The sequence below is a fragment of the Comamonas sp. UBA7528 genome, from assembly GCF_002479375.1.
Lineage (GTDB): Bacteria > Pseudomonadota > Gammaproteobacteria > Burkholderiales > Burkholderiaceae_C > Comamonas.
In genome coordinates this window covers 1-228,263 of record NZ_DLMU01000001.1, presented here as the reverse complement: position 1 = coordinate 228,263, position 228,263 = coordinate 1, and the positions used below count along the sequence as shown (strand labels likewise).

The following is a 228,263-nucleotide window of genomic DNA, read 5'->3' as shown; positions in this document are numbered from 1 at the left end:
CACGTCCACGTCCTGCACAAAGGCGCTGAGCAGATCGTCCATCAGCGCCACGGGCAGCCCGTGCTGCGCGGTGGCATGGCCCAGCGGGCCAAACACCGCAGCCCAGCGCGGGGCGGGGGTGCCGCCGGCGGCCATGGCGTGCAGTTCCTGGCGGTAGTCGGTCAGATCGGCCAGGCGCTGGGCCGGGCTGGCATCACCCTCATCGGCCAGATCGTCGGCGGTGCGTGCAAAGCCATACAGCGCGGCGATCGGCGGGCGCAGCGCAGGGGGGCAGAGGATGGAGGCGACCGGAAAATTCTCGTAATGGGTGACCGGTGCGGCCGAGGTGGGAGCGGGTGGGGTGGTAGGCACTTGGCCATTGTCGCCTGCCACCAGTTAATATGCCGGGTAATTAATAACCGGTTAGTCAGTAATTTTCGGGTGGGAAATCCCATGAAGTCTTCTGCTGTGGTGCGCATGCCTTTGTCCGGTGTGCTGGTGGGTGTGGTGGCGGCGCTGTCGCTGGTGGGCTGTTCGCCCAAGCCGGCGGCCGAGGAGCCGGTCCGTGCGGTCAAGCTGGTCACCGTGGGCAGTTCGCAGGCCACGGCAGTGCTGGAATACTCCGGTGAGGTGCGCGCCCGCATCGAATCGCGCCTGGGCTTCCGTGTGGCCGGCAAGCTGGTGCAGCGCCAGGTGGATGTGGGCCAGCATGTGCAGCCCGGTCAGGTGCTGGCCCAGCTGGATGGCAACGACTACGCCCTGGCCGCTCAGGCGGCCCAGGCCCAGGTGGCGGCCGCCACCACACAGCGCGATCTGGCTGCGGCCGACTTTGCCCGCTACCAGGCGCTGAAGGACAAGAATTTCATCAGCGGCGCCGAGCTGGACCGTCGCTCCGCCACGCTGAAATCCGCCCAGGCCCAGCTGGACCAGGCCAAGGCCAACGCCAGCTCCCAATCCAACCAGAGTGGCTACACCCGCCTGCTGGCCGATGTGGCCGGCATCGTCACGGCCGTGGACGCCGAGCCCGGCCAGGTGGTGTCTGCCGGCACCCCGGTGGTGCGCATCGCCCAGGACGGTGAGCGCGATGTGGTGTTTGCCGTGCCCGAGGACAAGCACAGCCTGGTGCGCATCGGCCAGTCGGTGCAGGTGCGCCCCTGGACGGATGGTGAAGCACTGCTGCAAGGCAAGGTGCGCGAGGTGGCGGCCAGTGCCGACCCGGTGACGCGCACCTACACCGTGAAGGTGGCGCTGGCCGGGGGCAATGTGCCGCCGCTGGGTGCCACCGTGCATGTGCTGCCCGAAGGCATGGGCCCTGCCGGGCTGGATGTGATCAAGCTGCCCACGGCCGCGGTGCGCGAGCAGGGCGGGCAGTCGGCGGTGTGGGTCTACGACCCGCAGACCAAGGCGGTGACCAGCCGCAAGGTGACCGTGGCCACGGCCGACGGCAACGATGCCGTGATTGCCGAGGGTCTGACGCCCGGCATGCAGGTGGTGGCTGCCGGCGTGCATGTGCTGAGCGAAGGCCAGCAGGTGACGGTCTACCAGGACAAATATGCGCCCAGGCCGGCGGCAGCGCAGTCGGCCGCTCCGGCCACAGCGGCCGCGCCCGCCAAGGCAGACGGCAAGCCGGCCGCAGCAGCGCAATAAGGGCGGGGACCGACCATGGCACGCCAAGAACCGAAAGCCGGCTTCAACCTCTCGCGCTGGGCGCTGGAGCACATCCCGCTTACGCGCTACCTGCTGATCGTCATCCTGCTGCTGGGGGGGATTGCCTATTTCCAGCTGGGGCAGGACGAGGACCCTCCCTTCACCTTCCGCGCCATGGTGATCCGCACCTACTGGCCCGGCGCCACGGCCCAGCAGGTGGCCGAGCAGGTGACCGACAAGATCGAGCGCACGCTGCAGGAAGTGCCGTACGCCGACAAGATCCGCAGCTATTCCAAGCCGGGGGAGTCGCAGGTCATCTTCCAGGTCAAGGACAACTCCCGCCCCGCCGACGTGCCCCAGCTCTGGTACACGGTGCGCAAGAAGATCGGCGACATGAAATACACCTTGCCGCAGGGCGTGCAAGGGCCGTTCTTCAATGACGAGTTCGGCGATGTGTATGGCGTGATCTACGCCCTGCAGGGCGATGGCTTCAGCTACGCCGAGCTCAAGACCGTGGCCGACGACGTGCGCCAGCAGCTGCTGCGCGTGGGGGATGTGGCCAAGGTGGATCTGTTTGGCGCGCAGGACGAAAAGCTGTTTGTGCAGCTGTCGCAGCAGCGCCTGGCCCAGCTGGGGCTGGACATGAACCAGGTGCTCAGCCAGCTCAGCCAGCAGAACGCAGTGGAAGGCACGGGCGTGCTGCAGACGCCCAGCGAGCAGATTCAGGTGCGCGTGGGCGGCCAGTTCACGGCGCTGGAGGACTTGCGCGCCATGCCCATCCGCGGCGCTTCCGGCGCGCAGCTGCGCCTGGGCGATATCGCCGAGATCACGCGCGGCTATGTGGACCCGCCCAGCACCAAGGTGCGCTTCCAGGGGCAGGAGACCATCGCGCTGGGTATTTCCATGGCGAAGGGCGGGGACATCATCCGCCTGGGCAAGAACCTGCACGCGGCGGTCGAACGCCTGGGTACCGCGCTGCCGGCAGGCATGCAGCTGGTGAATGTGCAGGACCAGCCCAAGGCCGTGGCCGATTCGGTCAACGAATTCATCAAGGTGCTGATCGAGGCCGTGGTGGTGGTGCTGGCCGTGAGCTTTGTCAGCCTGGGGTTGCACAAGCGCGCCCAGGCCACCGTGTGGTGGAAACGCTGGTACATCGACCCGCGCCCCGGCCTGGTGGTGGGGGTGACGATTCCGCTGGTGCTGGCCGCCACCTTCCTGGCCATGTGGTACTGGGGTGTGGGGCTGCACAAGATCTCGCTGGGCTCGCTGATCATCGCCCTGGGCCTGCTGGTGGACGACGCCATCATTGCGGTGGAGATGATGGTGCGCAAGATGGAAGAGGGCTACGACAAGCTGCGCTCCGCCACGTTCGCCTACGAAATCACCGCCAAGCCCATGCTGACCGGCACCTTGATCACGGCGGCCGGCTTCCTGCCCATCGGCATGGCCAAGTCCATGACGGGGGAATACACCTTCGCCATCTTTGCCGTGACGGTGGTGGCACTGGTGCTGAGCTGGTTTGCATCGGTCTACTTCGTTCCCTACCTGGGCACGCTGTTCCTGAAAGAGCCCAAGCACCAAGACCACCCCGGCATCACCGCCGATCCGCACGAGGTGTTCGACAGCCCGTTCTACAACCGTTTCCGCAAGGCGGTGTACTGGTGCGTGGAACATCGCTGGCTGACCATCGGTGCCACGGCCCTGGTGTTTGCGCTGGGCATCGTGGGCATGACCAAGGTGCAGCAGCAGTTCTTCCCGGACTCCAACCGCCCGGAAATCCTGGTGGACGCCTGGTTCCCCGAAGGCACGGCCTATGCCGCCAACGAGGCCGTGGTCAAGCGCATGGAGCAGCGCTTCATGCAGCTGCAAGGGGTGGAGAGCGTCACCGTCTGGGTGGGCTCGGGCGTGCCGCGCTTTTACCTGCCGCTGGACCAGGTGTTCCCGCAGACCAACGTCTCGCAGTTCATCGTGCTGGCCAAGGACCTGAAGCTGCGCGACCGGCTGATGCAGGAATTCCCGGCCTTGCTGGCGCAGGAATTCCCCGAGGCGCGCGGCCGGGTCAAGCTGCTGCCCAGTGGGCCGCCGGTGCCCTATCCGGTGCAGTTCCGCGTGATCGGGACCGACCCGGTCCAGCTGCGCCACTACGCCGATGCGGTCAAGGACGTCCTGCACGCCAACGCCGACATGCGGGGCGTGAACGACAACTGGAACGAATCCGTGAAGGTGATGCGCCTGGAAGTGGACCAGGACAAGGCGCGCGCGCTGGGGGTGAGCAGCCAGTCGATTGCCCAGGCCGCCAAGATCTGGTTCAGCGGCTCCACCGTGGGCCAGTACCGCGAGGGCGACAAGCTGATCGACATCCTGCTGCGCGTGCCGGAACACGAGCGCGATGCGATTTCCGATGTGGCCAACGCCTACCTCCCCACGGCCAGCGGCAAATCCATTCCGCTGACCCAGATCGCCAAACCCGCCATGGCCTGGGAGCCGGGCGTGCTGTGGCGTGAAGGGCGCAACTACGCCATCACCGTGCAGGGCGATGTGCGCGAAGGCCTGCAGGGCGCCACGGTCACCGACGCCCTGCTGCCCGAGCTGCGCAAGCTCGAAGCGCAGTGGCACGCCCAGGGCGCGCTGGACTACCGCATCGAAGTGGCGGGCGCGGTGGAGGAAAGCTCCAAGGGCTCGTCCTCGATCGCTGCCGGTGTGCCGGTGATGCTGTTCCTCACCTTCACGCTGCTGATGCTGCAACTGCACAGTTTCAGCCGCGCCATGCTGGTCTTCCTGACCGGTCCGCTGGGCATTGCCGGGGTGGCCGCCGCGCTGCTGCTGCTGAACCGGCCCTTCGGCTTTGTGGCACTGCTGGGCGTGATTGCGCTGATGGGCATGATCCAGCGCAACTCGGTGATCCTGATCGATCAGATCGAGCTGGACCGCGCCCGGGGTGTGCCCGCCTGGGATGCCATCGTCGAAGCGGCGGTGCGCCGTCTGCGCCCCATCGTGCTGACGGCCGCGGCTGCCGTGCTGGCCATGATCCCGCTGTCGCGCAGCGTGTTCTGGGGCCCGATGGCCGTGGCCATCATGGGTGGTCTGGTGGTCGCCACAGTACTGACCCTGCTGGCACTGCCCGCCATGTATGCGGCCTGGTTCCGCGTGCGCAAGCCCGAGGTGGAACACGGTGCATAAATTTGGCGCAGGGAAGGCCAAAAAATGCATGGTGGCTTGCGATTCCACGCTAAAATCCAAGGTTGACCCCTAACGCAAAGCCGGTAGCACCCTGCCGGCTTTGTAGTTGGAGAGACCGCGCGGGTGGCGAAATTGGTAGACGCACCAGGTTTAGGTCCTGACGGTGGCAACACCGTGCCGGTTCGAGTCCGGCTCCGCGCACCACTAACACATCGCCTGATCCAGGCGAACTCCTTGAAAGCCTGTCCTTGTCATTGAGGACAGGCTTTTTTCTTGCATTTTCGCCAACGCCCTCTGTGCGGCATGGAGCAGCAAGATGGATGCAGCGCTGGCCTGCGCATGCCGGACGGCTGCAAGCCATCTGCTGCCCCCCTTGGGTGGGTTCACAGCTTCCTCGGTGCGCTCGAACTTCCTGCGCCTGCCTGCTGCATGCCTGATGTGTGGCGATGGAGCAGGGGCGCAACCCAGCTGCGGGCGCGGCCAGTCGGCCAGCGGTTTGCACTTTTTTACCGGCCCCGCGTGGCGGCCTGGGCGCTGCGCAGTAGTGGGTACAAGCCCTGATAAGCGGGTGTCCGGGGTGGGGACAGGGTTCGACCGTTCCCGGCTGGATATAATGTTGGATTGAATGCGCGACCGTCAGCGTCGATTCGCCCCGGGTGAATCGGCGTGAACACCAGCTAAGTATTTGAATTTTCTGGTGTGCTGAGTCCGGCTTTGCGCACCATTCTTCATGTGAGACTTTGCGGAATACGGTGCAGGCTGTACTGCAGCCGGCACGGTCCACATCTTTCCCCGAGATTTAGGAACAACCATGGCCGTTACTGTTGAAACCCTTGAGAAGCTCGAGCGCAAGATCACGCTGAGCGTGCCGCTCGCCGCAATCCAGTCCGAAGTCGAGACCCGTCTGAAGAAGGTTGCTCGCACCGTGAAGATGGACGGCTTCCGTCCCGGCAAGGTGCCCATGAACGTGGTGGCCCAGCGTTATGGCTACTCCGTACAGTACGAAGTGCTGAACGACAAGGTCGGCGAAGCTTTCGCCAAGGCCGTCGATGAAGCCGGTCTGCGCGTGGCCGGCCAGCCCCGCATTTCCGAAAAGGAAGGCGCTGCCGAAGGCGAAGCCCAGTTCGACGCCATCTTCGAAGTGTTCCCCGAAGTGAAGCTGGGCGACCTGGCTGCCGCTTCCGTGGACAAGCTGACCGCCGAAGTGGATGACGTCGCCATCGACAAGACCGTGGACATCCTGCGCAAGCAACGCCGCACCTTCGCCCAGCGCCCCGCTGCCGAAGCCGCTGTGGACGGCGACCGCGTGACCGTGGACTTCGAAGGCAAGATCGACGGCGAAACCTTTGCCGGCGGCAAGGCTGAAGACTTCCAGTTCCTGGTCGGCGAAGGCCAGATGCTCAAGGAATTCGAAGACGCCGTGCGCGGCATGAAGGCTGGCGAGTCCAAGACTTTCCCCCTGGCTTTCCCTGAGGACTACCACGGCAAGGACGTGGCCGGCAAGACCGCCGACTTCCTGGTGACCGTCAAGAAGATCGAAGCCGCCAACCTGCCCGAAGTGAACGAAACCTTCGTGAAGTCCCTGGGCATTGCCGACGGTACCGTCGAAGGCCTGCGCGCCGACATCAAGAAGAACCTGGAACGCGAAGTGAAGTTCCGCGTGCTGGCCCGCAACAAGCAAGCCGCCATGGACGCTCTGGTCTCTGTGGCCGAGCTGGAACTGCCCAAGGCTTCCGTGCAGGCCGAAGTCGGCCGTCTGCTGCAAGGCGCCCGCGCCGAACTGCAACAACGCGGCATCAAGGACGCTGAAAAGGCGGAAATCCCTGAAGACGTGTTCCTGCCCCAAGCCGAGCGCCGCGTGCGCCTGGGTCTGGTGGTGGCCGAGCTGGTCAAGTCCAACAAGCTGGAAGCCACGCCCGAGCAGCTGAAGGCCCATGTGGACGAGCTGGCTGCTTCCTACGAGAAGCCCGAAGACGTCGTGCGCTGGTATTTCGGCGACCGCCAACGTCTGGCCGAAGTGGAAGCCGTCGTGATCGAGAATAATGTGACCGAGTTCGTGCTGAGCAAGGCCAAGGTGAGCGACAAGGCTGTGTCGTTTGAAGAGCTGATGGGTCAGGCCTGAGCGGTCTTGACCTGACGGAGGGCGGGCCACAGGTGCAACGCCCCCATTAGGCTTTACACACCGGGGCTTGTGCTTTGCGGCACAAGCCCCATTTCATTTCTTGGCTAGGCTACATTGCTGAAATTGACAGGAGAACCTATGAGCGCATTGGATATTCAGGGTCTGGGCATGGTCCCCATGGTGATCGAGCAGTCCGGACGCGGCGAGCGGTCTTACGACATCTATTCGCGCCTGCTGAAGGAGCGCGTGATTTTCTTGGTGGGCCCGGTCAACGACCAGACGGCCAACCTGGTGGTGGCGCAGCTGCTGTTCCTGGAAAGCGAGAACCCTGACAAGGACATCTCCTTCTACATCAACTCGCCCGGCGGCTCGGTCAGCGCCGGCATGGCCATCTTCGACACGATGAACTTCATCAAGCCCGATGTGTCCACGCTGTGCACCGGCATGGCAGCCAGCATGGGTGCATTCCTGCTGGCGGCAGGGGCTAAGGGTAAGCGTTATGCTTTGCCCAACTCCAAGGTGATGATCCACCAGCCGCTGGGCGGCATGCAGGGTCAGGCGACGGAGATCGAGATCCACGCCCGTGAGATCCTCAAGACCCGCGAACAGCTGAACAACATCCTGGCCGAGCGCACCGGCCAGCCGCTGGAAAAGATCCAGCGCGACACCGAACGCGACTATTTCCTGAGCGCTGCCGAAGCCAAGGACTACGGTCTGGTGGACCAGGTGATTGAAAAACGCGCCTGAACCGGCGAAAAACGGGTGACGGCGCTATCCCCCACGGGGAGCGCCGTTTTTCCTGTTGGTATCATCCTTTTTCCCATATTTGTAACAAGGCACTGCCCCCATGGCCGAGAAAAAAGGCACTTCCAGCGAGAAAAACCTCTACTGCACCTTCTGCGGCAAAAGCCAGCACGAGGTGAAGAAGCTGATTGCTGGGCCGTCCGTCTTCATCTGCGACGAGTGCATCGACCTGTGCAACGAAATCATCCGTGACGAGTTGCCGGGCAATACCGCCCGCGAGGCGCGCGGTGATCTGCCCACGCCGGCAGAAATCAAGGCCAACCTGGACAACTACGTGATTGGCCAGGAGCAGGCCAAGCGCACACTGGCCGTGGCGGTCTACAACCACTACAAGCGCCTGCGCCACAAGGACAAGGCGGGCAAGGATGAGGTGGAGCTGTCCAAGAGCAATATCTTGCTGGTCGGCCCCACAGGCTCGGGCAAGACGCTGCTGGCCCAGACCCTGGCGCGCCAGCTGGACGTGCCCTTCGTCATGGCCGATGCCACCACGCTGACCGAAGCGGGTTACGTGGGCGAGGACGTGGAAAACATCGTCCAGAAGCTGCTGCAAAGCTGCAACTACGAAATCGAGCGTGCCCAGCGTGGCATCGTCTACATCGACGAAATCGACAAGATCTCGCGCAAGTCCGACAACCCCAGCATCACGCGCGACGTGTCGGGTGAGGGCGTGCAGCAGGCGTTGCTGAAGCTGATCGAAGGCACCATGGCCAGCGTGCCCCCGCAAGGCGGCCGCAAGCACCCCAACCAGGATTTCCTGCAGATCGACACGACCAACATCCTGTTCATCTGCGGCGGTGCATTTGCCGGCCTGGAAAAGGTCATCGAAAACCGCACCGAAGCATCGGGTATCGGCTTTGGCGCCGCGGTCAAGAGCAAGAAGCAGCGTTCGCTGTCCGAAGTGTTCCAGGAGATCGAGCCCGAGGATCTGATCAAGTTCGGCCTGATCCCCGAACTGGTGGGCCGCATGCCCGTGATGACGGCCCTGGCCGAGCTGAGCGAAGACGCGCTGGTGGAAATCCTGACCGAGCCCAAGAACGCCCTGGTCAAGCAGTACAGCAAGCTGCTGGGCATGGAAGGCGTGGAGCTGGAAATCCGTCCTGGCGCACTCAAGGCCATCGCCCGCAAGGCACTGGTGCGCAAGACCGGCGCCCGTGGTCTGCGTTCCATCCTTGAACAGGCGCTGATCGGCACCATGTTCGAGTTGCCGAATATGGACAACGTGGCCAAGGTGGTGGTGGAAGAAGCCACCATCGACGACGGCAAGGCACCTTTGCTGGTGTTTCGCGAAGCCGCCAAGACCGCCTGAGCGGGCAACCGCATGACGGCAGGGGCTGTGCGCATCTAGCGCCGGCCCGTCTGCAATTGCTGCACAAGCCGTGCAGCCTGGGGCACACTGGTGGTGTCCGTGTAGCTGATATCTGCCGCAGGTGCTGCCTGCGGCATTACTGAGGAATCCCATGTCAGGAACAACTCCCGAGACCGATACACCGCTCGACCTGCCGCTGCTGCCGCTGCGGGACGTCGTGGTGTTTCCCCACATGGTCATTCCCTTGTTTGTGGGCCGCGCCAAGAGCATCAAGGCGCTGGAACTCGCCATGGAAGGCGACCGCCGCATCATGCTGGTGGCACAGAAGGCTGCATCGAAAGATGAGCCGTCGGTGGACGACATGTTCGAGGTGGGCTGCGTGTCCACCATCCTGCAGATGCTCAAGCTGCCCGACGGCACGGTGAAGGTGCTGGTGGAAGGCCAGCAGCGTGCGCTGGTGGTGGAAGTGACCGACCACGAAACGCATTTCACCAGCAAGCCCCGCCTGCTGGATGTGCAGGACGATGCCGTCCAGTCCAGCGAAGTGGAAGCCCTTCGCCGCGCTGTGACCCAGCAGTTCGACCAGTACGTCAAGCTCAACAAGAAGATTCCTTCGGAGATCCTGAGCTCGATTTCCGGCATCGACTCGCCGGGCCGTCTGGCCGACACCATTGCCGCACACCTGCCGCTGAAGCTGGAAAACAAGCAGCAGGTGCTGAACCTGTCGGACGTGAAAGAGCGTCTGGAAAACCTGTTCGAGCAGCTCGAGCGCGAAGTCGACATCCTGAATGTGGACAAGCGCATCCGCGGCCGCGTCAAGCGCCAGATGGAGAAGAACCAGCGCGACTTCTACCTGAACGAACAGGTCAAGGCCATCCAGAAGGAACTGGGCGAGGGCGAAGACGGCGCCGACCTGGAAGAGGTCGAAAAGAAGATCAAGCTGGCCAAGATGCCGGTGGCCGCGCGCAAGAAGGCCGAAGCCGAGCTGAAGAAGCTCAAGCTGATGTCCCCCATGTCGGCGGAAGCCACCGTGGTGCGCAACTACATCGACGTGCTGACCGGTTTGCCCTGGAGCAAGAAGACCAAGATCAAGCACGACCTGGCCAATGCCGAGGAAGTGCTGAACGCCGACCACTTCGGTCTGGAAAAGGTCAAGGACCGCATCGTGGAATACCTCGCGGTGCAGCAGCGCGTGGACAAGGTCAAGGCGCCCATCCTGTGCCTGGTCGGCCCTCCTGGCGTGGGCAAGACCTCGCTGGGCCAGTCGATCGCCAAGGCCACGGGCCGCAAATACGTGCGCATGGCCCTGGGCGGCATGCGTGACGAAGCCGAAATCCGCGGCCACCGTCGCACCTACATTGGTGCCATGCCGGGCAAGGTGCTGCAGAGCCTGGAGAAGGTGGGCACGCGCAATCCGCTGTTCCTGCTGGACGAGATCGACAAGCTGGGCATGGACTTTCGTGGCGACCCTTCCAGTGCGCTGCTGGAAGTGCTGGATCCCGAGCAGAACCACACCTTTGGCGACCACTACGTCGAGGTCGACTTCGACCTGTCGGACGTGATGTTCGTGGCCACCTCCAACTCGATGAACATTCCTTCGGCCTTGCTGGACCGCATGGAAGTGATCCGCCTGTCGGGTTACACCGAGGACGAGAAGACCAATATCGCCATCCGCTACCTGCTGCCCAAGCAGCTGACCAACAATGGCGTGCGCGAAGGCGAGCTGAAGGTGGAAGAGTCCGCCGTGCGCGACATCGTGCGCTACTACACCCGTGAAGCCGGCGTGCGTTCGCTGGAGCGCGAGCTGTCCAAGATCTGCCGCAAGGTGGTCAAGGGCATCCAGCTCAAGAAGCTCGAGCCCATGGTGGTGGTCACTGCCGACAACCTGCCGGACTACCTGGGCGTGCGCAAGTACACCTATGGCCGTGCCGAGCAGCAGAACCAGGTGGGCCAGGTCGTGGGTCTGGCATGGACCGAAGTGGGCGGCGATCTGCTGACCATCGAGGCCGTGGTGATGCCCGGCAAGGGCAACATCCTTCGCACCGGCTCGCTGGGCGATGTGATGAAGGAATCGGTTGAAGCCGCTCGCACCGTGGTGCGCAGCCGCGCCAGACTGCTGGGCATCAAGGACGAGCTGTTTGAAAAGCGCGACATCCACGTGCACGTGCCCGACGGTGCCACGCCCAAGGACGGCCCCAGCGCAGGTGCAGCCATGACCACGGCCTTTGTCTCGGCGCTGACCGGCATTCCTGTGCGCAGCGACGTGGCCATGACCGGTGAAATCACCCTGCGTGGTGAAGTCACTGCGATTGGCGGTCTGAAGGAAAAGCTGCTGGCGGCACTGCGTGGCGGCATCAAGACGGCGCTGATTCCGGAAGAGAACGTCAAGGACCTGCAGGAGATCCCGGACAACGTCAAGAGCGGTCTGGAAATCATCCCTGTCAAGTGGATTGACCAGGTGCTGAAGGTGGCGCTGGAGCGCATGCCCGAGCCCCTGACCGACGAAGAAGTGGCCGCCGCCGCGGCTGCCGCCGCAGCTGCGGCCGACAAGGCGGAAAAGGCAGCCGATCCCTCGGGCGCGGTGAAGCATTGAGTTTTTTGGCCGCATTTGAAAAATGCGGCCAAAAAATTACGCTACAATTCATCCCATCGCAGCGTTGCTTCGTTATAGAATGCAAGGCTTCGGCGGAAACGCGGGAATAGCTCAGTTGGTAGAGCGATACCTTGCCAAGGTATAGGTCGACGGTTCGAACCCGTTTTCCCGCTCCAGGTTTTCAGAACCTGTAGCAATACAGGTTCGCATCGGAAGGCGATAAGTCTTCCGAATGCGGGAATAGCTCAGTTGGTAGAGCGATACCTTGCCAAGGTATAGGTCGACGGTTCGAACCCGTTTTCCCGCTCCAGGTTGGACAAGGGTGTGCAAACATCCTGCGATGGCGCGATAGCAAAGCGGTTATGCCCCGGATTGCAAATCCGGTTAGACCAGTTCGACTCTGGTTCGCGCCTCCAAAAAATTTGCGGGAATAGCTCAGTTGGTAGAGCGATACCTTGCCAAGGTATAGGTCGACGGTTCGAACCCGTTTTCCCGCTCCAGGTCTTTGAAAAAGGGAAGCTCAGGCTTCCCTTTTTTCTATCTGCCCCAGACTTGGCAGAAGGGCAACAGCCGGTGCATGCTGCGGTATGCTTGGCCGCTGTCTGAACCAGACACACGACAGCCTGGCTGGCGTGGCCCCGATGGTGAAATTGGTAGACACATCGGACTTAAAATCCGCCGCCTTTAATCGGGCGTACCGGTTCGATTCCGGTTCGGGGCACCACCAAAACAAAAACCTGCCATGCACATGCATGGCAGGTTTTTTTGTGCCTGTATGGGACAGGCACGGGCATGCAATAGCGCTGGAGCTGCTTGTAGGCGCCTTGCCTCGCGCACCACGCGCCGCGCGGTCGTGCTCAGTGGACAGGCTGCCCTGTACGTTCCCGCTGCGTGCGATGGAGAGGGCGGCCTGCTTGTCCCCTCCGTGGCATGACACCGCCTGCGGCATGCGTCATAGTGCGGCTTTTGCACACAACAGGCCACGCCATGCACTACCGTCGACTGGGAAAAAGCAATCTGCAAGTCTCCAACCTGTGCCTGGGCGCCATGATGTTCGGCGACCAGACCGGGGCGCAGGAGGCGGGGGAGATCGTCGCCCATGCCAAGGCGGCCGGCGTCAACTTCATCGACACCGCCGATGTCTACACCAAGGGCGCCAGCGAACGCATGCTGGCGCCGCTGCTGGCCGGTCAGCGCCACGACTGGGTGCTGGCCAGCAAGCTGGGCAACAAGATGGGCGATGCGCCCAACCAGGGCCACTACTCGCGCAAATGGATGGTGCAGGAGGTCGAATCCAGCCTGCAGCGCCTGCAGACCGACCACCTGGACATCCTCTACCTGCACCGCGACTACAACGGCATGGACCTGGAAGAGCCGCTGCGCGCGCTGGACGACCTGGTGCGTGCCGGCAAACTGCGCTACTGGGGGGTATCCAACTTCCGCGCCTGGCGCATCGGCGAACTGGTGCACGGCGCGCGCAGCCTGAACATGGCCGGCCCGGTGGTCTGCCAGCCGTACTACAACCTGCTCAACCGCATGCCCGAGGCAGAAATCCTGCCCGCCTGCGAATTCCATGGCCTGGGCGTGGTGCCCTACAGCCCGGTGGCGCGCGGGGTGCTGACCGGCAAATACCTGCCCGGTCAGGCCCCCGATGCCGGCAGCCGTGCGGGTCGGGGCGACAAGCGCATCACGGAGACGGAATTCCGCACCGAATCGCTGGAGATCGCCCAGCGCCTGAAGGCCCATGCCGAGTCGCGTGGCGTCACCCTGGCGCAATGGGCCACCGCCTGGGTGCTGCGCCACCGGGCCGTGAGCGCGGTGATTGCCGGCCCGCGCACGCTGGCCCAGTGGACGGACTATCTGCCGGCCGTCGAGCTGGACATCAGCCCGGAAGAAGAGCGCATGGTGGACGATCTGGTGGCGCCAGGCCACCCGTCCACGCCGGGCTACACCGACCCGGCCTACCCGCTGCTGCCGCGCCGCTGAGGGCCGGGCAGTACGATGGGGGAGGGCGCTGCAGCGCCTTGCCCCAAAAAATAAGCCCGCGCAGGGCGGGCTCAAGGTGCAACAACGCGGAATTCCAGCTTGCTTGTTATTTGGATTTCGGTGCGTCCAGCTTGATCTTGTTCAGAAACAGCATGGTGAAGTACACCGCCATGATGAGCACAATGAAAATCACGGAAATGCTCATCAGGCCGTAGTCGGTGGAGAACAGGTCAATCAGCATCTTCATGGAAAAAAGCCTTTCTACATCAATGGGATGGCGGGACTATCGCCTGCACTGCCGCTGACCGGTTTGTGCCATGTCAAAGGCCCGAGATGGCGGGTTTGTGCCAGCGCAAACCGCCCGCAAACCGCCCGCAAAGCGCTCGCATGGCGCGGCCCAGCCGCCTGTCGGGCATGTCTGCGCTGCCTGCATGGCGGCCTTGCGCACGGCAAAAGCTGATATTGCGGACGCGCCGGGCGTCGGGCAGGGTGCACAGCCCTCACAATGTCGCTGTTCCCATCTTTTGAATGCTTTCCCATGAGCGTAGTGATTGACGTCGCCACCGCCACCCACAGCGTGCAGCTGGCCGTGGCCCCCGTGTTCCTGCTGACGGCGGTGGCCGGCATGATCGGCGCCGTGGCCGGGCGGCTGGCGCGCATCATTGACCGCGCACGCGTGGTGGAAGACCGGGTGCGTGCCAGCCAGGATGCGCTGTTCATCCAGCGCGGCCTGACCGAACTGCAGTACCTGCGCCGGCGCGGGCGCATCTCCAACGTCAGCATCGGCTTGTTGACGCTGTGCGGTTTCCTGATCGGCCTGACCATCATCTTTCTGTTCATGGGCCAGGCCTGGGGCGTGGAAGAGCAGCTGTTTGCCGTGATCAGCTTCCTGCTGGGGATCGGTACTTTCCTGGCCGCGCTGGCCGGGTTCATGTGGGAGACGGTGCTGGCCACCCAGCTGCTGGACTTTCACGTGCTGGAAATGAAGCGTGATGTGGCCGAGCAGATCCCGCCGGAAAAGTCCTGAAAGGCGCTGACAAGCCCTGAACAGCCCGGACGCAGAGTGCTGCCGGTGTGAGCCTGCGGCGCGTTGCCGCACCTTGAAGCTCCGCGGGCCCCTGCCATCAGCGGTGGATCTCACCGAGGTGCACAGCGGCCATGGCGGCACCACAGGCTGTACCACGGGCCGCCTACAGAACCGAATGCAGGGCCGCCAGCGCAGCGCGGTCTATTCGTCCGCCGCCGGCAGCGGGTCCAGCCAGTTGCGTGCAGCGGCAATCACGCACTGGGTCAGCCGCTCCAGCCCGGCCTGGGCGTTGCGGGCATGGGCCCAGTACAGGTCCACCACCATGTCGGTGTCTGGGCGCAGCTCCACCAGCGTGCCGGCATCCAGATCGCGCTGGATCAGCACCGTGGGGTGCATGCCCCAGCCCACGCTGGCTTCGCAGGCGCGCACAAAGGCATGGGCCGACGGCAGCCAGTGGCGCGGCGGGGCCGTGCGCGAAGCCAGGCCCTGCTGCTGCAGCCATTTGTCCTGCATGCCGTCCTTGCGGTCGTAGGTCAGCACCGGGGCGGTGGCCATGGCCTCCTTGCTCACGCCGTCGGCAAAGTAGCGCGCCACAAATTCGGGGCTTGCGGCCGCCACATAGCGCATGCGGCCCAGCGGCCAGGTGTTGCAGCCTGTGATGTGGCTGGACGAGGCCGTGACCGCCGCCATCACATCGCCTTCCTTGATGCGCTTGGCCGTGTGGTCCTGGTCGTCGATGCTGATGTCCAGCAGCTCGTTGCCGGTGCCGGTGAAGCCGGACATGGCGTCGATGAACCAACTGTTGAGCGAATCGGCATTCACCGCCAGCTTCAGCGTGGGACGGGCCACCTGGCCTTCGGGCACCAGTTCGGGGTTGTGGCGGCGCAGCTCGTTTTCCAGCAGCGCCACCTGTTCCACATGCAGCACCAGGCGGCGGCCGGCATCGGTGCCGGTGCAGGGCTGGCCGCGCAGCACCAGCACCTGGCCCACGCGCTCTTCGAGCTGCTTGACGCGCTGCGAAATCGCGGAGGGGGTGACATGCAGTTTGCGCGCCGCGCGGTCAAAGCTGCCTTCACGCAGCACGGCGGCCAGGGCTTCGAGTCCAGCGTAGTCGAGCATTTAGAAAAATTGAAGATCGTTCAGATAGTTTAATTTTACTAATTTAATTACGCCTTGGACAATCAGGGCCATGGCGCACAGCACTCTCTACACACCTTTTCTGGCTGCATGGCTGGCAGGCTTCACGGTCTGCCTGTCCCTCATCGTCTCCATCGGCGCACAAAACCTCTATGTGCTGCGCCAGGCGGTGCACAGCCAGCATGTGCGCGCCTGCGTGGCCTGGTGTGTGGTCAGCGATGCGCTGCTGATCGGTCTGGGCGTGGCCGGCATGGCCCGCCTGCTGGCCGAACGTCCGGACTGGGCCTACTGGCTGGGCCTGGGGGGTGTGCTGTTCATGCTTGCCTACGGCCTGTTTGCCCTGTGGCGCATGGTGTTTGCCCAGCACAGCGTGCAGCCGGGCGAAGGGCAAGGTGGGCGCAGCCTGTGGCGTGTGGTGGGCACGCTGGCCGTGATCACCCTGTTCAACCCCCATGTCTATCTGGACACGGTGCTGCTGGTGGGCTCCATCGGGGCGCGCCAGGAAGGCGACCTGAAATGGGTGTTCGTGGCCGGTGCCGCCAGCGCCAGTGCGCTGTGGTTTGCCGGCCTGTCGGCAGCAGGCCGGCGCCTGAAACACTGGTTTGCCCAGCCGCTGGCCTGGCGCATTTTGGATGGCCTGACCGGCGCCATGATGCTGTCGCTGGCCTGGTGGGTGTGGCAGGGGCTGGATCGCAGCCTGGCCTGAGCCTGACGCACACCCCGCAAAAAAGGCGCCCCAGCATCGCTGGTGCGCCTTTTGGGTGGGCGGGAAGGTCGCTCCGGCGGGGATCAGTCCAGCCGGGCCAGCACTTCCAGCAGGCCCCATTGGTTGGCCATGATCTGGTAGTAGGCCTCCTGGCCGGTCTTGCCGCTCTTGCCCTGGATGTAGACCAGATAGCCGGACGACTTGGGCTGGGAGATCGGGAAGATCTTGTCGTAGCCGAACTTCTCGGCAATGTCGCCGCGGAAGTTGATGTGGTGCTTGCCCAGATCGTCGCCATGCCTTTTGGCAAACACTTCCAGGGTCTTGGGGTGGGTGACTTCGTTCTGGCCATCCTTGATGGCTTTGTCCAGGGAAGGGGTGGCGGGAGCTTCTTGGCTCATGGACGTGCAGGTGCTGGTTGAAAAATGCCGGTGACACAGGTGCGCAACCGGTTCATGCGCACAGAAAAGCAACATCATGCCCGCAGATGCCGTCAGGCGAAACCCGAATTTCCACCTGCTGACAACGGGCTTGATCTGCACCAGAGCTGTGCTGTATCCCACATTACAGCGGGCTTTGCGGTCCCGCGCCATGGGGCGCCCCATTCGCGTGGGTTGGCGGCGACAGCCGGCGGCAGCCCATTGCCATACGCTATGTAAACGTGTAGATGCATAAAAAAGGCGCCGACCAGCGGCGCCTTGGAAGCGGTTCAGCGTGGCCGCTGCGTTCAGAACGCGGGCACCACGGCGCCCTTGTACTTGTCCTGGATGAACTTCTTCACTTCCGGGGAGTGCAGGGCCTTGATCAGCTTGGCGATGTTGGGATCGTTGGCGCGGTCCGCACGGGCGGCCACGATGTTGGTGTAGGGCGAATCCGCACCTTCGATGAACAGCGCATCCTTGGTGGGGTTGAGCTTGGCTTCGATGGCGTAGTTGGTGTTGATCAGGGCCAGGTCCACATCGGCCAGGGCACGGGGCAGCAAAGGCGCTTCCAGTTCCTTGAACTTCAGCTTCTTGGGGTTCTTGACCACGTCCAGCGCGGTCGAGGTCAGGCTCTTGGGGTCCTTGAGCTCGATCAGGCCTTGCTTGGCCAGCAGCAGCAGGGCACGGCCACCGTTGGAAGGATCGTTGGGAATGGCCACGGTGGCGCCATTCTTCAGGTCCTTGATGTTCTTGATCTTGGTGGAGTAGGCACCAAAGGGCTCGACGTGGATCTTGCCATTGGGCACTTGCACCAGCGAGCTCTTGCGGTCCTTGTTGTAGCTGTCCAGATAGGGCTGGTGCTGGAAGAAGTTGGCATCCAGCTGCTTGTCTTCCACGGCGGCATTGGGCTGCACGTAGTCGCTGAACTCCTTGACCTCCAGATCCAGGCCCTGGGCCTTGAGCTGGGGCTTCACGAAATTCAGGATCTCGGCGTGGGGCACGGCGGTGGCGGCAACCTTGAGCACGTCGGCAGCATGGGCGGACAGGGCCAGAGCGGCAATGGCCACGGCGGTAAGCGTCTTCTTCAGCATGGTGGTGTGAATTCCTTGGCAAAGGTGAAAATCAGCAGGGGTTTCCAGCGTCTGCGCCCAGGGCATGCGACGCTGGCTGAGGGCAAGTCTAGTGCAGACCAGGAGCGGCTGGACAGCAGAATTTCAAATCTGGTTATAAAAAACGTGGTTTTTATGCAAATTAAAAGGAAGGCCTGTTATGCAGCCTGAAGACCTGCAGGCACTGGTGCAGCTGCGCATGCCTTTTGGCAAGCACAAGGACATGCTGCTGGCCGATCTGCCCGGCAATTACCTGGCCTGGTTTGCGCGCGAAGGCTTTCCAGCCGGGCGCCTGGGCCAGCTGCTGGCGCTGATGCATGAGCTGGACCACAACAACCTGCGCGGCCTGCTCGATCCGCTGCGCACGGCGCCGCGCGCATCGGCACGCCGCGTGTGATCGTGCGGCCCCGTTGCCCGGGGCGGCACCGCACGGCCCAATGTCGCCCACCATGCACAACGCCCCGTAGCGTCAGCCAACGGGGCGTTGTGCATGGGGCCTCCAGCCTGCACGGCTGAAGAACGGCTTCTGAGAAGCGGCTTACTTGGCAGCAGCGTGGGCAGCGGCGGCCTTGGCCTTGGCGTCGTCCAGCTGCTTTTGCAGTGCAGCGGCTTCGGCGTCGGCGGCCTTGGCGTCGGCAGCTGCCTTGGCCTTGGCTTCGGCATCCTTGTCGGCCGACGGGCCGCTCATGGCACCGGCAATGGCGCTTCCGGCCATGGTGCCGGCCACGGCGCCCACGGCGGCACCCGCCATGGTGCCCATCATGCCGGAGCCGGCACGGGCCGGTGCGGCAGCAGCGGCAGGTGCTGCGGCGGTGGCGGCCGCAGGCGTGGCGGGCTTGGCCGGAGCCGAGGCAATGGAGGCGGGACGCACGGTCTTGCCACCGCCCATGCGCTTGGCCTGGGCCAGCGAAGGCACGGTCAGCGATGCGATTGCCAGGGCAATCACGGAGGCAGTGGCACGGTACGAAGTCTTCACAGAATGTATCCAATCATGGTTGTCATACAGGGCGGACAGGCCCGCCAGGCCGCAACGCCATGGCGGCGCCGACCTGGTATGTATGTAGGGGTGGAGGAGGAGATTCCAAGCGATCCTCCGTGCAACCGTTGGCAACGAACGGGGGAGGACGCCAGGGCAGCCGCTGGTTGTGTGACGTTATGGGGCTGCAGCGGCTATTGTAGGAACTCTGGCGGCCTTGCGGCGCCCCACCGGGGTGAATACAGGGATAAACCGGGGGCGTGCCGTGCGCGGACCGGGCGGACATGTGCCGCTGCGCTTGCCGCAGCACACAACAAAAACGCGTCGGAAGGCCTGCGGAGAATGTGCTGAATGCTCTTGAAAAGAGAGCGTCTGGTCGAGTGCAGAGGTTGCCGGACCCGCCGATGTCCGTGGCACGCAAGTTGCAAGTGCAGGGTGTGCCCGGCATGGCGCGCAGGACGCGCCACGGCCACCGGGTTCCGGTTCATTTCCCCTTTCCGAAGAACACTGCCATGCGCTCTCCCCGCCATCTCCTCACCCCCCTGGCTGTTGCCCTGGGCTGCGCCAGCGCGCTGGCCACGGCCCATGCGGCCGATCCGATGAAGGTCGGTTTCCTCTACATCGGCCCCGCCAGCGGCGCCGGCTGGTCCTATGCCCACGAGCTGGCGCGCCAGGAGGTGCAGAAAAAATTCGGCAACAAGATCGAAACCATCTTTGTCGAGAACGTGGCCGAGAACGATGCCGAGCGCGTGACCCGTGACCTGGCCGCCCAGGGTGCCAAGGTGATCTTTGGCGGTGCCTTCGGTTTCATGAACGGCATGGAACGCGTGTCCCGCGACTTTCCCAAGGTGGCTTTCGAACACGCCACGGGCTACAAGACCGGCCCGAATCTGGGCATCTATGACATCCGCACCTACGAGGGCGCCTGCTTGAACGGCACGATTGCCGGCCACCTGTCCAAGACCCAGACCATCGGGGTGGTCGCACCGCATCCGATCCCGGAGATCGTACGCAACATCAATGCCTTCACCCTGTGTGCCCAGGAGGTGAACCCCAAGATCCAGACCCGCATCCTGTGGGTCAACACCTGGTACGACCCGCCCAAGGAAGCCGAAGCCGCCAAGACCCTGCTGAACCAGGGCGTGGACGTGCTGATGCAGAACACCGACTCGGCAGCCCCCTTGCAGGTGGCCAAGGAAGCCGGCAAGGTGGGCTTCGGCTGGGACACCGACATGGCCCAGTGGGGCGGCGATGCCCAGATGGCCGCCGCCCGCCTGGACTGGAGCATCTACTACAGCAAGGTGGTGGCCGATGTGATGGCTGGCACCTGGAAACCCGGCAACGTCTGGATCGGCATGCAGGACGGCGCCATCCACTACGACCATTTCAGCAAGAACCTGCCCGCCAAGGTGCGTGCTGCGGTGGAGCAGCGCGGCAAGGACATTGTCTTGGGCAAGCGCCCGGTGTTCCACGGTCCGCTGCGCGACCAGGCCGGCAAGGAACGCAGCAAGGCCGGTGACATGCCCGATGCCGACAAGCTGAAGATGAACTTTCTGGTGCAGGGCGTGATTGGCGCCATGCCGCAGTAAGCATGGTGGCACCGCTGCCGGGGAACGCTGCGGCCTCCCGGGCAGCGGTGCATACGCTGCCATGGATGACGATGAACATGAGTATGTCGAACACAGACCTGTTGACCCCCTACACCGCCCGCTGGTACACGGCCGCCGAAGCGCGCGCGCTGCCGCCGGCGGGACCGACTTTTTCCGGCACCTACACCGTGGCGCTGCACGGCGGCAGCGCGCTGGAGTTGCCGCTGCGCGTGCTGCCTGGCGGTGACAAGGCGATTGCGCTGCTGATGAGCAACCAGACTCCGTTCGCGGTGGAAGACGCGCTGGCCCCGCTGGTGACGGCCGCCGCCGCCAGCCTGCAGCCCGAGGTGATTGCTGCCGTGCCCACCATGGGCCTGGACTACGCCCGCCTGGTGGCGCGCGGCCTGGGGCTGGCTGACTACGTGGCCCTGGGCCACTCGCGCAAGTTCTGGTACGACGAGGCGCTGAGCGAAGCCGCCACCTCGTCCACCAGCACGCAGGGCAAGCGTGTCTATCTGGACCTGGCCCTGGTGGCGAGGGTGCGCGGCAAGCGCGTGGTACTGGTGGACGATGTCATCAACACCGGCGTCAGCGCGCTGTCGGCCGTGCGCCTGCTGGAGCGCGCAGGCGCCGAGGTGGTGGGCCTGACCGTGCTGCTGAGCGAAGGCCATGCCTGGCGTGCGGTGGTCAATGAACTGGGCGCAGGCTGGGACCAGCGCGTGCGGGCGGTGGGCCACATTCCCATGTTCGAAGCCGCAGGCGACGGGCGCTGGCAGCCGATGGCCGGCACGCTGTAGCCATCGTCCGGGCAGCCCGGGCGGGTCCTCGGTTGGTGCAAGCGCCGGGGGGCCGCGGCCGTCGCCATCTTGTGGTACCCACCATGCACCACGGCGGACCCGTCAGGGTGTCCGTGGTGTCAGACGGTATAGCGCTATGGCGCTATGGCCATGCAGGATGCCGCGGCACCGTGTGGACGGCGCAGGCTGCCGTGTGCCGTGGTGCGCGCAGCAGGGCTGCTTACTGCAGCACTTCCAGCAGGCGGTCCAGACCGCCCTGGTTGATGCAGACCTTGGCCTCCGCGCGCACGCGGGGCTTGGCGTGGTAGGCCACGGACAGACCGGCCGCCTGCATCATCGGAATGTCGTTGCTGCCATCGCCCACGGCAATGCACTGGGCAGCGTCGATGCCCAGCAGGCTGGCCACCTCCAGCAGCGTGCGGCGCTTTTCGGCGCCGTCGCAGATATCGCCCCAGGGCTGGTCCACCAGGCCGCCGGTCAGCACGCCGTGGTCCATCTCCAGCACATTGGCGCGCACAAAGTCGATCTGCAGCAGGTTGCGCACATGCTCGGCAAAGTAGGTGAAGCCGCCGGAGACCAGCAACACCTTCAGGCCGGCGTTCTGCGCGGCCTTGACCAGGGTGTGCGCACCGGGCGACAGCTGCAGGCGCTCGGCCAGCACGCGGGCCATGTCGGCCTGGGTGACCCCGGCGAGCTTGCCCACGCGCTGGCGCAGGCTGTCCTTGAAGTCGGCGATCTCGCCGCGCATCGTGGCTTCGGTGATGGCGGCCACCTCGGCCTTCTTGCCCGTGGCGTCGGCGATCTCGTCGATGCACTCGATGGTGATCAGCGTGGAATCCATGTCGAACGCGATCAGCTTGTAGGCGCTGAGCTTCTGGGGGGCGGTGATGTTCTGGATTGTCAGGCCGGGGGCAAATTCGGTGGCAACGCTCATGGCAACTCAAGTCGAGGGGGTAGAAAGAGGAGCAGGCCGCGCCGGGCGTGGCTGCGCAGGCCGCATTATCCCCGTACGCCAGGGAATCTGCGGTGTCACGGCGTATCCGGCGTTGCCACTGCGGGCAGTGCTCACTGCGGCACCAGGCCCGCAGCCTTCACCAGCTCGGCATGCAGCAGAAGGTCCTGGTGGACGGTCTGCTTCAGCTGCTCCGGCGTGCCGGGCGCCACTTCCATGCCGCTGCCCCCCAGCTTGGCCGCCACCTCGCCCTGCAGCACCTTGTGCACGGCGCGGTTGAGCTGGGCAATCACCGGCTGCGGCGTCTTGGCCGGGGCAAACAGGCCCACCCAGGCCGACAGGTTCAGGTTGGCAAAGCCGCTCTCGGCCATGGTCGGCGTGCCGGCCAGCACCTTGCTGCGCTGCGGGCCCATCAGCCCCAGGGCGTGCAGCTTGCCGGACTGGATGTGGGGCAGGGCCTCGGGCAGCACCGCAAACAGCATGTCCACATTGCCGGCCAGCGTGTCGTTGATCGCCGGTGCGCCGCCCTTGTAGGGCACGTGCAGCATGTCGGCATGGGTGCGGGTGCTGAACATCAGCGCTGCCAGATGCTGGGGGCTGCCGTCGCCCGAGCTGGCATAGGTCAGCTTGCCGGGCGCGGCCTTGGCGGCGGCCACCACGGCGGCGACGCTGGGAAACTTCTGCCTGTCCTTGACCACCAGCACCATGGGCTGGTTGACCAGCTGGGCCACCGGGGCGAAGTCGGTCTCAGGGTCATAGGGCAGGGATTTGAAGATGCTCTTGTTGGTGGTCAGAAACGAGGCCGGCGAGACCATCAGCTGGTAGCCGTCGGCCGGCGCGCGCGCCACCTGGGGCGTGCCGATCTGGCCGGAGGCCCCGGGCTTGTTCTCGACGATGAACGGCTGGCCCAGCTCTGCCGCCAGCTTCTGGCCGACCACGCGGGCAATCATGTCCGCGCTGCCGCCGGCGGGCAGGGCCACCATCACCTTGACGGGGCGCTCGGGGTAGCTGCCCTGGGCCAGGGCGGCAGGGCTGCCGGCGCCCCACACGGCGGCGCTGCAGGCCAGCAGACAGAGCAGGCGCGGGGCATGAACCTGGGAATGTTCCAGGGAATGGCGCGAGAGATGGCGGAGATGCAGTACAGACATGAAACCCCTTGCTCGGATGGACGCTGCACAGGCCGGGACCTGCAAAGCGGTGGAGTGGCGGTGGTGCCGCGGCGTCACGGTGGAATGGCGCAATCGCCGTGGCCTGCTGCAACCAAGCAATTTCAATGCCGTGCCCCGCGCCGCAAAAGAGGGGAAAGCCGGAGGAGGGCGCCAGAGCAAAGAGGCCGGCCGCCGGTTGCGCACAGCGCCGGCGGGTGGGCGGGAGGTTCAGTGACCGCGTGCGTGGCGGACGCTGGCAGGCCGGCTCAGGTGGAGCGGTCGTGCTTCTCGGCCACCTGCTCGTAGAGGTACAGGCGGTCGGACCAGGTGGCCAGCCAGTCCGGGCGGTAGGCCACGCAGACCGAGCAGATCATGCCGGTGACCACGGCGTCGCCCCAGGCCATCAGCCAGTGGGCGATGTGGGACAGATCCTCGTTGACCCCCGGCAGCGGCTGGCCGGCGGCGCTCGCCAGCACGCTGGCCGCAAACAGGCTGAAGACGGTGCCCATGAAGCAGCGCCCGAACAGGTAGACAAACACCTTGGTGCCCAGCCACTGGCGCAGCAGCACGCCCCAGAGCATGCCCAGCGTGGCCGGCAGCATGCCGTGCCAGACGATGAGGCGCAGCGCCTCGTGCCCGGCCAGCCCGGGCGACAGCAGGCAGGCGATCACCCCCACCAGGGCCAGCGTGGGCATGGCCAGGGGCCAGCCCAGGGTCAGCACCACCAGGCAGGCGCCGGACCATTGCAGCTGCAGCGGCATCTTGTGCAGCGTGGGCATGGCCCACAGCCAGGGCAGGATCACCAGCGTGGCCAGTAGCGGCGTCCACAGCGGCGAAGCGATGCGCGGCACGTCCTGGGGCGTGGCATAGCGCCCCGGCAGCGTGCGGTCGATCAGCAGGCGCCAGGGGCGCATGGACAGCGCCACCCCCAGTGCCACCAGGGCAAAGGCCGCTTCCAGCAGGGCTTGCAGCATGGGGGACTACCTCCTGCGAGCAGTATGAGCCGCTTCAGGCCGTGGCGGGTGTTTCCGCGCGCAACGGTTGTCCCAGACTTTTCAGCACATCGCGCACCATCTGGGCGCGGGCCTTGGGATCCTCCAGCGCGCGTTCGATGCGCAGCTTGTCGTTGCCCGCCAGCTTGATGTGCTTGTTCTTCTGGATCAGGTGGATGATCTGCATCGGATCGATGGGCGGGTTCGGCTTGAAGGTGATGCTGATCACACCCGGCGCGGCATCGACCTTGAGCACGCCATAGGGCTCGGAGAGCACGCGCAGGCGGTGGGTGTCGATCAGCGTCTGCGCCTGGGACGGCAGCTTGCCGAAGCGGTCCACGATCTCTTCCAGCAGGTTGTCGATCTGGTCGCTGGTCTTGGCCGTGGCCAGCTTCTTGTAGAACGACAGGCGCAGGTGCACATCGCCGCAGTAGTCATTGGGCAGCAGCGCCGGTGCGTGCAGATTGATGTCGGTGGAGGCCGACAGCGGGGACAGCAGGTCGGGCTCCTTGCCGTTCTTCAGGCTGCGCACGGCTTCGGCCAGCATCTCGTTGTAGAGCTGGAAGCCGATCTCCATCATGTTGCCGCTCTGGTTCTCGCCCAGCACCTCGCCGGCGCCGCGGATTTCCAGATCGTGCATCGCCAGGTAGAAGCCGCTGCCCAGCTCCTCCATCTGCTGGATGGCATCCAACCGCTGCTCGGCCTGCTTGGTCAGGCTCTCGATGTCCGGCACCATCAGATAGGCATAGGCCTGGTGGTGGCTGCGGCCCACGCGCCCGCGCAACTGGTGCAGCTGGGCCAGGCCGAACTTGTCGGCGCGGCTGATGACGATGGTGTTGGCCGTGGGCACGTCGATGCCGGTCTCGATGATGGTCGAGCACAGCAGGATGTTGTAGCGCTGGGCCACGAAGTCGCGCATCACGCGCTCCAGCTCGCGTTCGGGCATCTGGCCGTGGGCCACGGCAATGCGCGCCTCGGGCAGGATTTCCTCCAGCTTCTGGCGGCGGTTCTCGATGGTCTCCACCTCGTTGTGCAGAAAGTACACCTGGCCGCCGCGCTTCAATTCGCGCAGCACCGCCTCGCGGATCACGCCGTTGCTCTCGGAGCGCACAAAGGTCTTGATGGCCAGCCGGCGTTGCGGGGCGGTGGCAATCACCGACAGATCGCGCAGTCCCTCCAGCGCCATGCCCATGGTGCGCGGAATGGGGGTGGCGGTCAGGGTCAGCACATCCACTTCGGCGCGCAAGGCTTTCATGGCCTCCTTGTGGCGCACGCCGAAGCGGTGCTCCTCGTCGATGATCAGCAGGCCCAGGTTCCGGAACTTGGTCTTTTCGGACAGCAGCTTGTGCGTGCCCACCACGATGTCCACGGATCCGTCCTCGATGCCCTTGAGCGCGGCATTGATCTCCTTGGTGGAACGAAAGCGGCTCATCTCCGCCACCTTCACCGGCCATTTGGAGAAGCGGTCCACCAGCGTCTGGTAGTGCTGCTCGGCCAGCAGCGTGGTGGGGGCCAGGAAGGCCACCTGCTTGCCGCCCATGGCCGCCACAAAGGCCGCGCGCAGGGCAACCTCGGTCTTGCCGAAACCCACATCGCCGCAGACCAGACGGTCCATGGGCTGGGGGCTGATCATGTCGTGTACCACGGCGTGGATGGCGGCCTTCTGGTCGGCCGTCTCCTCAAAGCCGAAGTCCTGGGCGAACTGCTCGTAGTCGTGGGCGCTGTAGCGGAAGGCGTGGCCCTGGCGCGCGGCGCGGCGGGCGTAGATGTTCAGCAGCTCGGCCGCGGCGTCGCGCACCTGCTCGGCGGCCTTGCGCTTGGCTTTTTCCCATTGGCCGCTGCCCAGGCTGTGCAGCGGCGCGGATTCGGGCGTCACGCCGGTATAGCGGCTGATCTGGTGCAACTGGCTGACGGGCACGTACAGCACCGCATCCTTGGCGTATTCCAAGTGCAGAAACTCCTGCAGCGCGGGCGAGCCGTCGGGGTTCTTCTGGCCCACGTCCATGTTGACCAGGCCGTGGTAGCGGCCGATGCCGTGCTGGGCGTGGACCACCGGGTCGCCCACCTTCAGCTCGGACAGGTCCTTGATCAGCGCATCGACATCGCTGACCTGTTCCTGCTTCTTGCGCCGGCGCGTGCCGCCGGTGGTCTCGAACAGCTCCGTCTCGGTGACGAAATCGATGCCTTCCTCTGTCCAGGCAAAGCCCTGGGCCAGATTGGAGGTGGCAATGCCCAGCGGTTCGCTGTCGTCGGCCTGGAATTCAGCCAGCGAATCGAAGGCCGGCGGGCTGACGTTGGACGCCCGCAGAAAGTCCAGCAGGCTTTCGCGCCGGCCGTCGCTTTCGGCCAGCACCAGCACGCGGCGTGCCGCCTGGGCGATATGGGCCTGCAGCCGGGCCAGCGGCTCCTCGGCGCCGCGCACCACGGCCAGCGGCGGCAATTGCTGGAAGATGGCGCTGTCGGCCACATCCTCCACCCCCGGGCGCAAGGCCAGCTGCGGGTAGGGCTTGGCGGTGGTGTAGAACTGGTCGGCCGTCAGGAACAGTGTTTCGGGCGGCAGGGCGGGGCGCTCGGGGTCGCCCTGCACCAGGCGGAAGCGTTCCTTGGTGTCGGTCCAGAAGCGCTGGAACGCCGGCTCCAGATCGCCGTGCAGCACCAGCGTGGCCTCTTCGCCCAGGTAGTCGAAGACGGTGGCCGTGGCATCAAAGAACAGCGGCAGGTAGTACTCGATGCCCGCCGTCGCCACACCATTGCCCATGTCCTTGTAGACGCGGCTGCGCGTGGGATCGCCCTCCAGCAGTTCGCGCCAGCGCGAGCGGAACTTGGCGCGCGCATCCTCGTCCATGGGGAACTCGCGGCCGGGCAACAGGCGCACCTCGGGCACGGGGTAGAGGCTGCGCTGGCTGTCGGGGTCGAAAGTGCGGATGGAGTCGATCTCGTCGTCGAACAGATCCACCCGGTAGGGCACGGGCGAGCCCATGGGGAACAGATCGATCAGGCCGCCGCGCACCGCATATTCGCCGTGGCTCACCACCTGCGAGACATGCTGGTAGCCGGCCAGCGTCAGCTGGGCCTTGAGCTTGGCCTCGTCCAGCTTCTGGCCCTGCTTGAAGTGGAAGGTGTAGCCAGCCAGAAAGGACGGAGGTGCCAGCCGGTACAGGGCGGTGGTGGCCGGCACCAGCACCACGTCGGCGCCGGTCTCGTGCTCGCGGCTGCGGATGCGCCACAGCGTGGCAAGGCGCTCGCTGATCAGATCCTGGTGCGGCGAAAACGTGTCGTAGGGCAGGGTTTCCCAGTCCGGGAACAAGGCGCAGCGCAGTTCGGGGGCAAAAAAGGCCAGCTCGTCGATCAGCCGCTGGGCATCGCCCGCATCGGCCGTGACGATGGCCGTGATGCGGCCCGCCGCCCGCTCGCGCTGCGCCAGACGCGACAGCAGCAGCGCATCGGCGCTGCCCGTGGGGCGGGGGAGGGTGAAACGGTGACCGGAGCGGAGGGTGGGCAGCTGCATGGGAGAGGAGGTGGCGGTTCGGTGGAGCCCATGGGCGTGGCCTTTTGCCGCCAGGATGTCTGCGAAGGGGAAATCCCGATTCTAGAATGCCTGCCATGACCGACTTGCTTGCTCCTTCCCCAGTCCCCCATCCGCCCCAGGGCCGTTTCTGGGGGCTGGTGCCGTGCGCAGGGGTGGGACTGCGGGCGATTGCGCCGGGCAGCCCCACGCCGGAGCTGCCCAAACAGTACCAGCTGGTGGCTGGCCAGCCCATGGTGCTGCACACGCTGGCCGCATTTGCCGGCACCGCCGGGCTGGCGGGCACCTTGGTGGCGGTGGCGCCCGGCGACCAGTTCCTGGCCGACCACCCGGTGACCGGCTGCTTTGTCGTGCCCTGCGGCGGCCCCAGCCGGGCCGATACCGTGCTGGGCGGGCTGAAGGCGCTGCTGGCGCAGGGCGCGGCACAGCATGACTGGGTGCTGGTGCACGATGCGGCGCGCTGCCTGATCACGCCGCAGCAGATCCGCAACCTGATCGACGCCTGCGTGGACGATGCCGTGGGCGGCCTGCTGGCCCACAAGCTGCCCGACACGCTGAAAACCGCCGTCACCGGCCCGACCGGCGTGCGCGTGGCGGCCACGGTGGACCGCAGCGACAAATGGCTGGCGCAGACGCCGCAGATGTTCCGCATCGGCCCGCTGCTGGATGCGATTTCCCGCGCCGGGGGGGCGGTGACCGACGAGGCCAGCGCGATGGAGGCCATGGGCCTGCGCCCCAGGCTGGTGCCCGGTGGGGCGCAGAATTTCAAGGTGACCTACCCGGACGACTTTGCGCTGGCTGCGGCCGTGCTGTCGCAGCGCGGCCGGGCCACCACGGCGGAGCGTTTCCAGGGGCGCCGCAACCCGCCGTCCGCCAGCGGCAACCCGTTTTTCTGATGTCAACCCTATGGGCAGGTCGCGCCTGAAGCACCTGCGGAGCAAGCTATGAATTTTCGTATTGGAGAAGGCTGGGACACCCATGCCCTGGTGCCGGGCCGCAAGCTCATCATCGGCGGGGTGGAGATTCCCCACGTGACCGGTCTGCTGGGCCACTCGGACGCCGACGTGCTGCTGCACGCCATCACCGACGCCCTGCTGGGTGGTGCATCGCTGGGCGACATCGGCCGGCATTTCCCGGACACCGACCCCGAGTTCCGGGGCGCCAACTCGGTGGTGCTGCTGACCGAGGCCGCTCGCCGCGTGCGGGAAAAAGGCTGGGAGATCGGCAATGTGGACAGCACCGTCGTGGCCCAGGCTCCCAAGCTGGCGCCGCACATTCCGGCCATGCGCGAGCGCATTGCCCAGGCCCTGGGGGTGACGCTGGACCAGGTGAACGTCAAGGCCAAGACGGCCGAAAAGCTGGGCCCGGTGGGCCAGCTGCAGTCCATGGAGGCGCGCGCCGCGGCGCTGCTGTTCCGCAAGGACTGAGCGCCAGCCCCGGCCGGCCCTGGCGGCCTGGCCATCCCGTAAAAAAAGCCGGCGGATGCCGGCTTTTTGCATGCAGGGGCAGCAGGGCGCTGCGTCAATCGTCGCCCAGGTCTTCCGCTTCGTCCAGGCGGTCGGTGCTGCGGCGGCGCGGTGGCAGCTGGCGCTTGATCTGCGGGCGCTGCAGGCGCTGGGGGGTGTCGCTGTCGGCACCGCTGGCGCGCTGCAGCTGCACATGGGCGGCCAGACCGCCACCGGGCGCATTGGTCAGCGACAGCACGCCGCCCATGCGCTGCACGGTCTTGTCCACGATCGACAGGCCCAGGCCGGCGCCGGCGGCGGCGGTGCGGGCCGTGTCGCCCCGGAAGAAGGGCTGGATCAGGCTGGCCAGTTGCTCGGGCGGCACGCCGGCGCCATGGTCGCGCAGCCGCACCACCACCCAGGCTTCGCGCTGCTTGACACTGATGTCCACGTGCGTGGTCTCGGTGTCCGGTGTCTTGCCATAGCGGCGGGCGTTTTCCAGCAGGTTGGAGATCACGCGTGCCAGCTCGATCTCGTCGGCCATCACATACACATCTTCCGGCACCGACATGCTGATCTGCAGCTCGCGGTGGTCCTGCACTGCGTAGACGCAGGACGACACCACCGCATGCAGATTCACCGTGGCCAGGGCCACATGGTCGGGGCGGGCATAGTCCAGGAACTTGTCGATGGTGGCATCCAGCTGCACGATGTCGGCCACCATGTGGCCCCGGGCCACATCGTCGTTGACGCTCATCTCGGTTTCCAGGCGCAGGCGGGCCAGCGGGGTGCGCAGATCGTGCGAGATGCCGGCCAGCATCACGGCGCGCTCCTGCTCCAGCTTGGCCAGTTTCTGCGCCATGCGGTTGAAACCGATGTTCACCTCGCGGATTTCGCTGGTCACGGCCTGCTCGTCGAGCTGGCTGGCCTCGAAGTCGCCATCGCGCACGCGGTTGGCCGCATCGCTCAACTGCTTGAGCGGCTGGTTGATCAGGCGGGCAATCACGGCGGCACCGGCCAGCGACAGAATGCCGGCGGTGATCAGCCACACCAGCCAGGTGCGGCCGCCAGCGGGGCTGAAGCGCGAGCGGTCCATCAGCAGCCAGTTGCGGTCGCCGTTGATGGAAAAGCCCACCCACAGACCCTGCTCGCCGTTGACGCTGCGCGCCACGATGGTGCCCGGGCCCAGGCGCTGGGTCAGCTCCTCCGTCAGGCGCTGGCCCAGCGGCGTATGGTCCATTTCCTCGAACTTGTCGCCCGGCTCGCGCGGCAGGATGCGCACGCCTTCCTGGTCGGCCATGGTCTTGATCAGCGAGACGCGGTTGATCGCGTCCGAGTGCACCAGGGCGGCGCGGCTCAGGTTGACCAGCGATGCGATCTGCTGGGCCGTGTGCAAGGTGCGCGGCTCGAACTCGAAGGCGCGCAGCGTCTGCAGCCAGGCCAGGATGCTGCCCACCAGCAGCAGGGCCAGCAGGAAGAAGGTGCGCCAGAACAGGTTCAGGCCCATGCGCGAACGCGCATGCGCCGCACGGGGGCGGCGTTGTGGTTCCGGCTCGTCGGCCACGGCAGAGTCGGAAGAGGAAAGTGGGCTGGCGGTAAAAGCGCGCATGGTCAGAAGACTTCCATTGAACCGCAACGCAGCACACCACCATCGGTCGGATGGTGGCGAGCAGGCAGTGTCAGGGGAAGCGCTATCTTACGGTGCTTAATTCGCACCATCTGGTACGAAGACGTAACCAACGCCCCAGACTGTTTGAATGTAGCGCGGAGCGGCGGCATCTTCTTCGATCAGCTTGCGCAGGCGCGAGACCTGCACGTCCAGACTGCGGTCAAACGGCTCGAACTCGCGGCCGCGGGCGAGCAGGGCCAGCTTTTCACGCGACAGCGGCTGGCGCGGGTGGCGCACCAGCGCCTTGAGCATGGCGAACTCGCCGGTGGTCAGCGCCAGTTCTTCGCCGTTCTTCTGCAGCACGCGGGTGCCCAGGTCGAAGGTGAAGGGGCCGAAGGTGACCACTTCGTTCTCGCCCGACGGCGCGCCCGGCGCTTCCACCGGGGGGCGGCGGCGCAGCACGGCATGGATGCGGGCCAGCAGTTCACGCGGGTTGAACGGCTTGCCCAGGTAGTCGTCAGCACCGACTTCCAGACCGACGATGCGGTCCACGTCTTCGCCCTTGGCGGTCAGCATGATGATGGGGGTGCGGTCGTTGGCCGAGCGCAGGCGGCGGCAGATGGACAGTCCATCCTCGCCGGGCATCATCAGGTCCAGCACGATCAGATCCACGGTTTCGCGCAGCAAGATGCGGTTCAATGCCTTGCCGTCTTCGGCAATCATGATCTCAAAGCCTTCTTGCGTCAGGTATCGGCGGAGCAGATCGCGGATGCGGGCGTCGTCGTCCACCACCAGGATCTTGTCGGTACGGTTGTTCGTAGAGGCCATGGATATCCCTAGTCCAATTTGTAACAGAGCCAATTTTGACCATCTTGGCGGCGGAAAAACCGGATTTCCCCGGTACTTTGACCAAGTGTTACAAGTGTTGCCCTGCGGAGCAAGTGTTGATTGACGGAGAGCAGCCCCCTCCGCCGGGCGGTGGTAAGGTCGCTTGTTCCCGACGATTTCGTCTTCATCCCATTGACCTGTCAAGGAGGAATGCTATGCCTTTTATCCCCCGTCACACCCAGGCCCTGGCGGCTGCCGCCATCGTATGGGGTGCTGCGGCCACCGCCGCACAGGCCCAGACCGCCGTAATGGCCCCACCGCAGAACGTAGTACAGCTGACGGCTGCCGGCAGCGTGGAGGTGGCGCAGGACCTGCTGGTGCTGACCCTGTCCGCCACGGAAGAGGGCAGCAATGCCGCTGCCGTGCAAAAACGCCTGCAGCAGGTGGTGGATGCGGCGCTGGCCACGGTGCGCCCCCAGGCGCAGCCCGGCGGCATGGAAGTGCGCACCAGCGGCTTCAACGTGTACCCGCGCACCACCAGCAAGGACGGCAAGATCGCCGGCTGGCAGGGGCGTGCGCAGCTGGTGCTGCAGGGCAAGGACTTCGATCGCATCACCAGCACCGCTGCCAAGGTGCAGGGCATGCAGGTGGGTCAGGTGGCCTTCGGTCTGTCCAAGGAAGGGCGGGCCAAGGTCGAGGGCGAGGCGCAGCAGCAGGCCATCGACCAGTTCAAGACCAAGGCCGCCAGCCTGGCCAAGGCGTTCGGCTTTACCGGCTACACCTTGCGTGAGGTGTCGGTCAACAGCAATGAAGTCGGCATGCGTCCCTATATGGCGGGGGCCATGATGAAATCTTCCATGGCGGCAGATGGCGCGGAAAGCGCTCCGCTGGCGGTGGAAGCTGGCAAGACCCAGGTCGAAGTGCAGGTCTCCGGCGCGGTGCAGCTGCAGTGATCCGGGCGCATCCCCGGTGCCTGGCTGTCGCCTGACTCCGTCTGGGGCCACGCCGGGCGTCCGGGATGCCGGCTTGCCACCATGAAAAAAGCCCCGGGCAGGTGCCAGGGGCTTTTTTCATGCAGGAGAGGGCGCTTGCCCGGCCTCCCGCCTCCGGCCTCCCGCCTCCGGCTTTTCGCCGCTGCGCGCAGGGGCTTACTGGGCTGCCCAGCCGCCATCCATGTTCCAGGCCACGCCGCGCACATTGTTGGCGGCGGGCGAGCAGAAGAACACCGCCAGCTCGCCCAGTTCTTCCGGGGTGGTGAACTGCAGGGACGGCTCTTTCTCCCCCAGCAGCTGCCGGGTGGCCTCTTCGTTGGAAATGCCCTGGGCCGCTGCCTTCGCGTCCACCTGTTTCTGCACCAGCGGGGTCAGCACCCAGCCAGGGCAGATGGCGTTGCAGGTGACACCGCTGGTGGCGTTCTCCAGCGCCGTGACCTTGGTGAGGCCGACGATGCCGTGCTTGGCCGCCACATAGGCCGACTTCTGGGCCGAGCCCACCAGGCCGTGCACCGAGGCCACATTGATGATGCGGCCCCAGTTGGCCTGCTGCATGGGTGGCAGCGCCAGGCGCGTGGTGTGAAAGGCGCTGGTCAGGTTGATGGCGATGATGGCGTCCCATTTGTCCACCGGGAAATCCTGCACCGCCGCCACATGCTGGATGCCGGCGTTGTTGACCAGGATGTCCACCCCGCCGAATGTCGTGGCGGCAAACGCCATCATGGCTTCGATGTCGGCGGCCTTGCTCATGTCGGCGCCGTGGTGGGCCACCTGCACCCCATGGGCCTTGCCGGCTTCGCGCACGGCTGCCAGCGGGCCTTCGGCGTCGCCGAAGCCGTTGAGCACTACGTTCGCACCCTGGCGTGCCAGGGCTTGCGCAATGCCTAAACCGATGCCACTGGTGGAACCCGTCACCAGTGCCGTCTTGCCTTTGAGCATAGAGGTCTCCGAATCCATTACGATGGTCAAAAGCCCATTATGGGGTGCGCCTGGAAAGTTGCTCTGCATGATTGAACCTACGCTGAACTACGTAACCTGTCCCGGTCCTGCGGCCCGCCGAGCGGACGAACCGGAGCGCAGCGAACACCGCATGGCGTACTGGGAGTGGAACGCCACCGGCAACCCCGCCCACCCCCATGTCATCGTCTGCGTCCACGGCCTCACGCGCCAGGGGCGGGACTTCGATGTGCTGGCCCGCGCGCTGGCGCCCCATGCGCGGGTGATCTGCCCGGATGTGGCCGGACGTGGGCGCAGCGAATGGCTGGCCGACCCCCAGCATTACGCCGTGCCGCAGTACGCGCTGGACATGCTGATGCTGTTGCAGCACCTGCAGGCGCAGGCACCGCTGCAGACCCTGGACTGGATAGGCACCAGCATGGGGGGGCTGATCGGCATGGCGCTGGCCGGCCAGGCCCAGCTGCCGCTACCGGTGGCCATCCGGCGCCTGGTGCTCAACGACGTGGGGCCCACGCTGGAGTGGGCGGCGCTGCAGCGCATTGGCAGCTATGTGGGCCAGCCGGTGTGCTTTGACAGCGTGGAGCAGGCCGCAGCCACGCTGCGCGTCATCTCCGCCGGGTTCGGCCCGCACACCGATGCCCAATGGCGGGCTCTGACCGAGCCCATGCTGACCCCCTTGCCCGGCGGCGGCCTGGGTCTGCATTACGACCCGGCGATCGGCGTGGCACTGCGCGGCATGACGCGGGAGGAGGCCGAACAGGGCCAGACCCTGATGTGGCAGCTCTACGACCAGATCACGGCACAGACTTTGCTCTTGCGGGGGGAACAGTCCGATTTGCTGACGGCCGCCACCGCTCAGGCCATGCAGCAGCGTGGACCACGGGCACAATGTGTGGTGCTTGCAAATGTGGGGCATGCCCCCACATTGGTCTCAGCCGACCAAGTGGCGGTCGTGCGGGACTTTGTATTGGCCCAGGAATGACGCAAGAACAACAACCAAACAGCCAGGCCGGCAGGGGAGTGCGGCCATGAGAAGTGTGACGTCTTTGCCCCCCACCACGGTGGAGGCCGGTGCGCCGACCCATGGCACGGTGCCCATGACACCAGCGCTGATCGCCGCCACTTCGGAGGCCATGCCCGACCAGGCCAATGCGCTGGTGCGCGCCCGCTCGTTTGCGGAGCCGCTGCTGTCCGGCGAAACCATGACCACCGGCGAGAACATGCTGGCCCACGCCGATGCGGTGGCCGCCATCCTCTACGGCATCGGTGGCTCGGAAACCATGCAGGCGGCCGTGTATCTGGTCTACGCCAGCATGCACCTGAACAAGCCGCTGGAGGTGCTGACCAAGGCCTTTGGCGCCAACTTCGCCACCCTGGCGGTGGAAACCACCAAGCTGATGCATGTGCAGCAGCAGGCACGCGATGCGGAAAGCAACAGCCAGCGGGTGGACGATCCGGCCACCCAGGCCGAGACCGTGCGCAAGATGCTGCTGGGCTTTTCCCGCGATGTGCGGGTGGTGCTGCTGCGCCTGGCATCGCGCCTGCAGACGCTGCGCTACTACGCTGCCAGCAAGCGCCCGGTGTCGCCCACCCTGGCGCGCGAGGCGCTGCATGTGTTTGCGCCGCTGGCCAACCGCCTGGGGATCTGGCAGCTCAAATGGGAACTGGAAGACCTGTCCTTCCGCTTCCTGGAGCCGGACACCTACCGCCAGATCGCCAAGAACCTGGACGAAAAGCGGGCCGAGCGCGAGATCTACATGGAGCAGCTGCGCTCGCGGCTCGAATCCGAGCTGCGTGCCTACAGCATCAGCGCCACCGTGCAGGGGCGGCCCAAGCACATCTACAGCATCGTCAAGAAGATGCGCGGCAAGTCGCTGGACTTCGCCCAGGTGTTCGACATCCGCGCGCTGCGCGTGGTGGTGCCCAACGTCAAGGACTGCTACACCGCACTGTCCTGGGTGCATGAGCATTTCACCCCCATCGAGTCGGAGTTCGACGACTACATCGCCAAGCCCAAGCCCAATGGCTACCAGTCGCTGCACACCGTGGTGCGGGACGAGCAGGGCAAGGCCATCGAGATCCAGATCCGCACCCAGGCCATGCACGACCATGCCGAACATGGCGTGGCCGCGCACTGGGCGTACAAGGAAGCGGGCACCAAGGGCTATGCCGGGGTGTCGGCCACCAGCGAGTACGATGCCAAGATCGCCGTGCTGCGGCAACTGCTGGCCTGGGGCAAGGACCTGTCCGAAGGCCCGGAACACCGCAACCTGTTCGACGACCGCATCTATGTGCTGACGCCGGATGCGGCCGTGATCGAGCTGCCGCAGAACGCCACGCCGGTGGACTTCGCCTACGCCGTGCACACCAACCTGGGGCACCGCTGCCGCGGCGCGCGGGTGGACGGGGCCATGGTGCCGCTGAACACGCCGCTGCAAAGCGGGCAGACGGTGGAAATCACCACCGTCAAGGAAGGCCGGCCTTCGCGCGACTGGCTCAACTCCGAGCTGGGCTATCTGACCAGCAACCGCGCCAAGGCCAAGGTGCGTGCCTGGTTCAATGCCCAGGCCATGCACGAGACCATGACCCGGGGCCGCGAGGCCGTGGAAAAGCTGCTGCAGCGCGAAGGCAAGACCGCCATCAGGCTGGACGAGCTGGCGGTGCAACTGGGCTTCAAGTCTGCCGAAGCCATGTTCGAGGTGGTGGGCAAGGACGAATACTCCTTGCGCAACATCGAAGCCGTGCTGCGCCCGCCGCCCGAGCCGGTGGCGGCCGAGGAGGACATCCAGCAGATGGTGCGCAAGCCCCGCGGCGAAGGCCAGAAGGGCGGCGTGCTGGTGGTCGGCATCGATTCGCTGATGACCCAGCTGGCCAAGTGCTGCCGGCCGGCGCCGCCGGACGATATCCGCGGCTTTGTCACGCGCGGCAAGGGCGTCAGCGTGCACCGCTCGGACTGCAGCAACTTCCGCGAAATGGCCGCGCGCTACGAAGAGCGCGTGATCGATGTGGCCTGGGGTCAGCCCAAGGCGGCCGCGACGGCGGCGGTCTACCCGGTGGATGTGGCGGTGGAAGCCGCCGACCGCCAGGGCCTGCTGCGCGACATCTCCGACGTGTTCGCCCGTGAAAAGACCAATGTGATCGGCGTGCAGACCCAGTCCGTCAAGGGCGTGGCCTGGATGACGTTCACCGTGGAAGTCTCGGACTCCGGCCGCCTGAACAAGGTGCTGGGCATTGTTTCCGGGGTGGCTGGCGTGCGTTCGGCGCGGCGACGTTGAAAACCGTGCTAGAATCGCTTTCTCGAACAAACACAGGCGCGTAGCTCAGCTGGTTAGAGCACCACCTTGACATGGTGGGGGTCGTTGGTTCGAGTCCAATCGCGCCTACCAACTAACCATTGGTACAAAGCCTTCTAGATCCACGGTCTAGAAGGCTTTTTCTTTTTCCGGGGGCAATGGCTGATTGCTGCGCCCCAGGCGCCGTGCAGGCGCTAGAGGGCAGGGCAGGCCTCCATAGGAGGCTACAGGGCGTCTGTGGCCGAGCGCATGGCCCGAAGATCCAGTCCCAGGTAGCGCGTGCCCGGCACGGGATTGAAACTCACCGGCGGCGCGTCCTCGAAGCCCAGCGACGCATACAGCCGCTGCGCAGCCTGGAACTCGGGCAGCACATCCAGGCAGATGCGGGTGTAGCCCCTGTGCCGCGCAGCGTCCAGAATGCCTTCCACCAGGCGGCGTCCCAGGTTTTCGCCGCGCGCCGTGGGGCGCACGTAGACGCGCTTCATTTCGCCGATTTGTGCATCCACCTGCCGCAGGGCCGCGCAGCCCACGGGCTGGCCGTCTTTCCAGGCCAGCAGCACGCAGCCGTGTGGAGCGGCGTACTTGCCGGGCAGGGCCGCGAACTCGGCCTCGAAGTCCTGGAAGTCCAGGCTCACGGTGGGGCTGGCCACGTATTCCCGGAAGATGCGGACCACGGCGTCAAGATCTTCGGGAAAGCGGGCGGGGCGGATGTCGGTCATGGGCAGCAATCGGGTCCGGGCCCTGGTGCAGGGCGCCGTGCAGGAGCAATCAGAGCGCACAAGGATAAGGCAAGACGCCGGGGCCGCCGCCAATGCACCACCGCCTTGCGCCATGCCCCCTGGCCTGCACCGCTTGCCGTCAGCAGGGCGCCTGGCGCGCTGGCGCTGGCGCCAGCAGCGGCCCTTCGGCCGGGCCGTCTGGCTGCAGACCGCGCACCACCAGGCGGTAGATCAGTTCGGCCGCCGTGTCGTAATCCTGGGCCGTCAGCGCATCCTGGCCCAGCAGCAGCGCAAACTGGGCCTGCTGGTCGGCGTAGGCCTGGGTCACGGACCAGAGAATGAACATCAGGTGGGTGAAATCCACGCGGGCAATCTTGCCCTGGGCCACCCAGCGCTCGAACGCCTGGGTGTCGGCCGCCAGCGCGGGGCCGACCCGGCTCAGGATGGCATCACCAAAGCGGGGGGCGCCGGCCATCACCTCGCGGGTGAAGACCTTGGAGCCATGGGGCCGCTCGCGCGAGGACTGCAGCTTGGCGCGGATATAGGTGCGCAGGGCCTGGGCCGGGTCGTCGCCGCGCAGCAGGTCGGACATGCCTGCCAGCCACTGCGTCAGCACATCGCCCAGCACGCGCAGATACAGCTCTTCCTTGCTGGCGAAGTAGTACAGCAGGTTGTGGCGGCTGATGCCGGCGTCCTGGGCCATCAGGTCCAGGGACGCGCCTTCGAAGCCGTATTGCGCGAAGTGCAGCTCCGCCATCTGCAGGATGTGCTGCTCCTTGCGCAGCCGCGCCGCCGTGGGCTTGCGGGTGGCCGATCGGGCCTGGGAGGCGGGGCTATTAATGGGGCTGTTCACGGGGCTGTTGTCAGAAAAAGTCGCCATTGCGCCTGCGGTAAGTAGAGATAAGTTGCGCCATTGTGGTGCGATTGTCTGGCATCTTTCTTGCTCATGACTTTCTGGGTGATTTTACTGATTGGTAAATTTTTTCACCCGCGTACATTGAACTCCACCCCAGTGCGCCCGGCAAGAGGCGCCACATTGCACCTACGAGGACCATGATGAAACCTCCGAAGACTGTGTTGTTGGATTCGGGGACGCGCAGGCGGACAGCCTGCGTGCCCCCTTGCGTTGTTCGATCTGGCCTGGCATCGCCCTGCGAGCCCGGGTTCCCTTCACGCCCTCAATCCTGAATTTGGAGGTTCACCATGGACAGCCCCGCCAGCCGCACCTGCGGCATTGCCGCCGGCCGACTGAATCTGGCCGAGTACGCGGCCAATTTCTCCGACGCCCACCCCCCGCTCAACCGCCCCCAGGCCCTGATCGAGGCCGAGCGCTGCTACTACTGCTATGACGCGCCGTGCACCACGGCCTGTCCCACCAGCATCGATGTACCGGCCTTCATCGCCCGCATCGCCCAGGACAATGTGCGCGGCGCGGCCCGGGAGATCCTGACCGCCAACCCGCTGGGCGGCATGTGCTCCCGCGTGTGCCCCACCGAGCAGCTGTGCGAAGAAGCCTGCGTGCGCAACACCAATGAAGACAAGCCGGTCGAAATCGGTGCGTTGCAGCGCTATGCCACCGATGCCTTCATGGCCGCAGGCGGCGCGCCGCTGTTCCAGCGCGCCGCCGCCACCGGCAAGAAGGTGGCTGTGGTCGGGGCCGGACCGGCCGGCCTGACCTGCGCCCACCAGCTGGCGCTGCAGGGCCACGACGTGGTGCTGCTGGATGCCCGGCCCAAGCTCGGTGGGCTCAACGAATACGGCCTGGCCAGCTACAAGACCCCCAACGACTTTGCGCAGAAGGAAATCGACTGGCTGCTGTCGGTGGGCGGCATCACGCCGCACAACAACCAGCGGCTGGGGCGCGACTTCACCTTGGATTCGCTGCTGGCCAGCTACGACGCCGTGTTCCTGGGCATGGGCCTGGGCGGTGTGAACGCGCTGGGCATTGCCGAACCCCAGGCCGAAGGCCTGCGCAACGCGGTGGATTTCATTGCCGACATCCGCCAGGCCAGCGACAAGGCCACGGTGCCGGTGGGCCGGCGCGTGGTGGTCATCGGCGGCGGCATGACGGCGGTGGATGCCGCCGTGCAGGCCAAGCTGCTGGGCGCCGAAGAAGTCACCATGTTCTACCGCCGGGGCAAGGACGCGCTGTCCGCGTCCGGCGTGGAGCAGGAATGGGCCCAGACCCATGGCGTCAACCTGCGGTTGTGGGCTGCGCCCCAGCAGGTGCTGGTGCAGGACGGCAAGGTGACGGGCATCCGCATGGCCTACACGCAGTTGCAGGACGGCAAGTTGCAGGTGGGGCCCGAGGTGTTTGACGTGCCCGCCGACATGGTGCTCAAGGCCATTGGCCAGACCTATGTCAGCGCCCATGCCGGCAACGCGATCGCGCTGCGCGACGGCCGCATCGACACCGATGCCGAAGGCCAGACCAGCGTGTCCCGCGTGTGGGCCGGTGGCGACTGCCGTGCCGGCGGTCAGGATCTGACGGTGGAAGCCGTGGAGCACGGCAAAGTGGCCGCGCGTGCCATGCACCAGGCGCTGACCAGCGCCGTGGGTGCCGGGGTGTAAGCGGCAGTGCCCGCGCTTTTCAAGGAGCATGGATATGGCAGACATCAGCACCCGCTTTCTGGGCATTGCAAGCCCCAACCCGTTCTGGCTGGCATCGGCCCCGCCCACGGACAAGGAGATCAACGTCACCCGCGCCTTCGAAGCCGGCTGGGGCGGCGTGGTGTGGAAGACGCTGGGTGAGGACCCGCATGTGGTCAACGTCAACGGACCACGCTATTCCACCCTGCTGGCGCAGGACCGGCGCGTGATGGGGCTCAACAACATCGAGCTGATCACCGACCGGCCGCTGCGCACCAATCTGGAGGAGATGACCCGCGTGAAAAAGGCCTGGCCGGACCGTGCGCTGATCGCCTCGCTGATGGTGCCCTGCGAGGAAGAAAGCTGGAAACGCATCCTGCCCATGGTGGAAGACACCGGGGCCGACGGGCTGGAGCTGAACTTCGGCTGCCCCCACGGCATGAGCGAGCGCGGCATGGGCGCCGCCGTGGGCCAGGTGCCGGAATACATCCAGATGGTGACGGCTTGGTGCAAGCACTACAGCAAGCTGCCCGTGATCGTGAAACTCACGCCCAACATCACCGATGTGCGCTACCCCGCGCGGGCGGCCAAGGCGGGCGGGGCGGATGCCGTCTCGCTGATCAACACCATCAACTCGCTGATGGGGGTGAACCTGGATACCCTGGTGATGCACCCCAGCACCGATGGCCAGGGCTCGCACGGCGGCTACTGTGGCCCGGCGGTCAAGCCCATCGCCCAGAACATGGTGGCCGAAATCGCACGCGATCCGCAGACGGCAGGCCTGCCGATTTCGGGCATCGGCGGCATCACCACCTGGAAGGATGCGGCCGAATACATCGCACTGGGTTGTGGCAATGTGCAGGTGTGCACGGCGGCCATGGTCTACGGCTTCAAGATCGTGCAGGACATGTGCGACGGCCTGTCCAACTACATGGACCAGCACGGCTTTGCGCGCATCGAGGACTTCCAGGGCCGGGCCGTGCCCACGGTCAAGGACTGGAAGGACCTGAACCTCAACCACATCGACAAGGCCGTCATCAACCAGGACAGCTGCATCCAGTGCGGGCGTTGCCATGTGGTGTGCGAAGACACCTCGCACCAGGCCATCACCTTCGACAAAGAGGGCGGCGTGCGCAAGTTCGAGGTGAACGAGGCCGAGTGCGTGGGCTGCAATCTGTGCGTCTCCATCTGTCCGGTGCCGGAGTGCATTTCCATGCGCAGCCTGCAGCCGGGTGAAGTGGATCTGCGCACCGGAAAGACGGTCACCGGGGAATACGCCAACTGGACAACGCATCCCAACAACCCGCATCGTGCGGTTGTGCCCGTGTGAGGTGCGCGTGTGCGCCTGTTCTGGTGCAGCGCAGTGGCAGAACAGACGCAATCCACGCCTTTTGGCGATGTTTTCGAGGGTGTGTTCCAGCGTGCACGGCGCGGCCAACTGGCACACATCATGCTGAAGAAGAACTTGCGATCCAGACCCGGTGATTCAGGGGATATGTCGTGCAGTCGGTAGCACCGGGCTGGGTTTCTTGTCGTTCCGTGAGTGAACCCCCACAGGAGATTCGGAGATGAACAGTAGTGCAAGTGGCGCCCTCGGCGCATCCACCCCATCCGCACCCGCCGATCAGGCGCTATCCAACGCGGATCTGCTTCCCACCCCTCTGGCGCATCGCACCTGGCGATGGCAGGACTACGCCGCGCTCTGGGTCGGCATGGTGGTCTGCGTGCCCACCTACACCATGGCCAGCTCCATGCTGGACCAGGGCTTTTCCTGGCAGCAGGCCGTCTGGCTGGTGTTCCTGGCCAACTGCATCGTGCTGGTGCCCATGACGTTGATCGGCCGGGTCGGCCCCAAGTACGGCATCCCCTTCCCGGTGCTGGCGCGGGCCTCCTTCGGTGTCAAAGGCTCCAACCTGCCCGCCGTGCTGCGCGGTCTGGTGGGATGCGGCTGGTTCTCGATCAACTGCTACTTTGGCGCGCTGGCGCTGCACGGGTTTCTGAATATCCTGGGCTTCAACCTGGCGGGGCCGGCTGCGGGTGAAACCATCAGCACCTCCCAGTTCATGTGCTTCATGGCCTTCTGGCTGGTGCACCTCTGGTTCATCTGGCACGGGCCGGAGTCCATCCGCAAGCTGGAGGTGATTGCCGCGCCGCTGATGGTGGTGGCCTCCATCGTGTTCGTGGCGGTGCTGATGTACCGCGTTCCGGCCGGCCAGCTGTTCAACCTGCCGGCCAAGGTGGTGGAGGGCGGTCCCAAGACCTGGGCAGCCTTGACCGGTCTGGTGGGCTTCTGGGCCACGCTGGCACTGAACATCCCGGACTTCACCCGCTTTGCGCGTTCGCAGAAGGACCAGTCGATCGGTCAGGCCGTGGGCCTGCCCATCCCGATGGCGCTGTTCTCCATGGTGGGGGTCATCGGCTTCTCGGCCTCGGCCATCCTGTACGGCAAGGCTGAGCTGTTTCCCGATGCGCTGCTGACCAAGATGGGCAGCTTCGCCTCGGGGATTGGCCTGCTGGTGATTCTGCTGGCCAACCTCACCACCAACGTGGCGGCCAACCTGCTGTCGCCCTCGTATGACTTCAGCCAGCTGGCACCGTCCAAGGTGAGCTTTCGCATGGGCGGCATGATTGCCGCCGTCCTCGGCCTGCTGTTCATGCCCTGGAAGCTGCTGGCCACTTCGGGCGGCTACCTGTTCACCTGGCTGGGAGGCTATGGCACCTTGCTGGGCGCGATCGCGGGCGTGCTGCTGGTGGACTACTACCTGATTCGCAAAACCCGGCTGAAGGTCGAAGATCTGTATGTGCGCGGCGGCCGCTATGAGTACACCAATGGCTGGAACATGCATGCCGTGGCCGCCTTTGCGCTGGGCGTGCTGCCCTGCCTGCCCGGCTATCTGGCGGTGTCGGGCGTGGTGGACGCCAACAGCGTGGGACAGATCTGGAAAAGCATTTTTGACTTTGGCTGGTTCTTCAGCCTGGCAGTGGCCAGCACCTACTACTACCTGACAGCCAAGAAGGGTGTGGAGCAAGCCGGTTAAGGACGCACGCGGGAAGGCACAGCGCCTTCCCGCGTGCACAGCGTGTGCGTGTGGATACCAAGGAGACGGGAATGCATGGAGCTTTGCTGATACGTGGCGGAACGGTGGTGAATGCAGACCGGCAGGAGAAAGCCGATGTGCTGTGCGTGGACGGCGTGATCGCGGCGGTGGGGGCCGATGCCGCCGCACTGGCGCCGGCGGGGGCGGAGGTGATCGATGCGTCGGGCCAGTTCGTGATGCCCGGCGGCATCGATCCGCACACCCACATGCAGCTGCCCTTCATGGGCACCGTCACCGCCGATGACTTCTACACCGGCACGGCGGCGGCGCTGGCCGGGGGCACAACGAGCATCATCGATTTCGTGATTCCCGATCCGCAGGAGCCGCTGCTGGATGCCTACCGGAAATGGCGCGGCTGGGCCGAGAAATCGGCCGCCGACTATTCTTTCCACGTCGCCGTCACCTGGTGGAGCGAGCAGGTCCATGCCGACATGGGCACCCTGGTGCGGGAGGAGGGCATCAACAGCTTCAAGCACTTCATGGCCTACAAGAACGCCATCATGTGCGACGACGAAACCCTGGTGAACAGCTTCAAGCGTGCACTGGAGCTGGGCGCCATGCCCACGGTGCATGCCGAAAACGGCGAACTGGTCTACCTGCTGCAGCAGGAAGTGGCGCGCATGGGCATCACCGGGCCCGAAGGCCACCCGCTGGCACGGCCGCCCATGGTGGAGGCCGAAGCCGCCAACCGCGCCATCGCCATTGCCGGCGTGCTGGGCGTGCCCATCTATGTGGTGCACGTCAGCTGCATGGAGGCGGCGCAGGCCATTGCGGCGGCACGCGCCCGCGGTCAGCGGGTCTACGGCGAGGTGCTGGCCGGCCACCTGGTGATCGACGAAAGCGTCTACCGCGATCCGGATTTCGCCAAGGCGGCGGCCCATGTGATGAGCCCGCCCTTCCGCGCCAAAGGCCACCAGGAAGCGCTGTGGCAAGGCCTGCAGTCGGGCCAGCTGCACACCACGGCCACCGACCACTGCACCTTCTGCGCGGCGCAGAAAGCCATGGGCAAGGACAACTTCGCCAAGATCCCCAACGGCACGGGCGGCGTGGAAGAGCGCCTGGCCGTGATCTGGGATGCGGGCGTGAACACCGGGCGGCTGACGCCCAGCGAGTTCGTGGCCATCACCTCGGCCAACACCGCCAAGCTGTTCAACATCTACCCGCGCAAAGGGCTGGTGGGCGTGGGCTCGGACGCCGATCTGGTGGTGTGGGACCCCCAGGCCAGCCACACGCTGTCGGTCAAGACCCAGCATTCCAAGGGCGACTACAACATCTTCGAAGGGCGCACCGTGCAGGGCATGCCCAGCCACACCATCAGCCAGGGCGTGGTGGCCTATGCCCAGGGCGATCTGCGTGCCGTGCAGGGCAAGGGTCGCTACATCAAGCGCCCGGCCTTCGGCCCCAACTTCGACGCGGTGCAGCGCCGCGCCGCCACACTGCAACCCACGCCCGTGCTGCGCTGAACGCCGGCGGGACAAGGAGAACCACCATGGACACCCAAGTGAAGCAGAAGCAGGACATCGCGCAGCTGCGCGTCAACGGCCCCCGGCTGTGGGACGCGCTGATGGAGCTGGCGCAGATCGGCGCCACGCCCAAGGGCGGCGTATGCCGGCTGACCCTGACCGACCTGGACAAGCAGGGCCGCGATCTGGTGACCCGCTGGGCGCGCGAGGCCGGCATGACGGTGACCATCGACAAGATCGGCAACGGCTTCATGCGCCGGCCAGGGCGCAACAACAGCCTGCCGCCCATCATGACCGGCAGCCACATCGACACCCAGCCCACGGGCGGCAAGTTCGACGGCAACTACGGCGTGCTGGCCGGCCTGGAGGTGGTGCGCACCCTCAACGACCACGGCATCGAAACCGAAGCCCCCATCGAAGTGGCCTTCTGGACCAACGAGGAGGGCTCGCGCTTTGTCCCGGTGATGATGGGCTCGGGCGTGTTCGCCAAGGCGTTCACGCTGGAGCATGCCTATGCCGCCACCGACACCGAAGGCAAGACCGTCGGCGGCGAGCTGGAACGCATCGGCTATGTGGGCAGCCAGGAGCCGGGCGACCACCCCATTGGCGCCTACTTTGAAGCGCACATCGAGCAGGGTCCGGTGCTGGAAGACAACGCCAAGACCATCGGCGTGGTCACCGGGGTGCTGGGCATCCGCTGGTACGACTGCGTGGTCACCGGCATGGAAGCCCATGCCGGCCCCACGCCCATGGCCTTGCGCAAGGACGCCCTGCAGGTGGCCGCGCAGCTGATGCAGGAAGTGGTGGCCTGCGCCCACCGGCATCCGCCGCACGGCCGTGGCACGGTGGGCATGGTGCAGGTGCACCCCAACAGCCGCAATGTGATCCCGGGCCAGGTCAAGTTCAGTATCGACCTGCGCAATGCCAGCGACGCCGACTGCGACGCCATGGACGCCGACATCCGGGCCGTGGCCGCGCGCATCAGCCAGGCCACCGGCCTGCCCATCGAGATCACGCTGGTCTCCAACTACCCGGCCCAGCCCTTCCATGCGGACTGTGTGGACGCGGTGGCACGGGCCGCCAAGGCCCTGGGCTATTCGCACATGCCTGCGGTGTCGGGGGCCGGGCACGATGCGGTCTACATGGCCCGGCTGGCCCCGGCGGGTATGGTCTTCATTCCGTGCAAGGACGGCATCAGCCACAACGAGATCGAAGACGCCACCCCGGCCGACATCACCGCCGGCTGCAATGTGCTGATGCACGCCATGCTGGAGCGCGCCCAGGTGGTGTGAGCGCACCCGCGCAAGGCCACGCACCCCGTCACCTCCGGCGCCATGTAAAAAGGGCTTCCTGCGGGAAGCCCTTTGTGTTGTCAGCGCGCTGTGCGCGATGCGTTGGCACCATGCGTTGGCACCATGCGTTGGTGCCGAGCGGCGGTGTGGTGCGTTGGCGTTATGCGCCCAGCAGACGCAGATCGATCTGGCCCTGGTGCACGGGCGGGCACCAGTAGTAGCTGCCGCTCAGCGGCTGCGAGAACTGGAACAGCGCATCGCTCACCCCGTCCTCCAGGCCCAGCATGCGGCGCCACTGGGCTTCGAAGGCATCCAGCGAATGGCCGAAGGCCGCAAACATCAGGCCCATGCTGTCCTGGCCCTGGGCACTGGTGCTCCACCAGGGCATGGAGCGGCGCACCACAAAGGCCTCGGGCGTGAAGCTTTCCTGGGCGGTGCGCTTGGTGTGGGCAGACGCGGGCGCATCGTCCAGCTCCTCGTTGTCGCTCAGGCGGCGGCCCATGGCATCGTCGCGTGCGGCCGGTGCCAGGGCGTGGAAGGCGGGCATGTTGTGTTCCCACTGCTGCAGCGCCAGAAAGCTGGAGCCGTGCAGCCCCATGGTGGCGCAGCGCAGGCAGCCGGCGGCTTCGGCCTCGGCATCCACCGGGTTTTCCGTGCCGTCCTCATAGCCGGTCAGATCGCGGCCGTAGCCGTTGGGGCCATGGCCGTGGCGGAACGCGTCCACGGTGCGCTCGACGGCCAGGGCCGGCGCCAGCAACTGGGCCAGGCGGCGCGTGCGCAGCAGCAGTTCGCCGCGCTCCTCACCGCGCAGCCACAGGCACAGCGCCGATGGGGTGCTGACGGACTGTGCCGGAGACACGCCTTGCAGCAGTGGGAAATCGCGCAGGCCTGAGATGTCCGCATCCAGCGCCTGGGCCAGGCGGGGGCCAATGGCGACCACCGTGCGCGCGCCATCGGCGTGGCTGCGCAGCTGTGCCAGCGCGGTGCGCAGGGCGGCGGCATCGCCTTGCAGCGAGAAAAACACATAGCGGCCCACAACGGGCAGTGGGGCCAGGATACCGGGTTGGGTAAATTGCATGGTTCAGAAATCGTGGGGCAAGTGGCCATTGTCACGCCAGGCCCCGTGGCGCAGAGGGGGGCGAATGAATGCTGCAGCAGCGTGCAGAAAATCTGCGGCTTTTTTCCAAAGTGCCCATTTCAGCCTGCTATACTTGCAGCTTCAACGACAGGCGCGTAGCTCAGCTGGTTAGAGCACCACCTTGACATGGTGGGGGTCGTTGGTTCGAGTCCAATCGCGCCTACCAAATTCAAAAGCCTTTCATCGCAAGATGAAAGGCTTTTTTGTTGCCTGTGCACCGGCAGGGGGCAGGCAGGTGGTCCTGGCTGTATCAAAAGCAGGAGCGGTGGCAGTGCATGCAGCAACAGCTTGTGTGTTGTCGGTTTGCATACCTTGGTGGAGCGTGCATGGGCTGCTATCACGAAAAGAGCATTCTGTGCCGCTATTTCCAGGGATCAGGGTTGGCCCTGCGCAGCCTGAGGCGCTGGCGTCCTTAGAATCGGTAGCTGCACATACACACAGACCGACACAGGCAGCGGGCCCGGGCCCGGAGGAGTCCCAGATGACCACCACAGAAAACAGCACCAACCCGTCCGCATCCAAGCAGCGCGTCATCAAGAAGTACCCGAACCGCCGCTTGTATGACACCGACACCTCGTCCTATATCACCCTGGCCGAAGTGCGCCAGCTGGTGATCGAGCGCGAACCCGTGGTGGTGCGTGACGCCAAGTCGGGTGAGGATCTGACCCGCTCCATCCTGCTGCAGATCATTCTGGAAGAAGAAGCCGGTGGCGCGCCCATGTTCAGCGAAGCCATGCTGGCCAACATCATCCGCTTCTATGGCCATGCGATGCAGGGCTATATGGGCAGCTACATCGAGAAGAACGTGCAGATGTTCACCGACTTCCAGAACAAGATGTCCGAACAGTCCGGCGTGGGCGGCAGCGATGCCTGGGCCAAGATGATGCAGATGCCCAACCCCATGATGCCGGCGGGGTACACCGAGCAGATGCAGAAGATGCAGGAGCAGATGCAAAAGCAGACCGAGCAGATGATGTCCATGTTCGGCCTCAAGCGCTGAACAGCCGCTGTGCCGGCTGGACACAGGCCGGGCACAGGCGGGATTCAGTCGGGCTGAAAGCCCCCACCAGACGGACCTTCGGGTCCGTTTTGCATGGGCGTCGATGGTCAGGCTCTGCGCCGCTCGGGCGTGCGTCAGGCGTGCGTTGTGCGCGCGTTAGGCGATTTTTGCAGGCTGTGCAAACGCAGGGCCGCATACGCCCAGGCAGGGATTGGGCAAGGCGCAGGCCTGCTAAGGGCCCTGCACGTATTCATACAATTTGACACGAACCCCGGGAGGTGCTGGCAGCGGGCCGGTGCGCGGGTGAACGCAGGTCGGCGCCTTCGGGCGCCGTTGTCATATGGATGGTGTTGAAATTCGGGAGCAGGCCCGCGGCGGTTCTGCAGGGATACAGGCGCGCAGCCAGGTGGAAGTGCCGCTGGATGCGCAGGCGGTCGGCAGGCAGGCCGATCTGTTGCTGCTGCTGCTGACGCTGGTGTCGGCCACCGTGGCCGTGGTCATTGGCGCGGTGATGAGCACGGCGGTGCTGCCCGCCGTGGCTGGGGGCGCAGTGGCGGCCCTGGCGCTGGCGTCCTATGCCCTGGCCCGTGGCTCGCAGTGGACGCGCTTTGTGCTGCCGCTGCTGCTGAGCGCCACGGTGGCGCTGCACATCCAGGTCTCGCTGGGCATGATCGAATTCCACTTCGGCGTCTTCGTCACGCTGGCGCTGGTCATGGTCTACCGCGACTGGCGCGTGGTGCTGGCCTGCGCAGCCTTCTTTGCCGTGCACCATGTGCTGTTCGACCGCCTGCAGGCCTGGGGCCTGGGCATGTACTGCCTGACGGAAGCCAGCTTCCCGCGCGTGCTGCTCCATGCGGCCTATGTGGTGCTGCAGACCGGGGTGGAAATCTTCATCGTCTACCGCATGAACCAGGCGTTCTCGCAAGGGCGGGAACTGAATGCCCTGGTGCAGCAGGTGGACCAGCCCCGGGCCATGGTGCTGGATGTGGCCGCTGCGCCCGTGGCCACGGCTGTGGCCCAGCGCCTGCAGCAGATGTTCATGCGCGTGCACGACACGGTGGACAGCGTCAAGCAGACCGCAGCGGCCCTGCAGTCGGCCAGCGCCCGCATTGCAGCGGGCAGCCAGGAACTGTCGGCCCGCACCGAACAGGCCCGCCACAGCGTGGAAGAAACCGCCACCGCCGCGCACGAAATCCGCCAGACCGTGGGCAGTACCGCGCAGATCGCCCAGCATGCCCACGGCCTGGTCGGGCAGGCCGCGCAGGACGCCCGCCAGGGCGGCAGCATGGTGGACCAGCTGGTGCAGAACATGCAGACCGTGCAGCGCGGCTCGGACGAAATCGCCAGCATCGTGGGCGTGGTGGACAGCCTGGCCTTCCAGACCAATCTGCTGGCGCTGAATGCCGCCGTGGAAGCCGCCCGCGCGGGCGAGCAGGGTCGCGGCTTTGCCGTGGTGGCCGAGGAAGTGCGCCGCCTGGCGCTGCGCAGCGGCGAAGCCGCCAAGGATATCCGCCGCCAGATCGACCGCTCCGTGCAGGCCGTGGCCCAGGGCGCGGCCCTGAGCAGCCAGGTGCAGTCCGTGATGCAGGGCTTTGAGAGCCGCATCGGCGAAGTCGCCGAGCGCATGCAGGACATCGCCCAGGCGGCGGTGCAGCAGCACGAAGGCATTGCCCAGATCAGCGACGCCATCGGCCAGCTGGAGCAGGCCACCGCGCAGAATGCCGAACTGGCCGAGCAGTCCCTGGCCACGGCGCAGATGCTGCAGGCCCATACCCAGCAGATGGAACAGCGCGCCGCCCTGTTCGTGACGCGCGCGGGCTGAAACCGGCCGCCCCTGGGCAGGCGCCTGCAAGCTTCTTGCGGCGGACGGAATCCACTCCGCACGGAAACACCATGACAAGCGAAGCAAACGCCCATGTAGCCAGCGCCCCCAAAATGGACTTTGTGTCGCTGGGCTGACCGTAGGATTCTGTAAATATACTTTTCTGATGCCTTCATCTGAGGGCATTTTTGTTGACTAGAGGCTGCATCTGCTTTGCGGCCAGTCCATGGGGCGCCGTGCCCATTAGCCACGACCTGTGACCGGCCAATGCTTCAGGCTTTAGTACAAAGCTTTAGCCAACGCTGTGTCGTCGGTCGCGCGCTGGCGCTGTGCGAGCATCCAAGTGCGCAGGGGCTCGACCGCCGACCGAGCCCTCCTTGACCAAGTGTGGTGCGCTGTTGCGCATCGAGGTCGCCATGCAGGCTGTTGGGCCTGCATCACCCAAGATGGGTTGGCCGGCCGCTTATCGGAGTGTCGTTGTCCGTTCAATCAATGCAACGACCTCGCCACACAAGGCCTCCGGAGTCGCGTGCTCGGTACGAAGCAGATACCAGCCGAAATGCTGCGCGAGGGACTCGAATCGCGCTGTCGATTCGGCATGCTCGTCGAATGTCTCAATCACCTTGCTATCCAAGCGGCGTTTCCGTTGGAGCGCACGCTCCCACGACACGTCGGCACGGCAGGTGACGGCAAACGCGAGGTTAGGGGCTCGAACGCCGGCATCGAGGTTGGCCTGGATGGTTGAAGCCACATCGATATGCCGTCGAAACACTGCGTCCGATGGATACCAGCGGTCAAGCAGCAATACGTCCGCCATCGAGCTGCCGAGACATGTCTCTTGGATCTGGAGCCGCCCTTGCCGATGTAATACTGCGATGGACTCCTCGCTAGCCCGACCGGGGCGGGTTTTGAGATCAAGGTACGCTTGGTTGACCAGCGCGCCCATTGCATCGGCCATAAGTTCCTTCTCAGCAAGCGACTCCACAACGTAACCGAGTTGAAGAAGCCGTTCGTTCACGAGCCGGATGAGTGTGGTCTTTCCAACGCCCTTGGGTCCGTCGAACGTGATTAATGCAGACATGGTGTTACCCCACGCGGACGGGTTGATTCTCGAGCGATGCATTCCTGTATATCGTCAGCCCCATGCAGCCGCTCTCATGCGCCTGAAGCAGCCAAGCTCTGATTTCCGCAATGGAGGTCTCAGAGCGGCAGTTCACCGTCTTCGTGATGCCGCAGTCGATACCCGACTGCAGTGCGGCCTGCATTCGGATGTGGATGGAGCCCGGCAGTTCCAGCGCAGTCGAACACAGGTCTGCGAAGTCGTCCCCGGCGACCTCACGCAGGCTCTCGCCGGTGGCCATGCGCTGCTCCACGTCTGCCGGCTCAAATCCGCGCTCCAGCAATAGGAATGACACGACCGGATCCATGATCCGAATCTCGCGGTCGATCACGCGCTGCGTCAACACGTGGGAATGGATCGGTTCGATGCCGCAGGATGTGCCGACGATCAACGCGATGGTCGCCGTGCCGGCGATGGCCGCCAGATTTGCATTGCGCAGCGGTAGACCTGCACCGGGATCAAACGCCGGGTACGGTCCGAGGAGGGCTGCGAGTCTCTGCGACTCAGCGCGGGCCGCCTCGTAGAGGCGTTTGCTGAGTTCGCGAGCAAATGCTTCAGCCGCGTCTGATCCGTAGGGCAGATCGAGCAGCATCAACGCATGGGCGAAGCCCATGACGCCCACGCCGACCTTGCGGGTCGCGAGTGAGTTACGCCGAATAGCATCGCTCGCGTGAGTCTGTAGATCGTGCATGCCGTCCAGCATGCGCACGCAGATCGCGACACAGCGTGAGAACGACGCGAAGTCGAATACGCGGCGACCCGCCGTATCCTGCTCAACGAAGGCGACAAGGTTGACTGAGGCGAGGAGGGCGGACTCGTCGACCGCGAGCGGCGCCTCGCCACACACGTTGGCCGCGAAAGCCGCATCGTGTTCGCGTGACACGCGCTTGATGCGGTCTGGGAACACAATACCGGGCTGCCCTGTGGCATGGATGCGTTCGGCGATGGAGTCGAAGCGGCGCTGGCTGTCCTCGTCGAAGCGAACCGATGCCATGAATTCGTCGGGCAGTGCCACGTTCATGTTGGTCACCGCTAGGGTGCCGGCGAGACCCAGGAATGTATCGAGGTCGCCGTGGATCGGCATGGTCACCGCGTTGCTCGCTGGACGTGGGCGGCCTTGCTGATGGGCGCAGGTGTCCTGGTCGATCAGGCGGATCAATCGGTCCGGGTTGGGCTCGTCCGCCTTGATCGCATAGCCGACGCCACCCATGCCGTCGTGGATGAAGCGGAAGTTCGCGAGGAAGTCTGCAGCGGGTCTGTCCACATCGACAGCGAAGCACGCGAAAAGGCGTGGATTTGTCTCGGCGCAATTCACGAGCAGGGGGCTGTTGGGCAGCATTGCACCGCTCCGCATGGCCTCGCCCAAGGCCGCGAGGAACTGTTGCGAGTCGACATCGTTGCGCGCGTCCTCGGCCCGCTTGGCGAGCGCAACGACCCGATCGACCAGCGAGCCCCAGCCCTGCTCCTTGAAACGATGAAGAATCCGGTCGGCCAGCACCGGTGCGAATGGGCTCTGCCCGAGCGGAAGTGTCTGATAGCGATGCATTTGAGTACCTGTCTCGTGTCGTCTGTGTGAGCGCTTGCGGGATCAGCCGCACCTACGAGAACATCACGGCGAGATGCAGGTCGTGGACGTGCACCGTCTGGCCGACGATCTCGTGCCGAAGCACGCGTTGCTGTTTGACGGCCATCTTGTCGGGGTAATCGACAAAACGGTCGTTGCTGAGTACGAAGGCGCGCGGATTGGAGTCGGCGACCGCGAGCACAGTCTCGTCGGCCTGGCTCCGGGACGCGACGACATGCACCGTGACAGATTGCGGAAATCGCGACGCAGCCTCCGCGTCGCCAAGCCCCAGCTTACGCCGGATGCTGGCGTCGAAGATCAGCGTGACGTCATAAGTTTGAGCCAGCGCGGGGACGAGCGCCTCGAGTGGCGCCAGTCCTACGAACTGCCGGCCTTCGTAGCAGAGGTTGTTGCCGTCGATGACGATGTGACGTATGTCCTGCTGGGCGACGCGGACCAGGCGTTCGATGCGCGCCCGCAGCTTGCGAAGACGGTCGTCGATGCCTCGTATCTCGCCTTGGCTCCTTCGCAGCACGTGACTAGGGCGGCCGTCGCCCAGTTCGCGCTCGCACCGCTCGTGGACCTGACGTCGTTCGAATCCGTTGGCGGCATGGTTCAGCTCGTGTTCGAAGGACTCGGCACGGTGGATCGTCGCGGCGAGCGTCGCGTGCCGGTGTTCTTCTTGGCGCAGGGCCTCCAACGGCTCACGCAGGACGACGTCCAGGTCGTCGCGGCGTTGTCGCAGTTCCGACGACTGCTCCGCAATATGCTTCAGCCTGGCCTGTAGCGCCGGGATGGCCGATTGCGCGAGTAGGGGATCGAACTTGCGGGCATTGTCCATCTCCGTTTCGAGTCGGCTGCTCGCCTCCATCGCCTTGGACATGTCGATCTCGATGTCTTTGGCGTTGGTCTGGAACGCGGCGAGTTCCTGTTTCGCGCCCTCGAGCCGCCGCTTCGCGACGGCACGCTCCGACGAGAACCAGTAGCGTGGATCGAAACCCAGGTCTGCGGCCGGTGCCAGTTGCTTGACCGAAGCGTCCGCGGCCGCCAGCGTCTGCCGCGCCTGCTGGAGCTTGGCCTGCGTGGCCGTCTTCAGACGCCGTAGCCGCTTCAACTCGATATCGGATCCATCAAAATCGAAGGCCTTGAACCAGGCGAGCTGCGTCTGCCAGTGATCGATGTCGATTTCGGCGCTGCGGCGCTCGCAGTCGAGGGTCTCGATTTGTTGGGCGAAAGGGTTGATGGTCAAGGTGTCCTCCGTGGTGAATGGCTGGATTTCAGCGGCCGAGATTCGAGCGGTCGATGGGGTTGCCGGACCGCCATTGGCGGCCGACTGCGGCACCCACCGCAAAGACCAGGGCATAGGACGCGAGGATGCGTAGCGGCGTCGACACGATGACGATCACTTGAGTCTCCTTTGGGGGTTAGTTGGAAGCGTCGGCGGTTCCGCCTGCATCGGTTCGCGTGAGCAGCAGCGCCAGAGGGCTGCCGCACTCGCCGCAGAATTTTTTGCCCGCCTCCGCGGGCGCCTTACACGTTGGGCAACTGCGGTATGCGGCCTTCTGCCGCATGTAGGCGATCTGGATCACGCACGGCACGGTTACGCGGTAGGCCGGGCTGCCAAGATCGAAAGCGGTCCAGATCGCCGTGATGGCCCAGCCGATCGGTCCAGCGAAGACGCTGATGCCGCGCATCAGGCCAGCGGTCGCACCGAAGGCCAAACCGCGCCCAAGGATGGCCTTGGCCACCGCGTTTGCGACCACCGCGGCGAGCTTGAAGGCGCCGAAGCCGGACGCCTTGATCGCCGCCTGCAGCGCCGCCATCACGGCCGGGCCGGCTCCGGGCGCATAGGTGCCGCCGAACTCGGCGAATAAGTCGGCCTTCTCTTGCTCGCTCATCTTGCTGAAGGACTGGGCCAGCACGGCATTGACCGCCGCGATCTCGATTTCCCCGCAGCTCTGGGCGGGTCTGAAGTCGGTCTTCAGATGGCTGGCCACATCGCAGACGATTTCCTTGTAAGGGACGCCGGCTCCGCCGCGCAGTAGGTTGATGAACGAATTGCCGCCGAAGCGCCGCAGTTCCTCAGCGATCAGCGCGCGCGTGGCCGGTGGAATGCTCCTAGCCGCCTTCGCATCGGTCAGCGTCTTGCAGGTGTCGGAAGACAGCGAGATGCGGCCTTCTCCCTTGTCTGTAATGTGGTCGATCAGCACGATGAGGTCGTCTACGTCGGCGCTGTCCAGCAGGTCGAGATCCGGGTCGGCGATGAGAGAGGTCATGGTCAGGTTCCAGAGTTGTCTTCGCCGTCATCGTTGGATGCGGTTTCGGCGGGGGCCATGTTGAGGGTCAGGGCGCAGGCTAAGGCCGTGAGGGTGACGAGAGATTGGCGACGGCCACGCGCCGCGGGCTGGGCCAGTGCGGCCATCACCAAGCTGGCGCGCGCGCGCCACTCGTTACGTGCCTTGAGACTTTCGTTCTCCACGGGATCCGGCGGTGCGTGCAGCGGCGGGTTGTCAAACAGTCTCTTCATCTCAGTCAGCACCGCATGTGCCCTGTCGGGCCCGTTCATGCCGTCCTTGACCACCCGGTCGGCGGCGATTGCGCAATCGCTGAGGGAGTCAAGGGCGCCGACCATCGTCAGCCAGTCGGCAGGCGTCATCAGCAAGAAGGGCAGCGGGATACCGAACACCGAGGCAAGCTTGCGCAGCGTCGCCAGATCCGGTTCGCGGTCGCCCGAACCAGGCTTGCCCATCAGTGGTCGCAGCGTGCTGCGCGAGATCCGACTACGCCGCATGACCTCCGTCGGACGCAGCTTGCGGGATTTGCCGTTGGAGTCGCTCCCAGCGACACGCAACGCGGCCATCACGTTCATTGAGAGTTGCGCACTCGGCGGGGGGGATAGGGGGTCGGGCTTGGGCTGCATTTGCGGGCACCGTCGTTGAGTTCGATGAGCACAGGTTAGTCGTCTTTCGTGGATCTGGACTCATTAATTGGATCGTTTGCAAACTATTTGTAATTTAATTGGATCGTTCGTGATTAATTTCTTTGCTGAATCCTCTTGTTGCACCACCGCCAGCATGTGGGTACGCCGCACTGACAGCGCCGGTCAGCCGTCGTTGATTTCATCGACCACGGTGCCGTCATCGCAGCCGCGCCGCTGCCTGTTACTTCGGTGTTGACCGCCGGTGTGGCAGCTGCTTGTCGATCCGGGGCTGGAGGGGCCAGCATCAGCTGGAGCGCGCCCATGGTCCGCATAGCTATCTGCGCCATGTGTTGAGACAACTGCCCACGCACAAGGCAAGCCAAGTTGGCGAGTTGTTACGGCGGAAGGGGGCTCGCGCAGATGCCTCAGGTGGCGCAGGCGACACCAAGGCTGCTGGCTCGGTTTCGGAGGCCTGGCCTGATTGCTTCAATGCCCTTATTTGAGGGCATTTTTGTTGGATAAGGCGATATCTGCTTCTCGGCGACCTCAGCCCTTCCACAGCCCCGGCAGGACTCGCACCGTTGGCGTTCTATTCACTCGCTGACGTGCTCTGCCACCGGTCTGGCGAGCGGTCTTTTCTCGGGTATCTGCCAATGCAGTATTGTCTTGCGCAGTGCTGCGCGGGGAGGCCGAGCGCAGGTAACAAAATAAGCGACAAGGCTATGATTATTCAATGGGGGCTGCTTGGCCCAGCGGCATTGCAGGGGGAGCGCAGGACACGCTCTCTAGGGATCTTGCGAGCGGTGCGCCGCTTCAACGAACGGGCCGTACCAGGCATCGCCGGCGCATGGTTTGGCAAGCAGTTGGCGCTGGCCGTACTCGGCGTCCGCGTTGCAGAGTTGGCTCGGGCCGGCGGCCTAAACGTGCGCAACATTCAGTGCGCGAACGCGATCGAAGCGCTTGGATGCTGGCTCGGGCACGACGCCAGCAAGTGGGGCGGGCATCCGCGTCTTCGCGGCATCAACAAGCTTCCCCGGGCGCATGAGCTGGACTATGCGACTTTCCGTCAGCCCGGCTTCTACGTAAGTCAGCCGATGCGAATGGCCGTCGCGCAAGCCTTGGTTCCACTTGGCTTGGCTGCGGGAACCAGCCAGCGGTTTAATGCCCTTGAGACCACTGCCGAAGGCCTTGCATTGCTTGAAGGGGCGTTCGGGTCTTACCGTCCTTACGGGGGTGAGTTGCTAGCGCACCTTGTACGCTGGACAGCAGGACAGGAAAGCCGTCTACGCACGGATGCGGTTGTGAAGGCGCTGTCGCCAAACGAGCCTCTCCAACCCCGGGCGCGAGCGATCTTGAGGGCCCGGCTGGAGCTAGGTGGGCCACAGGAGTCCCTGGATCAGAAGCTGCGTCGCCGCGCGGCGCTGGAGTGGACGAATCAAATCATCAAGGCACCGGAGAAGGCAAGCCGCAGCTGGTCTGATCGTCCGACATCCATCACCGATGCGCATTGGCTAGATCTCGTCGCCGGTGCACACCTTTCTGCCACACGTGATGCTGCGTTGGCCTTGCTTGATGCCGTTGAGCAGAGGCTGGCTCTGGCGCCCGGCGAGCGGCTGACGATGGTGAATGCGAGTCAGCTTGTCAAAGCTGAACTTGCTGTGCTCCGTAAACACTCTGGCGAATTCTTGGCGACGAAACATATGGACCGCGAGGCACAGCTCTTCTGCCGGGAGTGCTCATGTGACGCCCCCGTAGATGTTCTACGGAACCTGCTCGTTCGGGATGGGCGAGTGCTGCGATCCGTCGGTTCTGAGGTCCGCCCAGGATCGGCATTCCGCCGTCAGCCTGCGCCTGCAATTGATGACCAAGAGAAAACTGATGCCGTGGCTGCGGATGTCGAGGGCGGCGCTCCTAAGGACGCAGGCTCTTGGCCGCCAGATCTTTCATACCGAGTTCGCAACCTGTACTTGCTGAACATTGATCTTCAGGGCAATGGCGATGCTGGCCTTGCGCCTCGATCGGAGGACGCCGCATGACGCGCCCCTCGTTGCTCCACAAGTTTGAGGCTCCTCCAGGGTTTGAGGGGACGTTCGGTTGGATCTGCGGCTTCTCAGCCGACGGGTTGTTCCTTGGAGACGCTGCAGAACGTTTCACCAGGCGGACTGCGAACCAGCGTGCTCGTGACGGTCACATCGCGCTGGCCGTAATGCTGGACCCGTGCCATGAGCCGTTGTCCACGGTAGATGTGCCAGCTATAGCTGACCTTCCCATCATCGACTTCGAAGGCAGAGAGTTTCGGCTACTTCACGCGAAGGTGGCTTTGCTGGGCTTCAGGCGTCTGGATGGCGAGGGCTGGTTCATCAGGCTCGTGGTTTCGACCGGCAACTGGACGCAGCAGACGGTCGAAGACAGCCTCGACTTAGGCTGGTCGATAGAGGTGCACTCTGCTGAGGTTTCCGAAGAACCTGACGATGCGGAGGATCTGGCGCTTCGTTGCGCCGACGTACGAGCCGCTGCCAACTTGCTGGCGTGGATTCGAGAGAGGTTTGACACGCGCTTGCTCGAGCCTCGCAGTGTTGGCGGTGCTGGACCAACAGCTCAGGCTTGTGAGCAGCTGGATGCATGGCTAGCTGCTTGCGCAGAAGCCGCTGGACCTCGCCAGCGCTTTTTTGACAGCCGGAGCGGCTCGCTGCTGTCGCAGCTGGTGCCGCTGATAGGTCAGCATGCCCCTCAGGGCGCGCGAAACTTCCTGGCCCTTGGCTCCGGGTTTTATGAAGCGCCGACTTCGAAAGGTGACGTGCCTTCCGTGCTCGTGCGCATCGAAGAGACGCTACGCGAAGCCAAGCTGCTGACGCAGGCTCCGCGCGTTCATGTGTACGTGAACGAGGATGCTTGCCAAGCGGTGGCAACCAGCATGCTCGCCATCCAAAAGCGAGGATGGCAGGTGTTTGCGCCGGCCCGTAGTGAGGCGCTCTACGGGCGTGACTCCCGCCGTGCGCTGCACGCCAAGTTCCTCTTCAGTGGGTGGTGGCGAGATAACAACTGCTCGAGGATCTGGATGTACCTCGGGTCAGGCAACCTGACGGGGCCGGGGTTCTGTTCGCGGATATCGCTTTCCAGCGGCAATCTGGAGGCGGGCGTGGTGTTCGGGGTTAGCTCGCTTCCCTGGCTGTCTGGTGAGAGCAAGGGCAACGAGGAGGTCGACTCCATCACCTTATTGCTGCCTCTTCACTATGAGGGAACTCCGCTGTCAGCTCAAACGCCACCGGACCCTGGTGCTGCGATGCCAGAGCGGGCTCAACCCTTCGTTGCGCTCCCGGTGGCTTGGCTGCAATGGCAAGACGCTGAAGGTGGGGGCACGCTGAGCCTCCCTGCGGCTGCTTCGGCAGAGGGCCTGGAGGTACTTGCTATAGACCGGCAACCCTGCCCGAGGGCGGCTGGGTGCTGGCGCTGGGCTGGGTCGATGCCTCGTCAGGTGACGGTGCGCTGGTCCGGAGTAGAACGAGCAACGCCAGTGGTGGATGCGTTCGGTCGCATTGCGGCTGGCGTGTTGCCGGTTCTTCAGCTGGAGGACATCGGTGCACTCCTGGAAAGTTTCCCCGCCTTGCCGCCGTCGGAAGACCTGACAGAGGACTTCGACCCAGCGACCGATCTTGTGGATGGTTCGCCGCCCGGCGAGCAGATCGCCGCAGAGGCCGCTCAGACAAGATCTCCAATGGTCATCCGCTCCATGATGCTTCAGCTGGAGCGAATTGCGCAGATTCAGACAGAGATTGAAGTTCAGGATTGGGAGGCTTGGTGTCATCGGCTTGAACAGACTTTGGTTCAAGCGGCTGCAAGCACAACGCTGGAGGCGTTTCGCTCCTTGGGTATCAACCCTTTGAGCGCGTTGCTCAACGAGAGTTTCCGCCCTGACTATGCGGTTGATGCGAACACCCTGGCCGGCAAGGCATACGAGGATGCGATTGCGCGCGTCGGCGAAGCCTGGAAGGTGAACTCGTTGCTTGAACTGGGAGGTTTGTGATGTCGGCTGATTTCAAAGGTTGGCCGGCGGTCGCTGCTGCACTGCGGCAGATGGCCAACAAGGACGTCTCCGCCGAGCGGACCTGGTCGCTCAACGAGGGGCAGCGGCGTAGCTTGCGGGCGATTGCTTCACGCATCCAGAAGAACGGCGTTGTCCTAGCTGACGAGGTCGGCATGGGCAAGACGCGGATCGCGGTCGCGCTTGCGCATGCTGTGACCTCATGCGGCGGCCGTGTGGCGATCCTCATGCCGCCTGGACTTGGCTTTCAGTGGGCCGACGAACTTCGCGACGGACAGGTGCCGAGTCCGCCGCTGCTCCATAGCCTGGGGCAGTTCTACGGTGTCTGGTCAGACAAAGCGCCACACGCCCCGTGGGCTCAACACCAGGTGGTGCTGGTATCACACCTCTTCGCCAACTGGCGCAAGCGCGAAGCGAGCGACTGGTGGCGATGGGGGCTGCTATCTGAGGTGGTGGCGCACCTGAAGAAGGCGCAAACCCGATTTCCAAACGGATACGAGATCGCCTCATCGGAGAGAAACGGGTACCTCGCGGCCGCAGTGAAGACAGCAGCAAGGGAAATCGCAGCCAGAGCTGCGTCGGATGCAGGTCTCTTGTCCCTGATTCAGAACGCAGTCGACGGAGCAAGTTGGCAGGAGACGCTCAACACCCATGAGTACACGAGCAATGGAGCCCTCAGGCCGGCGCTGGAGCGCGCGGTTGGCCTGGGGCTCGGGACCTTCGACCTCGTCATCTTGGATGAAGCGCATAAAAGCCGTGGCGTTAAGTCTGGCGTAGAGCGACTCCTGGACTTGGTCGTCGCATCCAAGGATTGCCGACGCGTCTCGATGACCGCGACTCCTGTGGAACTGAACGCCGCGCAGTGGATGCAAGCGCTGGAGAGGATCGATGTTGACGCTTCAGCGTTGAAGGATTGCATCGAGGGGTACGCAAAGGCTGCCAAGGATGTGCGAGCAAGCCCTACGATTAAGCCGGTTCGTGAACGGTTTGAAGCAGCCTCATTAGCTTTCCATGCTGCGTTGACCCCGTTTCTCCTGCGCCGGGACAAGCGAGAAAATCCGCGAGTCAAGCAGTTCGCTAGATGCTCTGAACGTGCGATCAACGAGTACCGGCGCGAGGCAGAGATCTCCGTTGACCCGCACAGCATGACGCTCGGGTGGCGGCGGGCCGTCTGTGCGGCGGAAGCACTGTCCCTGGCGGCGAGCGGTGGGCGCGATCCCGCTGCCCAGAGGCTTCGGTTGACCATTGGCAATGGCCATGGCATCAACGAACTGCTAGACCGCGCAACCTGCGACGACGATCTGGACCAAGCCCAGAAAGAACAGGACGCCAAGGCGGACGAGGAGAGCGGCGTCGCTGCGTCCGCTCTTTCATCGCCGCCTCCTGCCAGCAAGCAAGCGAAGCGCATCGAATGGTGGAAGAGCGTAGTGTGCTCGGCTTTTCCGCAGGGAGAGGGCGACGCGCTGTTCGACCATCCTGGCATCGCGGCAGCGGTAGAGGCCATAGAGGCCGCACACAGACGGCCGGAGCAGGAGAAGGTGCTCGTGTTTGGACGGTTCACACGTCCGATGCGGGCGCTGGTTGAGTTGCTGAATGCCCGCATGTTGTTGCGCTGCCTGAGGGATGACATTGCATGGCCGCAAGCTTCAGTCCATGAGCAGGAGTGGGCTGCAGTTCAGGTTGCTCAGCGGCAGCTAAATCTTTTCTCTGGGGAAGGGCGCGCTGCGATCGACGAGAAGCTCAAGAAGCAGTACGACGCCCTGCAGGTGACACGACAGGGAATGCGTACACAGTTGCTGTCTCGGCTGGAAGAGGGACTGGACTCTCAACCGACCGACAGCCTTGCGCGCCACATGTTCAAGGCGATGAAGGAATCGCAGGAAGGCATTGCATCTGTTACGCGCGCAATTGTGGAGATGCTGGGTGATAAGGCGGATGATGTGCCGCCAAGCGCATGGGCAGACGAGTTCAATCACCTCGTGTTGGCGTCGGCTGAGCGTGATGAGAGTGAACACATTGACGACCTGGATGCGACGGAGTTATGGAAGAGGCTCGCCGACAGGTTGGATAAGGAGTACAACCGCCCCGAGGGCGGCTTCGCGCGGTTGATGTATGGCAAGACTGAACACACCACGCGCCGCCTGCTCCAGCTGGCTTTCAATCGTCCACACAGCTATCCACGAGTGCTGGTTGCGCAGTCGGTCGTTGGTCGCGAGGGCCTAAACCTGCATCGGGCATGCCGAACAGTGCTGCTGCTGCATCCGGAATGGAACCCGGCCGTCGTCGAGCAACAGATCGGTCGCGTGGACCGGTTGGACAGTCGGTGGGAGCAGCTCGTCGAGACTGCCGATGAAAATTCTTGGCGAGGTGATCCGCCACGCATTGAGATCCTGCCGATTGTGTTTAAAGGGACCTACGATGAGCATCAATGGCAGGTGCTTCGAGAACGCTGGAATGACCTGCGCGCGCAACTTCACGGGGTTGTCATCCCACCTTCGGCATCGGAAGGGGATGCGCTTCTGATGCAATTGGCCCGAGAGATAAATGGGAAGGCACCAAACTTCTCCCCCTCGGGAGTGATCTGCCTCTGAATGGTGCACCGTTTGCGAGGCTGAGCGGGGTGCGCAGAAACTTCAGTTGGCTTGTCCTCCGTACGATCAGCACGTTGGAGCGTCGATTCAGTTGTGGCTGATGGTCTTCGATAGGCGGGGATTGGTGCCAGGCTGAACGACGGGTGCAAGAGGTAGACCAAGCGGCCAATTTTCGACCGTCTCAAAGACTGCTTGCGGCAGTTGGCGATATTCAGCGGTCGCGGGCGAATGTGTCAGGTCAGCTTTGAGCAGCCGGCCCGAATTAGGAGGTTTAGATGCAGTCGGTTTGGGATTAATTCTTGGCCCACATTAAAATAGCCTCCCCAGCTCATCTGCCAGGTTGTCCTGCGAAATTCAAATGAAATCAGATAGTTATGACGCAGTTGCGACGTCAGAAGTAGTCAAAACCCCGAAGGTCGGCTTCATAAGTCTTGGTTGACCAGGCGAGCTGCTATGTATCTTGCAGCAGCGCTAGGTGGGGTTTGGTTTTTCTCTTGATGGGCTTGGCAATGACTGGCTTGCGTGCCAGGGTGCGAGCAAAGATGATCAGCATCTCTTGCTCTGTTTCGCTGAGAACTTTGTGAAGCTCCAAGAGCTCGGCCTGTACGTCGCTTTCAGGCTCAGCGTACGAAAGCTGAAATCCGGTGCCATACATGATGAAGCTAGGGGAGGAGTCCAGCCCTCGTGCCAGCTTCATCAGTGTTTCAGCGCTGGGCTTGCGGGCACCGTTGACGATGTTGGCAATGGTCGCTTGTGTCACGCCAACTTTTTGTGCCGCCGCTGTTTGAGTGAGCTTCCTGCGAATCAAGAGCCACTTCACGCGCTGCCCTAGAGTGAGCCGTGTAAATGGTGTTGAAGGGCGGCGATATGAGAGCTGATCGGCAGGCATCGATAAGAAAAGGTTATCGGGGCTACGATTGCAAATGGATCCTGCTGCCATCCCGGCAGTGCCTTTAAATAGCGGACTCTCGTATGCGAATCTGATACTTGAACCTGACGAGGTAGTGCTTATCTCCGTACGCCTCGCCGGCTTGCGATTCAAGGACTTTTGCGAGCAGGTAGGCCTCTGGATGGCGGAAAACAACTATCTCGCCAATGGATGCGCGAGCCTGATTGCTGAATCGGAAGATGCCGGGATCGTCGATCTGTGAAAAATCGGTTGCTTCCCGTGCCAGGGCAACATCTGTGTTGCTAGATTTATAAGCAAACGCCTGATTCTTTCCTGACCATGACCATCGAATTTCCATCGTTCGCAGATCGATTTCTGAAAACTGAATAGTGATTGTTTCTGGTTCGCGCACATCAACAGTCATCCCGCCCTGTGGTCCGACACTCAGCGAGAAGAATCGTGCGAAGGGGTTGCGCTCCTCAATCATTCTGCGCAAATCTTCCGGGAAGTCCCTGAGTTCGATGTCCTCGTCGCAAAGCTGACGCCAACCCTTACGCAGCACTCGCGGGTTTGGGTCACTATGTCCGATGAATACTTTGCGTATCCCCTCAGCGAGGATCAGATCCGAGCAGCAGGTCCTGGTTTGCGTTGACTTGAGCTCTACGCAAGGTTCAAGGGTGGTGTAGAGAACTGCCTGTTTCAGCTTAAAGCCTGCGTTCTTCGCTTGTTCAATTGCGGCTCGTTCAGCATGGCTGGTTTTAGACTTGAATCCTGTGGCGATAACCTGATCATTGATCGCTAGTACGGCACCTACCTTAGTGGTGCCTGGAGATTTTTCCATCTCTTGGATAGCTAGCTCCATGAATTCCCTGTCTTGCTGCCGTATAGCTTTCATATGAAACGAAATAGTAAATTTACAGGTTGCTGTTACTGCCAATGATGGTTCGAGGCAGTTACAGCTCTATGACTTCATCTCCAATTGCGGCAGTCCCTATCCTCAACTTCTTAGTTGCAGCAAGCGGACCGATTATTACAACGCTTCGATCATCTTCGAACACTTTTCGACAATCTTATTGAAGAGATCAACGACCAATTTTGCGCTATAGCCGCAGGCAAATGCTAAGAGTTCAGGAGATAGTTTAGCTGCATTGATTTCTCCATCCGGCGAAAAAAATAAAGCGACAAGAACAACGGGAACTACCATTGCTAGCAAGATGCGGATTGTGAAGTCTGCCGTCTTCGACGCGGCATCCTTGGTTCCCTCTTCACGGTTAAGTGCTGCTAGAACAGATGTCGCTAGGTACAGAAAGGCGCCAGCAAGACCAAACGTTATTAGTCGTTCTGGCGCATCTACTTTCAGGACACTCTTAACAAAGGCCGCGATGTCTACATACCGAATAACAAGGAACACACAAAAAAAGCAAAAATAGGTTATGAGCACTGATGGAAAGAGCAAGAGTCTTGCCCGAAGCCGCCTGTATTCAGCTTCAATTGCGAAAAGAACTTGCGAGTGTTCTGATGTGTCGTCTTCAGATTTCACCTCCGTTAACTGTCGGTGGAGTTCTATGCACCTATCAATTAGTGCATTAAATCGCTCCTGGGTGTAAGGCAGGAGAGGCAGGATAGTCATGGCGAAAGGGGGATTGCGAATGCCTGCGATGATTCTGAGGAGCTCTTCACGGATTTTGTCTGGTGTCAGCATGGAAATTCTTAGATGGTGGTCGAGGTGGCCAATGTGTTTCTTAGCAGCAGCAAGCTGCTGCTAAGCGGTTTTGTTACGCATGGTAACGGTTGAGCACTGGTGCGACTTTCTTTGAAGTCATCCTGAAAAGGTTAGGCTTTTGTCCCTCATGGCAAGCGTAGATGTCTAGACAAAGGGACTTCTGCGAGCGCCTGCCCTAATCAGGTATCGGTAGCCCCACCCTGGGGTCAATAGCAGTTGAAATACAATCGAGAGCTACACGAATGAAGGCGATTGCCTAGAAAAATCAAATGAAATCAATGGATTGCCATGAACAGGCATCGCCTTCAATCCCAAAAATTGGGATGGTCAGCCTAGGTTGCCCCAAGGCCCTGACCGACTCCGAGCTGATCCTCACCCAACTCAGCGCCGAGGGCTACCAGACCTCCAAGACCTTTGAGGGCGCGGATCTGGTCATCGTCAACACCTGCGGCTTCATCGACGATGCCGTCAAGGAAAGCCTGGACACCATCGGTGAGGCCCTGGCCGCCAACGGCAAGGTGATCGTCACCGGTTGCCTGGGCGCCAAGGCCGGCAAAGAGGGCGGCGCCACCATGGTGGCCGAAATCCACCCCAGCGTGCTGGCCGTGACCGGCCCCCACGCCACGCAGGAGGTGATGGATGCGGTGCACACCCACCTGCCCAAGCCCCACGATCCGTTTGTCGATCTGGTGCCCGGCAGCTTCGGCGATGCCGGCATCAAGCTCACGCCCAAGCACTACGCCTATCTGAAGATTTCCGAAGGCTGCAACCACCGCTGCACCTTCTGCATCATCCCCAGCATGCGCGGGGATCTGGTCTCGCGCCCGATCGGCGATGTGCTCAAGGAAGCCAAGGCGCTGTTCGAAGGCGGCGTCAAGGAACTGCTGGTCATCAGCCAGGACACCTCGGCCTACGGCGTGGACGTGAAGTACCGCACCGGTTTCTGGGACGGCAAGCCGGTCAAGACCCGCATGCTGGAGCTGACCGAAGAGCTGGGCAAACTGGCCGCACAGCACGGCGCCTGGGTGCGCCTGCACTACGTCTACCCCTATCCCACGGTGGACAACATCCTGCCGCTGATGGCCGAAGGCAAGATCCTGCCTTACCTGGATGTGCCGCTGCAGCACAGCCACCCCGATGTGCTCAAGCGCATGAAGCGCCCCGCATCGGGCGAAAAGAACCTGGACCGCATCCGCGAATGGCGTGCCATCTGCCCCGAGCTGGTCATCCGCAGCACCTTCATCGCCGGTTTCCCTGGCGAGACGGAAGAAGAGTTCGAGCACCTGCTGGACTTCATCCGTGAAGCCGAAATCGACCGCGCCGGCTGCTTTGCCTACAGCCCGGTCGAAGGCGCCACCGCCAACGAACTGCCCGGCATGCTGCCCGAGTCCGTGCGCGAAGCGCGCCGCGCCCGCTTCATGGAAGTGGCCGAAGAAGTGTCCGCCAAGCGCCTGCAGCGCCGCGTGGGCCAGGTCATGAAGGTGGTGGTGGACAAGGCCGTGAGCCTGGGCAAGAAGGGCGGCGTGGGCCGTACCTATGCCGATGCGCCCGAGATCGACGGCGTGGTCCACATCCAGCCGCCCGAAAAGGCCAGCAAGACCTACAAGGTGGGCGATCTGATCAGCGTGCGCATCCTGGGTGCGCAAGGCCACGATCTGGTCGGCATTCCGGTCTGAAAACGGCCTGAGAGTGGGTGTAAGGCAGGCGGTGCGCAGGCGCTGCCGCCCTCCAGTCCTTCAGCCCTTCAGTTCTGTTTCCCACCGCGTTGCGCCCAGCGCAGCGCACAAAAAAAGGCTTCCCGAGGGAAGCCTTTTTGCATGGAGCGCAGCCGCCAGGGCTGCAGCACCATTACACGCGCTTGCGGTATTCGCCGGTGCGGGTGTCGATTTCGATCTTGTCTTCCTGGGCCACGAACAGGGGCACAGCCACTTCGAAACCGGTAGCGATCTTGGCGGGCTTGAGCACCTTGCCGGACGTGTCACCCTTCACAGCGGGTTCGGTCCAGGTGATTTCGCGCACGATGGTGGTGGGCAGTTCGACCGAGATGGCCTTGCCGTCGTAGAACACCACTTCGGCGGTCATGCCGTCTTCCAGGTAGTTCAGGGCGTCGGCCATGTTTTCGGCTTCCACTTCGTACTGGTTGAACTCTTCGTCCATCCACACGTACATTGGGTCAGCGAAGTAGGAGTAGGTGCAATCCTTCTTGTCCAGGATCACGTTGTCGATCTTGTCGTCGGCCTTGAACACGTTTTCTGTGCCGAAGTTGCCGATCAGGCTCTTGAGCTTCATGCGCACGGTGGCAGCGCCACGGCCGCCACGGGCGTATTCGGTCTTCAGAACGATCATGGGGTTCTTGTCGAACATGATCACGTTGCCGGCGCGGATTTCTTGAGCGATTTTCATAGCTGATTGCGGGAGGTTGAGCCGCTCTACGCGGCAGGCGAGGGCGTCAGTGGCGCTGCAATGGCGTTCGATGACGAGGGCCTGCCGCATGTTCCGCGGCGGGAGCCTCAGGGCCACAGCCTGTTCAAAAAAGGCGGGCCCAAGAAGGCAAAACGTCGATTTTAACTTTTTTCGGCCACAAACTGCAGCAGCTGTGCGATCAAGTCGGTTTGGGCATGCAATTTTTGACGCGCCGCAAGCGTGCAGGCCTGCCATTCCCGCAGCAAACCGGGGGTCAGCCGGGGCAGGGAATCGGCCGGCGCCAGTCCATTCCAGGCGTGGTGAAAAGACCGCAATGCCGCCGGGGCCTGCAGCCAGTCCAGAAATGCGTCCAGCTTGGCGTGGTGGGCGTTGTCGTGCTGGGGGTAGATGTGCCACACCAGCGGCTGGCCTGCCCACAGTGCGCGCACCAGCGAATCCTCGCCGCGCACCAGGTTCAGGTCGCAGGCCCACAGCATCTCGTCGAACTGCGGCTGGGGGCAGATGGGCAGTTGGTACACGTCCAGGCTGTCCAAGCGCGGATTGGCCTGCCGGGCGGCCGCCACCGCCGCCGTGGCGCGGCCTGGCGTGGTCAGCAACCGGGGCTGCCAGCCGGGCTGCGCGGTCTGCTGCACCTCCCGCAGCTGGTCCAGCAACTGGGGCAGGGCGGGCGGTTCGTAGCAGAACAGGCTGATGGCGCAGTCACCGTCCTGCAGACCGTGCGTGGCCCGCCAGGTGCGGCAGCCCTGGGCGGCGAAGGCCGCCTGGCGCTCCGCCAGGTTGTGCTCGGCAATCAGCCCGCCGGTATCGGCCGTGAAGCCGGGGTAGAAAAACCAGCGCGTCAGCCCGCTGGCCGGCCCGCTCATCAGGCGCGACGGCAGGCGGTGGCAGCGCGCCACATAGTCTTCGGCGGACAGGTATTCCAGGTTGATCCACACCGGCGGTCGGTCGGCTGCAGCCTGGGCGGCCAGGGCCTGCAGAAACGGCGCGGGAATCTCGCATCCAAAGGCTTCCACCACCACATCGCCCACGCGCGCAGGCACATCGGCGGCGGTGGCGGGCCAGGGGTGCACGGTCAGGCCCTGCGGGTGCGGCAGCGGCGCCATCCATTGCAGCGCGCTGGCGTCGTCCATCCACAGCCGCACGGTCTGGCCGCGCGCCACCAGCTCCGACGCGGCGCGCCAGCACACGCCCACATCGCCGAAGTTGTCGATCACCTGGCAGAACAGATCCCAGGTGCGCGGCGCAGCGGCGGAAGGGGAGGCAGAGGGGGGGAGCGGAAGAAAGTCGGGCATGCAGGAGCTTCAGTCGGCGGCGGGCTGGCACAGGTGCTCGGCCAGCAGCTGGGTGACGGGGGACAGGGTTTCGGTGGCGCGCACGCACAGCATCAGCTCGCGTTCGGCCCAGGGCTCCTGCAGCGCAATGCAGTGCAGCGGCAGCGTGCCCAGGTACAGGCGGGCGCTGCCTTCGGGCAGGATGCCGATGCCCAGGCCGGAGGCCACCATCAGGCACAGGGCGTCATAGCCGGTGACCTTCATGCGCAGGCGCGGCTGCAGGCCTTGGTCGGCGGCCGCGCGTGTGACCAGGTGGTTGAGTGCGCTGCCGGCATGCATGCCCACCCAGTCGTACTGCACCAGCTCGGCCAGGCGCACGCTGCGCCGTCGCACCAGGGCATGGCCGTGGGGCACGACCACGGCCAGCCGGTCGCGCCGGTAGGGGCGCAGCTGGATTTTCTCGCCATAGCTGCCGTGGTTGAGCAGGCCGATATCGGCCTCGTTGTCGGCCACGGCGCGGGCAATGTCGGTGCTCACGCGCTCCTGCAGGCGCACATCCACCTGCGGGTGCTGGGCCAGAAAGCGCTGCAGCTGCGCCGGCAGGAACTGGGTGATGACCGAGATATTGGCCACCACGCGCACATGGCCGCGCAGGCCGCTGCCGTGGTCGCGGCCGTAGTCCTTGATCTGTGTGGCAATGCCGTCCAGCTCGTTGAGCACGCTGCGCGCCATGTGCAGCAGCGCATAGGCGGCGGCGGTGGGCTGGCTGCCGCGGTTGCTGCGGGTGAACAGCTCCACCTGCAGTTGGGCTTCGAGTTCGGCCAGGCGGCGGCTGGCGGCCGAAGGCGCAATGTGCTCGCGCGCGGCGGCGCGGGCGATGGCGCTTTCTTCCATGACGGCCACAAACAGGCGCAGGGTGACGGGGTCGAGCTTCATACGGTGCAACAGGAGAGGGGTGTCATTATCCCGTCACGCGGTCCGGCTATGCCGAAATGCGATGGCAGCTTCGCATTTCAGCGTTTTGCACACCGCCCGACCGGCGGCAAGATGCCCGCACAAAGGCCCGGAGACCATGGGCCTGGGATATGGAGACAAGACGCGATGTCCACAACGCAATGGATACGGGACCCCGCCACCCAGACTGCCACGCCGCGCGCGCTGCAGGGGGTGAAGGTGGTCGAAATGGGGCAGCTGATTGCCGGCCCTTTCTGCGGCAAGACGCTGGGTGAATTTGGCGCCGATGTGGTGAAGATCGAGGCGCCCGGCGCCGGCGATCCGCTGCGCAACTGGCGCCTGATCCAGGATGGCACCTCGGTCTGGTGGCAGGTGCAGTCGCGCAACAAGCGCTCCATCGCACTGGACCTGCGCCAGCAGGAAGCGCAGGATCTGGCGCGCAAGCTGATTGCCGAGGCCGACGTGCTGGTCGAGAACTTCCGCCCCGGCACGCTGGAAGGCTGGGGCATGTCGCCCGAAGCGCTGCACGCTCTCAACCCCGGGCTGGTGATTCTGCGCATCTCCGGATACGGCCAGACCGGCCCGTACCGCGATCTGCCGGGGTTTGGCGTGATCGGTGAAGCCATGGGCGGCCTGCGCCACCTGACGGCCGAACCCGGCCGCGTGCCCGTGCGTGTGGGCGTGTCGATCGGCGACACCCTGGCAGCGCTGCATGGCGTGATCGGCGTGATGATGGCCCTCTACCACCGCAAGGTGAACGGTGGCCCGGGCCAGGTCATCGACGTGGCGCTGCACGAAGCCGTGTTCAATGTGATGGAAAGCCTGCTGCCCGAATACAGCGCCTTCGGTGCCGTGCGCGAAGCCGCCGGCAGCGCGCTGCCGGGCATCGCCCCGTCCAATGCCTACCCCTGCCAGGACGGCTGGGTGCTGGTGGCGGGCAATGGCGACTCCATCTTCAAACGCCTGATGGGGGTGATCGGCCGCCAGGACCTGGCCGATGCGCCCGATCTGGCCGACAACGCCGGCCGCGTGGCGCGGGTGGCCGAGATCGACGGCGTGATCGGCCACTGGACCCGGCAGCAGACCGTGCAGCAGGTGATGGACCAGCTGGGCGCCGCGCGCGTGCCGGCCGGCAAGGTCTACACCGCCAAGGACATTGCCGAGGACCCGCACTACCGTGCCCGCGAGATGATCCTGACCCAGCACACCCGCGACGGCCATGCCGTGGAAGTGCCCGGCATCGTGCCCAAGCTCAGCGCCACGCCCGGCACCGTGCGCAGCAGCGCTCCGCATGTGGGCGACGACACCGATGCCGTGCTGGCCGAAGTCGGCCTGACGGCCGAACAGATTGCGCAGCTGCGCGCCAAGGGAGTCATCCAATGAACAGCCAGAACCTGTGGCAGGGTGCGGATCGCCGCATCTACATGAATGAAGTCGGCACGCGCGACGGTCTGCAGATGGAGCAGGCGTTTGTGCCCACCGAAGACAAGATTGCGCTGGTGAATGCGCTGTCGGCGGCCGGGTTGTCCAAGATCGAGGTCACGGCCTTTGTCTCGCCTACGGCCATTCCAGCACTGCGCGACGGCGAGGTGGTGATGCGCGAGATCGCACGCCGCCCCGGCACGGTCTACACCGCCCTGGTGCCCAATGTGCGCGGCGCCGAGCGCGCCATCGAAGCGCTCACCGACGAGCTGAACCTGGTGATGTCCGTCAGCGAGACACACAACCTCTGCAATCTGCGCATGCAGCGCAGCCAGTCCTTCGCGGCGCTGCAGCAGGTCATCGCCACGGCGCAGCAGGCCGGTGTGCCGGTGAATGTGTCGCTGTCCTGCTGCTTCGGCTGTCCTATGGAAGGCGATGTGCCGCAGGCCGAAGTGCTGGCCTGGGTGCAGCGCTTTGCCGACCTGGGCGTGCAGGGCGTGACCCTGTGCGACACCACGGGCATGGCCTATCCCAGCCAGGTGCATGCCCTGGTGGCCGCGTACAAGGCACGCTGGCCCCAGCTGGGGCTGACCCTGCACTTCCACAACACGCGCGGCATGGCACTGGCGAATGTGCTGGCCTCCATCGACGCGGGCGCCGACCGCTTCGATGCATCGATCGGCGGCCTGGGCGGCTGCCCGTATGCGCCCGGAGCCTCCGGCAATGCCTGCACCGAAGAGATCGTGCATGCGCTGGAGCTGATGGGCTACGACACCGGCGTGAACCTGGAGCAGGTGGTGGCGGCAGCGCGTGCGCTGCCGGCGCTGATCGGCCACGACACGCCCAGCCAGATCGCCAAGGCGGGTTGCCGCCTGGATCTGCACCAGCCGCCGGCCGAGTTTGCTGCGCTGCGGGAGCGCGCCCTGGCGCGCGCCTAGACCCTTTGACGGGCTGACAGCACGCCCGGTTCCATGCGGGGGCATGGAGCAGGAACGCACTGTCCGTCCACCACCAAGAAGCTGCAGCCGCCCGGCCAGCAGCCACTGCACCGGCAGGTGCTCAGGGACTGTGGTCCCCGGCGCCCTGCACCGATAACAAGCCTCAACGGCACACCCCAAGGAGATTCGTATGCCTTCCATTTCGCTGTCCCCCTGCTTCACCCGCCGCCGCCTGCATGGCGCGGCACTGGCTGCCGCCATGGCGCTGGCCCTGCCGGCTGCCGGCTGGGCCCAGGGCAACTACCCCAGCAAGCCCATCACCTTCATCGTGCCGGCCGCTGCCGGTGGCACCACCGACCTGTCGGGCCGCATGGTGGCCCAGGCCCTGGCGCCGGTGATCGGCCAGAGCGTCATCGTGGAAAACAAGGGCGGCGGCAACGGCAACCTCGCGGCCGCCCAGGTCAAGCGCGCGCCGGCCGACGGCTACACCCTGCTGATGCAGTACTCGGGCTACCACGTGATCTCGCCCCACCTGAGCAAGAGCCAGACCTGGCAGCAGAACGACTTTGTGCCCGTGGCCAACCTGGTGTCTGCGCCGCAGATCATCGTGGTGCGCGGCGACCTGCCGGTCAAGGACATGAAGGAACTGGTGGCCTATGCCAAGGCCCATGCCGGCAAGCTGAACTACGCCTCCTCGGGCAATGGCTCGCTGCAGCACGTGACTGGTGCCATGCTGGAACAGCAGGCCGGCATCCACATGGTGCACGTACCGTACAAGGGCACCGGCCCGGCGCTGCAGGACCTGCTGGGCGGCCAGGTGGACCTGACCTTCGGCACCGCGCCGCCATTCATGCCCCACATCCAGAGCGGCAAGCTCAAGGTGCTGGCCGTCACCGGCAAGGAACGCCTGCCCAGCCTGCCGAACGTGCCCACCACGGCCGAAATGGGCTACCCCGGCGTGAACGCCACCTCCTGGTTCGCGTTGTTTGCCCCGGCCGGCACGCCCCAGGCGGTGATCGACAAGCTGGCGGCCGACGTGAAGACCGTGGTGCAGGACCCGGCGTTCAAGAAGAAGGCCGAAGAGCAGGGCGCCACGGCCGACTACATGGCGCCCAAGGCGCTGGGCACCATGGTGGCCGGCGATCTGAAGAACTGGGCCGGCGTGGTCAAGTCCGCCAACATCCAGGCGGAATAAGCCGCGGGTCCCGCAGATCCCGCCGGGCCCATACGGCCACTCCCCCAAGGCTGAACAAAAGCTGGGGCAGCGCATGCCAAGCGCTGCCCCAGCTTTTTTTAGGGGTGCGGGCGCATGCCCATGGCCGGCGGACGCGGCAGCGCGGTGCGCGCCAACGCACAATACGGGCCATGGCTTCTGATGTGCATTCCGCCGAACTCCTGGCCCAGGTGGCCGCCTTGCCCGCACTGCCGGGCGTCTACCGCTATTTCGATGCGGCGGACACCTTGCTCTATGTGGGCAAGGCCCGCAACCTCAAGCGCCGCGTGGGCAGCTACTTCCAGAAAGACCATGGCGGCACGCGCATCGGCCACATGGTCGGCAAGATCGTGCGGCTGGACACCACGGTGGTGCGCTCCGAGGCCGAGGCACTGCTGCTGGAAAACAACCTCATCAAGACGCAGCACCCCAAGTACAACATCCTGTTCCGGGACGACAAGAGCTATCCCTATCTGAAGATCACCGGCGTGGCCGGCAAGGACGGCAAGGCGGGTGAGTCCGCCGGCCAGATGTTCCCGCGCATGGCCTACTACCGCGGCAGTGTGGACAAGCGCCACCGCTACTTCGGTCCGTACCCCAGCGCCTGGGCGGTCAAGGAAACCATCCAGCTGCTGCAGAAGGTGTTCCGCCTGCGCACCTGCGAGGACACGGTGTTTGCCAACCGCTCGCGCCCTTGCCTGCTGTATCAGATCAAGCGCTGCACCGGGCCGTGCGTGGACCTGATCTCGCCCGAAGCCTATGCGCTGGATGTGCGCAATGCCGAAGCCATGCTGCGCGGCGAGACCGACGCCCTGCTCAAAAGCATGGAGCGGCGCATGATGGAGCATTCCGACAAGCTCGAATTCGAGCTGGCCGCCGAAGTGCGCAACCAGCTGTCCGCGCTGTCTACCGTGCTGCACCAGCAGGCCATCGAAACCGCCGACGACCGGGATGTGGACATCCTGGCCGTCAAGGTGCAGGGCGGCCGCGCCTGCGTGAACCTGGCCATGGTGCGCGGCGGCCGCCACCTGGGCGACCGCGCCTACTTCCCCAGCCAGCTGGACGACGCCATGGGGGTCTACGCCACCGAAGACGAGGCCGAGCAGACCCAGGCCGTGGAAGTGCGGGTGCTGGAGGCCTTTGTCGCGCAGCACTACATCGACGTGCCGGTGCCGCCGGTGCTGCTGGTCAGCGAGGCCATGGACCCGCAACTGACCCAGGCGCTGTCGGAGCAGGCCGGCTACAAGGTCGGCAGCCAGCACCAGCCGCGCGGCCAGCGCCGCATCTGGCTGGAGATGGCGCAGCAGAACGCGGCCATCCAGCTGGCACGGCTGCTGTCCGAAGAAGGCTCGCAGCAGGCCCGCACCCGTGCCCTGGCCGAGGCCCTGGACCTGCCGCAGGAAGGGCTGGAAAACCTGCTCATCGAATGCTTCGACATCTCGCACACGGCCGGGGAGAGCACCCAGGCGTCGTGCGTGGTCTTCCACCACCACAAGATGCAGGGCAGCGAATACCGGCGCTTCAACATCAACGGGATCACGCCGGGCGACGACTATGCCGCCATGCGCCAGGTGCTGACCCGCCGCTACAGGCCGGTGGCCCAGGCCCTGGCCGAAGCCGGCGGCGCCGAACTGCCGGCCGGCGCGCCGCGCCTGCCGGACCTGGTGCTGGTCGATGGCGGCAAAGGCCAGGTCAGCATGGCGCGCGAGGTGTTCACCGAGCTGGGCCTGGATCTGGCGCGCATCGTGGGGGTGGAAAAAGGCGAGGGCCGCAAGGTGGGTCTGGAAGAGCTGGTGTTTGCCGATGGCCGGCCCAAGGTCTACCTGGGCCACGACTCCGCTGCGCTGATGCTGGTGGCTCAGATCCGTGACGAGGCCCACCGCTTTGCCATCACCGGCATGCGCGCCGCCCGCGCCAAGGTGCGCACCGGCAGCAGCAGCCTGGAAGAGATTCCCGGCGTGGGCCCCAAGAAGCGTGCGCGCCTGCTGCAGCGCTTTGGCGGCGTGCGCGGCGTGACCGACGCCAGCGTGGAAGACCTGATGACGGTCGAGGGCATCTCCGCCGCACTGGCCGAGGATATTTACCGCGCCCTGCACTGAAGCGGCGCGGCAGCGGCCGCAAACCACATCGGTTCACACCGGTTCGCGCCGCGCCAGGCTTCGTTTGTGGTGGTTTCGGCGCGTGAACCGGTCCGGCAGTGGATGCTGCAGGCCCATGCGCAAGGGCTACCGGTGAAAGCCACGGTGGCGTGCCACAATCGCCCCCATGTTTTTCACCATCCCCACTGTGATGACCTGGACGCGCATCGTCGCGATCCCGCTGATCGTCGGAGTGTTCTACGCCCCTTTTGATCCCGCCACGCGCAACCTGATTGCGGCGGTGATGTTCATTGTCTTTGCGGCCACCGACTGGCTGGATGGCTTTTTGGCCCGCCGGCTCAACCAGACATCGTCCTTTGGGGCCTTTCTGGACCCGGTGGCGGACAAATTCCTGGTCTGCGCCTCGCTGCTGGTGCTGGTGCACCTGCAGCGGGCCGATGTGTTTGTGGCGCTGATCATCATCGGCCGCGAAATCGCCATCTCCGCGCTGCGCGAGTGGATGGCCCATATCGGTGCAGGCAAGAGCGTGGCCGTGCACATGATTGGCAAGGTCAAGACCATGGTGCAGATGGTGGCCATTCCCTTTTTGCTGTACGACGGCAAGGTCGCCGGCGTGGACACCGGCTACTGGGGGCACTGGCTGATCTGGCTGGCCGCCGTGCTGACCGTGTGGTCCATGGTGTACTACCTGCAAAAAGCCATTCCCGAGATCCGCGCCCGCGTGGACAGATAAGCCGCTGCACCGCCCGGGCTTTTCTGGTCGGTATAAGACACTATTGTTTTGATGGCAATTCCGGGACGCGCAGGCGGCCGCTGCGCGTTGCCTCGGCACGTATCCACAGCATGGGGCAACCGCTTGCCCCGACCGCACACTGGCCACCGCTGCAGCGGCCTGGCGGAGCGGCGTACCGCCCCATGCTCTGTACAGACGGGAGCGGCAGCGTCGCTGGTGCGCCACGCTCCCAGGGTGCACCCCGCGCCCGCAGCCCTGGGGCATGCACCAAACCGTGACTTTCAGGGCCGGCGGCAGGCTCCAATGTGGTGCGGTTTGTGCAGCGCAGCGTCTGCGCTGCAGGCGAAAAAACGGCTGTAACCCCCGCCGGCAGTGGTCGTGTTGACACAAATCCTTGCTGCACGCGGGGTCTGCTGGTTTGTCAATGCGGAAAGTCACGCGTCACCCTTTTGCGCAAAAAACCGAGGCACTTGCGAAAAAGCGCGAAAAATAGCGTCTAGAATCTGCCCCAACGCGGTACTGCCAGTCAGGTTACTCTGTGCTGCGCTGGTGTAGCAAAGCATGCGTCACACGAGTGGCCCGCTTTCACGACGTTTAAACCCATTTTCTCGAGAGGCATCTTGTGAATAAGACAGAACTGATTGAGCACATCGCTAACAACGCCGACATTTCCAAGGCAGCTGCTGCACGCGCTCTGGAATCGACCATCGATGCGGTCAAGAAGACCCTGAAGAAGGGCGGCACTGTCTCTCTGGTGGGCTTCGGCACCTTTGCCGTGGGCAAGCGCGCTGCACGTACCGGCCGCAACCCCCGTACCGGCGACACCATCAAGATCAAGGCTGCCAAGGTGCCTAAGTTCCGTCCGGGCAAGGCCCTGAAGGATGCGCTGAACTGATACAAGGTTTTCGGTTGGGTCCTTAGCTCAGTTGGTAGAGCGGCTCCTTTACACGGAGTAGGTCGGCGGTTCGAGACCGTCAGGACCCACCACAAAAATCCTGGAAGGACTTGGAGTAATCCAAGTCCTTTTTCTTTGTCTGTACCTTGGCTGGCTGCTGGCTGCTGGCTGCTGGCTGCTGGCATTGCGCGGTGTTGCGGCGCGGGACAGCATCAGCGATGTCCTGGCTGCGGGGGCGGCTGGCACGCCGCACCGCTCCGTGCGGTGCTCCCGCGCGGCGCCCGCAGGGCCGCCCGTAGTGGCATCCATGCGCCGCTGTTGGGGGAGTCGAAAACCCTCAAGTAGAATAGCCCGGCTCACCTGCTTGCGGCCTTGCTGGCTGCGGGCACTGCGTGCGACGGTGATTCCCTTTCGCCACCAGTTCATGCCGAACCGGTTGGCAGGCCAAGGCGGACCCTGCGGTTCGCCTTTTTTCTTGCATCTGCAGCAGCTTCAGAAAGTTTGACTATGCTCGAATCCATCCGCAAGAACTCCAAGATCGTGATGATCTTGCTGTTCCTGCTGATCATTCCCTCGTTCATTTTTGTCGGTATCGATCGCAGCTATTTCACGGAGTCGAGTCCGACCGTAGCCCGCGTGGACGGCAATGACATCAAGCAGTCCGACTGGGACAACGCACACCGCGTGGAAAGCGACCGCATGCGTGCGGAGATGCCGAACCTGGACCCCAAGCTGCTCGACTCGCCCGAAGCCAAGTACGCCACGCTGGAGCGCATGGTGCGCGACCGCGTGCTGACGGCTGCCGCACAGAAGATGCACCTGACCACCAGCGACGCACAGCTGGTGCGCACCCTGCAGGGCATTCCCGCCATTGCCTCGCTGCGCAAGCCCGACGGCACGCTGGACGCCGATGGCTACCGTGCCCTGGTGGCCTCGCAAGGCATGACGCCCGAAGGCTTTGAAGCCAATCTGCGCCGCAACCTGGCCCTGAACCAGGTGCTGGGCAGCCTGCAGGAAACCTCCCTGACCACGCCCGCCACCACCGACGCCGCGATGAACGCCGTGCTGCAGCGCCGCGAAATTCAGGTCGCCCTGTTCAATGCAGAGCAGTACAAGGCCGCACTGCAGCCTTCGGCCGACGAGATCAAGGCCTACTACGACGCCCACCAGGCCCTGTTCCGCAAGGCCGAGCAGGCCGATATCGAATACGTGGTGCTGGACCTGAACACGGTCAAGCAAGGCATCCAGCTCAACGAAGACGACCTGCGCACCTACTACAAGGAAAACGCGCCACGCCTGGCCGGTGTCCAGGAAGAGCGTCGCGCCAGCCACATCCTGATCAACGCCCCGCAATCCGCCAGCGCGGAAGAGCGCGCCAAGGCCAAGGCCAAGGCCGAGGCCCTGCTGGCCGAAGTGCGTGCCAAGCCCGAGACCTTTGCCGAAGTGGCCAAGAAGGAATCGCAGGATCCCGGCTCCGCCGCCAATGGTGGTGACCTGGGCTTCTTCGGTCGTGGCGCCATGGTCGCTCCGTTCGAACAGGTTGCATTCAGCCTGCCCAAGGGCGGCATCAGCGATGTGGTGGCGACCGATTTCGGTTTCCACATCATCCAGGTGACCGACACCAAGCAGCCGCCCGTGCCCAGCTACGAGCAGATGCGCCCCAAGATCGTGGAAGAGCTGCAGCAGCAACAAGCCCAGCGCAAGTACGCCGAAGTGGCGGACAGCTTCTCCAACCTGGTCTACGAACAGGCCGACAGCCTGCAGCCTACGGCCGACAAGCTGGGCCTGAAGGTGGTCAAGGCCACCGGCGTGCAGCGTGCGCCCAAGCAGGGCGCCGAAGGCCCTCTGGCCAGCGCCCGCTTCCTGGAAGCCCTGTTCACGCCCGAATCGCTGGACTCCAAGCGCAACACCGAAGCCGTGGAATTCGGCACCAGCCAGATGGTGGCCGGCCGCATCACGCGCTACGAACCCGCGCACACCGAACCCCTGACCGCCGTGGAAGCCGACGTCAAGCGCCTGTGGGTGGCTGACAAGGCCGCCGAGCTGGCCAAGAAGGCCGGCGAAGACAAGCTGGCCGAATGGAAGGCCGATGGTGCCAAGGCACAGGGTCTGGCCGCTGCCCAGGTGATCTCCCGCAACGACCCCAAGGGCCTGCCGCGTGAAGTGGTGGACGCAGCCCTGGTGGCCCCGGTCAAGGACGGCGCAGCCGCCTGGGCTGGCGTGACCCTGGGCAAGACCGGCTATGCCGTGGTCAAGGTCAACAAGGTGCTGCCGCCCGAGGCGCGTGATGCCGAGTTCGCACGCCAGGCTGCCCAGCAGTACGTGCAGCTGTGGTCTTCCGCCGAAGGCGCGGCCTACTACGAGACGCTGAAGAACCGCTTCAAGGTGCAGATCAAGGTGCCTCGCCCCTGAGAAATGGAAAAGATTTCAGAATCTCTCCGGGGGCTCTGAAAAGCGCGATACAATAGCAATCTCTTCCGGTGGCTGTAGCTCAGTTGGTAGAGTCCAGGATTGTGATTCCTGTTGTCGTGGGTTCGAGCCCCATCAGCCACCCCAAAATTTCTTCTTCCCCGCGCGGTCTGCCTGCAGGCCGCTCTGGAAAGAAAACCCCAAGAAGCCTCTTCTTGGCAAACCTCTTCCGGTGGCTGTAGCTCAGTTGGTAGAGTCCAGGATTGTGATTCCTGTTGTCGTGGGTTCGAGCCCCATCAGCCACCCCAGATAGAAAAAGCCTCTTGATTCGTCAAGGGGCTTTTTTGTTTTTGGCGCACCGTCCGCAAAGCGCGCTGCGCGCGGGCGGGGCATGTGGGCGCGCTTTGTCGGAGTGGTGTGTGGCACGCCTGACCTGTTGGCGCAGATTGGATATTGCCCAACGGTATGCAGGTTCCACGGTCGTGCGGTCGTCTGGGGCGCTGAGCGTTCTCCCATTCGCCGCCCCAAACAGAAACACTCCAACGTTCCACCGCTTGGCGCGGTGCGTTTTCCGCAGTACGCGCAAGAAGCCGGTAGCAGGGCTGGACCAGGTCATAGCGACCCTGGGCAGGGCAGGCCGGTGAGTGCCGGGCTCTGCAGGAACAGCGCACAGAAAAAGGCCCCGATGGGATGAGCACCGGGGCCGCGTGCTCCGCCTAGACTTGGCGCGAACACGAATTACCTGTTCTTTCGGCACACTGCGCCGTTTCTTGAGCACTTTGTGGCGGTGTCGATCGCTTGCAGGGCGTGGCCTGTGCCCCAGCGCTGGGGCACAGCATCCTGTCTGGCTGGCACCTGCACACAACTTGCCTATGATGGGCGCATGCAGCATCACCTGAGCACAGGCCGACTGGGTTTGAACGCGTGGCGGGCCGCACTGCGCACGGTGCGGGCCTGGGGGCGCATTTTCTATCTGGGTGCGGCCAGCGGGGTGCTGCTGCTCTCGCCGTCTTCCTACGGCCGTACGGGCCGGCAGTTGCTGCTGCGGCAGGTGTATGCCGACACGGTGCCCATTCTGTTGGGTTTCACGGTGCTGGCGGCGCTGATCTGCCTGGTCATCACGCGCATTGTGGTGGTCACGGCGGCCAGCTACGGCCTGTCGCGCTATGCGCTGGAAATGGTGATCCGTGTGCTGGTGCTGGAGCTGATTCCGCTGACTGCCGCGCTGTTTGTGGCCATGCGCTGCTCCATTCCCAACGGCACGGCACTGGCTCTGCTGCGCGAGAACGGGCATCTGCAGGCGCTGCAGAGTGCCGGGCGCGATCCGCTGCGGGAGGAAGTGCTGCCGCGGGTGCTCTCCAGCATCTATGCCAGCCTCACACTGGCGGCGCTGTCCTGTGCGGTCGCCACCGTCACCGCCTATCTGGCGGTCTATGGCTTCAACACCGCCGGCCTGCCGATCTTCACGCGGCTGTTCGGTCAGGTGTTCACGCCCCCGGTCACCGTGCTGTTTGTACTCAAGACCTTCTTTTTCAGCCTGGCGATTGCCTTGATTCCCATGGCCTCGGGCCTGTACGAGCAGACCGCGCAGCGCGCCGGTCAGCCGGGACAGGAACTCTCGGGCCTGGCGCGCATGTTTGCCGTGCTGCTGGTGATTGAAATGGCCTCGCTGATGGGCAACTACTACTGATGCAAGCTATTCCTCCTCCCTCCAGTCCGGCGCCGGACCAACCGTCTGCCGGCCCCGCCACCCCGCCGCTGCGCCCTGTGGCCCACCTGGAGCGCAAGGCCGCCGCCTTGCTGCTGCTGACCTGCGCGCTGGTGCTGGGGGCGCTGGTGTACCTGATGTATGCCCGGGGCGTGTTCGAGCCCACCCAGTCGCTGGTGCTGACGGCCGATGACTCCGAAGGCGTGGTGGTGGGCATGGACATGACCTTCTCGGGCTTTCCCATCGGCCGGGTGCACCGGATCGAACTGGCCAAGGACGGGATGGTGCGCATCCTGATCGATGTGCAGAGCAAGGATGCGCACTGGCTGCGCGAGAGCAGTGTGTTCACCCTGGTCAAAGGCATTGTGGGCGGCACCACCATCAAGGCCTACAGCGGCATCCTGACCGATCCGCCGCTCCCGCCCGATGCCGAGCGCCCGGTGCTGCGCGGTGATGCCACGGCCGAGATCCCGCAGATCATGGCCAGTGCCAAGGAACTGCTGGCCAATCTGTCGCAGATGACGGCCTCCGATTCCTCGCTGGGCCAGTCGCTGGCCCACATCCAGACGCTGTCCGACCGGATGCAGGGCCCGAATGGCGTGCTGGGCGCCGTCATGGGCAACGAGGCCGATGCCCGGCGCGTGGGCCAGGTGCTGGAGCGGGCCGAACAGGTGCTGGCACGCATGGACCGCATGGTGCAGCGGGCGGATCAGCAGGTGTTCGATGCCGATGGCGTGATGCCCCAGGTCAAGGTGACGGTGCTGGAGCTCAACGGCCTGCTGGCCGATGCACGCCAAAGCCTCCGGAAGATGGATGCCGTACTGGTGGAAGCCCAGGGCATCGGCAGCAATGTGAACAGCGCCACCCAGGACCTGGGCCAGCTGCGCACCGAAGTGGAAGCCAATCTACGCAAGATCGAAACCATGATGACCGACCTGCAGCGCAAATGGCCGTTTGCCCGCCAACCCGAGTTGCAACTGCCATGAGCACCGTCCCCCGCTTCCTCCGCCGTGCACCACAGCGGGAGCTGTGCACTGGCCTGCTCGCCCTGTGTGCGGCCCTGGCTGCCTGCAGCACCAAGCCGGTGCCGGAATGGTCGCTGAACGCCAGCGACGCCGCCCGCCGCGCCATGCAGGCCCAGCTGGAAGGCGCCAGCAGGGTGGCCGATCTGGAATGGGGTAAGGCCCGCAGTGAAGCCGCCCAGACCGGCCAGCCCGCGCTGATGGCCCGCCTGGCGCTGATGCGCTGTGCCCTGCAGGTTGCCAGCCTGGACTGGGACGACTGCAGCGGCTACACGCCGTACGCGCAGGACGCCGCACCGGCGGAGCAGGCCTACCACCGCTACCTGTATGGTGCGCTGCAAAGCGGTGATGTGGCCCTGCTGCCGGCCCAGCACCGGGGCGTGGCCGCCACGCTGGCGCAGGGTGGGTCCGTCACCGCAGCCCAGCTGCAGGCCGTGCCGGATGACACCGCCCGCCTGGTGGCCAGCGGTGCAGCGCTGCGTGCCGGGCGCACCAGCGCGGAAGCGCTGTGGCCGGTGGTAGATGCCACGGCCACGCCGCAAGGCTGGCGCCGCCCCCTGATGGCATGGATGGAACTGGAGCGCCGTCGGCTGGACTCTGCCGGGGCCACCGCTGCCGCACAGGCCCTGGCGCGGCGCCTGGATGTGCTGCAGTTGCAGGACAAGCCGACCCGGCCCTGAGGCGCAAGCCGCCGGTGCGGCCACGCCGGCAAAGCGCCTGCGGGCGCTTGCATGCCCCCGCAGGTCGCCCACTCGCCACATGGGGGCAGGGTGAAGCGGACAACCGAGGCAGGCGGGCTCACCGGCAGCCACTGCGGGGAAGATGGATCCGAGCGGTCCGAGGGGGTGACACAGCGCTACCTCCAGTGAAGTCCATCCAGGCGCTGAAAAATTCTTTGCAACGCAAGCGCCCACGGCAGTGCGCGCGTGGAGTTAACGGTGCCCGTCAGGGCTGGGTGCACCAGACGGCATGGTGTGTGTGGTGGTGCGGGTGCGCACCGTCTGGCGTCGGTACAGGCTGGCGAGAGCGGGCACAGGGATGCGTCCCTGACCGGGTGTGGCTGCGGCGCGCAACCGGATCACGGTGGCAGCAGCGCAGCCGGGTCTTTCACATTCAAGGCGTCGGCGGACTGGGCCACCACATCCACCCACAGCAGCGATGCTGCGGCGCCCAGGGCCAGGGCGGCCACCAGGATAAACAGCAGCACAGGGTGGCGGCCATTGCCGCGGCCGGGCTTGCGGCGCAAAGGGGGAGCGTTGGGGGTATGCATGTCACACCTCACGGGTGATGGCTAGGCCACTGATTGCAACATGCACGCCGCCTGTCGTCTGTCAGACAACCGCCTGACGGTTTGGTAGGCTCCCAAAGCACACCGCCCTGCAGTGCAGGGCGGCGGCAGAGGCAAGGGCCAGGCGCTGCGGCGCAGCACCTGGCCGGCTTCACAGGCTCAGAAGCGGTGGCGCATGCCCACGGCGAAGCTGGTGCCGGAATCGGAGCCGGTCAGCTTGTCGTGCATCAGCGCAGCGTACAGGTCGGTGCGCTTGGACAGGAAGTGGTCATAGCCCAGCGTGGTCGTGGTGCGCTTGCCATCAAAGACCAGCGCGCTGGTGGTGGCGTTGCGCGCTTCGATCTTGGTCTGCGCAATGGCGGCCTTGAAGGTGCCCGCCTTGGTCACAGGCACATCCAGGCCCAGGGTGGCGGTCTTGCCTTCGTAGCTGGTGTTGTCCTTGGTTTCGGACTGGCCGTAGGTGCCGTAGACCTTCACGACCTTGAAGTCATAGGAGCCACCCAGCATCCAGTTGGCCTTGGCACCGCCATCGGTGTAGAGCAGGGCGCCGGTGGGGTTCTTCACCTGGGCGCGTTCGTAGAAGCCGGTCAGCATCAGGCCGTCGTTGCGGTAGGTGGCGTTGGCACCCACGTTCTTCTTGCTGTTGGCCGTGGCCACCTCACCAAACTGGTACTGCAGATTGAAGCTCAGGCCGCCGAAGCTGGGCGAGGAGTAGACGATCTGGTTGCTCCAGCCGGTGTCGGACGCGGTGGTGTTGTAGGTCTTGAGGGCGGCGTCGGTATAGCCCGTCCACATATTGCCGTGCAGGATCAGCGGCGAGACGGTGAACGAATCACCGAACGGGTTGGCGAACACGCTGGGCAGGAAGTTGGGGGCCGAGGAACGGCCCAGCTTCACGGCACCGAAGCTGCCGCTCAGCGACACATTGGCGTCGCGGGCAAAGAAGGACTCGCCAAAGGCCAGGTCGTAACGGCCGGGAGAACCGGTGTCGCCGCGGAAGAAGGCGCCCAGCATGAAGCCGGCCTTCAGGCCATTGCCCAGATCTTCCGTGCCATTCATGCCCCACCAGGAGGTGGACAGGCCGCCGGAGCCGACCTGGCTCACGCGGTCGGCACCCGCCAGTTGCATGGAGCCGGCATACATATCGACCAGGCCGGTCAGTTGCACAGACGATTGTGCGAAGGCGGTGGAGCACAGGCAGGCTGCAGCCAGGCAGGCGGACAGTCGGGTCAGTTTCATGGGGCAAGTCCCTCGGTTGGTTGTGATGCCTGCCTCTATGCAAACCACGTGCCACCTTGCGCGGCGCCATCTTGGTGCAGTGCACGGCCCCATGGCACTGCGCGGCCGCAGCACAGGCGTGCAGGGGGTGACGCACCGGCTGCAGCGCTGCATGCAGTGCGGGCCCCGGGGTTGTGCACTGCCGCGCAGCGTCCGGCAGCCCTGTAAAGGTGCGTACGGTGCCTGGCACAGCGGTGGCGCGCCCTTTGGTTGGCGTGGCGTGCACTGGATTGCGCGGCGGATGCATGCAAGGTTGCACAGCCGCCGCGCCCGCGACGGCGTATGCTGGATGCCATGTCCACGCCCAAGACCCTGCTCATCGTCTACCACTCGCTCACCGGTGGCACCCGCCAGATGGTGGAGGCGGCGCGCGACGGTGCCCAGGACAGCGGTGAGGTGACCGTGCGCCTGCTGCACGCCACCACCGCCGGCCCGCAGGACCTGCTGGACGCGGACGGCTACCTGTTTGCCACCCCCGAAAACCTGGCCGCCATCAGCGGGCTGATGAAGGATTTTTTCGACCGCAGCTATTACGGGGTGCTGGACCGCATCCAGGGCCGGCCTTATGCCAGCCTGGTCTGCGCCGGCAGCGACGGCAGCAACGCCGCGCGGCAGATGGCGCGCATCGCCACGGGCTGGCGGCTCAAGGTCGTGGCCGAACCGCTCATTGTCTGTACCCATGCGCAGACGCCGGAGGCCATCCTGGCGGCCAAGCAGATCGCGGCAGACGATCTGGCCTCCTGCCGCGCACTGGGCGAGGCGCTGGCCACGGGGCTGGCGCTGGGGGTGTTCTAAACGCCAGGCCGCATGCCGGGGTGGCTGCCGGGTACATGCCCACAAAACCATAGCATCGGTGGCAATCCGCGCCGGCGGTGGCGGTCTTCGGGCGCTGCAGTACCATGGCCCCTCCTGTTTCCCCGCCGCGGCCTGCCGCGCAATGCCCCGCATGCCCGCCAACGACACCCGCCAGCAAGCCATTGACGCCGCCTACCACGTGATTGCCGAGTGGGGCGTGCAGGGCGCCACCTACCGCCGCATCGCGGCGCAGGCTCAGTTGTCGCCGGGGACGCTGACCTACCATTTCCCCACCATCGACGACCTGCTGCTGGCCGCCTTTCGCCAGTTCACCGACCACATCAGCGACGGCTTTCACACCCGCATGCGGGCGGCGCGCAACGCTCCCGAAGCCTGCGAGGCCGTGGTGGACCTGATCTGCGGCGAGGTCTGGCCCACCACGGCGCACCTGCTGCTGTCGTTCGAGCTTTACGCCATGGCCGCGCGCAGCGCCGACTACCGCGCCGTGATGCACCGCTGGATGGCGCAGAGCCAGTCCGCTCTGCGGCTGCAGTTCCAGGCCGAAACGGCCCGGCTGCTGGACGCCTGCATCGAAGGCATGACCATCCACAACGTGCTGGGTGCCCAGCCTTTGCCACGCGCACTGATCCTGGCCCACATCACCACCATGGCGCTGCCGGGCTATTGCGGAGGGCAGGCCGCAGGTGCAGAAGGCGGGGCCAGTACCGGCGCTGCAGACCCCGGCAACGCCGCCCCGCAGCGCTGACCGGTGCATGCCTCTGGCTGGGGCTGCCTGCAGGTGGCGCCGTGCCGGGCCGCGATGTGCCGCAATGTCCTGCACGGGGCAGCACCGGATCCGGGGCGCTCGCTTTGTCACGCGGTCACATGCGCTCTCACCTGGTCGCAGGTGCCCACGCCGTCAGGGGGTTACGCCGCCTGCTGCGCGGCCCCTCCGGTGGCCGTGCGGCGCACCGCCCAGGCCTGCAGCACCATGGCCAGCACGGCGGCCACCAGCGCCATGGCCAGCACTGGCAGCATGCCCAGGCGCAGGCCCCAGTGTTCCCCCAGAAAGCCCAGCATCGGCGGGCCGACCAGAAACGCCACATAGCCCAGGCTGGCCACGGCGCCCACGCGGCGGGCGCTGTCGGCGGCAGGGCCTTCGCCGGCGGCCGACAAGGCCAGCGGAAAGCCCAGCGCCGCGCCCAGGCCCCAGAACAGCACCGACGCCGCGCCCAGCCAGGGCAGCGGGGAAAAAATCGCCAGTGCCACACCCAGGGCGGCAGCCAGCGCACTGGCCTGCATCAGGCGCACGCGGGCAAAGTGCTGCAGCAGCCGGTGGCCGGAAAAGCGCCCCACCACCATGCCCAGCGTGAACAGCAGGTAGATCACCGTGCCCTGGGCTTCGGCAAAACCATGGCCGTCTACCATCAGCAGCGGCAGCCAGTCGTTGGCCGCGCCTTCGGCCAGCGCCATGCCCAGAATGAACAGGCCGATCAGCAGCACGCGCCGCTCGCGCAGCGCGCCCAGCACAGGGCCGGGCTCGGGCCCGCCATCGGCCTCGGCAGGCGCGGGGGCCGCGCTGTGGTTGTGGATGTGCCGCACCAGCGGCAGCACGCCCAGCAGTGCCAGTGCCGCCACGCCCAGCCAGTGCAGCAGCAGCGGGGCCTGCAGATAGGCCATCAGCATGCCCAGGGCCGCGCCCAGCAGCGTGCCCAGGCTGAAGCAGCCGTGCAAGGTGGTCATCAGCGTGCGCTGGTACAGACGTTCCAGCGCTGCGCATTCCACGTTCATCGCAATGTCCGACCAGCCGATGCCCAGGCCAAAACACAGAAAGCCGGCAAACGCACACCACAGGCTGGCCAGTGCCGCGCCCGCCGCCATCAGCGCCAGACCGGCCAGCACCAGACAGGTGCCGGCCAGGATGGTGCGCCGTGCCTGCAGCCACGCCGTGACTGCGTTGGCGCTGAGGATGCCCAGCATCGAGCCCATGGAAAAGCCGAACAGCACCAGCCCCATCTGCTCCGTGCTGGCGCCCAGGGCGTCGCGCAGCGCCGGGGTGCGCGTGACCCAGGTTGAAGTGGCAATGCCAATCAGTACAAAAACGCCATACAGGGCGCCGCTCAGTCGGCGCACCGGGGGCAGCGCCGCAGCCGTTTCAGCCATGGGATCCACTTTCCATTGTCAATAATTCGCATGTTCGTACGCTTGTACGAAAAAGGCGAATCGTACGTATGTACGACAAATCCGGTGGCCAGACACAGGCAATGCCCGTGGACGGCCACTGGGCATTGCGCGGGGCACGCATGGACAGGCGGGCGGGGGATGTGCCGGCCTGGTGGGGCGGCTTACGAGTCTTGCGGGGTTTGCCCTGCGGCGCAGGACCTGGTGTGGCCGGTGGCCTTGTGCCCGCCGGTCGCAGAGCAGGCCATTGCTCCCTGCGGGCCGGATTGGAGGCAGGGACCGGGCAGGCCCTGGGCGGCATGATGGTTCTATGTCGAGACCAAGGGTGCGACGCGTCCCGTCCGGCGCCATGGGCCTGCAGCGCACAAGCTCTGGGGGGCTTTCGCAGCGACCGGTTTTTTTGTCTTCAGGAGCGTGCCATGTCCATCAATCCGCCTGCTCCCGCAGGCCGCTTTGTACTGCCGCCAGCGGCCAGCGGGCCGGGGGCGGACGCACCCCACCACCGGCGCCTGCCGCTGCACGGCTTCATGGCGGCGGTGTACCGCAGCCAGGACGCCCGCGTGCTGGTCCACACGGCCGAGCAGTCCATGGCCCGGGTTCAGGCACACCTGGCCCGCATGCATGCGCTGGCCGTGGAGGCCAGCAACAGCGATGTGGCAGGGCCCGCGCGTGCCCGGGCCCAGCAGGAGATCAATCTGCGCGTGGCGGACATCGACCGCATTGCCCGTACCACGGTGGTGGCCGGGCACAGCCTGCTTGATGGAGCCCTGCACCGCCAGGAGGGGCTGCTGAACGCCCTGGCCGGACAGGCAGGTGGCGCCGCGCTGGCCTGCCTGCCCAATCTGCGGGCGCAGAGCCTGTCGGCCCTGCGGTATGCCGTGCAGTCCTGGGTGCTGGATGCCGCTGTGGCAGCCCCCTTGCCCGCTGCGGCGGGGCTGACCCTGGCCGTGGGCGACCAGCCACCGGTGGCATTGGGCACTTTGCCAGCCGCTGCATCAGGGGGCGAGCGGCTGGCTCAGCTGTGCCGGGCCATCAACGACCAGACAGCCAGAACCGGGGTGGCCGCCTTTGTGCTGCCGGAGCGCCGACGCAGCGGTGTGGAGGGGGCGCTGCAGCTTCAACTGCTGTCATGCAGGGTGAATGCCGACGGATGGGCGCAGCGCGTGTCGCTGGGCGGGGTGGTGCAGGCCATGGGCCGCCCCCTGCTGCACGCGCAAAGAGCAGACCGCAGCGCCGGCCCCGCACCCGGCTGGGTGGTGCATATGGCCTGCGGGCTGCACAGCATCAGCCTGGACGATCCGGCACGCGCATGGGTGGGCCAGCTGCAGCTGGAGCAGGCCGCCGCCCAGCTGCGCTGCGCGCGGGCACGCTTTGCTGCCGGCAGCCTGCTGGGGCGCCTGGGGGCCGGGGTACCCGGCGAGAGCCAGGCTTAAAGGGGAGAAGATTCGGGAGGAGAAGAGGGGCGCCACGGTTCTGCGGCCACAGCCCCCTTCGGCTTAGCGCGGTGTGGCCTTGCCTGCCGGTGTGCCGACCGGCGCCACCGCGCGGCGTGCGCCCAGGCTGACCACGGCAATGCCGCCCACAATCCCCAGGCCGCCCAGCACCAGTGACAGGCTCAGGCTTTCACCCAGAAACCAGGTGGACGCCAGCAGCCCGATCAGCGGCACGCCCAGCATGGCGGTGGACATGCGCGTGGCCGACAAATGCATGCTGGCCGCGTTCACCGCGCAAAAGCAGAACGCCGTGGCCACCGGGCCCACGTACAGCACGATCTCCCACAGCGCCCAGCTGCCGTCGCCGGTGAACGGGCCTTCCACCGCATAGGCCAGTGCCAGCAGCGGCACCGTGGCCAGCAGCATCTGCCACGGGGCCAGCTGGTAGGCGCTGGAGTCGCCCTTGTAATAGCGCAGGTGCAGGATGGTCATGCCCCACAGAAAGGAAGCGCCCATCAGCATCAGATTGGCCTGCACGCCGGCGCTGTCGCTCCAGTCCATGGCCAGCGGGTTGAACAGCACCACCAGGCCCAGCAGGCCCAGCAGCAGGCCGGTGGTCTGCAGGCGCGACAGGCGCTCGCCAAACACCAGCACGGCAATCGGCGTGACCCACAGCGGCGTGGTGTAGGCCAGCACGGCCGAGCGGCCGGCAGGTACCTGCGTCATGGCGATGGCGCCCAGCACGGTGAACGCCATCATCTGCAGCAGGCCGATGCTGGCCAGCAGCGGCCAGTCGCGCCGGGTGGGCAGCTTGAGCGTGCCACCGGCAATCTGGATGGCGAACAGGCACAGCCCGCCGGTGGCAAAGCGCAGCGCCGAGAACCAGATGGGCGTCACATGGTTCAGCCCGGCCTTCATCACCGGCCAGTTGCAACCCCAGATGGCAATGGCCGCCAGCAGCGTGAGCAGGCCGGCATGGCTTTTCCAGGCAGTGGGCAGCGCGAAGTGCCGCGCGGCAGGCAGATGGGAGGTGGCGGAGAGCGTGGCAGACGGGGTGCCGGAAGCAAGACCAGAAGGGCGGGACGACATGCAGCGGACGCAAAAGACGGAAGCGGAAAACCGGAGTCTGGTGTGCGCGGTGCGGTGGTCTCCCGGTCTGTAGCACGCCGCAGCAACGCCGCAGGGCGGGAGGGGAACGCGGTGCACCACACACCACGGGAAAACCCGGAATTCTGCGCACGTAGGCCCAGATTTTGTTTCTGCATTCACTGCAGAATGTGGCGCAAGCAGGTGAATAATTCTGGTTTTCGCCGGAACCTGAGAGTTTTTATCCCATGAAGAAGCTGGACCGCATCGACATCGGCATCCTCAACGCGCTGCAGGCCGATGCGCGCACCACCAATGCCGAGTTGGCCAAGGCCGTGCACCTGTCGCCCACGCCCTGCTACAACCGGGTCAAGGCCATGGAAGAGATGGGCCTGATCCGCCAGCAGGTCACCTTGCTGGACCCGGACCTGCTGGGCCTGCACCTGAACGTGTTTATCCACGTCACCCTGGAGCGCCAGGTGCAGGGAGCGCTCCAGCACTTTGAAGCCACCATCGCCGAGCGCCCCGAGGTGATGGAGTGCTACCTGATGACCGGCGACGCCGACTACCTTCTGCGCGTGCTGGTGCCGGACATCAAGGCGCTGGAGGTCTTCATCCTCAACCTGACCACCACGCCCGGCGTGGCCAATATCCGCTCCAGCTTTGCCCTCAAGCAGGTGCGCTACAAGACGGCCCTGCCGCTGCCCGAAGGTGGCCTGGTGGTCGGGCGGGAGGGGTGAGCAGCGGAACACGGCGCGCGCCGCCCTCCGCCCGTGCCGGTTGCATGACCGGGCACGCAGCGGCGGGCTGAACGGCTGAGCATCGGCGGCGCTGCCGCAACGGCTGCGCTGTCCTTGCCGTCATGGCCGTTGCTACGGCTGCGTCCCGGCCTGCATCACCCCCACTGGATTTCGCCCTTGGCCACCTTGGCCCCCAGTTCCAGCGACATGGGCGAGCCCGCCTGCGGGTACAGCCGGGTCATGGCGGCAATCAGCGCTTTGCTGTCGGTGGCCTTGGCGGCTTCGCGCTCGAAGTGGCGCAGATAGTCCCGGGTGTAGGCCAGTGCTTGCGCGCCCAGCGGCGCACCAGCAGCCATGTGGCCCGGCACCACCACCGCAGGCTGGCGCTCCAGCATGCGGTCCAACGTGTGGGCCCAGGCACTGCGTGCGCCCGGGGTCGGGGTGTCGGCCGTCCACACATGCAGACCGGAGAACACCATCACCCCACCGAAAATGGCCTGCAGCGACGGCACCCACAGATAGCGTCGGTTGGGCAAGCCTTCGGCCGGAACGATCTCGATGCGCTGGCCTTCCAGGCTCAGCGCCGGGCCGTCAAACGCTTCGGGCATCACCACATCGGCCAGCTTCTGCGGCCCGTTGTCCTTGAGCTGCGGGCCCCAGGTGGCCAGCTTTTTCTCCACATTGCCGTGGATGGCACGCAAGGTGTCGGAGGCGGCCAGCACCCTGGCCTGCGGGAACGCGGCACGCACGGGCGCCAGGCTGAAGTAGTAGTCCGGATCGCTCTGGCTGATGTAGATGGTGGTCAGCCGCTTGCCGGTGGCGCGGATCGCATCGGCCAGCGCCCGGCCGTCCGACAGGGTGAAGCCGCCGTCGATCAACACCGCATCGCGGGCGCCTGTCAGCAGCACCGGGGCGCGGGAAAAACCCTGTTCATTGGCAGGAAAGTGCTGCCAGCGCAGCGGTGCGCCGGATGCACGGGGTGCGGCGGCCCAGGCGGCTGCGCCGGTGGCGGCCCAGGCGGTGGCCATGCCGGCGGTGCGAACAAAGTGGCGGCGTGTGCTCATCTTCAACTCCTAGGTGGTAGGGCATGGCTGCGGCGGTGCGGGCACGATCTGCCACCGGCTGTGCCGGGGAGCGTGGCGCTTGCAGCCCATGCGGGGGGGGTGCAATGCCTGCATGGTAGGTAGACTGCATTGATTGAAAAATACACACGAAGCAAACACTTTGTATGTCTGAAGCAAACAATCAAACCATGCCCGGTGGCTGGAACCACCTCAAACGCTTGGCCTACTTTGCGGCCGTGGTGGAAACCGGCTCCTTCACCGCCGCCGCCGAGCGCCTGGGCATCACCAAGGCCGTGGTCAGCCAGCAGGTGGCCCGGCTGGAACGTGAATTCCACAGCACCCTGCTGGTGCGCAGCACCCGCAAGGTACAGCCCACGGCAGCGGGCCAGGCCTTCTACCAGCGCTGCGCCGCCATCCTGGCCGATGCGGAGCACGCCTTCAGCGAACTGGCCGATTCCGCGGTCGAGATTGCCGGTCCCCTGCGGCTGACCGCACCGTTCGACTACGGCATCAGCGTGGTGGTGCCGGCCCTGGCCACGTTTGCCGCACGTTATCCGCAGTGCCAGGTCGATGCCCGTTTCAGCGACCAGACCCATGACCTGATGGCTGGCGATGTGGAGCTGGCCATTCGTGTGGGTTGGCTCACCGATCTGCAGCTGCAGGCACGGCAGATCGGCAGCTTTCGCCAACTGCTGGTGGTCGCGCCCCGGTGGCAGCCGCAGTTGGCCCGCCTGACCGGCCCGCAGGATCTGGCCGCGCTGCCTTTTGTGGCCAACACGGCCTTGCGCGAACCGGGGCGCTGGCAGTTCACCCGTGCGCAGGCCGCGCCATCGGACGCACCCCACACCGTGCAGTGGCAGCCCGTCATGCGGCTGGATGCCACGCTGGCCGTGCGCGCCGCCGTGCTGGCCGGCGCCGGCCTGTCGGTGTTGCCGGATTACGCCATTGCCGAGGACGTGGCAGCGGGCCGCCTGGTGCAGGTGCTGCCCGGCTGGACCTTGCCCCAGGGCGGCATTCACGCGGTGTTTCCGCCCGCACGCTTTCGCCCCGCCAAGGTACGTGCGCTGGTGGAATGCCTGGTTGCACAGCAAAACGGCACGCTTTCCTGACCCGCTGAGCACCAGTAGATCTGTAGATTCGCTGGCGCGTTGGCAGTGGGCCGCATACACACACGGCAACGGTCGGGCAGGGCGCTACGACCCCATCGGCACCGGTGGCCGGGCCGTACCAAGCCTCCCACACGCGCCGGCCGGCCGCTCACGGGCCATGGGCCCATGGCCTGCAACCCCGGTCTGCATGGTGCATAGTGCGGCGCCATGGAAATGCAAAGCGATATGCAAAAGAACAAGCAAGCGGTATTCGGCCCCCATCTGCGCCTGCTGGGCATGGCGGTCTTGTGGGGGGCTTCATGGCCAGCGGGACGGGTGATTGCGCAGAACATGCCGCCACTGGCGGGCGCCTGCCTGCGCTTTGTGCTGGCAGCGCTGGTGCTGCTGCCGTGGATGTACTACGCCGGCGGCTTTGCCCAGCTGCGGCAATGGAGCGCGCAACGCTGGCTGGGCATGGTTGCAGCCGGAGCCACCGGTGTGTTCGGCTATGCAGCCTTTTTCCTGTCCGGTCTGCAGTACCTGCCGGCCGGCAAGGCGGCGCTGGTGATCACGCTCAACCCGGTGGTCACCTTGCTGCTGGCCGTGTGGATTTTCAAGGAGCGGCTGAACCGCACCATTGCACTGGGCATGCTGCTGGCAGCCGCGGGTGCGGTGGTCGTCATCTCGCACGGGCGGCCACAGGACATCCTGCACGGCGCCGTGGGCCTGGGTGAGCTGCTGATTCTGGGCTGCGTGGCCTGCTGGGTGGCCTACACGCTGCTGGGCCGGGTGCTGTTGACAGGGGTGGACGCGCTGACCACCACCGCCGTCACCAGCACCATCGGCGCAGTGCTGCTGCTGGTGGCCAGCCTGGTGGTGGAAGGCCCGGCCGGCCTGCAGGCCGCCGTGCACAGCAACGGAACTGCCTGGGGCGCGCTGCTGTTCCTGTCATGGGGCGCCACGGCCCTGGCGTACGCCTGGTATTTCGACGGCGTCAAAGCCCTGGGCGCCGGCGCAGCCTCCGGCTACATCACCCTGGTGCCGGTGATCGGTGTGGTGATTTCCGCGCTGCTGCTGGGCGAATCCATCGATGCCTCCATGCTGGTGGGCGGGGCGATGGCAGTGGCAGGAACGGCGGTGATGAACTGGGGGCGACGGCCGGCCTGAAGCTAGGAGCCACAAAGGGACGCAGGGGCCGCACACCCTGCGCTTTCCCTCGCTACAGCTGTGCTTCTGCCACAGACCTTCGCGTCACACCGTTGGCCGCAAGAGTCCGCATGTGCCCCCAGCCAGTGGGAGAGGGGCATGAGCGGTTCCTACTTTGGTTCTTACTTATTGACGACGATGCGCCAGCAACTCTCCTGCGTCGCGCCGCCCTGTTCCTTTGCGCAATCCGAACGGCGGTCCAACCGGGTCCCGACATGGGTATAGCCAGAGTTCGGGTTGTGTGTGATGAGGTGACCGATCTCGCCGAGCAGTTCTTCATGTTCGGCAAAGTAGCTGTGGCCCATCTCCATGAGCCCCGTCTTTGTCACGACCTCCACGGTATCAATGCCATCCACCCTGGCGAATGCCGGGGGGGCTCCGACCCGGCTCCTGTCGTGCACCTTTTGGGAGAACTTCACGGGCTTGTCGGTTTTAGACACGTACAGCGTGGTGCGCTCCGAAATCTTCGCGTACACCTTCGCCATGTCGTGGAAGAAGTCGGCGTCCACATCCGGTGCGGCCAGAATGATCTGGCCAAAACGCAATTGATCCTGCAACTGCAGGGCCACCCTCAGCAGTGCCCGGTTTCCCATGCTGTGGGCAATCAGGTGTATCGGCTGTGCCGGACCGACTTCCTGGCGCAGGCGCTGCAGAAATTCAGCCAGGTACTTTTCGCTGTAATCGACCGTGGCCTCGTCAGCCGTGTAGGCCAGGGTGCTTGCTCTGGAAGGCCAGCTGTAGAAGGCCGGGATGCCTTTCAGGTTGAGGTCTGCCCAGATCTGTGCGGTGCGCCGGGCTGCGTCGACGAAACTGTTGTTGTAGCCATGGATGAAAACCAGAACGACCCGATGGTTCGGGTTGATCTTTTTCAGCGTGGTTTTGAGGCTGCTCCAATAGTTGGCATCTTCCAGCGGCCGGGCGAAGCTGAAGCGTATGGGCTCATCTTTTTTGCGTTTCAGGAAGGAATAGCTGCCAAGCGACCCAGTCTCTCGGCTCTTGGGGATGAACACTTCCGCCACGCCGTAGTTCAGCTTGGTGTCACGCTCTGACCCAAAGGGGTTGGACATCAGAAAAGGCTGCGTGGGCTTTCTGTTTGTGCCATACCAAAGCGTTACGGTCTTGCCTCTTGGCTGGGTGGGATCCATCCCTCCGGCCGTGTTATCGACTGGTGCAGGCGGAAGCACAACCACCGGTCCTGGGGCTGGCGCAGGGCTGGGTGCCGGGCTCGGTGCAGGGTGCGATGTGACAGGCTGATTGGAAGCGATTCCATCGGGAGCAGGGCTAGTCGTACAACCCGCGAGCAGTCCGCACAGAACGGCAAGAACGAAAAAACCACGGTCGATATTCATGCTCAATTCCCTCCGGCGCGCGGCTGTTGTTTGCTGATTCTGGTGACGTTGTGTTGCGCCCTGTAAGGAGGGTAAGCCCCCTGTCGATGGTGTGGTCCGCCACTTGGCGGCTATGGTGGCAAAAAGCGACGGCCTTGGAAGAGGGCGACAGGAACGAGAGGGCTGCGTTGTGCAATTGAGGTTGCTCAAAGGCAGCATGCCAAGTCGTATGTCAGCCCCTCTTCTGCGCTGCGACAATCCGTCGGACAACTCCGAAAGAAAAAATGGACGACATGCACTCGCAGCAGGAACTTCAGACGGTCTACGTGCTTACGAATCCGGCCATGCCCGGTATCGTCAAGATCGGTATGACGAAAGCCTCGGATGCAGGCGAGCGCATCGCATCCCTGGGGAGCAGCAGCGCGGTTCCGCTTCCCTTCGATTGTGTCTATGCCTGCAATGTGCCGGATGCCAAAAAAGTCGAGCAGGCCCTGCATCGTGCGTTTGCTCCCGACCGCATCAATCCTTCGCGCGAGTTTTTCAGAACCAAGCCCAGTCAGGTCATGGCCATTCTGGAGCTGCTGCACCAGGGCAAGGTCGTGACAGCCCAAGTGGAGGCACAGGCGGAGGCCAAGACAGACCCCGAAGCACTTGAATCCGCAGTCAAGGACAAGCGAAAAATGCGTCCAAAGATTGACTATGTGGCGATTGGCCTGAAGGTCGGCGATGTCATCACGTTCAGGGATGGCGTCACGACTGCCACGATTGCCGGGCCGCACACGGTGATCTACCAAGGTGAGGAATCCTCATTGCAGCGCGTCTCCCTCAAGCTCATGCCTGAAATCGTTAGCCGTGGTGTAGCTTCAAAGTTGTATTGGTCGTTCAACGGCCAGTCCCTGGCGGACCTTTACGAAGAATTTCACGGCGATGAGGAGTGAAAACTGCTTCGCGCTTGTGGATCACCTTGCGCGCCAAGGCGACTGTCTTCTATCAGCCTGAATCAGTCCGTTGAGCAAGAACGCTGACTGTCCACTTATGGCCAGCAGACAGAATCCGCAAGCTCAAGCCGTGTTGCATGCATGGCCTCATCGCGTAGAGGCCAGTCAGGCAAGTTCTCTCCCGCTCAGTGCATTCCCTGGCCAGCTTGGCTTCACGGTCTGCGACCTTGCTGGGCTTGCCTTTTTCCCGTGTCTCGTCCAGGCTGCGCTGGCGTTCTTGCGCTCCTGCGCAGCAATTTTGGCGGCATGTTCCTGCGGAAGTTGGGCGTCGCTGCAATGGTCCTGGTTTTCGCGCAGCGCCTTTTCCAGGCCACGCACACGGCTGGATTGGTCCTTGGCCTGGGCATGCTCGATGTCGCGTGCAATCTTTGCTGGTTTGCTTTCGCACATGGTATGCACCGGCGGTGTCGGTTGTGCCAGAACGGCATGGGTGGTCAGGGGGGATACAGCAATGGCGGCGAAGGTGCGCATGGGCCTCGCCCCCATGAGTTGCCCAGCCCATGGTTCCGCAATCGCATGCTGCTACCTGAGCGCACGGACCGAGACTCAAGCGCGGCTTGATCTCCCGGCTTCGCCTCGAAGCTCGTCCGGACTGAGTACATATTCCGGGCTGTCCACCAGGCGTTGAACCACCAGATCAATGAAGGCGCGAGCGCGCACGGGCTGGGATGACCGGCTCCCGAAGTAGACGAAATAGCTGGCGTAGTCCGGCATGTGGTCCACCAGGATGGGTATCAGTGCTCCGGAGCGGATAAACGGGGCGGCGGTGACGCCGGCGAGCTGGCCCAGTACCTTCCCGGCCAGAACCGCTTGCAGCTCAAACAACTCATCGTTGCTGCAGATGGTGGGGACGACAGGCTGGTCGGCGGCTTGGCCGTCGATCTTCACCCGCCACGGCAGCACTTTGCCGGTGCTCGGATGCCGATAGGCACTGCAGCGGTGCGCGGCCAGATCCGCCAGTGACTCGGGCACACCGTGTTTTGCAAAGTACGAAGGCGCACCGCAGATGGGCAACTGCACCGGGAACAGCCGCCGTGCAATCACCCCCTCATGGGGCGACGGGCCGAGGCGAAAGCCTACGTCCACACGGTCTTCCACCCAGTTTCCGATGCGGTCGTCCAGCAAGACGTCAGGCTGAATCCCTGGATGCATGTCGCAGAACTCGTCGACTAGGCGCCACAGAATCGGTTGGAACGTGGTGCGCGGCCCCGTGATGCGCAGGGGGCCCGCAAATTCATCCCTTGCAGACCTGGCGGACTGCAGCGCCCGCTGCATTCCGGTCACGGCCGGCTGCACGTCTTCGAACAGGCGCTGCCCCGCATCGGTCAGCGACATCACGCGCGTCGTTCGATGGAACAGGCGCACGTCCAGGTGAGCCTCCAGTTGCGCCAATGCCTTGCTCGCCGCCTGAGGGCTGATACCAAGGTCTGCGGCTGCTTTTCGCAGGCTGCCAAGCTCTGCCGCCTTGATAAAGGTTGTGATGGACCGAAGCTCGTTGATCGCCATGCATGGCCTCCTGATGGCCTTGATTGTCATTGAATTGATGCCAATTCAACAACCTGAATGAATCTATTCGGATGTCAGTTCGTTGCCTAAAGTGGGTGCCATCGAACTTCCCCAAGGTGCAGCGCATGCAACATGTCATCCTGAACAACGGTCTTCACATGCCCATCGTCGGGTATGGCGTCTTCCAGATCGCCGATGCCCATGAGTGCCAGCGCAGCGTTGTCGATGCCATCGACTCCGGCTACCGGCTGATCGACACCGCGGCCTCCTACATGAACGAAGCAGCGGTCGGCCAAGGTCTGCGCTCCAGTGGCGTGCCGCGTGACCAGCTCTTCGTCACCAGCAAGCTCTGGGTCCAGGAGACCGGCTACGAGCGCACGCAGCAGGCCATCGACAAATCCTTGCGCCGGCTGCAGCTCGATTACCTCGATCTGTACCTGATTCACCAGCCCTTCGGTGACGTCCATGGTTCGTGGCGCGCGATGGAGGAAGCCTACCGTGCCGGCAAGCTGCGCGCCATTGGCGTCAGCAACTTCCATCCGGATCGCCTGATGGACATCCAGTCGTTCAACGAAATTGCTCCGGCGGTCAACCAGATCGAGGTCAACCCGTTCCAGCAGCAACTGGAAAGCATCCCCTTCATGCAGGGAATCGGCGTGCAGGCCGAGGCCTGGGCACCGTTTGCAGAAGGCCGTAACGGCCTTTTCCAGAACGAAGTGCTGCTCGGCATCGCAACGCGCCATGGCAAGTCGGTCGGCCAGGTGGTGCTTCGCTGGCTGGTGCAGCGCGGAGTCGTGGCCCTGGCCAAGACCGTCCGCAAGGAACGCATGACGGAGAACCTCGACATCTTCGACTTCGGGCTCGACGACGCGGAAATGGCGCGCATTGCGGCACTGGACACGAACACCAGCAGCTTCTTCTCACACCGTGACCCGGACATCGTGAAGTGGATGTCCGAGCGCAAACTGGATATCTGAGTGACCGCCATGCACACCCGGTTCACGCCAGCGCAAACCCGCAATGCAAGCGCCGTGCTGGCCATCATCGTGGCCAGCTACCTGATGATCGTGGTGGACATCTCCATCGTCATCACCGGACTGCCACGCATCCAGGCCAGCCTGGGCTTCACCTCGGCGCAGTTGTCCTGGGTGACCAACGCCTACACCCTGGCTTTCGGTGGCTTGCTGCTCCTGGGCGCCCGGGCCGGGGATGTGCTGGGGCGCAGGCGTATGTTCATCCTCGGCCTTTCCCTGTTCACGCTGGCCTCGGTGTCGATTGGGTTTGCACCTTCGGCAGCCTGGTTGCTGACCTCCCGCGCCATCCAGGGCGCAGGCGCCGCAGTGCTGGCGCCTTCCACGCTGGCACTGCTGTCCACCCACTTTGCCGAGGGCCCGGACCGGACCTGTGCACTGTCCCTGTATGCCGCAGCGGCCGGAGTCGGCGCGACCCTGGGACTGGTGCTGGGCGGTCTGTTCGCTGACCTGGTTTCCTGGCGGGCGGGGTTCTTCATCAATCTGCCCATCGGCCTGCTTCTCATCATCGCTGCGCACCGCCATATCGGCGAAACGCCGCGGCATACGGGCCGGTTGGATCTGGGCGGTGTCATCAGCTCCACCGTGGGAATGACGGCGGTGGTCTACGGGCTGGTGCGGGCCGCCGACGCAGGCTGGCACGACGGTTTGTCCCAAGCCAGCCTGGCCGCAGGGATGCTGATGATCGTCGCCTTCATCCTCGTCGAACGCAAGGTGCGCCAGCCCATTCTGCCGCTGCGCCTGCTGGCCAGCCGAGAGCGTGCAGGCGCTTATGTCGCACGCATGCTGTTTCTGGGCGGCGCGGTCGGCTTCTGGTTCTTCTCCACCCAGTTTCTGCAGGGCGTTCTCCATCTGCGGCCCATGCAGGCGGGCCTGGCCTTCCTGCCCGTCACATTGCCCAACTTTGCCTCGGCCATGGCCTTTCCCAGACTGGCGCGTCGATGCGGCAACGAACGTCTGTTGCTCGTCGGGCTGCTGCTGGGCGTGGTGGGGCTCGCATGGCTGGGCCGAGCGGATGTCACCGCAACGTATTGGCGTGACATCGCATGGCCAATGGTGCTGATCGGTCTGGGCCAAGGTCTGCTGCTGGCTCCGCTGACTGCTGCCGGCGTCGCAGGTGTCGATCCCAAGGACGCCGGTGCTGCGTCCGGGCTGGTCAACGTCGCGCACCAGCTCGGCGGTGCTCTGGGACTGGGACTGCTGGTGCTCGTCTTTGCCAGCGCAACCCCTTCGGATGCCGACGGTGCCTCGGCCCTCGCACACCGTATTTCCGCGGTCATGGATGTCGGCGCGCTGCTGCTGGGGCTGGCACTGCTGGTCTCCTGGTTTTGCATTGCCCTGCCGCATCGCCATCGCAACGCACAGCACAAGGAGGTGCTCCAGTGAAATCGTTTCTTTGTCTGGCATTGGGCTGGGCCACAGCCGCTGCGGCCCAGTCACCGGTGCTGGGGCAGCCCCAGCACCAGTCCATCGTGGCGGTGCGTTCTGCCGCATCCCAGCAGGCCATTCCAGGATCGGTGGATACGTTCACTGGAGCCGTAAGCATCAGCACCCCTTTTCAGGCATTGCCTCCAGGTACGGCGGGTGGCGCTACGGTGACTTTCTCGGCTGGGGCCCGCACAGCCTGGCATACGCACCCCTTCGGCCAGACGCTGATCGTCACAGACGGACTGGGGCTGGTGCAACAGCAAGGGCAGCCGGCACAGCCCATCCGGCCAGGCGATGTCGTGACCATTCCACCGCATGTGCGCCATTGGCATGGTGCCGCACCAACGCATGCGATGCGCCACATCGCGATTGCTGAAAAGGAGAACGGCTCTGCAGTGACCTGGCAGGACAAGGTCTCCGAACCAGACTATCTGGCCGCGGCAGTCAGCGCCGGGCTGCCGGCGACATGCAGCCGGAAGCTGCCGGCCGCCAAGCCATTGGCTTCCGAGACACTGACCGACCGACAGCGTGCCATCCCGTTGATCGCGGCCTTCATGGCCAGCAGCGATATGGCCCGCCTGAACGGGGCACTCAACCAAGGGCTCGACGCCGGGCTCACGGTGTCCGAGGCCAAGGAAATCCTGGTGCAGCTCTACACGTATGCCGGATTTCCGAAGAGCCTCAATGCACTGGGTGAACTGCTCACCGTGGTGGAGCGTCGCCAGCAGCGCGGAATCTCCGATGCGCCCGGCCAGGAGCCAAGCCAGGCCGTGGCCATCGGGCGCGACCTGATCGCTGCAGGCCAGGCGAACCAGACCGAAATCTCCGGAGGCCCCGTCCAAGGCCCGGTCTTCGATTTCGCACCGGTCATCAACCAGTTTCTGCAGGCGCACCTGTTTGGCGACATCTTCGAGCGCGACAACCTCGACTGGCAAAGCCGCGAGCTGGCAACCGTCGGAGCATTGGCAGCCATGCCGGGAGTGGAAGCGCAGCTGCGGTCACACATGCGGGCAAGCCTGCGGGTGGGGCTGACCGGTGCACAGCTGCGGCAAGTGGTGCTCTCCTTGTCAGAACGCGTGGCCCCTGAGGTCGCAGCCCGTGCCGGCGCGGCGCTGGATCAGGCCCTCGCCGTCGCACCGAAAGAGTGACTATGAACATCTCCAATGCCCTTTCTATCGGTGCAATCGCCATGTCGGCGTTGCTTGTCGGCTGTGCTTCGCCAGACACCACCGCATCCGGTCCCCTGGTGATACAGGCCCAGGGCAGTTTTGCTGTAGGCGGCGTGGTCAAGACAACACCCGGAAGCTACGACAACAACCGCCCGACCGCCGCCGGGCAGAGCTTGCACGGCGACCATCTCTACGCCTTCTATCAAATCCCGCGACATCCGCGCCCCTTGCCCATCGTGATGCTGCACGGCGCATTCCAGTCGGCGCGCAGCTGGGAGACGACGTCGGACGGTCGAGAAGGGTTCCAGACGTTGTTCCTTCGCCGAGGTTTTCCCGTCTACCTGGTGGACCAGCCGCGCCGCGGGCGAGCGGGCAACAGTACCGTCGCCACAGCGATGGAGCCGACGCCCAACGATCAACTGTTCTTCGACCAGTTCCGGATCGGAAAGTGGCCCCGCTATTTCGACAACGTGCAATTCGACCGCAAACCGGAGACGCTGGACCAGTTCCTGCGCTCGGTCACACCGAATACAGGGCCGTATGACGCAGGTGTGATCTCGGATGCCATGGCGGCGCTCCTGGAGAAAACGGGTCCGGCCATCCTGTTCACGCATTCTCAAGGCGGTGGGGTGGGCTGGCTGGCGGCGATCAAGAGCACGAAGGTGCAGGCCATCGTTGCGTTCGAGCCCGGCAGCGGTTTCATCTTCCCGCCGGGCGATGTGCCTGCTGCCATGCCCAGCACGGCCGGAACGCTGACCCCGGAGGCCGTATCCGCGGACGACTTCCAGAAGCTCACCCGCATTCCCATCGTCATCTACTACGGCGACAACTTTCCGAGCGAGCCCACCACGGAACGTGGCCAGGACAACTGGCGCGTACGTCTGGCAATGGCCCGCCTCTGGGTCGAGGTCATCAACAAGCACGGCGGCGATGCCCGGCTTGTTCACCTTCCGCAGGTGGGTATCCATGGGAACACCCACTTCCTTATGTCCGACCTGAACAACGTTCAGATCGCTGGCCTGGTGTCTACCTTCCTTCACCAGAAAAAGCTTGATTGAGTCTGCCTGGCCGCATTGAGCCGGCCAACCCTTTAGAAAGATCGGAGTCCACATGAACCATGCAGCCATCGGCCTGAAGCGCCGCGAGTTTCTCGGAACCTCAGCGCTCGCCATTTCCGCCGCAACCCTGGGAGTTTCAGCCATGACCCTTACAACGTCCACCGCCGCCGCAGACTACAAGAAGAATCCTTTCACGCTGGTATACGGCGATGCCATCACCGCCAACGAGCCGGGCAAGGTCCATATCCATCCGGTGAAGTACCCGCTGAACGGCGTGGAGATCGTGGCGAATGTCTACACACCGGCAAACTTCGACCCCGCCAGGAGATATCCCGCGGTGGTCATTGCCCACCCCAACGGCGGCGTGAAAGAGCAAACCGCAGGTCTGTATGCACAGCGTCTGGCGGAGCGGGGCTACGTGACGATTGCGGCGGATGCCGCCTACCAGGGAGGAAGCGGAGGGCTGCCGCGCTCCGTGGACACGCCCGCGAGCCGGATCGAGGACATCCACGGCATGGCGGATTTCATCGCCACCTACGCTGGCGTCGATGCACAGCGCATCGGCCTGCTTGGCATCTGCGGTGGGGGAGGCTATTCCCTGGCGGCAGCAAAGACCGACAAACGCTTCAAGTCGGTGGCAACACTGAGCATGTTCAACTCCGGGCGTGTCCGTCGGAATGGCTTTGCCGATTCGCAGCTCGCCACGGTCCAGCAGCGTCTGAAGCAGGCCTCGGACGCTCGGGCTCAGCAGGTGGCCGGCGGCAAGATCCTGTACTCCGGCGACGCCGACATGACGGATGCGCAAATTGCCGCGCTGCCGTTCGAGATGTACCGGCAAGGCTACGAGTACTACTGGCGCACCCACGCACACCCAGGCTCGACGTTCAAATACACGACGAGCAGCCTGCTGGACCTGATGCGCTGGGATGCCACGGACCAGATCGAGTTGATTGAACAACCCCTGCTGATGATTGCAGGGAGCAAGGCCGACAGCCTTTACATGACCGAGGCAGCGTTTGCCAAGGCGGCAGGCGCCAGGGACAAGGAATTGTTCGTCGTCGATGGTGCCACGCACATCGAGACGTATTGGGTGCCCAGGTATGTGGAAGCGGTGGTGGCCAAGTTGACGCCGTTCTACGGCAAGCATCTGTGACCCCAGGTCACGCTGCTGAAGTCTCACTTCACCACGCCAAGGGCTGCGTACTTCACTCTTCATTCAGGACGATCCCATGCCATCGACCACAGATTCCGTGCGCCGGTCCGTGATGGCTGCCATGGCAGCGCTGCCGCTCGCAGGTGGCGCTGCTTCTGCTGCGCCGCAGGCTCTCAATAAGCAGCATCGATCGAAAAAACTGGTGGCCTATTTCTCTCGGTCCGGCAATACCCGGGTGGTCGCAGGCCTGATCCACCGGGCGCTGGGGGCGGACCTGTTCGAGATGCTGCCGGCACGGCCGTACCCCGACGACTATCTGGAAACGGTGGAGCAAGCACGGCAGGAGCGTGACAGCGGTCGCGAGCGCGCTTTGGCCAGCAAGGTGTCGGACATCGCACGCTATGAGACGGTCTTCCTGGGTTTCCCCATCTGGGGCGAGACCGTGCCCCCTGTGGTGCGCACATTTCTGTCCGTACACGATCTCTCGGGCAAGGTATTGGTCACCTTTATCACGCATGGGGGCTATGGGCTGGGCAACAGCCGCGCGGTACTGGCCCGTGCCGCACCGAAGTCGCAGCTCCGGCAAGGGTTCACGATGGAAGCGGATCAGGAGCGCGCCACGATGAACCAGGTCAACGCGTGGCTGCAGTCGGCCGAGAGGGGCGCTTGGCCAGGCGCTGACCATCAGCCAACCAGGCGGTGAACTGGGGCCGAGCAGGCTCAGCAGGGGAGTAGGGCGCCGGGCCGGTCCATTGGCAGTCGATGTGAGCGACCCTTGCGCTCGTATGTCCGTGCACGCTTCGATTCAACCAAGCCAGTCTTTTGGAAAGTCCTGCCTGCGTTGGCTGTGAACCCCGCCTGGGTGGTAGGGCACCGTATTTCGAGTTGATCGCAATCAACAGACTGCAGACATCAGCCATGGCAGCGCCGATGTCGGCAGGGGCCTGCCTGCTTGCCTGCCATCTTTCACAGGCATCGCAGCCGCGGCCATGCCAAGCCTTGGCATGGTCGGTTGCATGGGAAAGTCCGCCCATGCCGTAAAGGCCCCTCCCATTCAGTGCGCCCCTTGGCGCAGCCCTTCCAGTTCTGCCCTTTCCTTGGCCAGCTTGGCTTCACGGTCTGCGATCTTGCTGGGCTTGCCTTTTTCCCGTGCCTCGTCCAGCTCGCGCTGGCGCTCTTGCACCTTGCGCTCCTGTGCGGCAATCTTGGCGGCATGTTCCTGCGCAAGTTTGGCGTCGCTGCAATGCTCCTGGTTTTCGCGCAGCGCTTTTTCCAGACCACGCACCCGGTGGGACTGGCCCTTGGCCTTGGCATGCTCGATATCGCGTGCAATCTCTGCCCGCTTGCTCTCGCACGTGGCGTGTACCGGTGATGCCGGTGGCGCTGGTTGTGCCAGCACCGCGTGGGAGGCCAGGGCGGATATGGCAAGGGCAATCAAGGTGGCAGAAGTGCGCATGGGCCTTATCTCCATAAGTTGATGGGTCCATGATGCCGCAATAACGGTCCGCATTGCCAGCGGATGCCGCATGGTGGCTGCTGCCACTGACCGGCATCGGCACTGGGGCGTCTGGCTTGCACCCACCTGCATGTGACGGGTGCAGGAGCGGACCGCCATGCTGCAGGAACACGGCACCGCCGTGTTGATGTGGCGCTGCCAACCAGCGCCAATGCTGCACACCGGGTGGTGGTGTGCAATTGCCGGGAAAAGGCCGGTGCATCGCCTGCCGTGGGCATCGGCCAGTGGCGTGGGGTGCAGCCCGAAGGGCCGTGCCTGCTGCGCCTGCATGCCCCACGCGGGCGCAGTGTCTGGGTGGGTGCTGCAGGCGATTGGTGCAGCGTACCGTTGTGGCAAAGCGCGCTGGCCGCCGCCGTAGCGGCGTAGCGTGCTCAAGCCTCTGCCGCTGCCTCTTGTGGGCTGGGGGCAGCCTGCTGTGCACCCGCCTGGGCGGCATAGCTGCGCACATGCTGGAAGAACTGGCCCATCATCTGGCTCCACAGTTGCACCATCATGGCCAGATGCTGCGGGGTGATGCCGCCTGCGGCCAGAATGTCCATCTCCAGCACCACAAAGTCGCCATGCTGGGAGGCGCGCACAAAGCGCTTGGTGCGATGCCATTCACCCAGCAGCCCTTCGGGCAAGGTGCCGCCTTGCACCCGCAGCGGGCAGCTCAAGGTCAGATCCACATACTCACCTTCGCGCAGTGCATTGCCCCACATCACCTGGAAGCCTATGCCCTGGCTGGCGCTGTGCAGCCGCACCACGCCATTGTCGTTGACGGCCGTGACCGCGCAGCCCGATGCCTTGATGGCTTCAGCCACCTGGTCGGCGTTCATCGAAAACAGGATTTCACCAGTGGGGAGTGTGGTCGCCGGGGTGGATTCGTTGGTGCTCACAGTCTGTTCCTTGTGAATAAAAGGGAGGGCGGCGTTTCAGCGGTGATCAGTTGACTTTTTGCAGCACGGCATCCAGTGCGGCCTTGTCGATGCTCACGCTGGAAGGGGGCGCAAGCTTGCTGAGGTGGGTGTTGATGAGTTCCTGCTGGCGCTGCTCGCGCAGGGCCGCCTGCAGCATGGGCTTGGCTTCCTCCAGGGTGGCCGGACGCGCGGGCTGGCTGCCCAGCAGCTTGAGCACATGGAAGCCGGCGGTGGAGCGCACGGGATCGCTGATCTGGTTGGGCTGCATGGTGGCCACCATTTCCCGGGTCTCCGGCAGCAATTGCGCCAGCGGCAGATTGCCGACTTCGCCGCCCTGGGCCGCGCTGGCCGCGTCTTGCGAGTGGGCTTTGGCCAATGCCGCAAAGTCCCCGGTGCGCGCCTGCACCGCCAGCTCGGAGGCCCTGGTGCGCACGGCCGCAATGGCGGCGGCATCCGCATCGGGTGTCACGGGCAGAAAGATCTGCGCCACCCGGTAGGTCGCAGCCATGTTGAGCTGGGGCTTGGCGCGCTCGTAGGCGGCGCTGACCTCGGCATCGCTGGGGAAGCCCGCAGGCAGCTGCACGATCGACTCCAGGTAGCTGCTGCTCACGACGCGGGCCGTGACGTCTTTGACGGCGGCATCAACGCGCGCCCGTACCTCCGGGCGCTCTGCCCACTTCTTCTGCTGGGCCTCGCGCAGCACGGCTTCGCCGGCCAGGCGTTGGCGCAGCCAGTTTTCCAGACCCTCGCGGTTGCTCTTGACCTTGGCGCGCTCGCTCTCGGGCATGGCACGCAAGAGCTGCTGGACTTCGGCGGCCGAAATGTGGATGGCGCCCAGCGTGGCCACGGCAGGCTCGGACCACTTTGCTGCCGGTGTGGCCGCGTGCACCGCAGCGCCACTGCCCATCAACACGGCCAGAGCCAAACCCAGTGTGTTGAATCCGTTGCTGCAGGTCAGAAGTCTCATGAGTTTCCTTTCGTTTTTTTGGGGGGGCGCAGACGGTACCTGTCAGGCATCCAAGCACCCAGGCACATACCGGGTCATGGCGTCACCGTGCAGAGCACCAGTGGTGCCGACACGGAATGTTTGGAATTTCTCTGCAGGCAATATGGAAGACGCGAACCGTCTCCTATTGCCTTGCGTGAGTGGCGAAGCGATGCAATGGTGCACAGAAGAATGCAACTTGTAAATTGCATCTTACAGGTAATCTTTGACGCAATGCCCGGCCACCTGGCGCCCAGAACATCCGGGTGCGCCGCACAGGGTGGTGCATAAAGCCGCCGTCTAGCTCGCCGTTTCTTCTTCCGCACAGTCCGGGGATTTCTGAACCGACGGATGGATGATGGATTGATCCAGTCCCCTTGCATGTCCTCATGCCGCGTGCGTCCCGGTAGCGATCCGCGACGGCTGTGACAACCTGGAAGGTGAAGTCCAGCGGTGGACGAGCAGGACGCTCAGCGAACAGAAACGATGTTCGTCAAACAGTGCGCTTGCCGCAGTGATGCATGTGCGCTGCAGCATCTCCATGGCCGAGCCGCTCACAGAAATCATTGGCCCATGGTACATCGGCACCGTTTATCGATTGCCACCCATTTTGGTGCCGTTTCCGGCTGGTTTGCCTAGACAAAATGATTCTGGTCTCTATGCTTTTGTATCAACGTCATTGTTTCTGTGCCATCCAGTCTGTGCAGCAACGCAGTACAGCAGCAGGTGGACCTGCTCATCCATAGTTCTTGCAGTTTCTTCGTGTGATTTCCCCCCAGTGAGCCGACCGTTCGATGGAACGGTTGCCAGCCACAGCAGGTCCGCCATCGATCCATAGGTCAGAAAGCTCTGCAGTCCTTCTGCAGCGCTTTGCCAATCTGTATCGGGAGGAGTCAAAAGATGAATCGCAGTTACCGCACGATCTGGAATGCTGCTTTGGCCAGTTGGGTGGCGGCTCCAGAGATTGCGCGCAGCGGTGGTTCTTCCGGAAGCAGCAACACCAAAGGCTCGCAACGCCATCTGCCACGCTTGCGGCGTGGTGTGCAGGCCATCGCGCTGGCGTGGGGGACGGTGGCTTTTCTGCCAGCAGCGCAGGCCGCCTGCACTGCGTTTAGCGACGGCGCCAATGTGCTCTGCACAGGCAGCGGGCTGTTTCCTGTGGTCGGCATTGATTCGTCGGCCAACAATATGACCGTCACCGTTGGCGCTGGAGCGGAAGTGAGGCCTGTGCTCCTCACTCCTTATGCGGTGAACCTGACAGGTGTCAACACCACGTTCATCAACAACGGGACGGTGGACCCGACCCTGCTCGCGGGGCTGAGCTTGTTGACCTCGGGCGTGAAACTCGGCAGCGGTACCAATGGCTCGCTGATCGTCAACAACGCAGGAACGCTCAAGGGCACATCGACCCTTGCCTTGGGCGTGCCGTTGGCAAATTTGACCGGCCTTGCCCTGGACGTGTCGAACGGCGCAGGCGGAACCAATGCCATCACCAACAGCGGAGTCATCGGGTCTACCGCACTTCTCGGCGTATCGATTGCGCAAGCCGATATCCCGGTGATCTCCGTGCGTGGTGGCAGCCCGACCACCTTCATCAATACCGCCACAGGCAGCATAACCGGGCGTATTGCGTTCCAGGGGTCGTCACTGGGCAACACGTTCATCAATGCCGGCACCCTGACCGGCAGCCTGCACATGGGCAACAGTTCGGTGGCCAACACTTTCACGGCGGTCACCAGTTCCCAGGTGTTGAATAGCACTGGCGTGGGCTCCGTGCTGTCGGTCACGCTCTTCCCGCAGCTCTCGTTCGCCGCCACGGGCACCGTCGATGGCGGTACGGGCGCGGCCAACAACCTGGTCCTGCAGAACGCTGCCAGCGGTGCCGGCTCCGGCACCACGGGTACCGGCACCATCTCCAACACCACCTACATCAACTTCAGCAACCTGACCGTCAACAGCGGAACCTGGACCCTCTCGGGGCCGGTGCTGACCGGAACCACCACCACCACGCTGAACGGCGGCATCCTGTCCTTCGACAATGCCCTGGGCATGGGCAACGGGCAGATCACCGGCAATGGCGGGACCCTGCAGGCAGGCGCAACAAGCCTGGCCTTGAGCAATGTGGTCAACCTTGGCGCCGGTGGGCTGACCGTGAGCGGCGCCAATCCCCTGACCCTGAGCGGCTCCATCACCGGCAGCGGCGGCCTGACCAAGTCCGGTGCCGGCAACCTGATCCTGAGCGGCAACAATAGCTACCAGGGTGGCACCAACCTCACCACGGGCACGCTGGTGGTTGGCAGCAACACCGCGCTGGGTGCGGCAACGAGCATCCTCAACGCAGCAGCCGGCACCACGCTGGATACCAACACAGCAGGTCTGAGCGTCAGCAACGCCATCAGCGTGGCCGGCACCCTGAACCTGACCGGCAGCAATGCGCTGACCCTGGGTGGCAACATCACCGGCAGCGGAGGCCTGACCAAGGCTGGTGCCAGCAGCCTGACCCTGAGCGGCAACAACGCCTACCTGGGCAGTACCAACCTCAATGCCGGCGCCCTGGTGGTCGGCAGCAACACCGCGCTGGGTGCGGCAGGGAGCATCCTCAATGCCGCAGCCGGCACCACCCTGGATGCCTCTGCGGCGGTCACCCTGGGCAACGCCGTCACCCTCGGCGGCAGCCTGACCATTGGTGGCAGCAACAACCTGGGCCTCAGCGGTGCGGTCAGCGGCACAGGCAGTCTGATCAAGGCCGGAGCCAGCAGCCTGACCCTCAGCGGTGCCAATAACTACAGCGGCGGCACCCAGCTCAACGCCGGCCGGCTGGTGCTTGGCAGTAACGGAGCTCTGGGGTCCGGCGCGCTGACGGCAGCAGCCGGGAGCACCCTGGACGCCAGCACTGCTGTCAGCATCACCAACGGCGTGACCGTCAACGGCGCGGTCAACATCGGCGGTACCTCCGACCTCACTCTGTCAGGGGTGGTCACTGGCGCCGGCAGTCTGGTCAAGAACGGCACGGCCAACCTGACCCTCAACGGTGCCAACAACTACGCGGGCGGCACTACGCTGAACAGCGGCACCCTGACCCTCGCTAACGCCGGGGCGCTGAGCAGCGGCGCTCTCACGGTCGGCGGAGCCGCCAGCCTGGTGGGCCCCAGTGCGATGACCTTGGGCAATGCCATTCACCTCAATACGGGTGGTGTGCTGACCACCCCCGTCAGCGGCAGCCTGGGCCTCACCGGCACCATCGACGGACTCGGCAGCCTGAACAAGTCCGGTGCGGGCACCTTGTCGCTGAATGGGAACAACAGCTACAGCGGCGGCACCGTGCTGAGCGCTGGCACCCTGAGCCTGGGCCATGCCAATGCGCTGGGCAGCAGTACGCTGAACACGGCGGGCGGCACGACGCTGGATACCTCCGTTGCAGGTCTGAACGTCGGCAACGCCCTCAGCGTCACCGGCACCCTGAACCTGGCCGGCAGCAATGCCTTGACCCTGGGCGGCATCATCAGCGGCAGCGGCGGCCTGGCCAAGAACGGCACCGCCGACCTGACTCTCAGCGGTGCCAACAACTACCTGGGCGGCACCTTGCTCAACGCCGGTCGGCTGGTACTGGGCAATGCCAGCGCCCTAGGCTCCAGCACCCTGAGCACCGCCAACGGCACCACGCTGGATACCAACACAGCAGGCCTGAGCGTCAGCAACGCCATCAGCGTAACTGGCACCCTGAACCTGACCGGCAGCAATGCCCTGACCCTGGGCGGCAACATCTCCGGCAGCGGTGGCCTGACCAAGGCCGGAGCCAGCAGCCTGACCCTGAACGGCAACAACGCCTACCAGGGCAACACCAATCTCACTGCCGGTACCCTGGTGGTCGGCAGCAACACCGCGCTGGGTGTGGGGGGGATCCTCAATGCTGCTGCGGGCACCACCCTGGATGCCACCGCTGCGGTGAGTTTGAGCAACGCCGTCAACCTTGGCGGCAACCTGACCATTGGTGGCAGCAACAACCTGGGGCTGACCGGCGTCATCACCGGCAGCGGCGGCCTGACCAAGGCCGGGGCCAGCAGCCTGGCCCTGAGCGGCAACAACACCTACGTGGGCGACACCAACCTCAATGCCGGCACTCTGGTGGTCGGCAGCAACTCCGCGCTGGGTGCACTAGGGAACATCCTCAACACTGCAGCAGGCACTACCCTGGATGCCAGTACCTCAGTGACGCTGGGCAATGCTGTCAACCTGGCTGGCAACCTCGGCATCGGTGGCAGCGCCAGCCTCGGCCTCAATGGCGTGGTCAGCGGCGCGGGAGGGCTGACCAAGAGCGGCACGGCTTCCCTGACCCTGAACGGCAACAACGCCTACCTGGGCAACACCAATCTCAACGCCGGCGCCGTGGTCGTAGGCAGCAACACTGCGCTGGGTCTGGGCATCCTCAATGCTGCAGCGGGCACCACCCTGGATGCCAATGCAGCAGTGGCGCTGAACAACGCTGTCACTCTGGCTGGCAACCTCGGCATCGGCGGCACCGCCAATCTCGGCCTCAATGGAGTCGTCAGCGGCACGGGTGGCCTGACCAAGAACGGTGCGGCCACGCTGACTCTCAACGGTGTCAACACCTATGCGGGCGGCACCACGCTCAACACTGGTACCCTGAGCCTGGGCCATGCCAGTGCGTTGGGGACAGGAACGCTGAGCACGGCGGGCGGTACGACGTTGGAAACCACCATGGCGGGTCTCAGCGTCGGCAATGCCATCAGCGTGACCGGCACCCTGAACCTGGCTGGCAGCAATGACCTGACACTGGGCGGCAACATCACCGGCAGCGGTGGCCTGAGCAAGAATGGCAGCACCACCCTGACCCTTGCCGGAGCCAGTAGCAACTTCCAGGGCGGCGTCAACCTCAATGCCGGTACCCTGGTGGTCGGCAGCAACACCGCACTGGGTCTGGGTGCCCTCAGTACCGCAACGGGCACCACGCTGGACGCCAGCACCACCGTAGCGCTGAGTAACCTGGTCACCCTCGGCGGCAGCACCACCGTGGGTGGCAGCGCCAACCTCAGTCTCAATGGCGTGGTCAGCGGCACGGGCAGCCTGACCAAGAGCGGCGCAGCCACCCTGACTCTCGGTGGTGCCAACACCTACGGCGGCGGCACCACGCTCAGCGCTGGCACTCTGCTGGTGGGCAATGCCCAGGCCCTGGGCAGCGGCACACTGACCACCGTGGCAGGTACCACCCTGGACGCCACCACAGCGGTGAGTCTCGGCAACGCCGTCAGCCTGGGCAGCGGCGGCAACCTGGCCATCGGCGGCAGCAACCATCTGGGGTTGACCGGTGTCATCAGTGGCAGCGGCGGCCTGACCAAGAACGGCACCGCCGATCTGACGCTCAGCGGCGCCAACAATTACCTGGGCGGCACCTTGCTCAACGCTGGCCGCCTGGTGCTGGGCTCTGCCACCGCGCTGGGGAGTGGCACGCTGAGCACGGCCAATGGCACCACGCTGGATACCAACACCGCAGGTCTGAGCGTCGGCAATGCCCTCAGCGTCACAGGCAACCTGAATCTGGCCGGCAGCAATGCCCTGACCCTGGGCGGCAACATCACCGGCAGTGGGGGCCTGACCAAGGCCGGTAGCAGCAGCCTGACCCTGAGCGGCAACAACGCCTACCTGGGCAACACCAACCTCAATGCCGGCACCCTGGTGGTAGGCAGCAACACCGCGCTGGGGCTGGGTGCTCTTAACACTGCTGCAGGCACCATCCTGGATGCCAACACTGCCGTGACGCTGAGCAATCTGGTCAACCTCGGCGGCGCCACCACCGTGGGCGGCAGTGCCAACCTCAGTCTCAATGGCGTGGTCAGCGGCGCGGGCGGCCTGACCAAGAGCGGTACCGCCACCCTGGCCCTCAACGGTGCCAACACCTACATCGGCGGCACCGTGCTCAACACCGGCACCCTGGTGGTGGGCAATGCCCTGGCCTTGGGCAGCGGTGCACTGAGCGTCAACGGCGCGGCCACGCTGGACAGCAGCACGGCACTCAACCTCGGCAACCTGATTCATCTGAACGCCGGGCTGACCATTGGCGGCAGCAACAACCTGGGCCTGACCGGCGCCATCGACGGCAGCGGCGGACTGACCAAAAACGGTACCGCCGACCTGTTGCTCAGCGGCGCCAACAGCTACCTGGGCGGCACCTTGCTCAACGCAGGCCGCCTGGTGCTGGGCCATGCCAACGCGCTGGGGCAGGGCGCGCTGACGGCGGCAGCCGGCACCACGGTGGACGCCAGCTCGGCGCTGGCGGTGGGCAACGCGGTCACCCTCAACGGTGCGCTCACGGTGGGAGGCACTTCCGACCTGACCTTGTCGGGCGTGGTCAGCGGCACGGGCAGTCTGGTCAAGAACGGCGCCGCCAACCTGACGCTCAGTGGCGCCAACACCTTCCAGGGCGGTACCACGCTGAACAGCGGCACCCTGACCGTGGGCAACGGTCTGGCACTGGGCACGGGGGACCTCACTGTGGCCGGCGCCGCCAATCTGGCCAGTGCCGGTGCCCAGGCGCTGGCCAACGCCATCCACCTGAACGCCGGCCTGACCCTGCCGGGCAGCGCCAACCTTACCCTCAACGGCGTGATCGACGGCAGCGCCGGGCTGACCAAGTCCGGCACCGGCAGCCTGATCCTGAATGCCGCCAACACCTATGCGGGTGGTACCACCCTCGCCAGCGGCAACCTGGTGCTGGGCGCAAACACGGCCCTGGGCAGCGCAGCCCTGACCGTCACCGGCGGTGCGCTGGATGCCAACAAGACGCTGAGCGTCGCCAATGCCATCACCCTGGCCGGCAACCTGAATGTGCTGGGCAGCAATGACCTGACGCTGACCGGCAGCATCAACGGCAGCGGCGGCCTGACCAAGTCCGGCGGCACCACCCTGACCCTGTCCGGCACCAACAGCTACCAGGGCAACACCAACCTCGATGCAGGCATCCTCAAGCTGGGCAGCAGCACCGCCTTGGGCCTGGGCACCCTGAACACCGCGGCAGGCACCACCCTGGATGCCACCACCGCCGTGGCAATCAACAATCTGGTCCACCTGGCCGGCACCACCACCATCGGCGGCAGCGCCGACCTGGGACTCAATGGCGTGGTCAGCGGCACCGGTGGCCTGGTCAAGCAGGGCGGGGCGACCCTCAGCCTGAATGCGGCCAACACCTACCAAGGCGACACCACCCTGCTGGGGGGCACTCTGTCGCTGGGCAACAGCCTGTCGCTGGGCAGCGGTGCACTGAACGTCAATGGCGCCGCCACCGTGGCCAGCAGCGCGGTGATCAACCTTGCCAACCAGATCAATCTGAATGCGGCCCTGACGGTCGGCGGCAGCGTCGACCAGACCCTGAGCGGCGTCATCGGCGGCAGCGGCAGCCTGATCAAGACCGGTTCCGGCAATCTGACGCTGACCGGCACCAACACCTATGCCGGTGGCACCACCTTGGCCGCCGGTACCCTGACCCTGGGCAATGCCTCCGCGCTGGGCAGCGGTTTGCTGAGACTCAATGTCAGCGGTGCGGCCAATCTGGACACCACCTCGGCCTTCGCCCTCGGCAACGCCATCACCCTGGGGGCCAACCTGACCCTGGTGGGCCACAGCGACCTGACGCTCAATGGCGTCATCGACGGTGGGGCCGGGCTCGTCAAGGCCGGTTCCGGCAACCTGACTTTGAATGGCGTCAACACCTACCTGGGCGGTACCAGCCTGGCTGCCGGGACCCTGACCCTGGGCAACGCCGGGGCGCTGGGCACCGGTACCCTGAGCGTCACGGGGGCTGCGGTGCTGGACAACAGCGCGCCGCTCATCCTGGGCAACACCATTGCGCTGGATGCCGACCTGACCGTGGCTGGCAGCAACCACCTCACCCTGGGCAGCACCATCAGCGGCACCGGTGGTCTGGTCAAGACGGGGCTGGCCGATCTGACACTGAGCGGCGCCAACAGCTTCAGCGGTGCCGTGAACATTCTCACCGGCAGCGTGACCACCGTGGGCACAGGGGCGCTCGGCAACACGTCGCTGGTGAATGTCGGTGCCGGGGCCAGCCTGAACCTGGGCGCCAGCAGCAGCGTGGGCAGCCTGGGCGGCAGTGGTGACATCCACCTCGGCAGCGGTGCCAACCTGAGCGTCGGCACGGGCAACCTCAGCGGCGTGTTCAGCGGTTCCGTGGCAGGCGATGCAGGCCTGATCAAGATCGGCAGCGGCAGCCTGCAGCTGGCCGGGAACAACATCTACACCGGCAGCACCCAGGTCAACGCCGGTGTGCTGAATGTCAGCGGATCGCTGGCCAGCCCGGTGGTGCAGGTCAACAGCGGAGGGACCTTGACCGGTAGCGGCCAGGTCGCCGGTGCGGTCAGCGTGGCAGACGGCGGTCACCTGGCCGTCCACAGCGGTTCCAACCTGGGTCTCGGCTCTCTGGTGCTGAGCAGCAACTCTAACCTCGATCTGGGACTCGGTTCACCCGCCACCGGTGGCAATGCGCTGATCACCGTGAGCGGCGACCTGATCCTGGGCGGCAACCTCAACGTCAGCGACATCGGCGGCTTCGGCGCCGGTATCTACCGGGTGATCGACTACACCGGCGCGCTCACCGACAACGGCCTGGTCATCGGCACCCTGCCCAGCGGTGTGCTGCCCAGCGACCTGGAAGTGCAACTGGCCATCTCCAACCAGGTCAATCTGCTGGTAGGGGGCGCCAATGGCAGCGTGCTGTTCTGGGACGGCAGCCAGCAGACCAGCGATGGCGCAATCCAGGGCGGCACCGGGGTCTGGAATGCACTGAACACCAACTGGACCACCGTCAACGGCACCGACAACCGCGACTGGAGCAGCTACTTCGCGGTCTTCCAGGGCACGGCGGGCGTTGTCGCGATCGACGGCACCCAGACCGTTACCGGTCTGCAGTTCGTCACCGACGGCTATGTGCTGAACAGCGGCACTGCCGGCCTGCTGAACCTGGTCAACAGCGACAGCGGCAATACCACCGTCCGTGTCGATCCGGGCGTGACCGCCACCCTCAATGTGGGGCTGACCGGCACCGGCCTGCTGAACAAGGCCGACACTGGCACCCTGGTGCTCAACGGCAGCAACAACTACAGCGGCGGCACCACCCTCAGCGGCGGCTCCCTGGTGGTGGGCCACAACAACGCCCTGGGCAGCGGTGCGCTGACCGCAGCCAACAACACCACCCTCGACAGCAGCACCGCCATCAGCCTGGCCAACAGCGTGAACCTGCAGGGTGTACTGAACATCGCCGGCAGCAACGCGCTGACCCTTGGCGGTGTCATCAACGGCACGGGCAGTCTGGTCAAGAACGGCAGTGGCATCCTTACCCTGAACGCTGCCAATGGCTACCTGGGCGGCACCACCCTGAACGCGGGCGGCCTGGTGCTGGGCAATGCCCTGTCGCTGGGCAGCGGTACCCTGCGCGTGGCCGGCGCCGGTACCCTGGACAGCAGCGCCGCGCTGACCTTGGGCAACCAGATCGACCTGGGCGCCACCTTGACCCTGCTGGGCAGCAACAACCTGACCCTCAACGGCGGCATCAGCGGCGGTGGGGCACTGGTCAAGAGCGGCAACAGCACGCTGACCCTGAACGGTGTCAATGCCTACACCGGGGGCACCACCTTGACTGCGGGCGGTCTGGTCATCGGCAACGGCGGCGCCCTGGGCAGCGGCGCCCTGAACGTCACCGGTGCATCCAGCCTGAGCAGCACCAGCGCACTGGCGCTGGCCAACGTCATCCATCTGGGCGATGTCCTGACCTTGCCCGGCAGTACCAGCCTGACCCTCAACGGCGCCATCGACGGCACCGCGGGCCTGAACAAGACCGGCAGCGGCACCCTGGTGCTGAACCACGCCAACACCTACCAGGGCGGCACGACTCTGGCGGCCGGCACCTTGGTGGTTGGCAGCAACACGGCGCTGGGGTCTGGTGTGCTGAACGCAGCGGCCGGCACCATACTGGACAGCAACACCGCTGTGACCCTGGGCAACGACGTCAACCTGTTGGGCGGTCTGGTCATCGCGGGCAGCAACAACCTGACCCTGGCAGGCCAGGTCAACGGTGCGGCGGGGCTGATCAAGAACGGGGCCGGGGTTCTGACGCTATCTGGCAGCAACGGCTACACCGGCGATACGGCACTCAACGCAGGCACCCTGGTGCTGGGCAGCAGTGCCGCGCTGGGAGGGGGGGGCGCCTTGAACGCCGCTGGCGCTACCACGCTGGACACCCTCGGTGCCACCACCTTGGCCAATGCCATCAATCTGGCAGGCAATCTCAACCTCACCGGCAGCCACGACCTGACCCTCAACGGTGCAGTCAACGGCGCCGGCGGCCTGACCAAGAATGGCAGCAGCAACCTGACCCTCAACGGTACCAATGGGTACCTGGGGAACACCAACCTCAACGGCGGCACTTTGACCTTGGGCAACAGCCTGGCCCTGGGCCTGGGTGCGCTGAATGTGGGTGCTGCGTCCACCCTGGCCGGCAGCATCGGCCTGACCCTGGCCAATGCGGTCAACCTGGGGGCCACGCTGACCGTCAATGGCGGCAACAACATCACCCTGAACGGTGCGGTCGGTGGCAGCGGTAGCCTGCTGAAGACCGGTGGCGGCACGCTGACCCTCAGCGCTGCCAACAGCTACATGGGCGGCACCACCCTGGCCACCGGGACCCTGGTGCTGGGCAGTGCCACCGCCCTGGGCAGTGGCGCGCTGAATGTCACGGGGGCGTCCAGTCTGGGCAGCAGCGCTGCCATCACCACTGCCAACAACATCACCCTGGGGGCCAACCTGACCGTGCTCGGCACCCACGACCTGGGCCTGAACGGCGTGGTCAGCGGCAGCGGCGGGTTGACCAAGAACGGCAGCGGCACACTGACCCTCAACGGCAACAACACCTACCTGGGCGGCACCCAGTTGAATGCCGGCACGCTGGCCATCGGTTCGGCCACCGCGCTGGGCAGTGGCAAGCTCACCGCCGCCAGTGGCACGCTGGACAACACCACGGCGCTGACGCTGAACAACGCTGTGACCCTTGCGGGCAACCTGAACCTGGCGGGTGCGCAGGACCTGGTGCTGCACGGCAACATCGACGGTGCGGGCAGCCTGAAGAAAAACGGCGCGGCCACCCTGACTTTGAGCGGCACCAACAGCTACGGCGGTGGCACGACCCTCAATGACGGGACTTTGGTTCTGGCCAGCGCCAGCGCGCTGGGCACTGGCGACCTGACCACCGGTGGCGGCACTACGCTCGACAGCAGCTTCGCCTTGAGCCTGGCCAACAACCTGCACCTGGATGGTGGACCGACCGCCGGGCTGACGTTGGGCGGTAGCTTCGACCTGACCTTGAACGGCACCATCGACGGCGCCGGAACGCTGACCAAGAACGGCAACAGTACCTTGACCCTCAACGGTACCAACACCTACGCCGACGACACTGTGCTGAACGCCGGTACCCTGGTCGCGGGGCAGAATAGCGCACTGGGGTCTGGAACTTTGCTGGTCAATGGTGCTTCCACCCTCAACAGCGGTAACAATGCCGTGGTGCTGGGCAACAGCATTGACCTGAACGCCAACCTCAGTGTCAACGGCGCCAACGACCTGGGCCTGAGCGGCACGATCAGTGGCACAGGCCAATTGCTCAAGTCCGGCACGGGCACCCTGACCCTGGGCGGCAACAACATCTCCTGGACCGGTGGTACGGCACTGAGTGGCGGCACCCTGGCGGTCAGCAACGACAACGCACTGGGCACCGGCACCCTGACCACCAGCGGCAGTGCGACCCTGCGCAGTGCCGCTGCGAATCTGGCGAATGCCATCGTGCTCAATGGCGACCTGACCGTCGAGACGACCAACGCGCTGGCATACACCGGCCAACTGAGCGGCAGTGGCAACCTGACCAAGACTGGCGCCAGCGACTGGAGCTTGCAGGGCAACAGCAGCTTCAGCGGGGCCCTGGACATCCAGAACGGCAGCGTCACCTTGTTGAGCGGCACCGCCCTGGGCACGCAGGCGGCAGTGAACGTTGGCAGCAGCACCAGCTTGAACATCAACAGCAGCACCAGCATTGGTGGACTGACCGGTAGCGGTGCCACCAACATTGCAGCCGGCAGTATCTTGTCGGTGGGTAGCAGCAATGTCGACAGCCTGTTCGCCGGCATTTTCAGTGGCAACGGTTCGCTGACCAAGACCGGCAGCGGTGTGCTGACACTGAGCGGCACCAGCAACCTTGCGGGCGCCACCCAGGTCAACGCCGGCAGCTTGAATGTCACCGGCACGTTCAACAGCGGTGGCGTGGCCGTCGCCGCCGGAGCGACGCTGACCGGGACCGGCACGGTCGGTGGCGGCAACACCTCCATCAACACCGGCGGCAATCTGGCCGGTACCAGCGGCAGCACGCTGACCTTCACCAACAATCTGGTACTGTCACCGAACGCCAATGTGAATGTGGCCCTGGGCTCACCGGTCACCGGCAATACGCCGTTGTTCAACGTTGGCGGCACCCTGGCCCTTGGCGGGACCCTCAACATCACCGATGCGGGGGGCTTCGGCAACGGGGTGTACCGCCTGTTCGAGCAGGGTTCCCTGGTCGGAGGCTCCATTATCTTGGGCAGCAGCCTGCCGGGAGGGGTGACCGCTGGTGAGTTGCAGATTCAAACCTCCTCTAGCCAGGTCAATCTGGTGGTGACCTCGCCCAATCAGGTCATACAGTTCTGGGATGGCAGCCAGACTGTTCAAAACGGCGCCATCGAAGGCGGCAGCGGGACGTGGAGCACCACCAACACCAACTGGACCGAATTCGACGGTTCGGCAAACAATGTGTGGGTGGACAAGTTCGCCGTCTTCCAGGGCACCACAGGGGGGCTGGTCGCCGTCGATGCATCGGGGACGTCCAACGGCATGATGACGGTAGATGGCCTCCAGTTCATGACCGATGGCTATGTACTGACCGGTGATGCGCTCAACGCGGTCAACCGCAACGGCGGCAACTTTGCCGTGCGGGTCGACCCGAACGTTACGGCCACCCTGGACCTGGATGTCAACGGCACCGGCACCCTGAACAAGCTGGACACCGGCACCCTGGTGTTGAACGGCGACAACGGCTACACCGGAGGCACCATTCTGAGCGGTGGCACCATCGTGCTGGGCAGCGACAGTGCCCTGGGCACTGGCAGCCTGACCGCAGCCGACGGTACCACCTTGGACAGCAACAAGGCCGTGGTCCTTGCCAACGATATCGGTGTGACCGGTACCCTCAGCCTGCCCGGCAGCCACGACCTGACCTTGGACGGCGTGGTCAGCGGCAGCGGTGGTCTGGTGAAGAATGGTGCCAGCGTGCTGACCCTCAATGGCGCCAACACCTTTGGCGGCCCGCTGGCCCTGAATGCCGGCACCCTGGTGCTGGGCAACGACACGGCGCTGGGCCTGGGCGCCCTCAACGCTGCCGACGGCACACGGCTGGACAGCAATGCGGCCATCACCGTGGCCAACGCCATCAACCTGGCGGGTGCGCTGACCCTGCTCGGCAGCAACGACCTGACCTTCAACGGCCCGGTCAATGGCGCCGGCAGCCTGATCAAGCAAGGCAGCAACACCCTGGCCCTGAACGGCGCCAACGGCTTCGCTGGCGGCCTTGATCTGCAGGGCGGCACGCTGCTGCTGGGCAACAGCAGTGCGTTGGGCAGCGGCACGCTCACCGTCAGCGGCCCATCGTCCCTGGATACCAGCAGCGCGCTGTCCTTGGGCAACAACCTGTTGTTGCTCTCCACGCTGAATCTGGATGGCAACTACGATCTGGCTCTCAACGGCGTGATCGATGGCGCGGGCGGCCTGGTCCAGAACGGTACCGCGCGCCTGTCCCTGATGGGGGCCAACACCTTCGCTGGCGGCGTCGTGCTCAACAGCGGCAATCTCACGCTGGGCAATGCCGGCGCTCTGGGCACTGGCAGCCTGAGCGTCACCGGCTCCTCGCAGCTGGACGTGACCAGCCCCATGACGGTGGCCAACAACGTCGATATCAGCGGCGTGCTGTCCGTCGCCGGCAACAACGACCTGACCCTGTCCGGCATCCTCAGCGGCAACGGCACGCTGAACAAGAGCGGCCTGGCGGAGCTGACCTTGAGCGGCAACAACAGCTTCGCCGGCATTTTCAATATCTTCGCCGGGACCCTGTCGACCGTGGGCAGCACCGCGCTGGGCAATCCGTCGCAGATCAATCTGAGCAGCGGCGCCACGCTGAATCTGGGGGGCGATATCGCCCTGAACCAACTGGTTGGCAGCGGCGATGTGGACATTGGCGCAGGCACCACCCTGAGCGTGGGCGGCGGCAACTTTGCCGGCGCGCTGGGCGGTTCAGGGGATCTGGACAAGACCGGAACCGGCACCCTGATCCTGGCCGGTGCCAGCACCCACAGCGGCGCGACCACCGTCAGCGGCGGCAGCCTGGTGGTCAATGGCCAGCTCACCAGCAGCACGGTCACGGTGGGCAGCACGGCCAGCCTGGGCGGCAGCGGGTACATCACAGGGGCTGTGACCGTCGCCAACGGAGGGACGCTGGTGCTGACCGGGGGCAACACCCTCAATGTCGGATCGCTGGTGCTGGACGCGGGCTCCAACATCAACGCCGCCCTGGGGGTGGCGCTGCCAGGCCAGCCTTCGCTGGTCAGCGTAGCCGGGAACCTGACCTTGGGCGGCCTGCTCAACGTGACCGATGCGGGGGGCTTTGGGGCCGGGGTGTACCGCCTGTTTGACTATGGCGGCACGTTGACCGACAACGGTCTGGTGATCAACTCTTTGCCAAGCAGCGTCTCGCTGAGCGATGCACAGCTGCAGACCGCCATCAACCACCAGGTCAATCTGGTGGTGGGCGGTGCCAGCAATGTGCTGTTCTGGGATGGCGGGCAAATCGTTGGCAACGGCAGCATCGAAGGCGGCTACGGCGTCTGGGATGTCTCCAACACCAACTGGACCAATGCTGCAGGCAGCGCGAACCAGGCCTGGAATGACACCTTCGCCGTGTTCCAGGGTACTGCGGGCACGGTCACCGTCAATGGAACGCAAACCATCACCGGCATGCAGTTCGTCAGCGATGGCTATGTGCTTGGCAGCGGTGTCAGCGGTGAACTGCTGACGGCCGGCACCACCAATGTGCGGGTGGACAACGGCAGCACCGCGACCCTGAACGTTGCCATCAACGGGACGGGTACGCTGACCAAGCTGGACACCGGCACCCTGGTGCTCAACGGCGCCAATGGCTACACCGGTGGCACAGCGCTGAACGGCGGCACGCTGGTGGTCGGCAATGATGCAGCACTGGGCACCGGCACACTGACAGCGGCCAATGGCACCACGCTGGACGCCAATCCGCAGGGCGGCAATACGGAGGTAAGCCTCTCCAACGCGGTGACGCTCAATGGCGCCTTGGCGGTGGGTGGCAGCCACGACCTGGTGCTGGACGGCACCATCAGCGGCAGTGGCGGCCTGGTGAAGAACGGCAGCGCCACGCTGACCCTGAACGGCAACAACGTCTACCAGGGCGGGGTGGTGCTGAACGCGGGCACGCTGCAGCTGGGCTCCGCCACGGCACTGGGCAGCGGCACGCTGACCGCAGCGCAGGGGGCCACACTGGACAGCCTCAGCGACCTGAGCCTGGGCAACGCCGTGACCCTGGCCGGGGGACTGACCTTGGCGGGCTCGCATGCGCTGACCCTGAACGGGGATGTGACGGGCCCTGGCGGCTTGACCAAGCAGGGCACTGCCACCCTGACCCTGAACGGCAACAACAGCTATGCCGGGGAAACCTCGCTGCAAGCCGGTGGGCTGATCCTGGGCAGCAGTACGGCGCTGGGCAGCGGTGTGCTGCGGGCGGCCGCGGGCACCACGCTGGACACCAGCACCAACCTGGCGGTAGCCAATACCGTCGTGCTGGACGGCATGCTGCAGGTGGCAGGCACGCACGACCTGGCGCTGAACGGCAGCATTGGCGGCGCCGGTGGGCTGACCAAGGACGGCGCGGGCACCCTGACATTGGGTGGCAGCAACAGCTACAGCGGCGGCACCACCATCAACGCGGGCCAGGTGACGGCCTCTGCCGGCGCGCTGGGCACAGGCACCATCGTCAACAATGCCGCACTGACCCTGGTGCAGAACACCGATGCGACACTGGCGCAGACCATCATCGGCAGTGGCAGCCTGGAAAAGACCGGTGCCGCCACGCTGACCCTGGGCGGTGACAGCAGTGGCTTCTCGGGGACGACCACGGTGCGCAGCGGGACCCTGGCACTGGACGCCATGGCCAAGCTGGGCGGTACGCTGACGGTGGCGCAGGGGGGCACCTTGGCAGGCAGCGGCAGCGTGGGCGCTCCGGGGACGGTGACCACGGTGCAAAGCGGCGGCACCATCGCCCCCGGAGATGCGTCCAACGCCAGCGGCACGCTGACGATCGGCGGCGATCTGGTGCTGCAGCAGGGCTCCACCTACCAGGTGCAGGCCACGGCGGGCAGCACGTCCAGCACCAGCCTCCAGGTGGCAGGCAGTGCCACGCTGGGCGGGAGCGCGGTGGACCTGGGGGCACAGCCGGCATTCGAGGTGGGCAAGACCTACACCATCCTGAGCGCCGGTCAACTGAACGGCAGTTTCGGTAGCGTCTCGTCCAACTTCGCCTTTGTGGCGCCCACCTTGCAGTACAGCGCCACCGATGTGAACCTGCTCATGCAACGCAAGACCAACAGCGACGGTTCGGTGATCGGGTTTGCCGACGTGGCCACCACGCGCAACCAGGTCGCCGTCGCCAACGGGGTGGAAAGCCTGGGCGCTGGCAACGCGCTGTACAGCTTTGTGGAGAGCTTGCCCAACGGTGCGCCGGCGCAGGTGTTCAACAGCCTGTCGGGGGAAAGCCATGCCTCCATCCAGGCCGGCATGGGGGTGGGCGCACGCATGTTCGGCGCGTCCGCCATGCAAAGGCTGCACGACAACCTGAGCGCCAGGCCGCGTGCGGGCGCATCCACTCCCGGTCAGTGTGACCGGCAGCGGCCTGTGTCGGCCGCAGCATCGGCACCGGCATCCGGGGCCGCCTGGTCCTGCATGCCCACCCATCCGGCCTGGGCCGAGGTGGTGGGCCAGTGGCAAACCTTCTCCGGCAACAGCAACGCCGCTGGGCTGAAGCAGGACATCGGCGGGGTGTTCGCCGGGGCCGACACCGAAGTGGGCAGCAACGGATGGCGCCTGGGTGGGGCCGTGGGCTACACCCGCGCCAATGCCAAGGTCTCGAACCGCAGCTCCAAAGCCACGGTGGACAACTACAGCCTGGCCGTGTACGGCGGCAAGAGCTATGAAATGGATAACGGCCGGCTGAATGTGATGGCCGGGCTGTCCTACACCTGGCACGACATCGACTCCGAACGCCAGGTGGCCGCGCTGGGCCAGACCCTCAAGTCCGACTACAGCGGCAGCACCACCCAGCTGTTTGCCGAAGTCGGCTATGCCCTGGGCGAGTACGGCGAGGTGGGGATCGAGCCCTTTGCCGGCATCAACCTGGGCCACCAGCGCACGCGCGGCTTCCAGGAAACCGGGGGCTTTGCCGCACTGCACGGCCAGCGCAGCAGCGAAAACCTCAGCAGCAGCATCCTGGGTATCCGCCTGCACAGCGGCTTTGCCTGGGGCAGCAGCGAAGGGCGTTTGCGTGCCACGCTGGGCTGGCGCCATGCGTTTGGCGACGTGAACAACCAGACCACCATGTCCTTTGCCGGTGGCCAGAACTTCACCGTGACCGGCGTGCCGCTGGCACGCAACACAGCCGTGATGGCCCTGGAAGCCGAGATGGCGCTGAACCGCAGCACCTCGCTGGTGCTGGGCTACAAGGGCGAATTCGGCAGCGGCAACCGCGACCACTCCGCCCAGGTGCGGGTGCGCTGGTCGTTCTGAGCGGCGGCAGGCCCACGTCCCCGCAAAAAGCCCCTGCAGCCGCGGCCGCAGGGGCCTTTTTCAGGGCGATGGCATGGGTGGGATAGGGCCGGTGGCTCAAGCAGAAAGCAGGCACGTTCTGCAAACGTCCGCTCCTGGTCCCTCCCGCCTGCGACGGGGACATCCCGCTGCGGGCCGATGACTCCGACCCAGCCAGGTCCAGCCCGGGCTAAGCCGCTGCAGACCGGGGCAGCGAGAACCGGAACGTGGCGCCTGCCCCGTCACCGTCACGGCCATCGTCACCGTCGATCAACTGGATGGTCTGGCCATGCAGTTCCAGCATCTTGTGCACGATGCGCAGTCCCAGCCCGCCATCACGGCGCGCACCGCCCACCGTGAAGGGCCGGCGAAACAGCCCCTCCCGCAGCTCCGGTGGGATGCCCGGGCCCGAGTCGCGCACCGTCACTTCGCACGCGTCACCGGCCACCGCAATGCCGACCGTGATCGACCCGCCTTCCGGCGTGTAGCGCAGAGCGTTGTCCAGCAGATTGCTCAGCACCCGTTCGATCATGCCCACATCGGCGCTGACCGCAGGAAGCTGCGGCGGAAAATGCGCGTGCAGGGCGACATGGCGCGACTGTGCGCGCAGCTCGAATTTCTGGAACACGTCCTGCACCAGATCCACCAGCGAAAACGACTCCAGCTGCGGCTGCACAAAGCCGTATTCCAGCCGCGCCAGCTCGAACAGGCTCTGGGACAAGGCGCCCACCTGCCGGCTTTGCTCCAGCGCGATGCCCAGATAGCGTCTGCGCTCCAGGGGCGTCAGCGTGGCATCCTTCAGCAGCAGGGTTTCCAGATAGCCATGCAGCGACGACAGCGGCGTGCGCAGATCATGCGATACGTTGGCAATCAGCTCCCGGCGCTCCTGGTCCTGCCGCGTCAGGGCGGTCCACTGCTCGCCGATGCGCTGGACCATCTGCCGGTAGGCGGCATCCAGCACGGCGATCTCGTCGCGGCTGTCGGCACTGGCATCGGAAGCAAGCGCCGGCAGGGCGGGGGGCGCGCCGTGGATGTCGAACTGTCGCACCGATTCGGTCAGGCGCCGCAAGGGGCGGGTGATCAGGGTGAAGGCCACCAGACCCGCAGCCAGGCACAGCAGGCCCACCATCCCGATCGACAGCAGCGCCGTCTTCAATACCGCATCGGCAGACCCCTGGGCTGCCAGCAGGTCGTGCGCCTCCCCCAGCAGCACCACATAGATGTAGCCGACCTGCCGGCCATTCACGCTCAGCGGGGCGGCGCTGAACACCTTGCGGCCGTCGGCGCTTCGGGGGTCATCGCCCAGAATGGGGAGCATCCGGCCTTCGAGAAAACGCTGCAGCGGCGCCAGATCCACGCGGTCGCGGCGCAGCCGGCCGTCAGGCGCGGCATGGCCGGCAATGCGCCCGTCTGGCTCCAGCAGATAGACCTCCACACTGGGGTTCAGCATCATCAGCTGGTTGAACAGGTCGCGCACCGCATTGGGCATCAGGCCGTTGGCATCGGTCAGCTGGGCATTGCGGGCAATGCTCTCGGCCACATCGCGCGACAGTGCCTGCACCACCTCCAGCTCGTGCATGCGGTTGGAACGCACCTGCAGCCAGGCCGAGGTACCGCTGCACAGCAGCAGCAGGGCGGCGAACACGATCGCCAGTCGTTGCGTCAGCTTCATTGTCCGCCCCCGGCTTGCGCAAACTTGTACCCACGGCCCCAGACCGTGAGGATGCGCACAGGCTGCGCCGGATCGGCTTCGACCTTGGCGCGCAGCCGGTTGATGTGGGTGTTCACGGTGTGCTCATAGCCCTCGTGCTGGTAGCCCCACACGGCGTTGAGCAGGTCCATGCGCGAAAACACCTTGCCGGGCTGGCGGGCAAAAAAGTACAGCAGATCGAACTCGCGCGGTGTCAGATCCAGGCGGTCACAGTGCAGCCGTGCATCCCGGGTCACCGGGTCCATGGCCAGGCCGTCGATCAGCAGGCTGCCGGACTCCATCCGCGCAGTCTGTGCCAGTGCGTCCACCCGGCGCAGCAGGGCTTTGACCCGCGCCACCAGCTCCAGCACGGAAAACGGCTTGGCCAGGTAGTCATCGGCCCCGATTTCCAGGCCCAGGATGCGGTGCACCTCGCTGGAACGGGCGCTGATGATGATGATCGGCGTGTACCGCGTCATGGCCCGCGCCTGGCGGCAGATCTCCAGACCATCGACGCCGGGCAGCATCAGGTCCAGCACCAGCGCATCCCAGCCGCCGCGCTGCAGCTGCGCCAGACCGTCATCGCCGCGCGCGCAGTGCACCACGTCCAGTCCCTCGTCCCGAAGGTGTAGCGCCAGCAGATCGGCAATGTGGGCATCGTCCTCAACCAGCAGGATGCGGCGGGCAGTGGTCATGGCTTATGTGTTCCGGGATGGGCTGGAGGGCAGCGTGGCAATGCTGCCGGCGCCTGCTGGTCCATTTGTTTGTCTATTGCGTGCTATTGCGTACCTATTGGCGTGTCTATTGTCCGCAATACCGGGGCAGGGAGTTATCACGAATCTTTTAACTTTGCGTGAGGACTTCGCGAGGACGGCTTCGTAATCTGGATCCATCGCATCCAGAAAGCCACTGCCATGACCACCACCCGACGCCACCTGCTGCTGGGCACTGTCGCCTCCGTCGCCTCTGCCTCCGCCGCCTTGCTGTCCGCCAGCCTGTTTCCCCGCCGAGCCACGGCGGCGGGCGCTGCGGAAATCTTCGAAGTCAGCTACACCGATGCGCAGTGGCGGGAGAGGCTCACTCCCCAGCAGTACGCGGTGCTGCGCCGCGAGGGCACGGAGCGCCCTGGCAGCAGCCCGCTCAACCAGGAGCACCGTCCCGGCACCTTTGCCTGCGCCGGCTGTGCGCTGCCCCTGTTCGCCTCCACCACCAAGTTCGACAGCGGCACCGGCTGGCCCAGTTTCTGGAAGCCCCTGGACAACGCCGTGGCCACGCGCCAGGACCGGAGCTACGGAACCGTGCGCACCGAAGTGCATTGCCGGCGCTGCCGGGGGCATCTGGGCCATGTCTTTGACGACGGTCCTCCTCCCACGGGCCTGCGCTACTGCATGAACGGCGTGTCGCTCACCTTCACTCCCAAAGCGGCCTGAACCGCCTGCCGTCCCAAGGAGCACGCCATGCTACTCATCGTACTTGCCTACCTCGGCGGGGTGCTGACCATCGTCAGCCCCTGCATCCTGCCCGTACTGCCGTTTGTGTTCTCCCGCGCCAGCCAGCCCTTCATGCGCAGCGGCCTGCCGCTGCTGGCGGGCATGGCACTCACCTTTGCGGTGGTCGCCTCGCTGGCCGCCGTCGGCGGAGGCTGGGTGGTCGCCGCCAACCAACTGGGGCGCGGGTTGGCCCTGGCGCTCATGGCCGCCTTTGCGCTGGCCCTGCTGTGGCCCGGTCTTTCCGAGCGGCTGACCCGGCCGCTCGTGGCCATGGGGTCGCGCCTGTCGGACACGGCACAGACCGAAGGGTCGCCCCGCATCGGCTCCTCCGTCCTGCTGGGCGTGGCCACGGGGCTGCTGTGGGCCCCCTGTGCCGGTCCCATCCTCGGATTGATCCTGACAGGCGCTGCGCTGGAAGGCGCCAACGCCACCTCCACACTGCTGCTGCTGGCCTATGCCGCCGGTGCAGCCACCTCCATGGCCGCCGCACTGCTGCTGGGGGGCAAGGTGTTTGCCGCGCTCAAACGCTCGCTGGGTTTTGGCGAATGGGTGCGCCGCGGCCTGGGTGCTGCCATGCTGGCCGGCGTGGCCGCCATTGCCCTGGGCCTGGATACCGGCGTGCTGGCGCAGCTGTCGACCGCCTCCACCGGCGGTATCGAGCAAAAACTCGTTGATCGCCTGAAGAAGCCGCAGGACGGCGAGGCCATGGCCATGCGCGGCAACTCCACCATGATGATGCAAGGGCCTGCCATGGCGCCTGCGGACAACGGCGCCATGATGGCTGCGGGCGGTGCCATGCGCAGGGCCGGAGCAGCGGGTGGGGCATCAACCTTGCCAGACGAAGGGCTGGCGCCGTCGCTGGACGGGGCCACGCAATGGCTCAATTCCGCCCCGCTGACCGCCCAGGACCTGCGCGGCAAGGTGGTCCTGGTCGATTTCTGGACCTATTCCTGCATCAACTGCCTGCGCACCTTGCCCTACGTGAAGGCCTGGGCCGAGAAGTACCGTGACCAGGGCCTGGTCGTCGTCGGGGTGCATGCGCCCGAATTCGCCTTCGAGCGTGACATCGGCAACGTCACCAAGGCCATCAAGGACCTGGGCATTTCCTACCCGGTTGCCGTGGACAACAAGTACGCCATCTGGCGCGCCTTCCAGAACCAGTACTGGCCGGCGCACTATTTCATCGATGCCACTGGCCGCATCCGCCACCACCACTTCGGCGAAGGCGGCTATGCGGAATCGGAACGCGTGATCCAGCAGCTCCTGCAGGAGGCAGGGGCCACCCAGACCGCGATGGGCCTGACGGAGGTGGATGCCACGGGGGTGCAGCTGGCCGCCAATACCGACGCCATCCGCTCGCCAGAAACCTATCTGGGTTACGAACGGGCCGAACACTTCGCCTCCACTCCCCCAGCCGTGCACGACCAGGCCACGGTCTATGCCGGCCCTGCACGCCCCGCCTTGAACGCCTGGGGCCTGGAGGGGCAGTGGTTGGTGGGCCCGGAAAGCGCCACGCTGTCGGCATCGACCGGTCGCATCGTCTACCGCTTCCAGGCGCGCGACCTGCATCTGGTGCTGGGCCCGGGGGCCGATGGCAAGCCCGTGCGCTTCAAGGTCCGTATCGACGGCAAGCCGCCGGGCGACGCGCATGGCATGGATGTCGCGGCCGACGGCAGCGGCACCGTGACATCGCAGCGGCTGTACCAACTGGTGCGGCAGCCGGGCGACATTGCCGAACGCACCTTCAGCATCGAGTTTCTGGACCCAGGCGTCTCTGCCTACGCCTTTACCTTTGGATGACCGCCATGAACACGTCTACCCCATCCCCCCTGGTGCCCAGCCGGCGCACCATGCTCCAAGCCCTGTCCGCCGGTTTCGTGCTGGCGGGCGGCAGCCTGCTCTGGCAGCGCACGGCGCTTTCTGCGGAAGAGGCGGTGCGCATCCCCGCACCGGCCCAGGACTTGCCACCGGGCGCCACAGCGCCGCAGCGCGCCATATTCGCCGGCGGTTGCTTCTGGGGCGTGCAGGGGGTCTTTCAGCACGTCAAGGGCGTGCAGCGTGCCGTTTCCGGCTACAGCGGGGGCACGGCCTCCACGGCCTCGTACGAACTTGTCAGCCGGGGCAACACCGGCCATGCGGAATCCGTGGAAGTCACGTTCGACCCGGCCCAGGTGAGCTATGGCACGCTGCTGCAGATCTTTTTTTCCGTGGCCCATGACCCGACCCAGCTCAACCGCCAGGGGCCCGACACCGGCACGCAGTACCGCTCTGCCATTTTTGCGACCAGCCCCGCGCAGAACCAGGTGGCGCAGGCCTACATCGCCCAGCTGGATGGGGCCCGTGTATACCGCAAACCTATCGTGACGCGCCTGGAGGACAAGCCCAGCTTCTATCCGGCCGAGGTCTACCACCAGGACTTCATGACCGAGAACCCGCGCCATCCCTACATTGCCATCAACGACCGGCCCAAGGTGGAAAACCTCCAGCGCCTGTTTCCGGACAGCTACCGCAAGGAGCCCGTGCTGGTGAAGAAGGCGCGCTACTGAACGCCTGATGCGTCTGTGACGCTGCTGCAAGGGCAAACCTTCAGCCCATTGCAGCAGCGTCACCTTGGCCTTATTCGGCCTTATCTGCCCTTATGTCCTTATTTGGGCAGCAGCACCTCGTCGATGACGTGGATCACCCCATTGGACTGGTAGACGTTCGGGATGGTCACGGTGGCCACGCCGCCTTTTTCATCGGTGAGCATGATCTTCGAGCCCTTGGCCTTGGCCACCAGCGTGCCGCCGCTGACAGTCTTGATGCTGGCCATGCCCTTGCCATCCTTGACCATCTTGCCCAGGGCTGCGGCATCCCATTTGCCCGCAACCACATGGTAGGTCAGTACCGTGGTCAGCATCCCCTTGTTTTCGGGCTTCAGCAAAGTGTCCACCGTACCGGCAGGCAGGGCGTCAAAAGCGGCATTGGTGGGGGCAAACACCGTGAAAGGGCCGGGTCCCTTCAAGGTCTCGACCAGCCCCGCCGCCTTGACGGCAGCCACCAGCGTGGTGTGGTCCTTGGAGTTGACGGCGTTGTCGATGATGTCCTTGGACGGCAGCATGGGGGCACCGCCAACCATCACATCCGCCGCCATGGCGGCCACTGAGGTGGCGGACACCACGAGTGCCAGACCGAAAGAGGCCAGTGTGCGTGTGCTGTGAATCGATGTCATGGAAAGCTCCTGGGTAGGTGGAACACATGCCGCGACGCTGCGGCTGATATGAATACGCTGCCCAGGCAGGAGTGGATTCAGAAATTTCAACGCATCCTGTTTTTTGGGGCCGCTGATTTGCATCCGGTTGTGTGTTTCGAACACGCAAGCAACCGCGGACCGCGACGTTGGTCATGCTCAGGACGCAGCAGTTTCTGGATCCATCTGGATGGAGGTATTTCCCGGCATCGGCCTGCAGCCCGATTGCATTTATTCCAATGCGTGCAGCGAATGGTGGGCACGCAGCCTTCGGCGATGACGGCTGCCGACCCATTGCGGTCGGTCAGCTTTCGTTGGCCGATGTCGGCTTTGCAGAGGAAGCGGGCTTCACTAGCAGTTGACCAACACGCTTCCATAAATTAATATCCAACCGTTCGGAAATTAATTTATGGAAGCTTTATGGGACGCACTCGTGTCATTGATCGAGACCAATTGCTGGACGCTGCGGAGCGCGTTGTCGCTCGCGACGGTGCGGCGAAGATGACACTCGAGTCTGTGGCTTCGGAAGCAGGTGTCAGCAAGGCCAGTGTTCTCTATGACCATAAAACCAAGCAGGCGTTGACCGCGGCCCTTGTTCGCAGAGCCCTGGAGCGAGACAACGCCTTTAATGCAGCCGCGGCCGAGCGCCTGGGCGATGTCGATGCCCGCGTGTTGCGAGGGCGCATCGCCGCAGCGGCCGATCCCCTGCCGCCTGAGCAACGCGCCGTAGCGCTAAGCCTTTGCGCTGCCTTGGCCCAGGATGCCGGCCTGAGGCAGTCGATGCAGGCGAACCAGTCTGCGGTGATTCAGGCACTCCAGGCAGATACAGCGCAGCCGCGAGCAGCCCTTTTGGCCTACCTGGCACTTGAGGGCTTAAAGCTGCTCGAGAGCCTTGACTTTCACACCTTCGCTAAGCCCGAGCGAGACCGCCTTCTACAAGAAATCGAAGATCTGGCGGCATCCGCCGTGCCCCCCATGTCTGCGCCCGCTGCGTAAGCGGCTTCGCTGAGACCCTTCCTTTCCATCGTCCTGGCCGGACATCGGTCGACCGTTGATGCGGTCGGCGGCTTTGTCACGGCCAAATGTCAGCACATCGCGCTGTCTTCTTGGTAAGTCCCCCCATGAGCTCTTCCCATTCCCTCGATTTGTCGTTCGCAACGAAGCCGCCGTTCCGCCGGCTCTTTCTCACCGGCGGTAGCGGTTACGTCGGCCGCAATCTGATTCGGCACTTTGTGGCCCAAGGGGTCGAAGTCATAGCGCTGGCACGCAGCGAGCAGGCTCGTGGAACTGTGCAGGCCTTGGGCGCGAAGCCGTTCGAGGGCGATTTGTTCTCCCCGCTGCTGAGTGCGGGCATGACAGGTTGTGATGCGCTGATTCACGCTGCCGCTGACACCGATCACGGCCTGGCATCGGACGCTCAAAGGCGGACAAACGTCGACGGTACTCGGCTCGTGTTCGCGGCTGCATCAAGAGCGGGCGTGCGCCGTGCCGTTCACCTAAGCACTGAGTCTGTGTTGCTGGATGGCCGCCCGCTGGTGGATGCTGATGAAGACCGGCCGATCCCGGTGCGTGCCGTCGGAGGCTACTCGGCAACCAAGGCTCAAGCTGAGCGTGAGGTGATGACCGCGTCAGGGCCGGGCCTCGAGGTCGTGATCGTCCGCCCACGATTCATCTGGGGCCGGGATGACACCACCGCGCTGCCGCAGTTGCTGCAAGCTGTCGATACAGGCAAGTTCGCCTGGATTGACGGTGGGAGCTACCGCACATCTACGACGCATATCGGCAATCTAGTGCACGGTATCGAGCGCGCCTTGGTCGCGGGAACGCCAGGTGCCTGCTACTTCATCTCCGACGACGACACCGTGGAATTCCGCAGTTTCATCAGCGCTCTGCTCGAAAGCCAGGGGCGCCCAGTGCCTGTAAAGCAGGTACCTGGCTGGCTTGTGCGCACAGTGGCAACCATCAGTGAACGAGTATCGGCAATGACAGCCGGACGGTGGCAACCGCCAGTGACACGGCAATCGTTGGCGACGTCCGCTGTCGAAGTGACATTGAATATCGACAAGGCTCGCCGCGAACTGGGCTACAGGCCACCGGTCGGCCGCGCTATGGGCTTGGCCGAACTCAAGGCGCTGCACAGCCACTGAATGACCGCGTAGTCTTTGGGATCTTAGATCGCCTCGCCCTGAACTGCCTTCGCCAGCGGATCTAGCGCCGCCAATTCCGGCTCGTCCAACCTGATGGCGGCTGCGGCCACATTTTCTGCCAGCCGGCTACGCCGGCGCGTTCCCGGGATAGGCACCAAGTTCACACCCAGTTGTCGTGCACGGGCATACAACCACGCCAGCGCGAGTTGCGCACTCGAAATGCCGCGACGCGCGGCGAGCGTGTCCAGGGTCGTCACGAGCCGCTCGTTGGCGGCCTGGTTCTCTGTCGAGAAACGAGGAAAGTGCCGCCGGAAGTCGTTTGTAGCGAGACCTCCCGCAAAGCCCGCACCTGTCAGCAGTCCTCGGCCCAGGGGCGCGAAGGGCACGATGGCGATTCCCAACGAAGCAGCGAGCGGGGCAATGCTCTCTTCGATCTGCCGGCTGAAAAGCGACCATTCGGACTGCAGGGCTGCAATCGGATGAATGGAATGGGCCTGACGAAGTTCATCCGCGCTCACCTCACAGAGACCGAGTGCGCGCACCTTGCCTGCCCTCACGAGATCGGCCATGGCGCCAATCGAGTCTTCGAGCGGCACTTCCGGCGTGTGCCGGTGCATGTAGTACAGGTCGATGACGTCGATACCCAGGCGAGCGAGCGACTTGTCCACGGCGCGGCGGATGTATTCCGGGCGGTTGCTCAGGCTCCAGTCGTCGGGGGCTTCCGGCGAGCGGGTGTAGCCAAATTTTGTGGCCAGCACGACCTGACTGCGATGTGCTCGGACAAAGGGGCCAAGAAAACTCTCGTTGGCTCCCAGTCCGTACATATCTGCCGTGTCGAACAGCGTAACCCCTAAGTCCAAAGCATGACTCAAGGTGGCGCGGGCCTCAGCGACATCTGTGTCGCCATAAAACTCGCTCATCCCCATGCAGCCAAGACCTTGGGCTCCGACCTGAAGGCCGTTCGAACCAAGTTGGACAGGGGATAAGCGGCCGATAGGGTGTTGCATTGCGAGAACTCCAAGTGAAAGAGCGCCTGTTATAAGTACGTAGTGCACTACAGGGTCAAGGGTTATCGCATGCTGATTTCGGAGTTCGCGAACACGGTTGGGCTGTCTACGGAGACAGTCCGCTTCTATGTGGGCAAAGGGCTGTTGAAGCCTCGACGCAGCGCGCTTGGCGGGAAGAACTCCTACCAGGTCTTTTCGGCAGCGGACGTGACAGCTGTTCGCATGGTCCAGCTGCAAAAGTCGCTTGGTTACTCGTTAAGCGAAATCGCGGAACTCAATCGGGAGTATCGAAGCGGTGCGAAGTCAGCTTTACGCACAGCGGAGGTCTTGCGCAAACAGATCGAAAGACTTCAGGAACAACGCGCGCAACTAGACACTGCCTTGAGCTTTCTGACACAGAAACTGGCCTGGGTAGAAGGTGGCGGGCCCGGCGAAGCGCCACAGTTTCCGTGCTGAGCATCGCAAAGGGGCTTGTGTCGCGACACATGCGACGTTGAATCCAAGCGGCCGCTATCGACAAAAGCAGTCGTCTGCGGGAACGCTTCAAAGCGCTGCTTCTGGCCGATTCGCGACTGTCGCTGCCAGGCCCCAAGCTGCCAGTCAGTTACCCCTTTCAGCAGTTCCGTACCAGCAGTCATCCCCGGTACCTGACAGCCTCGACGAACGCTGAAAACGCTGGCGAGGCCTGGCGCCTGTTCGGGTAGTAGAGATGGAATCCCTGGAATGTGGGACACCACGATTTCAGCACACGCTTCAGTTGGCCATCTGCGATGTATGGGGCAGCCAATTGCTCGGGAACGTAGCCCAGCCCCAACCCATCAAGGCTGCTGTTGAGCACATGCATGATGCTGTTGAAGACCAGCTGACCGTCGCCTTTTACCGTGAAAATCTTGCCATCCTTCTCAAACTCCCAGGCGTAAATGGAGCCTGAAGGCCTGTGCCTGATGTTCACGCAACGATGGCGAGTCAAGTCATAGGGCGTTTTCGGTGGCGGGTGGCGCTCGAAGTACGCGGGCGAGCCTACGACGGCCAAGCTCCAATCGGGGCCGATGCGTACGGCAATCATGTCCTGGCTGACGGCCTCCCCCATCCGAATACCTGCATCAAACCGTTCTTCGACCACGTTGGTGAACCCGTAATCCACGAACAGCTCCAGCTTGATGTCTGGGTAGGCACTCAGGAACTCTGCGAGCAGCGGCCTCAGGCACAGTTCGATAATGTCGTCTGTGCAGGTGATGCGGATGGTTCCTGCGGGCTTGTCGCGCAGTTCTCCAAGAGCCTCCACCTCTGCGGCAATCTGCTCAAACAGCGGAGCGATGGAGCGCATCAGACGGTCACCAGCCTCCGTCGTGGAAACATTGCGGGTCGTGCGGGCAAGCAAACGAATGCCCAGACGTTCCTCCAACGCCTTCATGGAGTGACTGAGGGCAGAGGGCGTGATACCCAGCTTGGCTGCCGCTTTGGTGAAGCTCTGGTCGCGTGCGACGGCCAGGAATGCTTGCAAGTCATCGGTTTTGGCAGATTTCATTGATGAGAAAAACTCACAAGTACATCAAGATTGCGCCATCTTATCGAAACCTCCCGTAGACACGACCATTCAGGGCACGGGCAGCTCAGCGTGTGGACTGCTGCCTTCTGAATCTGCATCTCTATCTGGAGTATCGAATGCACACACCAGCAATCACGGCCCCTGATCAATCCATCGTGAACGAGCGTCGAGACTTCCTGAGGACCACTGGCCTCGGCGTCGCAGCCCTGAGCGGTTTGTCCCTTGCCGGGCCAGTCAAGGCACAGGCCGCAGCACCGGTAGCCCCCGAAGGCGCTGACAATTTCTACAAGAGCAGCCGTGTTGTCATTGAGAAAGTCCGGTTCAAAAACCAGTACAACATGCAGGTGGTCGGCAACTTGGTGTCACCTCAGGAGCGCAAGCCTGGACAGCAGTCACCCGCCATCATCGTGGGTCACCCGATGGGCGCGGTGAAGGAGCAAAGCTCCATGCTCTATGCGCAGAAGCTGGCTGAACAAGGCTTTGTGACGCTGGCCATCGACCTGCCGTACTGGGGCGAAAGCGAGGGACAGCCGCGAAACCTGGTGGCCCCTGACACGTACGCCGAAGCATTCAGCGCTGCGGCAGACTACCTAGGTGCCCGCGCCAACATCGATCACAACCGCATCGGTGTGCTCGGTATTTGCGGCAGCGGAGGTTTTGCCATCAGCGCGGCCAAGCTGGACCTGCGCCTCAAGGCCATCGCTACGGTCAGCATGTACGACATGGGTGCGGTGACGCGCAATGGCCTGAACCAATCGCAGAATTTGGAGCAGCGTAAGGCTTCACTTGCCAAAGCCGCGGGACAGCGGGTTGCCGAGTTCGATAGCGGCAAGGGAATTTTCCTGGATTACCTTCCATTGCGATTGCCTGCGGATGCTGACCCCGTCACCCGCGAGTTCTGGGAGTTCTACCGCACACCTCGCGGCATCGCCATTCCCGAGGGCCGCACGCTGGAGTTGACGCAGAACCGCATGCTGACCAGCGAAGTTCGCTTCATGAACTTCTACCCGTTTAACGACCTGGAGCTGATTGCGCCGCGTCCGCTTTTGTTCATCGCCGGCGACAAGGCCCATTCCCGGGAGTTCAGCGAGGACGCCTACCGCAAAGCCACCGGTCCCAAGGAGCTGTTTTGGGTGCCAGGCGCCGGACACGTGGATCTCTATGACCGCGCGAACCTGATTCCCTGGAAAAAACTGACTTCGTTCTTTACCCAACATCTGCTGGCCTGAAGCCGTGCATCCTCAAGCTACAGTCAACGAAAGTCGCGAGCGCATCGTCGAAGGTGCTGCGCATTGGGGAGGTGTCTTTGCGATGACGCTCTGCGTCTTCGCTTTGATTACCTCGGAGTTCATGCCGGTCAGCCTGTTGACACCGATGGCAGCGGACCTTCACGTCAGCGAAGGTTGGGCAGGCTACGGCATTGCCATATCTGGCGCTTTTGCCGTGGTGACCAGCCTGTCCATCTCAAGGCTCTCCGGAACGCTGGACCGGAAGGTCCTGTTATTGGGACTAACAGGCCTGATGTGCCTGTCCGGCCTGGTCGTGGGTCTGGCGCCCAGCTACACCGTCTACATGGTGGGCCGTGCTTTGATTGGGGTCGTGATCGGTGGCTTCTGGTCCATGTCCGCTGCTGTCGCTATGCGGCTGGTTCCCACCCACCAGGTGGCTCGTGCACTGGCCATTTTCAATGGCGGAAATGCACTGGCCACAGTGGTGGCCGCCCCATTGGGCAGCTACCTGGGAAGCGTCATTGGCTGGCGCGGCGCATTTTTGTGTCTCGTGCCCATTGCGCTCGTTGCACTGGCGTGGCAATGGATGAGCTTGCCGTCTATGCGGACTGCGCCGCGTGCATCGGGTGCAGGCAATGTCTTTCGTCTGCTGGGGAATCCGCTCGTTGCGTTTGGAATGGCCGCTGCCGGCGTGTTTTTCATGGGGCAGTTCATGTTGTACACCTACCTCCGTCCTTTCTTGGAGGGGGTCACGCGAGTGGACGTACCGACGCTGTCGATGATTCTGCTGACCATCGGCATCGCCGGGTTCGTTGGCACATCGGTTGTTGGCACATTCCTGAAGATAGGGATGTACCGCACGCTGGTGGCTATTCCGTTGCTGATGGCTGCCATCGGCATTGCGCTTGCCCTGTTCGGCGACTCATTGGCCATTACCGCTGTGCTGCTGGGCGTGTGGGGGCTCATTGCGACCGCCGCACCGGTGGGCTGGTGGCTGTGGTTGTCTCGGTCACTGCCCGGCGATGCCGAGGCCGGCGGGGGGCTGATGGTTGCCGTCATTCAGCTATGCATCGCGCTGGGATCGACGGTTGGTGGTGTCCTGTTCGATGCAAGCGGGTATCGAGTCACTTTCGAGGTCAGTGCGGCACTGCTGCTGATTGCGGCGGTCCTGGCGCTTCTGACGTCGCGCCGTGGCAGATTCGTTGTGTCCTAGTTCTTTCTACCGCGAACGTCAGCTTGCGGCAGGATGCAGTCGGTCACAAACATTCGCCTCTGCGCAGGTTCACCGCATTACCATCACACTCCCAAACGCCGCGCCATTCTTGGGGGCAAGGCGCGGTGAACACCGGGCAGGCCAAGCCGGGCCAGGGCGCAGGTGCATGAGCGGGCCGGGCCATTCCAAGCCGCTCAGTGCGTTGTTTTGCTGTTTGCCGTTTGTCAGCGGTGAAGTGGACAGACCATGCCCGGCGCGGAGGGTGGATGCCGGGCTTTCGTCCTCAAGGGGGCTGCGCTGCAAGTACCGCAGCGTAGTGCTCTACGGGGATTCCGTAGCGGTGCTGCGCCAGCATCGACCGATTGAACCAGCAGGAGTGAACACATGTCCTATATCGATGGTTTCGTGATCGCTGTTCCCACCGCCAACAAGGAAAAATTCATCGCGCACGCGCGCTCGCTGGACCCGATCTTTCTTGAGCTGGGGGCCCTGCGGGTGATCGAGGCGTGGGGCGATGATGTGCCCGACGGCAAGCTCACCGACTTCCGGCGTGCGGTGCAGGCCACGCCCGAGGAGACGGTGGCTTTTTCGTGGGTCGAATGGCCGGACAAGGCCACGCGCGACGCCGGCATGAAGAAGATGATGGAAGACCCGCGCATGGACCCATCCACCCCCGGCAACCCGCCCATGCCCTTTGACGGCAAACGCATGATCTTCGGGGGCTTTGAACAGGTGGTCGAAGTAAAGGCCTGAAGCGGGCAGGGCTAGGGTGATCGAGCCTCTTCCGGTGCGCCTTATTCCGTTTCACGCAGCGTGCACCTCTCCACGCCCAGGTCTCCCAGGCGCGGCACGCGCGCCTTGAGCCAGCGCCCCAGCGCCCGGATGGCGCTGTCGTGGGCGCTGCCGCGCGGCCAGACTAGGTGGTAGCCGTCGCTGGTGGGCACAGCCGTGGGCACGGCGGCCACCAGCTGGCCGCTGCGCAGGGCGTCGGCGGCCAGGGCCAGGTCGGCCATGCTGACGCCGTGGCCCTGGATGGCGGCGGCCATGCCTTGCTCCAGCGTGTCAAACACCAGGGCCGTGGAGCTGTCCGGCTCCCGGGGCAGACCCAGGCCGGCGCACCAGCGGCGCCAGTCGCGCCGGTCGGGGGAGGGGTGGATGACCACGGTGTGCGGCAGTTGCTGCAGCAGCCGTGCGGCCTGTGCGGCCGATGGCGCTGTATCCGTTGTACCCGCTGCATCTGCTGTGTCTGCCACACTCGTGCCGGGCTGCAGGCCCAGTTGCTCGGCCACGGCGGGGCTGCACACCGGCAGCAGCCATTCGTCCACCAGCTTCAGGCTGTGCCACTGCGGGTGCGGGCGGAAGTGGCCCAGCAGCACCGCGCAGTCATAGGGCTCGCTGGCAAAGTCCACATGGTCCACATCCATCCACTGGCTGTGCAGCAGCACACGTTCCTGCGGCAGTGCGGGGCGGTGGGCCTGCAGCGCCGCCAGCAGCCAGCGGGTGGTAAGCGAGGTCGGGGCCTTCAGGCGCAGGCCATCGCTGCGCTGCTGCATGCGGGCGCAGGCACGCTCGATGGTGCGGAAGCCGGCGCCCAGCTCCTGCGCCAGCAGTTGGCCTTCGGCCGTCAGGGCCACGCGCGGGCCGTGGCGGGTGAACAGCGGGCGCTGCAGCTGCGCTTCCAGCGTGCGGACATGGCGGCTGATGGCGCTGGGCGTGAGGTGGAGCTCCTCCCCCGCGCGGGTGAAGGAGGCGGTGCGTGCGGCGGCCTCGAAGGCGCGCAGGGCATACAGCGGGGGCAGGGACATGGTGCGGAGCCCGCCCCACCGCAAGCGGTCTGCCGGGCGGGCATTGTGCGTAAAACTCACAGTGTAGATGCGTTATTTGCGTTTTGCGCAAAAGGCCGTGCCCACCAGAATGCGGCCCCGCTCCGGTCTTTTTGGGGCCTTTTGGGTCCTTTCTCCTGTCTTTGCCACTGTCTGCTCCCATGCCTGCTGCCCTGCTGCTGTCCTATGTGCTGTCCATCGTGCTGCTGATCGCCACCCCGGGCCCGGTCGTGGCCTACATCACCCAGGTGGCGCTGCTGCAGGGCCGGGGCATGGCTTGGCGCACGGCGCTGGGCACCAGCAGCGGGGCGCTGGTGCTGATGGCACTGGCGGCGCTGGCAGTAGGCGGGGTGCTGGTGTTGCAGCCGCAGGCGCTGGCCTGGCTGGGGCTGGCGGGCAGCGGCTTTCTGATCGTGTTGGCTGTCGGGGGGCTGCGGGCCTGGGGCGCCGCAGGGCGGCACAGCACGTCGGCCACGCGGGCCACCCCCGGGCGACTGGGCGGCTGGCGTCGCGGCTTTGGCGTGGCCGTGGCCAACCCCAAGGACATTCTGTTCTTTGCCGCGCTGTTCCCGCAGTTTCTGCACGCCGCCACCAACCCGCTGGCGCGGCTGAGCCTGCTGGCCGCCATCTGGGTGGGGCTGGACCTGCTGATCCTGGCTGGCTACATTGCCGCCGCCCAGCACCCGCGCGTGCAACGCCACCAGCGGGCGCTGACGCTGTGGTCCCTGCTGGCGCTGCTGGCCATGGCGCTGCTGGCGGCCGCCTGGTCGCTGCAGGCGCTGTGGCCGCAAGGGTGAATGCCAAGCGGCAGCGCGCCGGGCGTGGCGGCCGGGCTTAGAGCCGCTGACACAACCCTTGATACGTCGTTGCTTCGCCTTGTCGTACTTTTGTACTGCCTGCGGCTTCGCGCCTCGTCTCCAACGCAAACCTGCGGTTTGCTGGGTCGTGTTAGCGGCTCTTACGTGCGGATGGCGCTGCGGTAGGCCGCCGCCAATTCGTCCAGTGCGGCGCAGGCCCGTGCATCGCGGGTGTGGCTGTGCAGCAGAACCGGCAAGCGGGGCAGGGCCGGCAGGCCCAGCCGGGCGCCCACGTCCACGGCACCCAGGGGCAGCATGCGCGGCGCCAGGGCGGCGATGCCCAGTCCGGCCATCACGGCCTGGCTGACAGTGGCCACCCCGCCGCCCACAAACACTTCGGCCCAGGGCAGGGTGGCGGCATCCAGCAGCTTGCAGGCCATCTGGCGCACGCCGCAGGGCTCGGCAAGGGTCACGATGGGCAGGGGCTCGCCCGCACGCGGCTGCCAGTGCGGGGCCGCCAGCCAGCCAAATGGCTCTTCGGTCAGCACTTCGCCGTCGGTGCGCCCGGTGTGCAGGCGCACCAGGGCGGCATCCAGTTCGCGCCGGTCGTAGCGTTGCAGCAGCTCGCCGGACGAGCCGATGCGCAGCACGATCAGCAGATCGGGATGCCGGGCATTCAGGCGGGCGGCCAGCGCTGGCAGCTCGGGCCCGGCCACATGGTCGCTGATGCCGATGACCAGGCGCTGGCGTGCGCCGGTGAAGGCGCTCAGGGCCTGGTGGTGGGCCTCCAGCAGCGCACGCGCATGCGCCACAAAAGCCGTGCCCTGGGGAGACAGCTCCACATAGCGGGGCGTGCGTTCCAGCAGGCGGCAGCCCAGCCGGTCTTCCAGGCGCTTGAGCTTCAGGCTCACGGCCGCCTGCGTGGTCTGCAGCGTTTCGGCGGCGCGGGTGAAGCTGCCCAGCTCGGCCACCTGCAAAAAGGTGGCCACGGCATCCAGGTCCAGCGGGCGTTGCACAGGCTGTTTTGTCATTTCAAAAGTTTATCAATGAAATTCCTTTTGATAAATATTTGAAATGCCTAGCATGCAGACATCTTTCCTTCTTCACTTGCGGAGGTGTTCCATGCCCCTGACCCACATCACCCTGCGTGCCGGCAAGCCCGAGGCCTACCGCCAGGCGATCTTCGACAGCCTGCACCAGGCCATGCACGCCACATTCAACGTTCCCAAGGACAACCACTTCGCCACCATGGCGGAATGCGATGCCGCCCATTTCCGCTACAACGCCTCCTACCTGGGCGTGGCGCGCAGCGACGATCTGGTCATCGTCCAGATCACCGCCAACAACACCCGCAGCGAGGCCCAGAAGAAAGCGCTGTACCGCCAGATCGTGGAGCGTCTGGGCCACAGCCCCGGCATCCGCCCGGAGGATGTCTTCATCAGCCTGATCGAGGTGGACCGGGCCAACTGGTCGCTGGGCCATGGCGAGGCGCAGTACGCCTGAGCCGGCGCCGGGTTTAGACCCCTGGCTGCAGGCCCGGCTGCAGGCGGCTGTCCGCCCCAGCCTCCCGCTCCTGCGCTGCCGTCTCCAGCAGCCAGTCGCGCAGGGCGGCGGCGGCAGGGCGCAGCGGTGTGTGGCGCGGGGCCACCAGGTAATAGCCCTTGTCCACAGCCATGCGCAGCCCCAGCGGTTCGCACAGCACGCCGTCGCGCAGTTCCTGCTGGACCAGCAACGGGCTGCTCAGCACCACGCCCTGGTGGTGGCGTGCCGCTTCGATGGCCAGCATCGACTGGTCGAAGTGCAGGCTGGGCAGCCGGGCAATCTGCGCATCGCCCAGGCTGCTGAAGCGCCGCAGCCAGTCGCGCCAGTAGGGCAGCAGCGTGGTGTGCAGCAAGGTGGCGCGGGCGAGATCGTCCGGCTGGTGCAGGCCCAGGCGCTGGGCGTAGCCGGGTGCGCAGTACAGGTGGGCGCTGTCGGCGTACAGCAGCTCGGACTGCAGGCCCGGGGCCTGGCCGCCGAAGTGGCGCACCGCCAGGTCCACGCGGTCGCGCTCGAAATCCACCATGCTGGTGGTGGCGCTCAGGTGCAGCGAGATGTCGGGGCGCCGCTGCAGAAACGCCGCCATGCGCGGCGCAAACCATTTGGCGGCCAGCGTGGGTGGCATGGACAGCCACACCTGGTGCGAGGGCAGCAGCCGCAGCTGGTCGCTGGCCTGCTGGATGCGCGCCAGCGCCGGCTGCACGGCGGCCCAGTAGGTCTGGGCCTCGGGCGTGGGCTGGATCTGGCGGACGCTGCGCACAAACAGCGGCTGTCCCAGCCATTCCTCCAGCTTCTGGATCTGCTGTCCCACGGCACCCGGTGTGACATGCAGTTCTGCCGCCGCCATGGTGAAGCTGTGGTGTTTCATCACCGCATCGAAAACAGCCAGAGACTTCAATGGAATGGGGGTGTTCATGGTGCAGAAATTCTATGCCATGGCGGTTTTTAAATCGTTTGTCATGCGGCTGCGGAGATTTGACAATTTCGCCATCGTGGATCGCCTGTGGGCGTGAGGAGCTGGGTATGCCGGAGTGCAAGCAAGTGGTGGGGCAAGAAATTAGGCAAGAGGTGGGGCAAGCAATGGGGTCACTGACAGGGCGCGGCCTGCAATGGGGTGGCGCATGAAAGCCCGGGGCGCGTGGGGCCTGGTGCTGGTGGCCGCTGCCATCCTGATGGTGACCATGGGCGCGCGGCAGTCGCTGGGGCTGTTCATGTCGCCGCTCAATTCGGCCACCGGCCTGGGCATTGCCAAGATCAGCCTGGCCATGGCCATCGGGCAACTGGTGTGGGGCGCGGTGCAGCCGGTGTTCGGCGCCGTGGCCGACCGCTGGGGGCCGGGCCGGGTGATCGTGATCGGCGCCGCCCTGCTGGCGGCCGGCTGCGCGCTGACCACCCAGGTCACCAGCGAATGGGGGCTGATTGTGGCGGTGGGCCTGCTGAGCGCGGCGGGCGCCGGGGCGGGCAGCTTTTCCATCCTGATCGGCGCGACGGCGCAGCGCATCCCGGCCAACCGGCGTTCGGTGGCGGGTGGGGTCATCAATGCCGGCGGCAGCATGGGCCAGTTCATTTTTGCGCCGCTGAACCAGGCGGTGATGACCGCCTTTGGCTGGGTGTCAGCCATGTGGATGATGGCCGTGCTGGCCCTGTCCACCGCGCCCATGGCATGGTGGCTGCGCGGCACGCCGCGTGCGACAGAAGCTGCGCAGGGCGCCGCAGCCGGATCTGCCGTTCCCGCTGCTGCCGCCCCGGCTGCTGCGCCAGCGCCCGCCGGCATCACGCTGCGCGAGCAACTGCGCCAGGCACTGCGCAACAAGAGCTACTGGTGCCTGCACGCCGGGTTCTTCACCTGCGGCTTCCACATCGCCTTCCTGGTGACGCACATGCCCGGCGAGGTTGACCTGTGCGGGCTCAGCGCCAATGTGGCGTCCACCTCGCTGGCCATCATCGGCCTGGCCAACGTGGCGGGCAGCCTGGTGGTCGGCGCCATGGGCGAGCGCGTGCGCATGAAGATGATTCTGTTCTGGATGTACCTCTCGCGCGTGGTGGCCATCCTGCTGTACCTGGCTGCGCCCAAGGAGCCGGCCACCTTCTACATCTTCGCGCTGGCGCTGGGCGCCACCTGGCTGGCCACCGTGCCGCCCACGGCGGGGCTGACGGCCAAGCTGTTCGGCACCCGCTACCTGGCCACGCTGTTCGGCCTGACCTTGCTGAGCCACCAGGTGGGCGGTTTTCTGGGGGCGTGGCTGGGCGGCATCGCCATCACCACCACCGGCAGCTACGAATGGATGTGGTGGGCCGATGCGGTGTTGGCACTGCTGGCAGCGCTGGTGAACCTGCCGATCCGCGAAGCACGCCTGCCGGCACGCACGGCAGCGGCGGCGGCCTGACAACGGGGCCTGGAACACCACCACGGTGGCTGCCGCACAGAAGGCGCTGCAGCCACCCTTCAGGGTCCGTGCGCTGGCGCACGTGGCATGCGGCCAGTGGGGGCGGTGCATCCAGCAGCGCTTTCTGGACAGCCTGGTGCCTGGCGCCAAGGTGTCTTGCACGCCATGGGGCAAGTCCTTCGCAGACAGACAGTCAGACAAACGGTCCAAAAAAATATGTCGACAGGCCTGCATCCAAACAGCGCACTGGCGGGTAGTACCTGCAGCAACCCACACAACGGCTGCTCAACTTCCTCAACCATCCTGTCTGGAGAACCGAAATGTCGACCATCCGCATTGCACCCCGTCTCGCTGTCATTGCCACCGCTGCAGGCGCTGCGACCTTGCTTGTCGCCTGTGGCTCGATGCACCGGCCGTCGGGCACCTTCTCGCAGGCTTCGCTGCCTGCGCCCATCCAGGTTCCCGAGGGCAACAAGGTGGCCTGGGAAACAGTGGGCAGCGGCGACATCACTTACGAATGCCGGGACAAGGCCGGTATGCCAGGGCAGACCGAATGGGTCTTTGTCGGCCCGGAAGCCGTGCTCAAGAACCGGGCGGGCAAACCCGTCGGGCGCTATTACGGCCCGCCAGCCACCTGGGAAGCCAACGACGGCTCCAAGCTGACTGCCACGCAGATTGCCGTCGCACCTTCGGGCCCCGGCAATCTGCCCTACCAGTTGGTGAAGGCCAATCCAGCCATGGGCAATGGGGATCTGATGGGTGTGAGCTACATCCAGCGCGTGGCGCTGCAAGGCGGCGTGGCCCCGGCCGACAAACCCTGTACCGCCGCCACGAAGGGCCAGAAAGCCATGGTGAAGTACCAGGCCGACTACATCTTCTGGAAGCCCATGTGATTTCCGGGAGGGCGGCACGGCTACACTGGGGAAAGAACGCCCATTCATTTCCTTCCCCTTCATCCTTCGTGCCGACTGCCGCCCTCCACGACGACGCTTTCGACCATGACGCCGCGCTTCGGTCCTGTGCGCACGGTGACGGCGATGCTTTGCGGCGCATCTACGAACACGAATCGCGCTACCTGCTGGGCGTGGCCTTGCGCATCGTGCGCGACCGTGCCGCGGCAGAAGATGTGCTGCACGATGCGTTTGTGGCCATCTGGAGCCGTGCATCCAGCTTCGACCCCAGCCGAGGCGCCGGCAGGGGATGGATCTACAGCGTGGTGCGGCACATGGCGCTCAACCGGGTGCGCGACGGCGCCCGCGAGACCGTGCTGGACGAGCCGGCTGCCGCACACCTTGAGGCGCAGGCGGCGCTTGCAGCCTGGAACAGCGAAGGCGATGAACTGGCGCGGCAGGCCGAGCTCGGCCGCCTGGGGCATTGCCTCGACGGGCTGGAGCCGGCCCGGCGCGCCTGTTTGCTGCACGCCTACGTCGACGGCTGCACCCACAGCGAGATCGCGCTGCGGGTGCAGGCGCCGCTGGGCACGGTGAAGGCCTGGATACAGCGCGGACTGCGCGCCCTGCGGGAATGCATGCAATGAGTGGCGATACCCCCCCTGCACAGCCGATGGACGACGGCACTTTCGACGACTTGCAGACGCAGGCCGGAGAGTATGTGCTGGGCACCCTGGATGCCGCCCAGCGCCGCTCCGTGGAGTCCAGACTGCCGCACGAGCCGGCATTGCGCGCCGCAATCGATGCGTGGGAGCAGCGGCTGCTGCCGCTGACCACCCTGGCCGCACCCGTGGAACCAGCGCCTGGCCTTTGGCCACGCATTGCTGCCAGCATTGCGCCAGCGCGGCATGCCCGACCGGCACCGCTGCGCAGCCGCTGGTGGCGCTGGGACAGCCTTGCACTGTGGCGCGGCCTGGCAGGTACGGGCTTTGCCGCCACGGCAGTGCTTGCCACCGTGCTGCTGGTGCGGGACGCCGCTGCGCCCGCGGCTCCCCGTTACTTTGTGGTGCTGGCCGCACCGCAGAGCCAGGCCCCGGGCTGGCTGGTGCAGGCCCAGACCGAAGGGCGCCTGCGCCTGGTTCCGCTGGGGACCGACGCCGTACCGGCGGAGAAATCGCTGCAGTTCTGGACCAAGGCCGACGGCTGGAGCGCGCCGGTCTCTCTGGGCTTGGTCAAGCCTGGCGAAGCCATCGAGGTGCCCGTCGACAAGCTGCCCCCGCTGCAGCCCAATCAGCTGTTCGAGCTGACGCTGGAGCCTGCTGGCGGCTCGCCCATCGGCAAGCCGACCGGCCCCATCCAGTTCATCGGCCGGGCCGTACAGATCTAGCGCAGCAACGCTGCAGCGCATGCAGCGGGAGCCGCCAGCCAGGCGTTTCGGGGCCAGGCTTTTTTGTGCGCGCGTTTCTACAGCCGTTTTCACTGCCGTTCACGCCGCTGTGGGCGCAGCGCCCACCGCCCCCGGGGTCGTGCAAACCCTTGAAGTCCAACAAGTGTGGGCTGCGCAGAGGCCACAACCGGCTTCGTTCGGCCTGCCTGCACCCCCGGGAGCGTTCCAGGGCATCGATCCCGATGCGCTGCCAGTGCCCACTGTGCCGCTTGGCTATGCGGCCATGTGGCGGTGCAATGGCGACCGCTTCGGCGCGGCAAGGTCTTGCTGCCTGAAAATTATTTTTCAATGGCCTGTCAGGAATCCGTGGTCCGACACGACTAGATCACCGTGCACGTCGTGTGCATGCCATTGTCTAGGAGAGCAACATGACCGCTTTGAATCTCAGAACCATCGCCACGATTGCCGCTGCGCTGGTTGCTTCGTCAACCTGGGCTGCGGGTGGTGCAGAACAAAAGTGCGGGGCGGGAACCTGCGGCAAGAAGGAGTCCACCTGCAAGCCCGGCACCAAGTGCGATGCATCGTGCAGCAAAAAGGACAGCGCCTGCAGCAAGAAAGACGCTGCCTGCTCGAAAAAAGACGCTGCCTGTTCCAAGAAGTGAAGGGGCATGGCCATGGCCGGACTGGGATACCGCCGCGAAATGGCGGACTGGGACATGTCGCTGGTTCGGGCGGACTTCTTCGAGGTCGCGCCCGAGAACTGGATGCGGCGTGATCGCAGTCCCTTGCACAGGCTGCGCGCGTCCGGCCGGCCTGTGCACCTGCATGGCGTGTCGCTGAACCTGGGCGGTGGCAGCCCCATAGATCGTACGTTCGTGCAGGGGGTGCGGTCCTTGATGGACGAACTGGGCACCACGCGGTACTCCGACCACTTGGCAGCCAGTGGAGACGCACACCAGCTGTACGACCTGTTCCCCATCCCTTTCACCCAGGCGCAGGTGCACCGGGTGGGTGACCGTATCCGGCGGGTACAGGACATCCTGGGGCTGCAGATCGCGATAGAGAACAGCACCTGGTACACCAATGTGGGAGATATCCCGGAGCCCGACTTCTTGGGCGCTGTGGCCGAATGGGCCGATTGCGCGGTGCTACTGGATCTGAACAACATCGTGGTCAATCACAAAAACCACGGCAGGCACACGCTGCAGGAGTTTGTGGCCAGCGTGGACCTGGCGCGTGTCAGCTACCTGCATGTGGCCGGGCACGAGTTCGATGCACGCTTTGGGCTGTTCATCGACACCCACAGCGAGACCGTGGAAGCCCCGACGATGGCGATGGCGCGCCAGCTCCAGCGCACGCATGGTCTGGAGGTGCTGCTGGAGTGGGATAACGATGTGCCCTCGCTGGACACCCTCAACCAGGAACTCTCATGTCTGACGCCTTCTATGACTACGTGAGAGGGCGCTGCGACACAGTGCCTGCAGGCTACACCCTGGCGGGCATGCGTACCTACCGCTATCTGGTCTATCTGGGCGCCAGCCAGATGGTGGAGGCGCATTTTCCCGCGCTGCGCGCCCAACTGGGAGAGCCGGCCTGGTGCTTGCTGATCCAAGGGTTCGTGCGGCAATCTGCTTGGACATCACCGTATTACGGAGATTTGCATCATGACTTCATGGCGTATCTGGTGCGAGAAAGCACAGACAGCCCTGCGTGACCTGGGCCTGCTGGGGCTGCGGCTGTGGGCCGCGCAGGAATTTGTATTGGCCGGCTGGACCAAATGGAGCGCAGGGGCCTCGGTGCCGGAGTGGTTCCAAGGCCTGGATTTCCCTTTTCCCCTTCACCTGCTGGGCCCCCAGCTGAACTGGCTTGCCGCAGGGAGCGGGGAGGTGGTCCTGGGTGTTTTGCTGCTGCTGGGCTGGAAGAGCCGACTTGCGGCATTGGGCCTGCTCTACATCACCTATGTGGCGGTGTATGCCGTGCACTTCGACCTGGGCTGGGCAGGTTGGCGGGCCATTGAAACCGATGCAGGCCAAGGCTTCAAGGTCCCTCTTATGCTGGCACTGATGCTGTTTGCCGTGCTGACCCAGGGGCCAGGGCGGTATGCGCTGGATGCCGCGCAAGCAGGAAAGCCGGAAAAGCCCGATCAGGGCGGCTCCAGGCAGGCGTCTTCTACCGAGCCACATAGCTTATGAATCAGGTGATAGATGACCGGGCGCAATGGATCTGCCGGTGGCGCGGGCCGATGCTGCGCTTTGCCTGCCTGCATGTGAGTCCGCGCGAGGAGGCCGAGGATGCTGTGCAGGACGCTTTGCTGGCATTGCTGGAGATGGATATCGACAAGCTGCAGAGCACCGACCCCAAGCGCTACGTGTTTGGCATCCTGAAGAACAAGGTCATGGACCGGCTGCGCAAACGCTACAGCGGCGAGGTCAGCTATTGCGAAGCATTTTCCGACGACCTGGATGCCTACCTGTTCAATGAGCGCAGCCATTGGCTGGATGGCGTCGCTCCCGCAGGGTGGCATCGGCCCGATGAGCAGATGCAGACCGATCAGTTTTTTGCCGTGGTGGATCTGTGCGTGCACCATCTGCCAACCAAGCCTGCCCAGGTGTTCAGCATGAAGGAGTTTCTGGAATGCGAAGCCGATGAAATCTGCACCACCCTGGGCCTGAGCAAAACCGATTACTGGCAATGCATGAGCCGGGCCCGCAAACAGATCCAGCTGTGCTTGAACCAGAAATGGTTTGGAGGTGCCTGTCTATGATGACCTGCAAGCAATACATCTTTCACCTCACATCGGGCCAAGCACAGGAAGCCGGTGCCGTGGACCGCTTCTGGGCGGCCCAGCACCGGCTGGTCTGCCACCGCTGCCGGGCTTACACCCGAAACGACCAGCAGCTTTCGGTGCTGCTGCAAAACTATCGTGACCAGGTTCTGTCCCCGAATGAGACCGCGAAAGACTGAGGCAGCGTGCTGAGGGACGGGCCCGTGGCCGTTTTCGCTTGGCCCGATACCCAGCCCAAGATCCCGAGTGGCGGCTGCCCGCCCGGCATGGGAAAGCAGTGTTTGGCCCTTTGTCCAGGGCAGGGCAGGGCAGGGCAGGGCAGGATAGGGCAGGATAGGGCCGGATGCCTGTTCGGGGGCGCACCGGGAGCTGGCACCGCTGCGGCAATCGATGGCAGAAGCTGCACAAGTGGCATGGGGCCCAGCCCTCTACAGCGGTTGCAGCGCAGGGGGCTACATGCTGGCCAGCGTCTGGGCGTGCTGGCGGGCCAGCGCTTCCTTGCGTTCGCTGTAGCGGTCCACCAGATAAGGCGCGACATCGCGTGTCAGCAAGGTGAACTTGACCAGTTCCTCCATCACGTCCACCACGCGGTCGTAGTAGGGCGATGGCTTCATGCGGCCTTCCTCGGTGAACTCGTCATAGGCCTTGGCGACCGAGCTCTGGTTGGGAATGGTCAGCAGGCGCATCCAGCGGCCCAGCACGCGCAGCTGGTTGACTGCGTTGAAAGACTGGGAGCCGCCGCTGACCTGCATCACCGCCAGGGCCTTGCCCTGCGTGGGGCGCACCGCCCCTTCGGACAGCGGAATCCAGTCGATCTGCGACTTCATGATGCCGGTCATCGCGCCGTGGCGCTCGGGCGATGTCCAGACCATGCCTTCGCTCCACCGCACCAGCTCGCGCAGGGCCTGCACCTTGGGGTGGTCGGCCGGCGCAGTGTCGGGCTGGGGCAGATCTGCGGGGTCGAAGATGCGCACCTCGGCACCCATGCCCTGCAGCAGACGCGCCGCTTCCAGGGTCAGCAGCTTGCTGTACGAGCGCTCGCGCAGCGAGCCATACAGCATCAGGATGCGCGGCGCGTGCGTGGACGGCTGCACCGCATGCAGCGCCTGCTGTGTGGGAATGCGGAAGCTGCCAGGGTCGAGCTGAGGACAGAGGACGGCGGCAGAGGATGCGGGGTCGGGCATAGTGTCAGAGGTGGTGTCGGGAATGGTGATGGTCGACATGTGATGGTGCTCAAGGATCAGGCGACAGCCAGGGGGCATGGTTGGGCGGGTGCCGGTAGCCGGGCGAAAGACGCAAGCGCCGGTACACGCTCAGGTGGCCCCGCTTTCGTACCAGCTGCGACTGCGGTTCACCACCGCCACCACGGCCAGCATGGCGGGCACTTCAATCAGCACGCCGACCACGGTGGCCAGTGCGGCCCCCGAGTGCAGGCCGAACAGGGCAATCGCCGTGGCGACCGCCAGTTCAAAGAAGTTGCTGGCGCCAATCAGTGCCGAAGGCCCGGCCACGCAGTGCGCCACCCCCAGTCGCTTGTTCAAGCCATAAGACAGACCCGCTGTGAAGACCACCTGGATCAGAATGGGCACGGCCAGCAGCGCAATCACCACGGGCTGGGCCAGGATGGACCGTCCCTGAAAGGCAAACAGCAGCACCAGCGTCAGCAGCAGCGCAGCCATGGACAGCGGCCCCATGACCGCGGTGGCGCGCTGGAAAGCGGCGTCACCGTGCCGCAGCAGGTGGCGGCGCAGCGCCTGCGCCAGGGCCACCGGCACCAGGATGTAGAGCACCACCGAGGCCAGCAGCGTGTCCCACGGCACAGTGATGGACGACATGCCCAGCAGCAGCGCCACAATAGGCGCAAAGGCCACCAGCATGATGGCGTCGTTCAGCGCCACCTGCGACAGCGTGAAATACGGGTCGCCCTTGCACAGCTGGCTCCAGACAAAGACCATGGCCGTGCAGGGCGCGGCGGCCAGCAGAATGAGGCCGGCCACATAGCTGTCGATCTGCGCCGCATCCAGCCAGGGCGCAAACAGCTGACGCACAAACAGCCACGCCAGCAGCGCCATCGAAAACGGCTTGACGGCCCAGTTGATGAACAGCGTCACCCCGATGCCGCGGGCATGCGCCTTCACCTGCGCCAGCGCGGCAAAGTCAATCTTGACCAGCATGGGAATGACCATCACCCAGATCAGCGCCCCCACGGGCAGGTTGACCCGGGCCACCTCCATGCGGGCCACCGCAGCGGTCAGTCCCGGCAGCGTGTGGCCCAGCGCCACACCGGCGGCAATGCACAGCAGCACCCACAGGGTCAGATAGCGCTCGAACACACCCAGGGCAGGGCGGGCCGCTGCATGTTGGGCCGGGGTGGCTGTGGCGGAGGGCTCGGCAGCGGGCATTCGGGCGGTCATCTCAGTTCGCTCCGATGCGCGCCACCAGCGGCTGCAGTGCGGCGGGCTCCAGTTGGGCAAACGGCAGTTGCACCAGCTGCAGCATGCGGTAGGCCAGGGCCTGGCGTGTCAGCTCAAACCGCTCGGCCTGCTGCTCGGGCGGGGCGGCAGACGGGTCGGGGTAGCTCCAGTGCGCACGCACGGGGGCACCGGGCCAGATCGGGCAGGGCTGCGCCGCCGCGCTGTCGCACACGGTGATGACCACGTGCATCTGCGGCGCACCGGGTTGGGCAAACGCATCCATGTGCTTGCTGGACAGGGTGGATACATCGACCCCGGCCGCGCGCAGCGCGGCAACAGCCTGTGGATGCACCCGGCCGCTGGGCGCGGCGCCTGCGCTGTGGGCCTGGGCGTCTATGCCCAGTTGCAGGGCCCAGTGGTTGAACATGGCCTCGCCCAGCACGCTGCGGGCGGAATTGTGGGTGCACAGCACCAGGATGTGGGTGGTCATGGGATCAGCCGCAAGCGGAGGGGGTGGAGGTGGCGGAACCGTCGCCGGGGCAGCAGCTGCCCAGGGCCTGGCCGCAGTCGGCGCCGGCGCAGCAGTTCTCGGTCAGGTAGCCCAGCACGGCATCCATCTGCGCATAGGCCGCGCGGTAGATCAGGTTGCGGCTGCTGCGCTCCTGCGTCACCAGACCGGCGCGCACCAATTCCTTGAGGTGAAACGACAGGGCGGTGCCGGCCACGTCCAGCTGCTCGGCCAGCACGGAAGGCGTCAGCCCGCCTGCACCGGCCACCACCAGCGCACGGAACACGCGCAACCGGACCGGATGGGCCAGTGCGGCCAGGGATTGGATGACTTGGTCTTCATTCATAATTCAATAATAGTTGAATTATTGAAATGAAGCAAAGCCCAGAGCCAAAATAACCGGTGGTGGTGTGGGTGGGGTGTGGAGTCTCGTCTGGCCCGGAGCAGGGTCAGGTCGCCCCTTTGGGTACCGGGTGATGCCGCCTCACCCAGCATCGCGGGCACTTCCATCAGCACACCGGTCAAGGCGACCAGCACGGTGCCCAAGTGCAGGCCGAACAGGTCCACCGCCGTGGCGACCGCCAGTCCAAGGGCGTCGCTGGTGGCTTCAGTGCCAAAGCCCGGCCACGCAGTGCACCGTGTCTGGGTGTCTGGTGTCTGGGTACAGGCAGGGCAGCCGGACGTGCCTACCGTCGACCCAGCACGCTGGCGAAGGCCGCCGACAGGATGAGCGCCCCGCCGACCATCAGCCCTGCATGCACTGCGACGCCGCCCCACCATACGGCGGTGGCCGCAGCAAACACCACCTCACACGGCATGACCACGGCGGTCACTCTGGCCGTGAGCCGTGCCGCCCCGAACTGAAGACACAGGTTGGAGGCGAGAAAAGCCGCAGCGAGACCCGCCACCAGCACCAGCCCCGGGCCGGATGCCGACGGAAAGCCCACCCCCATCGTTGCCGCAGCCGTTCCGGAAGAAAAGGCGATGGCGGCAGTGCCCGCAATCATGGCCCCGCCAAGGAACATCGCCATGGCACGGCCTTCGCTGGGCAATGCAGCCCCGCGCCTGAGCATCACGGTGTTCAGCGCGAATGCAAATCCGGAAAGCGTCGCCAGAACATCCGCAAGCACCGGCTGGGCAGGGCTTCCCAGGCTGGCTTGCGCACTGGCACCGGGCTGCACCAGAACAAAGGCGGCGCCTATGACCGTCAGCATGGCACGCAGCACTGCTGGCGCCGTCATGCGCTCCTGCAGCAGCAGTCTGGCCAGGGGCAGTGACCACAGCGGCATGAGATAGAAAAGAAGTACGGCCCGCACCACATCACCTATCCCGACCGCCCAGTTGAATGCCGCGTTCGTGAAGCCCGAGGCGATCAATATCCACCACAGCGAAGGCGTTCGGGCCAGCAAGCGCACCGCGCCGGGGCGCCAGATACCGACCACGACGGCCACGACCAGGTAGATGACCGCAGTGGCCCACAGCGGGTGCACGCCCAAGTTCTGCAGCTGCTTCAGCGGCCACCAGGAGACACCCCAGACCAGAGCGTTCAAGAGCAGGGCAAGAACCGGAGCGACGGTTGAGTTGGACAACATGACAATCAGAGAATTCCACTAAAGTAGATTTTCTACTATAGTAGATAGCATGGCAACCTACACCTCCCCTGAGAACCTGATACCCCGCCGTGTCCGCGAAGAGCGCAATCGACGGGGGCTGACACTCGACCAGCTTGCCGGGATGGCGGACGTCAGCCGCGCGATGATTTCCAAGATCGAGCGGGGACAGAGCACCCCCACGGCGGTGCTGCTGTCCAAAATTGCCGATGCGATGGGACTGAGCCTTTCCGCGCTGATGAGTGAGCCACGCACCCCCACCACCGCCGTGCGCCGGATGCAGGAGCAGCCGCACTGGGTGGACCCGGAGACGGGCTACATCCGCCGGCTGGTATCGCCACCAGGGGATGACAGTGCCACGGAAGTCGTGGCGGTGGAGTTGCCCGCGCGCAAGACCGTGACCTTTGCGGCAACCGAAAGCCTGCATTCAGACGACCAGGTGTTGCTGCTTGCGGGCAGGTTGAACCTCCGCTGCGCAGAGGTGGTGTACGAACTGCAGCCCGGTGATTGCGCCAGGGTGTCCACCACCCAGGAGCAAACGTTTGAAAACCCGGCGGACGCAACAGCACGCTACCTGGTGGTCAAGAGCCACTACCGGTGATGGGTACCGCCACCCACAATGAGGAAAGAAGAGATGGAACCGAAGTTCAACTGGAATCGCCTGGAGTCGCTCTCCGCGCTGGAGATGTACAGCATCATCCAGGCACGTGAAGCCGTGTTCGTGGTGGAGCAGACCTGCGCGTACCAGGAAGCGGATGGCGCAGACATCCAGTCCTGGCATCTGTGCGTCCTGCTGGACGGCGAGCTTGCCGCCTATGCGCGTGTCGTCGATCCCGGCGTCAAGTACAGCGAGCCGTCCATTGGCCGCGTCATGACGGTCGCGAAATACCGCAAGCTGCAGCTTGGGCGGGCCTTGGTCGCAGAAGCCATTGCGTTTGCCGAGGGCCAGTTTCCTGGAGCAGGCATTCGCATCGGGGCGCAGGCCCATCTCCGGAAGTTCTATGGTTCGCTGGGATTCCAACCGGTGGGTGCGGTGTACGACGAGGACGGTATTCCCCACATCGAGATGCTCAGGCCGTCCGTTGCCACGGCACACAGCTGACTACGCCGCGTGCGGGCGACGGGCCCCTTTCTGCGATCTGATGCATCCCGACGCTGTGGTTCTGCCCATCGCCTCGGGTGCCGCAACACCGGCCGGAAGCTGTGCGTCGTTCCCAAGCACCGTCGACACACGCAGCCGCACCGCAATCGCACCGCAATCGCAACCTCCATCGCAGTGTTTCAGCGCCGGAGGAAGGAACTCCATCCAGCGTGTGCAAGAGGCCGGGCTTGCGCAGGACTGCGGTGGGAACCCATCACGGCCGCGTCGGAAGCAGGGCAGAACATCTGCCCGCCACAGGACGGTTTCGCTGGGGCACATGCGTCTGCGTTTAGACTCGTTGCCATGTCTGCCCTCTACAACCACATGGTCGCTGCGCTCCGGGAGCACTGGACAGCCCATAGCCAACAGTACCCCCAGCGCTTTGAGCTGACCGACGCCGCGCTGCGCGAACTCAACGACACCCGCAAGCTGGTCAACGACACCATGAACTACGTGCTGCGCCCCGGCTGGGAAGCCCTTTTCCTGGGCGTGCCGGTGCAAGGTGGCGGTGCGGTGAATGCGCTGGTGGCGGTCGATGGCAGCCTGCACCCCCTGGCAGAGCACGCGCCCGCCGCATAAAGCGGGAGCATGGCCAGTCGGCAGCAGCTGCCGCCAGGGGCTGCTGCATCCCGGATCCACGTGCAGGACCGGGGCATGAAAAAAGCCGCACCGGTGAACCGGTACGGCTTGGCAGCGGTGGTGCGGCGTACTGGAATCGAACCAGTGACCCACAGCTTAGAAGGCTGTTGCTCTATCCAACTGAGCTAACGCCACACGCTTATCCAGACTTGTTGTCTAGCTCTTATAAAGATAGCGGATTTGAAGCGGTTTCCGTAGCGCTACGGAAATTCATTTTCGCCGTCTTCATAACAGCCGCTCATTATGCCCACTATTTGGCCGCACCGGCCTTTGCCCCGCGTCGTACACCGTGGCGCTGGGTGGTTGCCACGGAGGGGTGACTCCGCTGTTTCGCAGCAGCAGGCTCCCCTCGGCCGTCCGCAACGCCGTCTGCGGCTTGGGCGCGCAGATCACAGAACCCAAAGACGTGAACGTCGGCGGCAAGCGGCTCGCTCCCTGCTTTCAGGGCCGCTGTTGCAGCAAGGCACGGGCCTCCTCACCATGTCGCCGTAGCGTGATCTGTGGCCGCAGGCCCTGGGCTGTGGGTCAACTGTGTGGGGCTGTGGAGCTTGTTGCCTTCTTTGCGCATTGCCGGGCGTGCCCGCAAGTCGTGCCAGCAGGCCTGCCAGCGCGCCGTTGATGAAAAACCGTAGCGGGGCGCTTGCCGTGCGCTGCTTGGCGGCAAGGTGGCAGTCCTGTATGCCGTGCTCGCAAAGGCCGCGCAGGTCACTCGACGGGTGTGGGGTGGACCGATGCGCCGCAGCTGCCGCGGCGCTGGAGGGCGGGGCTGGTGGCATTGGCGTGTGTTCAGTGAGACTGCATGGCTTGTATGAGTCTGGTCGTCTCTGCGTCTATGTCTGCCTGGCTTTTTGCGCGTTGCGCCTGGGATAGCTGGCGGGCCAGATCCGCATCGCTCATGCCGATTGCAGCGGCAATGCCTTCGCGAATCTTTGACGCATCAGACTGGCTCAAAGCCAGCCCCTGCTTGGTCACTGGACCCAGTGCGCGTATGAAGTCGGCCGAGTCGGTGTGGACGTTATGGGGCGTGTCTCCTGTCATGCAACGACGTTCCCACGCAGGCCGGTAAATCCCAGTACGGGTTTTCTTTCCAGCAGAAATCCCCGTACCGTGGGCGGGGCGGGTGGTCTGGGGGAAGAAGTCTCAGTGCGCGGACTGGCCCGCTCGTGGCAAGGAGGAGGGGAGCTGGGCCAGTTTGTGCGTGCAGTCGCCACACACATGGCAGGCATGGAAAAGGCGGGCGCTGGAGGCTGGTTTCTTTTTGCTGCATTGAATGCAGTCGATGGTGTGGGCAAGGTCTTGAAGCTGCATGGGTTGCTGGCCTTTTTTGGGACTGCGCATGGATCTCCTTTGGGCTTGCACCGCGGCATGGGCGCCTTGAATGCCGCGGTGGCCGGTTGGCTGTTGCTACGGTGGCGCGTTGTTGTGACGTGGCTGTGACGGGGTGGGATGCATGGGCGTTCGCAGTGCAGCAAAAACAAAGCCCGCGCGGCGTGGGCCGGGCAGGCTGGTGGGCAGGGAGACCATGGGTGATCAAACAGTCAGGTGCATCTGCGGTCGTGCTCCTGTGGTGCACACCGGTGGCTCCCAGAACGGGAAAAGCCCGCCATGGCGGGCTGTGTGCGGGCTGTGCGTACCGGTGGCCAGCCTGGCCGATGTGCGACCTACTCCTCCGTGGGGGCTAGTCGGATTTCGGTGTCTGTTGGGATTGGCCACCTTTTGTCAGCATGGGAATCACGCTCAGGATGAGGAGCGCAAAGATGGTGCTGATGACGGCTGTGGCTTCTTCACCCAGTCCTGCGCACACGCCGATGGCGGCGGTAAGCCATAGGCCGGCTGCAGTCGTCAGGCCCTTGACATGGGGCGCCGAATTCTCTCCATCAGATTTCAGGATCGCTCCGGCACCGAGGAAACCGACGCCGGTGATGACCCCTTGCACCACGCGTGCAGCATTCGCTGTATCCACCCCAGACTGCAGTGACACCAGCACCACCAAGGACGATCCCATTGCCACCAGCATGTGGGTGCGCAATCCAGCCGCTTTTCCGTTGGCCTCGCGTTGCCAGCCAAGGAGCCCCCCCAGGACGGCGGCTAAAAACAGGCGCACCACGATTCTTGTCGCTTGGGCAGCGTCTGGGACATCCGAAAACTCACTGGCAATGGTGGTCGAGATGGTGTGGAGTGTGTCATTCATCAAATGGATCCTTTGATCGGCGCACACCCGGCCTGGAAGCAGGGTGCAGGCAAGCATGCCAAACCATTTTGGTCGCGCTGTAGACAGGGAGAAGTAGGCAGAGGGCGCCAAAAAGCAAAAAGCCCGCGCGGTGTGGTCCGGACGGGTTGGTGGGGAGATGTACACGCAGATCTGGCGCCGCAGCGAGCAACCGCGCCGTGCCACGCAATTGCTCGTCGCGGCGACTGCATTTTTCGTGCTGGCCGACGTGCCTGTTACATTCTTGGCATGAGCAGAAAATCCATTGCCAGGCCCCCCAAGAGGGCCACGGGGCTGACTGGTTATCTTGCAGGCAACTACCCGCTGCGCACCGTGTTCTGGGGTTTTGGCCTGGTCGGTGGTGCCGCGTGCATGCTGGCCATGTATGCGTTGGCTACTACCCTGCCATTCATGAAAGCGACGGCCTGGCAGTTTGGCTTGCTGTATCTCTGCGGGTGGTGGCGTGCCACATGGCAGTCTGCGGGCCGGTATGGCGGAGCACCAGTCTGGCAAAGCGGGGCCCGGGCGGCCGTGGTCGCCACTGCCGTGCTGGCGGCTGGCGTGGTTCTGTACAGCGGCCTGACCCGTCCGGCCGTCATCGCCTGACGGCTGGAAGACGGTTGTGGGCGTTCCGCAGAACAAGCAGGAGCTGTTGGAGGCGATCCGGACCACGCATGAAAAGCTGTGGGAGGATCTGTGCACCATCCCCGATGCGCGCGCCCATGAAGCGACCATGGAAGGCCATGCCCAAGGCTCGTGGATGAGTCCGGCGGATCTGGTGGCCTACCTGGTCGGCTGGAGCCTGCTGGTGCTCAAGTGGTGTGACCGCAAGGCCCAAGGGGAGCCTGTCGATTTTCCGGAGACGGGCTACCTGTGGAACGAGCTGGGGCTGCTGGCGCAGAAGTTCTACGCCGACCATGCGCACCAAGACTACCGCGCACTGCTGCAGCAGTTGGCCCAGGTGCACGCGCGCATCGTGGCGCTGGTGGAAGCCTGCAGCGATGCACAGCTGTACGGCGCGCCCTGGTATGGCAAATACACACTGGGGCGCATGATCCAGTTCAACACATCATCCCCCAACGCCAATGCGCGGGTCCGCATCCGCAAGTGGAAGAAGCTGCACCAGCTGGCCTGAGGGTGTTCGCTGGCCCGCGCCAGATCGCGCCATCTTGTACAGCCCGCAGGCATTCGACGGGGAATGTTGGCTTGCAGCTTTTGCTGCGCCCCCTGGCAGGGCGCTGGCTCAGCAGCATGCTTCACGGTGCGAGTCGGTGTGCGGTGGTGCGGAGGCAGTCTCTTTCTGCAGCCGGTGGATGCCGGTGGCCACAATCGGCTCCAGTGCCGCCAGCAGCTCCCGGTGTGCAGGGGTCAAAGGCTGGGTGCTGGCCATTTCGATGACGGCAACCACCTGGCCGGCATGCCGTATCGGCACCAGCAGAAGAGACGCTGGTGTGCAGTGGCCAAGGCCGGAGCGGATGCGCAGGTACTGCGGACCCGGGGCCTCCACCAGCACGGGTTCGGCGGTGCTGGCGCAGCGGGCCATCAGCCCGGTGGTCATCGGAAAATCGGCCAGCGCCTGGGAGGGCGTGGCGGCCGTGCCGGCATAGTGCGCCAGGGCCTGCAGGCGCTGATCGCTTCCATCCACCACGGCAATCAGGCTCTGGCCCAGCGGCAGATGGCGTGCCAGTTCCCTGAGGGTGACCTGGCCGAAGGCTTCCAGCGAATCCACCAGTTGCAGTCCCCGCAGCAGATCGGAAACTGCCTGGCCGCGCGCGGCTTCGTCGTGCATCTGCTGCTGGCTCTCGCGCAGCGCCTGTACGGTCAGGCGGTGGCGGGCCACCTCGCGGTGAAGCCGTCGGGCCCAGAAGGCCATGGCCAGCAGCAGCCCCGCCAGTGCCGAACCTGCAGGAATCCCCCAGGTCACGAGCAGATCGCGCCACTGGTGGTCGGTGTCGAAGGAGGCTGAGTACATCTGGTACTCCATCAGCGACACACCGTACTTGTTGCGCCAGGAGATATCCAGGCCCGACCCGACGCGGCGGCTCTGGCTGAAGAAGGCGCTCAGTGTCTGCTCCAGATCCGGGGTATTCGGGGAAATGCCCCAGCCAACCTGTGTGAGTTCCCCCACCGGAAACAGCAGATCGAGGTTGTCCAGATCGTCACGGACCCATTTGAAGGCCGACTCGGCGGCGATCACGGTGAAGTCGGCACGGCGCTGTGCCACCGCCTGCATGGCCTGTGCGGTCGGTAGGGGGTGGATGGTGATGGGCGTATTTTTGTTGGTGGCGTTGTAGCTGCGCAGCCATCCCTCATACGCCGTGCCGGCCTGCACGGCCGCTGTGCGCCCGGCAAGGTCGTCCGGGCTGCGCAGGATGGTGCGCGCGTCTGGCCGCGCCACCACCACGTTGCGGGTCGAGAAATACGGCACCAGCACCATCTTCTGTTCGCGCCACGGGGTGATGTGCAGATCGTTGGGGTACAGGTCGCAGCGGCCCGAGGCCAGCGGCGCGGCTTCGTAACGCGCATCGCGCTGGACCACGCCTTGGGCGTTGACGAACTGCGCATCCCAGGAGGGCAGGTTTTCCACCCTGGCGGGCACCCCCAGGTAGCGGGCAAATTCCTGGGCGTTGGTGCGGTAGAAGTCCGCGCTGGATCCGGCCACGCACACGCGCAGCTCCCCCGTGTTGCGAATCTCTGCCAGCGTCCGGCCATGGGCGGACCCCGCTCCCGCCAGGGCCGCAGCGGCCATCACGGGCAGAAGAGTGCGTAGGAGCGTGTGCATGGTGTGCGCCTACAAGGTTTGGGCCTGGGCCTGGTCCAGGGCTGCCAGGGCCGCCGTGAAGTCGATCCGGTCGATCGCGCGCGCCACCGGGGTCAGTTGCGCCGCCAGCGGATCGGCTTCCGCGGCCAGGCGCTGCGTCAGCGCCTGCAGCAGGTCGACGGCTTCGGCATCGCTGTCCTGCAGAAGTTGACGCAAGCCCTGCAGCATCGTCGCCGTGGCGGCGGAGCGTGTATGCGGGGGCTGCACGGCGGACACCGTTGCCTGTGCAATACCCTGCGGGCGTGGCAACTGCTCCAGGGCCGCAATCAGGGGCTGCAGCAGCGCCTCCACCTGGCCCAGCAGAGGCAGCACACCGGTCCTGGAAGGAGTGGTCTGGCATGCCGCTTCTAGCCCCGCAGCCGCAGTGGCCAGGGCCTGGGCGCCAATGGTTCCAGACGCCCCTTTGAGCGTATGGGCCAGGCGCGTCGCCAGCGGGGCATCGCCTGCCTGCACGGCTGCCGTGAAGGCGGCCGCAAAACCTGCCTGCTCATGGGCGTAGAGGCCCAGCAGGCGGCGGTAGAGGCGGGCGTCCTGCTGCACGATGTGCAGACCTGCTGCCAGATCCACCCCGGGAAGTTTGGGCAGCTCCGACAGTTCCGAGCGTTTCGGCACAGCCGGCAATGACGGCGCTCCAGCCAGGGGCGGAGGGGGCGCCCCGCCTGGGGTCCCCGGTGGCGGGCCTGCACCAGCCTCCGGGCCGGTAAGCGGGCGGCCGATCCAGCGGGCCAGGCAGGCAAACATCTCGCCCACCCGCAGGGGCTTGGGGATGTGGTCCACCATGCCGGCCTCGATCACCTTTTCCCGGTCCCCCGCCATGGCGTTGGCCGTCATGGCAATGATGGGCAGGGCATCCAACCGTGGCTGGGCGCGGATCTTCTGTGTGGCGACAAAGCCGTCCATCACGGGCATCTGGCAGTCCATCAGCACCGCATCGAAGCGTGGATCCTGTGCCAGGCAGTCCAAGGCCTCCTGGCCATTGCAGGCCACCACCACGTCGATGCCTGCATTGCGCAGCAGCTCCTGCGCTAGTTCCTGGTTCAGCTCGTTGTCCTCCACCAGCAGCACCCGTGTCCCTTGCAACTGCTGCAAATGCTCTTTCTGCCCCTGTTCCCTGGTTGCGGCACGGGACTGCACCAGCTGGCCCTTGCCCAGCGCCTCTCCCACGGCTTCCAGCAGGGTGGATGGTGTGACGGGCTTGGTGAGCACAGCATTGACATGTGCTCCCCGGGTCTGCAGGGCCGTCATGGCCTCTTCACGCCCGAAGGCCGTGACCATGATGACGGCCGGTGCGTCCCCTCCGTGGGAGGACTGCATCCGCGCCACGGCTTCGGCGCCGTCCATCCGGGGCATGCGCCAATCCATCAGCACCAGGTCGTAGGCAAGCTGCCGCTCGTTGGCCTGCCGGACCAGGGACAGGCATTCATCGCCGTCCCGGGCCACATCCACCTCCAGGCCGAAGTTCCGGGCCATGGTCGAGAGGATCTCGCGCGCGGCAGCGTTGTCGTCCACCACGAGGATGCGCAGTCCCAGCAGCTCCTGCGAGTCGAACATTCGCTGGGGTGTGGGGTCGGGCTGCAGGCCGAAACGGGCGTGGAAGTGGAAGGTGGAGCCATGCCCCAGCGCACTCTCCACCCAGATGCGGCCCTGCATGAGCTCCACCAGGGTGCGCGAGATCGCCAGCCCCAGACCGGTCCCGCCATAGCGGCGGGTGGTGGAGCTGTCGGCCTGGCTGAAGGACTGGAACAGCCGTGTGCACTGCTCTTGCGTCATGCCGATGCCCGAGTCCTGCACCCAGAAGTGCAGCTCCACTTCGTCGGGCGTCTGGGCCACCATTTCCGTTCCCAGGATGACTTCGCCGCGCTCAGAAAATTTGACCGCATTGCTGCACAGATTGACCAGCACCTGCCCCAGCCGCAGCGGGTCGCCCACCAGGGTGGCGGGCAAGCCGGACGCCGTATTGAACAGCAGCTCCAGACCCTGATCCTCGGCCTTGATGCCGATGAGGTCGGCCACATGGTCCAGCACGTCCGCCAGCTTGAAGTCGACCTTCTCCATGGACAGCTTGCCGGCCTCGATCTTGGAGAAATCCAGGATGTCGTTGATGATGCCCAGCAGGTTTTCCGCCGAGTGGTTGACCTTCTCGATGTAATTGCGCTGCTTGGCGTTCAGCGTGGTCTGCAAGGTCAGGTGCGACATGCCGATGATGGCATTCATGGGCGTGCGGATCTCATGGCTCATATTGGCCAGGAACTCGCTTTTGGCGCGGGTGGCTTCCTCGGCCAGTTCGCGGGCGCGGCGCACCTCGTCCTCGGCGCGGTGGCGCTGCGTCACATCGCGCACCGAGGCGCACACGCATTCGCCCCGGCCGCCCACATCGGGCAGGCGGGAGATCCCTAGCTCGATGGGGATTTCCGTCCCATCCTTGCGCAGGCCGTACACACGGATACCGTCAGCGCCCATCAGGTGGGAGCCGCCTTCCTGGGCAAAGCTATCCCGCTGTGCGGCATACCCATCCCGCGCATAGAAGGGGATCAGCGTTGCAATGGGCATGCCGATCAGCTCTTCCTCCCCATAACCGAACATCGTTCCCACCAGGGGGTTGGCCAAAGAGATGCAGCCTTCCGGATCCAGGACCAGCATGCCGTCGGGCGAGGATTCGATGATGCTGTGGTACCAGGTCTCGGTGGCCTTGATCGCGTCCTTCTGCCGTGCCAGCTCGTCGGCCTGCCGCTCCAGCGTCCGGGCCTGGGCCTGGGTTTCCTGCAGCAACTGGTGGGTGGCCAGATTGCGCTCCATGATCTCCAGATTGGCCGCAAGCGACGGCATCAGGGCATCCAGCAGCGCCTGGCGGCCGGGGGCGCTGGGCTCCAGGCTGGCGATCTCCAGAACGCCCAGCAGTTCATCCCCCCGCATGACGGGCAGCACGTTGATGGAGCGCGGCGCCGCCTCCCCCAGTGCAGAGCCCACGCGCACATAGTCTGCCGGGGGATTGGTCAGCACAATGGGGCTGCGCTCCACGGCGCATTGCCCCACCAGCCCTTGGCCCAGCGGAATGTACGGCTCCTGGGACTGGCCCGCGCACTGCGCAAAGCCCCCCAGCAGGCGCAACCGGCGCTGCGCCTTTTCGTGCAGATACAGCACCCCATGCCCTACGCCCAGCAAGGGCGCAGTCAAGGTGAAGAAGCGCTGCGCCAGTTCGGCAAAGGTGCGGGTGGCCTGCAGCTCCGCCGAAATCGAGGCGGTGTGCGCCTTCACCCACCGCTGTACTTCCAGCTCGCGCGCAAAACCCTGCAGCACTGTCACGGCGCGCGCCAGGGCGCCCACGTCGTTCTGGTAGGCGGTGTGGGGCACCTGCTGCTCCAGGTCGCCTGCGGCGATACGTTCCACGGCCGTGCGCAGCTCCGCCGCAGAAACGCGGATGGAGCGGACGATGAGCCAGGCCAGAAGCACGCTGGACAAGCCGCCCAGTGCCAGCAGCACCATGCCGCGCAGCCGGGTTTCATCGGCCAGCACCTGCACCGCCTTGAGGGTGGCGCGGGCACTCTGCTCCTTGGAGGTGGCAATGGCCTCCATGGCCTGGCCCACGGTGTCGCCCATCGTCCTGAATTCCCGGCTGGAAATGCGCAGCCGGGCCTCGTTCAGGCGGCCCTGGCGGGCCAGCTCCAGCATGTGCTCCAGGGCCAGGCGGTACGCGGCATAGTTCTGGTCGAATGCCGCCAGCCTGCGCCGGTTGTCCTCCTGGACGATGCGTTTGCGCAGCTCCGCCACTTCACGGCTGATGTCCGCATGCGCCTTGTCCAGCTGCCGCATGGCATTGGCATGGTCCGCTTCATCGTTGGTCAGCAGCGCATCGCGCAGGGAACGCTCCATGTCGGCATAGAAGAACTGCACGGCCCGCGCATCGGAGATGCCTTGCAGCTCGTTCTCGTACATGTCCTCGATCTGGTGGCTCACCTTTCCCACCGTGTACAGCCCGAGCATGCTGATCAGGGACGCCATCAGGAGCACCACCGCAAAAGCGGTGGCCAGCTTGGCCGTCAACGAAGAGCGGTGGTAGTGCTGAACCAGACCAGTCATGGAGTAAGCGCCTCTTCTCAAGAGCAGTGCAGGGGGCCGCTATCGGGGGGGCTGCCCGCAGGGGCCGGGCAAGGGGGCAATGATGGGGCAACGAGGTAAAGGCGCCCGCAGGCTAGGCAATGGAGCCGATGTCGCCTTTGGCAAGCTCCACGCTGCGTTGCTTTTCCAGCATGTCGGCATGGCTGTCGGCATAGGTTCGCGAAATCTCCTGAAACCGGTCCAGCACGCCCAGGAAGGCGTCGAACACATCCGGGTCGAAATGCGTGCCGCGCCCTTCGCGCATGATGTCCACCGCCTTTCCGTGCGGCATGCCTTCCTTGTACACACGGCGGCTGATCAGTGCGTCGTAGACGTCCGCCACCGCCATGATCCGGGCCGAGACGGGAATGGCATCGCCGACGAGGCCTTGCGGGTAGCCGCTGCCGTCCCACTTCTCGTGGTGGCCGTAGGCTATTTCCTTGGCGTATTTCAGGAAGTCCACCGCCATGCCCAGCTGGTCCTCGGCATGCTGTATCGAATCCCGGCCTAAGGTGGTGTGGGTCTTCATGACCTCGAACTCCTGCGGCTCGAAGCGGCCCGGCTTCAGCAGGATCCGGTCGGGAATGCCGATCTTGCCAATGTCATGCAAGGGCGCGGACTTGAACAGCATGTCGATCACATTGCCGTCCAGGTGCAGGCGGAAGCGCGGGTGGTCTTTCAGCGCCGTGGCCAGCACCTTCACATAGTGCTGGGTCCGGCGGATGTGGTTGCCGGTTTCATTGTCACGGGTTTCGGCCAGCGAGGCCATTGCCAGGATGGTGACATCCTGGATGGCTGCCAGCTCACGGGTGCGCCTGTGCACCTCGAAGTCGAGAAACTCGTTCTGGTTTCGCAGGATGTCCGCCCCGATCTTGGCCTGCAGCTGCGATGCCACGCGTGCCAGCAGAATGGGGGGATTGATGGGCTTGCTGATGAAGTCGGCCGCGCCCACCTCCAGCCCGGTGGTTTCATCGGCCGTGCCGGTCATGGCCGTCAGAAAGATGATGGGGATGTGCCGGGTTCTGGGCGACTCCTTGAGCCTGCGGCAGACCTCGTAGCCCGACATCCCGGACATCATCACGTCCAGCAGCACCAGGTCGGGAAGTGTGTCCTGGGCAATGATCTCCAGGGCCTTCTCGCCGGAGCTGGCAAGCTTCAACTGGTATTTGGCTTTGAGCAGGCCAGACAGAAGCCACAGGTTGTCCGGTGAATCGTCCACCGCCAGAATCTGCGGACGAAGCGGCTTCTCTGTGGTTCCTGCAAGCATAAGATCTCCCTGGTCACGGGTGTCGAGACTCTCTTTTCAGAATGTCCACCATTACCTACACCTTGGCAAGACTTTCCCGACAGGCTCCCATTCAGGTTGCGCAGGAACATCGTTGTGCTCGTTCGCCCGCACGGTTCGCAGTGCGCCCGCCTGCCATCAGCCGCCTGCCAGCAGCTGTCAGCCTTGCCGGCACCCGGGAAGGCGCTCATGCCTCCGGCGATCGGCAGCGCCCGGCTTCCGGTGTCCCTGGGGGCTGGCGCCGTGCAGGGCAGGCCCGTGCTCAGGCCAGCCAGCAGGGAAGGCCTGCTGTGGTGGCTGGCGAGTGGCCTGCGCTGGGGGCGGCGGGGGGCTTGTGTGAGCTGCCACAACTGCGACAGCGGCCATGGCAGCGTCGCTGTAGATGCTGCAGTGCAAAAACTTGCTACAGTGGGGCTCCATGGTTCGCTGCACACTCACCACCACTACCTCCACGACCGCTAATTGCGGACCGTGTGAAGTGCCGTGAGCGATCAGTCGATCCACTTCCCAGGCCCGCCAGCAATGGACAGGGCTTTTTTTATGCCCTTGCGCCGCTGGCACCACGCAAGGAAATGCATACATGTTTGCCCTGTTAGTCCTCGATGTCCAAGTCGGGCTGGTCCACGGTCCCGAATCCATGTGGCGCTGCACCGAGATGCTGGAGACCATCAACACGCTGATGGCCCAGGCCCGGCGCGCCGGAGCCCCCATTTTTCTGGCACGCCACATCGGTCCCGCGGGAACGCCTATCGGCCCCGGCAGCCCATTGGCCGAACTGGCGCCGGAGCTGCAGCTGGATGGCAGTGAAGTGGTGTTTGAAAAGCACCGTCCCAGCGCTTTTGCAGGGACCGGGCTGCTGGACAAGTTCCGCGCTGTCGGTGTGAGCGGCGTGGTCATCACCGGTATGAAAACCCAGTACTGCGTGGACACCAGTTGCCGGGCTGCGCGCGATATGGGCCTGGAGGCCGTGCTCATTGCCGATGGCCATACCTGCGCGGACACCCCTCAGCTGCGTGCCGAGCAGATCGTGGCACACCACAACGCGACGTTGGCTGGCGCGTTCTGCTCGGTCGTGCCTGCAGATGCCTGGAGTTTCCCGGTGCCAGCCCAGGCCGCGCGCACTGCCGTGCCGGCACGCTGAGGCCCGAACCACGCCACCTCCGGCCCTGCGGCTCTGCGCCAGGAGCCGCAGGGCCGGTATCCGAATGCCGGTGCGGTGTGTGGCGTGCGTTTAGCTCAACAGGGTATCTGTTCTCATGCGATGGCGCAGGTGCATCGCTTCCATGCGCGCGGCGACCGTCGGGTGCGATCGCGTGTCGTGCTCCCTGTGGTTGGTGGCTGCCCCCATCTGGCAGCTGATGCCGAAGAAAAAAGCCGGTGCCTTGCGGCGTGCGTGGGAACTGAAGAGAGGGAGGGAGGAGACGCTCCCAGGCCCGGCAAAAAGGTAAAGCCTGTGAACGGTAGGTCCTGGACTGGAATCAGTGCACCGCCATGCAGCGGTACAGGCGCTGCACGGTCCGCACGCTGATGGCAGATGCCCTGGGAAAGCGCCGCATGGCATCTTCAAGGGCCGCGCAGGTGCTGGGGAACAGGGCGGTGTAGTACGCCCCTTCGACTTTGATAATGCACCGCCTCATTGATGACTCCTTGAACGTGATCTGCTGTCTACCGTTTATCGGCTAGTTTGTATCAAACTGAAACAGAATTGTGTAAAGACAGCGTCGGTCAGCGGTTGCTCACGCAGCAGCGCCCACCTACAGGGTGGCTGCGGAATGCAAAGCCGGTGTCTGGTGGCATGCCTGGCAGGGCTGGGGCAATGCGCCGGGGCAATGCGCCGGGGCCCGGTGGGAGGCTGGTCTGTATCCATGCAGCGCTTCTGCCATGGCGGGCAGCAGCTTTCGCAGCGCTGGGGTCGCAAAGGTGCTGCAGAGTTGCACGTGCCATTCACCGTTCGCACCGGCTTTCGCAGGTGCAATGCGATCCATTTCGAACGTGAAATAGGGCTTTTGGCGCTACCTCCCAAAGATGGGCGCAGCGCGCTTAAACTTTCGGTTCCCTTGGGGAGTAGCCTGCTTCCGCCCTGGAAGCGTCTGCGTCAACACACTCGGCATCTTCATGCTGTGGCGCAGGCATCCGTTCTTCGGTTGGCGAGACCATCGGCATGTCACTGCGACGCAGGTCGGGCAGTGGTGGCATGCCGTTGTGCTCAGGCCCGACCGTATTCCCAGAACCCCAGATGAACGCTGCTTCCATCACCCTGTTGGCGCTCGCCATGTCCACCGACGCCTTTGCTGCTGCCATTGGCAAAGGATCCGCCCTTATGAAACCCCGTTGGTCAGAGGCGGTGCGCACCGGTCTGATCTTTGGCGTCATCGAGGCCATCACCCCCCTGGTCGGCTGGGCGCTGGGCTATGCCGCCGCCGACTATGTCGAATCCTGGGACCACTGGATTGCCTTTGTCCTGCTGCTGGTGCTGGGCCTGCGCATGGTGCGGGGCGCGTTCCAGCATACGGATGCGCCGGAGATCAGCAAGCCGGCACGGCACGGGTTCTGGCTGCTGGTGGCCACCGGTTTTGCCACCAGCATCGATGCCATGGCGGTGGGGGTGGGTCTGGCGTTCCTGGATGTGAACATCACGGTGGTGGCGCTGAGCATCGGCTTTGCCACCTTCGCCATGGTGACGCTGGGCGTCATGGTCGGGCGCCTGCTGGGCCATGTCACGGGCCGGTGGGCAGAAGCGGTGGGCGGCCTGGTGCTGATCGCCATTGGTTCGCTGATTCTGTACGAGCACCTGTCCGCCGTCTGAGAGCGAAGCCATATCCACGGCAAGCGCTGCACAGCCATCCACTGCGGCGCTGATTCCGTGGAGGTGTGAATGTGTCCCATTTTTTGACTGTGCCCGGCCGCCATCCAGCTTTTGATGGGCATGTGCAGGGTGGGCCGCAAATGGGCTGAAGAGATATTGGTATGCGCCCACAAAAAATCCCGCTGTCGGCGGGTTTTTTTTATGGAGGAAATGCTTTCAGTGCCAACGCTGCGTGGTTTGCTTTCTCGCATAGAGGTTTGTTTTTTTATAGCAGACCCATATTGCAGGTGGTCGGTTCGCGTGATTGGGGTGGCGTGGCCGAACGCGCATGCGCCGCATTTTGGGGTGCCCTCATATGCCGCCGTCATGGATATAGCTGCCGTCGCTTTTGCCATTTTTGCGACCCTGTCAACCGTCTGCTGCCACCCATCCACACACGGGTGTCAGGGCATGTTTTTTGTGCCGAAGTGTTTCACGAGCAGCGGCGTTCAACGCGAAATTTTGTCGGAGAAAACGAGGGCTGTGCGTCTGAAAACCGCGGATGCCATGCACCAATTTATCCGACAACGCCACCAAGTCCTCGCTTTTGAGCGGTCATCTTTTATTGCGATGGTTCTGATAAAAGTTACGCACGAAGAAGGAGGTCTCATGCAGTACGTTTCCGGCATCTTCAAGCATTCTCCCGAGATAGCGCTCTTCCTTTCCCTGGCCCTGGGGTACTGGATCGGCAAATTCCAGTTCGGTAAATTCCAGCTAGGAGGGGTGGCCGGATCGCTGCTTGCAGCGGTCGCCATCAGCCAGTTTGGCGTGACCATCGACAACGGCGTCAAGTCGATTCTGTTCGCGCTCTTCATTTATGCCGTGGGTTTTGAAAGCGGCCCCCAATTCTTCCGTTCCCTCGGGCGCCAGACCATCCGCGAGATCATCATGGCGGCCGTACTGGCCCTGAGCGGGCTGGTCACGGTGGTGGTGCTGGCGCGCATGTTCGAGCTGGACAAGGGGCTTGCAGCAGGCATTGCCGCTGGCGGGTTGACGCAGTCGGCCATCATCGGCACCGCCAGCTCTGCCATCGAAAAACTGGGGCTGGCGGCAGACGAGTCGCAGCGCCTGCAGGCCAATGTGGCCATTGGCTACGCCGTGACCTATATCTTTGGCTCGTTCGGCGCCATCATCGTCTGCGTCAACATCCTGCCGTGGTTCATGCGTCGCAGCATCCGTGATGACGCCATCAAGGCCGAGGCCGAGGCACTGAAAGGTGCAAAGGTCTACGGCCGTGGCGAGACACCGGCGTTGCCGGACATTGTCGGGCGCGTGTACCGCGTGCAGGTGGGGGCCGGCAAAACCATTGCAGCCCTGGAACATGGCGCGGCCGGCGGGGCAATCACGGTCGAGCGTGTCCAGCGTGACGGCAAGCCGGTTGGCGTCAACCCGGAGCTGGTGCTCAAGGATGGCGACCTGCTGCTCGTCGTTGGCCGCCGCAGCGGTGTGGTCGGGCTGGAGGCGCTGATCGGCCCGGAAACCCTTTCCGTGCCCGGCATGGAGCTGGTGGTCACCACGCGCGATGTGCAGATCGGTGGCAAGGAGTTTGTGGGACAGACCGTGGCTGGCATCATGGCGCTCAGCACCGATCTGCGGCACGGCATCTATGTGCTGGGGGTCTCGCGCGGCGGGGTGCGGCTGGACCTCCATGACGACACGGTCATCGCAGCCGGCGACGTGGTGACCGTCCATGGCGTGCAGGAAGACCTGCAGCGCCTGGCGGGCCGCGTCGGGCCGGCCATCATTCCCAGCGACAAGACTGACTTCGTGTTCCATGGCCTGGGTCTGGTCGTGGGCCTGTTGATCGGCCTGTTCGTGGTGCGCATCGGTGCGATTCCGCTGACCCTGGGCGCGGGTGGTGGTGCACTGCTGTCCGGCCTGGCCTTCGGCTGGTACCGCAGCCGCCACATGAACATGGGCAACATGCCCAGCGGCGCATCGACCCTGTTGCGCGATCTCGGCCTGGCGGGCTTTGTCGCGGTCGTGGGTCTGCAGTCCGGTCAGGAAGCGGTGCACACCATTGCACAGAGTGGTCTGTCCATCTTCCTGATCGGTGTCGTCGTGACGATTTTCCCGATGATTCTCACGATGCTGGTCGGCCGCTACCTGCTGCGCTATGACAACGTGGCGGTCTTTGCCGGTGCGCTGTCGGGATCGCGCAGTGCCAACCCTGCATTCGGTGAAGTGCTGGACAAGGCCGGAAATTCGATTCCGACCACACCGTTTGCCATCACCTATGCGCTGGCGAATGTGTTCCTGACGCTGTTGGGCCCTTTGGTCGTGGCCTTTGCCTGACTTCAACCTTGAAACGGAGTAGATTGAGATGACTGATTACAGCCAATTCACCAAGCTGAGCCCTTTCGAACTCAAGGACGAGCTGATCAAGCTGGCCGCCGGCAGACCGACCAAGGACATGCTGAATGCCGGCCGCGGCAACCCCAACTTCCTGGCCACCGTGCCGCGCCGGGCCTTCTTCCGCCTGGGTCTGTTTGCGGCCACGGAATCGGAGCTGTCCTTTTCCTATATGCACGGGGGCATCGGCGGGCTGCCGCAGATCGAGGGTATCGAAGGCCGCTTCGAGCGTTTTCTCAGCGACTTCCAGGACCGGGAAGGCGTGGCCTTTCTGCGCAAGGCCTTGAGCTATGTGCGGGACCAGTTGGGGCTGTCCGCCTCGGAATTCCTGCATGAAATGGTGGAAGGGGTGCTGGGCTGCAACTACCCCGTTCCGCCGCGCATGCTGCGCATCAGCGAGCAGATCGTGCGCCAGTACGTGATGCAGGAAATGGTGGGGGGGCGCGTCTCCGCAAAGAAGGTGGACATCTTCGCGACCGAAGGCGGCACCGCCGCCATGACCTACATCTTTGACTCACTCAAGCAGAACAAGCTGGTGAGCAAGGGCGACAAGGTGGCCATCGGCATGCCGGTATTCACCCCCTACATCGAGATTCCGGAACTGGAAACCTACGGGCTGGAAGCCGTGGCGATCAACGCCGATCCGGAGGCCGGCTGGCAGTATCCGGACTCCGAGTTGGACAAGCTCAAGGACCCGGCGATCAAGATATTCTTCTGCATCAACCCCTCCAATCCGCCGTCCGTGAAGCTCAACGACCACGGTCTGGACAAGATTGCCCAGATCGTCAAGCACGACCGGCCCGATCTGATGATCCTGACGGACGATGTTTACGGCACCTTCGCAGACGACTTCCACTCGCTGTTCTCGGTGTGCCCGATGAACACCATCCTGGTGTATTCCTTCTCCAAGTACTTCGGCGCCACGGGCTGGCGGCTGGGCACGATCGCCCTGCACCAGAACAATGTGATCGACCAGAAGCTGGCGGCCCTGTCTGCGGCAGACAAGACCTCGCTGGAGCACCGGTACGCGTCCATCACCACCGATGTGCCAGGGTTGAAGTTCATCGACCGCCTGGTCGCCGACAGCCGCACCGTGGCACTCAACCACACGGCCGGCCTGTCCACGCCCCAGCAGGTGCAGATGGTGCTGTTCTCGCTGTTCGCCCTGATGGACGAGAGCAACCACTACAAGGCGGCGCTCAAGGGGGTCATCCGCCGGCGGCAGGCCGCGATGTATGCCGAGCTGGGCATCGACATCCCGGACGACGAGAACTCGGTGGACTACTACACCCTGCTCGATCTGGAAAAGATCTCGGAGCAGCTCTACGGCGCCGAGTTTGCGGCCTGGGTGAAGGCCAGCTTTGCCGCCAACGAACTGCTGTTCCGCATTGCCGACGAAACCGGCATCGTGCTGCTGCCGGGTCGGGGCTTCGGTACCCCGCACCCGTCGGGCCGTGCCTCGCTGGCCAACCTCAACGAGTTCGAATATGCGCGCATCGGCCGTGCCCTGCGCAGCATGGCCGACGAGTACTACGCCGCCTGGAAGAAGAAAAAATGACGCTGGCCGACCCAGGCCTGCTGCGCACCACCATGCGTGGTGGCTCGGAAGGTCGGCTGTTAGGCTGTTAGGCTGAATGGTGCGGCGTAGATCGGCGTAGATCGGTATAGGCTGGCCGCCCCGCAGCCCCTCCAGCGATAAAAAAAGCCCCGGAGCCTGAGCGCCGGGGCTTTTTGCTGGGGCGGAATTGCCAGAGGCTGCCGATGCGCCGTGCCGCAGCGCCGGTGCATCGGTGCGCCTCCATCCGCTTCAGTCCTCTTCAAACACCAGGGTGGTGGGCGCCATCACGCGGGCCAGATCGCCCAGCGTGGGGATGATGCCCTGCTTCACATAGCTGTAGGGCGTATCGGGCTCCAGCGCGGCAGCGGCCACATTGGCCAGGGGCTGGTTCATGCTGATGAAGTAGCTGCCGGGCACGGCGTCGATGGCATTGCGCACCACGCTGATCTTGGCATCGGCGCCTGGGGCGGCGGCATAGCCGTCACTGAGCACCGGGGCCTGTTCGGCCACGCGCTGCACCTGCACGCCCAGCAGGCGCAGGCGCTCCACCGCGCGGTCGCTTTGCGGCGACAGCCAGTAGCCGCAGGGGCGCGGGCGCTGCAGCGTGGGGCGCAGTTCCTGGCTGGAACGCCAGACGGCGCGCACCGTCTTGTCGGCACCGGTCAGCGGGTCCAGCATGACCACATCGCGCTGGGTCTGCTGTGCCTGCGCGGCCACGGTGAGCTGGCCCTTGCAGGCCTGGGAGGCCACATCGCGGGTCACGAAGGACTGCACCTTGGCCAGATCGTCGGCACGCGCAATGGTGTCGTGCAGTGCGGCGGTCAACGCCGTCACCTGGGTGTGGACCCGGCGCTGGATGTGCAGGCGCTGCAGGTCGGCGCCGCGGCTTTGCACCGTCAGGCTGGGCAGGTTCTTCAGTGCCGCCATGTTGAACAGGCTGGTGGGGGCCGGGCTGCCCGTGCTCAGCACCTTGTCGGTGGGGCTGGCCGTATAGGCCCAGTCCACGCGCTGGCCGGCCTGGGTCAGGCTGTCGGTGATGGGGCGGTGCAGCCACTCGCGTTCGGCCTTGGCAACGAACTCGTGCACATTGGGGCTCAGGCCGTATTGCAGGCCGGCATCGTCGGCGCGCAGGGCGTCGAACTGCTCCAGCGTGGGGTGGATGGCGGAAAATTCCTCGGCATTCACCACCACGGTGGGGCGGTAGTCCCGCACCAGCTTGGCCAGTGCGCGGGCTTCGGGGGTCTGCAGCAGCAGGTGGTCCTGTGTCAGCAAGGTGCCGTCGGCAGTGGCGGCGCTGCCGGTCTCAAAGCCATCGGGGTTGGCGCGGGGCACCAGCACCACATTGACCTGGGCCAGCAGGGGGTGCAGCCGGCCACCGGCGTCCAGCTCCTGGCTCATGGCCAGCAGTGCCTCGGTGGGGGCGAAGTCCGTGCCTTGCTGGCCGGCCACGATCAGCACCGTGGGGCGGCGGGTTTCGTCCAGGGCTTCGGGGTTGATGGCATTGGCCTTGGCGGCCACCAGCGCATGGATGGGGCGGCCTTGCTGGCTGGTGCCGATGGTGATCAGGCCCAGGCGCACGGGCTGGCCCAGTGTCTTGGTCGACAGGGTCTGCAGCAGCGTGCTCAGCTCTTCATTGGTGGTGAAGCTGCGGCGGCCGTTTTCCAGGCCGGGCGTCTGGTAGCGCACGGCGGGATCGGGAAAGCGCAGCGCCACTTCTCCGGCGTAAGGCAGGGCTTCCAGCGTGGGTGTGGGGGCGATCGGCGTGGTTTGCGCCGTCGACAGAATGGAGGAGGGCGCGCCGCTGGCGGCCTCGGGCGCGGGTGTCCGCGCCGGGGCCGGAGCGGGGCGGCTGGGTTGCCACACGGGCAGCGGGGTACTGGCACAGCCGGCCAGCACCGTGGCGGCGCCCAGGACGCTCAGCCACCGCAAGGGGGCAGAACGGGCTTCCGAACGATCCTGAAGGGAGGAGGGGGCGAAAGTGGAGGGCGTGGTCATGGTGTGCGGGTACCTCGGGTCACGGTCAGGCCGGGCCGCAGCCGCAAGGGCATGCGGGCGGCGCAGGGGCAATGCTAGCTGCAGCGTGGGGAGTCCGTGTGTCAGCGCAGGGCGCGCTGCTGCAGTTCGAAAACCTGCAGGTGCCAGGCCTGCAGGTGGGCGGGGTCAGCGGTTGTAGCCGCCGCCACCGCCACGGCGGTTGCCACCACCGCCAAAGCCGCCGCTGTTGCCGCCGCCATTGCCACCGTTACCGCCACGGCGGTTGCCACCGCCGAAGCCGCCACGGCGACCGCGGTCAGCCATGCTGTCCACGCTGGTGCGCATCGGGTCAGGCTGACCGCCATTGCCGCCGGCGCCGCCATTGCTGCGGGGAGCGGCATTGCGGATCACGCCCACATGGGTGCCCAGGTGGGCATTGGCGCGAGGGGGTTGGTCGTCAAAACGGCTCGGGCCTTCGTAGCCGTCGCGGGTCTGGCGCTGGGGCTGGCTGCGCGGCGCGCGTGGCTGCTCATCGCGGGGGAAATCGCTGCGCGGTGCATCGGCACGCGGGTTGTCACGCGAGGGGCGCTGGCGCGAGCGATTGAAGCCCTGGCCGCTGCGGCGCTGCTGGGCGTCGGCATCACCGGCGAACTCCGGACGTGGTGCGCGGGCCTGGTCGTTGCCGCGGCGGTTGCTGCCGCTGCTGTGGCCCTGGCGGCGCTGACCGTCTTCCGACGCTGCCGCACCCTGGCCGCCTGCTGCGGCGGGACGGGGGCCCTTGCCCTTGCCGGCGGCACGGTCGCCGCCCTGGGCCACCTTGTTGGTGCGGATGCGGTCCATCATTTCCTGGCGCGCAGCCTTGGCGGCGGCCTGCATCACGTCGCGGCTGGGAGGCTTGCCGGCGCCGCCCCAGATGGTCTGGCGGCCCATGGCGATGGGTTCGGCCTGCTCGTTGGCCTCGGGGCCAAAGCCTTCGAGCACCTGCACCGGGATCTCCTGCTTGGTGAAGCGCTCGATCTCCATCATGAAGCCTTCTTCATCCATGCACACCAGGCTGACGGCATGGCCTTCGCGGCCGGCGCGGCCGGTACGGCCGATGCGGTGCACGTAGTCTTCAGGGACGTTGGGGATTTCGTAGTTCACGACGTGCGGCAGCTCGTCGATGTCGATGCCGCGGGCTGCGATGTCGGTGGCCACCAGGGCGCGCAGCTCACCGGTCTTGAAGCCGGCCAGTGCCTGGGTACGGGCGCTCTGGCTCTTGTTGCCGTGCAGCGCCATGGCGCTGATGCCGTGCTTGGTCAGGTAATCGGCCACATTGTTGGCGCCGAACTTGGTGCGGGTGAACACCAGCACCTGGCTCCAGTTGTGCTCCTTGATGATGTGCAGCAGCACTTCCTTCTTCTTGCCGCGGCCCACGGGGTGGATCACCTGGGTGATGCGCTGCACCGTGGTGTTGCTTGGCGTGACCTGGATGGACTGCGGGTTCTTCAGCAGGCTGTTGGCCAGCTCGCGGATCTCGTCGCTGAAGGTGGCGGAGAACAGCAGGCTTTGCTTGTCCTTGGGCACCAGGGCCAAGACCTTTTTCACGTCATGGATAAAGCCCATGTCGAGCATGCGGTCGGCTTCGTCCAGCACCAGGATTTCGACCCGGGACAGGTCCACCAGACCTTGCTGCTGCAGATCCAGCAGACGGCCGGGGGTGGCCACCAGAATGTCCACGCCCTTGCGGATGCGATCCACCTGGGGCTTCATGCCCACGCCGCCGAAGATGACGGTGGAGGTCACATCCAGGTACTTGGCGTAGCTGATGAGGTTTTCGTTGATCTGGGCAGCCAGCTCGCGGGTGGGCGAGAGCACCAGAGCGCGGATGCCACCGGCCGGGGCCTGGGTGCCGCCTTGCGTGAGGCGGTGCAGCATGGGCAGCGAAAAGGCAGCCGTCTTGCCGGTGCCAGTCTGGGCGCCAGCCAGCAGATCCTTGCCGGTCAGCACGGCGGGAATCGCTTGTGCCTGGATAGGTGTCGGGTTTTCGTAACCCTGTTCGAGCACGGCCTTGACAATGGCGGGTGCCAGGTTCAGTTCTTCAAATGTCATTCTTGTCGATACGCCCGTCCGGGGCGCTGGGTATCAGCCTGTCGGGGCAACCTGCGTTGGTTGCCGGGCCAGTCTTAGGCAGATGATTTCAAGGAATGGGAGCCTGGAGCAGCGTCCGTCGTCCCCAGCTGAAATGCTGATGCCAAGGGCAACTGGAGCTCTTGGCTATGCATATTGTCGCATGCGTCGATAATCATGGTTGGTCGGCAGCCTCCGGTTGCCCAGATTTCTCACCAAAACCCAGAATTTTTTCGTAAGCATCCATGGCCCAATACGTCTTTTCGATGAACCATGTCACCAAGACCGTGCCGCCGAAGCGGCAGATCTTGAAGGACATCTCCCTCAGCTTCTTCCCCGGCGCCAAGATCGGCGTGCTGGGCCTGAACGGCTCCGGCAAGTCCTCGCTGCTCAAGATCATGGCTGGCGTGGACAAGGAAATCGAAGGCGAAGCCATCCCGATGGCCGGCCTGTCGATCGGCTACCTGCCCCAGGAACCCCAGCTGAACCCTGAGCACACCGTGCGCCAGGCCGTGGAAGAAGCCATGGCCGAGGTGAACAACGCCAAGGCCCGCCTGGAAGAGGTGTATGCCGCCTATGCCGAGGAAGATGCCGACTTCGACGCCCTGGCCAAGGAGCAGGGCGAGCTGGAAGCCGTCATCGCCGCCGCCGGCACCGATTCCGAGCACCAGCTGGAAATCGCCGCCGACGCGCTGCGCCTGCCCGCATGGGACGCCGTGGTCGGCCAGCTCTCCGGCGGTGAAAAGCGCCGCGTGGCCCTGTGCCAGCTGCTGCTGTCCAAGCCCGACATGCTGCTGCTCGACGAACCCACCAACCACTTGGATGCCGAATCCGTGGAATGGCTGGAGCATTTCCTGCACCGCTTCAGCGGCACCGTGGTGGCCATCACCCACGATCGCTACTTCCTGGACAACGCCGCCGAGTGGATTCTGGAACTCGACCGTGGCCACGGCATCCCCTACAAGGGCAACTACTCCGATTGGCTGATCCAGAAGGGCAACCGCCTGGAAGCCGAACAAAAGGGTGAGGAAGCCCGCGCCAAGGCCTTGAAGAAGGAACTGGAATGGGTGCGCCAGAACGCCAAGGGCCGCCAGGCCAAATCCAAGGCCCGTATCGCCCGCTTCGAGGAACTGAGCGATTACGAATACCAACAGCGCAACGAAACCCAGGAAATCTTCATTCCTGTGGCCGAGCGTCTGGGCTCCAAGGTCATCGAATTCAACAACGTCTCCAAGGCCTTTGGTGACCGTCTGCTGATCGATAACCTGTCCATGAACGTGCCTGCGGGCGCCATCGTCGGCATCATCGGCCCCAACGGCGCCGGTAAGTCGACGCTGTTCAAGCTGATCGCGGGCAAGGAACAACCCGATTCCGGCACCGTGGACATCGGCCAGACCGTGAAGATGGCCTTCGTTGACCAGCACCGCGATGCGCTGGCCAACGACAAGACCGTGTGGGAAGACATCTCCGGCGGTCTGGACATGATCAACGTCGGCAAGTTCACCATGGCCTCGCGCGCCTACGCCGGCCGCTTCAACTTCAACGGCCAGGACCAGCAAAAGAAGGTCGGCAACCTCTCCGGTGGTGAGCGCGGCCGTCTGCACCTCGCCAAGACCCTGATCCAGGGCGGCAACGTGCTGCTGCTGGACGAACCGTCGAACGACCTGGACGTGGAAACCCTGCGTGCCCTGGAAGACGCGCTGCTGGAATACGCGGGCACCGTGATGGTGATCTCCCACGATCGCTGGTTCCTGGACCGTATCGCCACCCACATCCTGGCCGCCGAGGGCGATTCGCAATGGGTGTTCTTCGACGGCAACTACCAGGAGTACGAAGCCGACAAAAAGAAGCGCCTGGGCGAAGAGGGCGCACAGCCCAAGCGCTTCCGCTTCAAGGCCCTCAAGTAATTCTTGCGGTGCAGCAAAAAGGCTCCTTCGGGAGCCTTTTTTCATGGGGGATGGACGCAGCAATGGCCGGCAGCCCGTGCACACGCCGCGAGGGGCGGCGTGGTCGCCCCCTGTCGCTGGCGCGACCGGGCGCTGCCGGCGCAGGGGCAAATCCCAGTGCCACGGAAGGCGCAGGCCGCCTAGATTCGCGGGGTACCGCGGCCCAGGCGGGGGCAACACCCAGCCAGGCCGCACCGTTGCAGCATCTTCCGGAGACTCTCCCATGCCCGTTTTTTCTTCCCTGCCCCTGACACGCCGCGGCGTTGCCCGCGCCGCAGCCGCCTTGCTGGCCACCTGCGCGCTGGGTGCCGGCGCGCAGACCGCCTACCCGAACAAGCCCGTGCGCGTGGTGGTGGGCTTTTCGGCCGGCGGCACCACCGACGTGGTGGCGCGCATCATGGCCAAGGAGCTGACACAGGCGCTGGGCCAGACCTTCATGGTGGACAACAAGCCCGGCGGTGGCAGCAACATCGCCACCGACTTGGTGGCCGCCGCCCCGGCCGATGGCTACACCCTGCTGTTTGTGGCTGTGACCAGCGCCATCAACCAGACGCTGTACCCCAATGTGAAGTTCGACCTGAACCGCGACTTCGAGGCCGTGGCCCTGGGCGCTAAGGTGCCCAATGTGCTGGTGGTCACACCCAATGTGCCGGCCAAGAATGTGAAGGAACTGATTGCCTGGGCCAAGGCCAACAACGACAAGGTGTCCTATGCCTCATCGGGCAGCGGCACCTCCATCCACATGGCGGGCGAGCTGTTCAAGGTCCGCACCGGCCTGCAGACCCAGCACGTACCCTACAAGGGCAGCGCACCGGCGCTCACCGACCTGATGGGCGGCCAGGTGCAGTTCATGTTCGACAACATGCCGTCTTCCTGGCCCCAGGTGCAGGGCGGCAAGCTGCGCGCGCTGGCGGTGACCACCAAGACCCGCTCGCCCTCGGCGCCGGACCTGCCCACCATGGAGGAAAGCGGCGTGGCGCCGTTCGATGTGAGCAGTTGGTTCGGTCTGATTGCGCCCAAGGGCACGCCCAAGGACATCGTGGACAAGCTGAACAAGGCCATGAACGCCGCCTTTGACAAGCCTGAGGTCAAGGAAGCCTATGCCAAGCTGGGCGCGGTGGCCGAACACAACACGCCGGCCCAGTTCAGCAGCTTCATCCGTTCGGAAGTCAGCAACTGGGCGCCGGTGGTCAAGGCCTCGGGCGCCAAGGTGGACTGAGGCCCCCCCAGGCATCACCGGGCATCCGGGCTACAGGGGCCCCGGAGCGCGGTTGCATGCGGCGCCGGTTGCATGCCGCAGCCCCTGCCCGGTCCCGCTGCCGCTACGGGGTCGGGGATTGCCAATCGCTCCAGCTCGGCAGCCTGGCCTGCCCGGGCACCTCCACCGCCTGGGCCAGCAGAATGGCGCGGGCGGTGGCCACGGCCACGGCTTCGGCGGCCAGGGTGAACAGCGTCATCAGCCCCAGTGTTTTGCCGGACTGGCCCGTGCCCAGGGCAAACAGGGTGTCGCCGTCGCTCATGGTGTGCACCGGATTGATGGCGCGCGCCAGGCCGTCGTGGGCCACGGTGGCCAGGCGCTGGGCCTGGGGCTTGGTGATGCGGGCATCGGTGGCCACCACGCCGATGGTGGTGTTGCTGCCGGCCAGAATGGTCTGCGGGCTGTCGCCGCGCAGCAGGGCATCGCGCGCGCACAGCAGCCGGGCGCCATCGGCCGTGCGTGCACCGGCCAGCAGTTCACCGGTGGTGGGGTGGTAGACATCACCCAATGCGTTGCATGCCACCAGGGCCCCCACGGTCACGCCATCGACGGTGAAGCTGGCCGTACCGATGCCGCCTTTCATGGCTCTTGCAAAGCCAAAGATCTTGCCCACCACGGCACCGGCGCCAGCGCCCACGCTGCCTTCGGCCGGGCGCTCGCGGCTGGCCGCCTGGCAGGCCGCGTAGCCGGCGGCGGCATCGGGGCGGATGGACATGTCCCCCAGCAGCACATCGAACAGCACGGCCGCGGGCACCAGTGGAATGCGGCCCACGCCAATGTCCAGCCCGGCGCCCTGGGCCTCCAGCCAGCGCACCGTGCCGCTGGCTGCATCCAGCCCCCAGGCACTGCCGCCCGCCAGGGTGATGCCATGCACCTGCTGCACCAGGTTGGAGGGTGCCAGCAGATCCGTCTCGCGGGTGCCGGGGGCGGCGCCGCGCACATCCACCCCGCCCACTGCACCCTGCGGACACAGCACCACGGAGCAGCCGGTGGGCCGGCGGGTATCGGTGTGGTGCCCCACGCTGATGCCTTGCACCCGGGCGATGTGGCCGGGATGCTGCAGCAGCTTGCGGATGGCGGCGGGCAGTGCAGGGGCGGCGGGGAAGGAAGTGGTCACAGGCAGACTCCGGTGGGGCGTTGGCCAGGTTTATATGGTCTGGGTGATAAACAAATAGCTTTTTTATCTCTAGGGTTTACCCATGGTGGCGCCATACTGAAGGGCGAACGCCACTGTCCGGTGGCCCGGATTCTCTCCCCCCATTCTCTCTTTTGCGAGTTTTCCCCATGACTTCCCGCTTTGTTTCCCGCCGCGCCGTGCTGGCCGCTTCCACCCTGGCCCTGGTGGCCGCACTGGGCACGCCCGCGCTGGCGCAGGACGCCGCCAAGAAGAAGCTGCTGATCGGTGCCACCGCCGGCTCCAACTACGATCTGCTGCAAAAAGGCATCCTGCCCCAGATGCAGAAGAAGGGCTACCAGATCAAGCTGGTGGAGTTCAACGACTATGTGCAGCCCAATCTGGCGCTGAGCGACGGCTCGCTGGACGCCAACTTCTTCCAGCACCGCGCCTACTTTGACCAGTTCACCGCCGACCGCAAGCTGGCGCTGAGCGCCATCGTCCAGGGCCCTGTGGCCCCGATGGGCGTGTACAGCAAGAAGCACAAGTCGCTGCAAGGCATCCAGAACGGCGCCAAGGTGGCCCTGCCCAACGACCCCAGCAACCTGGCCCGCGCGCTGCTGGTGCTGCAGCAGGCTGGTCTGGTGCAGGTCAAGCCGGGCGTGAACCCCGCCCGTATCTCGGAGCTGGACCTGGCGGCCAACCCGCACAAGCTCAAGTTCCTGCCGCTGGAAGCCGCCCAGCTGCCGCGCGTGCTGGAAGACGCCGACTACGTGGTGGTCAACGGCAACTTCGCCATCTCGTCCGGCCTGAAGCTGAACGACGCCGTGGTGCTGGAAAAGACCCCCGATCAGTACCTGAACGTGGTGGCCGTGAAGACCGGCAACGAAACCAGCCAGTGGGCCAAGGACCTGGCTGCGGCCTACCGCTCGGCCGAGTTCAAGGCCGTGGTGGACAGCCAGTTTGCCGGCTACGCCAAGCCGGCCTTCCTGCAGTAAGCCGCTGCACGGGCCGCAGACTGCGGCCTGACACCAGGCACCAACAAGGGACTGCAGGGCAGTCCCTTTGCTTTGGGCGGCGCGATGCCGGTAGCAGGGGCAGGGGACAGGGAGCGCTGGCGGTGTGGCGCTGCCGGTGTTTGAACAGGGCGGAGAGGGGCAGACAGGCGGCGACAAGGGGGCGCAAAGGGTGCTGCGAGGGGGGAATCTGCGCGAGTTTGTCGCTCGGTGATTTGCACCAAGCTGGTGCGAAAGCGGCGGCATTGTCAGTGCTTTGGCCGTGAATTGTTGCTTTTTTGCTTCAATTTTCCCGCTCAGGGCAAAAAAAGCAGGCTCCAGCCTCTTGCATGGTGACGCGCTCTGTGCACACAGCAGAGAATCGCCGCATTGTCACAAGGAAACAACATGAAAAAAACTCTCATCGCCTTCGGCGCTGCGCTGGCATGCCTGGGTGCAGCCCACGCACAAAGCAATGTCCAACTGACCGGCCTGGTCGACATGTATGTCGGCTCCATGAAGATGGCAGGTTCGGAACGCAAGAGCGTGGTCGATTCCGGCGGTATGTCCACCTCCTGGTGGGGCGTGCAGGGCACGGAAGACCTGGGCGGCGGCCTGAAGGCCGGCTTCATGCTGGGCGCTTTCTTCCAGGGCGATGACGGCTCCAAGGGCCGCTTCCCTGGCGACACCTACTTTGCCCGTGACGCGAACGTCAGCCTGTCGGGTGGCTTCGGTCAGCTGCTGCTGGGCCGCACTTCGGCCCCCAACTTCCTGCCTTCCGTGTTTGCCAACCCGTTCGGCGACTCGTTCGAAGTCTCGCCGCTGATCCTGCACGAGAACGTGTCCTTCTACAACGGCGGCGTGAACTACAGCACCACCCCGTCGGACACCGGCTGGAGCAACCAGATCCGCTACACCACGCCCGACATCGGCGGCCTGACCATCAACGTGGCCTACCAGTTCGGTGAAGTGGCCACGGCCAACAGCAAGAAGAACGTGGGCGTGAACGCCACCTACCGCACCGGCGGCCTGATGCTGACCGGCTTCTACGAGCGCGCACAGGTCAACAACCCCGGCGCCGGCCTGCTGGCCGATGGCACCAAGCAAAACTGGATGCTGGGCAGCTCCTACGACTTCGGCGTGGTCAAGCTGTACGGCACCTACGGCCAGTCCAAGACCAAGGACAACGACAACTACGAAGGCAAGACCGCTTCGCTGGGTCTGGACATCCCCGTCTCCAAGGCTGGCACCATCAAGGCCGCCGTGGCCCACACCAAGATGGACACCGGCGCCTGGGACGGCAAGCACACCACCACCACCGTGGGCTACGACCACAACCTGTCCAAGCGCACCGATGTGTACGGCGTGGTCATGAACGACCGCTTCACCGGTCTGAAGTCCGGCACCAGCCTGGCTGTGGGCATCCGCCACCGCTTCTAAGCAGTTGCAGACCTTGTGTCTGCCCTGCTGGACCTACCCGGCCTCGGCCGGGTTTTTTTATGGGCGCGCGCTACCGGGGGACGCAGTCGGCCGGTCCAATGGACGCGCCGGCAGGACTGCTGCGCCAGTCTTCATATGAATAATTGAATAAGGATTGGAATTTTTATTGGTTGGAGATTGAAGCGACTCTGGGGATACTGCCGCCAGACGTTTGCAGCAGGCCGGCACCACCGGTTTCCTTCGTGACAGAAGCGGGCGCTGAACCAGCCCCCGACGCCCGTGCCGCCTGCACAGACAGACCGTTTTTCAAGACCCGCGCCGCAAGACGGCCAGAGAGATCCCAGGAGAAGCCACCATGTCCCGTTTGTTCACCACCCGCCGTTCCATCCTGGCCGCTGCCGTGCTGGCTGCCGCCTCGGTCGGCCTGTCGGCCCCGGCGCTGGCCCAGGACGCCAGCAAGAAGCAGCTGGTGATTGGCGGCACGGCCGGCTCCAACATCGACCAGCTGCAGTACGGTATCGTGCCCCAGCTGCAGAAGAAGGGCTACAAGGTCAAGCTGGTGGAGTTCAATGACTACGTGCAGCCCAACCTGGCCCTGGCCGATGGTTCGCTGGACGCCAACTTCTTCCAGCACGAGGTCTACTTCAACCAGTTCAAGGGTGACCGCAAGCTGGACCTGGTGGCGCTGACCCAGGGCCCCATCGCTCCCATGGGCGTGTACAGCAAGCAGCGCAAGAGCCTGGCCGACCTGAAGGAAGGCGACCGCGTGGCCCTGCCCAACGACCCCAGCAACCTGGCCCGCGGCATCCTGCTGCTGCAGCAGGCCGGTCTGGTCAAGATCAAGGAAGGCGTGAACCCGCTGCGCGTGTCGGAGCTGGACCTGGCTTCCAATCCCAAGAAGATCAAGCTGGTGCCGCTGGACGCCGCCCACCTGCCGCGCGCTCTGGATGACGCACAGTTCGCCATCATCAACGGCAACTTCGCCATCTCCTCCGGCCTGAAGCTGACCGAAGCCGTGCTGCTGGAAAAAGTGCCCAACCACTACCTGAACATCGTGGCCGTGAAGACCAAGGACAAGGACGCCCAGTGGGCCAAGGACCTGGCCGAAGCCTACCGCTCCGCCGAATTCAAGGCCGTGGTCGACAGCAAGTTCGCCGGCTACGCCAAGCCCGGCTTCCTGCAGTAAGCCCTGCCGCAAGGCGCTTGCCAAAGTACACCAGGGACCGCGATGCGGTCCCTTTTTGCATGGGTGGTGCTGCCTTGGTGATGCCGCCGGTGCGGGCACGGGCGGCGGCGTACCGTGCTCCGCCATGTCCGATATGTGCGTATGTACGATCAGATCATCACCGCCATCCACGCGCACTGGAAAGTGCATGGCAATGCCTACCCCCAGGCCATCTTGCTGACGGAATGCAGCTGGCGCTGGCTGAACGCCCTGCGCAAGCGGGTCAATGATTCAATGGCGTTCACGCTCGAGCTGGGCTGGGAACATTTGCTGCACGGCGTACCCATCCAGCGCTCGCCAGACATCGACGCTGGATGTAGACGGTCAGCGTCTGCTACTGTAGCCCGCACCACCCAGCCACAGCACTGAGCCAGTCCGTCTTCCGGCGCACCGCAACGCGCTGCGCGGGCCGTCGGATCGGGGCCGGAAAGCCGTTCTCGCTGCTGTCAGCGCGCTATGGCGTAGAGCTCGTCGCGCAGGATATGGAGCGCGCGCAGCTCGATCTGCTGCAGCGCCCGCACCTGGGCGGTCGGCAGGCCCCGCGTCAACAGTGCGGCGCCCAGGTCGCTGAGCATGGCGTCACCGGTCTGCGGGTTCCACAGGATGTTGTGCGCGTACAGATCGCCATGCAGCACGCCGCTGTAGTGCAGGTGGCGCACGGCGCCGCTGATCTGCGCCAGGATGTGCTGCGCCGCACCGGGCGACAGCGGCAGGCCGGGCGCATAGACATCGCGCGTGCAGCTGCGCAGGCTGGGCGGGCCGGCCAGCGGCTGCATGCCCTCGGGCAGCAGCGGCAGGGCCATGGCCAGCTGGCCCTGGGGCAGGCCGCTGACGGCCGCCAACGGGGTCAGCAACTGGGGGTGGGGCGCCACCGCCATGCCCGCCGCCATTTCGGACTGTGGGGTGCCGTCGCTGGTGTGGGCAGCCTTGAAGACCTTGAGGGCCAGCGCGGTCCCGCTGCACGTATTGCGGGCGCGGTAGATATGGCCGCTGGCGCCTTCGCCCAGCAGCGCACCCACCTCCAGGTCCGCAAAGGACAGGGCCTTGGCTGCAGCGCTGGCATGCAGCTGCTGCTCGCTGGCCTGGGTCAGCGGGTTGCCGGCCAGCGCCGGCCAGGACAGCTGGGGCAGCTGCAGCAGCACCTCGGGCACGGCGGTGAAGCGGTTGCTGGCCATGCGCAGCAGCTCCAGCCGGTTGCAGCGCACCAGGCTGGCGGGCAGGGCGGTCAGCCGGTTGCAGGACAGCATCAGCTTCTGCAGGCGCGGGCGCTCGCCCAGCGCGTCGGGCACGCTGGTGAGGCAGTTGTCGGTCAGGATCAGCCAGCGCAGGCGCGCAGGCAGGCTGTGCGGCGGCACGTCGGCAATCCGGCAGGCCCGAAAGCCCACCATCTCCAGCTCCGGCAACTGGCCCAGCACGGGTGGCAGCTGGGTGAAGGGGTTGTGGGAGGCAAACAGCACCCGCAGCCGCGCAAAGCGCGCGAATTCGGCGGGCAGGGAGCTCAGCTGGTTGCCGGACAGGTCCAGCAGTTCCAGGGTGTCGGCAAGGGCGAACAGGGCCGGTGGGAAGACAGTCAGACCCTGGTTGCAGAGCCTCACCTCGCGCGCGCCGGCCAGCGCGCCACTTTCTAATTGATCCAGGGTATGCATGCGGGCGCCAAGTGTAGGCGCCCGCCTGTCACCTTCCCGGCAAGATGGGCGGACCCAGCCTGATTTATTTCCCGGTGTGGGCCGGTCTTGATGTACCGCAGCCCGGGGCGGCTTGCGGCTTGCGCATGCCTGTCCCCCTGCCGCAGCGTCTCCATGCACCCGCGCAGTGCGGTCGCCGGCGCTGGCCCCTGCGGGCCCACCGACCGCGCGGTGCGGTTCAGTGCGCGGCTTCGATGTGGGTGATCAGCAACTGGCCCTGGGAGTCTTCCGCGTGAAAGCGCACCTGGTCGCCCGGTTTGAACTGCGCCAGCTGCGTGCGGTCCTGGAGCACAAACACCATGGTCATGGCGGGCATGCCCAGATTGGTGATATCGCCGTGGCGGATGGTGAGTCGGGCGCTGCGGGCATCGACCCGGGTGATTTCACCGGAGGTCAGCAGCGAGGAAGTGTCGGTCGCTGCTGCAGGGGCATCAGCCGCCACCGCGCTGTGGGCGCCATGCTGGCTGTGGTCCATGGGCGCCGCCGCACCCTGGGCCTGGGCGTTGCCCCAGGCCAGGCCCAGAATCAGCAGCGCAGCGCCCAGGGCCGGTGTGCGGCTGGGAAGGAAAGTGGAGGGGGAGAAGAACATGGCAGGTCCTGGGTGCATCAACGGTAGCTGGAGAAAACGCGGGTGCCGACGCCGCTGCCCATCAGGTTCTGGGTGACCAGCAGCACATCGAACGGGTCCTTGCGGCCGCCGTATTCGGGGCCGTCCATGCCGGGGCTGCCCACGGGCATGCCGGGGACGGTGATGCCCAGCGCCTTGGGCTTGTCCTTGAGCAGCTTGAACACATCGGCCGCAGGCACATGGCCTTCGACCAGGTAGCCGCCCACCAGCGCGGTGTGGCAGGAGCCCAGGTTCTGCGGCAGGCCCAGCTTGGCGCGCACGGCGCTGTTGCCGCTGTCGTGCACGGTCACGGCAAAGCCGGCTTTTTCCATCAGCGCGATCCAGTCCTTGCAGCAGCCGCAGTTCGGGTCTTTCCAGACTTCCATCGGCGTCCTGGCGGGTGAGGCAGCCAGTGCGGGCAGGCTGGCCAGACCGGCAGCGGCGGCCAGCAGGCCCAGGGCGTGGCGGCGGGTGGTGCTGGTGGTAGTAGTGGTATGCATGGTGTGTCCTTTGTCGAGAGGGTTATTCGGTGACCGTGAAACGGCCTTGCATGCCGGCCTGGTAGTGGCCGGCAATCAGGCAGGCAAAGTCAAAGCTGCCTGCGCGGTTGAAGTTCCAGACCAGCTCTTCGGTCTGGCCCGGGGCCACATGGGCCATATAGGGCTCGGCGTGCTCCATGCCGGGGTACTTAGCATCATCTGGGCATGCATGTCCAGCGAGGCCCGGGTGCCCAGCACCGCTTCGTGCATCACCTGGCCCTGGTTGACCACGCGCAGGCGCACGGTTTCGCCCCGCTTCACCTGGAAGTGGTCGGGCGTGAAGCGCATGTCATCCGTCATGGCCAGGGTGATGGTGCGCCGGGCATGCTGGCCTTCGCCGGGCAGGCCCCAGTCTTTCTGCACCGGGCTGGGGGCGGGGCGGCTGGCATCGGGCGCCGCATGGGCGTCCGTGCCGTGGGCCCAGGCCGGGAAGGCGCCTGCAGCCGCGCTGGCGGCCAGTACCAGGGCCGCCATGCAGGGAAATGTCTTCATGGGTGGTGTTCCTTTCAATGCGCATGGCCTGCCGCCGGGGGCAGGGATTCCGGTTTGTGCACGGTGGCAGCACCGGGGGCCGTGCCCGGTGCGGTCTGGCGCGGGGCCTGGGCATCCAGCGGGGCGCCCTGCCATTCATAGGCCACCGTGCCCTTGGGGTAGCGGTACCAGCCCGGGTCGCGGTAGTCGTTGGCCCCCAGCTGGCTGCGCACCTTGAAGGTGGTGAACATGCCGCCCATCTCGATGTTCCCGAACGGCCCCTGGCCCGTCATCATCGGGAAGGTGTTGTCGGGCAGCGGCATCTGCATGGATCCCATGTCGCCCATGCCGCGCTCGCCCATCAGCATGTAGTCGGGCACGATCTTCTGGATCTTGCCCACCAGACCCTGGTGGTCGACACCGATCATGGTGGGCACACCATGCCCCATCGCTCCCATGGTGTGGTGGCTCTTGTGGCAGTGCAGCGACCAGTCGCCCGGGGCATCGGCCACCAGCTCCAGCTGGCGCATCTGGCCCACGGCCACATCGGTGGTCACCTCCGGCCAGCGCGCCGTCTGCGGCACGGGGCCGCCATCGGTGCCGGTCACTTCGAACTCGTGGCCGTGCAGGTGGATGGGGTGGTTGGTCATGGTCAGATTGCCCACGCGGATGCGCACCCGGTCCCCCAGCCTGGCCACCAGCGGGCTGATCGCCGGGAAGGCGCGGCTGTTGAAGGTCCAGATATTGAAATCCGTCATCTCGTTGACCCGGGGTGTGGCGGCGCCGGGCTCCACCGCGTAGGAGGCCAGCAGAAAAGCGTAGTCGCGCTGCACCTCGGCAATCAGCGGATGCCGGGCCTTGGGGTGGGTGATCCACAGGCCCATCATGCCCATGGCCATCTGCACCATTTCATCCGCATGCGGGTGGTACATGAAGGTGCCGGGGCGGCGCGCCTCGAACTCGTAGACAAAGGTCTTGCCGGGCGGGATGGCCGGCTGGTTCAGGCCGGCCACACCGTCCATGCCGTTGGGCAGGCGCTGGCCGTGCCAGTGGACGGTGGTGTGCTCGGGCAGGCGGTTGGTGACAAAGATGCGCACCCGGTCGCCTTCCACCACCTCGATGGTCGGCCCCGGGGACTGGCCGTTGTAGCCCCACATGTTGACGAAAAAGCCGGGCGCCACTTCGCGCACCACGGGCTCTGCCACCAGGTGGAATTCCTTGACCCCGGCGTTCATGCGCCAGGGGCAGGTCCAGCCGTTGAGCGTGACCACCGGGTGGTAGGGGCGGCCGTTGGGGGGTGTGAGCGGCGCAGCGGTGTCGGCGCTGGCCTGGATCACGGGCTCGGGCAGCGTGGCCATGGCCACGCGGCTGACGGAAGCGGCGGCCACGGCTGTGGCGGCACCAGTGAAAAAGGATCGGCGTTGCATATCAGTGGCCTGCCTCGGTGGTGGCAGCAGGCGCTGCGCTGGGGGGGACGGGGGAGGGTGGGGTTCCGGGCGAGGTGCCCGTCAGCGCCAGCTGCAGGTCCACATCGGCCAGCCAGAAATCGCGCTGGGCCTCGGTGGCGGTGGCCACCGCCTGGGCGGTGCTGCGGGCCTGTGCCAGCAGCTGCCAGACGCTGATGAACATGCCGTTGTAGCGGTACACGGCTTCGTCCTGCATGAACTGCGCCAGCGGCACGGCTTCGCTCTGCTGCTGCAGGGCCAGGTCATAGGCCGTGCGGTAGCGCAGCCAGTGGCTGCGGGCCTCGCTGCGGGCGCGCAGCGCGGTCTCACGCAGCTGCGCGGCATTGCGCTGCAGGGCGGAGCGGGCGCCTGCGCTGGCCGCACCGCCCCAGTCGAACAGCGGCAGCGGCAGCTCCAGCTCCCAGCCGCGCGTGATGTCGTCATGGCCGCTGGCGCGTTCGGTGCTGGTGTTGCGGCTGTAGCTGGCGCCGATATCACCGAACACCGCCCCTACGCGGGCGAAGCCATTGCGTTCGGCCGTGGTGTCCAGCTCGCGGCGCAGGGCACGCAGGTCCAGGCGCTCGCGCAGGGCCGTGGCTTCGGCATCGTCGCCGGCGCGCAGCGCGGCGACTGCGGGCAGCGCCGGCAAAGTGGCCGGCAGCACAAAGTCGGCCTGCGTGCCCCACAGGCCCATCAGCCGGGCCAGTTGCTCGCGCTCCAGCGCGGCATTCAGGCGGGCGCGGGCCAGGTTGGCGGCGGCGTCCTGCTGCGCGCGCAGCTCCTGGGCCTGCTCCAGCTTGCTGAAGTTGCCCACGCGCGCCATGCGCCGGGCCAGCTCGCCACCGGCGGCAGCGGCTTCGTGCAGGGTCTGCGCCGTGTGCAACTGCTGCTGCGCGGCCACGGCGCGCAGCCAGGCGCGGCGCGTGTCGGCGGCATGCAGCAGCACCTGCTGGGCGGTGGTCAGCGTGGCCTGTTCCAGCTGCCAGCCCTGCCAGCGGGCACGCCAGGGCAGGGTGATCAGGCTGACCAGGCCAAAGCTGAGCTGGCGCTCGATCTCGCGTTCCTGAGCGTTGACAAAGCGGCCCAGCGTGAGCGTGGGGTTGGGCAGGGTCAGCGCCTGTACGCGCTGGGCATCCTGCACACCCAGCGCGGCCACCTGGGCTTCCAGGGCCGGGCTGTTGAGCAGGGCGATGCGCACGGCGGTGTCGGCGTCCACCGGCTGCTGCAGCCAGGCCGCCATCTGCGCACGGGCAGCGGCACGGGCCTGGGGGGCGGGGTCGGCCAGTTGGCTGCCGACGGGCAGGCGGTTTTCCGTATGGGCCGTGACAGCGCTGCGCTGACCGTCCGGCGCCACGCTGGCGCAGCCGGCCAGCACCAGGGCGGTCAGCAGCGGGGTGAGGCGAGTCAGACGCGGGCTCATGGCTGGCCTCCGTGGTGGTGGCCGTGGTGGTCACCTGCCGCAGGTGCTGCAGTGGGCGCAGCCGGGGCGTGCTGGTGGTGGGCAGACCCGGCGGGCATGCTGCCCGCCTGGGCTTTTTCCCGCTGCAGCACATCGGCATGGCCGCGCGGAAACTGGGCAACGGCGGCATTGGCGGCCTGCCAGGGCGTGCTGGCCTGCTCCACACCGCCGCTGGCGGGCAGGGGCTGGTGCTGCAGCGGCCGGCTGGGGGCCGTGGGTTGCAGCCAGTCCGGCAGGGGGGAAGGCGGGGGCGCCACAGCGCCCGGGGTTGTGCCAGCGCGATCCGCAGGGGCGGGCGGGACGGTCTGGGCCCAGACGCCGGGGGACAAAGTGGTCAGTGCGGCAACCGCCACACACCAGGGGGTGAAAGAGTGCGCAAAGCGCATGCAAAGTCTCCTGCAACGTGACAAACACGGCGTCCTGCCGGGCGGTGTGCACAAGGCCACCGCGCGGCTGCGGACGCACTTCGGGCGTCAGGTCTCAGGAGATGGGGGGTTTGGATGCCTGCAGCGGCTGGGCACTGGCAAAGCGTGCAGCGCCGCCCACGGGCTGTGCGTGGGGCGGGGTGTCGTTCGCGGCCAGGGGCAGCGACATGGGCGAGACGGCCGAATGGCAGACCACACAGGCGGCGCAGGGCGCGCCATGGCTGTGCTCGCAGCTGGAAACAGACTGCGCGCCCGGGGCCGCACACCGGTCCGCCGCTGTCAGCGTGGCATGCAGGTCGGCGCCGCCAGGGGGCGCCACTGTATCCCCTTCTGCATGCGCAGCGTGGTGCCCATGCGCCGTGCCAGGGGAATCCGCCTGCGCGGCGCTGGAAATGGGGGAAGACAGGGAGGCGGAGGAGGAGCCGTGGTCCATGCCCGGCATGCTGTGGTGCACGGCCGCAGCGCTGGCACCCATGGCCGGCAAGGTGCCCATGGCCATGGCATCGCCCGCCAGACCCCGCAGGGCCAGCAGAACCACCAGGAAAAAGGACAGCATGCGGCGCATGCAGGGAATGATACCGCCCGCGTCGGGAAGTTCCACGGTCGGGGTGATCGGGGCGGTGGGCGCGGGCCGCACGGCAAAAATGGGGCGTGGTGCCCGGTGCGGCAGGCCGGATCCAGCCAGGGGGGCGGACCGTCGGCTTACTTGGTCAGGATCAGCTTGCCCAGCTTGGTGGCCTGCAGGCGATAGGTGGAGCCGTTGTGCACGATGGTGACGGCCTTCTGGCCTTGCAGCAGCTCGGCGCTGTCCAGCTGCATATGGGCCGGGGACGCGGCCACGGGCAGGATGGAGGTGGCGGAAGAAGTGGTGCGCAGAGCGGGCTGGGTGTGCATGGTGGGATCCCGAAACGGTTGAGTTGTGCGAATGATAATAATTCTTATTTGATAACGCAACCACCCTGCTGACAATCGGGCTTTGTTGCGGCTTGTCCCACAGCCGCCGCCTTCACGTCAGGGCCGCCAATCCCCACTGTGCGACCGTTCCGGCTCACACCACCTGGTAGCGCCCCGGACGGTGGTTCATGGTCAGTGCCAGGTTCAGCGTGATGGCGGCCACGATGGACCAGCCCACGCGCGAGGGCTCCACCGTCACGCAGGCGGCCAGCAGGATCAGGCAGTCCAGCGCCATCTGCACCTTGCCGGCGCGCCAGCCGTAGCGGTCCTGCAGGTAGAGCGCCGCAATGCCGATGCCGCCCAGGCTGCCCCGGTGGCGGAACAGCACCAGCATGCCCACACCCAGCAGCAGGCCGCCCGCAATGGCCGCGTACAGCGGGTGCAGCGGGCCCAGCTGCATCACATGGGGCTGCAGATCGGTCAGCAGCGACAGCAGCAGCACGGCGGCAAAGGTCTTGAGGGTGAAGGCCCGGCCCATCTTCTTCCAGGCCAGCCAGTAGAACGGCAGGTTCAGCGCAAAGAACAGCTGGCCTATGGGCAGGTCGGTGGCGTAGTGCAGCACAAAGGCCAGGCCCACCATGCCGCCGGTCAGCAGCTTGGCACCCGAGCACAGGGCAATGCCCACGGAAATCAGCGTGCAGCCGGTGAACAGCGCGGCAGCGTCTTCCACCAGCGTGTGGGGCACGGCCGGCGTGGGCGGAGCGGGAATGGTTGGTGTCACGGAGGCCGTGGCAGGGCGTGGCGCGGGCATGGCAGAGGCAGTGTGAAACAACAGCGCAGCCAACCGGGCCAGGGCCGCCGTCGGCCCTGCGCCGTACCGCCGGATGGCCCCGGCGGCGTGGAACACACAAAGCCCCCGGACTGCAGCAGCAGGGCGGGGGCCAGGGAGAGCGGGCGGACAGCGGCCCGAAAAGCGGCTGTACCGCAGCTTTTCGGGTCAGATTGGTTGCTATGTGATGGATAGCGATTCGCAAAAGTTTAGCTGCCGCTGCACGCAGTTTTCATGCAAAACGCAGCGCGGCCACCGCGGCCGTGGCCTGGGGGCGACAGCGCGGGCCGCCGCCCATGCAGGAACCTGTCCACCCCATCAACCGCGCCAGCGGCGCAGCCGCAGGCCGTTGGCCACCACCAGCAGGCTCACGCCCATGTCGGCGACCACGGCCATCCACATGGTGGCCATGCCGGCCACGGCCAGGGCAAAGAACGCGGCCTTGATGCCCAGGGCCAGGCCAATGTTCTGCCACAGCACGGTATGCGACTTGCGCGAGAGGCGGATGGTCTCGGGAATGCGGCGCAGGTCATCGTTCATCAGCACCACATCGGCCGTTTCCATCGCCATGCCGGTGCTGTGGCGCCCGCCCATGGCAAAGCCCAGGTCCGACTGGGCCAGGGCCGGTGCGTCGTTGATGCCGTCGCCCGTCATGCCGGTGGGGCCCACCTCGCGCTGCAGCACGGCCATGGCGTCCAGTTTGTCCTGGGGCAGCAGGCCGCCGCGCGCATCGGCAATGCCGACCTCGGCGGCAATGGTCTGCACCGTGGCCTGGTTGTCGCCGCTCAGCACCACGGGCGCCACGCCCAGGGCCTGCAGCTGGGCTACGGCTTCGGCCGCCTGGGGCCGCAGCGGATCGGCCACGGCAAACAGGGCGCGCACGGCCTGGTCGTCGGCCAGCAGGGTCACGGTACGGCCCTGGGCCTCCTGCGCCTCCAGCACGGCTTCCTGCGCCGGGGTGGACAGGGACTGCTCGCGCGCCCAGCGCAGATTGGCCAGGGTCCAGCGCTGGCCGTCGATGTGGGCCTGCACGCCCCGGCCGGGCAGGGCCTGCAGCGCCTGCACCGCATCGGCGCCCGTGCCGGCGGGCAGGCCGGCGGCAATCGCCCGCGAGACCGGGTGGTCTGAACCACTGGCCAGTTGCCAGGCGGTGCGGGCCAGATCGCCGGGCTGGGAGGCGGCGGCATCGACGGCCTGCCAGTGCACCAGGGCCGGACTGCCGCTGGTCAGCGTGCCGGTCTTGTCCAGCGCAATGGCGCGCAGCAGGCGTGCGGTTTCCAGCGAACGGCCACCTTTCATCAGGATGCCGCGCTGCGCCGCGGCGGTCAGCGCGCTGACCACGGTGACGGGCGTGGACAGCACCAGCGCGCAAGGACAGGCAATCACCAGCAGGGCCAGCGCCTGGTAGAGGGCGTTGTGCCAGGTCCAGCCCAACAGCCAGGGCGCCAGCACCGCCAGCAGCACCGCCAGCACCAGCACGATGGGGGTGTAGACCTGGGCAAAGCGGTCCACAAAGCGCTGCGTGGGTGCGCGTGTGGCCTGGGCCTGCTCCACGGCGTGGACGATGCGCGCCAGCAGGCTGTCGGTGGCGGGCGCCGTCACTTCCATGGTCAGCTGTCCGTGCTGGTTCACGCTGCCGGCAAACAGGGCATCACCCGGGGCCTTGTCGGCCAGCGCACTCTCACCGGTGATGGGCGCCTGGTTGACGCTGCTCTCGCCCTGCACCACGCTGCCGTCCAGTGGCACGCGGGCGCCGGGGGCAATGCGCACCCGCGCACCCAGGGCCACACGGGCCACGGGGGTGGCGGCCACACCGCCGTCGGGCTGCAGCACATCGGCGGTTTCCGGCGCCAGCTGCAGCAGGTTGCGTATGGCCTGGCGGGCGCGGTCCATGGCCTGGTCTTCAATGCGTTCGGCGGCGGCGTACAAGGCCATGACCATGGCGGCCTCAGGCCACTGGCCGATCAGAAAGGCGCCGGTCACCGCCACGGCCATCAGCGCGTGGATGCCCAGCCTGAAGCGTGCCAGGTCTTTCAGCCCCGCCTTGTACACCCCCAGGCCCGACAGGCCGATGGCCACTACGGCCAGGGCCATGCCGCCATAGCCCAGCCAGGCGTGCAGGGCTTCGCCCCAGTGCGCGGCCTCGGCCAGCACGGCCAGCACCAGTGCCGCGGCAATGCGCGGCCAGCCCGGCAGCACGCCGTGGTCGTGGCCGGCATGGGCGTCGGCAGCGGCATCCGTGCCGCTCTCGCCGTGGTGGCCGTCGTGGCGGTGGTCGTGGTCGTGGTCCGCATGCTCGCCGTGGTCATGGTCATGGTCATGCCGGGCGGGGCGCGCTGCGCCCTGTGGGGGGATGGAGGGAAAGGGCTGGGGGGCGCAGCTGCCGCCTCCGCAGCCGCAGCTGTGGACATAGGCCTCTTCGTGGCGCGGGTGGTTCTTGCTCATGCGATGATTGGAAACCTGAAACCCACTTCAAGGTCAAGCATGTCCCAGTATCGTATTGGTGAGGCCGCGCGGCTGTCCGGTGTCTCGGCCGCCAACATCCGCTATTACGAGCGCGAAGGCCTGGTGCGGCCCAGCGGCCGTGCCGAAAACGACTACCGCTTCTTCACCGATGCCGATCTGCACCGGCTGCGCTTCATCCGCATGTGCCGTGCGCTGGACATGTCGCTGGACGAGGTGCGCACCCTGCTGGCGCTGGACCTGAACAGCAAGGAAGACTGTTCGGCGGCCAACGCCACGGTCAACGGCCACCTGCAGCATGTGCGCGAGCGCCTGCACGAGCTGCAGATCCTGGAGCAGGAGCTGCTGGCGCTGCGCGAGCGTTGCGACGGCAGCGACGCCCACTGCCACATCATCGAAGCGCTGCACGCCCAGGCCGATGCGCCGCTGGAAGAAGTCCGCCCCCCGGCGGCCGGCGCCAGCAAGCGCCACGTCTGACTTACCGCTGAGGGTGCACCAGCACCGCAGTGCCGCGCGCGGGTATGGGTGGCACTGCCACGCGGGCGTCATGTTGCAGTGCAAAATTGACCATGGATGCGTGGCGGCGCGCTGCCCACCGGCGGTGGGGGCCAGCGCCCGCGTCCGCCCATGTTTTCAACCCATGACAGGAGGGGCGCTGCCCATGTCCATGCCGCAATGGCCCGTGCAGTGGCACCAGGTGAAGGCCTGGGTCTTCGATCTGGATGGCACGCTGCTCGACAGCCGGCCCGACATTCTGGCCGCCGCCAGCGACACCTTGGTGGACTACGGCCATGCCCCGCTGCCGGCGAACTACCAGCTGCCCAATCTGTTCGGCACCGCCGGAGAGCTGGTGCGCGACGTGTTCGTGGAGCGCGGCTACCCTGCACCCACCGATCTGGTGCGGCTGCGCGCCGAGTTCGAAGCCCACTACGCCGCCTGCAACCCCAGCCAGGCCCGCCTGTACGACGGCGTGCTGGAGTGGCTGGACTGGGCGCGCCAGCAGGGCGTGGCGCTGGGCGTGTGCACCAACAAGCTCGAACGCCTGGCGCGCGACGGCATGCAGCAGCTGGACATTGCCGAAGGCTTTGGCGCCATCACCGGATCGGACACCTACGGCGTGGCCAAGCCTTCGCCCGAGCCGCTGCTGCGCACCCTGGCGCAGCTGGGCGTGGCCCCGCAGGAGGCGCTGTTCTTTGGCGACACCCATGCCGACGCCGCCTGCGCCCAGGCGGCCGGTGTGCGCTTTGCCTGGCACAGTGTGGGCTATGGCGATGCCCGGGTGCAGGCCCTGCCCCAGGTGCTGCGCTATGCCGGCTACAGCGAACTGCTGCACCAGGTGGGGGCTGAGCACCCCATCCCGTCTTTGTAAAAGCAAAAAGCAAGGGCCTCAAAGCCCAACGCCCTGCAGGGCAGGGCGTTGTGGCAAGGTCCCAGACGTCGGGACGGTTTACAGATCGCGGCGGCGGTCGCCCGGGAAGCCCAGCGAGGCCGAGATATCGTGCGCGGCCTGCTGCAGCTTGGGCAGCCAGCCCTCGTCCAGTCGGTCGGCGGGGGCAGAAATCGACAAGCCGGCCACCAGTTTGCTCTGGTCGTCGTAGATGCCGGCGGCCATGCAGCGCACCCCCAGCTCCAGTTCTTCGTTGTCGCGGGCAAAGCCGTATTGGCGGGCCTTGGACAGTTCCTGCTCCAGCGCATGCAGCTGGGTGATGCTGTTGTGGGTGTTGCCGGCCAGACCGGTGCGCATGGCGTAGGCCCGCACGCGCTGGGGGTCGTCGGCCGCCAGGAACAGCTTGCCGTTGGACGTCAGGTGCAGTGGCGCATGACCGCCGATGGCGCGCACCACCTGCATGCCCGAGCGTTCGCTGTAGGCGCGCTCCACATACACAATCTCGTCGCCCTGGCGCACGCTCAGGTTCACCGGCTGGTGGATCTGCTTGTGCAGGGCGCGCATCGGGCCCAGCGCCGCTTCGCGCACGCTCAGGCGGCCCTTGACCAGATTGCCCAATTCCAGAAAGCGCATGCCCAGGCGGTAGCTGCCCGACTCCGGGCGGTCCACAAAGCGGCCGATGGCCAGGTCGTTGAGGATGCGGTGGGTGGTGGAGGGGTGCAGTCCGGTCTTTTCGCTGATTTCCTTCAGGGAAACCGCTTCTTCGCGCGAGGCCAGGACATCGATCAGGATGAACATGCGCTCCAGCACCTGGACGCTGGGCTTGGCAAGGGAATCGTGATCGGTCTTGTTGGTCATGGGCTCTTGTTATGCTGCGTTGGGCGGATTCTATGCCGCGTTTGCGGCACCGCACAAAAGATATGCCGGTGCGCGGCGCTCAGTCCGGGGTGTGGGGTCGCTCGGGTGACGTCTCGACCCGCTCCCACAGCTGGTCGTGCAGCACCTCGTGGGGCAGAAAGAGTGCTTTGTAGCGCATCTTGGCGCTTTGTGCGATCCAGTAGCCCAGATACAGATACGGCAGGCCCATGCTGCGCGCCTGCGCAATCTGCCACAGCACGTTGTAGGTGCCATAGCTGGCGGTGGCGTCGGGTTCGTAGAAGGTGTAGACGGCCGAGATGCCGTCGTCCAGTGCATCCAGGATGGACACCATGCGCAGCACGCCGGGCGCATCGCCCACGGCGGGCTCCCGGAATTCCACCAGGCGGGAGTTGACGCGGCTTTGCAGCAGGAACTGGGTGTACTGGTCCACGCTGTCGTGGTCCATGCCGCCGCCGCTGTGGCGGGCGTGCTGGTAGCGCTGGTAGAGGGCGTAGTGCTCGGCCGAATAGCTCAGCCGCTGGATGCTGGCCTCCAGCCGGGCATGCTGCTTCCAGGCACGCTTCTGGCTGCGGTTGGGCTGGAACTCATGGGTCAGCACCCGCAGCGGTACGCAGGCGCGGCAGCCGCGGCAGTAGGGCCGGTAGGTGAACATGCCGCTGCGCCGGAAACCCTGGGCCACCAGCTCCGAATAGATGCCGGTCTGGATCAGGTGGCTGGGCGTGGCCACCTGCGAACGGGCTTCTTTGCCCTCGATATAGCTGCACGGGTATGGCGCCGTGGCATAGAACTGCAGGGTGTGCAGCGGAAGATCGTTCGGATGCGTCATGCGGAATCAACAGAGGACGACAAGATGGCATCCCAGTATACGGAATGAAACCGCCAATCCATATCCGGCTGCTTGCGCTGGCGCCCCACCTCGATCAGGAACAGGCTGCGGGGGATCTCCTGCGCCCCCAGCGACGCCAGGTGGCGCGTGGCCTGCTGGCAATCGATCTGCGTGGCGCCTTGGTGGCGGCACAGGCCGACCAGCGCCGCCAGCGCAATCTTGGAGGCGTCGCTGGCATGGGCGAACATGGATTCGCCGAACACCGCGCGGCCCAGTGCCACGCAGTACAGGCCGCCCACCAGCTGGCCGTCGATCCAGGTTTCCACGCTGTGGGCCTTGCCCTGGCGGTGCAGCGCCGTGTAGGCCGCCACGATGCGGTCCACGATCCAGGTGCCGTCCTGGCCGGGGCGCACCGTCTGGGCGCAGTGGCGCATGACCTGCTCGAACGCGGTGTCGATGCGCACCTCGCAGCCCGGCGTTTTGCGGAATTTCTTCAGTGTCTTGCGCAGCGAAGGGTGCAGGCGAAAATTCGCCACCTGCAGCACCATGCGCGGATTGGGGGACCACCAGAGCACGGGCTGGCCTTCGCTGAACCAGGGAAAGATGCCCTGCGCGTAGGCAGTCTGCAGGTTATCGGCATCCAGCCGTCCGCCGGCGGCCAGCAGGCCGGGCAGGGGATCGTCCAGGCCCCAGGCGCTTTGCACAGGGGGGAAGACATCGTTTTCCGAAAGCCAGGGCAACTGGTGGGTCATGGCTCAATCAATTCTGCTCAATCAAATCGTCACACAGAACACGTGCTCAGGTTTGTACGCTGTGTGCAGTAGTGGGGTAAGGGCTGTTCCTACAAATGCAGGTGCGGTCAAGGGACAAGACAGCCGGTCGGCCAACCGTATGCTGGACCTTATCGCTTCTGGCAGTTGTCGGTATGCTTGTGTTAGGAAATTGTGAAGGAGTCCAGCTTATGTTCTTCCGCAAAATTTTCAGTGGCAGCTTGACGGAGCCGCGCTATATCCGTCGTACCCGCGCCTACCTGGAGGAAGCGCGGATGGCCATGCTGGAGCACTCCATTGCGGCAGAGCACTACCAGTCTTCGGCCGACATGTATGCCGAGCGTGCCCGCCGGCTGGAAGCCGAACTCGAACACTGGGAAGCGCAACGGGACGCAGAGCGCGATGCGGCCCGCAGCAAGCGCAATGGTGAAGAGGGTGTGGCGGCAACCAAGCAGATGGGAGCGCCCAAGCTGGAAGCGGCGCCGGTGGTGGCCCCTGCACAGCCAGCAGCAGTGGGCATTGTGCGGGCGGCGTAGGCCGCAGGCGCTGCGGCGGCATAGGGTGCGGTGTTGGGCCGTGCGCATGCGCCAAAGAAAAAAGGCTTGCATTACTGCAAGCCTTTTCATGTGGCTCCCCGACCTGGGCTCGAACCAGGGACCTGCGGATTAACAGTCCGTCGCTCTACCGACTGAGCTATCAGGGAACATTTCGGTATGGCTGCGTGCGATTGCGCAACCAGATCAATTCTGTGGCTCCTCAACCTGGGCTCGAACCAGGGACCTACGGATTAACAGTCCGGCGCTCTACCAACTGAGCTATTGAGGAACAAGACCTAGATTATATACATAGAAAAAATACGCTCCGGACAAAGCGCTACAAAAAATCAAAAGACCGCCTGGGGCGACCCTTTCAGGGCTCGGGGCGGCACCACAGCCAAGCCAGCACGCAGGCCATGCAACCGCAGGCCAGCCAGCGCACCCACAGCGGGGTGGGCGCCAGCCACAGCACGGCGGCGCACAGGGTCATCATGATGCTGGCGCTGTATTTGGCCCGGCGGCTGACCTTGCCCCCGTTGCTCCAGTTGACCAGCATGGGTCCGAACAGGCGGTGCTGCCACAGCCAGCGGTGCAGGCGCGGGGAGCTGCGGGCCGCCGCCCAGCCGGCGATCAGAATGAACACCGTGGTGGGCAGGCCGGGGATGAAGACCCCGGCAATGCCCAGGGCCAGGCTGGTGACGGCCAGCGCACGCAGAAGAAGGCGGACCAGCCAGTGGGCCACAGGCTGGTGGGGCGGTGGCGCGGCAGGCGGTGAAACGGAATCGGAATCGGGCACGGAAACAGCGGTCAGCAGGGATGTGGGCATTGTGCATGGGTTGCACGGCCTGGCGCTATGCTTTGTCCCATTCCCGCTGCGGTTCCGCGCTGCAGGCGCAGGCGGCGGGCCCCACTGAAAGAATTTGCCATGGCGATTTGCACCATCCTCAAGATGGGAGATGCGCGGCTGCTGGAGCAGGCGCAACCCGTACAGACTTTTGACACCCCGCAGCTGCATGCGCTGATTGCCGACCTGCGCGATACCATGCGCGCCGCCAACGGCGCCGGCATTGCGGCGCCGCAGATCGGCGTGGGCCTGCAGGTGGTGATCTTCGGCTCGGACCAGCGCAACCCGCGCTACCCCGACCGCCCCCTGGTGCCGCCCACCGTCCTGCTCAACCCCACCATCACGCCGCTGGGCGATGCCGAAGAGGGCGACTGGGAAGGCTGCCTGTCCGTGCCGGGCATGCGCGGCTGGGTGCCGCGCTGGCAGCGCATCCGCTACACCGGCTGGGATCCGCTGGGCCAGGTGATCGACCGCACGGTCGACGGTTTCCACGCCCGGGTGGTGCAGCACGAATGCGACCACCTGTGGGGCAAGCTTTATCCCATGCGGGTGCGCGACTTCACACGCTTCGGGTTCACCGACGTGCTGTTCCCGGACATCAGCGCGGCCGAGGACGATTGAGGCACCCGGGGCGCTGCGTGCCTGTCCCTGGGCTTGCGGCCCCTGGCCCCGGGCGTCGGTGCAGGAGGCCTGGCGCAAGCCGTCTATAACGCCGGCCCTCTATAAGTAAGGCTCTATAAGTAAGGGGGAAACCAGGCAAGGCAGAAACCCAGCGCATCCCGGCGCCGGCGCGTGGCGCCGCACGGGGCAGTGTTGGCCGCGCCACGGCAGCGCGGCCCGGGTCCGCTCAGTGCGTGCCCGGCAACTGCACCAGGTGCTGCAGCCCTTCGCTGTAGCGCGCGGCGTACAGGCCCAGCTGCACCATGGCGAAATGGTTCACGCGCAGGCTGACTTCGGTGTGCGCCAGGGCGCCGCTGATCCGCGCGTCGCTGGCCTGCAGGTGCACCAGCCGGGGCTGGCGCAGCGCAAAGCCCTGGGCTGTCAGCACCTGGGCGACCAGCGGGGCCTGGGCCGTGGGGCTGCGGCGCAGCACGATGGCGGTTTCGTCGTTGTCCAGGCGCACGAACACCCCGGGCGGGTAATGGCCGGCACATTGCACCAGCGCGTGGCCGGCTTCGTCGAAGACGCCCGAAGGCCCCTGGGTCACGGCCAGGGTCGAATCCACCACCGAACGTCCGGGGCGCGACTTGCGCGGGCTGATCATGGCCGCATAGCGGTCGGTGGTGGCCAGAATCCGGGCCAGCCGTTCGGCGACAGGCTGCTGCAGCAAGGGCAGCTGCGTGGGCGGCACCGCGTGGTGCAGGCTGACGATGTCCAGCCACAGCGTATCGCTCACGCCCTGTTCCTCCAGCAGGCGGCGGCTGGCCTGCGGGTGCTGGTCGATCGCCTGCTGCTGGGCCGGGCTGGGACGGTCGCGCTGCAGGGACAGGTGGTCCTGCAAGGTGGTCATGCCGATGTTCATGGTCAGCGCAGCGCGCACCAGGCTGTGGCGTTCGTGCGGCGGCAGCTGCAAGGAGGTGGCCAGAATCTGGCACAGCGTGGCGCAGACCAGGGCGTGCGAGGCGCTGTAGCCCACGGTGGAGGTGCCCGCCAGCTGGAACATCAGGTACAGCGCCGCATCGGTGTCGTGGGCCACCAGGTCGCGCATCCAGGTTTCCAGCTGCTGAATCTTGACCGGCAGCGCGGGCACCAGCGCGGGCGAGGTCAGGACCAGGTGCAGGCTGGCTTCCAGGTCGGACCACAGACCCAGCAGGTCTTCGTAATGGTCGTCATCCGTGGCAAGGGCTGCGGGCAGAAGGGAGGTAGTGGGCATGGTGCGGCTCGGCGGGGCGCGGGGTCCGCGCCATCCATCCATTGTCGCGCGGCAGGGGGCGTCCGGCCAGCATGTTCTGGCCGGCCGGGACCAAAGGGGGGTGCTGCGGCTTCCACTGCCGCATCTGCTGGGGGGCACTGCGCAGCCACGGCGGCTTTCGCCTGCCGGTGCGTCGCCATGGCAGGCCGGGCGACACGGCGATCCGGTTCATGCCATGGAATTGCGCGCGGTACGGAACAGGGCAACGGCATCCATCAGGCGGTTCGCCTGATCACGCAGGCTGCCCGACGCTCCCGCCATTTCCTCCACCAGCGAGGCGTTTTGCTGGGTCGCCAGATCGAGTTCCGAGACCGAGACGGTCACTTCGCCAATCCCCTGTGTCTGCGCACGCGACGCCGTGCTGATTTCGCGGATCAGGGCCGCCACACTCTTGACCTCGTGCACCAGTTGCCCCATGGTTGCCCCCGCGTCCTGGACCTGCTCCACCCCCTGTGCCACCTTGCCCATGCTGGCATCAATCAGTTGCTTGACCTCCTTGGCCGCTTCTGCGCTGCGCTGTGCAAGCATGCGCACCTCGGCTGCGACGACGGCGAATCCTCGCCCTTGCTCGCCCGCGCGGGCGGCCTCCACGGCAGCATTCAGGGCCAGCAGGTTGGTCTGGAAGGCAATCCCGTCGATCACGCCGATGATGCTTCCGATGCGGCGCGAGCCCGCAGCAATGTCCTCCATGGTCTGCACCACGCCGCCGACCACCTGGCCGCCATGCTCTGCCGACCGGCTGGCGGTGGCCGCCAACGCCGTGGCCTGGTGGGCATGCTCTGCGTTCTGCTCCACGGTGCCGTGCAGCTGTGCCATGGTCGCCGCGCTGTGCTGCAGCCGCGTAGCCTGCAGTTCGGTGCGCTGTGCCAGATCGGTGTTGCCCGAATCAATCTGCGCCGAGCTGGCGGCAATGGTTTCTGCCGACGAGCGCACTCCGCGGACGATCTGTGCCAGGGCCATCTGCATATCTGCCAGCGAGGCCAGCACACTGCTGTGGTGCACCCCCGCATCCAGTGCGACCTCGCTCAACTCGCCTGACGCCACGCGCTGGGCCACCGCCCGCAGCTCGGAGGGGTCGGCGCCCAGTGCACGCGTCAGGCTGCGGGTGATGCGCCAGGCAAGCACCGCCGCCACCACCAGGGCCAGGCCGCAGGCTGACAGCAGAAACGTCTTTTCGTACACATAGGTGCGTGCTGCCGCATCCACGTTGGCATCGCCCTGGACGCGGATGTAGGCCACGTATGCGCTGGTCCTGCGCATCAATTCGGCCAGCAGGGGGCGGCATTCATCGCTCAGCTTGCGGATGGCCGCTTCGCGCTGGCCTTGCAGGGTCATCTCGACAATCGCCAGTGCCACGGGGCCATAGCGCGCCTCGATCTGCTCCATGGCGGCAAACAGCGCGCGCTCCTCGCTGGAGACCTCCGGTGCTTGCACCAGGGTGCGCAGCCGCCCCAGACGCTCCTGCACCCGCTCATGGGCTTGCACCACGGCCTGTCTTTCCTCCGCGATATCGGCGTCTGCCGAGACCAGCAGCAGGTTGCGGGCAGCCACTGCACGGGCATCGGCCGCAGCCTGTACCTCGCGCGCCAGACCGGCCCGCCGGAAATCGTTGGATACAAAGTGCTCGAAGCTTTCCTGGGTGGAGGCGATGGTGCGCATGGCCATCCCGGAAAGTCCAAACAGAATCAGCATCAAAAGACCAAAAGACAATAGCAACTTGTTTCTGATTGACATTAGGAAACCTGGTCTTCAAGAAAAAATCAGTTCATCAGAACGGTTGGAAAAAAGCGCTCCATCCACGGCCGGACCCGGCTACACCGGTACAACCCGCCTTCCGCTGCGCCCTGAAAGAAGGGCATGGCGGGCCAGGTGTGCAGCGTTTTTTTCCCGTTGCGCCAGGGCATACGCTGCTGTCGGCGGGCACTGCGTACCGAGGTGGTGTGCAAATTTGTAACAATTAATGTACTGGACGAACTAATTTTTGTCCTAGACAATTTGACCTATTCCCTGAATTGACCATGTCTATCTCTGCCCCCTCCGATTGCAGTCCATCCGTGCAGGATGGCGCTTCCATGCTGCACATCGCTGCGGTGGAACGCGAAACCGGCATTGCCAAGGACACGCTGCGCGTCTGGGAAAAACGCTATGGTTTTCCGCAGCCTTTGCGTGATGCCACAGGGGACAGGGTGTATGCCGCCAGCCAGGTTGCCCGGCTCAGGCAGATTCGGCAACTGCTGGATGCAGGCATGCGGCCTGGCAAGGTGGTCGGCCTCGGCGCAGATGCGCTGGCGCGATTGCTGGCAGAGACCTCCGTGAACGACCTGTCTGATTTGTCCAGGACAAAAAATACTGTCGCACCGCCTGCCCAGTCCGTATCCGACTTTCTGGACCTGATTGCCGGGCATTCGCCCCAGGCATTGCGCCATGCCCTGGCCCATGCCCAGTTGCGCATGGGCGTGGCGCCGTTTGTCACGGAGCTGCTCGCTCCGTTGAACCAGGCCGTCGGCGAAGCCTGGGTGCAAGGGCGTTTCAAGGTGTTCGAGGAGCATTTCTACACCGAGGTCATCGGTTCCCTGCTGCGGGAGACGATTGCCTCGCTCGCTCCCCTGGCCAGCACCCGGCGTCCCAAAGTGCTTTTGACCACCTTGCCGCCGGAGCAGCACGGCCTGGGCCTGCTGATGGTGGAAGCCCTGCTGACGCTGGAAGGCTGTTGCTGCGTGTCGCTGGGGACGCAGACACCGTTGGAGGATCTGGCGCACGCAGCGCACGCCCACCACGTGGATCTCATTGCCCTGAGCTTCAGCAGCGTGCACCCCGAATCCCTCGTGCTGGACAACCTCCAGGCCTTGCGCAACCAGCTGCCGCAGCCGCTCGGGCTGTGGGTCGGCGGCGCATGCCCCGCGCTCTACCGGCACCCCATCGCCGGTGTCGTGCCGGTGGGGTTGCTGACCAACATTCCCGGTGCGGTGGCGCGCTGGCGGCGCCGGGAGACTGAAACACTCAACGCAAGGAACACCAGAACATGACCATGCCTCTTCTGCGACGCACACGGCCCTGCGTGCCGACTGCCCGGTCCCTGCACGCACGGCTGCTGTCCTGGCTGGCAATCGGTCTGGCCTGCACGGCCCTGCTGGCGGGCTGTGCCAACACCCGTCCTCCGCAGGGGATGCAGCCCGTCCAGGGATTCGATCTTGCACGCTACCAGGGGCGATGGTACGAGCTGGCGCGCCTGGACCATGCGTTCGAGCGCGGCATGGACAATGTCTCGGCACGCTACACCCCCCAGCCGGACGGCAGCGTCCAGGTGGTCAACCGTGGCCGCATCGCTGCCACCGGCGCGTGGCGTGAGGCCACGGGCAAAGCCCTGTTCACAGGGGCCGCCAGCACGGCTTCGCTGAAAGTGTCTTTCTTTGGCCCGTTCTACGGTGGCTACCACGTGGTGGCGCTGGACCGGGACTACCGCTGGGCCCTGGTCGTGGGCGAGAACACCCGCTATGCCTGGATTCTGGCGCGCGACACCAGCCTGCCGCCCGAGACCCTGGATGGCATTGTCCAGCGCGCCAAGGCGCTGGGCATCGACACGCATGCGTTCATCTGGGTGTCCCACACCCATGCAGAGCCCGCCGGGCGGCCCTGAGGTTCCATGTCCATCCCGAATCCTTCCCCCTCGGCCCCGTCCGGTCCCATCGCCATCATCGGTGCCGGCCTGGCAGGCCTGGCCTGTGCGCAGCTTCTGGCCCGGGCCGGGTACAGCGTGCACGTCTTCGACAAAAGCCGGGGGGCTTCGGGCCGGATGAGCACGCGGCGCGGCACCGACGCCGGCGCCCACTGGCAGTGCGACCATGGTGCACCCTCTTTCCAGGCCCAGGACGCCGATTTCCGCGCCCAGGTCCGGAGCTGGCAGGAAGCGGGCGCCACGGCCCCATGGCCGGGCAGGATAGGGCTCCACGATGGTGAACGTCTTCGGCTGCAGGACAACGCGCCGCAGCGCTTTGTCGGTACCCCGCGCATGACGTCCCCCGCCGCGCACATGGTGCGCGGCATGCAGGACATGCCCGATCCGGTGCGCTTTCAATGGCAGACCACCGTTGAGCCGCTGCAGACGGCGGTCGGGGAGGGCGCTGGCTGGGCGCTGCACAGCCCCGAGCATGGCGCCGCACCACAGCGCTATCGGACCGTGCTGCTGGCCGTGCCCGCGCCGCAGGCGGTGGCTCTGGTGGAAGCCGTGGCGCCCGAAGCGGCCCGGCTTGCCCGCAGCGCCCGCATGCGGCCCTGCTGGTCGGTCATGGTGCGCTGCGCCGGGCCGGTTCCCATGGCGGTGGACGGCTGCGTCGTCGAGCACAGCCCCTTGCGCTGGATTGCGCGCGACAGCAGCAAACCCGGCCGCAGCGGCCCCGAAACCTGGCTGCTGCAGGCCTCCCACAGCTGGAGCGAGGCCCACCTGGAAGACGATGCCCAGACGGTCACTGCAGCCCTGCTGCAGGCCTTCGCGCAGCTCGGTGGCCCCAGCCCGGCCAGCGTGCAGGCGACCTCACACCGCTGGCGCTATGCCGACGCCGCGCAGCCGCTGCATGTGGACTGCTGGTGGAGCCCTGCGGCTGGCCTGGGCCTGTGCGGAGACTGGCTGCACAACGGCACCGTGGAAGGAGCCTGGCTGAGTGGCCGCAGCCTGGCACGCGCCGTCCATGCGGCAGGGCAGCGCCACGCCGCCTGAGCTCCCACCGGAAGGGCGCCATGCACCGCAAGCCCCATCTGCCGCAAAAGTGCTGCCAGCGCTGCGGGCGCCCTTTTGCATGGCGCAAAAAGTGGGCCCGCGTCTGGGATGCGGTCCTGTACTGCTCGGAACGCTGCCGTCGCCAGCGCAACCGGCCGCCATCGCCGGGAGCGCCGCCATGAGCACGGTGCTGTTCTGGTTCCGCAGCGACCTCAGGCTGCACGACCAGCGCGCGCTGCAGCGCGCGTGCGCCCTGGGGGCGAAGCACCTGCTGCCCGTGGTGTGCCTGCCTGATGTGCATGCCACCACCCGCTGGGGCTTTGCGCGCATCGGCCCGCACCGGCGTGCCTGGTGGGCCTCCGCCGTGGAGCAGCTGCGCCGGCAGTTGCAGCATCTGGGCTGCCCGCTCTGGATACTGGACGAACCTGCTGCCAGCGCCTTGCCGGCACTCGCACGGACCGTGGGCACCCGCACTGTGGTGTGCGAAGAGATTGCAGCACCCGAGGAGCAGGCGCAGGTTACCGACCTGCGTGCGGCAGGCCTGCAGGTCCAGACCGTATGGCACAGCAGCCTGCTCGATCCCGACCACCTGCCCTGGCCGCCACTGCAACTGCCCGCCGTCTTCACTGCGTTTCGCCAGGCGATTGAAAGCGCCGGGCTGCAGCCTGCCGCGCCCCTGCCGTCGCCCACCGCGCTGCCGCCATGGCCACCCGGCATGCCCGGGCAATGCACCGATGCTCCGGCACAGGCCTTGGCCGCGCTGGCCGGGTCGGGGCCTGCCGCCGATGGACGCAGCGCGTTCCCCTCTCTGCAGCACGGGCTGCACGGCGGTGAAGCGGCGGCATTGGCCCACCTGGCGCAGTACCTGGCCCGGCATCTGCCCCACAGCTACAAGCGCACGCGCAACGGTCTGCTCGGGCTGGACTTTTCCAGCAAATGGTCGCCCTGGCTGGCCACGGGAGCGCTCTCACCCCGGCAGGCGTGGGCGCAGCTGCGGCAGTTCGAGGCCATGCACGGCGCCAGCGATGGCAGCTACTGGCTGTGGTTCGAGCTGCTGTGGCGCGACTATTTCCGTCTGCTGCACCTGCAGCACGGCCGCGCACTGTACCGGTCGCGCGGGCTGGGGCCCGTGCGCGCCACGCCGCACGATGGCCGCCGTTTTGCGGCATGGTGCGCCGGACAGACGGGCCAGCCGCTGGTGGACGCGGCCATGCGCGAGCTGGCGGCCACCGGTTACCTGGGCAACCGCCTGCGCCAGGTGGCAGCCAGCTACCTCATACATGAGCTGGGCTGCGACTGGCGTGCCGGGGCGGCATGGTTCGAAGCGCAACTGCTGGACTATGACGTCTACAGCAACCAGGGCAACTGGCTCTACATCGCGGGCCGGGGCACCGACCCGCGCGGCGGCAGGCGCTTTGATCCCGTGCGACAGGCCGCCACCTGGGATCCCCAGGGAACCTACCGGCGCCGGTGGGGGACAGCATGACACACGCTACATCCCCCCGCGCGGCCCCCTGGCCAGCCCGCACCCTGCGGCTGGTGCTGGGCGACCAACTCAACCCCGGACACAGCTGGTTCCAGCAGGTGGACGCGCAGGTGGTCTATGTGCTGATGGAGGTGCGCCAGGAAACCGACTACGTGTTGCACCACGCCCAAAAAATACTGGCGATTTTTGCGGCCATGCGCGATTTTGCGCGCCAGCTGCGTGCCGCCGGCCACCGCGTGCGCTATGTAGCGCTGGAGAGTGCCAGCAACCGCCAGTCCATCCCCGGCAACCTGCAGGCGCTGGCCAGGCACTACGGTGCCCGCAGCGTGCAATGGCAGCAGCCCGACGAGTGGCGGCTGGATGCCCAACTGCAGGCCTGGGCTGCCACCCAGCCGCTGGCCTGGGACATGGTGGACAGCGAACACTTTCTGACGGCACGTGGCGAGCTGGCCGCATTGATGCAGGGGCGCCGCCAGTGGCTGATGGAGCATTTCTACCGCCACATGCGCCGCCGCCACCGGCTGCTGCTGGATGCCGACGGCCAGCCCGAAGGCGGGCGGTGGAACTTTGACCACGACAACCGCAAGCCCTGGCCGGGGACTCCGCCGCAGCCGCCCGACTGGCGCCCGACACACGATCACAGCGGGCTGTGGGCAATGCTGCAGCGCTGTGGTGTGGATAGCTTGGGCCAGCCACAGGCCGCAGCCCTGCGCTGGCCGCTGAACCGCGCCGAGGCGCTGGCTTGCCTGGAAGCCTTCATCGCCCAGGCGCTGCTGCACTTCGGCGACTATGAAGACGCCATGGCCAGCCAGGCGCCACGCCTCTTCCATTCGCTGCTCTCGTTTGCGCTGAATGTGAAGATGCTGCAGCCGCTGGAAGTGATCCGCCGCGCCGAAGCAGCCTGGCGCGGCGGTCTGGCCCCGCTGGCGGCGGTGGAGGGCTTTGTGCGCCAGATACTGGGCTGGCGGGAGTACGTGCGCGGCATCTACTGGTCATGCATGCCGGGCTACGAGAACCGCAACGCTCTGGGCCACACCCTGCCGCTGCCGAGCTGGTTCTGGACGGGCGATACCGGGATGCGCTGCCTGCAGCTGTCCATACGCCAGTCGCTGCAGACCGCGCATGCCCACCACATCCAGCGGCTGATGGTGATTGGCAATTTCGCCCTGCTGGCCGGCCTGGATCCGGTCGCCTTGCACCGCTGGTACCTGGGCATCTACATCGATGCCTTCGAGTGGGTGGAACTGCCGAACACCCTGGGCATGAGCCAGAGCGCCGATGGCGGCCTGATTGCCACCAAGCCCTATGTCAGCGGGGCTGCCTACCTGCAGCGCATGACCGACTATTGCCGGGGCTGCGCCTACGACCCCCGGCAAAGGACGGGCCCGCGTGCCTGCCCCTTCAACGCCCTGTACTGGGATTTCTTTGACCGCCACAGCACCGCTTTGCGCGACAACCACCGGCTGACGCTGGTGTACCGCCAGTGGCAGAAGATGCCCCCGCAACAGCAGGAGGCCCTGCGCGGGCAGGCCCGTCAGCTGCGCGGGCGGCTGGATGCGCTGTAACCCCACGCACGAGGCCTGCCATGCAATCGCTTCCCACTGCCTACCGTGCCATTGTGATCGGAGCCTCCGGTGCCATCGGCGGCGCCATGGCTGCGCAGCTGAGCGCCGATCCACGCTGCGCCGAGGTGTGTGCGCTCAGCCGCCACAGCGATCCGGCGGTCGACCTGGACGCCGGGCACAGCATCGCCAGCGCCGCGCAGGCATTGGCGCATCGCGGGCCCTGGCACCTGATTGTGCTGGCCACCGGCATGCTCTGCGGTCCAGCAGGCGGCCCCGAGAAACGCCTGGCCGACCTCAACGCTGCGCACCTGGCGGCCAGCTTTGCCACCAACACCATCGGCCCAGCCTTGGTGCTGGCCCATTTCGCGCCCCTGCTGGCGCGCGGCGAGCGCAGCCTGTTTGCAGTGCTGTCGGCCAAGGTGGGCAGCATCGGCGACAACCGGCTGGGTGGCTGGTACAGCTACCGCGCCTCCAAGGCAGCGCTGAACATGCTGCTCAAGACTGCATCGATCGAGGTCGCCCGCACGCGTCCCCAGGCCGTGCTGGCCGCGCTGCACCCAGGCACCGTGGACTCGGCCCTGTCGGCCCCGTTTCGCGGGGCACAGATCGGTCGCCCGCCCGCAGAGGCCGCACATGACCTGCTGGTGCTGCTGGACGGCCTGCAACCCGAAGACAGCGGCGGCTTCTGGGCCTACGATGGCCAGCGCCTTCCCTGGTAAGGTCTTCGCCACTGTCCACCAAGGAGAACACCATGCGTATCCTATTGACTGGCGGCACCGGCCTGATTGGGCAGGCCCTGTGCCGGCACTGGCAACGCCAAGGCCATGAGCTCTGGGTCTGGAGCCGCAACCCGCAGCAGGTGCCGGCGCTGTGCAGCGGCGCACAGGGCATCGCGAGGCTGGAGGCGCTGGATGGCAGACCGCCAGTGGACGCCGTCGTCAACCTGGCAGGGGCCCCCATTGCAAGCCACCGCTGGACTGCGGCAAGGCGCGACCTGCTGTGGCGCAGCCGCGTGGACCTGACGCGTACCCTGGTGGACTGGATGGGGCGCCAGACCACGGTGCCGCCGGTGCTGATCTCGGGCTCTGCCACGGGCTGGTACGGCGACGGCGGGGAGCAATGGCTGTCCGAAGACAGCATGCCGGGTCGTACGGACTTCGGCAGCCGCCTGTGTATGGCGTGGGAGCAGGAGGCGGAGCGCGCGTGCCAATGGGGTGCGCGGGTTGTGCTGTTGCGCACGGCACCCGTGCTTGCGCCCCACGCAGGTGTGCTGGCGCGCCTGCTGCCCCCGTTCCGGCTGGGGCTGGGGGGCACGCTGGGCAACGGCCGGCAGTGGATGCCGTGGATACACATCGAGGACCAGGTGGCCCTCATCGACCACCTGCTGCACAGCGACACCTGCAGCGGCCCCTACAACGCCTGCGCGCCGCAGGCGGTGCGCAATGCCGAATTCACCCGGATTCTTGCGCGGACGCTGGGCCGCCCGGCCTTGCTGCCTGTGCCGGCCTGGGCGCTGCGTCTGGCGCTGGGGGAGATGTCGGTGCTGGTGCTCGGCGGCCAGCGGCTGGTGCCGCAGCGCGCCCGGGAAGCGGGCTTTTCCTGGCGCCACCCGGAACTGCCGGCAGCGCTTGGGCAGTTGCTGGCCCCGCCCTGAGGCAGGCCAGCTCCGGCGCTGATGCCGCCAGGGACCGGGGCCTCAGTCGCGGAAGTTGTTGAACGACAGCGGGTGGTCCGCCAGGTCCTTGCGGATCAGCGCCATGGCGGCCTGCAGATCATCGCGCTTGGCGCCGGTGATGCGCACGCTCTCGCCCTGGATGGAGGCCTGCACCTTCATCTTGCTGTCCTTGATCAGCTTCTGCAGCTTCTTGGCCAGCTCCGACTCGATGCCGTTCTTGATCTTGACGACCTGCTTGACCTTGTCGCCGCCCACCTTCTGGGGCTTTTCGATGTCCAGGAAGCGCACGTCCACATTGCGCTTGGTGAGCTTGTTGCGCAGCAGGTCTTCCACCTGTTGCAGCTGGAACTCGGCATCACCGTACATGGTGATTTCCTTGTCTTTCAGTTCCACGGCAGCCGATGTGCCTTTGAAGTCAAAACGGGTGCCAATTTCCTTGGAGGCGTTTTCGACGGCGTTCTTGACTTCGACGAAGTCGGCTTCCAGCACGGTGTCAAAAGAAGGCATGGGGTCACTCTTTCCTGGTATGGGGTTCACGGGGCCATCCGCCGACGGCGCCATGGGCGGCATGCGACGGTGCGACAATTGCAGGGATGTTAGTCGAGAAAAACACCCCCCTGCAGGACTGCAACACCTTTGGCATCGTGGCCAGTGCCGACACGCTGGTGCGTGTGCGCAGTGTGGCCGATGTCCAGGATTTTGCCGCCAGTCCCGTCTACCGCGGGCGGCGCAGTTTTGTGCTGGGCGGCGGCAGCAATATCGTGCTGACCGGGGATGTGGTGCGCGCGGTGGTGGTGAAGGTGGAAATCCCGGGCATCCGCCTGCTGGAAGAGACCGACCGCCACTGGATCGTGGAAGCCGGCGCCGGCGAGGGCTGGCACGACGTGGTGGCCTGGACCGTGGCCAACGGCTACCCCGGGCTGGAGAACCTGGCCCTGGTGCCCGGCACCGTGGGTGCGGCGCCGGTGCAGAACATCGGCGCCTACGGCATCGAGCTGCAGGACCGCTTCCATTCGCTGGACGCCGTGGACCTGCGCAGCGGCGCCGTGTTCTCGCTGGATGCCGGGCAGTGCGCCTTCGGCTACCGCGACTCGGTCTTCAAGCATGCCCCCAGCAGCAACGGACTGGGCATGGGGCTGGCGGGCTGCGCCGTGATCACCACCGTGCGCCTGGCCCTGCCCAAGCCCTGGAAGCCCGAGCTGAGCTACCTGGACCTGCAGCGCCGCCAGCAGGAAGAAGGGGTGGAACAGCCCACGGCCCAGCAGATCTTCGACTGGGTCTGCGCCATCCGCCGGGCCAAGCTGCCCGATCCGGCCGTCATCGGCAATGCCGGCAGCTTCTTCAAGAATCCCACGGTCAGCGAAGACCAGTGCCGCGACATCCTGGCGCGCGAGCCCAAGATCGTGCACTACCCCATGGACGACGGCAGCATCAAGTTGGCGGCCGGCTGGATGATCGATGCCTGCGGCTGGAAGGGCAAGAGCCTGGGCCACGCCGGCGTCTACGACAAGCAGGCCCTGGTGCTGGTCAACCGCGGCACCGGTGGTGTCAACGTGACCGGTGGCGAGGTGATGACCCTGGCCAGCGCCATCCAGACCAGTGTCTACGAACGCTTCGGCATCCGGCTGGAACCCGAGCCGGTGGTGGTGTAAGCGCGGGCGGTTTCCAGGTCTCCAGGCCGCCGCGCAGTGTGTAGGGCATGCCCCTGAGCTGACCTGAACTGGACTCCACTGGCCTGACCCCGCGTTCTGCCGGGGCCGGGCCGGCTGCCTTATTCGCCCGCCATTACCCGGCGGCGCAGCGCGGCCACATCCAGCACGCTCAGGCTGTGCGCCCCGGTCTTGCGCACCAGGCCTTGTTTGGCCAGTGCATTCAGGGCGCGGGTCACCTGCTCACGGTTGGCCCCGATCATGCTGGCCAGGATGGCGTGCGAGGGCAGGGGCTGCAGATGTGCCTGCCCCTGCGCATCGCTACCGGCGGCCTCACACAGGCGCAGCAGCTCGGCATGCAGGCGGGCGGGCACGCCCAGGGTGCTCAGCTGTACCACCCGCTCGCTCAGGCGCCGGATGCGGGCGGTGAGCGAATGGATCACCCGGTGGGCCAGCAAGGGCTCCTGGTGCAGCAGCTCCGTGAAGGCATGGCGGTCCAGCGTGGCCAGCACCGTGGGCTCCAGCGTGGTGCCGAAGGCCGTGCCGGTGTGGCCTTCCAGCGCGGCAATATCCCCGATGTGCGACCCCGCGCCGCGTTCGCTGAACGACACCTCCTTGCCATTGGCGGAGTAGGTGGCAATGCGCAGGCTGCCGGAGCAGACAAACGCCACCTGCTGGTTCTGCAGCAGCTGGGTGTGGGGCTCCAGCACCCACCATGCGCAGCGGTTGGCAATATGCTGCAGGCAGGCGGGGCTGAGGCCGCGGAACAGTTCGATGGACTGCAAGGCCAGTCCGGAGCGTGGGGTCGAAGGCTGCATGGGGACCAGCCCGCGTGCCGTGGGCGCGCAGGCAAGGAAAGACCTGAAAGATCTGAATGGACTGAAAGGCGTGCCGGTGGCGGAGGCCGTGGGCTGTACGGTCTCCGCCACCGGCACGGTGTCAGTGGACCGAGGTGCTGGCATCGCCGCTGGGGATCAGGCCAGCGCGCAGCGCCTGGGCCGCTTCGGCGCGCACCGTGGCGCGGTCCAGGTGGCTGGCTGCGCTGGGGGCGATGTACATCTGATCGCCCTGCATGGCCAGGGTTCCATGGTCGCGTGCTGCCTGGGTGTCGGCCTGCACCTGGGCGCGGCTCAGCTGTGTGCCGCCCTGGGGTAGCGGAGGCCAATCGCTGCCTTCACCGGCAGGGCCGCCGGCAAAGGCGGTGCCGGCAGCACAGGCCAGCAGGGACAGGGTCAGGATGGTGCGAGGGGATGGCATAAGGGTTCTCCGGTTCTGGTGGTCAACATGCGTGGGAGGCCTCCATGCATGGCTGCAGTGTCGACCGCACAGGGCCTGCGTGTATGTGCCAAAACGCACACTTTCGCGCGAAAGCGAACCGGAGAAACAGGCCAGGCGAAATATTGGGGGGCAGACGGAGTGCCGGGCGCCCGTAGCCCGATGCCATCGCCCATGGGCCCATGAAAAAAGCCGCCGGCACGGGCCAGGCGGCTTCGGGTGCGGCGGCTGCACGCACCGGGCGTGCAGCGTGCGCGGTGCTTACTTCTTCCAGTAGCCGGGGCGGATCAGCAGGCTGTGGATGCGGTAGGGGGCTTTTTCTTCCACGGCGATGTCCATGGGCACAAAAGCCTTGTCGCACTGCAGCAGATAGCCGGAGGCGTAGGAGGTGGGTACGCGCATCTGGGCGGCCACGCGGCAGGCCCCCACGCTCTGGTGCACCTGCTGCAGCACTTCCTTCATCTGCTCGGGCGTGACCTGCTTGTTGAACTCTTCGGAGAAGCTCTTGCTGTCCGGCAGGGCGGCCTTGCCTTCGAAGGCGGCAAAGATGGACTGGAAGCGTTGGCCCAGTGCCTTTTCCGCGGCGGGATTGGGCTTGGGGGCTTGCTGCTGTTGCTGTTGCGGTGCAGCAGCGTCGGCCGGGGCGGGCGCAGCGGCAGGGGCCGGATCGGCGGCAAAAGCAGGGGCTGCCAGGGCAGCGGCCAGGATGAACAGGGCCGGTTGGCTCCAGCGGCGGGTAGAACGGGACATCAGCGCTCCTTTGCGCAATTACGTTGGTTGCCACTGTAGCCGCTGCCAGGGTGCACAGGGTAACTCTTCGTTTTGGTAGCGGCCTGTGTACGGTTTTGCGGCATTTCAACGACAAAGCTGTTGGAGATCAAGGCTGCACAGGCATTGACTGCTCATAAAAAAAGCCGCTGCAGAGGCAGCGGCTTCCGTGTAAACCCTGATTTTTCGGACCAGGGCTGGCAGAACTTACTTCTTGTCGCCGCCCAGCTGGGGCAGGGCGCTGGTGCTGCTCACGCTCAGCAGGCCGGCCTTGGCGTAAATGGCCAGCTTGTCGCGGGTGTCGATCAGGTCCAGGTTGCGCATGGTCAGCTGGCCGATGCGGTCCACCGGGCTGAACGGCGCGTCTTCCACCTTCTCCATCGACAGGCGCTCGGGCGCGTAGGTCAGGTTGGCGGATTCGGTGTTCAGGATGGAGTAGTCATTGCCGCGGCGCAGCTCCAGCGTCACGGTGCCGGTGATGGCGCGGGCCACCCAGCGCTGTGCGGCTTCGCGCAGCATGATGGCCTGGGGGTCGAACCAGCGGCCCTGGTACAGCAGACGGCCCAGCTTCAGGCCGTTCACACGGTACTGCTCGATGGTGTCTTCGTTGTGGATGCCGGTCACCAGGCGCTCGTAGGCGATGTGCAGCAGGGCCATGCCGGGGGCTTCGTAGATGCCGCGGCTCTTGGCTTCGATGATGCGGTTCTCGATCTGGTCGCTCATGCCCAGGCCGTGGCGGCCGCCGATGCGGTTGGCTTCCAGGAACAGGGCCACGGGGTCGTCAAAGCGCTGGCCGTTCAGGGCCACGGGACGGCCTTCCTCGAAGGTGACCGACACTTCTTCGGCCTTCACTTCGACTTCCGGCTTCCAGAACGCCACGCCCATGATGGGGTTCACGATGCGGATGCCGCTGCTCAGCTGTTCCAGATCCTTGGCTTCGTGGGTGGCACCCAGCATGTTGGAGTCGGTGGAGTAGGCTTTTTCGACCGACATCTTGTAGCCGAAGCCTTCCTTGATCAGGAATTCCGACATTTCGGTGCGGCCGCCCAGCTCGTTGATGAAGGCGTTGTCCAGCCAGGGCTTGTAGATCTTCAGCGCCGGGTTGGTCAGCAGGCCGTAGCGGTAGAAGCGCTCGATGTCATTGCCCTTGAAGGTCGAACCGTCGCCCCAGATGTTGACGTCGTCTTCCTTCATGGCGGCCACCAGCATGGTGCCGGTCACGGCGCGGCCCAGCGGGGTGGTGTTGAAGTAGGTGATGCCGCCGGTGCTGATGTGGAAGGCGCCGGCCTGGATGGCGGCAATGCCTTCGTTGGCCAGCTGGGTGCGGCAGTCGATCAGGCGGGCCTTCTCGGCGCCGTATTCCATCGCCTTGCGGGGGATGGCGTCGTAGTCCTCTTCGTCGGGCTGGCCCAGGTTGGCGGTGTAGGCGTAGGGCAGGGCGCCCTTGTTCTTCATCCAGCGCAGGGCGGCCGAGGTGTCCAGGCCACCGGAGAAGGCAATGCCGACCTTCTGGCCGACGGGAACGTTTTGCAGGATGGTTTCCATGGTGTGCTTCTCAATCAAAAGACAGCTGCTGGTGCGCGCGGCGAGCCCGGGGCTCTCGGCGTGCCAGCGGCCAAAAACAGGTGCAACGACCGGCTGTGGCGATCGCAGGGGCGTTGGAGTGCCGCCCCTGGCGCTCAGGCGTAGTGGCAGATGTAGTGGTAGGCCTCGGCCACGCGGATGTCGAACTTGGAGTTCGCAGGGATGTGGAAGCTCTCGCCCGCCACGGACTTCTTCCATTCATCGCTGCCGTCCAGCTTGTACTCGCAGGCACCGCCCACGCATTCCATGATCTCGGCGGCGGCCGTACCAAAGGTCAGCGTGGCAGGCAGCACCACACCGACGGACTTCTTGGTGCCGTCGGCCAGGGTGAAGCTGTGGCTCACGCATTTGCCGTCAAAGTAGACATTGGCCTTGGTGGTCAGGGTGACGCCGGAGAATTGGTCGGTGCTCATGGAGTAATGCGCGCGGTGCGACAAAGGTGGTCGAAACCGACCATTTTAGGCCAGCGTGACGCTGGACGGGCGCGAAGGGGCGCACAAGAAAAAGCCCCTGCCGGAAAGCAGGGGCTGGATGGGGGTGTGAGCGGGGGATTGGCGGAGGTGTTGGCGGGGGCAAGGGGGGCTGCCGCAGCGTGCTGCGCGCCGTGCGTGCCTGCGCCCCTGTGTGCCCCTGCGCCTCAGTAGCCGTAACCGTAGCCGCGCGGCTGGGGCCGGCCCGGATAGGGCGGGTAGGCGGGGTAGCCCGGATAGCGCGGGTCCACATTCACATCCACCACGATGGGGATGTTGGACTGCGGTGCCTCGTAGGTGATGCTCTCGGTCACCGTCACCCCGGCCGGGGCCGAGCTGTAGGTGCCGCTGGGGCCGACAAAGCCGCTGCCGGTCACCGACGAGCTGCTGTAGCTGCCGCGGGGCTGCACCTGCACCGGCACCCAGCGGCCGGGATCATGGTCCATGCGGGCGGTGTAGCGGCGGCCGGCGTATTCATAGGTCACGTCGTAGCCCACGGTGCGGTTTTCGTACACCGTCTCGTTGGTGCAGCGGCGCACGGTCTGGTAGGCCGGCGTGCCGCCGTTCATGCCTTCCACCTGGTTGCCAATCAGGCCGCCGGCCACCGCGCCGATGACCGTGGTGGCACCCCGGTTGGAGCCGTAGTACTGGCCGTGGCGGCCGTAGTGGCCGCCGGTGCCCAGGGCATTGCCGGCCACGCCGCCCACCAGCGCGCCGATCACGGCGCCGGCACCTGACGTCTGCTGGCCCCGGTAGACAGGTTCATCGCCGCAGACTTGCTGCGGCACGCCCACTTGCTGCACCACGGGGACGGATTGCAGCACGCGGCCACGCTCCTGGGCGTTGGCGGTGCCGCAGGCCAAGCCTGCCGCAGCGGCCAGCGTGCCCCAAGTCAGCCAATGTGTGATCCTCATGGAATGCTCCTTGTCCAATCTGTGTGCCACGGCGCTCCGGAGGCCGGCTGCCATGACTTCCTACAACGCAGGGCGCCAGCCCCGTGTTGACATGGGTGCTGCTTGCGCTGTCCCATGCCTTGCAGTCTAGACCCGGTGTGTGAACGCTCGCCCGGGCCGGCGTAAAGTTGCGCAAAGCCCGTGTGAGGGTGTGCAACCGGGCTCCGGTGCGCCCGGGCGGCGGCGGTTTGTGGCGCCGTGCATGCCCTTTCCTCCGTTAGGGTGGGGCGCAGCCCGCAAAGTTCCCGTGCGCCCCGGCCGCGCTGTACCGGCGGCGGGTGCACCGGGCCACGGGCGCCGGACCCTGGTCAGCGGCCCAGGGCTGTAGCCCAATCTTCCGCCTTGAAGCCCACGGTGGTGCGGCCGTCTGCCCATTCCACCACCGGGCGCTTGATCACGCTGGCGTTATCCAGCACCAGCCGCGTGGCGCTGGTATCGTCCTGCACCGCGGCCTGCACGGCCGCATCCAGCTTGCGCCAGGTGGTGCCCTGGCGGTTGACCAGCTTTTCCCAGCCCACGGCCTGCAGCCAGCGCGGCAGGTGGTCGGCGGGCACGCCCTGCTTCTTGAAATCGTGAAAACTGTAGGCAATGCCTTGCTCGGTCAGCCAGGCGCGGGCCTTTTTGACGGTGTCGCAATTGGGAATGCCGTAAAGAATGGTCGTGGTACTCATGCCCTCCATCATCAGGGATACGGAGGGTGGGCGACAATAAAGCCTCGTATGCACACCACCCCGAACACCTTGACCGAGTGGCTCGCCCATTGCGAGCAGATTCACCCCCAATCCATCGCCATGGGCCTGGAGCGCGTACAGGAAGTCGCGCGCCGCATGGAGCTGCGCTTCGACTGCCCGGTCATCACCGTGGCCGGCACCAATGGCAAAGGCTCCACCTGCGCCATGCTGGAGGCCGTGGCCCTGCAGTCCGGCTACCGGCCCGGGGTCTACACCTCGCCCCACCTGGTGCACTTTGAGGAGCGCTGCCGCATCCATGGCGAAATCGCGCTGGCCGACGACTTTCTGCCGCACTTCGCCGCCGTCGAGGCCGCCCGCCTGCAGGGCGAGGAAGTGCTGCTGACCTATTTTGAATTCACCACGCTGGCCATCCTGCGCATGCTCAGCCTGGCCAGGCTGGATGTCGCCATCCTGGAAGTGGGGCTGGGCGGTCGCCTGGATGCCACCAATGTGATCGACACCGACTGCGCCATCATCACCAGCGTCGACATCGACCACGCCGCCATCCTGGGCAACGACCGCGAGACCATCGGCCGCGAGAAGGCCGGCATCATGCGCGCCGGCCGCCCGGTGGTGGTCAGCGACCCGGTGCCGCCGCAAAGCGTGCTGGACCATGCCCAGGCCATCGGTGCCGAGCTGTGGCGCTTCGGCCGCGACTTCAACTTTGAAGGCGACAAGCAGCAATGGGGCTGGGCCGGCCGTGGCCGCCGCTATGCGGGTCTGGCCTATCCGGCGCTGCGCGGTGCCAACCAGTTGATGAACGCCTCGGGCGTGCTGGCGGCGTTCGAAGCCATCCGCGACCGCTTGCCCGTCACCGCCCAGGCGGTGCGCACCGGGCTGGCCATGGTCGAGCTGCCAGGGCGCTTCCAGATCGTGCCCGGCCAGCCCACGCTGGTGCTGGACGTGGCGCACAACCCGCATTCGGTGGCGGCGCTGACCGCCAACCTGGATGCCATGGGCTACTTCCCCACCACGCATGCGGTCTTTGGCGCCATGGCGGACAAAGACCTGGCACCCATGCTGGCCAAGGTCGGCCCGCTGATCGACCGCTGGTACTTCACCGACCTGCCCACCCCCCGGGCAGAGACCGCCGCCAGCCTGCAGGCCAAATGGAATGCGGTGCAGATGGTGGCCGGCGGCCAGCGGCAAGTCAGTACCAGCCTGCACGCCAACCCAGAGGCCGCGCTGCAGGCGGCCGTCGCTGCGGCGGAGCCGGCTGATAGAATCGTGGTCTTTGGCTCGTTCTATACGGTGGGTGGTGTGCTGCAGCATGGCATTCCCCGACTGGGCGCCAAGCACCTGGAAGCCTGACGTCCTCCAACGGCCCACACGCATCGCACTCCATGGCATTTTTCAAGTTCCGCTGGCCCGGCCAGAAAGAAGAGGCAGAACGGCCATCTTCCCGGCGCTCATCCCGCAATGCACAGGGGGACAGCGTCGAATCGCTGCGCCGCCGTGCGCGCCACCGCCTGATCGGTGCGGCGGTGCTGGTGCTGGTCGGTGTGGTGGGCTTCCCCCTGCTGTTTGACACCCAGCCGCGCCCGATCGCGGTGGATGTGCCCATCGAAATCCCGGACCGCAACCAGGTCGCCCCCATGGTGGTGCCCGGCGAGCACACGACCATGGCGGCCAATCCGCGCGCCACGGCGCCGGCCACGCCGGCGCCTGAGCCCACCGCGCCCGTGCGTACCGAAAACAGCCTGGGAGCGGGCGAGGAAGTGTTTGCGCCGGCCGTGCCGGTGCCGCCGCAGCCCCAACTGGCGCCCAAGCCCGAACCCAAGCCGGAGCCGAAACCCGAGCCCAAGCCCGAGGTGAAGAAGCCGGAACCCAAACCCGAGCCCAAACCTGAGGTGAAGAAGCCCGAGCCCAAGGTGGAGCACAAGCCGGAGCCCAAGGTCGAGGCCAAGCCCGAACCCAAGCCCGAGCCCAAGAAATCGCGCGACGACGACGCCGAGCGCGCCCGTGCGCTGCTGGAAGGGCGCCCGGCGTCCACCGCTGCGGCCAAGCCCGAAGCGGCAGCCAAGCAGGAAGGCAAGTTCATCGTACAGGTCGGCGCCTTCGGCGATGTGGACAAGGCCAACGAGGTGCGCCAGAAGCTGGCCGGCGCCGGTCTGAAGGCCTACACCCAGACCGTGAATGCCGCCGCTGGCAAAGTGACGCGTGTGCGCGTGGGACCGTTCAACGGCCGTGCCGAGGCGGACAAGGCCGCATCCCGCATCAAGGGACTGGGCCTGCCGGCGTCGGTGCAACCCGGTTGATGGCGGCCCGATAGCGACGCATGGCAACCTTGGACGCGGTTTTGCTGGTGGTGTGCTGCGCCTCCCTGTTGCTGGGAGCGTGGCGCGGTCTGGTGTATGAATTGTTTTCGCTGGTGGGCTGGGTCGCAGCCTTCTGGATTGCCCGCCTGTTCGCAGGTGATGTCGGAGCCTGGCTGCCCGTGGATGGTTTTGATCCCACGGTGCGCTATGCCGCAGGATTTGTCGCCGTCTTTGTGGTGGCGGTGTTCGCCTGGGGGCTGCTGAGCGCCCTGGCCAAGAAACTGATCGAGGTCGTGGGCTTGCGCCCGGTCGACCGCACACTGGGCGCGCTGTTCGGCGTGCTGCGCGGCATGGTGCTGGTGCTGGTGGTCACGCTGGTGGTGGTGAACACCCCGCTGCACCAGCAGGACTGGTGGGTCCAGTCCTGGGCCGGGCCGCAGCTGGCCGATCTGGCGCGCACGCTGGTACCGGCGCTGCCGCAAGAGCTGGGCAGGTACCTGACGGCCCCGGTGTAGCAAGAGTTGAGAAGGTCGCGGGGCAGTGCAAGCCGCCCCGCATAAACACGCAGGACCCAGTCCTGCCATGATGGAAACGCAACTATGTGTGGAATCGTCGGCGTGGTCAGCACCGCGCCCGTGAATCAACTGATCTATGACGCCCTGCTGCTGCTGCAGCACCGCGGGCAGGATGCCGCCGGCATTGTCACGCAGCAGGAACGCAAGTTCTTCATGCACAAGGCCAAGGGCATGGTGAAGGACGTGTTCCGCACCCGCAACATGCGTGCGCTGCCCGGCTCGGTGGGCCTGGGCCAGGTCCGCTACCCCACGGCGGGCAACGCCTCCAGCGAAGAAGAGGCCCAGCCCTTCTACGTGAACGCGCCCTTCGGCATCGTGATGGTGCACAACGGCAACCTCACCAACGCCAAGCAGCTGCGCAGCGAGCTGGCCGAGACCGACCACCGCCACACCAACACCGAGAGCGACTCGGAAGTGCTGCTGAACGTCCTGGCGCACGAAATCGGCCGTGCCTCCAGTGGTGCGCCGCTGAAGACCGAAGACATCTTCAAGGCCGTGCGTGCCGTGCACCTGCGCCTCAAGGGTTCGTACGCCGTGATCGCGCTGATCGCAGGCTACGGCCTGCTGGCCTTCCGCGACCCCTACGGCATCCGCCCGCTGTGCATCGGCAAGGGCGCGGACGGCACGCACATGCTGGCCAGCGAATCCGTGGCACTGGAAGGCACGCTGCACCAGTTCGAACGCGATGTGGCGCCCGGCGAAGCCGTGTTCATCAGCAACGACGGCACCGTGCACAGCGAGCAATGCGCCGCCAAGAGCGAGCTGCACCCCTGCGTGTTCGAGTACGTGTACCTGGCCCGCCCGGACTCCACCATGGATGGCATCTCGGTCTACCAGGCCCGCCTGAACATGGGCGAGACGCTGGCCAAGCGCGTGATCTCCACGGTGCCGCCCAGCGAGATCGACGCCATCATCCCGATCCCCGAATCCAGCCGCCCCAGCGCCATGCAGCTGGCGCAGCTGCTGGGCATTCCCTACCGCGAAGGGTTTGTGAAGAACCGCTACGTGGGCCGCACCTTCATCATGCCGGGTCAGGGCGCGCGCAAGAAGTCGGTGCGCCAGAAGCTCAATGCCATCGGCAGCGAGTTCAAGGGCCGCAATGTGCTGCTGGTGGATGACTCCATCGTGCGCGGCACCACCTCCAAGGAAATCGTGCAGATGGCACGCGACGCCGGCGCCAACAAGGTCTACCTGGCTTCCGCTGCGCCCCCTGTGCGCTACCCCAATGTGTACGGCATCGACATGCCCACCCGCTCCGAGCTGGTGGCCAGCGACCGCACCGTGGAAGAGATCCGCCAGGTGATCGGCTGCGATGCGCTGATCTACCAGGACGTGGATGCGATGAAGCAGGCCGTGGGCAAGATCAACCCTGCGGTCAAGGGCTTCGAGGCGTCGTGCTTCGACGGCGTCTACATCACCGGCGACATCTCCAGTGCCGAGGTGACGGCGCTGAACGAAGGCCGCAACCGCGGCGGCGAAGAGGAGCAGGAAGACACTTCCCGCCTGTCGCTGCCCAACGCCCAGGAAAGCTGATGCGCCCGGTGTGCAAGGTGGGCGACAGCGCCGCCTTGCACACTGTGTCGGGAAGCGAGAGCTTCAGAAACATGAGCTAATTGCGCTGGATTACCAAGACTTTCACAATGTTTCTTGCTGAAAAGTCTGGTGACGACAGCGCAATCAGCTCATTTTTTTGTTTTGTTGAGATGCGGTGCAAGCGCGCTTCGTGTGGAAGCGTGCATGCCGCGACCGGCGGAGGAGAGACCGCCGGTGCCACCTGCAAGGACCAAGTACCGTGACCGATCACTCCCTGCCCCAGGGATTGCACCCTGAGACCCTCGCCGTGCGCGAGGCCGTGGAACGCAGCCAGTGGGGCGAACACAGCGAAGCCCTGTACCTGGCCAGCAGCTTTGTGCAGCCCAACGCCGAGACGGCGGCGCGCCGCTTTGCCGGCCAGGAAGAAGGCTATACCTACAGCCGCACCAGCAACCCCACGGTGACCAGCTTCGAGCGCCGTCTGGCAGCCCTGGAAGGCACGGAATGCGCTGTGGCCACGTCCACCGGCATGTCGGCCATCCTGCTGGTGGCGTTGACCGCGCTGAAGACGGGCGACCACGTGATCTGCTCGCAGTCCATGTTCGGCTCCACCATCAAGCTGCTGGGCACCGAAATGGCCCGCTTTGGCGTGGAAACCAGCTTTGTGTCGCAAACCAACATCGATGAGTGGAAGGCGGCCATCCGCCCCAACACCCGCATGCTGTTTGCCGAAACGCCCACCAACCCGCTGACCGACCTGTGCGACATTGCCGCGCTGGCCGAGATCGCCCACGCCCACGGCGCACTGCTGGCCGTGGACAACAGCTTTGCCACGCCCATCCTGCAGCAGCCCGCCAAGCTGGGCGCCGACGTGGTGGTGCACTCCGGCACCAAGTTCCTGGACGGCCAGGGCCGCGTGATGGCCGGAGCAGTCTGCGGCACCGTGGCGCTGGTGGACAAGGTCATGGGCACCTTCCTGCGCAGCGGCGGCCTGAACCTGGCGCCGTTCAACGCCTGGGTGGTGATGAAGGGTCTGGAAACGCTGGCCCTGCGTGTCAAGGCCGAAAGCGCATCGGCGCTGGAGCTGGCCACCTGGCTGGAAGCCCACCCCAAGGTGGCGCGCGTGTACTACCCCGGTCTGGCCAGCCACCCGCAGCATGCACTGGCCATGCGCCAGCAAAACGGCATGGGCGGCGCCGTGATCGCCTTCGATGTGATCGGGCAGGGCGCCGAGCAACTGCGCGCCAACGCCTTCCATGTGGTGGACAGCACCCAGGTGTGCTCCATCACCGCCAACCTGGGCGATGTGAAGACCACCATCACCCACCCGGCCAGCACCTCGCACGGCCGCCTGACCGAAGAGCAGCGCCAGGCCGCCGGCATCGGCCAGGGCCTGATTCGTATTTCCGTGGGCCTCGAGCACCTTGATGACTTGAAGGCCGATCTTTCTCGCGGACTGGATACCTTGAAATGACAACCAAAATTCGTACCCGTTTTGCCCCTTCGCCCACTGGCTTCATCCACCTGGGCAACATCCGCTCGGCGCTGTACCCCTGGGCCTTTGCCCGCGCCCATGGCGGCGACTTCGTGCTGCGCATCGAAGACACCGACCTGGAGCGTTCCACCCAGGCATCGGTGGACGTGATCATCGAAGGCATGGCATGGCTGCAGCTGGACCATGACGAAGGTCCGTTCTACCAGATGCAGCGCATGGACCGCTACAAGGAAGTGCTGGCCACGCTGCAGGCCAAGGGCCATGTCTACCCCTGCTACATGAGCATGGAAGAGCTGGACGCCCTGCGTGAAAAGCAGATGGCCGCCAAGGAAAAGCCACGCTACGACGGCACCTGGCGCCCCGAGCCCGGCAAGGTGCTGCCGGCCATCCCCGAAGGCGTGAAGCCCGTGCTGCGCTTCAAGACCCCCAAGGACGGCGTGGTGGGCTGGGACGACAAGTGCAAGGGCCATATCGAGTTCCAGAACTCCGAGCTGGACGATCTGGTGATCGCCCGCCCCGATGGCACGCCCACCTACAACTTCTGCGTCTGCGTCGATGACATGGACATGCGCATCACCCACGTGATCCGCGGCGACGACCACGTCAACAACACCCCGCGCCAGATCCACATCTTCGAAGCCCTGGGCGCCGACGTGCCCGTGTTTGCCCACCTGCCCACCGTGCTGAACGAGCAGGGCGAGAAGATGAGCAAGCGCAACGGCGCCAAGGCCGTGACCCAGTACCGTGACGAAGGCTACCTGCCCGACGCCATGGTGAACTACCTGGCCCGCCTGGGCTGGAGCCACGGCGATGATGAAATCTTCAGCCGCGCCCAGTTCCTGGAATGGTTCAACCTGGACCACCTGGGTCGCAGCGCCGGCCAGTTCGATGAAGCCAAGCTGCGCTGGGTCAATGCCCAGCACCTGAAGGCCATGGATGATGCGGCGCTGGCCGCCCTGGTGACGCCGTTCGTGGTCAAGGCCGGTGTGGACGCCGCCGTGCTGCAGGCCGACGACCGCCTGGTGCGCATCGTGGCCCTGTTCAAGGACCGCTGCGACACCCTGGTGGACCTGGCCCAGTGGGCCAAGGTCTTCTATGTGGATGGTGTGGAACGCAATGCCGAAGACTATGCCAAGCATGTGACCGAAGCCGCCACCCCGGTGCTGGATGCCTTCGCCGCCGCCATGCAGAGCGTGGAATGGACCAAGGAAGCCATCGCCGCCGCCATCAAGGAAGTGCTCAAGGCCCAGGGCGTGAAAATGCCCGTTCTGGCCATGCCCGTGCGCGTGCTGACCGTGGGCACGGCCCACACGCCATCGGTGGATGCGGTGCTGGAATTGCTCGGTCGCGAAAAAATTCTTACGCGTTTGAAAAACCGCTAAAAACCTGTCTATAATTCGAGGCTCTGCACAACGCGATTGAATAAAAGTCGCGTTGTCAAGAGTGAGAATTTGGGGGGTATAGCTCAGCTGGGA

Annotated in this window: 194 protein-coding genes, 14 tRNA genes, 1 pseudogene and 1 riboswitch (1 of these 210 running past the window's edge); of the genes and pseudogenes, 119 read left to right on the top strand and 90 right to left on the bottom strand. The window is 65.4% G+C overall.

The window, feature by feature from the left end; all coding sequences use genetic code 11:
* Nucleotides 1–351 carry the beginning of a squalene synthase HpnC gene (gene hpnC / locus B3349_RS01040; protein ID WP_291585640.1) on the bottom strand. Its footprint begins 513 nt before the window's first position, so the window shows 351 of its 864 coding nt (coding positions 1–351); the start codon lies at nt 349–351; its stop codon lies beyond the left edge, outside the window.
* A gap of 81 nt (nt 352–432) precedes the next feature.
* On the opposite strand from hpnC, the gene B3349_RS01035 reads away from it, so the two are divergent.
* The 13 genes from B3349_RS01035 to B3349_RS00975 all read left to right on the top strand — a co-directional run bounded on the left by B3349_RS01035 (nt 433) and on the right by B3349_RS00975 (nt 13,617).
* Nucleotides 433–1,626, top strand: coding sequence for an efflux RND transporter periplasmic adaptor subunit (locus B3349_RS01035; protein WP_291585639.1), 1,194 nt, complete (start codon nt 433–435; stop codon nt 1,624–1,626).
* A 15-nt stretch (nt 1,627–1,641) separates the two neighbouring features.
* Nucleotides 1,642–4,806, top strand: a complete 3,165-nt coding sequence (locus B3349_RS01030; RefSeq protein ID WP_291585637.1) for an efflux RND transporter permease subunit — start codon at nt 1,642–1,644, stop codon at nt 4,804–4,806.
* Nucleotides 4,807–4,923: 117 nt separating this feature from the next.
* Nucleotides 4,924–5,010, top strand: a tRNA-Leu gene (locus B3349_RS01025).
* 607 nt (nt 5,011–5,617) lie between these two features.
* Nucleotides 5,618–6,928, top strand: coding sequence for a trigger factor (gene tig / locus B3349_RS01020; protein ID WP_066533741.1), 1,311 nt, complete (start codon nt 5,618–5,620; stop codon nt 6,926–6,928).
* Nucleotides 6,929–7,066: 138 nt separating this feature from the next.
* Nucleotides 7,067–7,675 (top strand): ATP-dependent Clp endopeptidase proteolytic subunit ClpP, encoded by a 609-nt coding sequence (gene clpP / locus B3349_RS01015; protein ID WP_066533739.1) that lies wholly within the window; start codon nt 7,067–7,069, stop codon nt 7,673–7,675.
* A 100-nt stretch (nt 7,676–7,775) separates the two neighbouring features.
* On the top strand, nt 7,776–9,038 hold the full coding sequence (gene clpX / locus B3349_RS01010) for an ATP-dependent Clp protease ATP-binding subunit ClpX (RefSeq protein ID WP_291585634.1): 1,263 nt from the start codon (nt 7,776–7,778) through the stop codon (nt 9,036–9,038).
* A 151-nt stretch (nt 9,039–9,189) separates the two neighbouring features.
* Complete coding sequence (gene lon / locus B3349_RS01005) at nt 9,190–11,631, top strand: endopeptidase La (RefSeq protein ID WP_066533734.1); 2,442 nt, start codon at nt 9,190–9,192, stop codon at nt 11,629–11,631.
* 100 nt (nt 11,632–11,731) lie between these two features.
* Nucleotides 11,732–11,807: transfer RNA gene (locus B3349_RS01000), tRNA-Gly, on the top strand.
* Nucleotides 11,808–11,865: 58 nt separating this feature from the next.
* Nucleotides 11,866–11,941 (top strand) — tRNA-Gly (locus tag B3349_RS00995).
* Nucleotides 11,942–11,973: 32 nt separating this feature from the next.
* Nucleotides 11,974–12,047, top strand: a tRNA-Cys gene (locus B3349_RS00990).
* Nucleotides 12,048–12,055: 8 nt separating this feature from the next.
* Nucleotides 12,056–12,131, top strand: a tRNA-Gly gene (locus B3349_RS00985).
* 135 nt (nt 12,132–12,266) lie between these two features.
* Nucleotides 12,267–12,355: transfer RNA gene (locus B3349_RS00980), tRNA-Leu, on the top strand.
* 263 nt (nt 12,356–12,618) lie between these two features.
* A complete protein-coding gene (locus B3349_RS00975; protein ID WP_291585625.1) occupies nt 12,619–13,617 on the top strand; it encodes an aldo/keto reductase in 999 nt (332 codons plus the stop codon).
* 106 nt (nt 13,618–13,723) lie between these two features.
* Here the strand turns inward: B3349_RS00975 and B3349_RS00970 are convergent, their stop codons facing one another.
* Nucleotides 13,724–13,864: a DUF3149 domain-containing protein gene (locus tag B3349_RS00970; RefSeq protein WP_172591783.1), complete on the bottom strand. Its 141-nt coding sequence runs from the start codon at nt 13,862–13,864 to the stop codon at nt 13,724–13,726.
* 291 nt (nt 13,865–14,155) lie between these two features.
* Between B3349_RS00970 and B3349_RS00965 the strand changes: the two genes are divergently transcribed.
* Nucleotides 14,156–14,644 carry a DUF2721 domain-containing protein gene (locus B3349_RS00965; RefSeq protein WP_280014029.1) on the top strand — a complete coding sequence of 163 codons (489 nt, stop codon included), beginning with the start codon at nt 14,156–14,158 and terminating at the stop codon, nt 14,642–14,644.
* 201 nt (nt 14,645–14,845) lie between these two features.
* Here the strand turns inward: B3349_RS00965 and argP are convergent, their stop codons facing one another.
* The gene (argP, locus tag B3349_RS00960; RefSeq protein ID WP_291585621.1) at nt 14,846–15,763 is read right to left on the bottom strand and encodes an HTH-type transcriptional regulator ArgP; all 918 of its coding nucleotides are present in this window, start codon (nt 15,761–15,763) and stop codon (nt 14,846–14,848) included.
* Between the two features lie 70 nt (nt 15,764–15,833).
* Here argP and B3349_RS00955 point away from each other — a divergent pair, with 70 nt between their 5' ends.
* Nucleotides 15,834–16,487 (top strand): LysE/ArgO family amino acid transporter, encoded by a 654-nt coding sequence (locus B3349_RS00955; RefSeq protein ID WP_291585620.1) that lies wholly within the window; start codon nt 15,834–15,836, stop codon nt 16,485–16,487.
* An 83-nt stretch (nt 16,488–16,570) separates the two neighbouring features.
* Here B3349_RS00955 and B3349_RS00950 read toward each other — a convergent pair whose 3' ends face one another.
* Both B3349_RS00950 and B3349_RS00945 read right to left on the bottom strand, forming a co-directional pair.
* Complete coding sequence (locus tag B3349_RS00950; RefSeq protein ID WP_291585618.1) at nt 16,571–16,885, bottom strand: hypothetical protein; 315 nt, start codon at nt 16,883–16,885, stop codon at nt 16,571–16,573.
* 326 nt (nt 16,886–17,211) lie between these two features.
* A complete protein-coding gene (locus B3349_RS00945; protein WP_066533720.1) occupies nt 17,212–17,997 on the bottom strand; it encodes a MetQ/NlpA family ABC transporter substrate-binding protein in 786 nt (261 codons plus the stop codon).
* 178 nt (nt 17,998–18,175) lie between these two features.
* On the opposite strand from B3349_RS00945, the gene B3349_RS00940 reads away from it, so the two are divergent.
* Nucleotides 18,176–18,412, top strand: a complete 237-nt coding sequence (locus B3349_RS00940; RefSeq protein ID WP_280014025.1) for a DUF3820 family protein — start codon at nt 18,176–18,178, stop codon at nt 18,410–18,412.
* Between the two features lie 141 nt (nt 18,413–18,553).
* Here B3349_RS00940 and B3349_RS00935 read toward each other — a convergent pair whose 3' ends face one another.
* Nucleotides 18,554–18,991 carry an ABC transporter substrate-binding protein gene (locus B3349_RS00935; RefSeq protein ID WP_291585613.1) on the bottom strand — a complete coding sequence of 146 codons (438 nt, stop codon included), beginning with the start codon at nt 18,989–18,991 and terminating at the stop codon, nt 18,554–18,556.
* A 512-nt stretch (nt 18,992–19,503) separates the two neighbouring features.
* Here B3349_RS00935 and B3349_RS00930 point away from each other — a divergent pair.
* On the top strand, nt 19,504–20,580 hold the full coding sequence (locus tag B3349_RS00930; RefSeq protein WP_291585611.1) for a BMP family ABC transporter substrate-binding protein: 1,077 nt from the start codon (nt 19,504–19,506) through the stop codon (nt 20,578–20,580).
* 83 nt (nt 20,581–20,663) lie between these two features.
* Nucleotides 20,664–21,377 carry a phosphoribosyltransferase gene (locus tag B3349_RS00925; RefSeq protein WP_291585610.1) on the top strand — a complete coding sequence of 238 codons (714 nt, stop codon included), beginning with the start codon at nt 20,664–20,666 and terminating at the stop codon, nt 21,375–21,377.
* Nucleotides 21,378–21,597: 220 nt separating this feature from the next.
* Here B3349_RS00925 and serB read toward each other — a convergent pair whose 3' ends face one another.
* The 4 genes from serB to mfd all read right to left on the bottom strand — a co-directional run bounded on the left by serB (nt 21,598) and on the right by mfd (nt 27,977).
* Nucleotides 21,598–22,311, bottom strand: coding sequence for a phosphoserine phosphatase SerB (gene serB / locus B3349_RS00920; protein WP_291585608.1), 714 nt, complete (start codon nt 22,309–22,311; stop codon nt 21,598–21,600).
* Between the two features lie 131 nt (nt 22,312–22,442).
* Nucleotides 22,443–23,477: a Bug family tripartite tricarboxylate transporter substrate binding protein gene (locus B3349_RS00915; protein ID WP_291585606.1), complete on the bottom strand. Its 1,035-nt coding sequence runs from the start codon at nt 23,475–23,477 to the stop codon at nt 22,443–22,445.
* A 266-nt stretch (nt 23,478–23,743) separates the two neighbouring features.
* Nucleotides 23,744–24,451 (bottom strand): hypothetical protein, encoded by a 708-nt coding sequence (locus B3349_RS00910; RefSeq protein WP_291585604.1) that lies wholly within the window; start codon nt 24,449–24,451, stop codon nt 23,744–23,746.
* Nucleotides 24,452–24,485: 34 nt separating this feature from the next.
* Nucleotides 24,486–27,977, bottom strand: a complete 3,492-nt coding sequence (gene mfd / locus B3349_RS00905; protein ID WP_291585602.1) for a transcription-repair coupling factor — start codon at nt 27,975–27,977, stop codon at nt 24,486–24,488.
* 95 nt (nt 27,978–28,072) lie between these two features.
* On the opposite strand from mfd, the gene B3349_RS00900 reads away from it, so the two are divergent.
* Nucleotides 28,073–28,891: an IspD/TarI family cytidylyltransferase gene (locus tag B3349_RS00900; protein WP_291585600.1), complete on the top strand. Its 819-nt coding sequence runs from the start codon at nt 28,073–28,075 to the stop codon at nt 28,889–28,891.
* A 48-nt stretch (nt 28,892–28,939) separates the two neighbouring features.
* Nucleotides 28,940–29,422 carry a 2-C-methyl-D-erythritol 2,4-cyclodiphosphate synthase gene (gene ispF, locus B3349_RS00895; RefSeq protein WP_066533708.1) on the top strand — a complete coding sequence of 161 codons (483 nt, stop codon included), beginning with the start codon at nt 28,940–28,942 and terminating at the stop codon, nt 29,420–29,422.
* Between the two features lie 94 nt (nt 29,423–29,516).
* Here the strand turns inward: ispF and B3349_RS00890 are convergent, their stop codons facing one another.
* Both B3349_RS00890 and ompR read right to left on the bottom strand, forming a co-directional pair.
* Nucleotides 29,517–31,049 (bottom strand): ATP-binding protein, encoded by a 1,533-nt coding sequence (locus tag B3349_RS00890; protein WP_291585598.1) that lies wholly within the window; start codon nt 31,047–31,049, stop codon nt 29,517–29,519.
* Between the two features lie 96 nt (nt 31,050–31,145).
* On the bottom strand, nt 31,146–31,877 hold the full coding sequence (gene ompR / locus B3349_RS00885) for an osmolarity response regulator transcription factor OmpR (protein ID WP_066533704.1): 732 nt from the start codon (nt 31,875–31,877) through the stop codon (nt 31,146–31,148).
* 215 nt (nt 31,878–32,092) lie between these two features.
* Here ompR and B3349_RS00880 point away from each other — a divergent pair, with 215 nt between their 5' ends.
* Nucleotides 32,093–32,830 carry an SIMPL domain-containing protein gene (locus B3349_RS00880; RefSeq protein ID WP_291585594.1) on the top strand — a complete coding sequence of 246 codons (738 nt, stop codon included), beginning with the start codon at nt 32,093–32,095 and terminating at the stop codon, nt 32,828–32,830.
* A gap of 195 nt (nt 32,831–33,025) precedes the next feature.
* On the opposite strand, the gene B3349_RS00875 is transcribed toward B3349_RS00880, so the two are convergent.
* Nucleotides 33,026–33,808, bottom strand: coding sequence for a 3-hydroxybutyrate dehydrogenase (locus B3349_RS00875; protein ID WP_291585593.1), 783 nt, complete (start codon nt 33,806–33,808; stop codon nt 33,026–33,028).
* A 67-nt stretch (nt 33,809–33,875) separates the two neighbouring features.
* On the opposite strand from B3349_RS00875, the gene B3349_RS00870 reads away from it, so the two are divergent.
* The 3 genes from B3349_RS00870 to B3349_RS00860 all read left to right on the top strand — a co-directional run bounded on the left by B3349_RS00870 (nt 33,876) and on the right by B3349_RS00860 (nt 37,212).
* Nucleotides 33,876–34,808 carry an alpha/beta fold hydrolase gene (locus B3349_RS00870; protein WP_291585591.1) on the top strand — a complete coding sequence of 311 codons (933 nt, stop codon included), beginning with the start codon at nt 33,876–33,878 and terminating at the stop codon, nt 34,806–34,808.
* 115 nt (nt 34,809–34,923) lie between these two features.
* Complete coding sequence (locus B3349_RS00865; protein WP_291585908.1) at nt 34,924–37,101, top strand: RelA/SpoT family protein; 2,178 nt, start codon at nt 34,924–34,926, stop codon at nt 37,099–37,101.
* A 34-nt stretch (nt 37,102–37,135) separates the two neighbouring features.
* A tRNA-Val gene (locus B3349_RS00860) sits at nt 37,136–37,212 on the top strand.
* Between the two features lie 131 nt (nt 37,213–37,343).
* On the opposite strand, the gene B3349_RS00855 is transcribed toward B3349_RS00860, so the two are convergent.
* Nucleotides 37,344–37,838 (bottom strand): GNAT family N-acetyltransferase, encoded by a 495-nt coding sequence (locus B3349_RS00855; RefSeq protein ID WP_291585590.1) that lies wholly within the window; start codon nt 37,836–37,838, stop codon nt 37,344–37,346.
* 139 nt (nt 37,839–37,977) lie between these two features.
* Complete coding sequence (locus B3349_RS00850) at nt 37,978–38,718, bottom strand: TetR family transcriptional regulator C-terminal domain-containing protein (protein WP_291585589.1); 741 nt, start codon at nt 38,716–38,718, stop codon at nt 37,978–37,980.
* Nucleotides 38,719–39,041: 323 nt separating this feature from the next.
* Between B3349_RS00850 and B3349_RS00845 the strand changes: the two genes are divergently transcribed.
* The 5 genes from B3349_RS00845 (at nt 39,042) to B3349_RS00825 (ending at nt 46,280) form a co-directional block, all read left to right on the top strand.
* Entirely contained in the window at nt 39,042–40,409 is a 1,368-nt protein-coding gene (locus tag B3349_RS00845) for an NAD(P)-dependent oxidoreductase (RefSeq protein ID WP_291585587.1), read from the top strand.
* A 34-nt stretch (nt 40,410–40,443) separates the two neighbouring features.
* A complete protein-coding gene (gene preA, locus B3349_RS00840) occupies nt 40,444–41,757 on the top strand; it encodes an NAD-dependent dihydropyrimidine dehydrogenase subunit PreA (protein WP_291585585.1) in 1,314 nt (437 codons plus the stop codon).
* Nucleotides 41,758–41,995: 238 nt separating this feature from the next.
* Nucleotides 41,996–43,465 (top strand): NCS1 family nucleobase:cation symporter-1, encoded by a 1,470-nt coding sequence (locus tag B3349_RS00835; protein WP_291585583.1) that lies wholly within the window; start codon nt 41,996–41,998, stop codon nt 43,463–43,465.
* A gap of 71 nt (nt 43,466–43,536) precedes the next feature.
* Nucleotides 43,537–44,988 (top strand): dihydropyrimidinase, encoded by a 1,452-nt coding sequence (gene hydA, locus B3349_RS00830; RefSeq protein WP_291585582.1) that lies wholly within the window; start codon nt 43,537–43,539, stop codon nt 44,986–44,988.
* 26 nt (nt 44,989–45,014) lie between these two features.
* Complete coding sequence (locus tag B3349_RS00825) at nt 45,015–46,280, top strand: Zn-dependent hydrolase (protein WP_291585580.1); 1,266 nt, start codon at nt 45,015–45,017, stop codon at nt 46,278–46,280.
* Nucleotides 46,281–46,440: 160 nt separating this feature from the next.
* Here B3349_RS00825 and B3349_RS00820 read toward each other — a convergent pair whose 3' ends face one another.
* The gene (locus tag B3349_RS00820) at nt 46,441–47,358 is read right to left on the bottom strand and encodes a Dyp-type peroxidase (protein ID WP_291585578.1); all 918 of its coding nucleotides are present in this window, start codon (nt 47,356–47,358) and stop codon (nt 46,441–46,443) included.
* 149 nt (nt 47,359–47,507) lie between these two features.
* Here B3349_RS00820 and B3349_RS00815 point away from each other — a divergent pair.
* The 3 genes from B3349_RS00815 (at nt 47,508) to B3349_RS00805 (ending at nt 50,240) form a co-directional block, all read left to right on the top strand.
* Nucleotides 47,508–47,584, top strand: a tRNA-Val gene (locus B3349_RS00815).
* A 315-nt stretch (nt 47,585–47,899) separates the two neighbouring features.
* Nucleotides 47,900–48,418, top strand: coding sequence for a polyhydroxyalkanoate synthesis repressor PhaR (gene phaR / locus B3349_RS00810; RefSeq protein ID WP_291585576.1), 519 nt, complete (start codon nt 47,900–47,902; stop codon nt 48,416–48,418).
* Between the two features lie 340 nt (nt 48,419–48,758).
* A complete protein-coding gene (locus B3349_RS00805; protein ID WP_291585573.1) occupies nt 48,759–50,240 on the top strand; it encodes a methyl-accepting chemotaxis protein in 1,482 nt (493 codons plus the stop codon).
* Between the two features lie 463 nt (nt 50,241–50,703).
* On the opposite strand, the gene B3349_RS00800 is transcribed toward B3349_RS00805, so the two are convergent.
* The 6 genes from B3349_RS00800 to B3349_RS00775 are packed head-to-tail and all read right to left on the bottom strand — an operon-like array spanning nt 50,704 to nt 55,793.
* A complete protein-coding gene (locus B3349_RS00800) occupies nt 50,704–51,321 on the bottom strand; it encodes a nucleoside/nucleotide kinase family protein (RefSeq protein ID WP_291585571.1) in 618 nt (205 codons plus the stop codon).
* Nucleotides 51,322–51,325: 4 nt separating this feature from the next.
* Nucleotides 51,326–52,906, bottom strand: coding sequence for a ribonucleotide reductase barrel domain-containing protein (locus B3349_RS00795; protein WP_291585569.1), 1,581 nt, complete (start codon nt 52,904–52,906; stop codon nt 51,326–51,328).
* A 52-nt stretch (nt 52,907–52,958) separates the two neighbouring features.
* The gene (locus B3349_RS00790) at nt 52,959–54,173 is read right to left on the bottom strand and encodes an NYN domain-containing protein (RefSeq protein ID WP_291585567.1); all 1,215 of its coding nucleotides are present in this window, start codon (nt 54,171–54,173) and stop codon (nt 52,959–52,961) included.
* 28 nt (nt 54,174–54,201) lie between these two features.
* Nucleotides 54,202–54,330, bottom strand: coding sequence for a hypothetical protein (locus tag B3349_RS00785; protein WP_291585565.1), 129 nt, complete (start codon nt 54,328–54,330; stop codon nt 54,202–54,204).
* Between the two features lie 18 nt (nt 54,331–54,348).
* The gene (locus tag B3349_RS00780; protein WP_291585563.1) at nt 54,349–55,200 is read right to left on the bottom strand and encodes a ubiquinol-cytochrome C chaperone family protein; all 852 of its coding nucleotides are present in this window, start codon (nt 55,198–55,200) and stop codon (nt 54,349–54,351) included.
* 2 nt (nt 55,201–55,202) lie between these two features.
* A complete protein-coding gene (locus tag B3349_RS00775; RefSeq protein ID WP_291585561.1) occupies nt 55,203–55,793 on the bottom strand; it encodes a helix-turn-helix domain-containing protein in 591 nt (196 codons plus the stop codon).
* Nucleotides 55,794–56,566: 773 nt separating this feature from the next.
* On the opposite strand from B3349_RS00775, the gene B3349_RS00770 reads away from it, so the two are divergent.
* Genes B3349_RS00770 through B3349_RS00760 form a run of 3 tightly spaced genes read left to right on the top strand, consistent with a single transcriptional unit; the run spans nt 56,567 to nt 62,477 of the window.
* Complete coding sequence (locus B3349_RS00770; RefSeq protein ID WP_291585559.1) at nt 56,567–57,880, top strand: hypothetical protein; 1,314 nt, start codon at nt 56,567–56,569, stop codon at nt 57,878–57,880.
* On the top strand, nt 57,877–59,868 hold the full coding sequence (locus B3349_RS00765) for a phospholipase D-like domain-containing protein (RefSeq protein WP_291585557.1): 1,992 nt from the start codon (nt 57,877–57,879) through the stop codon (nt 59,866–59,868). Before B3349_RS00770 ends, B3349_RS00765 begins: the two co-directional genes overlap by 4 nt.
* The gene (locus tag B3349_RS00760) at nt 59,868–62,477 is read left to right on the top strand and encodes a helicase-related protein (protein WP_291585555.1); all 2,610 of its coding nucleotides are present in this window, start codon (nt 59,868–59,870) and stop codon (nt 62,475–62,477) included. The genes B3349_RS00765 and B3349_RS00760 overlap by 1 nt, the downstream gene beginning before the upstream one ends.
* Nucleotides 62,478–62,928: 451 nt before the next feature.
* On the opposite strand, the gene B3349_RS00755 is transcribed toward B3349_RS00760, so the two are convergent.
* The 3 genes from B3349_RS00755 to B3349_RS00745 all read right to left on the bottom strand — a co-directional run bounded on the left by B3349_RS00755 (nt 62,929) and on the right by B3349_RS00745 (nt 65,068).
* Nucleotides 62,929–63,366, bottom strand: a complete 438-nt coding sequence (locus B3349_RS00755) for a helix-turn-helix domain-containing protein (protein WP_291585553.1) — start codon at nt 63,364–63,366, stop codon at nt 62,929–62,931.
* Nucleotides 63,367–63,430: 64 nt separating this feature from the next.
* Nucleotides 63,431–64,261, bottom strand: a complete 831-nt coding sequence (locus tag B3349_RS00750; RefSeq protein WP_291585551.1) for a deaminase — start codon at nt 64,259–64,261, stop codon at nt 63,431–63,433.
* Nucleotides 64,262–64,396: 135 nt separating this feature from the next.
* Nucleotides 64,397–65,068: a hypothetical protein gene (locus B3349_RS00745; protein WP_291585549.1), complete on the bottom strand. Its 672-nt coding sequence runs from the start codon at nt 65,066–65,068 to the stop codon at nt 64,397–64,399.
* A gap of 299 nt (nt 65,069–65,367) precedes the next feature.
* On the opposite strand from B3349_RS00745, the gene rimO reads away from it, so the two are divergent.
* Entirely contained in the window at nt 65,368–66,765 is a 1,398-nt protein-coding gene (gene rimO / locus B3349_RS00740; protein WP_414646834.1) for a 30S ribosomal protein S12 methylthiotransferase RimO, read from the top strand.
* Between the two features lie 172 nt (nt 66,766–66,937).
* Here rimO and efp read toward each other — a convergent pair whose 3' ends face one another.
* The 3 genes from efp to B3349_RS00725 all read right to left on the bottom strand — a co-directional run bounded on the left by efp (nt 66,938) and on the right by B3349_RS00725 (nt 69,720).
* Nucleotides 66,938–67,492, bottom strand: coding sequence for an elongation factor P (efp, locus tag B3349_RS00735; protein ID WP_066533580.1), 555 nt, complete (start codon nt 67,490–67,492; stop codon nt 66,938–66,940).
* 161 nt (nt 67,493–67,653) lie between these two features.
* Entirely contained in the window at nt 67,654–68,805 is a 1,152-nt protein-coding gene (earP, locus tag B3349_RS00730) for an elongation factor P maturation arginine rhamnosyltransferase EarP (protein WP_192333561.1), read from the bottom strand.
* Nucleotides 68,806–68,814: 9 nt separating this feature from the next.
* Complete coding sequence (locus B3349_RS00725) at nt 68,815–69,720, bottom strand: LysR family transcriptional regulator (RefSeq protein WP_066533574.1); 906 nt, start codon at nt 69,718–69,720, stop codon at nt 68,815–68,817.
* 165 nt (nt 69,721–69,885) lie between these two features.
* Here B3349_RS00725 and B3349_RS00720 point away from each other — a divergent pair, with 165 nt between their 5' ends.
* The 13 genes from B3349_RS00720 to B3349_RS00660 all read left to right on the top strand — a co-directional run bounded on the left by B3349_RS00720 (nt 69,886) and on the right by B3349_RS00660 (nt 82,857).
* A complete protein-coding gene (locus B3349_RS00720; RefSeq protein WP_066533572.1) occupies nt 69,886–71,121 on the top strand; it encodes a CaiB/BaiF CoA transferase family protein in 1,236 nt (411 codons plus the stop codon).
* Nucleotides 71,118–72,098 carry a hydroxymethylglutaryl-CoA lyase gene (locus B3349_RS00715; protein WP_192333565.1) on the top strand — a complete coding sequence of 327 codons (981 nt, stop codon included), beginning with the start codon at nt 71,118–71,120 and terminating at the stop codon, nt 72,096–72,098. The genes B3349_RS00720 and B3349_RS00715 overlap by 4 nt, the downstream gene beginning before the upstream one ends.
* Nucleotides 72,099–72,357: 259 nt before the next feature.
* Nucleotides 72,358–73,293 carry a Bug family tripartite tricarboxylate transporter substrate binding protein gene (locus tag B3349_RS00710; RefSeq protein WP_225608679.1) on the top strand — a complete coding sequence of 312 codons (936 nt, stop codon included), beginning with the start codon at nt 72,358–72,360 and terminating at the stop codon, nt 73,291–73,293.
* 170 nt (nt 73,294–73,463) lie between these two features.
* Nucleotides 73,464–75,410, top strand: coding sequence for an excinuclease ABC subunit UvrC (uvrC, locus tag B3349_RS00705; RefSeq protein ID WP_192333569.1), 1,947 nt, complete (start codon nt 73,464–73,466; stop codon nt 75,408–75,410).
* 166 nt (nt 75,411–75,576) lie between these two features.
* Nucleotides 75,577–76,143, top strand: a complete 567-nt coding sequence (gene pgsA / locus B3349_RS00700; RefSeq protein WP_066533565.1) for a CDP-diacylglycerol--glycerol-3-phosphate 3-phosphatidyltransferase — start codon at nt 75,577–75,579, stop codon at nt 76,141–76,143.
* A 622-nt stretch (nt 76,144–76,765) separates the two neighbouring features.
* Nucleotides 76,766–77,038 (top strand): HU family DNA-binding protein, encoded by a 273-nt coding sequence (locus B3349_RS00695; protein WP_043387285.1) that lies wholly within the window; start codon nt 76,766–76,768, stop codon nt 77,036–77,038.
* Nucleotides 77,039–77,054: 16 nt separating this feature from the next.
* Nucleotides 77,055–77,130, top strand: a tRNA-Val gene (locus tag B3349_RS00690).
* A gap of 415 nt (nt 77,131–77,545) precedes the next feature.
* On the top strand, nt 77,546–79,450 hold the full coding sequence (locus tag B3349_RS00685; RefSeq protein WP_291585527.1) for a SurA N-terminal domain-containing protein: 1,905 nt from the start codon (nt 77,546–77,548) through the stop codon (nt 79,448–79,450).
* Nucleotides 79,451–79,518: 68 nt separating this feature from the next.
* Nucleotides 79,519–79,594, top strand: a tRNA-His gene (locus B3349_RS00680).
* A gap of 85 nt (nt 79,595–79,679) precedes the next feature.
* Nucleotides 79,680–79,755: transfer RNA gene (locus B3349_RS00675), tRNA-His, on the top strand.
* A 575-nt stretch (nt 79,756–80,330) separates the two neighbouring features.
* A complete protein-coding gene (locus tag B3349_RS00670) occupies nt 80,331–81,137 on the top strand; it encodes an MlaE family ABC transporter permease (protein ID WP_291585525.1) in 807 nt (268 codons plus the stop codon).
* Nucleotides 81,137–82,141 (top strand): MlaD family protein, encoded by a 1,005-nt coding sequence (locus tag B3349_RS00665; RefSeq protein ID WP_414646828.1) that lies wholly within the window; start codon nt 81,137–81,139, stop codon nt 82,139–82,141. The genes B3349_RS00670 and B3349_RS00665 overlap by 1 nt, the downstream gene beginning before the upstream one ends.
* Complete coding sequence (locus B3349_RS00660; protein ID WP_291585523.1) at nt 82,138–82,857, top strand: hypothetical protein; 720 nt, start codon at nt 82,138–82,140, stop codon at nt 82,855–82,857. The genes B3349_RS00665 and B3349_RS00660 overlap by 4 nt, the downstream gene beginning before the upstream one ends.
* A 398-nt stretch (nt 82,858–83,255) precedes the next feature.
* Here the strand turns inward: B3349_RS00660 and B3349_RS00655 are convergent, their stop codons facing one another.
* Nucleotides 83,256–83,447 carry a hypothetical protein gene (locus tag B3349_RS00655; protein WP_291585522.1) on the bottom strand — a complete coding sequence of 64 codons (192 nt, stop codon included), beginning with the start codon at nt 83,445–83,447 and terminating at the stop codon, nt 83,256–83,258.
* Between the two features lie 177 nt (nt 83,448–83,624).
* Nucleotides 83,625–84,704 carry a porin gene (locus tag B3349_RS00650; RefSeq protein ID WP_291585521.1) on the bottom strand — a complete coding sequence of 360 codons (1,080 nt, stop codon included), beginning with the start codon at nt 84,702–84,704 and terminating at the stop codon, nt 83,625–83,627.
* Between the two features lie 333 nt (nt 84,705–85,037).
* Between B3349_RS00650 and B3349_RS00645 the strand changes: the two genes are divergently transcribed.
* Together B3349_RS00645 and B3349_RS00640 are read left to right on the top strand one after the other, a co-directional pair.
* Nucleotides 85,038–85,538: a flavodoxin family protein gene (locus tag B3349_RS00645; protein WP_291585519.1), complete on the top strand. Its 501-nt coding sequence runs from the start codon at nt 85,038–85,040 to the stop codon at nt 85,536–85,538.
* Between the two features lie 151 nt (nt 85,539–85,689).
* A complete protein-coding gene (locus B3349_RS00640; RefSeq protein WP_291585517.1) occupies nt 85,690–86,304 on the top strand; it encodes a TetR/AcrR family transcriptional regulator in 615 nt (204 codons plus the stop codon).
* Nucleotides 86,305–86,465: 161 nt separating this feature from the next.
* On the opposite strand, the gene B3349_RS00635 is transcribed toward B3349_RS00640, so the two are convergent.
* Complete coding sequence (locus B3349_RS00635; protein ID WP_291585515.1) at nt 86,466–87,701, bottom strand: MFS transporter; 1,236 nt, start codon at nt 87,699–87,701, stop codon at nt 86,466–86,468.
* A gap of 437 nt (nt 87,702–88,138) precedes the next feature.
* On the opposite strand from B3349_RS00635, the gene B3349_RS00630 reads away from it, so the two are divergent.
* Nucleotides 88,139–89,152: a flagellin N-terminal helical domain-containing protein gene (locus B3349_RS00630; RefSeq protein WP_291585514.1), complete on the top strand. Its 1,014-nt coding sequence runs from the start codon at nt 88,139–88,141 to the stop codon at nt 89,150–89,152.
* A 63-nt stretch (nt 89,153–89,215) separates the two neighbouring features.
* Here B3349_RS00630 and B3349_RS00625 read toward each other — a convergent pair whose 3' ends face one another.
* On the bottom strand, nt 89,216–90,241 hold the full coding sequence (locus B3349_RS00625) for a DMT family transporter (RefSeq protein WP_291585513.1): 1,026 nt from the start codon (nt 90,239–90,241) through the stop codon (nt 89,216–89,218).
* A 245-nt stretch (nt 90,242–90,486) separates the two neighbouring features.
* On the opposite strand from B3349_RS00625, the gene B3349_RS00620 reads away from it, so the two are divergent.
* A complete protein-coding gene (locus B3349_RS00620) occupies nt 90,487–90,978 on the top strand; it encodes an Lrp/AsnC family transcriptional regulator (protein WP_291585512.1) in 492 nt (163 codons plus the stop codon).
* 155 nt (nt 90,979–91,133) lie between these two features.
* Here B3349_RS00620 and B3349_RS00615 read toward each other — a convergent pair whose 3' ends face one another.
* The gene (locus B3349_RS00615; RefSeq protein ID WP_291585510.1) at nt 91,134–92,042 is read right to left on the bottom strand and encodes an MBL fold metallo-hydrolase; all 909 of its coding nucleotides are present in this window, start codon (nt 92,040–92,042) and stop codon (nt 91,134–91,136) included.
* A 164-nt stretch (nt 92,043–92,206) separates the two neighbouring features.
* On the opposite strand from B3349_RS00615, the gene B3349_RS00610 reads away from it, so the two are divergent.
* Both B3349_RS00610 and B3349_RS00605 read left to right on the top strand, forming a co-directional pair.
* Nucleotides 92,207–93,151: a LysR family transcriptional regulator gene (locus B3349_RS00610; RefSeq protein ID WP_291585508.1), complete on the top strand. Its 945-nt coding sequence runs from the start codon at nt 92,207–92,209 to the stop codon at nt 93,149–93,151.
* A gap of 225 nt (nt 93,152–93,376) precedes the next feature.
* On the top strand, nt 93,377–94,297 hold the full coding sequence (locus B3349_RS00605; protein ID WP_291585506.1) for a DMT family transporter: 921 nt from the start codon (nt 93,377–93,379) through the stop codon (nt 94,295–94,297).
* Between the two features lie 161 nt (nt 94,298–94,458).
* Here B3349_RS00605 and B3349_RS00600 read toward each other — a convergent pair whose 3' ends face one another.
* Complete coding sequence (locus tag B3349_RS00600) at nt 94,459–95,403, bottom strand: alpha/beta hydrolase (RefSeq protein WP_291585504.1); 945 nt, start codon at nt 95,401–95,403, stop codon at nt 94,459–94,461.
* Nucleotides 95,404–95,948: 545 nt separating this feature from the next.
* Here B3349_RS00600 and B3349_RS00595 point away from each other — a divergent pair.
* Nucleotides 95,949–96,602 (top strand): GIY-YIG nuclease family protein, encoded by a 654-nt coding sequence (locus B3349_RS00595; RefSeq protein WP_291585502.1) that lies wholly within the window; start codon nt 95,949–95,951, stop codon nt 96,600–96,602.
* Between the two features lie 165 nt (nt 96,603–96,767).
* Here B3349_RS00595 and B3349_RS00590 read toward each other — a convergent pair whose 3' ends face one another.
* Both B3349_RS00590 and B3349_RS00585 read right to left on the bottom strand, forming a co-directional pair.
* Nucleotides 96,768–97,133 carry a DUF1090 family protein gene (locus tag B3349_RS00590; RefSeq protein WP_291585499.1) on the bottom strand — a complete coding sequence of 122 codons (366 nt, stop codon included), beginning with the start codon at nt 97,131–97,133 and terminating at the stop codon, nt 96,768–96,770.
* A gap of 75 nt (nt 97,134–97,208) precedes the next feature.
* Nucleotides 97,209–98,168 (bottom strand): LysR family transcriptional regulator, encoded by a 960-nt coding sequence (locus B3349_RS00585; protein ID WP_291585497.1) that lies wholly within the window; start codon nt 98,166–98,168, stop codon nt 97,209–97,211.
* 125 nt (nt 98,169–98,293) lie between these two features.
* Between B3349_RS00585 and B3349_RS00580 the strand changes: the two genes are divergently transcribed.
* From B3349_RS00580 to B3349_RS00555, 6 genes are all read left to right on the top strand, one after another.
* A complete protein-coding gene (locus tag B3349_RS00580; RefSeq protein ID WP_291585495.1) occupies nt 98,294–99,145 on the top strand; it encodes an aldo/keto reductase in 852 nt (283 codons plus the stop codon).
* A gap of 9 nt (nt 99,146–99,154) precedes the next feature.
* The gene (locus B3349_RS00575; protein ID WP_291585493.1) at nt 99,155–100,585 is read left to right on the top strand and encodes an MFS transporter; all 1,431 of its coding nucleotides are present in this window, start codon (nt 99,155–99,157) and stop codon (nt 100,583–100,585) included.
* Nucleotides 100,582–101,775, top strand: coding sequence for a (R)-mandelonitrile lyase (locus B3349_RS00570; RefSeq protein WP_291585491.1), 1,194 nt, complete (start codon nt 100,582–100,584; stop codon nt 101,773–101,775). Before B3349_RS00575 ends, B3349_RS00570 begins: the two co-directional genes overlap by 4 nt.
* Before the next feature lie 2 nt (nt 101,776–101,777).
* On the top strand, nt 101,778–102,854 hold the full coding sequence (locus tag B3349_RS00565; protein ID WP_291585489.1) for an alpha/beta hydrolase: 1,077 nt from the start codon (nt 101,778–101,780) through the stop codon (nt 102,852–102,854).
* A 52-nt stretch (nt 102,855–102,906) separates the two neighbouring features.
* A complete protein-coding gene (locus tag B3349_RS00560) occupies nt 102,907–104,007 on the top strand; it encodes an alpha/beta hydrolase (RefSeq protein WP_291585487.1) in 1,101 nt (366 codons plus the stop codon).
* 76 nt (nt 104,008–104,083) lie between these two features.
* Nucleotides 104,084–104,710 (top strand): flavodoxin, encoded by a 627-nt coding sequence (locus B3349_RS00555; protein ID WP_291585484.1) that lies wholly within the window; start codon nt 104,084–104,086, stop codon nt 104,708–104,710.
* Nucleotides 104,711–105,061: 351 nt separating this feature from the next.
* Here B3349_RS00555 and B3349_RS00550 read toward each other — a convergent pair whose 3' ends face one another.
* The 4 genes from B3349_RS00550 to B3349_RS00535 all read right to left on the bottom strand — a co-directional run bounded on the left by B3349_RS00550 (nt 105,062) and on the right by B3349_RS00535 (nt 108,427).
* Nucleotides 105,062–105,463, bottom strand: a complete 402-nt coding sequence (locus B3349_RS00550) for a DUF1090 domain-containing protein (protein ID WP_291585482.1) — start codon at nt 105,461–105,463, stop codon at nt 105,062–105,064.
* A gap of 431 nt (nt 105,464–105,894) precedes the next feature.
* On the bottom strand, nt 105,895–106,401 hold the full coding sequence (locus B3349_RS00545; RefSeq protein WP_291585480.1) for a YbjN domain-containing protein: 507 nt from the start codon (nt 106,399–106,401) through the stop codon (nt 105,895–105,897).
* Between the two features lie 46 nt (nt 106,402–106,447).
* Entirely contained in the window at nt 106,448–107,389 is a 942-nt protein-coding gene (locus tag B3349_RS00540; protein WP_291585478.1) for a peptidylprolyl isomerase, read from the bottom strand.
* A gap of 675 nt (nt 107,390–108,064) precedes the next feature.
* On the bottom strand, nt 108,065–108,427 hold the full coding sequence (locus tag B3349_RS00535; protein WP_291585477.1) for a hypothetical protein: 363 nt from the start codon (nt 108,425–108,427) through the stop codon (nt 108,065–108,067).
* Between B3349_RS00535 and B3349_RS00530 the strand changes: the two genes are divergently transcribed.
* On the top strand, nt 108,308–125,368 hold the full coding sequence (locus B3349_RS00530) for an autotransporter-associated beta strand repeat-containing protein (RefSeq protein ID WP_414646827.1): 17,061 nt from the start codon (nt 108,308–108,310) through the stop codon (nt 125,366–125,368). The two genes, B3349_RS00535 and B3349_RS00530, sit on opposite strands and share 120 nt — an antisense overlap.
* Before the next feature lie 208 nt (nt 125,369–125,576).
* Here B3349_RS00530 and B3349_RS00525 read toward each other — a convergent pair whose 3' ends face one another.
* On the bottom strand, nt 125,577–127,058 hold the full coding sequence (locus B3349_RS00525) for a sensor histidine kinase (protein WP_291585475.1): 1,482 nt from the start codon (nt 127,056–127,058) through the stop codon (nt 125,577–125,579).
* A complete protein-coding gene (locus tag B3349_RS00520; RefSeq protein WP_291585473.1) occupies nt 127,055–127,771 on the bottom strand; it encodes a winged helix-turn-helix domain-containing protein in 717 nt (238 codons plus the stop codon). Before B3349_RS00520 ends, B3349_RS00525 begins: the two co-directional genes overlap by 4 nt.
* Nucleotides 127,772–127,990: 219 nt before the next feature.
* On the opposite strand from B3349_RS00520, the gene msrB reads away from it, so the two are divergent.
* The 3 genes from msrB to msrA are packed head-to-tail and all read left to right on the top strand — an operon-like array spanning nt 127,991 to nt 131,112.
* Nucleotides 127,991–128,506 (top strand): peptide-methionine (R)-S-oxide reductase MsrB, encoded by a 516-nt coding sequence (gene msrB / locus B3349_RS00515; RefSeq protein ID WP_291585470.1) that lies wholly within the window; start codon nt 127,991–127,993, stop codon nt 128,504–128,506.
* Between the two features lie 27 nt (nt 128,507–128,533).
* Nucleotides 128,534–130,366: a cytochrome c biogenesis protein DipZ gene (locus B3349_RS00510; protein WP_291585468.1), complete on the top strand. Its 1,833-nt coding sequence runs from the start codon at nt 128,534–128,536 to the stop codon at nt 130,364–130,366.
* A 5-nt stretch (nt 130,367–130,371) separates the two neighbouring features.
* Nucleotides 130,372–131,112, top strand: a complete 741-nt coding sequence (gene msrA, locus B3349_RS00505) for a peptide-methionine (S)-S-oxide reductase MsrA (protein WP_291585466.1) — start codon at nt 130,372–130,374, stop codon at nt 131,110–131,112.
* Between the two features lie 98 nt (nt 131,113–131,210).
* Here msrA and B3349_RS00500 read toward each other — a convergent pair whose 3' ends face one another.
* Complete coding sequence (locus B3349_RS00500; RefSeq protein ID WP_291585464.1) at nt 131,211–131,777, bottom strand: fasciclin domain-containing protein; 567 nt, start codon at nt 131,775–131,777, stop codon at nt 131,211–131,213.
* 438 nt (nt 131,778–132,215) lie between these two features.
* On the opposite strand from B3349_RS00500, the gene B3349_RS00495 reads away from it, so the two are divergent.
* Together B3349_RS00495 and B3349_RS00490 are read left to right on the top strand one after the other, a co-directional pair.
* Nucleotides 132,216–132,791 carry a TetR family transcriptional regulator gene (locus B3349_RS00495; RefSeq protein ID WP_291585462.1) on the top strand — a complete coding sequence of 192 codons (576 nt, stop codon included), beginning with the start codon at nt 132,216–132,218 and terminating at the stop codon, nt 132,789–132,791.
* Between the two features lie 125 nt (nt 132,792–132,916).
* Nucleotides 132,917–133,942, top strand: a complete 1,026-nt coding sequence (locus tag B3349_RS00490) for an NAD-dependent epimerase/dehydratase family protein (RefSeq protein WP_291585460.1) — start codon at nt 132,917–132,919, stop codon at nt 133,940–133,942.
* Nucleotides 133,943–133,965: 23 nt separating this feature from the next.
* On the opposite strand, the gene B3349_RS00485 is transcribed toward B3349_RS00490, so the two are convergent.
* On the bottom strand, nt 133,966–134,949 hold the full coding sequence (locus tag B3349_RS00485) for an aldo/keto reductase (RefSeq protein WP_291585458.1): 984 nt from the start codon (nt 134,947–134,949) through the stop codon (nt 133,966–133,968).
* 69 nt (nt 134,950–135,018) lie between these two features.
* Between B3349_RS00485 and B3349_RS00480 the strand changes: the two genes are divergently transcribed.
* Nucleotides 135,019–135,405, top strand: a complete 387-nt coding sequence (locus B3349_RS00480) for a MerR family transcriptional regulator (RefSeq protein ID WP_291585455.1) — start codon at nt 135,019–135,021, stop codon at nt 135,403–135,405.
* 178 nt (nt 135,406–135,583) lie between these two features.
* Here the strand turns inward: B3349_RS00480 and B3349_RS00475 are convergent, their stop codons facing one another.
* Entirely contained in the window at nt 135,584–136,477 is an 894-nt protein-coding gene (locus B3349_RS00475) for a LysR family transcriptional regulator (RefSeq protein ID WP_291585453.1), read from the bottom strand.
* Between the two features lie 137 nt (nt 136,478–136,614).
* Between B3349_RS00475 and B3349_RS00470 the strand changes: the two genes are divergently transcribed.
* From B3349_RS00470 to B3349_RS00460, 3 genes are all read left to right on the top strand, one after another.
* On the top strand, nt 136,615–137,727 hold the full coding sequence (locus B3349_RS00470) for an alpha/beta hydrolase (RefSeq protein ID WP_291585451.1): 1,113 nt from the start codon (nt 136,615–136,617) through the stop codon (nt 137,725–137,727).
* Between the two features lie 82 nt (nt 137,728–137,809).
* Nucleotides 137,810–138,940, top strand: a complete 1,131-nt coding sequence (locus B3349_RS00465; RefSeq protein WP_291585903.1) for an MFS transporter — start codon at nt 137,810–137,812, stop codon at nt 138,938–138,940.
* Between the two features lie 384 nt (nt 138,941–139,324).
* The gene (locus B3349_RS00460) at nt 139,325–139,693 is read left to right on the top strand and encodes a DUF1428 domain-containing protein (RefSeq protein WP_291585450.1); all 369 of its coding nucleotides are present in this window, start codon (nt 139,325–139,327) and stop codon (nt 139,691–139,693) included.
* A gap of 41 nt (nt 139,694–139,734) precedes the next feature.
* Here B3349_RS00460 and B3349_RS00455 read toward each other — a convergent pair whose 3' ends face one another.
* Nucleotides 139,735–140,745 carry a LysR substrate-binding domain-containing protein gene (locus B3349_RS00455; protein ID WP_291585449.1) on the bottom strand — a complete coding sequence of 337 codons (1,011 nt, stop codon included), beginning with the start codon at nt 140,743–140,745 and terminating at the stop codon, nt 139,735–139,737.
* Between the two features lie 179 nt (nt 140,746–140,924).
* Here B3349_RS00455 and B3349_RS00450 point away from each other — a divergent pair, with 179 nt between their 5' ends.
* On the top strand, nt 140,925–141,560 hold the full coding sequence (locus B3349_RS00450; RefSeq protein WP_291585447.1) for a LysE family translocator: 636 nt from the start codon (nt 140,925–140,927) through the stop codon (nt 141,558–141,560).
* A 161-nt stretch (nt 141,561–141,721) separates the two neighbouring features.
* On the opposite strand, the gene B3349_RS00445 is transcribed toward B3349_RS00450, so the two are convergent.
* Nucleotides 141,722–142,591 carry a LysR family transcriptional regulator gene (locus B3349_RS00445; RefSeq protein ID WP_291585445.1) on the bottom strand — a complete coding sequence of 290 codons (870 nt, stop codon included), beginning with the start codon at nt 142,589–142,591 and terminating at the stop codon, nt 141,722–141,724.
* A gap of 91 nt (nt 142,592–142,682) precedes the next feature.
* Here B3349_RS00445 and B3349_RS00440 point away from each other — a divergent pair, with 91 nt between their 5' ends.
* Nucleotides 142,683–143,063 carry a tautomerase family protein gene (locus B3349_RS00440; protein WP_291585442.1) on the top strand — a complete coding sequence of 127 codons (381 nt, stop codon included), beginning with the start codon at nt 142,683–142,685 and terminating at the stop codon, nt 143,061–143,063.
* A 13-nt stretch (nt 143,064–143,076) separates the two neighbouring features.
* On the opposite strand, the gene B3349_RS00435 is transcribed toward B3349_RS00440, so the two are convergent.
* Nucleotides 143,077–144,015, bottom strand: a complete 939-nt coding sequence (locus B3349_RS00435) for a LysR substrate-binding domain-containing protein (protein WP_291585440.1) — start codon at nt 144,013–144,015, stop codon at nt 143,077–143,079.
* A gap of 205 nt (nt 144,016–144,220) precedes the next feature.
* Here B3349_RS00435 and B3349_RS00430 point away from each other — a divergent pair, with 205 nt between their 5' ends.
* The 10 genes from B3349_RS00430 to B3349_RS00385 all read left to right on the top strand — a co-directional run bounded on the left by B3349_RS00430 (nt 144,221) and on the right by B3349_RS00385 (nt 150,727).
* Nucleotides 144,221–145,486, top strand: coding sequence for an MFS transporter (locus B3349_RS00430; protein ID WP_291585438.1), 1,266 nt, complete (start codon nt 144,221–144,223; stop codon nt 145,484–145,486).
* A gap of 320 nt (nt 145,487–145,806) precedes the next feature.
* A complete protein-coding gene (locus tag B3349_RS00425; RefSeq protein ID WP_291585436.1) occupies nt 145,807–146,379 on the top strand; it encodes a DUF3455 domain-containing protein in 573 nt (190 codons plus the stop codon).
* 68 nt (nt 146,380–146,447) lie between these two features.
* Nucleotides 146,448–147,023 carry a sigma-70 family RNA polymerase sigma factor gene (locus B3349_RS00420; protein WP_291585435.1) on the top strand — a complete coding sequence of 192 codons (576 nt, stop codon included), beginning with the start codon at nt 146,448–146,450 and terminating at the stop codon, nt 147,021–147,023.
* Nucleotides 147,020–147,763, top strand: a complete 744-nt coding sequence (locus B3349_RS00415; RefSeq protein WP_291585433.1) for an anti-sigma factor — start codon at nt 147,020–147,022, stop codon at nt 147,761–147,763. Before B3349_RS00420 ends, B3349_RS00415 begins: the two co-directional genes overlap by 4 nt.
* A 428-nt stretch (nt 147,764–148,191) precedes the next feature.
* Complete coding sequence (locus B3349_RS00410; protein ID WP_291585431.1) at nt 148,192–148,425, top strand: hypothetical protein; 234 nt, start codon at nt 148,192–148,194, stop codon at nt 148,423–148,425.
* Nucleotides 148,426–148,437: 12 nt separating this feature from the next.
* Entirely contained in the window at nt 148,438–149,220 is a 783-nt protein-coding gene (locus B3349_RS00405; RefSeq protein WP_291585428.1) for an MbnB/TglH/ChrH family RiPP precursor modification enzyme, read from the top strand.
* Nucleotides 149,193–149,477 (top strand): HvfC/BufC family peptide modification chaperone, encoded by a 285-nt coding sequence (locus B3349_RS00400; protein ID WP_291585426.1) that lies wholly within the window; start codon nt 149,193–149,195, stop codon nt 149,475–149,477. Before B3349_RS00405 ends, B3349_RS00400 begins: the two co-directional genes overlap by 28 nt.
* A complete protein-coding gene (locus B3349_RS00395) occupies nt 149,428–149,955 on the top strand; it encodes a DoxX family protein (RefSeq protein WP_291585425.1) in 528 nt (175 codons plus the stop codon). The genes B3349_RS00400 and B3349_RS00395 overlap by 50 nt, the downstream gene beginning before the upstream one ends.
* Nucleotides 149,952–150,527, top strand: a complete 576-nt coding sequence (locus B3349_RS00390) for a sigma-70 family RNA polymerase sigma factor (protein WP_291585423.1) — start codon at nt 149,952–149,954, stop codon at nt 150,525–150,527. The genes B3349_RS00395 and B3349_RS00390 overlap by 4 nt, the downstream gene beginning before the upstream one ends.
* Nucleotides 150,524–150,727, top strand: a complete 204-nt coding sequence (locus B3349_RS00385; protein ID WP_291585422.1) for a hypothetical protein — start codon at nt 150,524–150,526, stop codon at nt 150,725–150,727. The genes B3349_RS00390 and B3349_RS00385 overlap by 4 nt, the downstream gene beginning before the upstream one ends.
* 273 nt (nt 150,728–151,000) lie before the next feature.
* Here B3349_RS00385 and arsH read toward each other — a convergent pair whose 3' ends face one another.
* From arsH to B3349_RS00360, 5 genes are all read right to left on the bottom strand, one after another.
* Nucleotides 151,001–151,732, bottom strand: a complete 732-nt coding sequence (arsH, locus tag B3349_RS00380) for an arsenical resistance protein ArsH (protein ID WP_291585901.1) — start codon at nt 151,730–151,732, stop codon at nt 151,001–151,003.
* 129 nt (nt 151,733–151,861) lie between these two features.
* Nucleotides 151,862–152,950 (bottom strand): ACR3 family arsenite efflux transporter, encoded by a 1,089-nt coding sequence (gene arsB, locus B3349_RS00375; protein ID WP_414646833.1) that lies wholly within the window; start codon nt 152,948–152,950, stop codon nt 151,862–151,864.
* 13 nt (nt 152,951–152,963) lie between these two features.
* Nucleotides 152,964–153,452 carry an arsenate reductase ArsC gene (locus tag B3349_RS00370; protein WP_291585417.1) on the bottom strand — a complete coding sequence of 163 codons (489 nt, stop codon included), beginning with the start codon at nt 153,450–153,452 and terminating at the stop codon, nt 152,964–152,966.
* A gap of 4 nt (nt 153,453–153,456) precedes the next feature.
* Nucleotides 153,457–153,816: an ArsR/SmtB family transcription factor gene (locus B3349_RS00365; RefSeq protein WP_291585416.1), complete on the bottom strand. Its 360-nt coding sequence runs from the start codon at nt 153,814–153,816 to the stop codon at nt 153,457–153,459.
* A gap of 340 nt (nt 153,817–154,156) precedes the next feature.
* Complete coding sequence (locus B3349_RS00360) at nt 154,157–155,059, bottom strand: EamA family transporter (RefSeq protein ID WP_291585414.1); 903 nt, start codon at nt 155,057–155,059, stop codon at nt 154,157–154,159.
* Nucleotides 155,060–155,111: 52 nt separating this feature from the next.
* Here B3349_RS00360 and B3349_RS00355 point away from each other — a divergent pair, with 52 nt between their 5' ends.
* The 3 genes from B3349_RS00355 (at nt 155,112) to B3349_RS00345 (ending at nt 156,800) form a co-directional block, all read left to right on the top strand.
* On the top strand, nt 155,112–155,681 hold the full coding sequence (locus tag B3349_RS00355; RefSeq protein WP_291585412.1) for a helix-turn-helix domain-containing protein: 570 nt from the start codon (nt 155,112–155,114) through the stop codon (nt 155,679–155,681).
* Between the two features lie 33 nt (nt 155,682–155,714).
* Nucleotides 155,715–156,182 (top strand): GNAT family N-acetyltransferase, encoded by a 468-nt coding sequence (locus B3349_RS00350; protein WP_291585410.1) that lies wholly within the window; start codon nt 155,715–155,717, stop codon nt 156,180–156,182.
* 342 nt (nt 156,183–156,524) lie between these two features.
* A complete protein-coding gene (locus B3349_RS00345; protein ID WP_291585408.1) occupies nt 156,525–156,800 on the top strand; it encodes a hypothetical protein in 276 nt (91 codons plus the stop codon).
* Nucleotides 156,801–156,918: 118 nt separating this feature from the next.
* Here the strand turns inward: B3349_RS00345 and B3349_RS00340 are convergent.
* Nucleotides 156,919–156,995: transfer RNA gene (locus tag B3349_RS00340), tRNA-Arg, on the bottom strand.
* Between the two features lie 1,080 nt (nt 156,996–158,075).
* Here B3349_RS00340 and B3349_RS00335 point away from each other — a divergent pair.
* Nucleotides 158,076–158,297 (top strand): hypothetical protein, encoded by a 222-nt coding sequence (locus B3349_RS00335; protein WP_291585406.1) that lies wholly within the window; start codon nt 158,076–158,078, stop codon nt 158,295–158,297.
* A 241-nt stretch (nt 158,298–158,538) separates the two neighbouring features.
* Here B3349_RS00335 and B3349_RS00330 read toward each other — a convergent pair whose 3' ends face one another.
* Nucleotides 158,539–159,051, bottom strand: coding sequence for an MgtC/SapB family protein (locus B3349_RS00330; RefSeq protein ID WP_291585404.1), 513 nt, complete (start codon nt 159,049–159,051; stop codon nt 158,539–158,541).
* Nucleotides 159,052–159,054: 3 nt separating this feature from the next.
* Here B3349_RS00330 and B3349_RS00325 point away from each other — a divergent pair, with 3 nt between their 5' ends.
* Nucleotides 159,055–159,675 carry a hypothetical protein gene (locus B3349_RS00325; protein WP_291585402.1) on the top strand — a complete coding sequence of 207 codons (621 nt, stop codon included), beginning with the start codon at nt 159,055–159,057 and terminating at the stop codon, nt 159,673–159,675.
* A 16-nt stretch (nt 159,676–159,691) separates the two neighbouring features.
* Complete coding sequence (locus tag B3349_RS00320; protein ID WP_291585401.1) at nt 159,692–160,204, top strand: ClbS/DfsB family four-helix bundle protein; 513 nt, start codon at nt 159,692–159,694, stop codon at nt 160,202–160,204.
* A 108-nt stretch (nt 160,205–160,312) separates the two neighbouring features.
* Here B3349_RS00320 and B3349_RS00315 read toward each other — a convergent pair whose 3' ends face one another.
* The 3 genes from B3349_RS00315 to B3349_RS00305 form a co-directional block, all read right to left on the bottom strand.
* Nucleotides 160,313–161,851: a GAF domain-containing protein gene (locus B3349_RS00315; RefSeq protein ID WP_083520252.1), complete on the bottom strand. Its 1,539-nt coding sequence runs from the start codon at nt 161,849–161,851 to the stop codon at nt 160,313–160,315.
* Nucleotides 161,852–161,860: 9 nt separating this feature from the next.
* Nucleotides 161,861–165,967, bottom strand: a complete 4,107-nt coding sequence (locus B3349_RS00310; protein ID WP_066533482.1) for a response regulator — start codon at nt 165,965–165,967, stop codon at nt 161,861–161,863.
* Nucleotides 165,968–166,079: 112 nt separating this feature from the next.
* Nucleotides 166,080–167,252, bottom strand: coding sequence for a response regulator (locus tag B3349_RS00305; RefSeq protein WP_066533480.1), 1,173 nt, complete (start codon nt 167,250–167,252; stop codon nt 166,080–166,082).
* 598 nt (nt 167,253–167,850) lie between these two features.
* Here B3349_RS00305 and B3349_RS00300 point away from each other — a divergent pair.
* Nucleotides 167,851–168,411: a cysteine hydrolase family protein gene (locus B3349_RS00300; protein ID WP_291585392.1), complete on the top strand. Its 561-nt coding sequence runs from the start codon at nt 167,851–167,853 to the stop codon at nt 168,409–168,411.
* Between the two features lie 337 nt (nt 168,412–168,748).
* Here B3349_RS00300 and B3349_RS00295 read toward each other — a convergent pair whose 3' ends face one another.
* A complete protein-coding gene (locus B3349_RS00295; RefSeq protein ID WP_172591785.1) occupies nt 168,749–168,907 on the bottom strand; it encodes a hypothetical protein in 159 nt (52 codons plus the stop codon).
* A 417-nt stretch (nt 168,908–169,324) separates the two neighbouring features.
* A riboswitch (yybP-ykoY riboswitch) is annotated at nt 169,325–169,487 on the top strand.
* A gap of 19 nt (nt 169,488–169,506) precedes the next feature.
* Between B3349_RS00295 and mntP the strand changes: the two genes are divergently transcribed.
* From mntP to B3349_RS00280, 3 genes are all read left to right on the top strand, one after another.
* On the top strand, nt 169,507–170,076 hold the full coding sequence (mntP, locus tag B3349_RS00290; protein ID WP_066533478.1) for a manganese efflux pump MntP: 570 nt from the start codon (nt 169,507–169,509) through the stop codon (nt 170,074–170,076).
* A gap of 648 nt (nt 170,077–170,724) precedes the next feature.
* Nucleotides 170,725–172,410, top strand: a complete 1,686-nt coding sequence (aspT, locus tag B3349_RS00285) for an aspartate-alanine antiporter (protein WP_291585386.1) — start codon at nt 170,725–170,727, stop codon at nt 172,408–172,410.
* Between the two features lie 28 nt (nt 172,411–172,438).
* On the top strand, nt 172,439–174,025 hold the full coding sequence (locus tag B3349_RS00280; RefSeq protein WP_291585384.1) for a bifunctional aspartate transaminase/aspartate 4-decarboxylase: 1,587 nt from the start codon (nt 172,439–172,441) through the stop codon (nt 174,023–174,025).
* Nucleotides 174,026–174,274: 249 nt separating this feature from the next.
* On the opposite strand, the gene B3349_RS00275 is transcribed toward B3349_RS00280, so the two are convergent.
* The 3 genes from B3349_RS00275 to B3349_RS00265 form a co-directional block, all read right to left on the bottom strand.
* On the bottom strand, nt 174,275–176,020 hold the full coding sequence (locus tag B3349_RS00275; RefSeq protein ID WP_291585382.1) for a M14 family metallopeptidase: 1,746 nt from the start codon (nt 176,018–176,020) through the stop codon (nt 174,275–174,277).
* Between the two features lie 165 nt (nt 176,021–176,185).
* On the bottom strand, nt 176,186–178,090 hold the full coding sequence (locus B3349_RS00270; RefSeq protein ID WP_291585380.1) for a DEAD/DEAH box helicase: 1,905 nt from the start codon (nt 178,088–178,090) through the stop codon (nt 176,186–176,188).
* 193 nt (nt 178,091–178,283) lie between these two features.
* A complete protein-coding gene (locus tag B3349_RS00265; RefSeq protein WP_291585916.1) occupies nt 178,284–178,427 on the bottom strand; it encodes a hypothetical protein in 144 nt (47 codons plus the stop codon).
* On the opposite strand from B3349_RS00265, the gene ettA reads away from it, so the two are divergent.
* Both ettA and B3349_RS00255 read left to right on the top strand, forming a co-directional pair.
* Nucleotides 178,375–180,015, top strand: coding sequence for an energy-dependent translational throttle protein EttA (gene ettA, locus B3349_RS00260; RefSeq protein WP_291585899.1), 1,641 nt, complete (start codon nt 178,375–178,377; stop codon nt 180,013–180,015). The two genes, B3349_RS00265 and ettA, sit on opposite strands and share 53 nt — an antisense overlap.
* Before the next feature lie 262 nt (nt 180,016–180,277).
* The gene (locus tag B3349_RS00255; protein WP_291585378.1) at nt 180,278–181,273 is read left to right on the top strand and encodes a Bug family tripartite tricarboxylate transporter substrate binding protein; all 996 of its coding nucleotides are present in this window, start codon (nt 180,278–180,280) and stop codon (nt 181,271–181,273) included.
* A 103-nt stretch (nt 181,274–181,376) separates the two neighbouring features.
* On the opposite strand, the gene B3349_RS00250 is transcribed toward B3349_RS00255, so the two are convergent.
* Nucleotides 181,377–182,399, bottom strand: a complete 1,023-nt coding sequence (locus B3349_RS00250; RefSeq protein ID WP_414646832.1) for a P1 family peptidase — start codon at nt 182,397–182,399, stop codon at nt 181,377–181,379.
* 197 nt (nt 182,400–182,596) lie between these two features.
* On the opposite strand from B3349_RS00250, the gene B3349_RS00245 reads away from it, so the two are divergent.
* From B3349_RS00245 to B3349_RS00230, 4 genes are all read left to right on the top strand, one after another.
* The gene (locus B3349_RS00245) at nt 182,597–183,424 is read left to right on the top strand and encodes a MetQ/NlpA family ABC transporter substrate-binding protein (protein WP_291585376.1); all 828 of its coding nucleotides are present in this window, start codon (nt 182,597–182,599) and stop codon (nt 183,422–183,424) included.
* A 405-nt stretch (nt 183,425–183,829) separates the two neighbouring features.
* A complete protein-coding gene (locus tag B3349_RS00240) occupies nt 183,830–184,861 on the top strand; it encodes a porin (RefSeq protein ID WP_291585374.1) in 1,032 nt (343 codons plus the stop codon).
* A 355-nt stretch (nt 184,862–185,216) separates the two neighbouring features.
* Entirely contained in the window at nt 185,217–186,047 is an 831-nt protein-coding gene (locus B3349_RS00235) for a MetQ/NlpA family ABC transporter substrate-binding protein (RefSeq protein WP_291585372.1), read from the top strand.
* A gap of 141 nt (nt 186,048–186,188) precedes the next feature.
* Nucleotides 186,189–186,455 (top strand): hypothetical protein, encoded by a 267-nt coding sequence (locus tag B3349_RS00230; protein ID WP_291585370.1) that lies wholly within the window; start codon nt 186,189–186,191, stop codon nt 186,453–186,455.
* 77 nt (nt 186,456–186,532) lie between these two features.
* Here the strand turns inward: B3349_RS00230 and B3349_RS00225 are convergent, their stop codons facing one another.
* The 11 genes and pseudogenes from B3349_RS00225 to B3349_RS00175 form a co-directional block, all read right to left on the bottom strand.
* On the bottom strand, nt 186,533–187,732 hold the full coding sequence (locus B3349_RS00225; protein ID WP_291585368.1) for a leucine-rich repeat-containing protein kinase family protein: 1,200 nt from the start codon (nt 187,730–187,732) through the stop codon (nt 186,533–186,535).
* A gap of 217 nt (nt 187,733–187,949) precedes the next feature.
* Entirely contained in the window at nt 187,950–188,360 is a 411-nt protein-coding gene (locus B3349_RS00220; RefSeq protein ID WP_291585365.1) for a copper-binding protein, read from the bottom strand.
* Nucleotides 188,361–188,377: 17 nt separating this feature from the next.
* Nucleotides 188,378–188,878 (bottom strand): DUF411 domain-containing protein, encoded by a 501-nt coding sequence (locus tag B3349_RS00215; protein ID WP_291585363.1) that lies wholly within the window; start codon nt 188,876–188,878, stop codon nt 188,378–188,380.
* A gap of 22 nt (nt 188,879–188,900) precedes the next feature.
* Nucleotides 188,901–189,409, bottom strand: a pseudogene (locus B3349_RS00210) (cupredoxin domain-containing protein).
* A gap of 14 nt (nt 189,410–189,423) precedes the next feature.
* Nucleotides 189,424–190,815: a multicopper oxidase family protein gene (locus tag B3349_RS00205; protein ID WP_291585361.1), complete on the bottom strand. Its 1,392-nt coding sequence runs from the start codon at nt 190,813–190,815 to the stop codon at nt 189,424–189,426.
* 1 nt (nt 190,816) lies between these two features.
* The gene (locus B3349_RS00200) at nt 190,817–192,253 is read right to left on the bottom strand and encodes a TolC family protein (RefSeq protein WP_291585359.1); all 1,437 of its coding nucleotides are present in this window, start codon (nt 192,251–192,253) and stop codon (nt 190,817–190,819) included.
* Complete coding sequence (locus B3349_RS00195) at nt 192,250–192,678, bottom strand: hypothetical protein (RefSeq protein ID WP_291585357.1); 429 nt, start codon at nt 192,676–192,678, stop codon at nt 192,250–192,252. Before B3349_RS00195 ends, B3349_RS00200 begins: the two co-directional genes overlap by 4 nt.
* 94 nt (nt 192,679–192,772) lie before the next feature.
* Nucleotides 192,773–193,318, bottom strand: a complete 546-nt coding sequence (locus B3349_RS00190) for a hypothetical protein (RefSeq protein ID WP_291585355.1) — start codon at nt 193,316–193,318, stop codon at nt 192,773–192,775.
* Nucleotides 193,319–193,419: 101 nt separating this feature from the next.
* Nucleotides 193,420–193,611, bottom strand: a complete 192-nt coding sequence (hemP, locus tag B3349_RS00185) for a hemin uptake protein HemP (RefSeq protein ID WP_291585354.1) — start codon at nt 193,609–193,611, stop codon at nt 193,420–193,422.
* A 154-nt stretch (nt 193,612–193,765) separates the two neighbouring features.
* Entirely contained in the window at nt 193,766–194,422 is a 657-nt protein-coding gene (locus B3349_RS00180; protein ID WP_291585352.1) for a DUF6198 family protein, read from the bottom strand.
* Nucleotides 194,423–194,758: 336 nt separating this feature from the next.
* Nucleotides 194,759–196,885 (bottom strand): heavy metal translocating P-type ATPase, encoded by a 2,127-nt coding sequence (locus B3349_RS00175; RefSeq protein WP_291585350.1) that lies wholly within the window; start codon nt 196,883–196,885, stop codon nt 194,759–194,761.
* Nucleotides 196,886–196,924: 39 nt separating this feature from the next.
* On the opposite strand from B3349_RS00175, the gene B3349_RS00170 reads away from it, so the two are divergent.
* Both B3349_RS00170 and B3349_RS00165 read left to right on the top strand, forming a co-directional pair.
* A complete protein-coding gene (locus B3349_RS00170) occupies nt 196,925–197,380 on the top strand; it encodes a Cd(II)/Pb(II)-responsive transcriptional regulator (protein ID WP_291585348.1) in 456 nt (151 codons plus the stop codon).
* Between the two features lie 184 nt (nt 197,381–197,564).
* Nucleotides 197,565–198,272, top strand: coding sequence for an HAD family hydrolase (locus tag B3349_RS00165; RefSeq protein WP_291585346.1), 708 nt, complete (start codon nt 197,565–197,567; stop codon nt 198,270–198,272).
* A 78-nt stretch (nt 198,273–198,350) separates the two neighbouring features.
* Here B3349_RS00165 and B3349_RS00160 read toward each other — a convergent pair whose 3' ends face one another.
* From B3349_RS00160 to aat, 3 genes are all read right to left on the bottom strand, one after another.
* Nucleotides 198,351–199,148: an IclR family transcriptional regulator gene (locus tag B3349_RS00160; RefSeq protein ID WP_291585344.1), complete on the bottom strand. Its 798-nt coding sequence runs from the start codon at nt 199,146–199,148 to the stop codon at nt 198,351–198,353.
* A gap of 79 nt (nt 199,149–199,227) precedes the next feature.
* Nucleotides 199,228–199,995 (bottom strand): arginyltransferase, encoded by a 768-nt coding sequence (locus B3349_RS00155; RefSeq protein ID WP_291585342.1) that lies wholly within the window; start codon nt 199,993–199,995, stop codon nt 199,228–199,230.
* Nucleotides 199,992–200,747, bottom strand: a complete 756-nt coding sequence (gene aat / locus B3349_RS00150; RefSeq protein WP_291585340.1) for a leucyl/phenylalanyl-tRNA--protein transferase — start codon at nt 200,745–200,747, stop codon at nt 199,992–199,994. Before aat ends, B3349_RS00155 begins: the two co-directional genes overlap by 4 nt.
* Before the next feature lie 209 nt (nt 200,748–200,956).
* On the opposite strand from aat, the gene B3349_RS00145 reads away from it, so the two are divergent.
* Nucleotides 200,957–201,301 (top strand): hypothetical protein, encoded by a 345-nt coding sequence (locus B3349_RS00145; protein ID WP_066533432.1) that lies wholly within the window; start codon nt 200,957–200,959, stop codon nt 201,299–201,301.
* A 91-nt stretch (nt 201,302–201,392) separates the two neighbouring features.
* Here B3349_RS00145 and B3349_RS00140 read toward each other — a convergent pair.
* The 3 genes from B3349_RS00140 to B3349_RS00130 form a co-directional block, all read right to left on the bottom strand.
* A tRNA-Asn gene (locus B3349_RS00140) sits at nt 201,393–201,468 on the bottom strand.
* A 46-nt stretch (nt 201,469–201,514) separates the two neighbouring features.
* Nucleotides 201,515–201,590, bottom strand: a tRNA-Asn gene (locus B3349_RS00135).
* 84 nt (nt 201,591–201,674) lie between these two features.
* On the bottom strand, nt 201,675–202,127 hold the full coding sequence (locus tag B3349_RS00130) for a YbaN family protein (RefSeq protein ID WP_291585336.1): 453 nt from the start codon (nt 202,125–202,127) through the stop codon (nt 201,675–201,677).
* A 99-nt stretch (nt 202,128–202,226) separates the two neighbouring features.
* Here B3349_RS00130 and B3349_RS00125 point away from each other — a divergent pair, with 99 nt between their 5' ends.
* Nucleotides 202,227–202,766, top strand: coding sequence for a peptide deformylase (locus tag B3349_RS00125; RefSeq protein WP_291585333.1), 540 nt, complete (start codon nt 202,227–202,229; stop codon nt 202,764–202,766).
* A 226-nt stretch (nt 202,767–202,992) separates the two neighbouring features.
* Here the strand turns inward: B3349_RS00125 and B3349_RS00120 are convergent, their stop codons facing one another.
* Nucleotides 202,993–204,018, bottom strand: coding sequence for an HD-GYP domain-containing protein (locus tag B3349_RS00120; RefSeq protein WP_291585330.1), 1,026 nt, complete (start codon nt 204,016–204,018; stop codon nt 202,993–202,995).
* A gap of 207 nt (nt 204,019–204,225) precedes the next feature.
* Complete coding sequence (locus tag B3349_RS00115; protein WP_291585328.1) at nt 204,226–205,791, bottom strand: methyl-accepting chemotaxis protein; 1,566 nt, start codon at nt 205,789–205,791, stop codon at nt 204,226–204,228.
* Between the two features lie 284 nt (nt 205,792–206,075).
* Between B3349_RS00115 and B3349_RS00110 the strand changes: the two genes are divergently transcribed.
* The 8 genes from B3349_RS00110 to B3349_RS00080 are packed head-to-tail and all read left to right on the top strand — an operon-like array spanning nt 206,076 to nt 213,476.
* Entirely contained in the window at nt 206,076–207,083 is a 1,008-nt protein-coding gene (locus tag B3349_RS00110) for a MerR family transcriptional regulator (RefSeq protein WP_291585327.1), read from the top strand.
* Nucleotides 207,084–207,085: 2 nt separating this feature from the next.
* On the top strand, nt 207,086–207,694 hold the full coding sequence (locus B3349_RS00105) for a lipocalin family protein (protein ID WP_414646831.1): 609 nt from the start codon (nt 207,086–207,088) through the stop codon (nt 207,692–207,694).
* Nucleotides 207,695–207,700: 6 nt separating this feature from the next.
* On the top strand, nt 207,701–208,771 hold the full coding sequence (locus B3349_RS00100) for an NAD(P)/FAD-dependent oxidoreductase (RefSeq protein WP_291585323.1): 1,071 nt from the start codon (nt 207,701–207,703) through the stop codon (nt 208,769–208,771).
* Nucleotides 208,772–208,791: 20 nt separating this feature from the next.
* The gene (locus B3349_RS20625; protein WP_192333671.1) at nt 208,792–208,953 is read left to right on the top strand and encodes a DUF2256 domain-containing protein; all 162 of its coding nucleotides are present in this window, start codon (nt 208,792–208,794) and stop codon (nt 208,951–208,953) included.
* Entirely contained in the window at nt 208,950–210,257 is a 1,308-nt protein-coding gene (locus B3349_RS00095; RefSeq protein WP_349682172.1) for a DASH family cryptochrome, read from the top strand. Before B3349_RS20625 ends, B3349_RS00095 begins: the two co-directional genes overlap by 4 nt.
* Nucleotides 210,254–211,822, top strand: a complete 1,569-nt coding sequence (locus B3349_RS00090) for a cryptochrome/photolyase family protein (protein ID WP_291585319.1) — start codon at nt 210,254–210,256, stop codon at nt 211,820–211,822. The genes B3349_RS00095 and B3349_RS00090 overlap by 4 nt, the downstream gene beginning before the upstream one ends.
* A 20-nt stretch (nt 211,823–211,842) precedes the next feature.
* Complete coding sequence (locus tag B3349_RS00085; RefSeq protein WP_291585315.1) at nt 211,843–212,541, top strand: SDR family NAD(P)-dependent oxidoreductase; 699 nt, start codon at nt 211,843–211,845, stop codon at nt 212,539–212,541.
* 32 nt (nt 212,542–212,573) lie between these two features.
* The gene (locus tag B3349_RS00080) at nt 212,574–213,476 is read left to right on the top strand and encodes a TIGR01777 family oxidoreductase (RefSeq protein WP_291585312.1); all 903 of its coding nucleotides are present in this window, start codon (nt 212,574–212,576) and stop codon (nt 213,474–213,476) included.
* Nucleotides 213,477–213,518: 42 nt separating this feature from the next.
* On the opposite strand, the gene B3349_RS00075 is transcribed toward B3349_RS00080, so the two are convergent.
* The gene (locus tag B3349_RS00075; protein ID WP_066533969.1) at nt 213,519–214,004 is read right to left on the bottom strand and encodes a YajQ family cyclic di-GMP-binding protein; all 486 of its coding nucleotides are present in this window, start codon (nt 214,002–214,004) and stop codon (nt 213,519–213,521) included.
* A gap of 86 nt (nt 214,005–214,090) precedes the next feature.
* Between B3349_RS00075 and murB the strand changes: the two genes are divergently transcribed.
* The gene (gene murB, locus B3349_RS00070; protein WP_291585308.1) at nt 214,091–215,149 is read left to right on the top strand and encodes a UDP-N-acetylmuramate dehydrogenase; all 1,059 of its coding nucleotides are present in this window, start codon (nt 214,091–214,093) and stop codon (nt 215,147–215,149) included.
* Nucleotides 215,150–215,268: 119 nt separating this feature from the next.
* On the opposite strand, the gene B3349_RS00065 is transcribed toward murB, so the two are convergent.
* From B3349_RS00065 to B3349_RS00035, 7 genes are all read right to left on the bottom strand, one after another.
* Nucleotides 215,269–215,964, bottom strand: a complete 696-nt coding sequence (locus B3349_RS00065; RefSeq protein WP_291585307.1) for a Crp/Fnr family transcriptional regulator — start codon at nt 215,962–215,964, stop codon at nt 215,269–215,271.
* A gap of 121 nt (nt 215,965–216,085) precedes the next feature.
* Complete coding sequence (locus tag B3349_RS00060; protein WP_291585305.1) at nt 216,086–216,403, bottom strand: DUF4148 domain-containing protein; 318 nt, start codon at nt 216,401–216,403, stop codon at nt 216,086–216,088.
* 279 nt (nt 216,404–216,682) lie between these two features.
* A complete protein-coding gene (locus B3349_RS00055; RefSeq protein WP_066533403.1) occupies nt 216,683–217,171 on the bottom strand; it encodes a hypothetical protein in 489 nt (162 codons plus the stop codon).
* A gap of 225 nt (nt 217,172–217,396) precedes the next feature.
* Entirely contained in the window at nt 217,397–218,734 is a 1,338-nt protein-coding gene (argG, locus tag B3349_RS00050; RefSeq protein ID WP_279999663.1) for an argininosuccinate synthase, read from the bottom strand.
* Nucleotides 218,735–218,868: 134 nt separating this feature from the next.
* Nucleotides 218,869–219,186, bottom strand: a complete 318-nt coding sequence (ppnP, locus tag B3349_RS00045; protein ID WP_280011965.1) for a pyrimidine/purine nucleoside phosphorylase — start codon at nt 219,184–219,186, stop codon at nt 218,869–218,871.
* A 224-nt stretch (nt 219,187–219,410) separates the two neighbouring features.
* Nucleotides 219,411–220,157, bottom strand: coding sequence for a glycine zipper 2TM domain-containing protein (locus tag B3349_RS00040; protein ID WP_291585299.1), 747 nt, complete (start codon nt 220,155–220,157; stop codon nt 219,411–219,413).
* A 347-nt stretch (nt 220,158–220,504) separates the two neighbouring features.
* Entirely contained in the window at nt 220,505–220,867 is a 363-nt protein-coding gene (locus B3349_RS00035; RefSeq protein WP_291585296.1) for an ArsC family reductase, read from the bottom strand.
* A 48-nt stretch (nt 220,868–220,915) separates the two neighbouring features.
* Here B3349_RS00035 and folC point away from each other — a divergent pair, with 48 nt between their 5' ends.
* From folC to gltX, 6 genes are all read left to right on the top strand, one after another.
* On the top strand, nt 220,916–222,238 hold the full coding sequence (folC, locus tag B3349_RS00030) for a bifunctional tetrahydrofolate synthase/dihydrofolate synthase (protein ID WP_291585295.1): 1,323 nt from the start codon (nt 220,916–220,918) through the stop codon (nt 222,236–222,238).
* Between the two features lie 32 nt (nt 222,239–222,270).
* Nucleotides 222,271–223,185, top strand: a complete 915-nt coding sequence (locus tag B3349_RS00025; protein ID WP_291585292.1) for an SPOR domain-containing protein — start codon at nt 222,271–222,273, stop codon at nt 223,183–223,185.
* A gap of 20 nt (nt 223,186–223,205) precedes the next feature.
* Nucleotides 223,206–223,700, top strand: coding sequence for a CvpA family protein (locus B3349_RS00020; RefSeq protein WP_291585289.1), 495 nt, complete (start codon nt 223,206–223,208; stop codon nt 223,698–223,700).
* An 84-nt stretch (nt 223,701–223,784) separates the two neighbouring features.
* Nucleotides 223,785–225,293: an amidophosphoribosyltransferase gene (gene purF / locus B3349_RS00015; RefSeq protein ID WP_291585287.1), complete on the top strand. Its 1,509-nt coding sequence runs from the start codon at nt 223,785–223,787 to the stop codon at nt 225,291–225,293.
* A gap of 259 nt (nt 225,294–225,552) precedes the next feature.
* Nucleotides 225,553–226,767, top strand: coding sequence for an O-succinylhomoserine sulfhydrylase (locus B3349_RS00010; RefSeq protein ID WP_066533389.1), 1,215 nt, complete (start codon nt 225,553–225,555; stop codon nt 226,765–226,767).
* The gene (gene gltX / locus B3349_RS00005) at nt 226,764–228,170 is read left to right on the top strand and encodes a glutamate--tRNA ligase (RefSeq protein WP_291585280.1); all 1,407 of its coding nucleotides are present in this window, start codon (nt 226,764–226,766) and stop codon (nt 228,168–228,170) included. Before B3349_RS00010 ends, gltX begins: the two co-directional genes overlap by 4 nt.
* Nucleotides 228,171–228,263 lie beyond the last annotated feature (93 nt).

Coding starts and splice junctions, on each gene's coding strand:
- B3349_RS00110 (WP_291585327.1), top strand. CDS start 206,076: ATGTCTATCTCTGCCCCCTCCGATTGCAGTCCATCCGTGCAGGATGGC.
- B3349_RS00650 (WP_291585521.1), bottom strand. CDS start 84,704: ATGAAACTGACCCGACTGTCCGCCTGCCTGGCTGCAGCCTGCCTGTGC.
- B3349_RS00245 (WP_291585376.1), top strand. CDS start 182,597: ATGACTTCCCGCTTTGTTTCCCGCCGCGCCGTGCTGGCCGCTTCCACC.
- B3349_RS00465 (WP_291585903.1), top strand. CDS start 137,810: ATGACGCTCTGCGTCTTCGCTTTGATTACCTCGGAGTTCATGCCGGTC.
- B3349_RS00165 (WP_291585346.1), top strand. CDS start 197,565: ATGTCCATGCCGCAATGGCCCGTGCAGTGGCACCAGGTGAAGGCCTGG.
- B3349_RS00480 (WP_291585455.1), top strand. CDS start 135,019: ATGCTGATTTCGGAGTTCGCGAACACGGTTGGGCTGTCTACGGAGACA.
- B3349_RS00275 (WP_291585382.1), bottom strand. CDS start 176,020: ATGACCACGCCCTCCACTTTCGCCCCCTCCTCCCTTCAGGATCGTTCG.
- B3349_RS00820 (WP_291585578.1), bottom strand. CDS start 47,358: ATGCAATTTACCCAACCCGGTATCCTGGCCCCACTGCCCGTTGTGGGC.
- B3349_RS00890 (WP_291585598.1), bottom strand. CDS start 31,049: ATGCGCGCTTTTACCGCCAGCCCACTTTCCTCTTCCGACTCTGCCGTG.
- B3349_RS00770 (WP_291585559.1), top strand. CDS start 56,567: ATGATTATTCAATGGGGGCTGCTTGGCCCAGCGGCATTGCAGGGGGAG.
- B3349_RS00365 (WP_291585416.1), bottom strand. CDS start 153,816: ATGAATGAAGACCAAGTCATCCAATCCCTGGCCGCACTGGCCCATCCG.
- B3349_RS00305 (WP_066533480.1), bottom strand. CDS start 167,252: ATGCTTGCAGGAACCACAGAGAAGCCGCTTCGTCCGCAGATTCTGGCG.
- B3349_RS00525 (WP_291585475.1), bottom strand. CDS start 127,058: ATGAAGCTGACGCAACGACTGGCGATCGTGTTCGCCGCCCTGCTGCTG.
- gltX (WP_291585280.1), top strand. CDS start 226,764: ATGACAACCAAAATTCGTACCCGTTTTGCCCCTTCGCCCACTGGCTTC.
- B3349_RS00760 (WP_291585555.1), top strand. CDS start 59,868: ATGTCGGCTGATTTCAAAGGTTGGCCGGCGGTCGCTGCTGCACTGCGG.
- B3349_RS00850 (WP_291585589.1), bottom strand. CDS start 38,718: ATGGCGACTTTTTCTGACAACAGCCCCGTGAACAGCCCCATTAATAGC.
- ettA (WP_291585899.1), top strand. CDS start 178,375: ATGAACCATGTCACCAAGACCGTGCCGCCGAAGCGGCAGATCTTGAAG.
- B3349_RS00080 (WP_291585312.1), top strand. CDS start 212,574: ATGCGTATCCTATTGACTGGCGGCACCGGCCTGATTGGGCAGGCCCTG.
- B3349_RS00875 (WP_291585593.1), bottom strand. CDS start 33,808: ATGCTCAAAGGCAAGACGGCACTGGTGACGGGTTCCACCAGTGGCATC.
- B3349_RS00315 (WP_083520252.1), bottom strand. CDS start 161,851: ATGCACACGCTCCTACGCACTCTTCTGCCCGTGATGGCCGCTGCGGCC.
- B3349_RS00095 (WP_349682172.1), top strand. CDS start 208,950: ATGAGCACGGTGCTGTTCTGGTTCCGCAGCGACCTCAGGCTGCACGAC.
- B3349_RS00955 (WP_291585620.1), top strand. CDS start 15,834: ATGGCGCACAGCACTCTCTACACACCTTTTCTGGCTGCATGGCTGGCA.
- B3349_RS00855 (WP_291585590.1), bottom strand. CDS start 37,838: ATGACCGACATCCGCCCCGCCCGCTTTCCCGAAGATCTTGACGCCGTG.
- B3349_RS00620 (WP_291585512.1), top strand. CDS start 90,487: ATGAAGAAGCTGGACCGCATCGACATCGGCATCCTCAACGCGCTGCAG.
- B3349_RS00405 (WP_291585428.1), top strand. CDS start 148,438: ATGGCCGGACTGGGATACCGCCGCGAAATGGCGGACTGGGACATGTCG.
- B3349_RS00400 (WP_291585426.1), top strand. CDS start 149,193: ATGTCTGACGCCTTCTATGACTACGTGAGAGGGCGCTGCGACACAGTG.
- B3349_RS00035 (WP_291585296.1), bottom strand. CDS start 220,867: ATGAGTACCACGACCATTCTTTACGGCATTCCCAATTGCGACACCGTC.
- B3349_RS00445 (WP_291585445.1), bottom strand. CDS start 142,591: ATGACAAAACAGCCTGTGCAACGCCCGCTGGACCTGGATGCCGTGGCC.
- lon (WP_066533734.1), top strand. CDS start 9,190: ATGTCAGGAACAACTCCCGAGACCGATACACCGCTCGACCTGCCGCTG.
- B3349_RS00180 (WP_291585352.1), bottom strand. CDS start 194,422: ATGCCCGCGCCACGCCCTGCCACGGCCTCCGTGACACCAACCATTCCC.
- B3349_RS00535 (WP_291585477.1), bottom strand. CDS start 108,427: ATGGCGTTGCGAGCCTTTGGTGTTGCTGCTTCCGGAAGAACCACCGCT.
- hydA (WP_291585582.1), top strand. CDS start 43,537: ATGCATGGAGCTTTGCTGATACGTGGCGGAACGGTGGTGAATGCAGAC.
- B3349_RS01035 (WP_291585639.1), top strand. CDS start 433: ATGAAGTCTTCTGCTGTGGTGCGCATGCCTTTGTCCGGTGTGCTGGTG.
- B3349_RS20625 (WP_192333671.1), top strand. CDS start 208,792: ATGCACCGCAAGCCCCATCTGCCGCAAAAGTGCTGCCAGCGCTGCGGG.
- B3349_RS00450 (WP_291585447.1), top strand. CDS start 140,925: ATGCCTGCTGCCCTGCTGCTGTCCTATGTGCTGTCCATCGTGCTGCTG.
- B3349_RS00145 (WP_066533432.1), top strand. CDS start 200,957: ATGTTCTTCCGCAAAATTTTCAGTGGCAGCTTGACGGAGCCGCGCTAT.
- earP (WP_192333561.1), bottom strand. CDS start 68,805: ATGCCCGACTTTCTTCCGCTCCCCCCCTCTGCCTCCCCTTCCGCCGCT.
- B3349_RS00295 (WP_172591785.1), bottom strand. CDS start 168,907: ATGAGGCGGTGCATTATCAAAGTCGAAGGGGCGTACTACACCGCCCTG.
- B3349_RS00500 (WP_291585464.1), bottom strand. CDS start 131,777: ATGACATCGATTCACAGCACACGCACACTGGCCTCTTTCGGTCTGGCA.
- B3349_RS00200 (WP_291585359.1), bottom strand. CDS start 192,253: ATGAGCCCGCGTCTGACTCGCCTCACCCCGCTGCTGACCGCCCTGGTG.
- B3349_RS00615 (WP_291585510.1), bottom strand. CDS start 92,042: ATGAGCACACGCCGCCACTTTGTTCGCACCGCCGGCATGGCCACCGCC.
- B3349_RS00910 (WP_291585604.1), bottom strand. CDS start 24,451: ATGCTGCAAGCCCTGCTGGAAGCGGCCTTTGCCCTGGTGGCACTGGGG.
- B3349_RS00805 (WP_291585573.1), top strand. CDS start 48,759: ATGGATGGTGTTGAAATTCGGGAGCAGGCCCGCGGCGGTTCTGCAGGG.
- B3349_RS00530 (WP_414646827.1), top strand. CDS start 108,308: ATGAATCGCAGTTACCGCACGATCTGGAATGCTGCTTTGGCCAGTTGG.
- B3349_RS00350 (WP_291585410.1), top strand. CDS start 155,715: ATGGAACCGAAGTTCAACTGGAATCGCCTGGAGTCGCTCTCCGCGCTG.
- B3349_RS00230 (WP_291585370.1), top strand. CDS start 186,189: ATGTACGATCAGATCATCACCGCCATCCACGCGCACTGGAAAGTGCAT.
- B3349_RS00970 (WP_172591783.1), bottom strand. CDS start 13,864: ATGAAGATGCTGATTGACCTGTTCTCCACCGACTACGGCCTGATGAGC.
- B3349_RS00660 (WP_291585523.1), top strand. CDS start 82,138: ATGAGCACCGTCCCCCGCTTCCTCCGCCGTGCACCACAGCGGGAGCTG.
- B3349_RS00870 (WP_291585591.1), top strand. CDS start 33,876: ATGATTGAACCTACGCTGAACTACGTAACCTGTCCCGGTCCTGCGGCC.
- B3349_RS00175 (WP_291585350.1), bottom strand. CDS start 196,885: ATGAGCAAGAACCACCCGCGCCACGAAGAGGCCTATGTCCACAGCTGC.
- B3349_RS00130 (WP_291585336.1), bottom strand. CDS start 202,127: ATGCCCACATCCCTGCTGACCGCTGTTTCCGTGCCCGATTCCGATTCC.
- ispF (WP_066533708.1), top strand. CDS start 28,940: ATGAATTTTCGTATTGGAGAAGGCTGGGACACCCATGCCCTGGTGCCG.
- B3349_RS00925 (WP_291585610.1), top strand. CDS start 20,664: ATGTCGAACACAGACCTGTTGACCCCCTACACCGCCCGCTGGTACACG.
- hemP (WP_291585354.1), bottom strand. CDS start 193,611: ATGCACACCCAGCCCGCTCTGCGCACCACTTCTTCCGCCACCTCCATC.
- arsB (WP_414646833.1), bottom strand. CDS start 152,950: ATGCCCGCTGCCGAGCCCTCCGCCACAGCCACCCCGGCCCAACATGCA.
- B3349_RS00240 (WP_291585374.1), top strand. CDS start 183,830: ATGAAAAAAACTCTCATCGCCTTCGGCGCTGCGCTGGCATGCCTGGGT.
- B3349_RS00555 (WP_291585484.1), top strand. CDS start 104,084: ATGCCATCGACCACAGATTCCGTGCGCCGGTCCGTGATGGCTGCCATG.
- B3349_RS00900 (WP_291585600.1), top strand. CDS start 28,073: ATGACCGACTTGCTTGCTCCTTCCCCAGTCCCCCATCCGCCCCAGGGC.
- ppnP (WP_280011965.1), bottom strand. CDS start 219,186: ATGAGCACCGACCAATTCTCCGGCGTCACCCTGACCACCAAGGCCAAT.
- B3349_RS00670 (WP_291585525.1), top strand. CDS start 80,331: ATGCAGCATCACCTGAGCACAGGCCGACTGGGTTTGAACGCGTGGCGG.
- B3349_RS00715 (WP_192333565.1), top strand. CDS start 71,118: ATGAACAGCCAGAACCTGTGGCAGGGTGCGGATCGCCGCATCTACATG.
- purF (WP_291585287.1), top strand. CDS start 223,785: ATGTGTGGAATCGTCGGCGTGGTCAGCACCGCGCCCGTGAATCAACTG.
- B3349_RS00630 (WP_291585514.1), top strand. CDS start 88,139: ATGTCCATCAATCCGCCTGCTCCCGCAGGCCGCTTTGTACTGCCGCCA.
- B3349_RS01030 (WP_291585637.1), top strand. CDS start 1,642: ATGGCACGCCAAGAACCGAAAGCCGGCTTCAACCTCTCGCGCTGGGCG.
- mfd (WP_291585602.1), bottom strand. CDS start 27,977: ATGCAGCTGCCCACCCTCCGCTCCGGTCACCGTTTCACCCTCCCCCGC.
- serB (WP_291585608.1), bottom strand. CDS start 22,311: ATGAGCGTTGCCACCGAATTTGCCCCCGGCCTGACAATCCAGAACATC.
- B3349_RS00415 (WP_291585433.1), top strand. CDS start 147,020: ATGAGTGGCGATACCCCCCCTGCACAGCCGATGGACGACGGCACTTTC.
- B3349_RS00460 (WP_291585450.1), top strand. CDS start 139,325: ATGTCCTATATCGATGGTTTCGTGATCGCTGTTCCCACCGCCAACAAG.
- B3349_RS00835 (WP_291585583.1), top strand. CDS start 41,996: ATGAACAGTAGTGCAAGTGGCGCCCTCGGCGCATCCACCCCATCCGCA.
- folC (WP_291585295.1), top strand. CDS start 220,916: ATGCACACCACCCCGAACACCTTGACCGAGTGGCTCGCCCATTGCGAG.
- B3349_RS00225 (WP_291585368.1), bottom strand. CDS start 187,732: ATGCATACCCTGGATCAATTAGAAAGTGGCGCGCTGGCCGGCGCGCGC.
- B3349_RS00455 (WP_291585449.1), bottom strand. CDS start 140,745: ATGTCCCTGCCCCCGCTGTATGCCCTGCGCGCCTTCGAGGCCGCCGCA.
- B3349_RS00865 (WP_291585908.1), top strand. CDS start 34,924: ATGACACCAGCGCTGATCGCCGCCACTTCGGAGGCCATGCCCGACCAG.
- B3349_RS00720 (WP_066533572.1), top strand. CDS start 69,886: ATGTCCACAACGCAATGGATACGGGACCCCGCCACCCAGACTGCCACG.
- B3349_RS00170 (WP_291585348.1), top strand. CDS start 196,925: ATGTCCCAGTATCGTATTGGTGAGGCCGCGCGGCTGTCCGGTGTCTCG.
- B3349_RS00645 (WP_291585519.1), top strand. CDS start 85,038: ATGTCCACGCCCAAGACCCTGCTCATCGTCTACCACTCGCTCACCGGT.
- B3349_RS00780 (WP_291585563.1), bottom strand. CDS start 55,200: ATGACCTCTCTCATCGCCGACCCGGATCTCGACCTGCTGGACAGCGCC.
- B3349_RS00025 (WP_291585292.1), top strand. CDS start 222,271: ATGGCATTTTTCAAGTTCCGCTGGCCCGGCCAGAAAGAAGAGGCAGAA.
- B3349_RS00390 (WP_291585423.1), top strand. CDS start 149,952: ATGAATCAGGTGATAGATGACCGGGCGCAATGGATCTGCCGGTGGCGC.
- B3349_RS00255 (WP_291585378.1), top strand. CDS start 180,278: ATGCCCGTTTTTTCTTCCCTGCCCCTGACACGCCGCGGCGTTGCCCGC.
- B3349_RS00355 (WP_291585412.1), top strand. CDS start 155,112: ATGGCAACCTACACCTCCCCTGAGAACCTGATACCCCGCCGTGTCCGC.
- B3349_RS00595 (WP_291585502.1), top strand. CDS start 95,949: ATGGACGACATGCACTCGCAGCAGGAACTTCAGACGGTCTACGTGCTT.
- B3349_RS00085 (WP_291585315.1), top strand. CDS start 211,843: ATGCAATCGCTTCCCACTGCCTACCGTGCCATTGTGATCGGAGCCTCC.
- B3349_RS00105 (WP_414646831.1), top strand. CDS start 207,086: ATGCCTCTTCTGCGACGCACACGGCCCTGCGTGCCGACTGCCCGGTCC.
- B3349_RS00485 (WP_291585458.1), bottom strand. CDS start 134,949: ATGCAACACCCTATCGGCCGCTTATCCCCTGTCCAACTTGGTTCGAAC.
- B3349_RS00430 (WP_291585438.1), top strand. CDS start 144,221: ATGAAAGCCCGGGGCGCGTGGGGCCTGGTGCTGGTGGCCGCTGCCATC.
- B3349_RS00470 (WP_291585451.1), top strand. CDS start 136,615: ATGCACACACCAGCAATCACGGCCCCTGATCAATCCATCGTGAACGAG.
- B3349_RS00665 (WP_414646828.1), top strand. CDS start 81,137: ATGCAAGCTATTCCTCCTCCCTCCAGTCCGGCGCCGGACCAACCGTCT.
- B3349_RS00975 (WP_291585625.1), top strand. CDS start 12,619: ATGCACTACCGTCGACTGGGAAAAAGCAATCTGCAAGTCTCCAACCTG.
- B3349_RS00825 (WP_291585580.1), top strand. CDS start 45,015: ATGGACACCCAAGTGAAGCAGAAGCAGGACATCGCGCAGCTGCGCGTC.
- msrA (WP_291585466.1), top strand. CDS start 130,372: ATGAACACGTCTACCCCATCCCCCCTGGTGCCCAGCCGGCGCACCATG.
- B3349_RS00310 (WP_066533482.1), bottom strand. CDS start 165,967: ATGACTGGTCTGGTTCAGCACTACCACCGCTCTTCGTTGACGGCCAAG.
- B3349_RS00345 (WP_291585408.1), top strand. CDS start 156,525: ATGTCTGCCCTCTACAACCACATGGTCGCTGCGCTCCGGGAGCACTGG.
- B3349_RS00750 (WP_291585551.1), bottom strand. CDS start 64,261: ATGAAAGCTATACGGCAGCAAGACAGGGAATTCATGGAGCTAGCTATC.
- aspT (WP_291585386.1), top strand. CDS start 170,725: ATGCAGTACGTTTCCGGCATCTTCAAGCATTCTCCCGAGATAGCGCTC.
- B3349_RS00550 (WP_291585482.1), bottom strand. CDS start 105,463: ATGCGCACTTCTGCCACCTTGATTGCCCTTGCCATATCCGCCCTGGCC.
- msrB (WP_291585470.1), top strand. CDS start 127,991: ATGACCACCACCCGACGCCACCTGCTGCTGGGCACTGTCGCCTCCGTC.
- B3349_RS00160 (WP_291585344.1), bottom strand. CDS start 199,148: ATGACCAACAAGACCGATCACGATTCCCTTGCCAAGCCCAGCGTCCAG.
- B3349_RS00055 (WP_066533403.1), bottom strand. CDS start 217,171: ATGTCCCGTTCTACCCGCCGCTGGAGCCAACCGGCCCTGTTCATCCTG.
- B3349_RS00755 (WP_291585553.1), bottom strand. CDS start 63,366: ATGCCTGCCGATCAGCTCTCATATCGCCGCCCTTCAACACCATTTACA.
- ompR (WP_066533704.1), bottom strand. CDS start 31,877: ATGGCCTCTACGAACAACCGTACCGACAAGATCCTGGTGGTGGACGAC.
- B3349_RS00625 (WP_291585513.1), bottom strand. CDS start 90,241: ATGTCGTCCCGCCCTTCTGGTCTTGCTTCCGGCACCCCGTCTGCCACG.
- B3349_RS00585 (WP_291585497.1), bottom strand. CDS start 98,168: ATGGCGATCAACGAGCTTCGGTCCATCACAACCTTTATCAAGGCGGCA.
- tig (WP_066533741.1), top strand. CDS start 5,618: ATGGCCGTTACTGTTGAAACCCTTGAGAAGCTCGAGCGCAAGATCACG.
- B3349_RS00220 (WP_291585365.1), bottom strand. CDS start 188,360: ATGTTCTTCTCCCCCTCCACTTTCCTTCCCAGCCGCACACCGGCCCTG.
- B3349_RS00335 (WP_291585406.1), top strand. CDS start 158,076: ATGGCAGGCATGGAAAAGGCGGGCGCTGGAGGCTGGTTTCTTTTTGCT.
- B3349_RS00215 (WP_291585363.1), bottom strand. CDS start 188,878: ATGCATACCACTACTACCACCAGCACCACCCGCCGCCACGCCCTGGGC.
- B3349_RS00600 (WP_291585504.1), bottom strand. CDS start 95,403: ATGTCCAACCCCTTTGGGTCAGAGCGTGACACCAAGCTGAACTACGGC.
- B3349_RS00100 (WP_291585323.1), top strand. CDS start 207,701: ATGTCCATCCCGAATCCTTCCCCCTCGGCCCCGTCCGGTCCCATCGCC.
- phaR (WP_291585576.1), top strand. CDS start 47,900: ATGACCACCACAGAAAACAGCACCAACCCGTCCGCATCCAAGCAGCGC.
- B3349_RS00775 (WP_291585561.1), bottom strand. CDS start 55,793: ATGAACGTGATGGCCGCGTTGCGTGTCGCTGGGAGCGACTCCAACGGC.
- B3349_RS00155 (WP_291585342.1), bottom strand. CDS start 199,995: ATGACGCATCCGAACGATCTTCCGCTGCACACCCTGCAGTTCTATGCC.
- efp (WP_066533580.1), bottom strand. CDS start 67,492: ATGAAAATCGCTCAAGAAATCCGCGCCGGCAACGTGATCATGTTCGAC.
- B3349_RS00115 (WP_291585328.1), bottom strand. CDS start 205,791: ATGTCAATCAGAAACAAGTTGCTATTGTCTTTTGGTCTTTTGATGCTG.
- B3349_RS00475 (WP_291585453.1), bottom strand. CDS start 136,477: ATGAAATCTGCCAAAACCGATGACTTGCAAGCATTCCTGGCCGTCGCA.
- clpP (WP_066533739.1), top strand. CDS start 7,067: ATGAGCGCATTGGATATTCAGGGTCTGGGCATGGTCCCCATGGTGATC.
- murB (WP_291585308.1), top strand. CDS start 214,091: ATGTTAGTCGAGAAAAACACCCCCCTGCAGGACTGCAACACCTTTGGC.
- B3349_RS00795 (WP_291585569.1), bottom strand. CDS start 52,906: ATGCATCGCTATCAGACACTTCCGCTCGGGCAGAGCCCATTCGCACCG.
- B3349_RS00635 (WP_291585515.1), bottom strand. CDS start 87,701: ATGGCTGAAACGGCTGCGGCGCTGCCCCCGGTGCGCCGACTGAGCGGC.
- rimO (WP_414646834.1), top strand. CDS start 65,368: ATGGATTGCCATGAACAGGCATCGCCTTCAATCCCAAAAATTGGGATG.
- B3349_RS00300 (WP_291585392.1), top strand. CDS start 167,851: ATGTTTGCCCTGTTAGTCCTCGATGTCCAAGTCGGGCTGGTCCACGGT.
- B3349_RS00560 (WP_291585487.1), top strand. CDS start 102,907: ATGAACCATGCAGCCATCGGCCTGAAGCGCCGCGAGTTTCTCGGAACC.
- B3349_RS00435 (WP_291585440.1), bottom strand. CDS start 144,015: ATGAACACCCCCATTCCATTGAAGTCTCTGGCTGTTTTCGATGCGGTG.
- B3349_RS00385 (WP_291585422.1), top strand. CDS start 150,524: ATGATGACCTGCAAGCAATACATCTTTCACCTCACATCGGGCCAAGCA.
- B3349_RS00800 (WP_291585571.1), bottom strand. CDS start 51,321: ATGTCTGCATTAATCACGTTCGACGGACCCAAGGGCGTTGGAAAGACC.
- B3349_RS00725 (WP_066533574.1), bottom strand. CDS start 69,720: ATGAAGCTCGACCCCGTCACCCTGCGCCTGTTTGTGGCCGTCATGGAA.
- B3349_RS00125 (WP_291585333.1), top strand. CDS start 202,227: ATGGCGATTTGCACCATCCTCAAGATGGGAGATGCGCGGCTGCTGGAG.
- B3349_RS00325 (WP_291585402.1), top strand. CDS start 159,055: ATGGATCCTTTGATCGGCGCACACCCGGCCTGGAAGCAGGGTGCAGGC.
- B3349_RS00510 (WP_291585468.1), top strand. CDS start 128,534: ATGCTACTCATCGTACTTGCCTACCTCGGCGGGGTGCTGACCATCGTC.
- B3349_RS00565 (WP_291585489.1), top strand. CDS start 101,778: ATGAACATCTCCAATGCCCTTTCTATCGGTGCAATCGCCATGTCGGCG.
- B3349_RS00370 (WP_291585417.1), bottom strand. CDS start 153,452: ATGACCACCCACATCCTGGTGCTGTGCACCCACAATTCCGCCCGCAGC.
- B3349_RS00040 (WP_291585299.1), bottom strand. CDS start 220,157: ATGAGGATCACACATTGGCTGACTTGGGGCACGCTGGCCGCTGCGGCA.
- B3349_RS00965 (WP_280014029.1), top strand. CDS start 14,156: ATGAGCGTAGTGATTGACGTCGCCACCGCCACCCACAGCGTGCAGCTG.
- B3349_RS00060 (WP_291585305.1), bottom strand. CDS start 216,403: ATGCCATCCCCTCGCACCATCCTGACCCTGTCCCTGCTGGCCTGTGCT.
- arsH (WP_291585901.1), bottom strand. CDS start 151,732: ATGCCCGACCCCGCATCCTCTGCCGCCGTCCTCTGTCCTCAGCTCGAC.
- argG (WP_279999663.1), bottom strand. CDS start 218,734: ATGGAAACCATCCTGCAAAACGTTCCCGTCGGCCAGAAGGTCGGCATT.
- argP (WP_291585621.1), bottom strand. CDS start 15,763: ATGCTCGACTACGCTGGACTCGAAGCCCTGGCCGCCGTGCTGCGTGAA.
- B3349_RS00090 (WP_291585319.1), top strand. CDS start 210,254: ATGACACACGCTACATCCCCCCGCGCGGCCCCCTGGCCAGCCCGCACC.
- B3349_RS00425 (WP_291585436.1), top strand. CDS start 145,807: ATGTCGACCATCCGCATTGCACCCCGTCTCGCTGTCATTGCCACCGCT.
- B3349_RS00580 (WP_291585495.1), top strand. CDS start 98,294: ATGCAACATGTCATCCTGAACAACGGTCTTCACATGCCCATCGTCGGG.
- B3349_RS00915 (WP_291585606.1), bottom strand. CDS start 23,477: ATGTCTGTACTGCATCTCCGCCATCTCTCGCGCCATTCCCTGGAACAT.
- B3349_RS00120 (WP_291585330.1), bottom strand. CDS start 204,018: ATGCCCACTACCTCCCTTCTGCCCGCAGCCCTTGCCACGGATGACGAC.
- B3349_RS00195 (WP_291585357.1), bottom strand. CDS start 192,678: ATGCGCTTTGCGCACTCTTTCACCCCCTGGTGTGTGGCGGTTGCCGCA.
- B3349_RS00265 (WP_291585916.1), bottom strand. CDS start 178,427: ATGTCCTTCAAGATCTGCCGCTTCGGCGGCACGGTCTTGGTGACATGG.
- B3349_RS00930 (WP_291585611.1), top strand. CDS start 19,504: ATGCGCTCTCCCCGCCATCTCCTCACCCCCCTGGCTGTTGCCCTGGGC.
- B3349_RS00330 (WP_291585404.1), bottom strand. CDS start 159,051: ATGAATGACACACTCCACACCATCTCGACCACCATTGCCAGTGAGTTT.
- B3349_RS00440 (WP_291585442.1), top strand. CDS start 142,683: ATGCCCCTGACCCACATCACCCTGCGTGCCGGCAAGCCCGAGGCCTAC.
- B3349_RS00575 (WP_291585493.1), top strand. CDS start 99,155: ATGCACACCCGGTTCACGCCAGCGCAAACCCGCAATGCAAGCGCCGTG.
- B3349_RS00065 (WP_291585307.1), bottom strand. CDS start 215,964: ATGCAGCCTTCGACCCCACGCTCCGGACTGGCCTTGCAGTCCATCGAA.
- B3349_RS00940 (WP_280014025.1), top strand. CDS start 18,176: ATGCAGCCTGAAGACCTGCAGGCACTGGTGCAGCTGCGCATGCCTTTT.
- B3349_RS00395 (WP_291585425.1), top strand. CDS start 149,428: ATGACTTCATGGCGTATCTGGTGCGAGAAAGCACAGACAGCCCTGCGT.
- B3349_RS00655 (WP_291585522.1), bottom strand. CDS start 83,447: ATGCATACCCCCAACGCTCCCCCTTTGCGCCGCAAGCCCGGCCGCGGC.
- B3349_RS00710 (WP_225608679.1), top strand. CDS start 72,358: ATGGCGCTGGCCCTGCCGGCTGCCGGCTGGGCCCAGGGCAACTACCCC.
- B3349_RS00590 (WP_291585499.1), bottom strand. CDS start 97,133: ATGCGCACCTTCGCCGCCATTGCTGTATCCCCCCTGACCACCCATGCC.
- B3349_RS00765 (WP_291585557.1), top strand. CDS start 57,877: ATGACGCGCCCCTCGTTGCTCCACAAGTTTGAGGCTCCTCCAGGGTTT.
- B3349_RS00490 (WP_291585460.1), top strand. CDS start 132,917: ATGAGCTCTTCCCATTCCCTCGATTTGTCGTTCGCAACGAAGCCGCCG.
- B3349_RS00745 (WP_291585549.1), bottom strand. CDS start 65,068: ATGCTGACACCAGACAAAATCCGTGAAGAGCTCCTCAGAATCATCGCA.
- B3349_RS00845 (WP_291585587.1), top strand. CDS start 39,042: ATGGACAGCCCCGCCAGCCGCACCTGCGGCATTGCCGCCGGCCGACTG.
- mntP (WP_066533478.1), top strand. CDS start 169,507: ATGAACGCTGCTTCCATCACCCTGTTGGCGCTCGCCATGTCCACCGAC.
- B3349_RS00685 (WP_291585527.1), top strand. CDS start 77,546: ATGCTCGAATCCATCCGCAAGAACTCCAAGATCGTGATGATCTTGCTG.
- B3349_RS00270 (WP_291585380.1), bottom strand. CDS start 178,090: ATGACATTTGAAGAACTGAACCTGGCACCCGCCATTGTCAAGGCCGTG.
- B3349_RS00640 (WP_291585517.1), top strand. CDS start 85,690: ATGCCCGCCAACGACACCCGCCAGCAAGCCATTGACGCCGCCTACCAC.
- B3349_RS00410 (WP_291585431.1), top strand. CDS start 148,192: ATGACCGCTTTGAATCTCAGAACCATCGCCACGATTGCCGCTGCGCTG.
- uvrC (WP_192333569.1), top strand. CDS start 73,464: ATGGCTTCTGATGTGCATTCCGCCGAACTCCTGGCCCAGGTGGCCGCC.
- pgsA (WP_066533565.1), top strand. CDS start 75,577: ATGTTTTTCACCATCCCCACTGTGATGACCTGGACGCGCATCGTCGCG.
- clpX (WP_291585634.1), top strand. CDS start 7,776: ATGGCCGAGAAAAAAGGCACTTCCAGCGAGAAAAACCTCTACTGCACC.
- B3349_RS00520 (WP_291585473.1), bottom strand. CDS start 127,771: ATGACCACTGCCCGCCGCATCCTGCTGGTTGAGGACGATGCCCACATT.
- B3349_RS00945 (WP_066533720.1), bottom strand. CDS start 17,997: ATGCTGAAGAAGACGCTTACCGCCGTGGCCATTGCCGCTCTGGCCCTG.
- B3349_RS00540 (WP_291585478.1), bottom strand. CDS start 107,389: ATGAGACTTCTGACCTGCAGCAACGGATTCAACACACTGGGTTTGGCT.
- B3349_RS00605 (WP_291585506.1), top strand. CDS start 93,377: ATGCAAAAGAACAAGCAAGCGGTATTCGGCCCCCATCTGCGCCTGCTG.
- B3349_RS00950 (WP_291585618.1), bottom strand. CDS start 16,885: ATGAGCCAAGAAGCTCCCGCCACCCCTTCCCTGGACAAAGCCATCAAG.
- B3349_RS00075 (WP_066533969.1), bottom strand. CDS start 214,004: ATGCCTTCTTTTGACACCGTGCTGGAAGCCGACTTCGTCGAAGTCAAG.
- B3349_RS00495 (WP_291585462.1), top strand. CDS start 132,216: ATGGGACGCACTCGTGTCATTGATCGAGACCAATTGCTGGACGCTGCG.
- preA (WP_291585585.1), top strand. CDS start 40,444: ATGGCAGACATCAGCACCCGCTTTCTGGGCATTGCAAGCCCCAACCCG.
- B3349_RS00610 (WP_291585508.1), top strand. CDS start 92,207: ATGTCTGAAGCAAACAATCAAACCATGCCCGGTGGCTGGAACCACCTC.
- B3349_RS00235 (WP_291585372.1), top strand. CDS start 185,217: ATGTCCCGTTTGTTCACCACCCGCCGTTCCATCCTGGCCGCTGCCGTG.
- B3349_RS00880 (WP_291585594.1), top strand. CDS start 32,093: ATGCCTTTTATCCCCCGTCACACCCAGGCCCTGGCGGCTGCCGCCATC.
- B3349_RS00020 (WP_291585289.1), top strand. CDS start 223,206: ATGGCAACCTTGGACGCGGTTTTGCTGGTGGTGTGCTGCGCCTCCCTG.
- B3349_RS00205 (WP_291585361.1), bottom strand. CDS start 190,815: ATGCAACGCCGATCCTTTTTCACTGGTGCCGCCACAGCCGTGGCCGCC.
- aat (WP_291585340.1), bottom strand. CDS start 200,747: ATGACCCACCAGTTGCCCTGGCTTTCGGAAAACGATGTCTTCCCCCCT.
- B3349_RS00280 (WP_291585384.1), top strand. CDS start 172,439: ATGACTGATTACAGCCAATTCACCAAGCTGAGCCCTTTCGAACTCAAG.